This window comes from Nonomuraea sp. NPDC052129 (assembly GCF_040680095.1).
GTDB lineage: Bacteria > Actinomycetota > Actinomycetes > Streptosporangiales > Streptosporangiaceae > Nonomuraea.
In genome coordinates, this window is the sequence record NZ_JBFAVX010000003.1 from 501,040 (window position 1) to 676,153 (window position 175,114).

The 175,114-nt window shown below is 69.0% G+C and carries 175 protein-coding genes and 3 pseudogenes (1 of these 178 cut by a window edge); 115 read left to right on the forward strand and 63 right to left on the reverse strand.

Annotated elements, in window-relative coordinates:
* Positions 1-1,411, reverse strand: partial view of a transglycosylase domain-containing protein gene (locus AB0L53_RS10420; protein WP_363992676.1) — the 5' portion only. The gene continues 770 nt to the left of window position 1, outside the view; only the first 1,411 of its 2,181 coding nucleotides appear in the window; the start codon lies at positions 1,409-1,411; its stop codon lies beyond the left edge, outside the window.
* Between the two features lie 277 nt (positions 1,412-1,688).
* Between AB0L53_RS10420 and AB0L53_RS10425 the strand changes: the two genes are divergently transcribed.
* Positions 1,689-1,985 (forward strand): WhiB family transcriptional regulator, encoded by a 297-nt coding sequence (locus tag AB0L53_RS10425; RefSeq protein ID WP_148036282.1) that lies wholly within the window; start codon positions 1,689-1,691, stop codon positions 1,983-1,985.
* Positions 1,986-2,029: 44 nt separating this feature from the next.
* Here AB0L53_RS10425 and AB0L53_RS10430 read toward each other — a convergent pair whose 3' ends face one another.
* Together AB0L53_RS10430 and AB0L53_RS10435 are read right to left on the reverse strand one after the other, a co-directional pair.
* Positions 2,030-3,157 carry an ArsA family ATPase gene (locus tag AB0L53_RS10430; RefSeq protein WP_357954467.1) on the reverse strand — a complete coding sequence of 376 codons (1,128 nt, stop codon included), beginning with the start codon at positions 3,155-3,157 and terminating at the stop codon, positions 2,030-2,032.
* On the reverse strand, positions 3,154-4,149 hold the full coding sequence (locus tag AB0L53_RS10435) for an ArsA-related P-loop ATPase (RefSeq protein ID WP_358180291.1): 996 nt from the start codon (positions 4,147-4,149) through the stop codon (positions 3,154-3,156). Before AB0L53_RS10435 ends, AB0L53_RS10430 begins: the two co-directional genes overlap by 4 nt.
* A gap of 112 nt (positions 4,150-4,261) precedes the next feature.
* On the opposite strand from AB0L53_RS10435, the gene AB0L53_RS10440 reads away from it, so the two are divergent.
* The 4 genes from AB0L53_RS10440 (at position 4,262) to AB0L53_RS10455 (ending at position 6,529) form a co-directional block, all read left to right on the forward strand.
* The gene (locus tag AB0L53_RS10440; RefSeq protein WP_165959776.1) at positions 4,262-4,417 is read left to right on the forward strand and encodes a hypothetical protein; all 156 of its coding nucleotides are present in this window, start codon (positions 4,262-4,264) and stop codon (positions 4,415-4,417) included.
* Positions 4,414-4,872 carry a RidA family protein gene (locus AB0L53_RS10445; protein ID WP_363992677.1) on the forward strand — a complete coding sequence of 153 codons (459 nt, stop codon included), beginning with the start codon at positions 4,414-4,416 and terminating at the stop codon, positions 4,870-4,872. Before AB0L53_RS10440 ends, AB0L53_RS10445 begins: the two co-directional genes overlap by 4 nt.
* A gap of 68 nt (positions 4,873-4,940) precedes the next feature.
* Positions 4,941-5,744 carry an NUDIX hydrolase gene (locus AB0L53_RS10450; RefSeq protein ID WP_363992678.1) on the forward strand — a complete coding sequence of 268 codons (804 nt, stop codon included), beginning with the start codon at positions 4,941-4,943 and terminating at the stop codon, positions 5,742-5,744.
* Positions 5,741-6,529, forward strand: a complete 789-nt coding sequence (locus AB0L53_RS10455) for an MBL fold metallo-hydrolase (protein WP_363992679.1) — start codon at positions 5,741-5,743, stop codon at positions 6,527-6,529. The genes AB0L53_RS10450 and AB0L53_RS10455 overlap by 4 nt, the downstream gene beginning before the upstream one ends.
* On the opposite strand, the gene AB0L53_RS10460 is transcribed toward AB0L53_RS10455, so the two are convergent.
* On the reverse strand, positions 6,511-7,191 hold the full coding sequence (locus tag AB0L53_RS10460) for a Crp/Fnr family transcriptional regulator (RefSeq protein WP_185069893.1): 681 nt from the start codon (positions 7,189-7,191) through the stop codon (positions 6,511-6,513). The genes AB0L53_RS10455 and AB0L53_RS10460 overlap by 19 nt on opposite strands.
* A gap of 62 nt (positions 7,192-7,253) precedes the next feature.
* Here AB0L53_RS10460 and nth point away from each other — a divergent pair, with 62 nt between their 5' ends.
* On the forward strand, positions 7,254-7,955 hold the full coding sequence (gene nth, locus AB0L53_RS10465; protein ID WP_363992680.1) for an endonuclease III: 702 nt from the start codon (positions 7,254-7,256) through the stop codon (positions 7,953-7,955).
* Positions 7,956-7,994: 39 nt separating this feature from the next.
* Positions 7,995-8,642 (forward strand): CoA pyrophosphatase, encoded by a 648-nt coding sequence (locus AB0L53_RS10470; RefSeq protein ID WP_357954479.1) that lies wholly within the window; start codon positions 7,995-7,997, stop codon positions 8,640-8,642.
* 54 nt (positions 8,643-8,696) lie between these two features.
* Here AB0L53_RS10470 and AB0L53_RS10475 read toward each other — a convergent pair whose 3' ends face one another.
* Positions 8,697-9,233 (reverse strand): HEAT repeat domain-containing protein, encoded by a 537-nt coding sequence (locus AB0L53_RS10475; RefSeq protein ID WP_363992681.1) that lies wholly within the window; start codon positions 9,231-9,233, stop codon positions 8,697-8,699.
* Between the two features lie 80 nt (positions 9,234-9,313).
* Here AB0L53_RS10475 and AB0L53_RS10480 point away from each other — a divergent pair, with 80 nt between their 5' ends.
* Positions 9,314-10,504 carry a MarP family serine protease gene (locus AB0L53_RS10480; RefSeq protein ID WP_358547126.1) on the forward strand — a complete coding sequence of 397 codons (1,191 nt, stop codon included), beginning with the start codon at positions 9,314-9,316 and terminating at the stop codon, positions 10,502-10,504.
* Here AB0L53_RS10480 and AB0L53_RS10485 read toward each other — a convergent pair.
* The 5 genes from AB0L53_RS10485 to acs form a co-directional block, all read right to left on the reverse strand.
* Positions 10,501-10,944, reverse strand: a complete 444-nt coding sequence (locus AB0L53_RS10485) for a DUF309 domain-containing protein (RefSeq protein ID WP_363992682.1) — start codon at positions 10,942-10,944, stop codon at positions 10,501-10,503. The two genes, AB0L53_RS10480 and AB0L53_RS10485, sit on opposite strands and share 4 nt — an antisense overlap.
* Complete coding sequence (locus AB0L53_RS10490) at positions 10,941-11,861, reverse strand: alpha/beta hydrolase (RefSeq protein ID WP_363992683.1); 921 nt, start codon at positions 11,859-11,861, stop codon at positions 10,941-10,943. The genes AB0L53_RS10485 and AB0L53_RS10490 overlap by 4 nt, the downstream gene beginning before the upstream one ends.
* A complete protein-coding gene (locus tag AB0L53_RS10495) occupies positions 11,851-12,267 on the reverse strand; it encodes a phage holin family protein (protein WP_358547118.1) in 417 nt (138 codons plus the stop codon). Before AB0L53_RS10495 ends, AB0L53_RS10490 begins: the two co-directional genes overlap by 11 nt.
* 31 nt (positions 12,268-12,298) lie before the next feature.
* The gene (gene nhaA / locus AB0L53_RS10500; protein WP_363992684.1) at positions 12,299-13,507 is read right to left on the reverse strand and encodes a Na+/H+ antiporter NhaA; all 1,209 of its coding nucleotides are present in this window, start codon (positions 13,505-13,507) and stop codon (positions 12,299-12,301) included.
* Between the two features lie 396 nt (positions 13,508-13,903).
* Entirely contained in the window at positions 13,904-15,877 is a 1,974-nt protein-coding gene (gene acs, locus AB0L53_RS10505) for an acetate--CoA ligase (RefSeq protein ID WP_363992685.1), read from the reverse strand.
* A 227-nt stretch (positions 15,878-16,104) separates the two neighbouring features.
* Here acs and AB0L53_RS10510 point away from each other — a divergent pair, with 227 nt between their 5' ends.
* From AB0L53_RS10510 to AB0L53_RS10540, 7 genes are all read left to right on the forward strand, one after another.
* A complete protein-coding gene (locus AB0L53_RS10510; protein WP_363992686.1) occupies positions 16,105-16,836 on the forward strand; it encodes an oxidoreductase in 732 nt (243 codons plus the stop codon).
* Positions 16,837-17,700: 864 nt separating this feature from the next.
* Positions 17,701-18,741 carry a septum site-determining protein Ssd gene (gene ssd / locus AB0L53_RS10515; RefSeq protein WP_363992687.1) on the forward strand — a complete coding sequence of 347 codons (1,041 nt, stop codon included), beginning with the start codon at positions 17,701-17,703 and terminating at the stop codon, positions 18,739-18,741.
* 274 nt (positions 18,742-19,015) lie between these two features.
* On the forward strand, positions 19,016-20,179 hold the full coding sequence (locus tag AB0L53_RS10520) for a TadA family conjugal transfer-associated ATPase (RefSeq protein WP_363992688.1): 1,164 nt from the start codon (positions 19,016-19,018) through the stop codon (positions 20,177-20,179).
* 172 nt (positions 20,180-20,351) lie between these two features.
* Positions 20,352-21,062, forward strand: coding sequence for a type II secretion system F family protein (locus AB0L53_RS10525; RefSeq protein WP_363992689.1), 711 nt, complete (start codon positions 20,352-20,354; stop codon positions 21,060-21,062).
* A gap of 524 nt (positions 21,063-21,586) precedes the next feature.
* On the forward strand, positions 21,587-22,075 hold the full coding sequence (locus tag AB0L53_RS10530; protein ID WP_363992690.1) for a type II secretion system F family protein: 489 nt from the start codon (positions 21,587-21,589) through the stop codon (positions 22,073-22,075).
* A gap of 219 nt (positions 22,076-22,294) precedes the next feature.
* Positions 22,295-22,909, forward strand: a complete 615-nt coding sequence (locus AB0L53_RS10535) for an alpha/beta hydrolase (protein WP_363992691.1) — start codon at positions 22,295-22,297, stop codon at positions 22,907-22,909.
* An 85-nt stretch (positions 22,910-22,994) separates the two neighbouring features.
* Positions 22,995-23,345, forward strand: a complete 351-nt coding sequence (locus AB0L53_RS10540; RefSeq protein WP_363992692.1) for a hypothetical protein — start codon at positions 22,995-22,997, stop codon at positions 23,343-23,345.
* A gap of 25 nt (positions 23,346-23,370) precedes the next feature.
* Here AB0L53_RS10540 and AB0L53_RS10545 read toward each other — a convergent pair whose 3' ends face one another.
* Positions 23,371-23,757, reverse strand: a complete 387-nt coding sequence (locus AB0L53_RS10545) for a hypothetical protein (RefSeq protein WP_363992693.1) — start codon at positions 23,755-23,757, stop codon at positions 23,371-23,373.
* Positions 23,758-23,807: 50 nt separating this feature from the next.
* Between AB0L53_RS10545 and AB0L53_RS10550 the strand changes: the two genes are divergently transcribed.
* From AB0L53_RS10550 to AB0L53_RS10565, 4 genes are all read left to right on the forward strand, one after another.
* Complete coding sequence (locus tag AB0L53_RS10550; RefSeq protein WP_363992694.1) at positions 23,808-24,287, forward strand: helix-turn-helix domain-containing protein; 480 nt, start codon at positions 23,808-23,810, stop codon at positions 24,285-24,287.
* 690 nt (positions 24,288-24,977) lie between these two features.
* Positions 24,978-25,289 (forward strand): DUF4244 domain-containing protein, encoded by a 312-nt coding sequence (locus tag AB0L53_RS10555; protein ID WP_363992695.1) that lies wholly within the window; start codon positions 24,978-24,980, stop codon positions 25,287-25,289.
* Between the two features lie 134 nt (positions 25,290-25,423).
* The gene (locus AB0L53_RS10560) at positions 25,424-25,804 is read left to right on the forward strand and encodes a TadE family type IV pilus minor pilin (protein ID WP_363992696.1); all 381 of its coding nucleotides are present in this window, start codon (positions 25,424-25,426) and stop codon (positions 25,802-25,804) included.
* On the forward strand, positions 25,801-26,232 hold the full coding sequence (locus AB0L53_RS10565) for an Rv3654c family TadE-like protein (RefSeq protein WP_363992697.1): 432 nt from the start codon (positions 25,801-25,803) through the stop codon (positions 26,230-26,232). Before AB0L53_RS10560 ends, AB0L53_RS10565 begins: the two co-directional genes overlap by 4 nt.
* A gap of 433 nt (positions 26,233-26,665) precedes the next feature.
* On the opposite strand, the gene AB0L53_RS10570 is transcribed toward AB0L53_RS10565, so the two are convergent.
* On the reverse strand, positions 26,666-27,409 hold the full coding sequence (locus tag AB0L53_RS10570) for a class I SAM-dependent methyltransferase (RefSeq protein ID WP_363992698.1): 744 nt from the start codon (positions 27,407-27,409) through the stop codon (positions 26,666-26,668).
* Between the two features lie 767 nt (positions 27,410-28,176).
* Here AB0L53_RS10570 and AB0L53_RS10575 point away from each other — a divergent pair.
* Entirely contained in the window at positions 28,177-30,663 is a 2,487-nt protein-coding gene (locus AB0L53_RS10575; protein ID WP_363992699.1) for a hypothetical protein, read from the forward strand.
* A gap of 245 nt (positions 30,664-30,908) precedes the next feature.
* Here the strand turns inward: AB0L53_RS10575 and AB0L53_RS10580 are convergent, their stop codons facing one another.
* On the reverse strand, positions 30,909-31,349 hold the full coding sequence (locus AB0L53_RS10580; protein WP_363992700.1) for a VOC family protein: 441 nt from the start codon (positions 31,347-31,349) through the stop codon (positions 30,909-30,911).
* Positions 31,350-31,427: 78 nt separating this feature from the next.
* Between AB0L53_RS10580 and AB0L53_RS10585 the strand changes: the two genes are divergently transcribed.
* The gene (locus tag AB0L53_RS10585) at positions 31,428-32,018 is read left to right on the forward strand and encodes a TetR/AcrR family transcriptional regulator (protein WP_363992701.1); all 591 of its coding nucleotides are present in this window, start codon (positions 31,428-31,430) and stop codon (positions 32,016-32,018) included.
* Positions 32,019-32,318: 300 nt separating this feature from the next.
* Here AB0L53_RS10585 and AB0L53_RS10590 read toward each other — a convergent pair whose 3' ends face one another.
* Positions 32,319-34,688, reverse strand: a complete 2,370-nt coding sequence (locus tag AB0L53_RS10590; RefSeq protein ID WP_363992702.1) for a DEAD/DEAH box helicase — start codon at positions 34,686-34,688, stop codon at positions 32,319-32,321.
* A 408-nt stretch (positions 34,689-35,096) separates the two neighbouring features.
* Between AB0L53_RS10590 and AB0L53_RS10595 the strand changes: the two genes are divergently transcribed.
* The 4 genes from AB0L53_RS10595 (at position 35,097) to AB0L53_RS10610 (ending at position 39,619) form a co-directional block, all read left to right on the forward strand.
* Positions 35,097-35,447: an STAS domain-containing protein gene (locus AB0L53_RS10595; RefSeq protein ID WP_020542579.1), complete on the forward strand. Its 351-nt coding sequence runs from the start codon at positions 35,097-35,099 to the stop codon at positions 35,445-35,447.
* 2 nt (positions 35,448-35,449) lie between these two features.
* Entirely contained in the window at positions 35,450-35,881 is a 432-nt protein-coding gene (locus AB0L53_RS10600) for an ATP-binding protein (protein ID WP_225299083.1), read from the forward strand.
* A gap of 658 nt (positions 35,882-36,539) precedes the next feature.
* On the forward strand, positions 36,540-38,849 hold the full coding sequence (locus AB0L53_RS10605; protein WP_363992813.1) for a sodium-translocating pyrophosphatase: 2,310 nt from the start codon (positions 36,540-36,542) through the stop codon (positions 38,847-38,849).
* Between the two features lie 290 nt (positions 38,850-39,139).
* Positions 39,140-39,619, forward strand: a complete 480-nt coding sequence (locus AB0L53_RS10610) for a histidine phosphatase family protein (protein WP_363992703.1) — start codon at positions 39,140-39,142, stop codon at positions 39,617-39,619.
* On the opposite strand, the gene serB is transcribed toward AB0L53_RS10610, so the two are convergent.
* From serB to AB0L53_RS10625, 3 genes are read right to left on the reverse strand one after another with little or no spacing between them, the layout of a single operon-like run.
* Positions 39,609-40,826 (reverse strand): phosphoserine phosphatase SerB, encoded by a 1,218-nt coding sequence (gene serB, locus AB0L53_RS10615; RefSeq protein ID WP_357954532.1) that lies wholly within the window; start codon positions 40,824-40,826, stop codon positions 39,609-39,611. The two genes, AB0L53_RS10610 and serB, sit on opposite strands and share 11 nt — an antisense overlap.
* Before the next feature lie 49 nt (positions 40,827-40,875).
* Positions 40,876-41,886 (reverse strand): S-adenosylmethionine:tRNA ribosyltransferase-isomerase, encoded by a 1,011-nt coding sequence (locus AB0L53_RS10620; protein ID WP_363992704.1) that lies wholly within the window; start codon positions 41,884-41,886, stop codon positions 40,876-40,878.
* On the reverse strand, positions 41,883-42,539 hold the full coding sequence (locus AB0L53_RS10625) for an SDR family NAD(P)-dependent oxidoreductase (protein ID WP_363992705.1): 657 nt from the start codon (positions 42,537-42,539) through the stop codon (positions 41,883-41,885). The genes AB0L53_RS10620 and AB0L53_RS10625 overlap by 4 nt, the downstream gene beginning before the upstream one ends.
* 123 nt (positions 42,540-42,662) lie before the next feature.
* Between AB0L53_RS10625 and AB0L53_RS10630 the strand changes: the two genes are divergently transcribed.
* Positions 42,663-43,778 carry a GAF domain-containing sensor histidine kinase gene (locus AB0L53_RS10630; RefSeq protein WP_363992706.1) on the forward strand — a complete coding sequence of 372 codons (1,116 nt, stop codon included), beginning with the start codon at positions 42,663-42,665 and terminating at the stop codon, positions 43,776-43,778.
* Positions 43,775-44,398, forward strand: a complete 624-nt coding sequence (locus tag AB0L53_RS10635; protein ID WP_363992707.1) for a response regulator transcription factor — start codon at positions 43,775-43,777, stop codon at positions 44,396-44,398. Before AB0L53_RS10630 ends, AB0L53_RS10635 begins: the two co-directional genes overlap by 4 nt.
* Here AB0L53_RS10635 and AB0L53_RS10640 read toward each other — a convergent pair.
* Together AB0L53_RS10640 and AB0L53_RS10645 are read right to left on the reverse strand one after the other, a co-directional pair.
* The gene (locus AB0L53_RS10640) at positions 44,390-45,004 is read right to left on the reverse strand and encodes a response regulator transcription factor (protein WP_363992708.1); all 615 of its coding nucleotides are present in this window, start codon (positions 45,002-45,004) and stop codon (positions 44,390-44,392) included. The two genes, AB0L53_RS10635 and AB0L53_RS10640, sit on opposite strands and share 9 nt — an antisense overlap.
* The gene (locus tag AB0L53_RS10645; RefSeq protein WP_363992709.1) at positions 45,001-45,966 is read right to left on the reverse strand and encodes a sensor histidine kinase; all 966 of its coding nucleotides are present in this window, start codon (positions 45,964-45,966) and stop codon (positions 45,001-45,003) included. The genes AB0L53_RS10640 and AB0L53_RS10645 overlap by 4 nt, the downstream gene beginning before the upstream one ends.
* A gap of 370 nt (positions 45,967-46,336) precedes the next feature.
* Between AB0L53_RS10645 and AB0L53_RS10650 the strand changes: the two genes are divergently transcribed.
* Positions 46,337-47,281: a CPBP family intramembrane glutamic endopeptidase gene (locus tag AB0L53_RS10650; RefSeq protein ID WP_363992710.1), complete on the forward strand. Its 945-nt coding sequence runs from the start codon at positions 46,337-46,339 to the stop codon at positions 47,279-47,281.
* A gap of 50 nt (positions 47,282-47,331) precedes the next feature.
* Here AB0L53_RS10650 and AB0L53_RS10655 read toward each other — a convergent pair whose 3' ends face one another.
* A complete protein-coding gene (locus AB0L53_RS10655) occupies positions 47,332-48,105 on the reverse strand; it encodes a hypothetical protein (protein ID WP_363992711.1) in 774 nt (257 codons plus the stop codon).
* Positions 48,106-48,175: 70 nt separating this feature from the next.
* Between AB0L53_RS10655 and AB0L53_RS10660 the strand changes: the two genes are divergently transcribed.
* From AB0L53_RS10660 to AB0L53_RS10675, 4 genes are all read left to right on the forward strand, one after another.
* Positions 48,176-48,964: an ABC transporter ATP-binding protein gene (locus tag AB0L53_RS10660; RefSeq protein WP_363992712.1), complete on the forward strand. Its 789-nt coding sequence runs from the start codon at positions 48,176-48,178 to the stop codon at positions 48,962-48,964.
* Between the two features lie 68 nt (positions 48,965-49,032).
* Positions 49,033-49,956, forward strand: a complete 924-nt coding sequence (locus tag AB0L53_RS10665; RefSeq protein WP_357954550.1) for an SPFH domain-containing protein — start codon at positions 49,033-49,035, stop codon at positions 49,954-49,956.
* Between the two features lie 32 nt (positions 49,957-49,988).
* On the forward strand, positions 49,989-50,744 hold the full coding sequence (locus AB0L53_RS10670; protein ID WP_363992713.1) for a sulfite exporter TauE/SafE family protein: 756 nt from the start codon (positions 49,989-49,991) through the stop codon (positions 50,742-50,744).
* 30 nt (positions 50,745-50,774) lie between these two features.
* Complete coding sequence (locus AB0L53_RS10675) at positions 50,775-50,996, forward strand: hypothetical protein (protein ID WP_357954555.1); 222 nt, start codon at positions 50,775-50,777, stop codon at positions 50,994-50,996.
* Between the two features lies 1 nt (position 50,997).
* On the opposite strand, the gene AB0L53_RS10680 is transcribed toward AB0L53_RS10675, so the two are convergent.
* The 6 genes from AB0L53_RS10680 to AB0L53_RS10705 all read right to left on the reverse strand — a co-directional run bounded on the left by AB0L53_RS10680 (position 50,998) and on the right by AB0L53_RS10705 (position 56,663).
* Complete coding sequence (locus tag AB0L53_RS10680) at positions 50,998-51,837, reverse strand: NAD(P)H-binding protein (RefSeq protein WP_363992714.1); 840 nt, start codon at positions 51,835-51,837, stop codon at positions 50,998-51,000.
* A gap of 75 nt (positions 51,838-51,912) precedes the next feature.
* The gene (locus AB0L53_RS10685) at positions 51,913-52,734 is read right to left on the reverse strand and encodes a Rieske 2Fe-2S domain-containing protein (RefSeq protein WP_363992715.1); all 822 of its coding nucleotides are present in this window, start codon (positions 52,732-52,734) and stop codon (positions 51,913-51,915) included.
* Positions 52,735-52,854: 120 nt separating this feature from the next.
* Positions 52,855-53,466 carry an HD domain-containing protein gene (locus tag AB0L53_RS10690; RefSeq protein ID WP_363992716.1) on the reverse strand — a complete coding sequence of 204 codons (612 nt, stop codon included), beginning with the start codon at positions 53,464-53,466 and terminating at the stop codon, positions 52,855-52,857.
* A 1-nt stretch (position 53,467) separates the two neighbouring features.
* Positions 53,468-55,657 carry a molybdopterin-dependent oxidoreductase gene (locus tag AB0L53_RS10695; protein WP_363992717.1) on the reverse strand — a complete coding sequence of 730 codons (2,190 nt, stop codon included), beginning with the start codon at positions 55,655-55,657 and terminating at the stop codon, positions 53,468-53,470.
* A 147-nt stretch (positions 55,658-55,804) separates the two neighbouring features.
* Complete coding sequence (locus AB0L53_RS10700; protein ID WP_363992718.1) at positions 55,805-56,446, reverse strand: hypothetical protein; 642 nt, start codon at positions 56,444-56,446, stop codon at positions 55,805-55,807.
* 1 nt (position 56,447) lies between these two features.
* The gene (locus AB0L53_RS10705; protein WP_363992719.1) at positions 56,448-56,663 is read right to left on the reverse strand and encodes a hypothetical protein; all 216 of its coding nucleotides are present in this window, start codon (positions 56,661-56,663) and stop codon (positions 56,448-56,450) included.
* Positions 56,664-57,346: 683 nt separating this feature from the next.
* On the opposite strand from AB0L53_RS10705, the gene AB0L53_RS10710 reads away from it, so the two are divergent.
* Both AB0L53_RS10710 and AB0L53_RS10715 read left to right on the forward strand, forming a co-directional pair.
* On the forward strand, positions 57,347-58,210 hold the full coding sequence (locus tag AB0L53_RS10710; RefSeq protein ID WP_363992720.1) for a helix-turn-helix transcriptional regulator: 864 nt from the start codon (positions 57,347-57,349) through the stop codon (positions 58,208-58,210).
* A 55-nt stretch (positions 58,211-58,265) separates the two neighbouring features.
* Entirely contained in the window at positions 58,266-58,493 is a 228-nt protein-coding gene (locus AB0L53_RS10715) for a DUF397 domain-containing protein (protein WP_357954571.1), read from the forward strand.
* 288 nt (positions 58,494-58,781) lie between these two features.
* Here AB0L53_RS10715 and AB0L53_RS10720 read toward each other — a convergent pair whose 3' ends face one another.
* The 3 genes from AB0L53_RS10720 to AB0L53_RS10730 form a co-directional block, all read right to left on the reverse strand.
* Positions 58,782-60,227, reverse strand: a complete 1,446-nt coding sequence (locus AB0L53_RS10720; protein ID WP_363992721.1) for a catalase — start codon at positions 60,225-60,227, stop codon at positions 58,782-58,784.
* A gap of 19 nt (positions 60,228-60,246) precedes the next feature.
* Positions 60,247-60,654, reverse strand: coding sequence for a Fur family transcriptional regulator (locus AB0L53_RS10725; protein ID WP_363992722.1), 408 nt, complete (start codon positions 60,652-60,654; stop codon positions 60,247-60,249).
* A gap of 108 nt (positions 60,655-60,762) precedes the next feature.
* Positions 60,763-62,163: an MFS transporter gene (locus tag AB0L53_RS10730; RefSeq protein WP_363992723.1), complete on the reverse strand. Its 1,401-nt coding sequence runs from the start codon at positions 62,161-62,163 to the stop codon at positions 60,763-60,765.
* Positions 62,164-62,270: 107 nt separating this feature from the next.
* Between AB0L53_RS10730 and AB0L53_RS10735 the strand changes: the two genes are divergently transcribed.
* From AB0L53_RS10735 to AB0L53_RS10750, 4 genes are all read left to right on the forward strand, one after another.
* Positions 62,271-63,107 (forward strand): helix-turn-helix transcriptional regulator, encoded by an 837-nt coding sequence (locus tag AB0L53_RS10735; protein ID WP_358434144.1) that lies wholly within the window; start codon positions 62,271-62,273, stop codon positions 63,105-63,107.
* A 199-nt stretch (positions 63,108-63,306) separates the two neighbouring features.
* Positions 63,307-64,398, forward strand: a complete 1,092-nt coding sequence (locus AB0L53_RS10740; RefSeq protein WP_363992724.1) for a CapA family protein — start codon at positions 63,307-63,309, stop codon at positions 64,396-64,398.
* 40 nt (positions 64,399-64,438) lie between these two features.
* Positions 64,439-66,163, forward strand: coding sequence for an SDR family oxidoreductase (locus AB0L53_RS10745; protein ID WP_363992725.1), 1,725 nt, complete (start codon positions 64,439-64,441; stop codon positions 66,161-66,163).
* Between the two features lie 43 nt (positions 66,164-66,206).
* Positions 66,207-66,887: a TetR family transcriptional regulator gene (locus tag AB0L53_RS10750; RefSeq protein ID WP_357954995.1), complete on the forward strand. Its 681-nt coding sequence runs from the start codon at positions 66,207-66,209 to the stop codon at positions 66,885-66,887.
* A gap of 91 nt (positions 66,888-66,978) precedes the next feature.
* Here AB0L53_RS10750 and AB0L53_RS10755 read toward each other — a convergent pair whose 3' ends face one another.
* Positions 66,979-67,344 (reverse strand): hypothetical protein, encoded by a 366-nt coding sequence (locus AB0L53_RS10755; protein ID WP_358180379.1) that lies wholly within the window; start codon positions 67,342-67,344, stop codon positions 66,979-66,981.
* A gap of 164 nt (positions 67,345-67,508) precedes the next feature.
* Here AB0L53_RS10755 and AB0L53_RS10760 point away from each other — a divergent pair, with 164 nt between their 5' ends.
* Entirely contained in the window at positions 67,509-68,039 is a 531-nt protein-coding gene (locus tag AB0L53_RS10760; protein ID WP_225299024.1) for a tetratricopeptide repeat protein, read from the forward strand.
* 213 nt (positions 68,040-68,252) lie between these two features.
* Here the strand turns inward: AB0L53_RS10760 and clpB are convergent, their stop codons facing one another.
* The 6 genes and pseudogenes from clpB to AB0L53_RS10790 form a co-directional block, all read right to left on the reverse strand.
* Entirely contained in the window at positions 68,253-70,823 is a 2,571-nt protein-coding gene (clpB, locus tag AB0L53_RS10765) for an ATP-dependent chaperone ClpB (protein ID WP_363992726.1), read from the reverse strand.
* Positions 70,824-70,873: 50 nt separating this feature from the next.
* Positions 70,874-71,179 (reverse strand): annotated as a pseudogene (locus AB0L53_RS10770) (helix-turn-helix transcriptional regulator); the annotation flags it as partial.
* Positions 71,180-71,182: 3 nt separating this feature from the next.
* Complete coding sequence (dnaJ, locus tag AB0L53_RS10775) at positions 71,183-72,367, reverse strand: molecular chaperone DnaJ (RefSeq protein WP_363992727.1); 1,185 nt, start codon at positions 72,365-72,367, stop codon at positions 71,183-71,185.
* Between the two features lie 20 nt (positions 72,368-72,387).
* A complete protein-coding gene (gene grpE / locus AB0L53_RS10780; protein ID WP_358546655.1) occupies positions 72,388-72,984 on the reverse strand; it encodes a nucleotide exchange factor GrpE in 597 nt (198 codons plus the stop codon).
* Entirely contained in the window at positions 72,984-74,855 is a 1,872-nt protein-coding gene (gene dnaK, locus AB0L53_RS10785; RefSeq protein WP_363992728.1) for a molecular chaperone DnaK, read from the reverse strand. The genes grpE and dnaK overlap by 1 nt, the downstream gene beginning before the upstream one ends.
* Before the next feature lie 273 nt (positions 74,856-75,128).
* Complete coding sequence (locus AB0L53_RS10790) at positions 75,129-75,473, reverse strand: hypothetical protein (RefSeq protein ID WP_363992729.1); 345 nt, start codon at positions 75,471-75,473, stop codon at positions 75,129-75,131.
* Positions 75,474-75,678: 205 nt separating this feature from the next.
* On the opposite strand from AB0L53_RS10790, the gene AB0L53_RS10795 reads away from it, so the two are divergent.
* The 5 genes from AB0L53_RS10795 to AB0L53_RS10815 all read left to right on the forward strand — a co-directional run bounded on the left by AB0L53_RS10795 (position 75,679) and on the right by AB0L53_RS10815 (position 80,867).
* Complete coding sequence (locus AB0L53_RS10795; protein WP_363992730.1) at positions 75,679-76,560, forward strand: proline dehydrogenase family protein; 882 nt, start codon at positions 75,679-75,681, stop codon at positions 76,558-76,560.
* A gap of 68 nt (positions 76,561-76,628) precedes the next feature.
* Complete coding sequence (gene proC, locus AB0L53_RS10800) at positions 76,629-77,423, forward strand: pyrroline-5-carboxylate reductase (RefSeq protein WP_357954599.1); 795 nt, start codon at positions 76,629-76,631, stop codon at positions 77,421-77,423.
* Between the two features lie 152 nt (positions 77,424-77,575).
* On the forward strand, positions 77,576-78,943 hold the full coding sequence (locus AB0L53_RS10805) for an HlyD family efflux transporter periplasmic adaptor subunit (RefSeq protein ID WP_363992731.1): 1,368 nt from the start codon (positions 77,576-77,578) through the stop codon (positions 78,941-78,943).
* The gene (locus AB0L53_RS10810; RefSeq protein WP_363992732.1) at positions 78,940-79,686 is read left to right on the forward strand and encodes an ABC transporter ATP-binding protein; all 747 of its coding nucleotides are present in this window, start codon (positions 78,940-78,942) and stop codon (positions 79,684-79,686) included. Before AB0L53_RS10805 ends, AB0L53_RS10810 begins: the two co-directional genes overlap by 4 nt.
* Positions 79,683-80,867 carry an ABC transporter permease gene (locus AB0L53_RS10815; protein ID WP_363992733.1) on the forward strand — a complete coding sequence of 395 codons (1,185 nt, stop codon included), beginning with the start codon at positions 79,683-79,685 and terminating at the stop codon, positions 80,865-80,867. The genes AB0L53_RS10810 and AB0L53_RS10815 overlap by 4 nt, the downstream gene beginning before the upstream one ends.
* A 45-nt stretch (positions 80,868-80,912) precedes the next feature.
* Here AB0L53_RS10815 and AB0L53_RS10820 read toward each other — a convergent pair whose 3' ends face one another.
* The 4 genes from AB0L53_RS10820 to AB0L53_RS10835 form a co-directional block, all read right to left on the reverse strand.
* Positions 80,913-81,653: an ABC transporter permease subunit gene (locus tag AB0L53_RS10820; RefSeq protein WP_363992734.1), complete on the reverse strand. Its 741-nt coding sequence runs from the start codon at positions 81,651-81,653 to the stop codon at positions 80,913-80,915.
* A complete protein-coding gene (locus AB0L53_RS10825; RefSeq protein ID WP_363992735.1) occupies positions 81,650-82,540 on the reverse strand; it encodes an ABC transporter ATP-binding protein in 891 nt (296 codons plus the stop codon). The genes AB0L53_RS10820 and AB0L53_RS10825 overlap by 4 nt, the downstream gene beginning before the upstream one ends.
* A gap of 79 nt (positions 82,541-82,619) precedes the next feature.
* A complete protein-coding gene (locus AB0L53_RS10830; RefSeq protein ID WP_358546627.1) occupies positions 82,620-83,279 on the reverse strand; it encodes a response regulator transcription factor in 660 nt (219 codons plus the stop codon).
* On the reverse strand, positions 83,276-84,451 hold the full coding sequence (locus AB0L53_RS10835) for a histidine kinase (protein WP_363992736.1): 1,176 nt from the start codon (positions 84,449-84,451) through the stop codon (positions 83,276-83,278). The genes AB0L53_RS10830 and AB0L53_RS10835 overlap by 4 nt, the downstream gene beginning before the upstream one ends.
* Positions 84,452-84,587: 136 nt before the next feature.
* On the opposite strand from AB0L53_RS10835, the gene AB0L53_RS10840 reads away from it, so the two are divergent.
* The 10 genes from AB0L53_RS10840 to AB0L53_RS10885 all read left to right on the forward strand — a co-directional run bounded on the left by AB0L53_RS10840 (position 84,588) and on the right by AB0L53_RS10885 (position 92,885).
* Positions 84,588-85,751 (forward strand): acetoin utilization protein AcuC, encoded by a 1,164-nt coding sequence (locus AB0L53_RS10840; RefSeq protein WP_363992737.1) that lies wholly within the window; start codon positions 84,588-84,590, stop codon positions 85,749-85,751.
* An 8-nt stretch (positions 85,752-85,759) separates the two neighbouring features.
* On the forward strand, positions 85,760-86,542 hold the full coding sequence (locus AB0L53_RS10845) for a phosphatase (RefSeq protein WP_358546618.1): 783 nt from the start codon (positions 85,760-85,762) through the stop codon (positions 86,540-86,542).
* A 312-nt stretch (positions 86,543-86,854) separates the two neighbouring features.
* Positions 86,855-87,058, forward strand: a complete 204-nt coding sequence (locus AB0L53_RS10850) for a helix-turn-helix domain-containing protein (RefSeq protein ID WP_026214222.1) — start codon at positions 86,855-86,857, stop codon at positions 87,056-87,058.
* 176 nt (positions 87,059-87,234) lie between these two features.
* The gene (locus AB0L53_RS10855; protein WP_018654693.1) at positions 87,235-87,333 is read left to right on the forward strand and encodes an AURKAIP1/COX24 domain-containing protein; all 99 of its coding nucleotides are present in this window, start codon (positions 87,235-87,237) and stop codon (positions 87,331-87,333) included.
* Positions 87,334-87,355: 22 nt separating this feature from the next.
* The gene (locus AB0L53_RS10860) at positions 87,356-88,351 is read left to right on the forward strand and encodes an NAD-dependent epimerase/dehydratase family protein (RefSeq protein ID WP_363992738.1); all 996 of its coding nucleotides are present in this window, start codon (positions 87,356-87,358) and stop codon (positions 88,349-88,351) included.
* 23 nt (positions 88,352-88,374) lie between these two features.
* On the forward strand, positions 88,375-89,244 hold the full coding sequence (locus AB0L53_RS10865; RefSeq protein ID WP_363992814.1) for a lysophospholipid acyltransferase family protein: 870 nt from the start codon (positions 88,375-88,377) through the stop codon (positions 89,242-89,244).
* Positions 89,245-89,350: 106 nt separating this feature from the next.
* Positions 89,351-90,349 (forward strand): ThiF family adenylyltransferase, encoded by a 999-nt coding sequence (locus AB0L53_RS10870; RefSeq protein WP_363992739.1) that lies wholly within the window; start codon positions 89,351-89,353, stop codon positions 90,347-90,349.
* Positions 90,350-90,400: 51 nt separating this feature from the next.
* Positions 90,401-91,195 carry an SDR family NAD(P)-dependent oxidoreductase gene (locus AB0L53_RS10875; protein WP_363992740.1) on the forward strand — a complete coding sequence of 265 codons (795 nt, stop codon included), beginning with the start codon at positions 90,401-90,403 and terminating at the stop codon, positions 91,193-91,195.
* A 110-nt stretch (positions 91,196-91,305) separates the two neighbouring features.
* Positions 91,306-91,887, forward strand: coding sequence for a sigma-70 family RNA polymerase sigma factor (locus AB0L53_RS10880; protein WP_363992741.1), 582 nt, complete (start codon positions 91,306-91,308; stop codon positions 91,885-91,887).
* A 2-nt stretch (positions 91,888-91,889) separates the two neighbouring features.
* Positions 91,890-92,885, forward strand: a complete 996-nt coding sequence (locus AB0L53_RS10885; protein ID WP_363992742.1) for an LCP family protein — start codon at positions 91,890-91,892, stop codon at positions 92,883-92,885.
* Positions 92,886-93,088: 203 nt separating this feature from the next.
* On the opposite strand, the gene AB0L53_RS10890 is transcribed toward AB0L53_RS10885, so the two are convergent.
* Both AB0L53_RS10890 and tnpA read right to left on the reverse strand, forming a co-directional pair.
* The gene (locus AB0L53_RS10890) at positions 93,089-93,964 is read right to left on the reverse strand and encodes an HAD-IB family hydrolase (protein WP_363992743.1); all 876 of its coding nucleotides are present in this window, start codon (positions 93,962-93,964) and stop codon (positions 93,089-93,091) included.
* Positions 93,965-94,093: 129 nt separating this feature from the next.
* A complete protein-coding gene (gene tnpA / locus AB0L53_RS10895; protein ID WP_358546603.1) occupies positions 94,094-94,510 on the reverse strand; it encodes an IS200/IS605 family transposase in 417 nt (138 codons plus the stop codon).
* A gap of 149 nt (positions 94,511-94,659) precedes the next feature.
* Here tnpA and AB0L53_RS10900 point away from each other — a divergent pair, with 149 nt between their 5' ends.
* Positions 94,660-94,920, forward strand: a complete 261-nt coding sequence (locus tag AB0L53_RS10900; RefSeq protein WP_363992744.1) for a hypothetical protein — start codon at positions 94,660-94,662, stop codon at positions 94,918-94,920.
* An 18-nt stretch (positions 94,921-94,938) separates the two neighbouring features.
* Here the strand turns inward: AB0L53_RS10900 and AB0L53_RS10905 are convergent, their stop codons facing one another.
* Positions 94,939-95,571 carry a DUF5667 domain-containing protein gene (locus AB0L53_RS10905; protein ID WP_363992745.1) on the reverse strand — a complete coding sequence of 211 codons (633 nt, stop codon included), beginning with the start codon at positions 95,569-95,571 and terminating at the stop codon, positions 94,939-94,941.
* Positions 95,572-95,639: 68 nt separating this feature from the next.
* Complete coding sequence (locus AB0L53_RS10910; RefSeq protein WP_358434219.1) at positions 95,640-96,278, reverse strand: sigma-70 family RNA polymerase sigma factor; 639 nt, start codon at positions 96,276-96,278, stop codon at positions 95,640-95,642.
* A gap of 178 nt (positions 96,279-96,456) precedes the next feature.
* Between AB0L53_RS10910 and AB0L53_RS10915 the strand changes: the two genes are divergently transcribed.
* The gene (locus AB0L53_RS10915) at positions 96,457-98,040 is read left to right on the forward strand and encodes an antibiotic biosynthesis monooxygenase (protein ID WP_363992746.1); all 1,584 of its coding nucleotides are present in this window, start codon (positions 96,457-96,459) and stop codon (positions 98,038-98,040) included.
* Positions 98,041-98,055: 15 nt separating this feature from the next.
* On the opposite strand, the gene AB0L53_RS10920 is transcribed toward AB0L53_RS10915, so the two are convergent.
* Positions 98,056-98,292: a glutaredoxin family protein gene (locus AB0L53_RS10920; RefSeq protein WP_357954639.1), complete on the reverse strand. Its 237-nt coding sequence runs from the start codon at positions 98,290-98,292 to the stop codon at positions 98,056-98,058.
* A 116-nt stretch (positions 98,293-98,408) separates the two neighbouring features.
* Here AB0L53_RS10920 and AB0L53_RS10925 point away from each other — a divergent pair, with 116 nt between their 5' ends.
* From AB0L53_RS10925 to ccsA, 13 genes are all read left to right on the forward strand, one after another.
* On the forward strand, positions 98,409-99,086 hold the full coding sequence (locus AB0L53_RS10925) for a redox-sensing transcriptional repressor Rex (RefSeq protein WP_357954641.1): 678 nt from the start codon (positions 98,409-98,411) through the stop codon (positions 99,084-99,086).
* Positions 99,083-100,339 (forward strand): glutamyl-tRNA reductase, encoded by a 1,257-nt coding sequence (locus AB0L53_RS10930; RefSeq protein WP_363992747.1) that lies wholly within the window; start codon positions 99,083-99,085, stop codon positions 100,337-100,339. The genes AB0L53_RS10925 and AB0L53_RS10930 overlap by 4 nt, the downstream gene beginning before the upstream one ends.
* Positions 100,336-101,241: a hydroxymethylbilane synthase gene (hemC, locus tag AB0L53_RS10935; protein ID WP_363992748.1), complete on the forward strand. Its 906-nt coding sequence runs from the start codon at positions 100,336-100,338 to the stop codon at positions 101,239-101,241. The genes AB0L53_RS10930 and hemC overlap by 4 nt, the downstream gene beginning before the upstream one ends.
* Positions 101,238-102,794, forward strand: coding sequence for a bifunctional uroporphyrinogen-III C-methyltransferase/uroporphyrinogen-III synthase (locus AB0L53_RS10940; RefSeq protein ID WP_357954647.1), 1,557 nt, complete (start codon positions 101,238-101,240; stop codon positions 102,792-102,794). Before hemC ends, AB0L53_RS10940 begins: the two co-directional genes overlap by 4 nt.
* On the forward strand, positions 102,791-103,774 hold the full coding sequence (hemB, locus tag AB0L53_RS10945) for a porphobilinogen synthase (RefSeq protein WP_363992749.1): 984 nt from the start codon (positions 102,791-102,793) through the stop codon (positions 103,772-103,774). The genes AB0L53_RS10940 and hemB overlap by 4 nt, the downstream gene beginning before the upstream one ends.
* A 130-nt stretch (positions 103,775-103,904) precedes the next feature.
* Positions 103,905-104,534: a bifunctional DNA primase/polymerase gene (locus AB0L53_RS10950; protein ID WP_357954651.1), complete on the forward strand. Its 630-nt coding sequence runs from the start codon at positions 103,905-103,907 to the stop codon at positions 104,532-104,534.
* 31 nt (positions 104,535-104,565) lie between these two features.
* Positions 104,566-105,867 carry a glutamate-1-semialdehyde 2,1-aminomutase gene (gene hemL, locus AB0L53_RS10955; protein ID WP_363992750.1) on the forward strand — a complete coding sequence of 434 codons (1,302 nt, stop codon included), beginning with the start codon at positions 104,566-104,568 and terminating at the stop codon, positions 105,865-105,867.
* A gap of 190 nt (positions 105,868-106,057) precedes the next feature.
* On the forward strand, positions 106,058-106,981 hold the full coding sequence (locus tag AB0L53_RS10960) for a LysR substrate-binding domain-containing protein (protein WP_363992751.1): 924 nt from the start codon (positions 106,058-106,060) through the stop codon (positions 106,979-106,981).
* 285 nt (positions 106,982-107,266) lie between these two features.
* Positions 107,267-107,905: a histidine phosphatase family protein gene (locus tag AB0L53_RS10965; protein ID WP_357954659.1), complete on the forward strand. Its 639-nt coding sequence runs from the start codon at positions 107,267-107,269 to the stop codon at positions 107,903-107,905.
* A 55-nt stretch (positions 107,906-107,960) separates the two neighbouring features.
* Entirely contained in the window at positions 107,961-108,539 is a 579-nt protein-coding gene (locus AB0L53_RS10970; protein WP_363992752.1) for a TlpA disulfide reductase family protein, read from the forward strand.
* Positions 108,532-109,254 (forward strand): cytochrome c biogenesis protein CcdA, encoded by a 723-nt coding sequence (locus tag AB0L53_RS10975; protein ID WP_363992753.1) that lies wholly within the window; start codon positions 108,532-108,534, stop codon positions 109,252-109,254. The genes AB0L53_RS10970 and AB0L53_RS10975 overlap by 8 nt, the downstream gene beginning before the upstream one ends.
* Positions 109,254-110,795, forward strand: a complete 1,542-nt coding sequence (locus AB0L53_RS10980) for a cytochrome c biogenesis protein ResB (protein ID WP_363992754.1) — start codon at positions 109,254-109,256, stop codon at positions 110,793-110,795. The genes AB0L53_RS10975 and AB0L53_RS10980 overlap by 1 nt, the downstream gene beginning before the upstream one ends.
* Complete coding sequence (gene ccsA, locus AB0L53_RS10985; RefSeq protein ID WP_363992755.1) at positions 110,785-111,744, forward strand: cytochrome c biogenesis protein CcsA; 960 nt, start codon at positions 110,785-110,787, stop codon at positions 111,742-111,744. Before AB0L53_RS10980 ends, ccsA begins: the two co-directional genes overlap by 11 nt.
* Before the next feature lie 147 nt (positions 111,745-111,891).
* Here the strand turns inward: ccsA and AB0L53_RS10990 are convergent, their stop codons facing one another.
* Complete coding sequence (locus tag AB0L53_RS10990; RefSeq protein WP_358546553.1) at positions 111,892-112,197, reverse strand: PLDc N-terminal domain-containing protein; 306 nt, start codon at positions 112,195-112,197, stop codon at positions 111,892-111,894.
* Between the two features lie 556 nt (positions 112,198-112,753).
* Between AB0L53_RS10990 and AB0L53_RS10995 the strand changes: the two genes are divergently transcribed.
* Positions 112,754-113,791: a hypothetical protein gene (locus tag AB0L53_RS10995; RefSeq protein WP_363992756.1), complete on the forward strand. Its 1,038-nt coding sequence runs from the start codon at positions 112,754-112,756 to the stop codon at positions 113,789-113,791.
* A 10-nt stretch (positions 113,792-113,801) separates the two neighbouring features.
* Positions 113,802-114,044 (forward strand): hypothetical protein, encoded by a 243-nt coding sequence (locus tag AB0L53_RS11000; RefSeq protein WP_225298934.1) that lies wholly within the window; start codon positions 113,802-113,804, stop codon positions 114,042-114,044.
* A gap of 94 nt (positions 114,045-114,138) precedes the next feature.
* On the opposite strand, the gene AB0L53_RS11005 is transcribed toward AB0L53_RS11000, so the two are convergent.
* Entirely contained in the window at positions 114,139-114,357 is a 219-nt protein-coding gene (locus tag AB0L53_RS11005; protein WP_225298932.1) for a BldC family transcriptional regulator, read from the reverse strand.
* A 256-nt stretch (positions 114,358-114,613) separates the two neighbouring features.
* Between AB0L53_RS11005 and AB0L53_RS11010 the strand changes: the two genes are divergently transcribed.
* Complete coding sequence (locus AB0L53_RS11010) at positions 114,614-114,832, forward strand: DUF4229 domain-containing protein (RefSeq protein WP_363992757.1); 219 nt, start codon at positions 114,614-114,616, stop codon at positions 114,830-114,832.
* On the opposite strand, the gene AB0L53_RS11015 is transcribed toward AB0L53_RS11010, so the two are convergent.
* Positions 114,829-116,040, reverse strand: a complete 1,212-nt coding sequence (locus AB0L53_RS11015) for a hypothetical protein (RefSeq protein WP_363992758.1) — start codon at positions 116,038-116,040, stop codon at positions 114,829-114,831. The genes AB0L53_RS11010 and AB0L53_RS11015 overlap by 4 nt on opposite strands.
* 77 nt (positions 116,041-116,117) lie before the next feature.
* On the opposite strand from AB0L53_RS11015, the gene AB0L53_RS11020 reads away from it, so the two are divergent.
* From AB0L53_RS11020 to AB0L53_RS11105, 18 genes are all read left to right on the forward strand, one after another.
* Entirely contained in the window at positions 116,118-116,834 is a 717-nt protein-coding gene (locus tag AB0L53_RS11020; RefSeq protein WP_363992759.1) for a demethylmenaquinone methyltransferase, read from the forward strand.
* A 313-nt stretch (positions 116,835-117,147) separates the two neighbouring features.
* Entirely contained in the window at positions 117,148-117,228 is an 81-nt protein-coding gene (locus AB0L53_RS11025; protein WP_363992815.1) for a DUF397 domain-containing protein, read from the forward strand.
* 192 nt (positions 117,229-117,420) lie between these two features.
* Positions 117,421-118,674 carry a geranylgeranyl reductase family protein gene (locus tag AB0L53_RS11030; protein ID WP_363992760.1) on the forward strand — a complete coding sequence of 418 codons (1,254 nt, stop codon included), beginning with the start codon at positions 117,421-117,423 and terminating at the stop codon, positions 118,672-118,674.
* A 67-nt stretch (positions 118,675-118,741) separates the two neighbouring features.
* Entirely contained in the window at positions 118,742-119,137 is a 396-nt protein-coding gene (locus AB0L53_RS11035) for an NADH-quinone oxidoreductase subunit A (protein ID WP_214640645.1), read from the forward strand.
* A gap of 2 nt (positions 119,138-119,139) precedes the next feature.
* Positions 119,140-119,691 (forward strand): NADH-quinone oxidoreductase subunit B, encoded by a 552-nt coding sequence (locus tag AB0L53_RS11040; RefSeq protein ID WP_219529166.1) that lies wholly within the window; start codon positions 119,140-119,142, stop codon positions 119,689-119,691.
* A complete protein-coding gene (locus AB0L53_RS11045; protein ID WP_363992761.1) occupies positions 119,688-120,383 on the forward strand; it encodes an NADH-quinone oxidoreductase subunit C in 696 nt (231 codons plus the stop codon). Before AB0L53_RS11040 ends, AB0L53_RS11045 begins: the two co-directional genes overlap by 4 nt.
* A 49-nt stretch (positions 120,384-120,432) precedes the next feature.
* A complete protein-coding gene (locus AB0L53_RS11050; protein ID WP_358434284.1) occupies positions 120,433-121,758 on the forward strand; it encodes an NADH-quinone oxidoreductase subunit D in 1,326 nt (441 codons plus the stop codon).
* Positions 121,755-122,411: an NADH-quinone oxidoreductase subunit NuoE gene (gene nuoE, locus AB0L53_RS11055; protein WP_357954685.1), complete on the forward strand. Its 657-nt coding sequence runs from the start codon at positions 121,755-121,757 to the stop codon at positions 122,409-122,411. The genes AB0L53_RS11050 and nuoE overlap by 4 nt, the downstream gene beginning before the upstream one ends.
* Complete coding sequence (gene nuoF / locus AB0L53_RS11060; protein WP_219529170.1) at positions 122,408-123,697, forward strand: NADH-quinone oxidoreductase subunit NuoF; 1,290 nt, start codon at positions 122,408-122,410, stop codon at positions 123,695-123,697. Before nuoE ends, nuoF begins: the two co-directional genes overlap by 4 nt.
* Positions 123,694-126,081 carry an NADH-quinone oxidoreductase subunit G gene (locus AB0L53_RS11065; RefSeq protein WP_363992762.1) on the forward strand — a complete coding sequence of 796 codons (2,388 nt, stop codon included), beginning with the start codon at positions 123,694-123,696 and terminating at the stop codon, positions 126,079-126,081. The genes nuoF and AB0L53_RS11065 overlap by 4 nt, the downstream gene beginning before the upstream one ends.
* Positions 126,078-127,433, forward strand: a complete 1,356-nt coding sequence (gene nuoH, locus AB0L53_RS11070; RefSeq protein WP_363992763.1) for an NADH-quinone oxidoreductase subunit NuoH — start codon at positions 126,078-126,080, stop codon at positions 127,431-127,433. Before AB0L53_RS11065 ends, nuoH begins: the two co-directional genes overlap by 4 nt.
* The gene (nuoI, locus tag AB0L53_RS11075) at positions 127,420-127,935 is read left to right on the forward strand and encodes an NADH-quinone oxidoreductase subunit NuoI (protein WP_357654965.1); all 516 of its coding nucleotides are present in this window, start codon (positions 127,420-127,422) and stop codon (positions 127,933-127,935) included. The genes nuoH and nuoI overlap by 14 nt, the downstream gene beginning before the upstream one ends.
* Positions 127,928-128,701: an NADH-quinone oxidoreductase subunit J gene (locus tag AB0L53_RS11080; RefSeq protein ID WP_358546529.1), complete on the forward strand. Its 774-nt coding sequence runs from the start codon at positions 127,928-127,930 to the stop codon at positions 128,699-128,701. The genes nuoI and AB0L53_RS11080 overlap by 8 nt, the downstream gene beginning before the upstream one ends.
* Complete coding sequence (gene nuoK / locus AB0L53_RS11085; protein WP_214640635.1) at positions 128,698-128,994, forward strand: NADH-quinone oxidoreductase subunit NuoK; 297 nt, start codon at positions 128,698-128,700, stop codon at positions 128,992-128,994. Before AB0L53_RS11080 ends, nuoK begins: the two co-directional genes overlap by 4 nt.
* Positions 128,995-129,045: 51 nt before the next feature.
* Positions 129,046-130,917, forward strand: coding sequence for an NADH-quinone oxidoreductase subunit L (gene nuoL, locus AB0L53_RS11090; protein ID WP_363992816.1), 1,872 nt, complete (start codon positions 129,046-129,048; stop codon positions 130,915-130,917).
* A complete protein-coding gene (locus AB0L53_RS11095; protein ID WP_363992764.1) occupies positions 130,917-132,476 on the forward strand; it encodes an NADH-quinone oxidoreductase subunit M in 1,560 nt (519 codons plus the stop codon). Before nuoL ends, AB0L53_RS11095 begins: the two co-directional genes overlap by 1 nt.
* The gene (nuoN, locus tag AB0L53_RS11100; protein ID WP_363992765.1) at positions 132,473-134,059 is read left to right on the forward strand and encodes an NADH-quinone oxidoreductase subunit NuoN; all 1,587 of its coding nucleotides are present in this window, start codon (positions 132,473-132,475) and stop codon (positions 134,057-134,059) included. The genes AB0L53_RS11095 and nuoN overlap by 4 nt, the downstream gene beginning before the upstream one ends.
* 10 nt (positions 134,060-134,069) lie before the next feature.
* On the forward strand, positions 134,070-135,059 hold the full coding sequence (locus AB0L53_RS11105) for a polyprenyl synthetase family protein (RefSeq protein WP_363992766.1): 990 nt from the start codon (positions 134,070-134,072) through the stop codon (positions 135,057-135,059).
* On the opposite strand, the gene rarD is transcribed toward AB0L53_RS11105, so the two are convergent.
* Positions 135,027-135,953, reverse strand: coding sequence for an EamA family transporter RarD (gene rarD, locus AB0L53_RS11110; RefSeq protein WP_363992767.1), 927 nt, complete (start codon positions 135,951-135,953; stop codon positions 135,027-135,029). The genes AB0L53_RS11105 and rarD overlap by 33 nt on opposite strands.
* 137 nt (positions 135,954-136,090) lie before the next feature.
* On the opposite strand from rarD, the pseudogene AB0L53_RS11115 reads away from it, so the two are divergent.
* The 4 genes and pseudogenes from AB0L53_RS11115 to AB0L53_RS11130 form a co-directional block, all read left to right on the forward strand.
* A pseudogene (locus tag AB0L53_RS11115) lies at positions 136,091-136,228 on the forward strand (peptide-methionine (S)-S-oxide reductase); the annotation flags it as partial.
* A gap of 221 nt (positions 136,229-136,449) precedes the next feature.
* Positions 136,450-136,905, forward strand: coding sequence for a helix-turn-helix domain-containing protein (locus AB0L53_RS11120; RefSeq protein ID WP_363992768.1), 456 nt, complete (start codon positions 136,450-136,452; stop codon positions 136,903-136,905).
* A gap of 3 nt (positions 136,906-136,908) precedes the next feature.
* Positions 136,909-137,463, forward strand: coding sequence for a PIN domain-containing protein (locus AB0L53_RS11125; RefSeq protein WP_363992769.1), 555 nt, complete (start codon positions 136,909-136,911; stop codon positions 137,461-137,463).
* Between the two features lie 29 nt (positions 137,464-137,492).
* A pseudogene (locus tag AB0L53_RS11130) lies at positions 137,493-137,600 on the forward strand (peptide-methionine (S)-S-oxide reductase); the annotation flags it as partial.
* Between the two features lie 220 nt (positions 137,601-137,820).
* On the opposite strand, the gene msrA reads toward AB0L53_RS11130, so the two are convergent.
* Positions 137,821-138,333, reverse strand: coding sequence for a peptide-methionine (S)-S-oxide reductase MsrA (gene msrA / locus AB0L53_RS11135; protein WP_357954715.1), 513 nt, complete (start codon positions 138,331-138,333; stop codon positions 137,821-137,823).
* A 215-nt stretch (positions 138,334-138,548) separates the two neighbouring features.
* On the opposite strand from msrA, the gene AB0L53_RS11140 reads away from it, so the two are divergent.
* The 5 genes from AB0L53_RS11140 (at position 138,549) to AB0L53_RS11160 (ending at position 142,938) form a co-directional block, all read left to right on the forward strand.
* Complete coding sequence (locus tag AB0L53_RS11140) at positions 138,549-139,142, forward strand: DUF4291 domain-containing protein (protein ID WP_358546517.1); 594 nt, start codon at positions 138,549-138,551, stop codon at positions 139,140-139,142.
* 677 nt (positions 139,143-139,819) lie between these two features.
* Positions 139,820-140,233, forward strand: coding sequence for a hypothetical protein (locus tag AB0L53_RS11145; RefSeq protein WP_363992770.1), 414 nt, complete (start codon positions 139,820-139,822; stop codon positions 140,231-140,233).
* A 500-nt stretch (positions 140,234-140,733) separates the two neighbouring features.
* Positions 140,734-141,237, forward strand: a complete 504-nt coding sequence (locus AB0L53_RS11150; RefSeq protein ID WP_363992771.1) for an RNA polymerase sigma factor — start codon at positions 140,734-140,736, stop codon at positions 141,235-141,237.
* Complete coding sequence (locus AB0L53_RS11155) at positions 141,234-142,259, forward strand: CU044_5270 family protein (RefSeq protein ID WP_363992772.1); 1,026 nt, start codon at positions 141,234-141,236, stop codon at positions 142,257-142,259. The genes AB0L53_RS11150 and AB0L53_RS11155 overlap by 4 nt, the downstream gene beginning before the upstream one ends.
* A gap of 493 nt (positions 142,260-142,752) precedes the next feature.
* Positions 142,753-142,938, forward strand: coding sequence for a hypothetical protein (locus AB0L53_RS11160; protein WP_358434328.1), 186 nt, complete (start codon positions 142,753-142,755; stop codon positions 142,936-142,938).
* Positions 142,939-143,282: 344 nt separating this feature from the next.
* Here AB0L53_RS11160 and AB0L53_RS11165 read toward each other — a convergent pair whose 3' ends face one another.
* The 3 genes from AB0L53_RS11165 to AB0L53_RS11175 all read right to left on the reverse strand — a co-directional run bounded on the left by AB0L53_RS11165 (position 143,283) and on the right by AB0L53_RS11175 (position 145,355).
* Positions 143,283-144,200, reverse strand: a complete 918-nt coding sequence (locus tag AB0L53_RS11165; protein WP_363992773.1) for a hypothetical protein — start codon at positions 144,198-144,200, stop codon at positions 143,283-143,285.
* Positions 144,201-144,297: 97 nt separating this feature from the next.
* Positions 144,298-144,483: a hypothetical protein gene (locus AB0L53_RS11170; RefSeq protein ID WP_363992774.1), complete on the reverse strand. Its 186-nt coding sequence runs from the start codon at positions 144,481-144,483 to the stop codon at positions 144,298-144,300.
* Between the two features lie 266 nt (positions 144,484-144,749).
* A complete protein-coding gene (locus tag AB0L53_RS11175) occupies positions 144,750-145,355 on the reverse strand; it encodes a winged helix-turn-helix domain-containing protein (RefSeq protein ID WP_363992775.1) in 606 nt (201 codons plus the stop codon).
* 297 nt (positions 145,356-145,652) lie between these two features.
* Between AB0L53_RS11175 and AB0L53_RS11180 the strand changes: the two genes are divergently transcribed.
* Both AB0L53_RS11180 and AB0L53_RS11185 read left to right on the forward strand, forming a co-directional pair.
* Complete coding sequence (locus AB0L53_RS11180; protein WP_363992776.1) at positions 145,653-146,858, forward strand: FAD-dependent oxidoreductase; 1,206 nt, start codon at positions 145,653-145,655, stop codon at positions 146,856-146,858.
* Positions 146,855-147,766: an RNA polymerase sigma-70 factor gene (locus AB0L53_RS11185; RefSeq protein ID WP_363992777.1), complete on the forward strand. Its 912-nt coding sequence runs from the start codon at positions 146,855-146,857 to the stop codon at positions 147,764-147,766. The genes AB0L53_RS11180 and AB0L53_RS11185 overlap by 4 nt, the downstream gene beginning before the upstream one ends.
* A gap of 18 nt (positions 147,767-147,784) precedes the next feature.
* On the opposite strand, the gene AB0L53_RS11190 is transcribed toward AB0L53_RS11185, so the two are convergent.
* Both AB0L53_RS11190 and AB0L53_RS11195 read right to left on the reverse strand, forming a co-directional pair.
* Positions 147,785-149,377: a hypothetical protein gene (locus tag AB0L53_RS11190; RefSeq protein ID WP_363992778.1), complete on the reverse strand. Its 1,593-nt coding sequence runs from the start codon at positions 149,375-149,377 to the stop codon at positions 147,785-147,787.
* On the reverse strand, positions 149,374-150,303 hold the full coding sequence (locus AB0L53_RS11195; protein ID WP_363992779.1) for an ABC transporter ATP-binding protein: 930 nt from the start codon (positions 150,301-150,303) through the stop codon (positions 149,374-149,376). The genes AB0L53_RS11190 and AB0L53_RS11195 overlap by 4 nt, the downstream gene beginning before the upstream one ends.
* A gap of 91 nt (positions 150,304-150,394) precedes the next feature.
* On the opposite strand from AB0L53_RS11195, the gene AB0L53_RS11200 reads away from it, so the two are divergent.
* Entirely contained in the window at positions 150,395-150,943 is a 549-nt protein-coding gene (locus AB0L53_RS11200) for a MarR family transcriptional regulator (protein WP_363992780.1), read from the forward strand.
* 125 nt (positions 150,944-151,068) lie between these two features.
* Here AB0L53_RS11200 and AB0L53_RS11205 read toward each other — a convergent pair whose 3' ends face one another.
* On the reverse strand, positions 151,069-152,112 hold the full coding sequence (locus AB0L53_RS11205) for a hypothetical protein (protein ID WP_363992781.1): 1,044 nt from the start codon (positions 152,110-152,112) through the stop codon (positions 151,069-151,071).
* Between the two features lie 274 nt (positions 152,113-152,386).
* Here AB0L53_RS11205 and AB0L53_RS11210 point away from each other — a divergent pair, with 274 nt between their 5' ends.
* From AB0L53_RS11210 to AB0L53_RS11230, 5 genes are all read left to right on the forward strand, one after another.
* The gene (locus AB0L53_RS11210; RefSeq protein WP_363992782.1) at positions 152,387-153,049 is read left to right on the forward strand and encodes a DUF4097 family beta strand repeat-containing protein; all 663 of its coding nucleotides are present in this window, start codon (positions 152,387-152,389) and stop codon (positions 153,047-153,049) included.
* A 161-nt stretch (positions 153,050-153,210) separates the two neighbouring features.
* On the forward strand, positions 153,211-155,049 hold the full coding sequence (locus tag AB0L53_RS11215; RefSeq protein WP_363992783.1) for an RICIN domain-containing protein: 1,839 nt from the start codon (positions 153,211-153,213) through the stop codon (positions 155,047-155,049).
* Between the two features lie 91 nt (positions 155,050-155,140).
* Positions 155,141-155,947 (forward strand): SDR family oxidoreductase, encoded by an 807-nt coding sequence (locus AB0L53_RS11220; RefSeq protein WP_363992784.1) that lies wholly within the window; start codon positions 155,141-155,143, stop codon positions 155,945-155,947.
* A 70-nt stretch (positions 155,948-156,017) separates the two neighbouring features.
* Complete coding sequence (locus AB0L53_RS11225) at positions 156,018-156,506, forward strand: DUF5946 family protein (protein ID WP_363992785.1); 489 nt, start codon at positions 156,018-156,020, stop codon at positions 156,504-156,506.
* Between the two features lie 39 nt (positions 156,507-156,545).
* Positions 156,546-157,085, forward strand: coding sequence for an AAA family ATPase (locus tag AB0L53_RS11230; protein ID WP_363992786.1), 540 nt, complete (start codon positions 156,546-156,548; stop codon positions 157,083-157,085).
* Here the strand turns inward: AB0L53_RS11230 and AB0L53_RS11235 are convergent.
* The 3 genes from AB0L53_RS11235 to AB0L53_RS11245 are packed head-to-tail and all read right to left on the reverse strand — an operon-like array spanning position 157,082 to position 159,574.
* Positions 157,082-158,080, reverse strand: a complete 999-nt coding sequence (locus tag AB0L53_RS11235) for an NADPH:quinone oxidoreductase family protein (protein WP_363992787.1) — start codon at positions 158,078-158,080, stop codon at positions 157,082-157,084. The two genes, AB0L53_RS11230 and AB0L53_RS11235, sit on opposite strands and share 4 nt — an antisense overlap.
* 47 nt (positions 158,081-158,127) lie before the next feature.
* On the reverse strand, positions 158,128-158,484 hold the full coding sequence (locus tag AB0L53_RS11240) for a MerR family transcriptional regulator (protein ID WP_363992788.1): 357 nt from the start codon (positions 158,482-158,484) through the stop codon (positions 158,128-158,130).
* A 52-nt stretch (positions 158,485-158,536) separates the two neighbouring features.
* On the reverse strand, positions 158,537-159,574 hold the full coding sequence (locus tag AB0L53_RS11245) for a hypothetical protein (RefSeq protein ID WP_363992789.1): 1,038 nt from the start codon (positions 159,572-159,574) through the stop codon (positions 158,537-158,539).
* Between the two features lie 205 nt (positions 159,575-159,779).
* Between AB0L53_RS11245 and AB0L53_RS11250 the strand changes: the two genes are divergently transcribed.
* The 4 genes from AB0L53_RS11250 (at position 159,780) to AB0L53_RS11265 (ending at position 167,917) form a co-directional block, all read left to right on the forward strand.
* A complete protein-coding gene (locus tag AB0L53_RS11250) occupies positions 159,780-160,784 on the forward strand; it encodes an ABC transporter ATP-binding protein (protein ID WP_363992790.1) in 1,005 nt (334 codons plus the stop codon).
* The gene (locus AB0L53_RS11255) at positions 160,781-161,485 is read left to right on the forward strand and encodes an ABC transporter ATP-binding protein (RefSeq protein ID WP_357954764.1); all 705 of its coding nucleotides are present in this window, start codon (positions 160,781-160,783) and stop codon (positions 161,483-161,485) included. The genes AB0L53_RS11250 and AB0L53_RS11255 overlap by 4 nt, the downstream gene beginning before the upstream one ends.
* A gap of 105 nt (positions 161,486-161,590) precedes the next feature.
* Entirely contained in the window at positions 161,591-164,971 is a 3,381-nt protein-coding gene (locus tag AB0L53_RS11260; RefSeq protein ID WP_363992791.1) for an FtsX-like permease family protein, read from the forward strand.
* Positions 164,972-165,109: 138 nt separating this feature from the next.
* Positions 165,110-167,917: an ABC transporter permease gene (locus AB0L53_RS11265; RefSeq protein WP_363992792.1), complete on the forward strand. Its 2,808-nt coding sequence runs from the start codon at positions 165,110-165,112 to the stop codon at positions 167,915-167,917.
* A 161-nt stretch (positions 167,918-168,078) separates the two neighbouring features.
* On the opposite strand, the gene AB0L53_RS11270 is transcribed toward AB0L53_RS11265, so the two are convergent.
* The 3 genes from AB0L53_RS11270 to AB0L53_RS11280 all read right to left on the reverse strand — a co-directional run bounded on the left by AB0L53_RS11270 (position 168,079) and on the right by AB0L53_RS11280 (position 170,282).
* Entirely contained in the window at positions 168,079-168,957 is an 879-nt protein-coding gene (locus AB0L53_RS11270) for an SDR family NAD(P)-dependent oxidoreductase (RefSeq protein ID WP_363992793.1), read from the reverse strand.
* A gap of 89 nt (positions 168,958-169,046) precedes the next feature.
* Complete coding sequence (locus tag AB0L53_RS11275; RefSeq protein WP_363992794.1) at positions 169,047-169,619, reverse strand: helix-turn-helix domain-containing protein; 573 nt, start codon at positions 169,617-169,619, stop codon at positions 169,047-169,049.
* A 45-nt stretch (positions 169,620-169,664) separates the two neighbouring features.
* The gene (locus tag AB0L53_RS11280) at positions 169,665-170,282 is read right to left on the reverse strand and encodes a TetR/AcrR family transcriptional regulator (RefSeq protein ID WP_363992795.1); all 618 of its coding nucleotides are present in this window, start codon (positions 170,280-170,282) and stop codon (positions 169,665-169,667) included.
* A 241-nt stretch (positions 170,283-170,523) separates the two neighbouring features.
* Here AB0L53_RS11280 and AB0L53_RS11285 point away from each other — a divergent pair, with 241 nt between their 5' ends.
* Genes AB0L53_RS11285 through AB0L53_RS11295 form a run of 3 tightly spaced genes read left to right on the forward strand, consistent with a single transcriptional unit; the run spans position 170,524 to position 173,145 of the window.
* The gene (locus tag AB0L53_RS11285) at positions 170,524-171,096 is read left to right on the forward strand and encodes an RNA polymerase sigma factor (RefSeq protein WP_363992796.1); all 573 of its coding nucleotides are present in this window, start codon (positions 170,524-170,526) and stop codon (positions 171,094-171,096) included.
* Positions 171,089-172,243, forward strand: a complete 1,155-nt coding sequence (locus AB0L53_RS11290; protein ID WP_363992797.1) for a CU044_5270 family protein — start codon at positions 171,089-171,091, stop codon at positions 172,241-172,243. Before AB0L53_RS11285 ends, AB0L53_RS11290 begins: the two co-directional genes overlap by 8 nt.
* Complete coding sequence (locus AB0L53_RS11295; RefSeq protein WP_363992798.1) at positions 172,240-173,145, forward strand: CDP-alcohol phosphatidyltransferase family protein; 906 nt, start codon at positions 172,240-172,242, stop codon at positions 173,143-173,145. The genes AB0L53_RS11290 and AB0L53_RS11295 overlap by 4 nt, the downstream gene beginning before the upstream one ends.
* Positions 173,146-173,409: 264 nt before the next feature.
* Here AB0L53_RS11295 and AB0L53_RS11300 read toward each other — a convergent pair whose 3' ends face one another.
* Positions 173,410-174,213, reverse strand: a complete 804-nt coding sequence (locus AB0L53_RS11300; RefSeq protein WP_363992799.1) for an NBR1-Ig-like domain-containing protein — start codon at positions 174,211-174,213, stop codon at positions 173,410-173,412.
* A gap of 425 nt (positions 174,214-174,638) precedes the next feature.
* Between AB0L53_RS11300 and AB0L53_RS11305 the strand changes: the two genes are divergently transcribed.
* Positions 174,639-174,983 carry a hypothetical protein gene (locus AB0L53_RS11305; RefSeq protein WP_363992800.1) on the forward strand — a complete coding sequence of 115 codons (345 nt, stop codon included), beginning with the start codon at positions 174,639-174,641 and terminating at the stop codon, positions 174,981-174,983.
* Positions 174,984-175,114 lie beyond the last annotated feature (131 nt).

The following is a 175,114-nucleotide window of genomic DNA, read 5'->3' on the forward strand; positions in this document are numbered from 1 at the left end:
TGTTGACCGAGCCCCAGGTGCCGGTCTGCAGCGTCTTGAAGCCGCCGCCGCCCTCGCTGGAGTTGCGTACCTCGTGCGTGGGGTCGCCGACCCGCTTGCCGTCGCAGTTCTTGAACGCGCCGTAGCCGGACGCGGTGAAGCCGGCGGGCGCCGGGTAGCCGTCCCCGTACTTCAGGCCCTCCTCGAGCGCTGTGGCGAGCGTGTAGGCCTTCGCCGTCGAGCCCTGCTGGAAGCCGCCGCCACCGCCGTGCTTGGCGTCGGCGACGACGTTGTAGCTCATCTCGTTCTTCTTCTTGCTGCCGCCGAACTTGCGCGAGGCCGCCATCGCCTTGATCTCGCCGGTGCCCGGCACGACCATCGCCTGCGAGGCCACCGGCTTGTCCTTGGTGCTGACGTACTCCTTGATGGCCTTCTCAGCGGCTTTCTGCATCTTCGGGTCGATCGTGGTCTTGATGGTGAGACCGCCGCGCTGGAGCAGTTTGAGGCGCTCCTTGGGGGTCTTGCCGAAATCCTCGTTGTTGAGGATCTCGTTCTGGACGTAGAGGCAGAAGTACGGGTACTTGCTCTCCTCGCAACCGCCTTCGACCTTGGTGTCCTTGAAGACGAGCTTCTTGGCCTTGGCCTCGGTGGCCTCCTGCGGCGTGATCTTGCCGAGCTCGGCCATCCGGTCGAGGACGACGTTGCGGCGGGCCTTCAGCAGCTCCCTGCTCGCCTTGCTGACGTTCGGGTCGGTCCTGTTGGGGTTCTGGACGGCGCCCGCCAGCGTGGCCGCCTCCACGAGGTTGAGCGCGGAGGCCGGCTTGCCGAAGAAGCGCTTGGAGGCGGCCTGGATGCCGTGCGCACCGGCGCCGAAGTAGGCGATGTTCAGATATTTCTCAAGGATCTGGTCCTTGGAGTACTTCTTCTCGACCGCCATGGCGTAGCGCAGTTCGTTGAGCTTGCGGCCGACGCTGGTCTCGATGGCCGCGGCCTGCTCCTCTTTGGTCTCGGCCGAGTTGAGGAGTACCTGCTTGACGTACTGCTGTGTGATCGACGAGCCACCCTGGGTCACGCCGCCCTGGGTGAGGTTCTTGACGAGGGCTCGGGCCGTGCCCTCCACGTCGATCGGGCCGTGCTGATAGAACCGGAAGTCCTCGATCGAGATCAGCGCCGTCCGCATGATGGGGGCGACCTTGTCGAGACTCACCGATTCGCGGTTCTCGTAGAAGAACTGGGCTATCTTCTTGCCGTTGGCGTCCAGCAGTTCCGTGCGCTCGGGCAACGGGGGTTCGGCCAGGTCCTCGGGCTTCAGGTTGATCCCCGTCATCGCGGACTTGGCGGATATCCCCGCCCCACCGACCGCGGGAAGGGCTATGGCGGCCGTGAGCACTCCCGCCACCGCGCCCGCGGCGATCAGCCGCGCGATGTTCAAGATCGGCGAGGAACGATCTTTGCCCTGAGCTTGCACAAGTCCAAGAGTACGTCGAATGAGTGACCTTATCGGTAACTCGGCACCATTTCGCCTTGACTGACGGGGGTGACTAGTCATTCCCGGTCAAGACTCCAGCGAGAAATTGGTCCTCTGGGGTCTGTCGGCCCGAACGTCTAGTTGCGTACGTTCTCCTCTGCGGCAACTGAATACGGAGGCTCGGCGCCCGCGCCCGTCGGCCCCAAATGACGACTGACCACCTAAGGGGAGTGGGGTCGAAATGTGGATCACGGATTGGACCTCCCGTGCCGCCTGTCGAGGAGCGGACCCGGACGCACTGTTCGTCCAGGGAGCCGCACAGAACAGGGCGAAGCTGATCTGCCGAGGATGCCCGGTCCGTACCGAATGCCTCGCCGATGCGCTGGACAACCGCATCGAGTTTGGCGTGTGGGGCGGCATGACGGAACGGGAACGACGGGCTCTGCTACGGCGGCGTCCTGACGTGGACTCATGGCGAGAGCTGCTTGAGTCTGCCAAGGAAGAGTACGAACGGACTAACGAGCTGATCGCAGGCTGACCCTAGCCTCGGGCGTACGGCCGGTGCTCGCACCGGCCGTACTCTCATGTGCTCGCGAGGAGTTCCCCGATCCGGCGCAGACCCGCTAGATCGTGGACATCCTCCGACATCGCACGTACCTGGACGACCGGCACTGTGGGGTGGGCCGACAGGAAATGGTCCTGCTCCCGGTGTTCGCGGGCGGCGAGTTGCATTCTGCCGGTGTGCAGCCGCAGTACGGCGGCGGTCAACTCGTGTTCGCCCCGCGACTCCAGGTCTTCCGCCGCGGCGGCGCTGCGCGCGGCCGAGAGCGCCGCTGCGGTGGGTTCGTGCACCCGGTTGACCACCAGGCCAGCCAGGGGCATGCGCTCCTCAGCGAGCCGCTCGACGAAGTAGGAGGCCTCACGCATCGCGTCGCGCTCCGGTGCGGCCACCACCACGAAAGCCGTACCCGGCGCCTGGAGCAGCCGATAGGTCATCTCCGCGCGCTGCCTGAACCCGCCGAAGACCGCGTCCAACGCCGACACGAACGTCTGCAGGTCCTTGATGACCTGCGCGCCCAGCAGCTTGGTCATGGCGCCCGCCATGATCCCGAACCCGGCGTTGAGCAGCCGGAACGCGCTCCGCCCTCCCGCCTTGGCCGGCGCGGTCAGCAGCCGGATGAACCTCCCGTCGAGGAAACGGCCGAGCCGCTCGGGGGCGTCGAGGAAGTCGAGCGCCGACCGCGAGGGCGGCGTGTCGACGATGATCAGATCCCACTCGTCCGAGCGGCGCAGCTGGCCCAGCTTCTCCATCGCCATGTACTCCTGGGTGCCGGCGAAGCTGGAGGACAGCGACTGGTAGAACGGGTTCGACAAGATCTGGCGGGCCCGGTCGGGGTCGGCGTGCGCCTCGATGATCTCGTCGAACGTCCGCTTCATGTCCAGCATCATCGCGAACAGCTGGCCGCCGCCCTCGGGTGAGCTGATCAGGCGCGGGGTGTTGTCGAGCTCGGTGAGCCCCATCGACTGCGCCAGCCGCCGCGCGGGGTCGACGGTCAGCACGACCGCGCACCTGCCGCGCTCGGCGGCCCGCAGCCCCAGCGCGGCGGCCGTCGTGGTCTTGCCCACGCCGCCGGCGCCGCAGCAGACGATGATCCGGGTGCCCTGGTCGTCGAGAATGGCGTCGACGTCGAGTACGGGGGGCTTCTTCACGCTGCTCCCTGGGTGCGGATGGCCTCGGCCAGCTCGTACAGGCCGCTCAGATCGACGCCGTCGGCCAGCAGCGGCAACTCATAGGACGGCAGCGTCGCCTCCGCCAGAGAGGCGCGCTCGGCTCGCTCCAGCTCGGTACGGCGGGCATGCTCGGCGACCTCTTCCGCCAGAGCCTCCGCCACTGTGGAGGCGCCGTCGGACAGACCGGCCGCCTTGAGCCCGAGTGTGAGCTCGGCGACATCGAATCGGCCCTTGACAGCACTGTCAAGTGCGGCCTGTGGAAGCAGTGATTCACGAACCATGTTGATGAAGATTCCGCCGGGCGGCAGCCCCGCCGACCGCAATTCGGCGATGCCGTCGAGCGTCTCCTGAACCGGCATCTCCTCCAGCAAGGTGATGAAGTGCACCGCCGTTTCCGGAGATTTCACGACCTTGCTCACCAGATCGGAGTGGTTCTTGATCGGGCCGACTCTGGCCAGCCCGGCGACCTCCTGAGTGACGTTCAGGAAGCGCGAGATGCGGCCGGTCGGCGGCGCGTCGAGCACGACGGCGTCATAGATCCGCTTGCCGTTCTTGCCGCGCCTGCGTACGGCCTCGGAGGTCTTGCCGGTGACGAGGACGTCGCGGAAACCGGGGGCCACGGTGGTCGCGAAGTCGACGATGCCCATCTTGGTCAGCGCCCGCCCCGCCCTGCGCATGCCGTAGAACATCTCCATGTATTCGAGCATGGCCTCCTCAGGGTCTATGGCCAGCGCGTAGACGTCGCCGCCTGATGGGGCCACGGCGATCCGGCGCTCCTCGTACGGCAGCGGTGGCAGGTCGAAGATCTGCGCGATGCCCTGCCTGCCCTCCACCTCGACGAGCAGCACCTTGCGCCCGCCCGAGGCCAGTGCCAGGGCGAGGGCCGCGGCGACCGTGGTCTTGCCTGTGCCGCCCTTGCCGGTGACCACGTGCAGCCGCACGCCGTCCCAATCGGTGTCCCGAGAGTCCACGTTTCGAGGCTACCGAACGGTCACTTGCCGAATGCCGACGACCACCCTTTGAGATAGCTCACATCGTGGCGTGCGGTGCGCCCCGGGTTGCGCTTCTCCTACGCTGGCCTCCATGAAGAAATGGGAGTACCTGACGGCTCCGGTGCTGATCCACAACACCAAGATGATCCTGGACAACTTCGGGGCCGACGGCTGGGAACTGGTCCAGATCCTGCAGGGTGCCACGCCCGAGCAGCTTGTCGCCTACTTCAAGAGGGAGAAGCAGTGACGCCCGAAGAGAAGATCACCGAACTCGGGCTGACGCTGCCCGAGGTCGTCGCGCCGCTGGCCGCCTATGTGCCGGCCGTACGGACCGGCAACCTCGTCTACACCTCGGGCCAGGTGCCCATGGTCGACGGCAAGCTCGCGCAGACCGGCAAGGTCGGCGCCGAGGTCGGCCTCGACGACGCCCGCGAGCTGGCCCGGATCTGCGCGCTCAACGCCCTGGCCGCGCTGAAGTCCGAGGTCGGCGACCTGGCGAAGGTCGTGCGGATCGTCAAGGTCGTGGCGTTCGTGGCCAGCGACCCGGCCTTCACGCAGCAGCCCCAGGTCGCCAACGGCGCGAGTGAGCTGCTCGCCGAGGTGCTGGGTGATGCGGGCAAGCACGCCCGCAGCGCCGTGGGCGTGGCGTCCCTGCCGCTCGACGCTCCGGTCGAAGTGGAGCTGATCGCCGAGGTCTCCTGAGAGTCGGGATATGTCACCATGACCCGAGTGATGTTCTAGAAGCCTGAGTTGTTCTAGAAGGAGGTCATGTGACTGGTCTTCAACTCCCAGACGAGCTCGCCGAGCGGGCGAGGGACATCCTCGCCGGACGCGTCCAGCCGGTCCCCGCGCGGGACGCCGCCACGGTGGTCATCCTGCGTGAGGGGCCGGAGGTCTATCTGCTCCGGCGCAAGTCCACGATGGCCTTCGCCGCGGGCGCGTACGTCTTCCCCGGCGGCTCGGTCGATCCCCGTGACACCGACCACGCCGTCGCCTGGGCCGGGCCGTCTCCGGCGGAGTGGGGCACAGTCTTCGGCGCGGACGAGGGGGTCGCGCGCGGGCTGGTCTGCGCGGCCGTACGGGAGACGTTCGAGGAGTCGGGGGTGCTGCTCGCGGGGCCGGGGCCCGATTCGGTGGTCGACGACACCACGGGAGGCGACTGGGAGGCCGACCGGCTCGCGCTGATCGACAGGAGCCTGTCCTTCGCCGACTTCCTCGCCAAGCGCGGCCTGGTGCTCCGCTCGGACCTGCTCAAGCCGTGGGCGCACTGGATCACGCCGGAGATCGAGGCCCGGCGCTTCGACACCCGCTTCTTCGCCGCCGTACTCCCTGAGGGGCAGCGCACCCGCGACGTCGGCGGCGAAGCCGACCAGGTCGACTGGAAGCGCCCGGCCGACGCCGTCGAGCTGGCGCACGAGGGAAAGATCTTCCTGATGCCACCCACCTATCGCACGCTGACCGAGCTGGCCGCCTGCGACTCCGTGGCGGACGTCCTGGCCGCGCGGCGGGAGATCGTCACGATCCTGCCCAGGGTCGTGGAGGTCGACGGCGAGTTCCAGCTGGTGACGACATGAGCGGTCTGCACATTCCGGCCGGCTCGCCCGACGGATCCCGTACGACCCACGCCGAGAACCTGCTCGCGCCCAACCCGTCGCCCATGACCCTGGACGGCACCAACACCTGGATCATCGGCGACCGGGACACCATCGTCATAGATCCGGGCCCCGACGACGAGGGGCACCTGCGCCGGGTCGCCGACCACCTGGCCGAGCGCCGGGTGAGCTGGATCCTGCTCACCCACGGCCACCACGATCACAGCGGCGGCGCCCGGCGCTTCGCCGAGCTGGTCGGCGCGCCCGTGCGGGCGCTCGACCCCAAGCACCGGCTCGGCGACGAGGGGCTGGGCGACGGCGACGTGGTGACCGCCGGTGACGTCGAGGTGCGCGTGTACGGCACGCCGGGGCACTCGTTCGACTCGCTCTGCTTCTGGCTGCCCCAGGACCAGGCCATGCTGACCGGCGACACCGTGCTCGGCCGCGGCACCACGGTGATCGCCCCCGACGGCGACCTGGCCGACTATCTGCGCAGCCTCGACCGGCTCAGGGCCATGGCCGACGAGCTGGGTGTGGCGGCGCTGCTGCCGGGCCACGGTCCGGTGCTGGCCGACCCGATCGGCGTACTGGACGGTTATATCGCGCACCGGCGCCAGCGCCTCGACCAGATCAGGGCGGCGCTGCGGCAGGGCGCCAAGACGCCCCGCCAGATCGTGGAGATCGTCTACAGCGACGTCGACACCTCGCTCTGGCCCGCGGCCGAGATGTCGGTGCGGGCCCAGCTGGACTACCTGGAGCGGTTGTAGAGGCGGTCCATGTCGAGGATGACCACGGCCTTGGCCTCGATGCGCAGCCAGCCACGCTGCGCGAAGTCGGCGAGTGCCTTGTTGACCGTCTCGCGGGAGGCGCCGACGAGCTGGGCCAGCTCCTCCTGGGTGAGATCGTGGTGGACGCGCAGCCCGTCGTCGGTCTTGGTGCCGAACCGCTCGGCCAGGTCGAGCAGCTGCTTGGCCACCCGGCCGGGCACGTCGGTGAAGACCAGGTCGGCCAGCACGTCGTTGGTGCGCCGCAGCCGCTGGGCCAGCGCCCGCAGCAGGTGGAGCGCCACCTCGGGCCGGCCGGTTAGCCAGGGGCGCAGGTCGTCGTGGCCCAGCCCGGCCAGGCGCACGTCGGTCAGCGCGGTCGCGGAGGCCGTACGGGGGCGCGGGTCGAACAGCGACAGCTCGCCGAACATCTCGCTCGGGCCGAGCACGCTGAGCAGGTTCTCGCGGCCGTCGGGCGAGGTGCGCGATAGTTTGATCTTGCCTTCAAGCACGACGTAGAGCCGGTCGCCCGTCTCGTTCTCGTGGAAGAGCGTCTGCCCCTTGGACAGCTGGACTTCGGTGATGCTCGTCCGTAGCGCCGCGGCGCTCTCGCGGTCAAGCGCGGCGAACAGGGGGGCCTTGCCCAGCACATCTTCGGTGTTCACTCTGCCTCCTCTGCTGCCATTGTGACGCACCCCACTCCAGGCGGCGCACGTAGGCTATGGGAATGCCCACTGAGTCCAGGCTCGCCCTCGTGCGTCGCGCACGCCGGATGAATCGCATCCTGGCGGAAACCTACCCCGAGGCTCATTGCGAGCTCGACTTCGGTACCCCGCTCGAACTGCTGGTCGCGACGATCCTCTCGGCGCAGTGTACGGACAAGAGGGTCAATATGGTTACTCCGCTACTCTTCGCCAAGTACCCGACGGTGGATGACTATGCGGGCGCCGACCGAGCCGAGATGGAAGAGATCATCCGCTCGACGGGGTTCTTCCGGGCCAAGACCAACAGCATCATCGGCATGGCCCAGGCGGTGTGCGAGCACCACGGCGGGGTGGTGCCCGGCAAGCTGAAGGACCTGGTCAAGCTGCCCGGCGTGGGCCGCAAGACCGCCAACGTGGTGCTCGGCAACGCCTTCGGCGCGCCCGGGCTCACCGTCGACACCCACTTCCAGCGGCTGGTCCGCCGCTTCGGCTGGACCGACGAGACCGACCCGGTCAAGATCGAGCACGTGGTGGGGGAGCTGATCCCCAAACGTGAGTGGACGATCTTCTCGCACCGGGTCATCTGGCACGGGCGCCGCATCTGCCACGCGCGTACGCCGGCCTGCGGCGTCTGCCCGCTGGCCGCCCTCTGCCCCTCGTACGGCACGGGCCCCACGGACGCCGCCAAGGCCCAGAAGCTCGTCAGACCGGGCCCCTTTTCCTGAGTAGGGAAGTCCCCGAACCCCTGGTGTGTTGGAGATTGCGTGACTCAGGTGCCCGACTGGCTCGACACGCTCGCGGCGCAGGCCGTACTCACTTCGGTGCCCGCCGGGCTGCGCCCGCCCGCTGAGGGAGGGCGGCCCGCGGCGGTCCTGCTGCTGTTCGGCGAGGGCCCGCTCGGGCCCGACGTGCTGCTCATCCAGCGCAGCTCGCGCGGGCGCAGGCACGCGGGCCAGCCGGCCTTCCCCGGCGGCGGCGTGGACCCGGAGGACGGCGGGCCCGTCGGGGCGGCGCTGCGCGAAGCCGAGGAGGAGACCGGTCTCGATCCACGGGGCGTGACCGTGCTCTGCACGATGCCCGAGCTCTACATCTGGCGCAGCGACAACCGGGTCACACCGGTCGTCGGCTGGTGGCGTACCCCGTCGGCGGTGCACGCGGCCTCGCCCGCCGAGGTCGAGTCCGTGGAACGGGTGCCGATCGCCGAGCTGGTCGATCCGGGCAACCGGTTCACGCTGCGGCATCCGGGCGGCTACGCCGGGCCCGCCTTCCGGGTGCGCGGGATGCTGGTGTGGGGGTTCACCGCGATGGTGCTCGACGGGGTGCTGCGCGAAGGCGGGCTTGAGCGGCCGTGGGACCCCGGGCGGGTGGAGGAGATGCCGCCCGACGTCCTGGACATGGCCTCACGGGGCTGAAGCACCGCTTCAGACGGAGCTGTGGGCGGCCCGCTTCCCGTGGGGCGGCCCGCTTCAGACGAGCGGGTCCAGGCGGTCCTGGTCGCCTGTGGCCAGGGCGACGCCGAGCGAGGCCCAGTCGGCCACGTCGGCGTCGCTGTCGGCCGCCAGCGCCCGCAGCGCGTTCAGCCCGGCCCGGTCCGGCGGGTCGCCCAGTACGTGCTGGAGCGCGTACGCGGCGCCGTACCTGACCCGTGGGTCCTCGTGCCCGGCCAGATCCATCACTGACGGTAGCGACCGGGGGTCGGCCAGGTGGCCGAAGGCGATGAGCACCGAGTAGAGCACCATGACGTCGTCCTCGCTGGCCGCCAGATAGCGCAGGACGGGCAGGATCCGATCCACGTACGCCTCGAGCATGCCCAGGATGTCCACCCCGAGCAGGCGCTGAGTGACGTCGTCCGCCGCGCAGAGCCGCCGCGCCTCGATGAAGGACTCAAGATCGCCACGCTGCCGTAGTACGGAGATCACGTGCCAGCGCACCGCCCCGTCGGGATCGTCGTCGCCGAGAGCTGCTTCGATGAGGCCGCGCACTGTTTCGTCGTTGGGCGGCATGCCGCCCAACGTAACCAGCGCGTGTCGCCGTCCTGAGGAAGACGTGCACACTTGACCGAATCGCTGGTTACCTTTGAAACGTGCGCGGTGATCTGCTTGACCTCATATTGATCGGCCTCGTGATCGCCTTCGGCGTCTCGGGTTACCGGCAGGGCTTCATCATCGGTGCCATGAGCTTCGTCGGCTTCGTCGGCGGGGCGGTGCTCGGAGTCTTCATCGCGCCCCCCATCTCCAAGGCCGTCGTCGACGGTGACACGCCGCAGGCGCTGCTGGCCATCGTGATCGTGTTCCTGGCCGCGACGATCGGGCAGTTCGCCTCCTCGACGATCGGCGCCGTGGTGCGCAGCCATGTCACCTGGGAGCCGGCCAAGGTCGCGGACGCGGTCGGCGGTACGTTCGCCAGCGCGCTGTCCGTGCTGGTGATCGCCTGGCTGATCGGCTCGCTGATCGTGTCGACGGCGTTCACCCCGCTCGTCGACCAGGTGAAGAACTCCATGCTGCTCACCACGGTCGACGACTCGATCCCGCAGACCGCGCGCAACTGGCAGCAGCCGTTCAAGAAGTTCATCGACCGGTCGGAGTTCCCGCCGGTGTTCGACGCCATCGGCGCGGGGCAGCTCGTCGACGTGCCGCCGCCGGCGCGCAGCATCCTCCAGGGCGCCAAGCTCGAACGGGCGCAACGGGCCATCGTCAAGGTCCAGGGCAACGCCGAGAGCTGCAACAAGCTCATCGAAGGCACCGGCTTCGTCTACGCCAGGGACCGGATCATGACCAACGCGCACGTGGTCGCCGGCGTGACGCGTGACCTGCAGGTCCTCGCCTACGACAACAAGCGCCACCCGGCCACCGTCGTGCGCTACAACCCGCAGCGCGACATCGCCATCCTGTACGTGCCCGGGCTGGGCCTGCCGCAGCTCTCCTTCGACGGCGAGGCGGAGAAGGGCGAGAACGCCATCGTCGCCGGGTTCCCCAAGGGCCAGGGCTTCACGGCCGAACCCGCCCGCATCCGCAGCCAGCTCAACGCCGAGGGCCCCGACATCTACCGCAGCCGGAACGTCACCAGGAAGGTCTACGCGATCCGCGGCAAGGTGCTGCCCGGCAACTCCGGCGGCCCGCTGCTGACCGTCAACGGACAGGTGTTCGGCGTCGTCTTCGCCGCCGCGGTCAGCCAGGAGGACACGGGCTACGTACTGACGGCCAACGAGGTCAGGCCAGACGCCGACCAGGGCCGAAACGACACCACCCCGGCAGGCACGCAGGAGTGCGACTAGCCAGGCAGCCGGCTGAGGATCAGCTCGATGGCCTGCGCCGGGTCGCTGTCGTCGCTCAGGCCCGACGCCGCCCGCCCCACCGAGTCGTACGGCGTCCCGTACGACTGCACGCGCGCGGCACCCCGGCTGAAGAGGGTCAGCGCCCCGCGCCCGTTGCCGCGCTGCAGGTGCGTCAGCCCGACGCAGATCTGCGCCAGCCCCTGCCACAGCTCGCGCTCGTCGTCGGGGGCGCACTTCCAGCGGCCCTCGAACACCTCGTGGGCGTTGAACGGCAGGCCCTCGCTCAGGAAGCGGCGCCCGTCGGACAGGGCCTGTGGCGTGGTGGGCGCGTAGTCGTCGGGCACTCGGTCCACGCCGGTCGAGCCATAGGGCAGTGGCCGGCCATAGGCGTCGCGTGGCCGGGCGTTGCGCGGCTTGCCTTCGGGGTCGCGGTCTCTCATCGGCCAGGCTCCGAATCGGACAGCCAGCCGATCAGCTCGGCGTCGAACACGTCGGGGGTCTCCTCATGGGGGAAGTGGCCTGCGCCCTCGATCAGCCGCCACCGGTATGGGGCGGCCACGTAGCGACCCGAACCGAGGGCCGTACGCGGCAGCACTCGGTGGTCGAGGGCGCCGTGCAGGTGCAGGGTGGGGGCCTCGATCTGGGCGCGCATCGTCCTGGCGAAACGCAGGCCGTCGGGGCGGAACTGGGAGCGGCCGAACCAGCGGTGATACTCCAGCGCGCAGTGGGCGACGGTCGGGATGCGGATCGCGTCGCGATAGACGCGGGCGGTCTCCTCGTCCGGCCAGCCGGGCCCCGACCAGGCGTCGAGCATCCTGCCGACCAGCGAGCCGCCGTTACGGGTGAGCCGGCGCTCGGGCAGGAACGGCACCTGATAGCCGATCGCCGGGCTGGTCGCCCTCAGCTGACCGAACGGGTCGGTCAGCAGCGACCTGCGCAGCCGCAGGGGGTGCGGCGCGGATACGGTGACCAGCCGGTGTACGCACTTGGGGTCGAGCACCGCCATCGTCCAGGCGAGCAGCCCGCCCCAGTCGTGGCCGACCACGATGGCCCCGGTCTCGCCGAGCGCCCGGATCAGGCCGCTGGCGTCCCCGGCCAGTGTGGGCAGGTCATAGCCGCGCGGCGGCTTGTCGCTGCCGCCGTAGCCACGCAGGTCCACCGCGGCCGCGCGGTATCCCGCCGCCGACAGCGCCCGCAGCTGGTTGCGCCATGTCCACCAGAACTGCGGGAACCCGTGCAGCAGCAGGACCAGCGGCCCCTCACCTGCCTCCACGACGTGGAAGCGGGTGCCGCCGGCGTGCACCTGCCGGTGTTTCCACGGTCCCTCGATCTGGACGACCGACTCGTCAGGTGCCATCACTGGTCACCGGCTCTATCTCCTTCTCCGGACTGGCGATCTCCTTGAGTCCCTTGATCGACCTGGCCGTACGCTTCATCCCGGCCAGCCCCTTAAGCCTACGGATCCCGATGAACACCAGCAGCCCGGCCACCAGCAGATAGAAGACAGTGACGATGAGGAAGGCCACCCAGTTCGGCAACCATTGGGCGAGCACGAAGGCGATCGTGAACGAGGCCAGGATCAGGCACAGGTGCGCCATGAAGGCGGCGGCGGCGAACAGGCCGCCGGCCGTGCCGATCCGCTTGGCGTCGAACCTGAACTCGGCCTTGGCCAGCTCGATCTCCGAGCGGATCAGGGTCGAGATGTGATCGCTCGCCTGGGCGACCAGCGAGCCCAGGGATTCTTCCTCGGGAGTCTGGGGCATGAACGTCTCCTATCGAGGCCTGGTGGCCGTGTCAAACATCATCCAGCGCGATGCGCCGCTTGCGCATCCGTACGTGAAGCAGTAGCGCCGCCAGGACGGACGCGGTGAGGCTGGCAAACAGGATCCCGGTCGTCACAGCGTCGACCCGCTCCCGGTCGGCGCCGAACGCCAGATCGCCGATCAGCAGCGACACCGTGAACCCGATCCCGGCCAGCAGCGACACCGCCGCCATGTCCCGCCAGTGGAGCTCTTTGGACAGTTTCGCCAGGCCAAGCCGTACAGACAGCCAGGCACCGCCGAACACACCCACAAACTTCCCGATCACGAGCCCGGCTATCACTCCCAGAACTACCCGATCGGAGAAGATACCGCCGATGCTGGAGCCGTCGAGCTTCACCCCCGCCGACAGGAACGCGAAGACCGGCACCGCGAGGCCCGCGGAGATGGGGCGGAGATAGTGGTCGGCGGCCTCCGCCGGGGAGCGGGTCTCGTGCTCTCGCGTCGTGACACGGGTGAGCAGGCCGAGCGCCACTCCCGCCACGGTCGCGTGTACGCCACTGACCTCCACCGCGTACCAGGCGCCTACGGCCAGCGGCAGGTACATCCACAGCCGCCCGGCGCCCGAGCGCTGCAGGACCCAGTAGACGGCGATCAGGGCGGCGCCGGCCAGCAGCATGAGGAGGTTCAGATGGGCGGTGTAGAAGGCGGCGATGATGGTGATGGCGCCGAGGTCGTCGACGACCGCGCTGGTCAGCAGGAACGCCCGTAGCGCCGGAGGCATCGAGCTCGCGGTCACGGCCAGCACGGCGAGCGCGAAGGCGATGTCGGTGGCGGTGGGAATCGCCCAGCCACGCGCCGCGTCCGGCGCTCCCCAGCTCACCGCGAGGTACACGAGCGCGGGCACGACCATGCCACAGAAGGCGGCGAAGATGGGCAGCGCGGCCTTGCGCAGGTTGGCCAGCTCCCCGTGGACGAACTCCTCCTTGACCTCCAGCCCCGCCACGAAGAAGAAGATCGTCAGTAGGCCGTGCTGCGCCCACTGGTAGAGCTCCATCGGGCCGAGCGCGGTGTGCTGGAGCGCGGTGTAGCCCTCATGAGCGACGTTCGCCCAGATCAGCGCGGCGATCGTGGCCGCCAGCATGACGATGCCGCCGATCGTCTCGGCACGCAACGCCTCGGCCACGGTACGGGCGTAGCGAACGGTCGGTTGGAAAGGCCACATTTCGGCGGTTGGACGCACGGGGTCTCCTCTGACGGCTGTCGCGAGGATCGCTTCCCCGTGACGCCGACCCGACTTCCCGGCACACCGATATCCACCCTAACCCGGTAACCGGCCAAGCTAGCCCGCTAACCGGCCAAGAACGCGCACGTCACGGCGGCCGACCCCGTGCGGGCTCAGCGGCCGTTCCCCTGGAGGCCACCCGCCACGTACGGCGGGTGGCGCCAGGTCGGCCGTGCCGTAAAGCAGCAGCCTTCGCTGTTTACGTCCGCTCTCCCGGAGGCCGCCCGCCATGTGCGGCGGGCGGCGTCAAACCAGCCACCCTTCCCCGAAGGCCGCCCGCCACCTACGGTGGGCCGCGTCGGGTCGGTGTGCTGTAGAGGAGCGGGTGTCGCTTTTCGCTTTTTCGTTCGCCCCTCAGTCTTCGCTCTTCGCCGACGGGAGCTTCTCCGAGATGAGGTCCATCACCGTGCTGTCGGCCAGCGTCGTGACATCGCCCACGCTGCGGTTCTCCGCGACGTCCCGGAGCAGCCGCCGCATGATCTTCCCCGAGCGGGTCTTGGGCAGCTCAGGCACCACCAGGATCTGGCGCGGCTTGGCGATGGGCCCAAGGGCCTTGGCCACGTGGTTGCGCAGCTCAGAGGCGATGTCGGCGCCCTCCTCCGCGGCCCCGCGCAGGATCACGAACGACACGATGGCCTGCCCGGTCACCGGGTCGGTCGCGCCCACGACGGCCGCCTCGGCGACCTTCGGGTGGCTCACCAGCGCGCTCTCCACCTCCGTCGTGGAGATGTTGTGGCCCGAGACGAGCATGACGTCGTCGACGCGGCCGAGCAGCCACAGGTCGCCGTCCGAGTCCTTCTTGGCGCCGTCGCCGGGGAAGTACATCCCCTCGAACCGGCTCCAGTACGTGTCGATGTAGCGCTGGTCGTCGCCCCAGATCGTCCGGAGCATGGCCGGCCACGGCTCGCGTACCACGAGGAAGCCGCCGCCCCCGTCGGGCACGCTGTTGCCCTGGTCGTCGACCACGTCGGCGCTGATGCCCGGCAGCGGGCGCATCGCGGCGCCCGGCTTGCCGCTGGTGACGCCCGGCAGCGGGCTGATCATGATGGCGCCGGTCTCGGTCTGCCACCAGGTGTCGACGACCGGGCAGCGGTTGTCGCCGATGTGCTCGCGGTACCAGACGTACGCCTCGGGGTTGATGGGCTCGCCGACCGAGCCGAGGATGCGCAGGCTGGACATGTCGTACTTGGCGGGGATGTCGTCGCCCCACTTCATGAACGTCCGGATCGCCGTGGGGGCGGTGTAGAGGATCGTGATCTTGTACTTCTGCACGATCTCCCAGAACCGGCCCCGGTGCGGGGTGTCCGGAGTGCCCTCGTAGATGACGCTGGTCGCGCCGTTGGCGAGCGGGCCGTACACGATGTAGGAGTGTCCCGTCACCCAGCCGATGTCGGCGGTGCACCAGTAGATGTCGGTCTCCGGCTTGAGGTCGAAGACCGCGTGGTGCGTCCAGGCCGTCTGGGTCAGGTATCCGCCCGAGGTGTGCAGGATGCCCTTGGGCCGGCCGGTGGTGCCGCTGGTGTACAGGATGTACAGGGGGTCCTCGGCGTCGTGCGGCTCGGCGGTGTGCTGGTCGCTCTGCCGCTCGACCAGGTCGTGCCACCACACGTCCTTGTCGTTGGTCGCCACGTCTTGACCGGTACGCCGTACGACCAGGACGTGCTCGACTTGCGGGCACTCGGCGACGGCCTCGTCCACGGTCGGCTTGAGCGCCGAGGGGGCGCCGCGGCGGTAGCCGCCGTCGGCCGTGATGACCACCTTGGCGTCGGCGTCGTCGATGCGGCTCTTCAGCGCGGTCGCCGAGAACCCGCCGAACACCACCGAGTGCACCGCGCCGATCCTGGCGCAGGCCAGCATCGCGATCGGCAGCTCGGGGATCATCGGCATGTAGACGGCGACCCGGTCGCCCTTGCGTACGCCGAGCTCCAGCAGGGCGTTGGCGGCCTTGCTGACCTCGGACTTCAGGTCGTTGTAGGTCAGGGTGCGGGTGTCGCCCTCGGGCTCACCCTCCCAGTGGTAGGCGACCTTGTCGCCGCGACCCTCTTCGACGTGGCGGTCCACGCAGTTGTAGGCGACGTTCAGCTCGCCGCCGACGAACCATTTGGCGAACGGCGCGTTCCACTCAAGCGTGGTCTCCCACCGCTTGGCCCAGGTCAGCCGGTCGGCCGCACTCTCCCAGAACGCGAGCCGGTCGGCCGACGCCTCGGCGTACGCGGCGGAGGTCACGTTCGCCGCAGCCGCCAGGTCGGTCGGCGGTGCGAACCGGCGGTTCTCCTGCAGCAGGTTCGACAACGCCTGGGGCTCGTTGCCAGGGGTTTCCGGGGCCACCTCGTGCTCCTTCAAGGGCCAGATCGGACAGGTCGAGTCCCACTCCACCAGCTCACGTGCTCCGCACACAAGAGGTCTAGACAGGTCTGTACATGTGGCGCCGCGTGGGTGATCCGGTTATCAACGGGACTAACAACTGCTATTGAACTGTTGTCATTTTGGCACCACACCAATATGGAACGGGCCAATGGGTGGGTTTATTGGGTCCCCCGCTAGGGTGGAATGCCGTGAGTGATCCACTGGCTGTCATCGCGGCACTTCCCGGCGTTCCCGAGGCGGTGGAGGAGGCCAGGCAGGCCGTCGACGGGCTCTATCGTCATCGCGTCCTGCGCCGCGCGAGCCCGGCGGTCTCGGCCGAGTCGTCCCTGCGCGGGGCGCGGGCGTCGGCGGCCATCGAGGGCGTCGACGTACCTCTGGACGAGCTGCGCCGGGGCTCGATCGAGGACCCCGTCGTCCAGGGCGCCCTGCGAGCGTCGGCGGAGCTGGGCCGGTTGGGCGCCACTTGGCGCAAGGCCCCCCGCCAGGTGCTCGCCCGCCTGCACACGGTCGCCGCGGCCGGCCTCACGGACTCACTCGGCCGCCCGCGCACCCAGGACCAGGAGCTGGCGGCGCGTCTAGAGAGCCTGTTCGGGCTGCTCGAAGCGCCCACGAAGGCGCCCGCGCTCGTGCTGGCCGCCGTCGTTCACGCGGAGCTGGCCGTGCTGCGGCCTTTCGGTACGGCCGACGGCGTGGTCGCGCGCTCGGCCGAACGGCTCACGCTGGTGGAGTACGGGCTCGACCCGAAGTCGCTGGTGGCCGTCGAGGTGGGGCATCTGGAGCTGCCTTATGCCGATGGCCTGCGGGCCTACCTGACGGGGTCACCCGACGGGGTGGCGGAGTGGGTACGACATTGTGCCGCCGCGGTCACCCTCGGGGTACGCGAGACGACCGCGATCTGCGAGGCGCTGCAGAGGGGTTGAGCTGGAAGAGGGGCTGGTCAGCGAGGCGCTGACCTGCGCGGTGCCGCGGAGGGGCCGATCTTGGGGCGCCGCAAGGATCCTGACATAGCTGACGGCGTCTCAGTCATGAGACGCCGTCTGCCGATACGTCACACCGGGTTACCAAGCGTGCACCTCTATTCGTCGGAGCGGGACAAGCCCGTCACGACGCGCCTCCCGCGGCTGGTCGCGCGTGGGTGCCTGGTTGACGCACCCGGACAAGTGGTCCGTGTCCCCTTTGTACGACGGATCCGCCCTGATGGGAACCCCTTGCACCAAGACCTTTACCCGTGCGGGGCCCTCCGGGGGTGAAGATTTCGGGGGGTCGTGGGTTTTGTTACGGTTATCAACCTGTGACGATCACGCAGAGTGATCTGCTTTATGTGATCGTTATGGGGGCACGAAAAAAACTTGGCGAAAATGCGAGATTGCTCCTCGACGAAACTCGAGTCGATCGGGCAGCATACGGGGGTATCTCCGGAAACTGGGGCGACTGTGCACGGGTTTGGTTTGCCAGTCTCTTGCCATGCTCCGGTCAAGTGATGAAAGCTTTCTTCTGAAACGGGACCGGCTCTACCCCCCCGGAGCCGGACCGATCAGGCGACCCCCGCTCTCCCCCCCGGCGGGGGTCGCCCCATTTCTGCCCGGGTCCGGTTCCGGGTGGGTCCCCTCCGCATCTGGATCCGCGCGCCTTTGGGGCCCGCGCGTCGTCGCACAGGGACTCTCGTTATCCACAGGGACTCCCCACCTCCAACCCCGTCATCCACAGAACCACGTTCGGTGGCCCGCTGCCCCACCCTCGCGACGCATGGTGTACCTCCCGATCCGCAGATCAGGAGGCCCCTCATGCACCGCCCACTGGTCATCACCGAAGACCGCGACCTGCTCGACGACCTCGTCCGCGTGGCCGCCGCAGCCGGAGCCCAGCTCGACGTGGCCCACGCCCCCGCCCACGCGCGCCCTTTCTGGAACCTCGCGCCCCTGGTGGTGATAGGCGGCGACCTGGCCGACGCGGTGGCCGCCACCTCACCACCCGCCCGAGACGGCGTGCTGCTGGTCACCCGCGAACCTGAAGATCCCGACAGCTGGCGCCGATGTGTGGCCGTGGGCGCCCAGGCAGTCGTCGACCTGCCGGGAGGTGAGCGGCGCCTGGTGGAGGAGTTCGCCGACGCCATGGAGCCCGATCCCCGCTCCGGCGTCGTGCTCTGCGTCATCGGCGGCCGGGGCGGGGTGGGGGCGAGCGTCCTGGCGGCCTGCCTGGCCCTGCGTGCCTCCGGCGATCGCCTGCGCACGCTGCTGATCGACGCCGACCCGCTGGGCGGCGGCATCGACGCGTTGCTGGGGCAGGAGGAGGCCACCGGCGCGCGCTGGGGAGACCTGGTGGCCCGCGAAGGCCGGGTCGGCTCGGCAGCCCTCCGGGCCGCGCTGCCCGCGTTCGGCGACCTGACGGTCCTGTCCTTCCACCGAGGAGAGGTACGGGCGATCCCCGCCCAGGCCATGCGCTCGGTGCTGGAAGCCGGACGCCGCGGCTTCGACGTGGTGGTCGTCGACCTCCCACGCCACCTCGACTCCGCCGCCGTCGAGGCACTGACCAGGGCGAGCGGCACGCTGCTCGTGGCCATGGCCGACGTACGCGGCGTGCTGGCCGCCGCTCAGGTCCTCACAGCGGTAAATCGGCACACCTCGGACATCCGCGCGGTCATCCGTCCCGGAGTCCTCGACGACGCCGTGGTGGCCAGTTCCCTCGGCATTCCCTCCGCCGGCCACCTACCCGACCAGCCACGCCTCCCCACCACCCTCAACCGTGGAGAACTCCCCAAACTGGGCCCCCGCACCGTCCTCGGCGCCCTCTGCACCTCCCTCCTACGCGACCTACTCCCATCGTGACCAGCCAGACGAACCTCCAGCACTCCCTGCGCCCTGACATGTCCGCTGCGCACGGTCCTCAGCTGTCCGCAATGTTGCCCACGCCCACCCCCGCGCTGGCGCCGACGCCGACGCCGACGCCCACCCCCGCCCTCGCGCCGGCGCCGTTGCCGACGTGGGCGTCCGGGTCCGTACTCGGGCCCCTATCCGCGTTCGTGCCTGTGCCCGCATCAACAATCTCTGTACTCGCGCTGGGACTGCCGGAACTGCTGGAGCGGACAACGGAGGTGAGCACATGAATGCAGGAGGCGTGTCACCCGAGCTGATCGAGGCCGTCCGTGTACGGCTGGCACGGACCGGCGTCGAGCCCAGCGCCGCCCAGGTGGCAGTAGCCCTACGAGCCGAGAAATCCGTATACGGCGACGCGGAGATCCTCGCCGTTGCCCGATCCCTCTGCGCGGACCTCATAGGAGCCGGCCCCCTGGAGCCCCTCCTGGCGGAGCCCGACGTCACTGACGTCCTGGTCAACGGCTCTCGCGAGGTATGGGTCGACGACGGCCACGGTTTGCGCAGAACCCCAGTGACGTTCGCCGACGACGGCGCCGTCCGCAGACTGGCCCAACGCCTGGCCGCCGCCGCGGGCAGACGCCTGGACGACGCCTCGCCGTACGTGGACGCCAGGCTGGCCGGAGGCGTACGCCTGCACGCCGTGCTCCCACCGATCGCCTCAGGCGGCACCTGCGTGTCGCTGCGCCTGCCTCCGAGACGTACATTCACGCTGCCCGACCTCGTGGCGGCGGGCACGATCCCGCAGTCGGCGGTGCCGCTGCTGACGGCCATCGTGACGGCCAGGCTGGCATTCCTGGTCACAGGTGGCACCGGCACAGGCAAGACAACGCTTCTGTCCGCGCTGCTGTCACTGGCCGATCCGGGTGAACGCCTGCTGCTCGTGGAAGACTCGGCCGAACTCCGCCCGCTCCACCCGCACGTCGTACGCCTGGAGTCCCGTCCGTCAAACCTCGAAGGTGCCGGCGGTGTCGGCCTACGAGACCTGGTACGCCAGGCTCTGCGCATGCGTCCCGACCGAGTCGTGGTCGGAGAGGTCAGGGGCGCAGAGGTGGTGGACCTGCTGGCCGCCCTGAACACCGGCCACGAGGGCGGCTGCGGCACCCTGCACGCCAACGCGGCCGCCGACGTACCACCCCGGCTGGAGGCGCTGGGCTGCGCGGCGGGCTTGAGCAGGGAGGCCGTGCACAGCCAACTCGCCGCCGCCCTCGATGTGGTCATCCACCTGACCCGCAACCACTCCGACGGTCGCCGGCGGGTATCGGAGATCTGCCTCCTGTCGAGAACCCCGACCGGCTTCGTCGAATCCTTGCCCGCCCTGACCTTCGACGCGCACGGCCGACCCCAAACCGGCCCGGGATACAACTCCCTGGCGCAGAGAACGCCTCCGTAACCACCCCCCCCAAACCAGCCTCCAACCTCGCCAGCCCGAGCCCGAACCCCCCATCCCACCCACCCGCTTCCACCCATTCACCACCCGTACCTCCACCCATCCACCCGCCTGTACTTCCACCGGTGAGCTTCACCCGAGCAGACCCGCGACGAGCGAACGGAGGCCCAAACCCGTGATCGCAGCCTTGGTGGCCGCATTGTCCACAGCAACCGCCGTATGGCTGTGGACCGGCCCGAACACCGCCACAGCCCGCCTCGACAGGCTGACCTCAGTCCGCGAGCCATTCCAGCAGCGATCCATAAAGCACCTGATCACCCGCCCCAGCCCAGCCCGTCGCGCCGACGCCTGGCGTCAGGCATCGATCGAACTCTGCCAAGCCCTCTCAGCCGAACTGACCGCAGGCCGTACTCCAGGCGAAGCCCTCACCAGGGCGATCACCGCAGTCGACTTCCCCGACCCGGAAGCCCTACGCCCGGTGGTGGCGGCGGCAAGGGACGGCGGCGACGTGTCCACAGCCCTCTTGTCAGTGGCTCCCCAGCAGGGCGGCGAGGGACTACGCCGCCTCGCCGCCTGCTGGAACGTCAGCGTGACCGTAGGCGCGGGACTGGCAGCCCTCGTCGAGCGAGTCGGCAGCACGTTACGTTCAGCCCAAGCCCACCGCCGGGACGTCACGGCACAACTGGCAGGCCCACGCACCACCGCGAGAATGCTGGCCGCACTCCCTGCCCTGGGCCTTCTCATGGGAAGCGCGCTGGGCATGCGCCCGCTCACCTTCCTCTTCGGAAGCCTCCCCGGCCTCGCCTGCCTCACGGCCGGAATCGCCCTCGACGCCGGCGGCCTGTGGTGGACCCACCAGATGGCAACCCGCGCCGAAAACTCATAGCGACGCCCGCTCCACCGCCGCCCGCCCGGATCTCCGTCGGACGATCACGCCGCTACCTCGGACAATCACGCGGTTCCCTCAGATGATCGCGCGGCGCAACCAACCGGAACGGACCCCAGACGATGTTCGAGCTGCTCTCCGCAGTCTGTGCCTGTGTGGCGACCTGGCTGTGGATCCCCCCGACAACTCCGGCCGAACGCCTGACCCGCCTGCTACCACCAGAAACCGCCACCCAACCCGGGCCGAGGGCAGGCATACCCCTGCACCCACCCGGAAGACCCCTGCACCCACCCGGAAGACCCCTGCACCCACCCGGAACACACCGACTCCCGAACTCAGGCTCCACAGACCCGGATGTCGACACATTCGCCCCACCGACCTGGCTCGATCACCCCGCGACCTCACCCCGCCGCATCAACCGCCGCACGCTGATCGGAGCACTCGGGGCTGCCCTCATCACCGCCCTACTCATCGGCGGAGGAGCCGGACTGATAGCCGCCCTACTCGTCACCCCCATCGTCGGCGTGGTCCTGCACAGACATGTCGACCCGGAAACCCGCCGAGACAGCAAACAGATCACCACTGACCTGCCGTTCGCCGCCGACCTGATGGCGGCTTGCCTCCTCGCCGGGCAGCCGGTCAGCGCAGCCACCGAGATAGCGGCTGGCGCGCTGGGCGGCCCGCTCGGCCAACGCCTGTCGTGGGTGAGCCGGCAACTCCGACTGGGCGCCGACCCCGACCCCACCTGGGCCTTCCTCGCCCAAGAACCCGCCACCGCACAACTGTCACGAGCGATGAGCAGAGCGGCTCAGACCGGCGCCCCGGTGGCCGACGTCCTGACGCGCCTGGCCGACGACGCCCGCCAATCCACTCGCGCCACGTCCGTGGCCGCAGCCAGGAGCGTCGGCGTGAAGGCGGTAGCACCCCTCGGTCTCTGCTTCCTTCCGGCCTTCGTCCTCCTCGGCATCATCCCTGTCGTCGCAGGCCTCGCCACCGCCATCACTGTTCCCTAACACCCAGTGACCCATCGCCGAACGTGGGACGGGTAATCAATCTTGGATACGAGCGAGGCACTTGCGTCAGGGGTCGATGGGAGAAGGTCTGCCAGGTCCTGCGGGCTGACCCAGCCAGCACCCCCGGGCGATCAGCGACGCCGCAGTCACTTACTTGACGGCCGGTTAGCAGGCTAGCTTACCGTACGACAGGTAAGTGATTGGGGAAGGATCATTGCCATGCCCGAAAAGCAGACCCACACCTTGGATGTGCCCGGTGCTCGCCTCCACTGCCAGGTGCGCGGGCAGGGGCCCGCGCTCTTGCTGATCCCTGGAAGCAACGGGGACGCCGACCTGTTCGACGCCGTCGCGGACCTGCTCGCCCCTCGTTACACCGTCATCAGTTACGACCGGCGCGGGTTCTCCAGGAGTACCTTAAACGGATCATGCGACAACAGCGCATGGGACGAGACCCACGTCAACGACGCGCGTTGCCTACTACGGGCAGTCGCAGAGGGACCGGCGTACGTCTTCGGCAGCAGTGCGGGCGCGGTCATCGACCCCGAACTGATCCGCCGCTTGTCGGTCAATATCGGCTTCTTCCTTGATCATGAAGTACGGCAAGCACCTGGCTACCGTCCCGACCTGGCAACCCTGGACGCCCAGCAGGAGCGCATCGTGCTGGGCGGCGGCCGGGACTCCCGCCAGCACTTCCCCTACCGTCCCAGCCTCGCCCTGGCTGACCGCTGGGGGAAATCCGTGACCGATTTCCCGGGCGACCACACCGGCTACTGGTCCCAGCCTGACGGGTTCGCCGCCACCCTCATCAACGTCCTGACCAGCCCGACGCCCTAGCGGCCACCGAATCTGGAAGGGCTAATTGATCTCAGGCGCGGAACTCATCAGGCTGGCCGCTTCTTCGATGGAGGGAGGTGCTCGCGTGGATCTGGCCCGTCTGGAGCGTGGGCTGGACAGCCGCCATTACCTCGACGCCGCGGCGTTCGGGACCCGCATCGCCGCGCTGATCACGGTCATCTGCCTGGCTCCGCCCACCTTCTGTCTGGTCGAACGCCAGGTTCGCCAAGTACTGACCGTACGAGGCGGCACCAAGGTCGACGGCTCGTATGCCGGTCAGGCTGCTATCCCCACCGGTCGGCTCATTCTGGACGCGCCAGCGGGCATCCGTCGGACCCCGGGGACTGGCCAGTCACCACCGACCATCCCGCAGCCCGCTGGCCTCCAGCTCCACTTCCTGGACCTCCTCGACATCGACCCACGAGACCTCCGCTGAAGATCACTCCCATGCGGAAAGGGGGCTAGCCGTCGACGATCACACCTCCGAGCGCGGTGCGGCCGGCCGGGGTGGCGACGAGCTCGACCGTGATGGTGTCGCGCAAGTGCGCTCCGAGGACGTCGGCGACGGCATCGGTGACGGTTCGTACAAGCTTGGCAATGAGCTCGTCGCTGTCGGGACGGTTGAACGCCGCCTCGCGGATACCGAACATGATCGCGGGTGGCGCCTCGTCGACCGGCTTGCCCCGCAGACCCAATCGTCCGGCGGGTACGCCGTCGAGGTGGATGATCGCGACGTCGCGCGCCCACTCGCCGTATACGTCGACCACCGCGTCGGTCAGCGCGGCAATGAGGGCCGTTTCGTTGCCCTGCAGCTGTGACTCCAGGACCCGGACCGTCAGATGTGGCACGATGGATCTCCTGTTTGTTCTTAAATTAGCTTTAACATCAAAGGTAATTGGTGAAGCACCAGATGGTCAACAACGCGGACGGCATGACCACCGACCAGGCGGTGCGGTCCATGCTCCTGCTGATGCCCAGGATGGTCGGGCGAGCCAAGCGGCTGCCCGTCCCAGAGGCACTGCGGACGCTTGATCTCGCGCCCCGCCACCTGTCCCTGCTGGCTTATCTGCAGTACGACGGTTCTCTCACGGTTAGTCAGCTGGCGGAGCGACTGGAGATCGCTCCGACGACCGTCAGCCTCATGGTGGGTGACCTGTCTCGCCGCGGTGTCCTGACGCGGGAAGAGGATGATGCCGACCGGCGACGGCGGGTCGTCGCAATCGCACCGCAGTACGTCGAGCCGATCCGCGAGTGGCTGTCGGGCAGCGCACTGGCGTGGACCGAGGTCTTGTCCGACCTCACGCCGTCCGAACGCGCCACGATCGTGCGGACGATGCGTGCCTACGAGACCGCCTTGGGCAAACGGATGCACGGTTGAGCTGAAGATCACGCAGGTACGAAAACGGGGCGAGCGTCTCGTCGGCAGTTCAACCCCGAATTCCTCGATGGCCATCCGAGCTGGCGTAAGAACAGGACGGCCTTCACTGACCGGCCCGGCCGGCTCCTCCGAGCCTCGCCTCCGCGGCGCCCGATCGCCCGCGGTGACCTCGACGCCTACGCGGTGCCCGATCGCCCGCGGTGACCTCGACGCTTACTGACGCCACCGCATCGCGTTGGAGCACCCCTGTGCCTACCGATAACGCGACGGATACGCCTCTCACGGCCTGATCTGCCTTGCCGTGCTCCTCCAGAAGGCCAGCACCCAGAAGGCCAGCAGAAGGCCAGCACCCAGCTCGAAAGGCCGCTCTGCACGCCTCTGAGGTCGCTGGGCGTCCCAATGGCCGGTTTGGGTACGCGACCGCCTGCGCGCTCATTCAGACGGGCATGGACATGCGCGGGGTAGGGCTGCCGAGCACCTACGCGTACCGGATCGACATCAGGAAGCACGCGGAGAGACCAACTGTCGCAAGACGGACAGTGCGCCCGTATACCTCCAGGTCGGCCCCCTGCTTATGAGGCATTCCAACGTTTTCCACAGAACGTCGTTCGGCTCATCCGCCGCACGCAGCCTTGAGCCACTGTTGGACCCACGCCGGACGACACCCGGCTCCGATCACCTGGAGGCACCATGCACCATGCGGCAACCACTCCGAACGCCGCCGCCATACCGCTACAAGACCCGCCGATCGCCACACCGCCACAAGACCCGCCGACCGCCAAAGCGGCCAGCCCAGCCGCCCGCCACCACAGCTGGCTCGCTGACAGGTGGGCCCGTTGTTCGGGACCACACCGCGAGCGCGGCATGTCCACCGCCGAATATGCCGTAGGCACGATCGCCGCGTGCGCCTTCGCGGCGCTGCTGTTCAAGGTGGTCAGCAGCCCCGAGGTGCATGAGATGCTCTCGAAACTCATCGACAAGGCGCTCAACACAGCCGGATGACCCCGCCCCAAGCCGCGACTTCCAAGCCCGTGAAGCGGCCGACATCACGTATGAGACGGTCGGCCTCGCACGTGAAGCGATCCATAGTGCGTCGTAAACGGCCGACATCAGGTCCGAGGCGGTCGGTGTCGCACATGAAGCGATCCGTATGGCGTCGTAAGCGGCTGAAGTGGCGGTCGACGTCGCGCGGCTCCGTGACCGCCGAGACCGCTATGGTCCTGCCCGCGCTCATGGTCGTCTTGGCCGCCGCATTGTGGGCGATCCAAGTAGTCGGGGTCCAGCTGGAATGCGTCGACGCGGCCCGCGCGGCAGCCCGGGCCGCAGCCAGAGGCGAGCCACTGAACGAAGTACGCGAACTCGTACGATCCGCCACTCGCCCCAACGCACAGGTGGACATCAGCCGCAGCCCGGAGAGCACAAGAGTAGAGATCTCGGTGGAGGTACGACCAGCATGGGGAGCGTCCCTGCCCGCAGTACAAGTGGCCGCCGCCGCGACAGCCGACACGGAGTCATGACACGCTGGCGCACCTCGGCGAAGAAGCATCGAGGGGCAACATTCGTCAAGCGAGCAGACCGGGGCTCCGCGACATTGTGGGGCATCGCGCTCATGGGCCTGCTCATGGCAGTCGCCACGGCCCTCGCCACCGTGGGCTCCGTACGCGTCGCCCGCCATCACGTACACGACGCAGCCGACCTGAGCGCACTTGCGGCGGCGAGGCTGGCAATCTTCGATCCCCAAGCAGCCTGCGACAGAGCGAAGACCGTAGCCGCGAAAAACGGCGTCCACCTCCTCCAATGCACGCTCACAGGCGAAATCGCGGATGTCCGAACCTCATTGACCATCACTCTGCCCGCCTTAGGAACCCGAACCCTGACCGGCAGGGCCCGCGCCGGCCCAAGCGAGTACCCGGCCTCGGCAGAGCACGCCCACAGATCGCAGTAGGGGTGCGGCCTGTACAGGGCACGCACACAGACCGGAGTAGGGATGCGAGCCATGGCAGGGCGCAACAAGCGGGAGCAGGAACGCAGGCCAGGCAAAGGCCGAAGGGTGTGTGGGCCCGACAGAACACTCACGACAGGAGTAAGCGTGCAGACCCGGTAGAACGCGACGGCCTGTGGTGGGGCGGACCTGGTGGGATGCGCACGAGCCCAAGGCCGACAGGCCAGGTGAACGAAGAGCGGGCGAGCGGGTGAGGAGCGAGTGAGCCGGACGCAGCTCGGCCGGACAGGGATATCCGTTCCAGCTCGGCCGGACAGAGACGTCCGTTCCAGCTCGGCCGGACAGGGACTTCTGTACCCGCTCGGCCGGGGCGACCTCCTTGATGACCCCGTGCGTAGGCGGAGGGAAGACCTTGCCCGGCTGCTCTCCTGGCTGGTCAGATCCTTGTGCCACTGAGCAGCAGGAAGAGCGGCACGCGGCGGCGGCGCGCCAGCTCGGCCAAGTCGCCGTCGAACCGCTCTTCCTGAGGGGCGCACTCACGTAGAGCCGACAGGGCAAACCCGGCGTTCATCAGCGCGTTCACATAGTCCTCAACAGTCCGGTGAAACCAGACGACACTGCCGCCCAACCAGTTCCGCCGCCGTGGCCCCTTGAGGAAGTAGTCATCGACGACCCAGTTCGTGCGCGGCTTTCCCGTCCCGGCGTCATATGAGCTCAGAACAGGATGAACAACAGAAAGAATGATCCGCCCTCCAGGCGAAAGGCATGTGTGGCAAGCCGTCAGCACCGCATCCAGATCCTCGACATAGTGCAGGGCCAGACGAGAAATGATCAGATCAAACGAAGACGGCGGAGCGGAAAAGTCCTCTATGTCCGCTCGCTCGGCTCGCCCACAGGTGCCTCGAAGGATCGCGCTAGCCGCCTCCACCATGGCTGCCGAGCCATCCAGGCCCAGGTAGCTACGGCAGCCGGCGTGCAGCAAAGTCCGCCCGATGGCCGCATCCCCGCAGCCGAGATCCAAAACCCGCAGTCCGGTGACCGTGCCAAGGACATCCAGTAGTGCCGGCTCCTCCATGACGTGGTTTGGGCTCATTGCCCCACTGTGACGATGGTCGCGATACCTCTTGGAGATCTTGGGCGAGTTGTAGAAGGAGCCACCACGCTGGGATGCAGCAGTCACGATGCGGAGTGTAGATCGATCGGCCGGTCTGACGACACGCTGGCGCCCGAAGCAGTGCCCGAAGCAGCGCTGAGGGCGGCGCAGAGGTGGGCGGAGGGTGGGTGTGTTTCCGCTCTGGCCTCTGGCCACCTCCTGACCATGGCCCCGTCCTGCCCCTGGCCCCGTCCTGCCCTTGACTTGGTCCTGGTCCCGGTTCTGCCCCTGACCCACGATTTGCCCCTGACCCATGATCTGGCCCTGGAGCCCGATTCCAGTCCTGGGTCCCGATCCCGGTCTCAAGGTCCAGTTCTGGGTTGTCCCCTTCTAGGCCCCGACCTGCGCTGTGGGCCTGCGGGCTATGAGCCTCGGTTAGGTGGCCCCAGGTTCTGGGCGAGGAGTGCATCCCGGCCCATGCCGAGGGCGTAGGGCCGGGTCTCGCTCTCGCAGAGCAGGGTGGGCCGTTATTTAGCGCAATGTTCGTGAAAGCAGAGGCGTTTTTCGCTTCCACGAACAATGTGGCTTGTGGGGCTGTCGGGGCTAGGTCGCAATCGAATTACGACTTCTTAGACAGAGTGTCCAAGAGTTAGTTAGCTCACATAAGGTGCCGCTTACTCGTGAGTCCATGCCGTCTGGGGTCGGAGTCTGGGATAGCCCGGACCTGAGCCGCTAGGGTGCGGGTTCAGGGGGAGGTCGGTGATCGACATCGGCCAAGCGGACTGCATTCCGGTCGTCGCGTGAACGCCCCAGGGTGGTCAGGCGGCGCGAGGCTCTCTATGGAGGGAAGCGCCGTGACGGTTGGCAGAGCGATAGTCGCGACGGCGGTCGTGGCGGGAACCATCGTGCTCGGTGGGTCCGCTCAGGCGGCCGTGGTGGCGCGGCAAGGTGCGGGCCCCGGGGAGATCACGTCTCCGTCCGACGGTCAGGTGGTCACGAGTGGATCCGTGCCGATCTCAGCGCATACCGGGTTAATGCAGCTCAACATGGGCGTGTACGTGGAGGGCCCCTCGACCACCAGGCAGAAGGTCGCCGGTGGGGGTGCCAACCAGACGATTTCCGGGACATTCGATGCGGGCAGCGCACCCAATGGGACCTTCAACGTGGTCCTCAAGGGTGAGATCACCGGCAGCACCTACGCGACGAGCACCTTCAAGCTGAGGCGGCCCGCCGCCGCGCCGGACAACGTCGCCGCAGCCCTGCAGGGGGCCGAGAAGATCGTGGTGACCTGGAGCAAGGGCTCGGAGCCGGACCTCCAGTCGTACGAGGTGGCAACCAGCCAGTCCGGCATCGTGGGCAGGCTGCCCGCCGACAGCGCCTGCTCCGGATCATCGTGCAAGGCCGTGCTCGCCGTACCGACCAAGGCGGCGGGGCAGCGGGTGGGCTTCACCGTGAAGGCGTTCAGGGGCGACGGCGATGGCGGGTCGATCGAGTCCGGCAATTCTGGCGCCGCGTACGTGACCATCCCCGCACCGCCGGCCGCCCAGCCGAAGAAGACCGCCACGAAACAGGAGACCCCGGGCACCAAGAAGGGCGTTGAGACGCTGCCCACGCTGCCCGCCAAGAAGCACGCGCAGTCCACGGTCGCGCCCACACACAAGGCGACCACGACGAAGAAGACCGACAAGCTCCCCGCCATGCCGGACACCGACCCCAAGGGCAATCTCCCGATTCCGACCGCCGACACCACCGGGGATTCGGGCAAGACCGACGGCCTCGCTCCGAACGGCACCACAGGCGACGCCGACTCTGCTGCCATCGATTCCAAGGTGAAGGCCCAGTCGTCGGAGTCGGCCGCCGGAGGCATCGGCCAGTACGGCATGTACGTCGCAGGCGGGCTCGTCTTGCTGCTGCTGGCCGCGCACGGAGGCGCGTGGGCGCGTCGCCGGTCTCTCGCCGCCGCTGGTGCCGGGGGTTCGGTGCCGCCCTCGGCTGCTGCTTCGCCAAGTCTCGGCATTTCCGCTCAACCCAGTACGGATAGCGTCCCGCCCACCGCTTCGGCACCCCGACGCCCTGCCGTGGTGCTGGCAGTCGCCAAGGTCCGACCGGTCGGTGAGCATCCTCGTACGCAGTCCCCTGAACAGTCCCGCGCGCCGGAGCGGTCCGGCGCTCAGACGCCTGAGCGTTCGCGCGCGACAGAGCGGCTTAGTGCTCAGGCTCCCGGAGCCTCGCGTACGTCACCAGGACGCTCCGGCGCGCAGACGCCCGCACGATCCCGCATGCGGGCACTGGAATCCCACATGCAGGCACCGGAACACCCTGGCTCGGCGGCGTCCGACCGACCCAGTTCGGGGGTGTCCGACCCAACCGGTCCGGGAGCACCTGGCGTGGGAGAGTCCACCCTGGGAGGGGTAACTCTGGGGGTTTCCGATCGGTTTAGTCAGGGGGTGGCCGGTTCGGGCGGGTCCGATCGGCTCGATCCAGGGGCGTCCGACCAGTTCGGTCCGGGGATATCGGACAGTTCTGGTCTGGAGGTGTCCGACCGGTTTGGTCCGGGCGGATCCGATGGGTTCGGTTCGGGTGAGTCCGAAAAGCTCCGTGTGGTTTCGCCCGATCGCTTCAACTCGACAGCGTCTGACCTGCTGGCCACGCGGTCCGCAGCACGGCGTTACGCAGAGGGGCCGAGTGCCGGTCGGGCTAACGGGCCGGTGCTGGGGCAGGCTCGTGCGCAGGTACGCGCCGCCCTCCCGCTGCACCTCAGCGACGCCGATATGGGGGCTGCTGATCCGGATGACTGGGCGTCCGGCGATCAGGACGGTCGGACGGGGGCTGGGCAGGTTTCGTGGTCGTCCGGCGGACAGGACGACCGGACGGGGGCTGGGCAGGATTCCTGGTCGTCCGGCGGACAGGATGGCCAGGCGGGCGCTGGGCGGGTTTCGTGGGTGTCCGGGGAGCGGGATGGCCGGGCGGATGCCGGTCGATATGACCTGGTTTCCGTTGATCAGGACGGTTGGAGGGGAGCGGCTCAGGCTGGTCGAGAGCCTCTCGACCAGCCCGGTCGGATACGTGCTGAGCTGGACGGTCGGACGGTCCGTCAGGAGCCCGTACGGATCGCGCTGCCCAGCTCGGCCGTGATCGAGGTGCCCGAGTCGGCCGCCGCCGTTACGCCGCCCGCGGTACGGATCGAGGAGCGTTGGGACGACTACCTCCCCCCTGCTCCCAGGGCGATGGAGGACAGTGGCTTCTGGGAGCGTCCGCAGCCCGGAGCGGGTGACTTCTGGGCGGCTGACGACGACGAGAACGCCTTCGCGGGCCACCGCCATCGCGGCGGCGATAGCTAACCCACGACCAACCCACCAAGTCCTCCGAAGGAGTCAGCCGGTGGGAGCACTTGCCTCGGCTGGCGCTAGCCCTTCGCCGAATTCCTCCGCGTCGAGGGCGTGCCTGAGGCGATCGGTCTTGCCGAGATCATCGGTATGCCGTCGGACTTCGAGTCCCTGACCTGGGCACTGATGTGGTGGGTGAGGTCATCTGGCACAGCGAGCAAGCCGTTGTTGAGCCGAGGTCGAACGGGCTCTGTTGTGCGTCAAAGGGCTGCAGATCCTTGTGAATCCTGAGTCTGGTACTGGCCGGCGTACTCGGCGGTGGGAACGGTGGGTGTGATGACGTCGATGAGCACTCCGTTGGGGTCGGCCACGATGAAGTGCCGCTGTCCGAAATCCTCGCTGCGCAGTTCGAGCACGGCCGGCAGACCTCCCCGTACCACGAGCCGTTCCCACTCCCCGTCCACGTCCTCGACCTCGAAGTTGAGCAGCAGCCCCTGAACGTGCGCGCGGTGGCCCTCGGGCAGCGTCGGATGGCGGTGGTCGAGAAGGGCCAGCTCGTACGGCGGGGTCCCCGGCCGGCGCAGACTCACGTACCAGTCCGCCTCGAACGTCGCCTCGAACCCGAACCACCCGACATAGAAGTCCTGGGACTCCCGCAGCAGGGAGGTACAGAGGACTGGATAGAAGCTGGTCAGCATCACGGAAAGCTCCTTCGCATACCGTTGGTATGTCAAGCTACGCTATTGGCATACCATCGGTACGTCAACAGGGGTGACGCGATGAGCCAGGGCAGCAGGATCGAGCAGCGCGAGCAGACCAGGCGGATTCTGGTACGCGAGGGCAGGCTGTTGTTCGCGATCCGGGGCTACGGGGCGGTGGGCCTGTCGCAGATCGTCGCCGCTGCCGGGGTGACCAAGGGGGCGCTGTACCACCACTTCGAGAGCAAGGCCGACCTGTTCCGTACGGTCCTGGAGCAGGTGCAGGGGGAGGTGGCCGAGACGGTGGCCGCGACCGCCGAGGCCCAGGACGACCCATGGGAGCAACTGGCGGCCGGGTGCCGGGCGTTCCTCGCAGCCTGCACCGCTCCGGACATCCAGCAGATCATGCTCATCGACGGCCCCGCAGTCCTGGGCTGGAGCGAGTGGCGCGCGCTGGACGAGGCCGCCTCCGCCCGCCATCTGGCCGAGGCGCTGTCCGGCCTCATCGAGGCAGGGGTCATCGCACGACAGCCGGTCGCCCCGCTGACTCACCTGCTGTCGGGGGCGATGAACGAGGCCGCGCTGTGGCTGGCCGGCTCCGGAGATCCCGGCGACCTGGACGACGTGTGGGCGGCCTTGTCCCGGATCCTGCAGGGGCTGCGCATCGAGTGAGCCCGCGCATCGTTGCGTTCTACGAGTGAGCCTGGCTAGTGCTAGCGCGCCCAGAACCCCGAAGGAATGCGGTCAGTGGGTGGTCTCGCCTGGGCTTATCGAGGTTCGGGCGGTCGCGCGTTGCCTGGTGCGGTGACCACAATGGTCCCCTGGATTTGGTCCGGTCCCTCTGATAGTCCGTCGTGTCAGGGGTTTCTGGAGGATATCCCGCCGGGTGGCCCGGAGGGGTTGCACCTCCATGCCACCCGGCGGGATACCCCCCTTCGGGGGGAGGAAGCGCGGACGTTTGTCGACGCCGGACTAGCTTGCGGCGGCGGGGGTGGAGCGTAGCAAGGTGTCCAAAAGGTGGATGGCGCCGCGTTTGTCCAGGGGCTCGTTGCCGTTGCCGCATTTGGGGGACTGGATGCAGGATGGGCAGCCGCGTTCGCATTCGCAGGAGGCGATGGCCTCGCGGGTGGCCGTGAGCCAGTCGGTGGCACGGGCGTAGCCGCGTTCGGCGAATCCGGCGCCTCCCTCGTGGCCGTCGTACACGAACACCGTCAGCAGGCCCGTGTCCGCGTGAAGTTCCGTGGACACGCCGCCGATGTCCCAGCGGTCGCAGGTGGCGAAGAGGGGGAGCAGGCCGATGGCGGCGTGTTCGGCGGCGTGGGCGGCGCCGCCCAGGTCGAAGCCCTCCTCGGCCAGAGTGGCGACTTCTGAGGCGGGGAGCGTCCACCAGACTGCGCGGGTGCGGAGGGTGCGCGGCGGGAGGTCCAGGGGCTCGTCACCGAGCATCTCGCCGGACTGGAGGCGGCGTTTGAGGTACGAGACCACCTGCCTGGTCACCTCCACCTCACCGAAGTGGAGGCTGCCGGGGCCGAGGTCGTGCGAACGCAGGGAGGCGAGCACCGAGATCTCCGTCACGTCGCGCGCGAACGTCGTGTAGTCGGGCTCCGCACCGCCCACCAGGGCGACGCCGGCTTCGAGGTCGAGGAGCTCCACCAGGTACGTCTCACCCTGATGCAGGTACACGGCGCCGGTGTGGACGGTGGTGTGGGCGGACGGCTCGTCCACGCTGCCGAGGAGGCGGCCGGTCGCGGACTCCACGACCTGGATGGGTGCTCCTCCGCCGCCCCTGATATCGGCCAGGTCGGTGGCACGTTCGCGCTTGGTCCAGAACCAGCCTGCGGGGCGCTTCCTGAGCAGGCCCTCGGTGACCAGGTCGTCAAGGACGTTCGGGGTGGTGGGGCCGAAGACGGGCAGGTCGGTGTCGGTCAGCGGGATCTCCGCGGCGGCCGCGCAGAGGTGGGGGCCGAGGACGTACGGGTTGTCCGGGTCGAGCACGATCGCCTCTACGGGCTGACCGAAGAGGGCCTGGGGGTGGTGTACGAGGTAGGTGTCGAGGGGGTCGTCCCTCGCGATGAGTACGGCGAGTGCCTCCTGGCCGTCGCGGCCGGCTCGGCCCGCCTGCTGCCAGAGGGAGGCGCGGGTGCCCGGCCAGCCGGCGATCAGGACGGCGTCCAGGCCGGAGACGTCCACGCCGAGCTCAAGGGCGTTGGTGGTGGCCAGGCCCATGATGGAGCCCGAGCGGAGGGCCTTCTCCAGGAGCCTGCGGTCTTCGGCGAGGTATCCGGCCCGGTAGGCGGCGATCCGGTCTGGAAGGTCGGCCCAGTCGGCGGGGTCGGACTCGGACGCTCCCCAGGACAGCGCACCCTGGTCTGAGCCTGGTGGAGTGGCGCCCGGGTCTGAGCCTGGTGAAGTGGTGCCGTCGCGGTCGGGCAACGCTGGATGAGGGTCTTGGGCAGAGGATGGCGGGGAAATGCCGTGGTCTGGGGGTGCTGAGGGAATGGCTTGACCACCCGACAGGGAGAGCGCACCGGGAGTGCCTCCTGCGGGGGCGGAGGCCGTACTCGATGAGCCGTCAACCGTTGACAGCCCTGAGGTCCCGGCCAGGGAGAAGGCGACGTCGGCGAGTTTGGCGCGGGCGGTCAGGGCGACTGTCTCGGCGCCGCGCCGGGAGCGGACGAAGGCGAGGGTGCGGACCTTCGCCAGGACGAGGTCCGTCAGGAGGTCCGCGGCCTCCGCGGTGGCCGTGCGGCGCACCGGAGCGCCCCTCTCGCCCCGTAGTTCGGTCAGGGGCGGCTCCCAGAGCGCGATGGTCGTCGCACCCTTGGGAGACCCGTCCGACGTCACCTCGGCCATCTCAAGGCCCGTCAGCCGCATCGCGAACGCCCCCGGCTCGCTGGCCGTCGCTGAGGCCAGCAGGAAGACGGGCTGCGAGCCGTAGCGGGCGCAGACGCGGCGCAGGCGGCGCAGGATCTGGGCCACGTGTGAGCCGAACACTCCGCGGTAGCCATGGCACTCGTCCACCACGACCATCCGCAGCCGCCGGAAGAACGACGACCACTGGGCGTGCCGGGGCAGGATGCTGCGATGCAGCATGTCGGGATTTGTTAGTACGTAGTTGGCGTGCTGCCGGACCCAGGTACGTTCCTCGAACGGCGTGTCGCCGTCGAAGCAGGCCGCGCGGAGCTGGGTGATGCGGAGCTCGCGGAGGCCGCGGAGCTGGTCGGCGGCCAGGGCCTTGGTAGGCGTGAGGTAAAGGACCATGCCGCCGTCGAGGCAGGAGGCGACGGCCGGAGTGAGGTACGCGAGCGACTTCCCGGACGCCGTTCCGGTGGAAATGATCACATTTCGGCCACGATGGGCCAGGTCAGCGGCTTCGTACTGGTGTGGCCACAATCCCGGGATTCCGCGGTTCGCCAAGCGCGTAACCAGGAGTTCCGGCGCCCATTTCGGCCAACCCACTTGACCCGCCTGACGTGCTGGAACATGCTCCACATGAGTGACGCGCTCATGACGTGCGGGAACACCGAGCAGGTGACCGAGGAGTGGACCTGGCCGGTGTGGGGAGGAAGCGGAGGAAGTCACTGTTTCCAGTCTGCATCCGTGGGCAAAGTCGCCGGGAATCGTGATTTCGTATAGACACAAGCCAGACGCGTGGTTGAATGCCGCGCGTCAGGGTCAGACGGTCTGGAGCCCCGTTCCAGACTGCCAGGCCCGCAAGGGTACTTTCGCAGGCGAGGCGCTGGAGGATCTGTGGATCTGAAGTTGGATCACCACAACGAGGACCGACTCACCATCGTCGAGGTTGAGGGTGAGATCGATGTCTACACGGCGCCGAGATTGCGTGAGCTCCTCATCGACCTGGTGAACAAGGGCAACTTCCACCTTCTCGTGAACATGGAGAAGGTCGACTTCCTCGACTCGACGGGCCTCGGTGTCCTGGTCGGGGGGCTCAAGCGGGTTCGGGCGCACGACGGTTCGCTCGAGCTGGTGTGCACGCAGGAGCGCATCCTCAAGATCTTCCGGATCACCGGACTGACCAAGGTCTTCGGGATCTACGCTTCGGTCGACGAGGCCAAGGAAGCTCACGGCAAAGACAAGTAGTCATGGCTACCGTCGAGCTGACGTTCAGCGCCCTCCCCGCGCATGTGCGGACCGCCCGGTTGGTCGCGACGGCGATCGCCCGGCGCACCGGCGTGGAGGAGTCACTGCTGGACGAGGTCAGGCTCGCCGTCGGTGAGGCCTGCTCCCGGGCGGTTGAGGCGCATCGCGCGCACTGCCCGGGAGAGCCCATCCGCATCGAGCTGAAAGACGACTCGGGACGGTTCGAGGTCACGGTCAGCGATCAGGCCCCCAGCGATGAGATCAAGCAGGAGCAACCCCTCGATTTGGGCATGCTCTCTGACTCGTTCATGTCGGGGTTCGGCATCGCGGTGATCGCGGGGCTGGCCGACGATGTGGAGGTGTTCCCCAGTCCGAAGGGGATGCGCATCCGCATGAGCTGGCCCGCCGCCACCAATGGCCACGCGCCGATATAACGACAATCTTTTCTTTTTTTACGGCACGGCACGGTGGGCCCCGCCCGCCGACCATGGCTGAGCCCTGTCCAGGGGTACGCTCCTCTGGTGATACGGGGCTGGGCGCCGATACGAGGCACGGCACCCATGGCTTCCACAAGCCAACAGCCATAGAGCACCTGGCCACCCGATGGCCATAGGGCGTCGGCCGACGGCCGCAGGGCCGTCGCCGTCCCCTCGCGAGTGACCGGCCGGGTCGTGGGCAGCCACGGCCCGGCTTCGGCATGTCATCCCGGCCGCTGGGCGCCGAAGAGCGATGCGCCCACCGCCCCGTCGTCCCTCTGGGATGCCCCAAACCCATGTTTCGGGCGTGTCGTTTCGGGCACCCTGTCATGGCCGTAAACCCGGGGAAATATCGGTTGTCAGATGGCAAATCGCCTTGCTGGCTGGGGATTACTGGGGGATTACTGGACGCGTGGCCAAATAGCGACCGGCAGAGCCTTCATATCCGCGCAGCCCGTGCGTAGACTCCCGGCACCGGCCAAGGTGATCCGGCGAAACTGCGGACTCAACCGGAAGCGGCACCCATAACCCGGATGGTGCCGCACCAGCCCGCCGATCTTTGCGCACCGCCCGGGCAGGACGACCGGTCTTGCCGAGGAGAACGATGTTTAGGCACATGCTGGCGGTGGAGCCAGCGTCCAATCTGGCCCTGAGCGGTAACAATCTCACTATCGTGATCGTGGTCGCCGCGGTCGCACTGATCGCCCTAGCCGTCGCCGGCGGCCTGGTGCGTGAGGTGCTGTCCGCCGACCCCGGCACGGAGCGCATGCAGGACATCGCCCGTGCCGTACAAGAGGGAGCCGCCGCCTATCTCGCGCGGCAGTTCCGCACGTTGGCGGTCTTCGTCGTCGTGATCCCTTTCCTACTACTCCTGCTACCGGCTGAGACCGCCGATGTGCGCATCGGCCGCTCGATCTTCTTCGTGGTCGGGGCGGTCTTCTCCGCGCTGACCGGCTTCATGGGCATGTGGCTGGCCGTACGCGGAAACGTACGCGTCGCGGCGGCCGCCCGTGACGCGGGCGAGAAGCGCGCCATGCGCATCGCCTTCCGTACGGGCGGCGTGGCCGGCATGTTCACCGTGGGCCTCGGCCTGTTCGGTGCGGCCATCGTCGTCTTCGTCTATCAGGGTGACGCGCCGGGCGTCCTCGAAGGCTTCGGCTTCGGGGCGGCGCTGCTGGCGATGTTCATGCGAGTCGGCGGCGGCATCTTCACCAAGGCCGCCGACGTGGGCGCCGACCTGGTCGGCAAGGTCGAACAGGGCATCCCGGAGGACGATCCGCGTAACGCGGCGACGATCGCCGACAACGTGGGCGACAACGTCGGCGACTGCGCGGGTATGGCCGCCGACCTGTTCGAGTCGTACGCGGTCATGCTGGTCGCCAGCCTCATCCTGGGCAAGGTGGCCTTCGGCGAGCAGGGACTGATCTTCCCGCTGATCGTGCCCATGATCGGCGTGCTCACCGCGATCATCGGCATCTTCGTCACCCGGATGCGCGACGGCGACCGCAGCGGTATGGCCGCCATCAACCGCAGCTTCTTCATCTCCGCCGGGATCTCCGCGGTGCTGGTCGCGGCGGCGACGTTCTGGTACCTGCCCAGCACCTTCAGCGACCTGACCGGCTCGGCCGTGCAGTCCACCGCCAACCCGCGGCTCATCGCCATCGGCGCGGTGATCATCGGTCTGGTTCTGGCCGGCGCCATCCAGTTGCTGACCGGCTACTTCACCGAGACGACCAGGCGTCCGGTCCGCGAGATCGGCGAGAGCTCGGCCACCGGGCCGGCGACCGTCATCCTGGCGGGCATCAGCGTCGGCCTCGAGTCGGCCGTCTACTCGGCGCTGATCATCGCCGGCGCGGTCTACGGCGCGTTCCTGCTGGGCTTCGGGAACGTGACGATCGCGCTGTTCGCGGTGGCGCTGGCCGGCACCGGCCTGCTGACCACGGTCGGTGTCATCGTCTCGATGGACACCTTCGGGCCGGTATCCGACAACGCGCAGGGCATAGCCGAGATGTCCGGCGACGTCGAGGGTGAGGGCGCGCGCGTGCTCACCAGCCTCGACGCTGTCGGAAACACGACGAAGGCCATCACCAAGGGCATCGCGATCGCCACGGCGGTGCTCGCGGCGACCGCGCTGTTCGGCGCGTTCCGCACGGCCGTGGAGCTGGAGCTCGGCAAGGCGAGCCAGGCGGCCAAGGAGGCGCTCGGCGCGTTCTCCACCTTCAGCCTGAGCATCGACCAGCCCAACGTGCTCGTCGGCCTGGTCATCGGCGCGGCGGTCGTGTTCCTGTTCTCCGGGCTGGCGATCAGCGCGGTCGGGCGGGCCGCGATGCGCGTGGTCTTCGAGGTACGCGACCAGTTCCGCAACCACCCGGGCATCATGGACGGCACCGAGAAGCCCGAGTACGGCCGCGTCGTCGACATCTGCACCCGTGACTCGCTGCGCGAGCTGGCCACGCCCGGCCTGCTGGCGGTCATGACACCGATCGCGGTCGGGTTCGCCCTCGGGTACGCGCCGCTGGGCGCGTTCCTGGCCGGGGCCATCGCCTGCGGCACGCTCATGGCGGTCTTCCTGTCCAACTCGGGCGGTGCCTGGGACAACGCCAAGAAGCTGGTCGAGGACGGTCACCACGGCGGCAAGGGCTCCGAGGCCCACGAAGCCACGATCATCGGTGACACGGTCGGCGACCCGTTCAAGGACACGGCCGGACCGGCCATCAACCCGCTGATCAAGGTGATGAACCTGGTGGCGCTCCTGGTGGCGCCGGCAGTGGTCCTGTACGCGGGCAACCCGGCCCTGCGCATCGGGATCACGGTCGTGGCCGTGGGCGTGGTGGTCGGCGCCATCCTCGTCTCCAAGCGCCGCTCGGCCACCAGCGAGTCGGCCAGCAACGACAACAACCGGGAGCACCAACCGGTGGCTTCCTAGCGACCCCATCCGGACGCCCGCTCCTCCGAGGTCTGGGGGAGCGGGCGTTCCACGTCTCAAGAAACAACGTCCCCCAAGGGCTGCGGGTCTCAAGAAACCAGCGGTCCCAAGAAACGAAGAAGGATCGCGGGTCAGGTGCGGAACCCGCCGCCCCCGGTGGGAAACTGGGCGGATGGAAGACAAGCGGCCCAGCGGCGGCAAGGCGCTGGCCTACATTCTGCTGGCGATGCTGGCCATCCTCGCGGTGATCGTCGCGCTGGGTGTGTGGGCGACGAGAGGAACCTGAGCACGTGCGTACGTTGATCGTGCTCCGCCACGCCAAGGCCGCGCAGGTCCCCGGCCTGGAGGACAGCGAACGTCCGCTGACGCACCGGGGCGAGCGTGACGCGAAGCGGGCCGGTGATGAGGTGCGGGCTCTCGGGCTGGCGCCCGACCTGGTGCTGTGCTCCCCGTCCCTGCGTACGAAGCAGACCGCCGAGCTGGCCTTCCCCGAGGTGGCGGTCAGCTATGAGCGTGACGTCTACCAGGCCTACCCCGAGGAGCTGCTGGCGCTGGTCAAGCTGACCGATCCGGAGCTGGAGACGGTCGTGCTGTGCGGCCACAACCCGGGCGTGCACGAGCTGGCGATCGCGCTGGCCGGGGGCGACTACGGGTTCCGGCCGGGTTCGTTCGCGGTCATCCGTACCGAAGCGGACTGGGTGGACCTGTGGCCGGGCGAGGCGCAGCTGATCACCCGCTGGGACCCCAAGGAGGGAGAGGTCAGCGGGTGAGCACGCCGTCCTCGGCGTCCGCCGCCTCCACTTCGTCCCGGGAGATCCCGAGCAGGTAGAGGATCGAGTCGAGGTAGGGGGTGTTGACCGCGGTGTCCGCCGCCTCCCGGACGACCGGCTTGGCGTTGAAGGCGATCCCGAGCCCGGCCGCCGCGATCATGTCGAGGTCGTTGGCCCCGTCACCGATGGCCACCGTCTGGCTGATCGGCAGCCCCGCCTCGCGGGCGAACCGCTCCAGCGCGCGGGCCTTGCCCGGCCGGTCGACGATCTCGCCGACGACGCGGCCGGTGAGCTTGCCGTCGACGACCTCCAGCACGTTCGCCGCCGAGTAGTCGATGCCCAGGTCCTCGACCAGGCTGTCGGTGATCTGGGTGAAGCCGCCGCTGACGATGGCGAAGCGGTAGTCGAGCCGCTTGAGCGTGCGGACCAGCGTACGGGCGCCGGGGGTGAGCACGACCTGCTGCCGTACCTGCTCGAAGACCTCGGCCGGCAGCCCTTCGAGCAGCGCGACCCGGCGGCGCAGGGACTCGGCGAAGTCGAGCTCGCCGCGCATGGCCTCCTCGGTGACCCGGGCGACCTCTTCGAGGCAGCCCGCGTGGCCGGCCAGCAGCTCGATGACCTCGCCCTGGATGAGCGTCGAGTCGACGTCCATGACTACCAGCCGCTTGGCCCGCCGCGACAGACCGGTGCGCTGCACGGCCACGTCGACGTGCAGGGCGGCGGCCTCGGCGGCCAGCTCGACGCGGAGCGCGCTCGGGTCGGCGCCCGAGACCGACAGCTCGATGCAGGTGACCGGCCACTGGGCGAGGCGTTCGATGCGGTCGATGTTCGCGCCGGCGGCGGCGATGCGCCCGGCGATGCCCGCGATCGCGGCGGGCTGGAGCGTCGCGCCCAGCACGCTGACCGACAGGCGGCCGCGCCGGCGCTGCTCCTTGGTCTGGGAGCCGGTGGAGAGCTCCAGCTCCAGGCCGAGGTCCTCAGCCACCCGCTCGACGGCGGTCCACATGGCGCCGAGCGTGCTGCCCGTGCCGGTCGACGGACCGCCCGCGTAGGCGACGAGCACGCCGAGCGTGAGCCGCCCGCGGATGACGACCTGCTCGATGTCGGCCACGGTCACCGGGAAACCCGACAGAACTGAGAAGAGCCTCGAGGTGACGCCCGGTCGGTCCGGGCCGGTCAGGGTGATCAGGAGGGTGCGCTGGTCCACATTGAGCCAGGCTACTGGGCGTACCCTGACACATGAGCACGAGGGGCCACTATCGGCGCAGCAGCAAGTGGGTGTCACCGAACTCGTGCCACAGGTACCCCTCCCGCAACGCCGCCTCGTAGGCGCGGGCGAGCGGCTCCCGCTCGGCGATTGCCGTGAGCATCATCAGGTGGCTTGACCTGGGCTCATGCAGGCCGGTGAGCAGCCCGCTCACGGCCTTGACCCCGACGTCCGGCGTCACGATATGCCTGGTCCAGCCCGCCGAGGCGGCCACCAGCCCGTCGTCGGCGACGGCCGTCTCCAGCGCGCGCACCACGGTGGTGCCGGCGGCCACCACCCGGCCTCCGTTCGCCGTGGTCAGGTTGACCAGGCGGGCCGTGGCCGCGGGCACCTCGTACCGCTCCGCGTAGGGCGGCTCGTCCTTCTCCGGCGAGGCGACCCCGGTGTGCAGAGTGATCGGCGCGATGCCGACGCCGCGCGCCACCAGAGCCGTGACCAGCTCGGCGGTGAACGGCCGGGCCGCGCTCGGCATCTCCGCGCTGCCCGGCACGGTGGCGAAGACGGTCTGGTAGGCGTCGAGCGGCCAGTCGCGCGACACGTAGGAGTAGCGGATCGGCACCCCGTGATCGCGCAGGTACGCCTCCACGTCACGATCGAGCCTGGCTCGCCACAGGCGCGGCGTCTCGCGTTCGATGAGCCGCAGCGTCGCCCGTCCCGGCAGCGGCAGCCACTCGCCCGGCTCGCCGCCGCCGTACGGCTCGGAGGACTTCGAGGTACGGCGGCGCAGCTCGACCAGCCAGGTGCCGTCCTCGCGCGCGGTGGAGAAGTGCACGGCGAGCCGGTCGAGCCTGATGGCGGCGGGCAGCGTCGCCGAGTTGTTGACCACGATCAGGTCGCCGGGGCCGAGCAGCCCCGGCAGGTCGGTGAAGCGGCGGTGCTCCGGCGGGAGATGGCCGCGCGAGACCAGCAGTCGCACCGAGTCGCGGGTCAGTCCTCGGGCCTCGGGTGGTTCGTGCGCCGACAGGGTGTCCGGCAGCGCGAAGTCGAGCGCGGCGGTCATTGCAGGCTCACCCGGCCGCTGGCCGGACGGGCCCTGACCAGGTCGTACAGTGCCGCGGCCACCTTGGCGGGATCCGCCGCGCCGGCCGCCTCCTCCGCGCCGACGGCGTCGGCCAGCATGCGGGTGTTCATCTCGCCGGGGTCGGCCCACCAGACGGCCAAATCGGGTTCCTCAGCCGACAGGACGTTGGACAGCTGCTCCAGGGCGGCCTTGGAGGCGCCGTAGCCGCCCCAGCCCTCGTAGGCGCCGGTGGCGGCGTCGGAGGTGATGTTCACGATCGCGCCGCGCGTGGCGCGCAGCGCGGGCAGCGTCGCCTGGATGAGGGCCAGGGGCGCGATCACGTTGGTCTCCAGCAGGGCCCTGAACTCATCCCTCGGGTACACCGACAGCGGGGGCAGCGGGGTCACGCCCAGCCCGCTCGCGTTGTTGACCAGCAGGTCCAGCTGGGGTACGGCCCGCGCGAGCCGTTCGACATGTGCCGGGTCGCTCACATCACCGGCGATGGCGGTGGCGCCCAGTTCGGCCGCGACCCGCTCCAGGTCCGCCGCGCCGCGGGCGGTGAGCAGGAGCTCCCATCCGGCGCCGGCGAGTGTCGTCGCCAGGGCCAGGCCGAGGCCGCGGGAGGCACCGGTGATCAGTGCGGTGTTCGTCATGGCTTGACGGTAGGAGCGCGGAACCGGCCGTACATCGGGCTGAGGGGCCGCCTCCGCCTGGGCATATGGACCTAGGACCAATGGCGCCTGGGCATGACGGCCCAGGACCATAGAGTGGGTGCCGTGGCCTCCGACAGGGACGAGATCATGCAGGCGGTGAGCACCGCCGTGCTCGCGGTGACCCGGCACCTTTCGGTGCGCGAGGTGCTGCAGGTCATCGTCCGCTCGGCCCAGCGGCTGCTCGACGCCCGCTACGCCGCGCTCGGCGTGCCGGACGAGGACGGCTCGTTCGCCGAGTTCGTCGCCGAGGGCCTCACCGACAAGCAGTGGGACGCGATCGGCCCGCTGCCCAGGCAGCATGGCATGCTCGGCGCGATGCTCCGCGACGGGGCTCCGGTACGCCTGCCCGACCTGCGCGAGGACCCCAGGTTCGAGTGGTGGCCCAAGGCGCACCCGGTGATGAAGGACTTCCTCGGCGCCCCGATCCGCGACGGCGAGGAGGTGCTCGGCATCATCTTCCTGGCCAACAAGCGCTCGCCCGACGGGTTCACGGAGGCGGACCAGGACCTGCTCACGCTGTTCGCCGCGCACGCCGCCATCGCGCTGACCAACGCCAGGCTGTACGAGCGGGGTCGCGAGCTGGCCATGCTCGAAGAGCGCAACCGGATGGCCCGCGAGCTGCACGACGCCGTCACCCAGAAGCTGTTCTCGCTCAGGCTGACCGCGCAGTCCGCCGCCGTCCTGCTGCCCAACGCCCCCGACCAGGCGGCCGCCGAGCTCGAACGCGTGCAGCGCCTGGCGGGCGAGGCGCTGGCCGAGCTCCGGGCGGTGATCGTCGAGCTGCGCCCGGCCGAGCTCGACCGGCACGGGCTGGCGGAGACGCTGGGCAAGCACGTACGCCTGCTCGACCGGCTCCATCCCGCGCACGTCACGTTCGAGGGCGGCGAGCTGCCGCCGCTCGACTCGGCGGTGGAGGTGGCCGTCCTGCGGGTCGCGCAGGAGGCGCTGCACAACGCGCTCAGGCACTCCGACGCCGGCCACGTCGAGGTGCGGCTGGTCGACGAGGGCGGCAAGCTGGTGCTGACCGTACGCGACGACGGCAAGGGCTTCGAGCAGGTCGAGTCGCGCGGCCTGGGCCTGGTGTCGATGAGGGACAGGGCGGAGTCCGTGGGCGGCGTCATGACCGTCGCCTCGGCCCGCGACGAGGGGACGACGGTCCGCGTGGAGGTGGGCGTGTGATCCGGGTGCTGATCGCCGACGATCACCCAGTGGTACGGCAGGGCCTGCGGACCTTCCTCGACCTCCAGGAGGACATCACGGTCGTCGGCGAGGCGGCCGACGGGGCCCAGGCCGTCGAGCTGGCCGGCGAGCTCGCTCCCGACGTGCTGCTGCTCGATCTGAAGATGCCGGTGCTCGACGGGCTCGGCGCGCTGGCCCGGCTCTCGGGGGCGCTCCCCAGGGTGATCGTGCTGACCTCCGTGAGCGACCGGTCCGATGTTGGCCCCGCGATGCGGGCGGGTGCCTCCGGGTTCCTCTACAAGGACGTGGATCCGAACGCGCTTGTGCAGGCGGTGCGGGCCGTACATGGGGGGCAGGTGCTGCTCGCCCCCGAGGCGGCGGAGGCGATGCTGGCCGGCGCCAACGGCTCACCGCCGGCGCTGGGGCCGGTGCCGCTGACCGAACGGGAGCGCGAGGTGCTGGCACTGATCGCGGCCGGCCACTCCAACCGGGAGATCGCCAGGAGCCTGTCGGTCGCCGAGAAGACGGTCAAGACGCATGTGTCCAACGTGCTGATGAAGCTCGGCGTCCAGGACCGCACCCAGGCCGCCCTGTACGCCGTCCGCCACGGGTTAGCTTGACCTCGCGATGTGGATGGCCAGCTGAGTGCGGTCGCGTAGCCGTAGTTTGCGCAGGATGCTGGAGATGTGGTTCTTCACCGTGCCCTCGGTGATGAACAGTCGCCTGGCGATCTCCCGGTTGGTCGCGCCATCGCCGACCAGGACGGCCACCTCGTGCTCGCGTTCGGAGAGCTGGTCGGCGAGGTCCGGCGTGGCGGGGGCGCTGCGCAGCTCGGCGACCACCCGCTCGGCGGCGACCCCGCCCAGCACGGTCTCGCCCCTGGCCGCCTTGCGGATGGCCGCAACCAGCTCGTCCGGCGGGGTGTCCTTGAGCAGGTAGCCGCGGGCGCCGGCGCGCAGGCCGCCGAAGATGTAGTCGTCGTCGTCGAACGTGGTCAGGATGATCGCGGGGATGTCCAGGCGGGCGACCAGCTCGATCCCGTCCATCCTCGGCATCCGCGCGTCCACCAGCGCCACGTCGGGCCTGGCCGAGGGGAGCAGGTCGAGCGCGGCCAGCCCGTCCGCGGCCTCGCCCACGACCTCGATGCCCTCCTCCAGCTCCAGGAGCTTGCGCAGGCCCTGGCGCATCAGCACCTGATCGTCCACGATCAGCACCCGGACGATCACAGGCCCGCTCCCGTTCCGGCCGGCAGGTTGACCCGTAACGTGAATCCGCCCTCCGCGCGGCTCCCCGCGTGCAGCGAGCCGCCGAGCGCGGTGACCCGCTGGCGCAGCCCGGCCAGGCCGTGCCCGCCGCCGAGCTGCTCGTCCGCCGCGCCGCGCCCGTCGTCGGTGACGGCCAGCTCGACGTGGCCGTCCGAGGCGCCGAGCACGACCTCCACGCGCCGCGCCCCAGAATGGCGCGCCGCATTGGTCAGCCCCTCTTGCAACGCCCGGTACATGACCAGCTCGGCCTCCTCAGCAAGCGTCGGCCCCGCGCCCTCCGCCTGGAAGGTGACGTCGAGTCCGGTGCCCTCGAACGACCTCGCCAGCTCGGCCAGCGCGGTGGCGCCCGCCTTGCCCTCCAGCGCCAGTGGCTTGAGCGCCCGCACCCAGCGTCTGGTGTCGGCCAGGGCCTCCACGGTGAGCTGCTGGGCCTGCCGCACCTCGGCCCACGCCTCGTCGGGGCGGGCCGAGCGGTAGCGCTGGGCGTTCTCCAGGCCGAGGTTGATCACTGTGAGGTAGTGGCCGACGGAGTCGTGCATCTCGCGCGACATGCGAGCCCGCTCCTCGGCCACCGTGAGCTCGCCCACCCTGGCCGCGTACCGCCGCAGCTTGGCGTGGGCGTCGGTCAGCTCGGCCAGCAGCCGTTCGTTGTCGGCCGCGCGCTGCCTGGCGCCCAGCAGTACGCGGGTGGCGATCAGCGCCCACACCGTGAACACGGCCATCACGCTCGTCTCGGCGAGCGACCACCAGGCATCTCGCCCAATCATCAGATTCGCGGCCAGGGTGTAGGCCACCGCGACCGCGCTGAAGCACACGCCGCCGCCGAACCCGAACACGGAGACGATGTGTGTGAGCACCACCACCACCAAGGGGATGGTCGTGATCGCGCCTCCGGCGGTCATCCCACCCAGCGCGGCCAGCACGAATAGGAGGCTGACCGCTCTACGGGGCCATGAGGCCGCGCGATTCCACCGCAGCAACGGCCATATGCCCAGCATCGCCAGGGGAGGCACGCAGAAAGGCCACGAGCTGTGGTCACCGGCCGTCACCTGGAGCGCGCCCCAGAGAAGTATCAGGTCCGAGCCGCCGAAAAGGGCGCTCAGAATGTAGGGGGCCCGTTCATCGGTGCCATGTGTCCAACGATCACTTCCGGCCACGCTTCCACGCTAACAGCGGGGACGGCGAAGCCCTCGGGATGAGCGGCCGAACATGACCTGCGACACATACGAAGACAGGCCGTGATCGATCTCGCGCATGATTCGCCCGGCTCCGCCGATCTCTACGTTCGGCCATATGGACAACGCATTCGTCAAGGCCGCGACGGCCGGGAAACGCATGACCCATCCGCTTCTCGCGGTCCTCCTGGCGCAATTGATCTACGCCGGGGGAGTCCTCATCGGCGCGGTACTCTTACTGCCCATCAACCGGCTCTTCCCCAGTTCACAGTCGGGTCCGTTTCTCGCGGTCGCGACGTTCCTGCAAGTCGTGATCCAGCACGCGCCGGTCTTCGCGCTGCTGTGGCTCTGGACGCGCTACTACGAGAAGCGCTCGTTCGTCTCGCTCGGCTTCATGTGGAGCCGCGGCGCCTGGCGGCAGCACCTGCTCGGCTTCGGTCTGGGCAACGCCTTCATCGCGGGCTGGCTGGCCCTGCAGTACGCCATCGGCAACTTGGAAGTGGACGGATCGCGGTGGAACGCCGCCCTCCTCTACCTCCTGCCCACGTACTACCTGTCCAGGGTCATCATGATCTCCATCGAGGAGATCCTCTACCGGGGCTGGATCCTGCAGAGCGCCGGGGCGCGGTGGGGCGTGCCCGCGGGTATCGCCGTGTCGTCCGCCGCGTTCGCGCTCTTCCACTTCGTCGGGCCGCTGATGCTGATCGCGCCGCTGCACACCTTCCACTGGGTGCTCGCGACCAACCTGGTGCTCTGGTCGGTGCTGGCGGCGCTGCTCACACTGACTGGGCGCAGTCTGTGGGCGGCCATGGCGTTCCACGCGACCCCGCTCTGGCTGGGCACCAGCGTCTTCGCGGTGACCACGCAGGGTCAGCGGCCGCCGAGCATGACCGTGCTCCTGCTGAGCCAGCCGAAGGCGAGCCCGCTGACCGGTGAGGGGGCTCTGGCCGGACCCTTCACCGGCCTGCCGACCACGCTCCTGCTGGCCGTCCTGTGCGCGGGCGCTCTCGCGGCCTACCTCAAGAGGTCCCGCGCGAGGGAGCTCACGGCCGCTGCGGCCTGACCGTCACGAAAACCTGCCTGCGGCCTGATCGTTGCGCAACTCGCGTGCGGCTAGGGCCTGACCGGTTCGAAGATGGAGTGGTGCGCGGCTACGAGGGCGCGGCGTACCGCGCGGTCGAGCTCCCGCAGGGCCTCGCCGCTCGCCGCGATCTGGCCCGAGGTGAGCCCCCTCTCATCGGCCACCCGCAGCACCGCGTCCAGCCGCGTGGCCAGGGCGGAGACGCGGTGTGCCCGTCCCGGATAGCCGGGGGCCAGTTCGCCGCCGGGCCCTCCCAGCCGGTCGGGCCGCTCCGGTGCGGGTCCGTCGACCGAGGTCAGCGCGTCTGTCGCCGACCGCATCGCGATCGACAGCTCTCGCTCCGCCTCGGCCACTGAAGGCAGGTCCACGCGCACGGGCCCAGAGGGGTGTACGGCCAGGCGTACCCCTACATAGGACGACCCGCGCAGGTCGGGCGAGGGCACCAGCCCGACGCAGCGGTCGGAGAGCACCGCGATGACCGCCTGACCGGCCTCCACGGCGGCCGCGTTGAAAGCGGGCGGTCCGGAGAGCCCGAGCGGGTCGCCGGGGGCGGGCAGCGCGAGCCGGAGCTCGGTCAGCCCGTCGGAGCGAAGCCCGGCGAGGTAGGCACGCAACGGCACATCGCCCGCGACGGGATCCACGGCAGGGCTCTCGGCTGGGGGGCCGGGCGTCTCGGCGGCGCCCACGACGGTGGGACCGGCGGCGGTTTCGACCCGGTCCACGGCCTCGTCGAGACCGACGTGACCGGCGAGCCAGGCGTTGCCCCAGGCGACCAGCGGAGGAGAGACAGGTGATTCAGGAGGCACCGGTCCACGATATGCGCTCGCCCTGCAATAGGTTTGTCCCGAGCGTTACTCCTAAAGGAGGGATACGGGGATGGGTGGTCAGGTGCTGCGGCTCCAGGACGTCGCCGTCCGGCGCGACGGAGCAGCCCTGTTGCGCGGCATCGACTGGACGGTCAACGAGGACGAGCGCTGGGTCGTCATCGGGCCGAACGGAGCAGGCAAAACGACCTTGTTGCAGGTCGCGGCGACGCTGCTCTATCCGAGCGAGGGGATCGTGGAGGTGCTCGGCGAGCGCCTGGGTCAGGCCGACGTCTTCGACCTGCGACCCCGCATCGGCCTGGCGAGCGCCGCGCTGGCCGAGCGCATTCCGCCGGAGGAGAAGGTCATCGACCTGGTCCTGACGGCGTCCTACGCGATCATGGGCCGCTGGACCGAGGAATACGACTCCAACGATGTCACCAGGGCCGTCGAGCTGATCGACATGATGGGTGCCGCGCATCTGATCAGGCGCAGGTTCGGCACTCTGTCCGAGGGTGAGCGTAAACGGGTGCAGATCGCCCGTGCGCTGATGCCCGACCCCGAGATGCTGCTGCTGGACGAGCCGGCGGCCGGGCTCGACCTGGGCGGCCGGGAGGACCTGGTACGCCGGCTGTCGGTGCTCGCCAACGACCTCCGCTCACCCACGCTGGTGCTGGTCACGCACCACGTGGAGGAGGTGCCCAACGGGTTCACCCACGGGCTGCTGCTCAAGCACGGCTCGGTCGTGGCCCAGGGGCCGCTGGAGCATGTGATGACGGCCGACAACCTGTCGCAGACGTTCGGGGTGCCGCTGACGCTCGACCGCAGCGCCGAAGGACGCTGGTACGCCCGCGCGCAATAGATCGCGTCAATCCGCTGAACGCCCATTAGCATTTACCAAGGCGATCCCCTCGGCCTCGGAGCGTTGGCATGTCCACGGAGCAGCTCATCGTCGCCATCGTCGTCGTCGCCGCGGTGGGGTTCGGGGTGACGCGGACGGTCCGCATCATCCCCCAGGCGACCGCGGCGATCATCGAGCGGCTCGGCCGCTATCACCGCACGCTGAAACCGGGGCTCAACCTGGTGGTGCCGTTCGTCGACCGGATCAAGGATCTGATCGACCTCCGCGAGCAGGTCGTCTCGTTCCCGCCACAGCCGGTGATCACCTCCGACAACCTGGTGGTCTCGATCGACACCGTCATCTACTTCCAGGTGACCAATCCGAAGGCGGCCACGTACGAGATCGCGAACTTCCTGGTCGGCGTCGAGCAGCTGACCGTCACCACACTGCGTAACGTGGTCGGCGGCATGGACCTGGAGAGCACGCTGACCTCCCGCGAGGAGATCAACACCGAGCTGCGCGGCGTGCTCGACGAGGCGACCGGCAAGTGGGGCATCCGGGTCAACCGGGTCGAGCTCAAGGCCATCGACCCGCCCTCCTCCATCCAGGACTCGATGGAGAAGCAGATGCGCGCCGACCGCGACAAGCGGGCCGCGGTGCTGGCCGCGGAGGGGCAGCGGCAGGCGGCCATCCTGACGGCCGAGGGCGAGCAGCAGGCGGCGGTCCTGCGCGCCCGTGGCGAGGCGGAGGCGGCCGTGCTGCGCGCCCAGGCGGAGGCCGAGGCGCAGGCCATGCGAGCCAAGGGGCAGGCCGACGCGATCGGGATGGTGTTCAAGGCCATCCACGAGGGGAAACCGGACCAGCGGCTGCTCGCCTATCAGTACCTGCAGATGCTCCCGGAGATCGCCAAGGGTGACGCCAACAAGATCTGGATCGTCCCGTCGGAGATGGGCCGGGCGCTGGAGAATCTGGGCGGTCTCTTCTCGCCGCCCAAGGACGACCCCGACAGGTAGCCGGGAACGGGGCCGCCTCTAAGCTCTGTCGGATGACAGTGTGGGAGGCCGTCGCGGTGTTCGCGGCCGGGGTCGCGGCCGGGGCCATCAACGCAGTGGTGGGGTCGGGCTCGCTGATCACCTTTCCCACGCTCGTGGCCGTCGGCATCGACCCGGTCGTGGCGAACGTCTCCAACAACATCGGCCTGGTGCCCGGCTCCTTCACCGGCGCGTACGGCTACCGCGCCGAGCTCGCCGGGCAGCGCGAGCGGCTGCTGCGCCTCGGCCCCGCCTCGGCGATCGGCTCGCTGATCGGCGGGATCCTGCTGCTGTTCCTCGACCCGAGGGTCTTCCAGGTCGTGGTCCCAGTGTTGATCGGGCTGGCCTGCGTACTGGTCGTGGTGCAGCCCAAGCTCAACGGCTGGCTGTCGGCCCGGCGTAAGAACGACGATCCCCACGGCGGGCTGCTGCTCTGGCTGGGCGTGCTGGGGGCGGGGATCTACGGCGGCTACTTCGGCGCGGCCCAGGGCGTGCTGCTGATCGGGCTGCTCGGCAGCTTCCTGACCGAACCCCTGCAGCGGGTGAACGCGGCCAAGAACGTGCTCTCCCTGATCGTCAACGGCACCGCGGCCGTGCTGTTCGTCTTCATCGCCCACGTGGATTGGTGGGCGGTGCTGGCGGTGGCGCTGGGGGCCACGGTGGGTGGGTTCGTCGGAGCCAAGGTCGGTCGCCGCATCCCGGCTCCGGTGCTGCGGGGCATCATCGTGTGTGTGGGGATTGTGGCGATTATCAAACTAGTGTACGGATAAATACCGGGCATTCTGGGTATAAATCCGTACATGAAGGGTGATCGGGTGGAGATCGTCATCGACGCGGGCGACTCATCCCCGCGCACCTACGAGATCGCCGCCACCCGTGCGGGCCGCCGTGTTGAGGTGGCCACGCGGCGGGGGCTGGTCGAGGTCAGTGAGGTGACCAGGAGCGGCACCGCGGTACGTACGGCGCGGTTCATGTCCAGCCGCATCCTGGCCCTGGTGGAACATCCGGCCGACGAGAGCTGAGTCAGCGGAAGTCGGCCGCGTGGTCGGTGGCCCACTGACGGAAGGTCAGCGCGGGGCGGCCGAGGAGCTTCGGGACCGTGTCCGTGATCCGCTCCGGCGTGTCCACGAACGCGCCCCAGCCCGCGAGCGCGCCGTCCACGAACCGGGTATCGCCCCAGGCGGCCAGCAGTTGCTCGCGGGCGACGTCCAGCGGCAGCTCCGCCCACCGGACCTCCCGCCCGACCGCCTCGCCGATGATCCGCGCCTGCTCGGCCTGTGACAGCTGCTCGGGCCCGCTGAGGACGTACTTGCCCCCGCCGTGCCCGGCCGAGGTGAGCACGTGCACAGCCACCGCCGCGATGTCCTTCTCGTGGATCAACGACCTGCGCGCCTCCCCGTACGGCCAGCGCACCACGCCCTGCCTGACCTGGTCGGCCCAGCCGAGCGTGTTGGCCGCGAAACCGACGGGCCGCAGGAACGTCCAGCTCAGGCCGGTGTGCCTGATCAGCCGTTCCACCTCCTGGTGGAACAGCGTCGGCGATTCACCATCGGCCAGATCCTCGACGTCGGCCGACAGGTAGACGACGCGGCGCGCGTGGGCGGCGATGACCTCCACCACGTCTCGGGCGGTCTCGGCGGCGAAGCCGGGCCAGATCAGGAAGACGGATTCGACGTCCTTCAGCGCCGGTTCCAGGGTCTCGGGGACGGACAGGTCGCCCTTGACCGCCTCGACCCCTTCCGGGAGTTTCGCCCGGTCCGGGTCGCGGACCAGGGCGCGGACCTGAAGGCCCGCCCCGGCCAGTTGGGGGACCACGTGCTTGCCTACGTTGCCGGTCGCGCCGGTCACCAGAATTCTGCTCATGGACGGACCGTAAAACTTCAACCAATGTTCAGGTCAAGCGGTGTCCAGGCCATGCTCGGCGGTACGTAGAGCTGTTCAGGTCATGCTCGGTCGTACCTGGAGCGTGCCGTCGCTGCGGATCCGGGTCTCGAACGTCGGCGCGGGCGCGGTCGCCGGACCGTGCTTGACCGAGCCGTCCACCAGCCGGAACGTGCTGCCGTGCCAGGGGCAGACCACGCACGCCTCGCCGTTCTCCACGATGAGCCGGCCCTGGTGGAGTGGGCCCGCGAGGTGGGAGCACCGGTCGGCGAGCACGGTGACGCCGGAGGTGTGACGCAGCACGAAGAGCTGGATGTAGCCGAGCCGCCGCGACACGGGGCGACCCTGAGGCAGGTCGTTGACCAGGCAAAGGTCATGCCAGCCCAGCGGTACGAGATGGGTGACCTGGGGCGCGTGGTTGGCGCCCGCCGCCTGCCGGTAGGCCAGATTCCCGCCCAGGTAGGCGCCGAGACCGCCGACGCTCAGACCGGCGATGGTCAGCATCTTGCCGGCGCGCTCGTTCCCGCGCAGCCGGGCCAGGAGCGAGGCGGAGAAGAACCCCAGCGCGGTCACGTTCGACAGCATGTGGACGAACCCGACACGCTGCTGCTCGCGATGGAGAGACGACCAGTCGGTCAGGCCGGCGGCCGCGGTGGGCAGCGCGCTGCCGAGGCCCGTGGCCAGCAGCAGTCGCGCGGCCCGGGGATCGGTGCTGGTCCAGTCGAGCACCGCGGTGGACATCCAGCAGCCCAGGCTGAAGGAGGCGAGCGGCGGGTGCAGCGGTTTGCCCGTGGGCACGCCGTGCAGCCAGTCGCGCAGCCGTCCCGGCCGGATCCCCTTGCGTACGGCCTTGGCCAGCACTCGGATCGGCTCGTCCATGGCTTTGGACCTTTCGAGCCGGTCGGCCAGGTCGACCGGGCCCACAAAACGCCGCGACTGCCGCCTTCTCGCTCGTACTTTCTCTTTCACGACAAGTCCCCTACCCCGGCCATAAGGGCATCACTCGGACAGGTGCCCCCTGGCGATGGAGAGCTCGACCAGCTCGAGCGCGTACGCCCCGAGCGACGGCGAGCCGTCCTCGATGAGCCGTACCTTCTCCTTGACCTGCGCGGCCGTCACCTTGAACAGTGGCCAGGTGCCGCCCTCGGTGTGGTGGTTGGCCAGGATCGGCGCGAAGCGGTCGAGCGCTCGGGCGAACTTCGCCTCCGGCGTCTGCCTGGCCTCGAACTCGTCCCAGAGCGTCCGCATCGCCGCCCCCTGCTCGCCCGGGAGCAGCGCGAAGATGCGGTCCGCGGCGGCCCGCTCCGCTTCGGGCTGGGCGGCCACCGCGGCCGCGTCATAGACGAAGGTGTCACCGGCGTCGATCTCGACCAGGTCGTGCACGAGCAGCATGGACACCACCCGCTGAATGTCGGTGTCGGGTGGCGAGTGCTCGGCTAGGACCATGGCCAGCATGCCTACGTACCAGGAGTGCTCTGCGTCGTTCTCTCGCCGTGAGCCGTCCATGAGATGGTTGCGGCGGATGATCCGCTTCAACTTGTCGATCTCGACGGCGAAGGCGATCTGGGCGGTCAGGCGGTCCTCTTCTGGTGCGATAGTCACGCGCGACACCTTAATGTGCGGTGATCACCCCGGTTGGCAAAATCGTCACCGGAACCCCATTGAACACGGCATTTCCCGACGGAACATCGATTGTCGACTCATCGGTCAGTATGTTCGCGCTAACCCCGGCGTGTTCAGCGGCGATCAGCTGAGCGCTGCCCGCGTGTCCCCAGCCGTGGGGCAGGCTGACCACGCCCGGCATGATCGTGTCGGTGGGTTCGAGCGGCACTCTGAGTTCTCCCGTGGCCGAGCGGACCAGGGCCTCCCCGTCCAGCCCGAGCCTGGCCACGTCGGCCGGGTTGATCTGGAGCGTGCAGGTGTTGCTGCCGCCGACCAGCGGGCCCACGTTGTGCAGCCAGCTGTTGTTGGAGCGCAGGTGGCGCCGGCCGATCAGGACGATGTCCGGCGGCTCCTGCTCCAGCCCGCCGCGCAGCCGCTCGACGTCCTCGATGAGCTGCGGCGGCGCGAGTTCGATCACTCCGGAGGTGGTCCTCAGCACCTCGCCCAGCCGGGGCTCCAGCGGCCCGAGATCCAGCCCGTGCGGGTTGTCGAGCAGCTTGCGCAGCGACAGGTCGCCCTTGCCCGCCCACTCTCCGTACGGGCCCAGCTTGAGCATCAGGTCGAGCCGTCGCTCGGCCCCGCAATCGCCTTCGAGCGCGGCCCGCAGCTCGGCCACGTCGCGCCCCTCCACCCCCGAGCCCGGCAGGTCGACCGCCTTGCGCAGCATCTGGTCGAGGACGAACTCGTCCAGATCGCCCTCCAAGCCGGAGGCGATCATGGTCAGCCGGGCCAGGATCTGCGCCTCCGACGGCTGCCCGTCCAGCGGCAGCGACGGCGGCGAGTAGCGGGCGTAGTTGCGCACCGCGAAGTTGAGCAGGGCGAAGTCGTAGTGCCCCGACTGGAGGGCCCGCGGCGGCGGCAGGATGACGTTCGCGTGCTTGGTGGTCTCGTTCAGGTAGGGGTCGACGCTGACCATGAAGTCGAGCCGCCCGAAGGCCGAATCGAGCCGGGTGCCGTGCGGCGCGGAGAGCACCGGATTGCCGGCCACGGTGAGGAGGAACCGGATCTGCCCGTCGCCGGGCGTCTCGATCTCGTCGGCGAGCGTGGCGACCGGCAACTCGCCGTTGGCCTCGGGCAGGCCCCTGACCCGGCTCTTCCACCGGCCCACGGTGTAGGGGCGGCGGGCCAGGCCGAACTCGGTGGCGGGTTTGGCGAACATGGCGCCGCCGGGCCGGTCGAGGTTGCCGGTGAGCACGTTGAGCACGTCCACCAGCCACTGGGCCAGCGTGCCGAACTCGGCCGTACACGTGCCGATCCTGGCGTAGACGGCCGCCGTCCTGGCCGCCGCCAGCTCCCTGGCCAGCCGGACGATCACCTCGGCGGGCACGCCGGTGCGGCGGGAAACCACCTCGGGCGGGAAGTGCTTGGCCGCTTCGCGTAACTCCTCCAGGCCGTTGACCTCGTGGGACAGCGTGGTCAGGTCCTCGGCGAAGAGCGTGTGCGTGATCCCGAAGAGCAGGTAGGCGTCGGTGCCCGGACGTACGAACACGTGCTCGTCGGCCAGTCCGGCGGTCCGGGTGCGGCGGGGATCGACCACGACGAGCCGGCCGCCGCGGGCGCGCAGCGCCTTGAGCCGGCCGGGGAAGTCGGGCGCGGTGCACAGCGAGCCGTTCGACTCCAGCGGGTTGGCGCCCAGCATGAGCAGGTAGTCGGTCCGGTCGAGGTCCGGCACCGGGACGGCGAGCGGATGGCCGAACATCAGCCCGCTGGCGACGTGCTTGGGCATCTGGTCGGCGGTGCTGGCCGAGAAGATGTTGCGGGTGCCGAGGGACTTGAGCAGCGGCGTGCCGTAGAGCTGGCCCGCCATGTTGTGCACGTTGGGGTTGCCGAGATAGACGCCGACCGACTGGCGGCCGTGCCGCTCCGTGACCTGGTCGAGGCCCTGCTTGACGGCGGCGAACGCCTCGTCCCAGCCGACCTCGCGCCAGAGCTCGCCCTCCCTGATCAGCGGCTTGCGCAGCCGGTCGGGGTCCTCGTCCAGGCGGCCCAGGCTGGCGCCCTTGGGGCAGATGAAGCCCTTGCTGAACGGGTCCTCCTTGTCGCCCCGCACGCTCGTCACGTGCCCGCCCTCGTCGAGGGTGAGCGTCAGGCCGCACACGGCCTCGCACAGGGGACAGGTCCGGTGAACGGTCGACGTCATCACGGCTCCTGAGTTCGTCGGTGGAACTCATCTTTGCTCGTACGACACATATGGGGAAGCCCCGGAGCCCCCGCGGTCTCCGGGGCTTGCACTGGGGAGCGTTCGGCCCAGGCCCGAGCCGCCACTCCCCAGGTCATGGGCAGGCCGTCAGCCGACCTGCGGCAGGGCGAACGGCCTGGCCAGATCAGGGGGCTCCTCGAGGTCGGTCCTCAGAGAGGCCCAGGCGCGGCCGTAGAGCCGGTCGAGTCCGGGGGAGACGGCACCGGGCAGCTCCTCACGCCGGACGATCTCCACGATCAGCAGGTGGGCCCATTTGCGGTGCCGGTAGACGTTGGCGCTCCTGGCCCAGCACGCCGCCGCGATCTCCTCGGCGTACGCCTCGAACTCCGCGGCGGAGATGCCCGCCCTGGTCATCACCAGGGCCTTCTCACCTGTACGTGTGGGCGTGATCCACAACACCAGCGGGATCCGGCCCGCGCGGGTGTGCATGGTGGTCTCCAGGCAGGTCTTCTGCAGCCGGTGCCTGGACGCCACGCACCAGAAGTGCGCCATCACCCAGTTGCGACCGGTCCTGGTCACCGCGGGCGCGGAGATCGCGCTGGTCAGCATGATGAACGGCCACCACCGGCCCTGCTGGGTGGCGCCCAGGAGAGTCAACACGAACAGGCTGAGCGCCCCGATCAGCAGCAACTCAGTACGAATCCGCCAGAGCCTGGCCGGCAGGCCGGTACGGGTGGGCGGCAGGTCCTCGTTGGCGGGGTAGATCTGGTTGCGCGGGTTCCTCGACATCTCAGGACACCTCCTCGGCGATTCGGGAGGGGATCGTGAGCTGGTCGAATCGGGGGTCGCGGTAGCGACGAGCGCCGAATCCGATCTTGGCGACGGTCCAGCCGCGCCGGTAGGCGAACTCATCCGGCTCCATGCAGATCTCTCGATCCGCCCATGCCATGAGTTCCCGGATCCGGGTCTTGATTCGGCTGAGTCCCTTGGTACCTTGTGAGTACATGGAACACCTCTTTCGCGGCATTACTCGAGGTGGGTTCTTTCGCCGGATCGCAGGCTGATGACCGGTGGCGCCGCAGGGTGGCAGCCCTTTTGAGCGGCTAATAGGTGGTCAGCCTGGGTCCGGCTTCTTGGTGTTTCTGCGCGCTCGAATGAGCGACATGCGCTGTGGTCGGTCAGATGCGTGCGGGGTCCTTCCGGCAAGCGGCCTCCCTGGGGCAGAGATTCAAATCCGGGACGGCGACGTTGCCGGAGGTGCGGCCCGCGTGGCCGCCAGCGATGAAGAGCGGTAGGCCCGGTGTGGTAGGCCGTGTCGTCATCTCGGCCCCCCATCCGTCGGTTACCTTCCAGGGCTCGATCGTCTCTCCCGGATGGGCCTGGTGCAATACATTCAGCAAGAGAAGATTTAGTTTTCTTGGTCCTTGCTTGATGTTTGCCCTGAATCTGTAGATGCAACTTGCACGCTAACTGTCAGACGCTCCTGGGAAGAAGCTGGGTCAGCGGGACTGTCTGCTGCCGTCCGTTCCGGGTTAAGCCCCCTCTTGCCCCTTAAGCTCACTCCGTGAAACCCTTAGGGCAAGCCTCAGTGGCAGTGCTCGTGCAAGTTGCAGTGTAAGATTGACCGAACGGCTAAGCGGCCTTTCACCGTTACACCTTCACCTTCATTCCCGACGAGGAGAGTGGACGGTGCCATCGCAGCAGGGCAGTCCGACTGTTCGCAGGCTCAGGCTCGGTCAGGAGCTGCGCCTCCTCCGCGAGCGAAAGAAGCTGACGGGGGCCAGAGCGGCCGGCGATCTGGGCTGGAGTCCCAGCAAGATCAGCCGGATCGAAGCCGCCAAGACCATGCCAAGTGCCGAGGACATCAAGGCATTGGCAGAGCTCTACAAGATCGACAGTGAGAAACGTGACGAACTCTTCGCCCTGCTGAGGGATGCGGATCAGCGTGGGTGGTGGGAAGATTACGAAGACGCCCTCCCGGAGGAATACACAAGATTCCTCGGGCTGGAAGCGGAGGCGACATTCCAGCGCAACTGGGAACCCCAGATCGTGCCTGGTCTCCTCCAGACTGAGGACTACGCACGGGAGGTCGTCCTTTCCGTCCGTGGCATCTCACGGATCACGCACAGCGGTGTCCGGAGCCGGGTCGAGGCACGCCTGGATCGGCAGCAGCGGGTGTTGCATCGCCCACAGCCGTCCCAGCTACGCTTTGTGCTCGACGAGCCGGCGCTGATGCGTCGTTTCGGTGAGCCCTCGGTCATGCGTGCGCAGATGGAGCATCTCCTGGAGATGTCGCTGTTGCCGCACGTCAGCGTGCAGGTGTTGGCGACGGAAGCACTACACCCCGTCAACACGGGAGCGTTCATCCATCTGAAGTTCGCGGAATTCGACGATGTTGTATACCTGGAGCAGCTCTACACGGCTCACTTCGTCGATGACCTCGAACGTGTGGCCGGATATGAGACAGCCTTCGACTACATCAAGTCCCAAGCGCTTGACGAGGACGAGTCACGTGTCCTCATCCAACGCAAGGCCATGATGTGGCGGGGCTAGCGACAAAGATCACAACAAGGGGCAATGGTGCCCCTTTCGCCCGTTTGGGGAGAAAATGTACATCGATCCCGTGGTAGCGACCTGGCAGAAGAGCAGCTTCTGCAACGGCGCGAGCAGCTGCGTCGAAGTCGCACCCCTTGCCGACGGAAACGTCGCTTTGAGGGACGGCAAGGAGCAGGACGGTCCCGTCCTGGTCTTCACGCCGAGTGAATGGGCCGCCTTTACGGCCGGGGTCCGCGATGGCGAGTTCGACCTGACCTCGCTTGCCGCTACCGCTTCATGAAAAACGGCCCTGGCAGGTTGCTAGCACAACACCATCAGGGCCGCCACGCACTCCAGTTCGACCTTGTACGCGAGATCTGAAGATCTTCATATCTTGGCCTGAACCGCGTTGGAGATCAACTAGCCACACCTGGTTCGAAGCAGAGGATCAGTCCTCAATCGCGGAGTACGGCCTGACGACTCCAGCCGAAGAGCCCTCTGCCCTCCATTTGGTCCGCCCACAACTTGGACCGCCCACTGCGGAAACAGCCCGCGCCGCACATGGGCGCGGGCTGTTTCACGTGCGGCGTCAGGAGAGGCCGAGGCCGTTGGAGACGCCCTGGCCCAGGTCCTTGTGGATGTTGTTCCAGTACTCCACGACGCGCTGCTTCATCTCCGAGGTGACCTCGGGGGCCGAGGCGTGCCCGACGATGTTGCTCACCAGGTGCGCGCGGTCCGTTTCGGACAGCACGTTCTCCCAGAGGGTGCGCGGCTGGACGTAGTCGTCGTCCTCGGCGTGCTTGGTGTACGCGGACCGGATGATCTCGCCGGCCACCTGGTAGTTCTCACCGTCGTACAACGCCGGGTCCGCCGCCGGGCCGTTGACGCTGTTGGGGGCGTACACCGGGTCCTGCGAGTTGCTGAAGGTCATCGGACCGTCGAAGTTGTAGGAGTTGACCGCGGCCCGCGGCTGGTTGATCGGCAGTTGCAGGTAGTTGGGGCCGATCCGGTAGCGGTGCGTGTCGGGGTAGGAGAACAGGCGGCCCTGCAGCATCTTGTCCGGCGAGGCGCCGATGCCGGGCACCAGGTTCGACGGCTCGAAGCCGGCCTGCTCCACCTCCGCGAAGTAGTTGCGCGGGTTGCGGTTCAGGGTGAACCGGCCGATCGTGATCTCGGGGTAGTCCTCGTGCGGCCACACCTTGGTCAGGTCGAACGGGTTGAACCGGTAGTCGGCCGCGGCCTCGAACGGCATGATCTGCACGTTCACCTTCCACGACGGATGGTCGCCCGCCTCGATGGCCGTGTGCAGGTCGCGGATGTGGTGGTCGGGGTCGACGAGCAGCGCGGCCGCCTCTTCGCCCGTGTAGTTCTTGATGCCCTGCTCGGTCCTGAAGTGGTACTTCACCCAGAACTTCTGACCTCCGGCGTTGTACCAGAGGAAGGTGTGCGAGCCGAAGCCGTGCATGTGCCGCCACGAGGCGGGGATGCCGCGGTCGGTCATGAGGAACGTGACCTGGTGCGCCGACTCCGGCGACAGGGTCCAGAAGTCCCACTGCATGTTGTTGTCACGCAGGTGAGTGTCGGCCCGGCGCTTCTGGCTGTGGATGAAGTCGGAGAACTTCTGCGGGTCGCGGATGAAGAAGATCGGGGTGTTGTTGCCGACGAGGTCGTAGTTGCCCTCTTCGGTGTAGAACTTGATCGCGAACCCCCGCGGGTCGCGGGCGGTGTCGGGGCTGCCGAGTTCGCCGGCGACGGTCGAGAAGCGCAGGAAGAGCGGGGTCTCCTTGCCCTTCTGGAAGAGGCCGGCCTTGGTGAACTGGCTGACGTCCTCGGTGATCTGCATGACACCATGGGCGCCGCCGCCTTTGGCGTGTACGACGCGCTCGGGAACACGTTCCCGGTTGAAGTGCGCCATTTTCTGGATCAGATAGTGATCCTGCATAAGAAGTGGGCCGTTGGGGCCGACGGAGAGCGAATGCTCGTCGCTCGGCGCGGGAATGCCGGCGTCGTCGGTGGAGATAGGCCTGTTCGTCATCAGCGCGGTCCTCCGAAAATCATCGTTGACAGCTCGGGCAGACGCCCCAGTAGGTGACGTCGGCTTCGTCCACGACGAATCCGGCCGCGTCGACGGGCACCAGACACGGGGCGAGCCCGGTCGCGCAGTCGACGTCGGTCATGGCACCGCAGCGCCGGCAGACCAGGTGGTGGTGGTTGTCACCCACCCTGGCCTCGTAGCGCGCCGGACTGCCCATGGGTTCGATCTTGCGGAGCAGTCCGGCCTGGTGCAGCGCGTGCAGCGAGTCGTAGACGGCCTGAAGGGACACCTGACCCACACGGTCGAGCACGCCGCGGTGAACGGCTTCCACATCGAGGTGGTCGCCTTCGCGCACGGTCCGCATGATCGCCACGCGGGCCGCGGTCACCCGCAGCCCTGCCTGGCGAATTAGGTCGTTGTCCCCCATATCCGGACACGCTAGTGCTAAACCTGAATGATTCAAGTAAAGGACTGGTACAGGTCTCGGCCGCGCCGTACCAAGAAGGAGCCGTGCCAAGAAGGACCGGTGCAGGTCTCAGCGGCGCCGTACCAGGAAGATCGAGCTCAACCCGGCCAGTACGGCCAGCGCCGCGAGCGCCACGGCGGTCGCCATCGAGGCGGAGCCGGTGCCCCCGCCCTGGCTCAAGGAGATGAACAGCGTGCCGACAGTCGACACTCCGATCACCTGGCCGAGCTGCATCACGGTGAGGAGCGCTCCGCTCGCGTCGGCGGCGTAGACGTCGTCCACCTGCTGGGTCGCCATGTTGGTCACCGCGACCTGCACGCCGAGCCCGGCGCCGATGAGCGCGCTCATGACCGCGTACAGGACGCCGCCTCCGGAGACGAGTCCGAGGCCCAGGTAGGCCGGCGCGGCCACCACATAGCCGAAGGGCACGAGCGAGCGCTGCAGACCGGGCGGCAGCAGCGGCCAGCAGAGGCCCACGAGCGCGAACGCCAGCGCGCACGGCACCAGCATCATGCCCGAGGCCAGCGGCGACAGGCGCAGGTCACCCTGAAGGTGCAGCGCCGAGGTGAACAGGAACGCGCCCCAGGTGGCCGGCCCGAGCAGCAGCACGGCGAGCCCCGGCCGCATGCCGGGCGCGCGCAGCACGCGCGCGTTGACCAGTGGGCGCCCGCCGCGGCTCGTCACCCAACGCTCGACGCGGACGAACACCACGAAGACCACCGCGCTCATCGCCATCGACGCCCAGCCCCACAGCGGCCAGCCGAGGTCCCTGCCCAGCACGAGCGGCACCACGAACAGCAGCACGGCGGCCGACAGGCTCACCAGGCCCCACGGGTCGAGCCCGCCCTGGCCGCCACCGTGGTCGGCGGGGAGCACCCGAAGCCCCGCGATCAACAGCAGCGCGCCGATCGGCACCAGCACGAGGAAGACGATCCGCCAGCCGGCGCCGAGCCCGAGCAGGATCCCGCCGAGCGCCTGGCCGACCACGATGCCACCGCTCACCACCGCCGACCACAGGCCCAGCGCCCGGCCTCTGGCCGCGCCCTGGTAGTTTCGCTGGATCAGCGTCATGACCTGGGGCATCATCAGCGCGGCCCCGGCGCCCTGGGCGAGCCGGGCGGCGACCAGCGTGCCGGTCGTGGGGGCGAGCCCCGCGGCCAGCGTGGTGATCGTGAAAAAGGCGAGCCCGGCGAGAAAGGCCTTGCGGTAGCCGAGCAGGTCGCCGAGCCGGGCACCGGTGATCAACAGGACGGCGTAGACGATGGTGTAGCCCGCCACGATCATCTGCAGCCCGGCACCTGATGAGTGCAGATCGGCCTCGATGGTCGGGGTGGCCACGTTGACGATGTTGACGTTCAGGATGGCCAGGAACTGTCCTACGAGGATGATCGCGAGGAGCAGCCCGCTGGCCTTACCCTTCTCCGGCTGTACGGCCGGGATCGGGGGAGCAAGATGGGCAGATTGGGTCATAGATAGAGTCTGGCGGCAAACCAGTACCAGTAACGAGAGCCCCTTTATACTGGTATTAACAGCACCTGGATGGCTTACGCCCGCTCCACCATAGTGAAGGGGTGACCGTGACAGAGGCAAGGCGCTCCGATTTGTCGGCGTTCCTGCGCACCCGGCGCGAGCGGATCACCCCCGAGATGGTCGATCTGGCGCCCGGGCCCCGCAGGCGCACTCCCGGCCTGCGCCGAGAGGAGGTCGCCCAGCTCGCCGGGGTGGGCGTCACCTGGTACACGTGGCTGGAGCAGGGGCGGCCGATCAACGCCAGCAGCCAGGTGCTCGACGCGATCTCGCGTACGCTCCGGCTCGACACGGCCGAGCGGGAGCACCTCTACCGGCTGGCGGGCCAGCCGGGCACACCCGTCCTGGCCGGTTCCACCCCGGTGACGCCGGAGATGCAGGCCATACTCGACCAGCTCGGCGCTATGCCCGCGTGCATCACCAACAGCCGCTGCGACGTGCTGGCCTGGAACCCCGCCTACGCGACGATCTTCCCCGAGATCGTCGACGCCCCGGAGGGCGAGCGCAACTCGCTCTGGCAGACGTTCATCAGCCCCTCGTGGACGACCATGCTCGTCAACCGCGACCATGAGCTGCCGCGCGCCGTCGCCGTCTTCAGGGGCGCCTACAGCCGCCACACCGACGACCCGTGCTGGCAGGACTTCGTCCGGCGGCTCGCCGCGGAGAGCGCCGAGTTCGCCAGGCTGTGGGCCAGGCAGGACGTGGCCGAGCCCGGGCCGCGGGTGAAGACGTACGAGCATCGTGAGATGGGCCGGATCGGCTTCAGCACGACCAGCTTCCACCTCTCGTCGGCGCCGGAGACCCGCATGATCGTCTACTCGCCGCAGGACCAGCGGTGCCTCGACGCCATGACCCGCCTCATGGCCGGCGCTGCCTCGGCGTCGTAACCCCGCTCCACGGCCGGCGCTGCCTCGCCGTCGTGACCCTGCGGTGCCTCGGCCTCATGACCGGCCTCATGACCGGCCTCATGACCGGCCTCATGACCGGCCTCATGACCGAAGGTCAGCACCCCTAGGCCGCGCGTGATTCATCCGCTCATGGCATGCTCGATGGCTGAAAGTCAGGATCGAGCGGAAGTAGCCGCACATGAGAGTCCCCCGCCCCCTTCTCGCGGCGCCCCTCGCCGTGATGCTGGCCTCGGCCGCCGCGTGCTCGGCGGCCGAGTCGAAGCAGCCGCTGAAGAGCGAACAGGCGGCGGAGAAACCGAAAGAAGCGCCCGTCGAAACCACCCCCGCCGCCCCCACCCGGAAGCCGTACACGATCTCGTTCGGCGGGGACGTGCACTTCGAGGGCGGGCTCCGTAACCGGCTCGCCGCGCCGCGCACGGCGCTCGGACCGATCGCGCAGGTGCTGCGCTCGTCCGACCTGGCGATGGTCAACCTGGAGACGGCGATCACGACGGGTGGCACGCCCGCGCCCGGCAAGCAGTACACATTCCGGGCGCCCGAGACGGCGTTCGGCGCGCTGAAGGCCGCCGGGGTCGACGTGGCGTCGATGGCCAACAACCACGGCATGGACTACATGGAGACCGGGCTCGCCGACTCGCTGGCGGCGATCAAGCGGAGCAAGTTCCCGATCGTGGGCATCGGGGCGAACTCCACCCAGGCCTACAAGCCGTACAGGAAGACCGTCAACGGCAACCGGGTCTCCATCATCGGGGCCACGCAGGTGCTCGACGCCGAGTTCATCCAGGCGTGGACGGCGACGCCCGACAAGGGCGGGCTCGCGTCGGCCAAGGACGAGGACCGCCTGCTCCAGGCCGTACGGCAGGCGCGCAAGAACTCCGACACCGTCATCGTGCACCTGCACTGGGGCACCGAGATGCAGAAGTGCCCCAACCCGGCGCAGCTCGCGCTCGGCCCGAAGCTGGTCAAGGCGGGCGCCGACGTCGTGGTCGGCGGGCACGCGCACATCCTGCTCGGCGCCGGGTACATCGGCAACAGCTACGTCAGCTACGGCCTGGGCAACTTCGTCTTCTACAACTCCACGGCCGGCACCACCGGCAGGACCGGCGTGCTGACCCTCACCATCAAGGGCCGCAAGGTGCTCAAGGACCAGTGGACGCCCGCCACCATCCAGGGGGGTATACCGATCCCGATGACGGGCACGGCCAAGACGCAGGCGGTGGCCGACTGGCGGGCCCTGCGATCCTGTACGGGGCTGGCAGCCCGCCCTTGACGAGATCTATCATTGGACTCCAAGTCCAATAGGAGGCGCCATGCGCTGGGTCGAGTCCGATGACGTACGGCTGGCGGTCTTCGAGGAGGGCGATCCCGGCGACCCCACGATCGTGCTCGTCCACGGTTATCCGGACACGCACCGGGTCTGGGACGAGGTCGCCGAGCGACTGCGTGACCGCTTCCACGTGGTCCGCTATGACGTACGCGGCGCGGGCGCCTCGACGGCCCCACGCCATACCGGCGACTACGCCTTCCACCGGCTCGCGGGCGATCTGGCGGCGGTGCTCGACGCGATCGGCAAGCCCCGGGTCCACCTCGTCGGGCACGACTGGGGCTCGCTGCAGGGCTGGGACGCCGTGTCCCGTCCCGGCGTCCGGGACCGCATCGCCTCCTTCACCAGCTTCGGCGGTCCTGGGCTCGCGCAGGCACGCCACTTCATGCGGCACGGCAGGCGGCGCGACGTCCTGGCGCAGGCGGTCAGGTCCTGGTACATCGGCGCCTTCCGGCTCCCGGTGCTGCCCGAGCTGGCCTGGAGCACGTTCATGCCGCGGGTCCTGGAGCGGTCGATGCGGCGGGACGAGGGCCTCGAACCCAGACCGGGCCACCCGGCAGACACCCTGAGAAGCGACGCCCGCAACGGGCTGCGCCTCTATCGGAGCAACATGGGCTCCGACCACTCCGGCGGCGATGTGCCCGACCACGTTGCCGTGCCCGTTCAGCTCATCGAGGCGACGCGGGATCCGTTCGTCGGCCCGGCGTTGCCGGCCTCGCTGGGGGAGGGGGTCCCCAGGTTCTGGCACCGCAAGATCGCGGCCGGGCACTGGGTCCAGCGCAGCCATCCCGATGTCATCGCCAGGATGATCGCCGAGTTCGCCACCCACGCCGACGGCGGCGCGCCGACCAGGAGCCTGCGCGGGGCCCGTGTCGAGGTAGGGCGCAAGGCGTTCGACGGGCAATTGGTGGTGATCACCGGCGCGGGCAGCGGCATCGGGCGCGCCACCGCGCGGGCCTTCGCGGCGCACGGCGCCGAGGTGGTCTGCGCGGACCTCGATCGCGAAGCGGCGGCTCGTACGGCTGACGGCATCGCCAAGGACCTCGGCGGTACGGCACACGCCGTACGAGTCGATGTCGCCGACACCACCCAGATGGAAGACTTCGCCGGAAATATCCGCACTGAGTATGGAGTGCCGGACATCGTGGTGAACAATGCCGGGATCGCGGTCAGTGGGCCGTTCCTCGACCACTCGGTCGACGACTGGCGCAGGACCCTCGACGTCAACCTGTGGGGCGTCATCCACGGCTGCCGGCTGTTCGCCGCCCAGATGGTCGAACGCGGAGAAGGCGGCCACATCATCAACATCGCCTCGCTGGCCGCGTTCGTACCGTCGCGACTGCTGCCCGCCTACTCGACCTCGAAGGCGGCGGTGAAGATGCTGAGCGACTGCCTGAGAGCGGAGCTGGCCGGACAGGGCATCGGGGTCAGCGTCATCTGCCCCGGTTTCGTGTCCACGCCCATCGCGCACAACGCCACGTACGTCGGACCGGACATGAGGGATTCGGCCGAACAGGGGCTGGCCCGCCGCGGCTATCCGCCCGAGCGCGTCGCCGCTCATATCCTCCGGGCCGTACACCGTGACCAGGCCGTTGTGCCGGTCAACGCGGAAGGGAAGATCGGCTACGCGCTGTCGAGGATCTCGCCGGGAGCGCTGCGGCGGTTCGCGAGAGTGACCGGCGTCACGCGAAATCCGCCATTCGCCAGGTAACGATCGTGCACTTGGGGGGAAGATGGAGCACGTGTCCTCCCCGATGATTGAAGACGGCTGCGCGGCGCCCAAACCGCTCCGGCGGCAGCCGACGCAGCGCCGCAGTGCCCGCCGCGTCGAGCGGATGCTCGACGCGACCGCCGAGCTGCTCGACGAGATCGGCTACGAAGGGCTCTCCACCACCCGCATCGCCGAGAGAGCCGGTGTCGCGATCGGGTCGGTCTACCAGTTCTTTCCCGACAAGCGGGCCATCACGCAGGAGCTGACCCGGCGCAACGTCGAGCAGTTCGTCTCCCGGGTCGGCCGCCGGTTCCTCGAAGAGGACTACCGCGGCTGGTGGGAGGCGGTCGACGCGATCATCGACGAGTTCGTCGACATGCATCGGAGCGTGCCCGGGTTCAGGAATCTGCGCTTCGGCGACGTGGTCGACCTCAACCTGCTCGACTCCGACTCCGACAACAACATGGTGATCGCCGGTCGGCTGCGCGGGCTGCTGCTGAAGGAGTTCGGGCTGGCCGACAGCCAGGAGCTCGACATGGCCGTGCTGGTCGCGGTCGAAGCGGGCGACGCCGTGCTGAAGCTGGCCTTCCGCCGCGATCCGGACGGCGCGCCGGAGATCATCGAGGCGGCCAAGCAGCTGATCCGCGGCTTCCTGTCCCGCCAGCTCAAGTCCTGGCCCTCGGGAGGCGCCCGGGCCCTCGATGAGGGGTCACGGCCCTCGTGAAGCGTCACGTCTGTCTGGCGTGAAGCGTCACGCTTGACCCTCGTGGAGCGTCTGGCCCTCGTGGAGCGTCACGCGCCGGGTTGCTGGGCCGTCAGTGGGCCGCGTGCAGCTCCCTGAGGAGCTCCGGCAGCCAGGCGGGAGTCGAGCCGCGAGGGTCGTACCTGGACTGGAGCCTGTCGCCCGATTCCGGGACGAGCGCGGAGGCGGGCGGCGGGTGCGGCTGGGTGCGAGAGGTGTCGGTGCCCGGCGCGCACGGTGTCAGGAACGTCACCGACCGTGCGTCACGGGCCTCCCTGATCATCCTGGTGTGCAGTCTCGCCTCAAGCGCGTGCAGGTTTCGCTCCGCCGATTCGATGGCCTCCAGACGGGCCGAAAGGTAGCCGACCGCCCCCGGAATCACGGCGGACAGCACGACGAGGCAGACCAAAATGAAGGTCATCTGCCTGGACAGGCCCATCGCGACTCCCTCCACTAGCGGACGAGCGCGACGGTAATATCCCCTCCGACCAGCACAGACACGCTGACTGTAGTCACACTTTAACGCTACGTTGCCGAACCTGTGCGAGATCCGCGATGTGCATTGACCGGGCAAAACCGCAAGCGGCTCGGTAGTCTCGCGGTGTGGCGCATGTGACCCGTGAGCACCTTGATCGCCTGCTAGAGCAGGCACTGCTGGCCGACGACCACGGTTCGCTGGCCAAGCGGCTGTACGACGTCGCGCTCGGCTATTCGACGGGCGACGTTTCCAGGGCATCCATCCTGGTCCTGGCCGCCGAGGAATGGCGGGCGGCGGGACAGCCCGCGCGTGCGATGGAGTGTTTCCAGCGTGCGATGGAGGACGGTGGTGAGTCGAGCATCGACCCGCGAGCCGGCATCGCCGACACGCTCTTCGAGCTCGACAGGCCGGACGAGGCTAGGGAGGTCATCGAGACCATCCGTGCGGAGGGCAGAGCCACCACGGCGACCGCCCACACGATCGCCGAGACCCTGGTCGCCTACGGTGACCTGCGGGCTGGGCACGAGTGGGCGACCCAGGCGGTGCTGGCCTGCGACGAGGACGACCCCGAGCACGTGGCCCTGCTGCGTACTCGCTACCGCATCAGGGTGGACCTCGGCCTACCGGAGGACGACCTCGACGCCCTGGTGTCCTGACCAGGGACACCACGGAAGGGCGGACGTGACCGGCCCGGTGGGTGGCGCGAGCCTGCCCACGGGCAGGTGACGCGCTGTCGGCCGTTCGGTGCGTGGCTGCGCCGTGCGTCAGTACAGGACCTACGAAAACCCAGGACCTCCGAAAGCCAACCGGCTGCCGTGGAATGATGACGCCCGGGAACCCACCGGTTCCCGGGCGTCACGTATCAGACCTCAGCCGCGGACGATGGACAGCTCGTCGTCGTCCAGGTCCACCAGCACCCGGTCGCCGTCCACGACCTCGCCCGACAGCACCGCCTTGGCCAGCTTGTCGCCGATCGCCGACTGGACCAGGCGGCGCAGCGGGCGCGCCCCGTACATCGGGTCGTATCCGGTGAGCGCCAGCCACTCGCTGGCCGCGTCGGTGACCTCCAGCGTGAGCCTGCGGTCGGCCAGCCGCTGGGCCAGTCGTTCGATCTGGAGGTCGACGATGCGCGTCAGCTCTTCCGAGCCGAGCGCGTCGAACAGGATCACGTCGTCGAGCCGGTTGAGGAACTCCGGCTTGAACGAGCTGCGCACCGCGCCCATCACGGCCTCGCGCTTGGCGCCGTTGGCCAGTTTGGGGTCGACCAGGAACTGCGAGCCGATGTTGGAGGTGAGGATCAGGATCGTGTTGCGGAAGTCGACGGTACGGCCCTGGCCGTCGGTCAGCCGGCCGTCGTCGAGCACCTGCAGCAGGATGTCGAAGACCTCGGGATGGGCCTTCTCCACCTCGTCGAGCAGCACCACCGTGTAGGGCCGCCGCCGGACCGCCTCGGTGAGCTGGCCGCCCTCCTCGTAGCCGACGTAGCCGGGAGGCGCGCCGACGAGCCGGGCGACGCTGTGCTTCTCGGAGTATTCGCTCATGTCGATGCGGGTCATCGCCCGCTCGTCGTCGAACAGGAACTCCGCCAGCGCCTTGGCCAGCTCGGTCTTGCCGACACCCGTCGGGCCGAGGAACAGGAACGAGCCCGTGGGCCTGTCAGGGTCGGAGATCCCGGCCCGGCTCCGGCGTACGGCGTCCGAGACAGCCTGTACGGCCTGCTGCTGCCCGATGAGGCGCCGCCCCAGCTCCTCCTCCATCCGCAGCAGTTTGGCCGTCTCAGCCTCCAGCAGGCGGCCCGCCGGGATGCCCGTCCAGGAGGAGATGACCTCGGCGATGTCGTCGGCGCCGACCTCCTCCTTGACCATGGCGTGGTCGGGCGTCGCGGCGTCGGAGGCGGCCCGCAGGGCCTGCTCCAGGCGCGGCACCTCGGCGTACATGAGCCGGGAGGCGGCCTCGAAGTCGCCGTCGCGCTGCGCCCGCTCGGCGCCGCTCCTGGCCTCGTCGAGCTGCTTCTTCAGCTCGCCGACCTTGTTGAGGCCGGCCTTCTCCAGCTCCCAGCGGCCGACGAGGGCGTTGAGCTCCTCCTGGCGGTCGGCCAGCTCCTTGCGCAGGCGTTCGAGCCGCTGGATGGAGGCTTCGTCGGTCTCCTTGGAAAGGGCCAGCTCCTCCATCTTCATCCGGTCGACGTTGCGCTGGAGCTGGTCGATCTCGACGGGGCGCGAGTCGATCTCCATGCGCAGCCGGGAGGCGGCCTCGTCGACCAGGTCGATGGCCTTGTCGGGCAGGAAGCGGTTGGTGATGTATCGGTCGGAGAGCGCGGCGGCGGCGACCAGCGCGCTGTCGGCGATCTGGACCTGGTGGTGGGCCTCGTAGCGGCCCTTGAGCCCGCGCAGGATCGCGATCGTGTCCTCGACCGTGGGCTCGCCGACGTAGACCTGCTGGAAGCGGCGCTCCAGCGCGGGGTCCTTCTCGATGCGCTCGCGGTATTCGTCGAGCGTCGTGGCGCCGATCATGCGCAGCTCGCCGCGGGCCAGCATGGGCTTGAGCATGTTGCCCGCGTCCATGGCGCCCTCGGCGGCGCCCGCCCCGACGACCGTGTGCAGCTCGTCGATGAACGTGACGATCTGCCCGTCGCTCTCCTTGATCTCGGAGAGCACGGCCTTGAGTCGCTCCTCGAACTCGCCGCGGTATTTGGCGCCCGCGACCATCGCGCCGAGGTCGAGCGAGATGAGGCGCTTGTTGCGCAGCGACTCGGGCACGTCGCCGGCCACGATGCGCTGGGCCAGGCCCTCGACGACGGCCGTCTTGCCGACGCCGGGCTCGCCGATCAGCACCGGGTTGTTCTTGGTGCGCCGCGACAGCACCTGCACGACCCGGCGGATCTCGGAGTCGCGGCCGATGACCGGGTCGAGCTTGCCGTTGCGGGCCCGCTCGGTCAGGTCGACGCCGTATTTCTCCAGCGCCTGGTAGGTGTCCTCGGGCGTCTCACTGGTGACGCGGGCGTGACCGCGTACCTTCTCGAAGGCGTCGAGCAGCGCCTGAGGCGTCGCCCCCTGGGACTTCAGCAGCTCGGCCACCTGGCCGCCGTCGGTGGCCAGGCCCACGAGCAGGTGCTCGGTGGAGACGTAGTCGTCTTCGAGCCGCTTGGCCCGCTGGGCGGCCGTGTTGATCACGCTCAGCAGCTGGCGGGAGCTCGACGGGGCGCTCACGGTGGAGCCCTGCGCCTTCGGCAGCCCGGCGAGCTGCTCCTCGGCCTTGGCGCGCAGCGTCTTCCAGTCGGCGCCGACGGCTTCGAGCAGCGGAATGGCGGTGCCGCCCGTCTGGGCGAGCAGGGTGGTCAGCAGATGGGCCGGCGCGATCTCCGGATTGCCCTCCGCGGCGGCACGCCGCATGGCCCCGGAGAGAGCTTCCTGGCTCTTCTGGGTGAGCTTGTAGTCCATGTGTTCTAGGCCCCCGGTGGCAGCTCGTAGCGGATCAGCGCCCTGACCATCTGCATCTCAGCGCGGAGGCGGTGAACCTCCTCACGCAGCCGCAGAGCCTCGTTCTCGAGCTCGAGAATCCGCTTGATGCCCGCGAGGTTGATGCCCTCCTCCTGGGAGAGCCGCTGGACCTCGCGGAGCTGGATGATGTCGCGGGTGGAGTAGAGGCGGCCGCGCCCCGCCGTGCGGCCTGGACAAACCAGTCCGAGCCGGTCGTACTGTCGCAAGGTCTGTGGATGGAGGCCCGACAGCTGCGCGGCCACCGAGATCACATAGACCGGAGTCTCATCTGACAGGTCGAAATAGTTGGCGTCCATCGGCTACTCGCTTCTGGCTCTCTGTATGAGATCAGCCCGCGGGTCCTCGCCCGCCGTCGCGGTGTTGAACTCCGTGAGGAGCTCGCGGGACTTGTCGTCCAGTGTCTTGGGGACGAGCACCTCGACGGTGGCGAGCAGGTCGCCCTTGGTGCCGTCCTTGCGGGCGACGCCCCTGCCACGGACCCTGAACGTGCGGCCGTTGGGCGTGCCCGTCGGGATGCGCAGCGTGACCGGCAGCCCCTTGAGTATCGGCACCTTGATCTCGGCGCCGAGCGCGGCCTCGGAGAACGTCACCGGCACGGTGATGGTCAGGTTGTCGCCCGTCCTGCCGAAGACGGCGTGCGGTTTGACGTGCGTGAGGATGTAGAGATCGCCGGCCGGGCCGCCGTTCTCGCCCGGGGCGCCCTTGCCCTTGAGCTTGACCCGCTGCCCGTCGGCCACCCCCGCGGGGATGCGCGCCTGGATGTTGCGGGTGCTCTTGGCCCGGCCGCTGCCCTCGCACACGGGGCAGGGGTCGTCCACGAGCAGGCCGCGGCCCTTGCAGTCGCGGCAGGGCTCGGAGAAGGCGAAGTTGCCCAGGTTGCGGCTGGCCGCCCCCGTGCCCTCACAGGTCGGGCAGACCCGTGGGGTGGTGCCGGCCTTGGCCCCGGTGCCGCTGCAGGCCGTGCAGGCGGCCGAGCTGGTCATTCTGAGCGACACCGTGGAGCCGTCGACCGCTTCGGAGAAGGTGAGCGTGACCTCGGACTCGACGTCCTGGCCACGTCGCGGCCTGGTGGCGCTGGTCGTACGGGCCGAGCCGCCGCCACCGCGGTTGAACAGCCCGCCGAACAGGTCGCCGAGCCGCTCACCCGCCCCGTGGCCCTGCTGCTGCTGGTTGGCGGTGCCCCCGAACAGGTCGCCGAAGTCGAACGGGAAGCCGCCACTGCCGGGACGCTGACCGCCCACCCCGGACCCGAACAGCGTGCGCGCCTCGTCGTATTCCTTGCGGCGCTTGCTGTCGGACAGGACGTCGTTGGCTTCGGAGATCTCCTTGAACTTGGCCTCCTTGGTCACGTCGCCCTGGTTGGTGTCGGGGTGGTATTGCCTGGCCAGCTTGCGGTAGGCCTTCTTGATGTCATCGGCCGTGGCTGACTTGGGCACACCAAGGACGGCGTAGTAGTCCTTCTCCAGGTAGTCCTTGGTGCTCATCTATCGCCCTTCGTTCTTCGTCAGTTGTCGTCGTCGGACGCCGGGGGGGCGTCTTCTGGCTCCGCCACGGCCACCCGCGCCGGGCGAAGCACCCGGTCACCCATCCGGTAACCGGGCTGGAGCACCTCGATCGCGGTCGGCTCGGTGACGTCCGGCGAGTAGCTGTGCATCAGCGCCTCGTGGACGGTCGGGTCGAACGGGTCGCCCTTCTGGCCGAAGGAGTTGAGCCCGAGCTTGGTGACGGCCGCTTCCAGTGACTCTGCCACCTTCGCGAAGCCACCGGTGAGCTCGCCGTGATCACGCGCCCGGCCGATGTCGTCGAGCACGGGCAGGAGCTCCTGGAGGGCGCTCGCGACGGCCTGCTCCCGCACGGCGCTGCGGTCACGTTCGACCCGCCTGCGGTAGTTGGTGTATTCCGCCTGGAGGCGCTGCAGGTCGGACGTCCGCTCGGAGAGCTGCGCCAGCAGGTCTCCGTCCTGCGCCGCCGCCTCACTGGCGGCGGGAGGAGGGGGAGCGTCCTGGTCCTGCGGTCGTTCGCGCACCTGACCCGTCTCCGGGTCGATCTTGCGATTGTCGCGGATCACCGGCTCGTCGTGCCCGTTGTCACGCGTCGGCATCACTTGTCCTTCTTCGGCTGGTCTTCGTCGACGATCTCGGCTTCGACCACGTCGTCATCGGCCTTCTGCTGCTCGTCGGCCGCGGCGTCCTGCGGGGCGCCCTCGCCGCCGGGCTGCTGGCCCTGGCTCTGCGCGTAGATCGCCGAGCCCATCTTCTGGCTGACGGTCGCGAGCTTCTCGGCCGAGGTACGGATGACGTCGGTGTCGGTGCCCTCCAGAGCCTTCTTCAGCTCGGCGAGCGACTCCTCGACCTCGGTCTTGATCTCGCCGGGGACCTTGTCGTCGTTCTCGCGGAGGAACTTCTCCGTCTGGTAGGCGAGCCCGTCGGCGTTGTTGCGGACCTCGGCCTCCTCGCGGCGCTTCTTGTCCTCGTCGGCGTAGGACTCGGCCTCGCGCATCATCCGCTCGATGTCGTCCTTCGGCAGCGCGGAGCCGCCGGTGATCGTCATCGTCTGCTCCTTGCCCGTGCCCAGGTCCTTGGCGGAGACGTTGACGATGCCGTTGGCGTCGATGTCGAAGGTGACCTCGATCTGCGGGATGCCGCGCGGCGCCGGGGCGATGCCGGTCAGCTCGAAGGTGGCCAGCTTCTTGTTGTAAGAGGCGATCTCACGCTCGCCCTGGTAGACCTGGATCTGCACCGACGGCTGGTTGTCCTCGGCCGTGGTGAAGACCTCGGAGCGCTTGGTCGGGATCGTCGTGTTGCGCTCGATGATCTTGGTGAAGATGCCGCCCTTGGTCTCGATGCCCAGCGACAGCGGGGTCACGTCGAGCAGCAGGACGTCCTTGACCTCACCCTTGAGCACACCGGCCTGCAGGGCGGCGCCGATGGCGACGACCTCGTCCGGGTTGACGCCCTTGTTGGGCTCCTTGCCGCCGGTCAGCTCCTTGACGAGCTCGGAGACGGCGGGCATGCGGGTCGAGCCGCCGACGAGCACCACGTGGGCGATGTCGGAGACCTTGATGCCGGCGTCCTTGATGACCTGGTGGAACGGGCCCTTGGTCCGCTCGAGCAGGTCGGCGGTCAGCCGCTGGAACTCGGCCCTGGTCAGCTTCTCGTCGAGGTGCAGCGGGCCCTCGGAGGAGGCGGTGATGTAGGGCAGGTTGATGTTGGTCTCGGCCTGGCTGGACAGCTCGATCTTGGCCTTCTCGGCGGCCTCACGCAGGCGCTGGAGCGCCATCTTGTCCTTGGACAGGTCGACGCCGTGGGCGTTCTTGAACCGGTTGGCCAGCTCGTCGACGACCCGCTGGTCCCAGTCGTCACCACCGAGGTGGTTGTCGCCGGAGGTCGCCTTGACCTCGACGAAGCCGTGGCCGTCCTCCTGGCCGACGTCGAGCAGGGACACGTCGAAGGTGCCGCCGCCGAGGTCGAAGACCAGGATCGTCTGGTCCTGCTCCTTGTCGAGCCCGTAGGCGAGGGCCGCCGCGGTGGGCTCGTTGATGATGCGGAGCACGTTGAGGCCCGCGACCGTGCCGGCCTCCTTGGTGGCCTGGCGCTGCGCGTCGTTGAAGTAGGCCGGGACGGTGACCACCGCGTCGGTGATCTTCTCGCCCAGGTAGGCCTCGGCGTCCTGCTTCAGCTTCTGCAGCACGAAGGCGCTGATCTGCTGGGGGGAGAACTTCTTGCCGTCGATCTCCTGGGACCAGTTGGTGCCCATCTCCCGCTTGACGGAGCGGATGGTCCGGTCCACGTTGGTGACGGCCTGTCGCTTGGCGACCTCGCCGACCAGGACTTCGCCGTTCTTAGCGAAGGCGACCACGGACGGCGTGGTCCGCGAGCCCTGCGCGTTGGCGATGACGGTGGGCTCACCGCCCTCGAGGATCGAGACGACGGAGTTGGTCGTCCCAAGGTCGATACCTACCGCACGTGCCATGAGTACGTCCCTGTAGTTAAAGTTGAGTCGGTCAGACTCAACGTACGAATGCCCGGGGTGTTTGTCAAACAGCTTGAGCCTACTCGACTCAACCTGACCCCGGGCACCCGTATTCCCCCTGAGAGTTCCCCCCTCAAACCCTGACGAGACCCCGGCACGACAAGGGTCGCGTGCCGGGGTCTCGTCGTTCCCCTCCTGAAAGTCTCCCGCCCGAAACTGGCGGGCGCCGGCGCGACAGGGGTCGTGTGCCGGGGTCTGGGTCTGTTGAGAGGTTCAGGGCTTGGCGCCGTCCAGCACCTTGCGCTTGCCGAGCGGGGTCTTGAGCTTGACGGTCGTCGTCTTCTCCACCGCGATCATGATGCAGGCGACGTCCTTGGCCTTCGGGGCGGTGCCCTCGTACAGGGTGACCTTGACGCTCTTGCGCGTCTCCTTGACCTTCACCCGGTCCAGGACGGTGCACGGGGCCACGCCCGACCACCAGATGAGCTTGAGCTTGCGGCCGTGGGACGTCGGTTGCGCCTTGGTCCAGCGGACCTTGTGCGTGTTGATGGTGTCGCCCGTGGGCTTGACCGGTTTCGGAGCCTTCGTGGGAGTGGTCTCAGCGGGAACACTCGCCACGGGGTCAGTGGTGACCGGCGTCTGTGGGGCGGGGGCAGTGGCCTGCTTGGCAGGCGCCGGGGCCCCGCAACTCGTCGCAAGCACCAGACATCCGGCCAGAAGAGTCGCTGTCATTGTGCGCATACCTCTTGGACGAATGGGACGGCTCGCAGGTTCAGCTACCGAATCCGGCGGGTATCGCGCCGGCGAAGTTAGGGTGGAACATGTGCTGCGTCAGGCCCTGCTAGCCCTATCCAGGAGCGACCTCGTCGAGCGGGTCGTCACCACCTCGCCGCTGACCAGAGACGTGGTCAGACGCTATGTCGCCGACGACGTCGAAGCGGTCGTCGCCCGGCTGACCCGCGACGGGCTGCTCGTCACCATCGCCCGCCTGGGCGAGGACGTCACCGACCGGACGCAGGTCGAGCGTGCGGTTCAGGGCTACCTCGCGCTGCTCGGCCGGCTGCCCCGCGACGCCGACGTGTCGGTCAAGCTGACCGCGCTGGGGCTGCGGCTGTCCGAGCGACTCGCGCTCGACAACGCGGCCACCGTCTGCGAGGCCGCCGCGGCCAGGGGAGTGACGGTCACCCTCGACGCCGAGGAGCACGACACGATCGCCAGGCTCGACTCCATGCACGCCACGCTGCGCAAGGAGCATCCCGAGTTGGGCATCGTGGTGCAGGCGTACCTGCCGGACGCCCGTGAGCGCTGCGAGCGGCTCGACGGCGCCCGCGTACGGCTCTGCAAGGGCGCCTACAGCGCGCCCGGCGCCCTCACCTCCCGGGCCGACATCGACCGGTCGTTCGCGCGCTGCCTCAAGGTGCTGATGGCGGGCACCGGCTACCCCATGGTCGCCACGCACGACCCGCGGCTGGTGGAGATCGCCTCGGCGCTGGCCGTACTCACCGGGCGGGACGCGACGGGCTTCGAGTATCAGATGCTGTACGGCGTGCGGCCCGCCGAGCAGGCCCGGCTGGCCGGGCTCGGCGCGCAGGTGCGCGTCTACGTGCCCTATGGCGCCGACTGGTACGCCTACCTCATGCGCCGCCTCGCCGAGCGCCCGCGCAACCTGGCCTTCTTCGCCCGGTCGCTGGTGAGCCGCCACTAGCTTCGGTGGGCCGGCACTAGCTTCGCCCGGTCGCCGGTCGGCCGGCACCGGCTCGGTAGGCTACCGGGGTGATTGCGATTCTGGGCACGGGCAAGATGGGCGAGGCCCTCCTGTCCGGGCTGCTGCGAGCGGGGTTCGATCCGGGCGACATCATGGCGACGTCCCGCAGGCCGGAGCGGGCGCAGGCGCTGCGCGAGGCCTACGGCGTGCGGACCGTGACCAACACCGAGGCCGCCAAGGCCGCGGAGACGATCATCCTGGCGGTCAAGCCGCAGGACATGGCGGCGCTGCTGGCCGAGATCGCCCCGTACGTCCCCGCCGACCGACTGGTGATCACCGCCGCGGCGGGCATCACCAGCGCCTTCGTCGAGCAGCGTCTCGGCGTCGAGGTGCCGGTCGTCAGGGTGATGTCCAACACGCCGATCCGCTTCGACGAGGCGATGAGCGTGATCTCGGCGGGCGCCCACGCGAGCGAGGAGCACCTCCAGCACACCGAGGACCTGCTCAAGCCGGTCGGCAAGGTGCTGCGCATCCCCGAGTCGCAGCAGGACGCGGCCACCGCGCTGTCGGGCAGCGGGCCCGCCTACTTCTTCTACCTGGTCGAGGCCATGGTCGACGCGGGGATCCTGCTCGGCATGCCCAGGGCCGCCGCGCTCGACATGGTCACCCAGTCGATCGTCGGCGCCGCGGTGATGCTGCGCGACTCGGGCGAGCACCCGGTGATCCTTCGCGAGGCGGTCACCTCGCCCGGCGGCACCACGATCGCGGCGATCGCCGAGCTCGAACGCCACAGCGTCCGCGCCGCCTTCCTGGCCGCCATCGAGGCCGCCCGCGACCGGAGCCGCGAGCTGGCCTCAGGCTGAGCCTCGGGCTGGGCTCGGGCTGAGCCTCGGGCTGGGCTCGGGCTGAGTCGCGAGCCGGCCCCGGGCTGGGGCCGGAGTGAGTCCGGGCTGTGTCCGGGCCGAGATCGGGAGGCCCAAGCCACCCCGGGCACCCTGCTCCTACGATGGGTCGGGTGACGATCCGTCGCGGCATCCCCCCGCTGCTCGTCCTGCTCGCGCTGACCGGCTGCTCGGCCGAGGCACCGGCCGCCGTACAACTGGCCGACGTCAAGCGCGCCCCCGTCACCGAGGTCGTAGAGGCGCCCGCCACCATCGGCGCCCGCGCCACGGCCACCCTCCGCTCGCCCGCCCAGGGCACGATCGCCCACCTGTACGTACGCGAAGGCGACCACGTGCGCAAGGGCCAGATCGTGGCCAAGATCCGTTCGCCGCAGGCCCAGGACCAGCTCAAGCAGGCCCGGCGGGCGTCGAAGTCGGCCGCGCCCGCGACCCCGAGCCTGGGCCGCCCGAACGTCCGGCTCGCCTCCTTCGACACCGGCGCGTTCGACCGCAAGGTGGCCGCGCACTTCGCCAAGGCGCGCAGGGAGGCGAAGAAGATCGACGACGCCCAGGCCCGCAGGCAGCTGCTCAGCGCCATCGGCCTGGCCGAGGCCCAGCACAAGGCGCAGACCAGGGCCCTGAAGTCGATCACCGCGCAGCTCAACCGGTCGATCAACAGCGTGCTGGCCGGGGTCACCAGCGGGTTCGGCGGGCTGACGTCGTCCATGGCGTCGTTGCAGGCGGCCTCCAAGTCCCAGGCGAAGGCCGCGGTCAAGGCGGCGGAGAGCGCGGTGAAGTCGCTCACCGTCAAGGCGCCGTTCGGCGGGGTGGTCACGCTCGGCCGGCCTTCGGGCGGCGGCGCGGCAAGCAGCCTGAACGGCCTGCTCAGCCAGCTGCCCACCGGCGGCCAGCAGTTGCCCGCCGACACCTCCGGCGGCTCGGCGAGCGGTGGCACGCCGGTGGCGACCGGTGTTCCCGTGTCGGCGGGCGACCCGATCGTCACCGTCACGGACATCTCCGAGCTCACCCTCTCCGCCGACATCGACGAGACCGACGTGCTGCTGGTCAAGAAGGGCACCAAGGCCACGGTCGAGCTCGACGCGGTCCCCGGCGCGGCCTACACCGCGCGGGTGACGGGCGTCGGCGTGACGCCGATGCCCGGCACGACGGGTGGCGTCAGCTACCCGGTGCAGCTCACGCTCGGCGCGGGCCGGTTCGACGACGGCGCCGCGGCGCCCACCCCCAAACCGGGTATGAGCGCGGTGACGCGGCTGACGGTCCGCGAGTCGCCCGCCGCCATCGCGGCCCCGGCCTCCGCGATCGTCTCCAGCGGGCGCGAGAGCGTGGTCTGGGTGGTCAGGAACGGTACGGCGGAGCGCCGCGTGGTCAAGCTCGGCGCCCAGGGAGAGGCGGTGGTCGAGGTGCTGACCGGACTGTCGGTCGGTGACCGGATCGTGGTCAAGGGCGCGGACTCGGTACGGCAAGGGCAGCAACTGCCATGACCGCCGCCGCGTCGGACGCCGCTTTGGAAGCCGTCGATCTCACCAGGCGCTACCAGCTCGACGGCGTCGCCGTGGAGGCGTTGCGCGGTGTGTCGCTGCGCATCGGCCGCGGCGAGTTCGTGGCCATCATCGGGCCGTCCGGGTCCGGCAAGTCCACGCTGATGCACTTACTCGGCTGCCTCGACCGGCCCACATCCGGGCGGCTCCGGGTGAACGGGGTGGAGATGTCCCAGCTGTCCGACACCCAGCTGGCCGAGCTGCGCAACAAGACCATCGGGTTCGTGTTCCAGTCGTTCCACCTGCTGGCCAGGACCACGGCGCTGGAGAACGTGGCGCTACCGCTGGTCTACCGGGGGGTCGGGAAGGCCGAGCGCCGGTCCAGGGCGCGGGCCGCGCTGGAGGCGGTGGGTCTGGGGCACCGGATGGAGCACCGGCCCTCGCAGATGTCCGGCGGCGAGCAGCAGCGCGTGGCGATCGCCAGGGCGCTGGTGGGCGAGCCGAAGGTGCTGCTGGCCGACGAGCCGACGGGCAATCTCGACACCCGCAACGGCGCCGAGGTCATGGCCATACTCGACCGGCTCAACAATGACAGCGGGGTGGCCGTGGTACTGGTCACGCACGAGCCGGAGGTCGCGGGGCACGCCCGGCGGCAGATCCACGTACGCGATGGGCTGATCGAGCTGGACACCGGCGCCCGGGAAAGCGCGGAGAGCGAGCAGAGGGACGGCGGCGGCGCGGGGTGAGGGGGCGCGAGGCGTTCGGCATGGCGCTGGAGGCGCTGCGGGTCAACCGGATGCGCAGCGTCCTGACCATGCTCGGGGTCGTCATCGGCGTGCTCGCCGTGGTGATCCTGGTGGCCGTCGGCACCGGCGCGAAGGACGCGGTGGAGAAGGAGATCTCCGGCCTGGGCACCAACATCATCCTGGTCGTCCCGGGCCGGCTCACCGTGGGCGCGGCGCCGACCCAGAGCAAGCTCAACCTGGCCGACGTCGCGTACGTGCGGCGCGTGGTCGGCGACCCGGCCAAGGTGACGGTGTCTCTGCAGTCGGGCGAGACCGTACGGGTCGGCGGGACCGAGGCGTTCGTCACGATCGTCGGCACCGACCAGAACCTCACCAACATCTTCGACCGCCCGCTCGACAAGGGCCGCCACCTGAGCGGGACCGACGTCGACACCCGGCGCCGGGTCGCCGTGCTCGGCTCCGAGGTGGCCGACAAGCTGTTCGGCGACCTCGACCCGATCGGGCGGCAGCTGACGATCTCCGGGGCGCGATTCCGGGTGGTCGGCGTCTACGCCAAGATCGGCCAGACCTTCGGGGTCTCGCGCGACCAGGAGGTGCACATCCCGGTGACGACGGCCCAGCGGCTGCTCGGCATCGCCAGGGTCAACGGCATCGCGGTAGGCGCGTCCGGGCCCGACGAGATCGAGCCGCTCCAGAGCCGGGTCGTGGCGGCGCTGACCGACAGGTATCCGGGGGAGAAGTTCTCGGCCGTCACGCAGACCCAGCTGCTCGGCACGATCGGTAGCGTGCTCGGCATGCTCACCGGCGTGCTGGCCGCGATCGCCGGCATCTCGCTGCTGGTGGGCGGCGTGGGCGTGTCCAACATCATGCTGGTCAGCGTCCGGGAGCGGACCCGTGAGATCGGGCTGCGCAAGGCGCTCGGGGCCAGGCAGCGCGACATACTGACCCAGTTCCTGATCGAGGCGGTACTGCTGACGACGATCGGCGGCGTCATCGGGATCCTGCTCGGCGTCGGCGGCGCCCTCGCCATCCAGGCGCTCACGCCGGTGCCCGCCTCGATCACCTGGTGGTCGATCGCGCTGGCGTTCGGCGTCTCGGCGGCGGTGGGCGTGTTCTTCGGCGTCGCGCCCGCGCGGAGGGCCGGCCGGTTGGACCCGGTCATCGCCCTCCGCGCCGAGTGACGTGCTTGGTGATGTGTTGAGCGGCGTGCTGAGTGAGTGACGCGGTTACGCGTCGCGGCGCCGCATCAGCACGGCGCCCGCGATCATCGCGACCGCCACCCAGGCGAGGTAGACCGCGAACCCGCTCCACGGGCCCAAGGAGCCACGGCTGTCGCCGGACACGACCAGCAAGCCGGCGTTCGTGGTGAAGTATTCGGCCACGGTCCTGCCCCACTGGCCCGGGAGCTGGATCGCGACCGTGGGCAGCACCATGATCAGCGAGATGGCCGACACGATCGCGCCCGGCGTGTGCCTGATCAGCGTGCCCAGCCCCAGCCCGAACAGCCCGCACGCGGTCAGGTAGAGACCGGACCCGAGCGTAGCCCGCGCCACCTCCCCCATCTCGATGGACGGCGGCTGGGCGATCGCCAAACCGACGCCCACCGCGACGGCCGACGCGACCAGGCAGACGACCAGCGACACCGCGACGAACACCACGACCTTGCCGGTCAGCAGGCGCATGCGCTGGGGCACGGCCATGAGCGAGGTGCGGATGCCCCCGGTACGGTATTCGCTGGAGATCACCAGAACACCCAGGGTGGCCATGGAGATCGAGGCCATCATCGCCCCGGTCAGGCTGAACATGATCGCCTCCGAGCCCGAGCCCGGTCTCGTGGCCATGCCCTTGGCCGAGGCATTGAGGAGGATGGAGAAGCCCAGCATCAGCACGGCGGTGGTGGCCAGGGTCCACACCGTCGAGCGGACGGAGCGGATCTTGGTCCATTCGGAGCGAAAAATGTCGATCATGATGAGTACTCCAGGCTGTCCTTTGTGAGCTCCATGTAGGCCGCTTCGAGCGAGGGCTGGACGAGCGTCAGCTCCTCCAGCGGCAACCCGGCCCGCGCGGTGATCGTGCCGATCTCCAGCGGCGTCACCCCGGTCACCCTCAGGTGGTCGGCGTGCAGGTCACCGACCTTGAGCAGATCGGCCACCTCGGCCAGGCGGGGTGAGCGCACCCGTACGTACGACTGCGAGCTGCGCCCGATGAACTCCGACATGCTCGTGTCGGCGATCAGCGCGCCCTTGCCGATCACCACCAGGTGGTCGGCCGTCTGCGCCATCTCGCTCATCAGGTGGCTGGAGACGAACACCGTGCGCCCCTCGGCCGCCAGCTTCCGCATGAACGTGCGGATCCACAGGATGCCGTCCGGGTCCAGCCCGTTGACGGGCTCGTCGAAGAGCAGGATCTCCGGATCGCCGAGCAGCGCGGCGGCGATGCCGAGCCGCTGCGACATGCCGAGCGAGAACCCGCCGACCCGCCGCTTGGCCACCTTGGTCAGGCCGACCACCTCCAGCACCTCCTCCACCCTGCTCGCCGGGATGGCGTTGGTCTGCGCGATGGCCAGCAGGTGGTTGCGGGCGCTGCGCCCGCCGTGCACGGCCTTGGCGTCGAGCAGCGCGCCGACCTTGCGCAGCGGGTGCCGCAGCTCCCCGTACGGCCTGCCGTCCACGAGGGCCGACCCGCCCGACGGATGGTCCAGGCCGAGGATCATGCGCATGGTCGTCGACTTCCCGGCGCCGTTCGGTCCCAGGAACCCGGTCACCTGGCCGGGCTCGACGTCGAAGGACAGGTCCGCCACGGCCGCGGTGCCGCCGTAGCGCTTGCTCAGGTTCGTTGCCCGGATCGCGGTCATGATCCAAGCGTGGCCGTACGGGAACGGGATTTCGTCCTGCTGGAGGACCGTTGCGGGCGCGGCCTCTGGGACCCTGCTCCTACTCTCCAGGGGTGATCAGCGCCGCCTCGTAGGCCACGATCACCGCCTGAGCCCGGTCCCGGACGCCGATCTTGGCGAACAGGTTCGTCACGTGGTTCTTGACGGTCGAGGGGGAGACGTCCAGCTCCTCGGCGATCTCCGCGTTGGACCTGCCGCGGGCGATCAGGACGAGCGTCTCGCGTTCGCGCTCGGTCAAGCCGTCCAGCGTCGTGGGGGCCGCCCGGCGACGCGGCCGCGCCGCCCGTACGAACGTGCCGATCAGGCGGGTCAGCAGGCGCGGCGCCACGGCGGACTCGCCGCGGTGCACCACACGGACGCCCTCGACCAGCTCCTCGGGGGAGACGTCCTTGGGCAGGAACCCGGCGGCGCCCGCCCGCAGGGCCGCCACCACGTTCTCGTCCAGGTCGAACGTGCTCAGCGCGAGCACCCGCACACCGGGCGACTCCACGGTGATCCGTTCGGTCGCGCGTACCCCGTCGAGGCCCGGCATGTGCAGGTCCATCAGCACCACGTCCGGGCGCAGCCGCTCGCACAGCGCGACCGCCTCCGCGCCGTCGGCCGCCTGGCCCACCACGCGCATGTCCGGCTGGGCGTCGAGCATGAGCTGGAAGCCCTTGCGCACCAGCGCGTGGTCGTCGGCCAGCAGTACGGTGATCACGTCGTCTCCAGGGGAATGCGGGCGCGCACCAGGAAGCCGCCCTCCAAACGGGGGCCCGTACGCAGCAGGCCGCCGCACAGCGTCACGCGCTCGGCCATCCCATCCAGCCCGAACCCCGGGGCCGGGGCGGTCCGGCCGCTCGCCGCGGGCAGGCCGTCGTCGATGACCTCCACCTCGACCGCCTCGCTCTCGTAGGCCAGCCGGACGCTGGCCCGCGCCCCCACGGTGTGCTTGCGGGTGTTGGTCAGCGCCTCCTGCACGATCCGGTAGACGGCGTGGTCGACGGCCGCCGGCAGCGTGACGGGCTCGCCGATCACGGTCAGGCTCGTAGGCAGCCCGGCGGTCGCGGCCTCTTGGACCAGCGCCGACAGCCGGGCGGCGCCCACCCCGGTCGCGGCGTCGGCGCCCCCCTCGATCCTGAGCAGCCCGTCCGTGGTGAAAACGCCGCCGGCTCCGACCGGGTCGTCGGCCCTGAGCACGTTGAGGAGCTGGCGCATCTCCGCCAGCGCCTGGCGCGCGGTCCGCTCCGCCCCGGCCAGGGCGTCATGGGCGGCGTCCTCGCTCGGCGGCAGGGTGGCCCTGGCGCCGCCGACCAGCACGTTGATGACGCTGATGTGGTGGGCCACGACATCGTGCAGTTCCCTGGCGATGCGCCGCCGCTCGGCGCGGACCGCGCTCTCGGTGGCCTCCCGCTGGCCGCGCTCCCTGAGCTCGGTGCGCACTCTGACGAGCTGCCCGACGACTATGGGGGCCAGCGGGTACAACCCGGCCATCCAAGAGCCGGGCACCGGCCTGATCAGGTGGTGGGCCAGGCCGTAGACCACGCTCTCGCCGACTGCGGTGAGCGCGGCGGTCCTGCCCGGTGTGTAGCGGCCCACGCTGTAGAAGGCGATCGTCGAGGAGATGTTGGCCGACGCCACGATGCCGGCGGCCATGCCGAAGATCTCACCGACGGTCTCGATCGCGGCGACCGTGACGGGCCGGCTCCGCCGTAACAGCAGCGGGAACGTACTGAGGATGAAGAGGGCGGCGCCCTCGCCGACGTCCGGGTAGCCCTGGCGCAGCACGGAGACCAGGCCGACGCTCGCGGCCCCGGCGAGCACGGTCACCAGCGTGATGTCGAAGACGCGCGGACGCTTGAAGAAGCGCCATGCGGCCGTGATGCGTCGCATGAAGCGCATGATCCAACCCTATGCGGCACTTATTGAAAAGCGGCGATATTTCGCCGGAACAGCCTCCGTCACCGTCTGGACGCGGCCTGTTGACGCTGCGGTAACGTCGCTCCAAGGGCGAGGGACGGGAGCGGGAATGAGTTCTACGGCACGGGCCATCTGGGACGATGCTCTCACTTCCTACGATTTCGGGCCGAGCCATCCACTGGCGCCCGTCAGGGTGGAGCTGACGATGGCGCTCGCCCGTGAGCTCGGCGTGCTGGACAAGATCGAGGTGGTCGGCTGTGTGCCCGCCACCGACGACGAACTGGCCATGGTGCACCGGCGCGACTACATCGAGGCCGTCAAGCGCGTCTCCGCCTCCGGTGGGGCCGACCTGTCTGTGGGGCTCGGCACGTCCGACAATCCGGCCTTCAAGGGCGTACACGATGCCTCCGCGCTCATCGCGGGCGCGACGCTCGCGGCCGCCCGCGCGGTCTGGGAGGGCACGGCCGAGCACGCGGTCAACATCGCCGGCGGTCTGCACCACGCGATGCCCGGTAACGCCAGTGGCTTCTGCGTCTACAACGATCCGGGGCTGGCCATCGCCTGGCTGCTCGCGCAGGGGGTCGGCCGCATCGCCTACGTGGACGTCGACGTGCACCACGGCGACGGCGTGCAGGCGATGTTCTACGACGACCCCCGGGTGCTGACGATCAGCCTGCACGAGAGCCCGCGCACGCTGTTCCCCGGCACCGGCTATCCGGGAGAGACCGGCGCGGAGGGCACGGCGGTCAACGTGGCGCTGCCCGCGGGCTGCGGAGACGAGGGCTGGCTGCGGGCCTTCGACGCGGTCGTGCCGCCGCTGCTGCGCGAGTTCCGGCCGGAGATCCTGGTGACCCAGCACGGCTGTGACAGCCACGCGCTCGACCCGCTCGCCAACCTGATGCTCAGCCTCGACGGCCAGCGCACCGCCTACTCCGCCCTGCACCGGCTGGCGCACGAGACGGCTGGCGGCCGGTGGATCGCGACGGGCGGGGGCGGCTACGAGCTGGTCCAGGTGGTGCCGCGGGCCTGGACGCACTTGATGGCCGAGCTGTCCGGGCATCCGCTCGACCCGGCCACCCAGACACCCCCGGCCTGGCGGGCGTTCGTACGGGAGCGGACGGGCGAGACGCCCCCGCTGACCATGACGGATGGCAGAAATCCGGAATTTCGTGACCTAGCTGGTGGTTATGACCCAGCAGACCCCATCGACCGTGCGGTCATGGCGACCCGACAGGCGGTCTTCCCCCTGCACGGCCTCGACCCGATGCCTTAGGGAGAGCTGTGCTCAGCCGCGACCAACTCCGCGAACACCTGGTCCGCACCCGGATCGCCGGCGAGGTCGCCACGTCGCGCGAGAACAATCTCGACCACTACAGCTCGGTGGCCAACCGCGATCCCTATTACCTGCTGGGACTGACCCTTGAGCAGCCGTGGTCGTTCCGGGACGTCCTCGCGCAGATGGTCAAGGCGGCGGGCGTGCAGGCCGACGCGGGACACCGCTGGGGCCAGGACACCATCGACCCCGACCTGACGATCGACGCGCTCGACGCCATGGCCGACCGGATCGCCGGCGTGCTGTCGCGGGACAAGCCGCGGCTGCTGTTCGCCACCGGGCACCCCACGGGCCTGCTCGTCGTCCACCTCGCGCTCGCCCGGCTCGCGGTGGAGCGCGGGGCGACGCTGCTGACGCCGGCGGAGGGCTGGACCTACTCCGGGTCGGGTTTCGGACGCGCCCGTAAGATCCGCTACCTCCAGGACATCGCCATGCTCGACGACAAGGGCGGATTCGTGCACACCCACGACTCCGCCCCGATGGAGCGGATGCTGACCGTACTGGGCGAGGTCACGCCGGACCTCGTCATCGCCGACCACGGCTGGGCGGGAGCGGCTGGAGAGGCGGGTGTGCCGACGGTGGCGTTCGCCGACAGCAACGATCCCGGACTCTTCCTAGGCGAGGCCGAGGGCAAGATCGACGTGGTCGTACCTCTGGATGACAATGTGCTACCGCGCTACTACGAGCCGCTGATCGCCCATCTGGTCACACGAGCCTCACAGGCCCTTTGAGTTCAATTCGGTCATCCCCATACCGTCTTTTCGCGCCTGCATTCCGAGAGGCTCGCAGTCCCTTTGCCAACTTTTGATGGGGCCTGGGCGACTCTTATGTGTGACAAGTTGGACAGTTCCAACGTCCAGGCGAGGTGCTCAAGCCAGTGGTTAACCAGCGATTTTGCTGGTTTGGCTGACAGGTAGCTCCGTCAGCTGAGAAAATAGGGGGTTTGCGCTGTCGGAGTCCCGACTTACGCTGACGGCAGTACACGTGCGTGAGCAGTGGCACCAGTGGGGATAACCCGTAAACACGTGCGGAAGAGGCGTCCGATGGGTGCAGGCGAAAGACCTCTCAGTGAGGTGAAGTTCCTGACGGTGGCGGAAGTGGCCACGGTCATGCGGGTGTCCAAGATGACGGTGTACCGCCTGGTGCACTCTGGCGAGCTGCCGGCCATCCGAGTCGGCCGGTCGTTCAGGGTGCCCGAGCAGGCGGTCCACGACTATCTGCGGGAGGCCTACATCGAGGCAGGGTAGATCTTGAGGTAGCGGCGTATGCCACACGCCGTGAATGCCGTCGTGGGAGACGCCCGGCCGCCACCGAGCGGCCGGGCTCACCCCCAGGGGGCGATCCACAGCCGATCGCCGGTAGTCTGTGATCCGGTGTGCGCTCGCGCATCGGTTCAGATCTGCTATCAGTACCTGGGGGTCCCGTGGGCTCTGTGATCAAGAAGCGCCGCAAGCGGATGGCCAAGAAGAAGCACCGCAAGCTGCTCAAGAAGACGCGCATCCAGCGGCGCAACAAGAAGTAACAGACGCAGCTGCGAGGCGCTGATGACCCACACCGTGCTCGTCACCGGGGTCTCGCGCCACGTGGGCGCTCGGATGGCGAGCGTGCTCGCCGCCGACCCGGACATCAGTCGCGTCATCGGAGTGGACACCGTGCCGCCCCCCTCGCTGACGCGAGATGGCGGCATCTCCCTCGGCCGGACGGAGTTCGTCCGGGTCGATCTGCGCAGCCCCGACATCGCTCAGGTGATCGCGGCTGCCGACATCGACACCGTTGTGCACATGAGCCTGGTCAGCGCTCCGTCGCGGGGCGCGGGCAGGGCCGTGATGAAGGAGCACAACGTCATCGGCACCATGCAGTTGCTCGGTGCCTGCCAGCGGTCGGCGACCGTGCGGCGCGTGGTGGTCCGCTCGACCACCGCCGTCTACGGTTCGTCGCCTCGGGATCCGGCGGTGTTCACGGAGGACCTGGAGCCGCACGACGGCCCGAGCCACGGCTACGCCAAGGACGCGGCCGAGGTGGAGGGCTACGTGCGCGGTTTCGCGCGCCGCCGGCCCGACATGGCGGTCTCGCTGCTGCGCTTCGCCAACTTCATGGGTCCCGGCGTCGACTCGCCGCTCACCCGCTACTTCACCCAGCCGGTGCTGCCGACCGTGTTCGGCTTCGACCCGCGGTTGCAGTTCGTCCATGAGGACGACGCGATCGAGGTGCTGCGGCGGATGGCGACCGAAGATCACCCCGGCACGTACAACGTGGCCGGGGCAGGCGTGTTGCTGCTGTCGCAGTGCGCGCGCCGGGCTGGGCGGCTGTCGCTGCCGCTGTTCGCGCCCGCCTTCCGCCTGCTGGGCGATGCCGCGCGCCGCGCCGGGCTGGTCGACTACTCGCCCGAGCAGGTCCGGCTGATGAGCCATGGCCGGGCGGTCGACTGCTCCAGGCTGGAGGCCGAGCTGGGCTGGAAGCCCAAGTTCACCACCGGAGCGGCTTTCGACGACTTTCTGCTCTCGCGGGGGCTGCACCCGCTCGGAGGTGTGCGGCATTGAGCGTTCCGGACGACGAGGCCCGCGTGATCCCCATCAGCTCGGCACCCTCCTTCGAGGAGCCGGAGCCGCTCGCCAGGCTGCTGGCCTTCATCCGGCGGCGCATCACCGGCGACTACGAGGTCGACGAGTTCGGCTATGACGCCGAGCTGACGGACAAGGTGCTGCTGGAGCTGATCAGGCCCCTCTACCACCACTGGTTCAGGGTCGAGACGGTCGATCTGAAGAACGTGCCCGAGGAGGGCGGCGCGCTGGTCGTGGCCAACCACTCCGGCACGCTGCCGGTCGACGCGCTGATGATGCAGGTGGCGCTGCACGACGAGGCGGACCGGCCGCTGCGGCTGCTCGGCGCCGACCTGGTCTACCAGCTTCCGATGCTCGCCCACCTGTCGCGCAAGACCGGCCACACGCTGGCCTGCCGCGAGGACGCCGACCGGCTGCTGCGCAAGGGCGAGCTGGTCGGGGTGTTCCCCGAGGGGTTCAAGGGCGTCGGCAAGCCGTTCTCCGAGCGCTACAAGCTGCAGCGCTTCGGCCGTGGCGGGTTCGTCGCGTCGGCGATCCGCGCCGGGGTGCCGATCCTGCCCACCGCCATCGTGGGCGCCGAGGAGATCTACCCCAAGATCGGCGACCTGCCGACGCTGGCCAGGCTGCTCGGCCTGCCCTATCTGCCGATCACCCCGCTCTTCCCGCTGCTCGGCCCGCTCGGCCTGGTGCCGCTGCCGTCGAAGTGGATGATCCAGTTCGGGGAGCCCATCCGTACCGACGAGTACGACGCGGCGGACGCCGACGATCCGGTGCTGGTGTTCAACCTCACCGATCACATCCGCGAGATCATCCAGCAGATGCTCAACGAGCTGAGGCTGCGCCGCGGTCCCGCATTTCCGCCATTCTTCTGAACTCAACAGAATCTTGACATGATCGGTCAAGCCATCAAGGATGGGGAAACCGAGCAAGGCAAGACGGCGGCTGGACACCCATGGGTTCGACACCTAGGGAGCGTGCATGAGACGGCTCGTCGACTCCGTGCTTGTCACGAACGCCGGCGACCAGGTGATCCTGTCGACCGGCTCACGTGACGGATTATCGCTGCGGGGCGACCTCGACCGCGTCGAGCAGGCGGTCACGCTGCTGCGGGACGGCGTCGACGACAGTGACATCCACGCGGACCGGCTGCTGGCCGACCTGGTGGCGGCGCTGACGCACATGGGGTGGCTCACCTCGGAGCCGCCGCAGTCGGCGGCCGAGTCCACGGGCCGGCTCGCCCGCCAGCACGGCTACCTGACGCTGTTCGCCCCCGACGCGCGCGAGCTCCAGTCGCGGATCGCCGCCCGCTCGATCATGCTCCTCGGCGTGGGCGGCATCGGCGCGGTCGCGGCCCAGCACCTGGGCGCCGCCGGGGTGGGCCGCATCGTGGCCGTCGATCCCGACGTGGTCGAGCTGCACAACCTCAACCGGCAGCTGCCGTACACGACGAGGGATGTGGGCGTGCCCAAGGTCGACGCGCTCAGCGCGCGGCTGCGCGACTTCGCGCCCGAGACCGAGGTGGTGTCCGTACGGCGGCGCGTCGCCAGTGCGGCCGACCTCGACGGCCTGCCGCACGTGGACCTCGTCCTCATCGGCGCCGACGAGCCCGCCGAGCTGGCCGACACGGTCTGGCGGTGGTGCCGCGAACGTGATGTGGCCATGAGCCGCGCCGCGGTCGCCCACGAGCACGGCCACTGGGGCCCGCTGCTGTCGCCCCGCGAGGGGCACTGCCACACCTGCTTCGAGTACGCCCGTGAGGCCGGGTTGTCGCGCGAGCGGCGGCTGGAGGGCGGTCACGGCCCCACGCCGTGGTCGTTCGGCGCCACCAACACGGTCATCGCGGCCTGGGCCGTGCACGACATCGTCCAGTACATCGCCACGTCCGAGTGCCCCACGCTCAACCGCCGCGCCCACCTGGACTTCGCCCACGGTGAGCTGCACTTCCTCGACGGCCCCCGCTGCACCTGCAACCAGTAGCGGGCCGCCGGTGTTCTCCGACTGAGAGCACACCGGAAGCGAAGGAAAACTATGGATCTGCAACTTACCGGCCGCGTCGCCATCGTCACCGGGGCGTCGAAGGGCATCGGCCTGGCCGTGACACAGACCCTGATCGAGGAGGGCGCCCACGTCGTCGCGGCCTCCAGGACCCGCACCCCCGAACTGCCTGACAAGGCGGTGCACGTGCCGGTCGACCTGATGGACCCCCAGGCGCCCGCCGAGGTGGTCGCCCGCGCGGTCGAGGAGTTCGGGCGCGTGGACATCCTGGTCAACAACGCCGGTGGCCCGCCGCCCGGCGTGACGCTGCCGCACGCCGGGTTCATGACCTCGGACGACGACACCTGGCGGGGGATGTTCGAGTTCAACCTGTTCTCGGTCATCCGGATGATCCGCTCCGCCGTACCGGTGATGCTGGAGGGTGGCGGCGGCGCGATCGTCAACGTCTCCTCCGTCACCGCCCGGCAGCCTTCGGCGGTGAACATGGACTACGGCGCGGCCAAGTCGGCCCTCACCTTCATCAGCAAGGCGGTCGACGAGGAGTACGGCCCGCAGGGCATCCGGGTCAACACCGTCTCTCCCGGGCCCGTGCTCACCCCCTGGTGGACCGACGAGGGCGGCGCGGCGGACGTCTTCGGGAGCATGGTCGGCGCCGACCGGGACAGCGTGATCACCAAGGTGGCCCCGGAGATGATGAAGCTGACGACCGGCCGCCTGGTCACCCCGCAGGAGGTCGCCGACGCGATCGCGCTCCTGGTCTCGCCCCGCTCCGGCAGCACGGCGGGCGCCGACCTCGTGATCGACGGAGGTTGCGTCAAGGAGGTGTGAGCGCAAACTCCGCGGCTTGCAGCGGCCCGCTGAACGCGGACCACTGTGAACCTGAACGGCGGGTTGTGGTGATACATCCCTGACCGACTTCCCCCCGCAGAAGGGCGGAGATGATCACGCAACCCGCCACCAGGGGTGCGGACGCAGAGCTCGTGCACGCTTCGTTGACCGATCCTGAAGTGTTCGCCGAGCTCTTCGACCGCTACTCCGCCATGCTCTACAGGTACGTCTCCAAACGGCTGGGCCCCGAGCCCGCCGAGGACATCGTCGGCGAGACGTTCCTGGTCGCCTTCTCCCGCAGGAAGAGCTACGACCCGAGCTATCCAGACGCCCGGCCGTGGCTCTTCGGCATCCTGACCAAGCTCGTCTCCCGGCACCACCGCACCGAGGCGGCCCGCTACCGCGCTCTGCAACGCGCCCCTGTCGACGCCGACGTGGAGTCCCCGGCCGACCGCGTGGCCGCCGGGGTGACCGCGCAGGCGTCGCGCCCCGAGCTGGCCAGCGCGCTGGCCGCCCTGCCCGCCAAGGACCGCGACGTACTCCTGCTGATCGCGTGGGGCGATCTGACGTACGACGAGGTCGCGCAGGCGCTCGGCATCCCGATCGGCACCGTACGCTCCCGCCTCAACAGGGGCAGGCGGAAGGTACGCGCGGCGCTCGGCGACACCAACCCGATGCTTGAGGAGGAGTGACGATGGACGACCTGAAGATGCTCCGCGACCTCGGCAGGGAGCTCGAACACCAGCCTCCGGCGACGCTGGTCCGCCAGCGGCAGCGCCTGCTCCAGGCCAGACCGCGGCGCAGGCGGCTGACGTGGCTGCTGACGGGCCTCGTCGGGGTGGCCACGATGGCCACGGTGGCCACGGTCGCGGTGCCCACGCTGATGCTGGCGGGCCGGCAGACCGTGACTCCGCCGGCGGGTGCCCGCCCGGCCAATGCGAGCGGCGTGCTGAACGTGCTCCTGGTCGGCAGCGACAGCCAGGGAGGTTCGGACAGGTTCGACAACGGAGCCCGCTCCGACACTCTCCTGCTGCTGCATCTGCCGGCCGACCGGACGAAGGCCACGATCATCTCCTTCCCCAGGGACTCGATGGTGCGGATCCCCGCCTGCGGGTCCCAGCCGGCCAGGAAAGACATGATCAATCAGGCGTTCCGTATCGGCGGTCTCGCCTGTTCGGTGAAGACGGTCGAGACGCTGACGAAGGTGCGTGTCGACCACATGATGGAGGTCGAGTTCTCGGGCGTGGAGGCCATCGTGAACGCCCTCGGCGGGGTCGAGGTCACGTTGCCGCAGGCGGTGGATGACAAGAACGCGAAGCTGAGGCTCTCCGCGGGCAAGCACTTGCTCAACGGCAAGCAGGCGCTGGGCTACATTCGGTTGCGTCACTACGGCGACGGGTCGGACATCCAGCGCATCAAGCGCCAGCAGGTGCTCATGATGTCGATGCTGAAGAAGGCCAAGCAGTGGCTGAAGGATCCGGCGGCCCTGCGGTCCTTCCTCACCACGGCCGGCAAGTCGTTCAAGACCGACCCGGAGTTCGACCTCGACACCATGATCGGCATCGCCGAGACGCTGGAGAAGACCAAGATGCCCTTCGTCATGGTCCCCTGGGAGCCCGATCCCGACGACCGGAACCGGATCGTGTGGAAGCAGCCGGAGGCGGAGCAGCTCTTCGCCAGCTTGCGGTAGTTGCCCCTGGGGGGTTCGTCCACATGACCGTCTCGATCCGTGTGACGGTCTGTGGTGGCTGGGGTCCCTTGGACGGATACCCCCTCCGGGGGAGGGGAAGCGGCCGGTCCGTGGTGGCTGGGGGCCTTTGGGGATCCCCCTCCGGGGCCAGGGAGCAGTCGGTCCGTCGTGGCCGAGGGCCCCTGGAGGGAGGGCCGGGGCGGCTACTGCGTTGAGCGGTAGTGCTTGCGGAGGGCGATGCCGGCGGCGATGCCGCCGGCCACCGCTCCGATGCCCGCGGCGATCGGCAGGGCGGTCAGCGTCGCCTTTCTGCCGGTGCGGAAGTCCTTGATCGGCCAATCGTGCTTCTTGGCGTGCTCGCGCAGCTCGCTGTCGGGGTTGATGGCCACCGGCTTGCCGACCAGCGACAGCATGGGCAGGTCGTTGGCCGAGTCGCTGTAGGCGGTGCACCGGGTGAGGTCGAGGCCCTCCCGGCGGGCCAGCGCCCGCACCGCCTCGGCCTTGGCCGGGCCGTGCAGCAGGTCGCCGACCAGCCGCCCGGTGTAGACGCCGTTGGTGGTCTCGGCCACGGTGCCGAGCGCGCCGGTCAGGCCGAGCCGCTGGGCGATGACCCTGGCCAGCTCGACCGGCGTGGCCGTGACCAGCCAGACGCGCTGGCCGCGGTCGAGGTGGCTCTGCGCGAGCGCCCGGGTGCCGCCCCAGATGCGGTCGGACATGACCTCGTCGTAGATCTCCTCGCCCAGCCGGATCACGTCGTCGACCTTCGCGCCCGCGACGAACGCCAGCGCGGTCTCGCGGGCCACCGCGATGTGCTCGGGGTTCTCGTTGCCGCGCAGCCGGAACACCGCCTGCCCGACGGCGAACTTGAACAGGTCGGAGGTGGTGAACAGGCCGCGCGTCGCCAGGCCCCTGGCGAAGTGGTAGATGGAGGCGCCGCGCATCATCGTGTTGTCGACGTCGAAGAAGGCGGCCGCCTGCTGGTCGGGCTCCGTAGGGGTCACCGTCACCGCGGCCGCCGCTGCGGCCTCGCCGGCGAGCTCCGCCTCCACCTCGCGCTGTCGTCGCATTAGCCGCCACATGCGCCTCAGCTTATCGAAGGTCCGCTGAAAGCCTCGGCCTTCGGTTCGGGCCGGGGATGAATGCGGTCCTGTCAGATGGCCCGCCGGAGGCGGGACAGCCCGGGGTACGTAGCGCGGACCCGGAAGCGGTCAGGTGGGGCGGCGCTGTTGTTCGATGTAGGCCTCGATGATGGTGAGTGGGGCTCCGCCGCAGGAGGCGGCGAGGTAAGAGGGTGACCAGAAGGGGCCGTGCATGATGGCCTGGTCTACCCGGCCGGGGAACTCCTTGCGCAGATAAAGGGATGAGACGCCCTTCAGCGAGTTGACGAGTTTGGAGACCGCCATCTTCGGGGGGTAGTGGACAAGGAGGTGGACGTGGTCGTCTTCGCCGTTGAACTCGCGTAGTTCGGCCTCGAAACTGTCGCACACCTCGATCATGATGTCCTCGCAGCGTCGCAGCATCTCGTTGTTGAACATGCCTCGCCGCTGTTTGGTCACAAAGACCAGATGGACATGCATCGCAGAAACCGCATGTCTGCCTCGTCGGTATTCCACTTCCTGACTCATAGACCAGATGATAGTGTGTTCGAGTCGATGACAGGTGAGTGTCGCACAGTTAATGGGGTGTTCCCTCGTGTTGGCGGTCGCAGGTACCGGCTAGAGTTCGACTTCGGGCAACAGATGTTCGCCGAGCGGCTGGGCGGATCTGCCGCAGCGTGTGGAACACCGGCCTCGAACAGCGCCGCGAATACCGGCGGCGAGGCGCCTACCTCAGTTACGAGGAGCAGTGCGCACAACTCGCCGAGGCGAAGAAGGATCCGTACTGCGACTGGCTCGCCGACGCTCCCGCCCAGGTCATCCAGCAGACGCTGAAGGACCTGGACCAGGCATGCCGACAGCACGGCACCTGGAAGAGCGCGAGCCGCGCAAGCGGCATGAGCTGCCGCGCAAGCGGCACGGGAACCTCCGTCCCTTGAGAACGGAGAGCAAGTCAACTAGCGCGGGGCCACAAGCCCGTCTATGTAGTCGAGGTAGCCCGTCGCCTTGTCCTGTTGATCCCCGTCCATCCGTTCGAGCATGGGTTCGACCATGTTCTTCTGGTCGCGCGCAAACCGGTTGATCTTCGGTGAGCGCGGCTCGGCCCGCTCCAGCCTCCTGATGCCGGACCGGGTCGAGTCCTCCATCTCCTTGAGCGTCTTGGTGACCAGCGGTCCGTCGCCGGACGAGCCGAGCAGCTGGGCGACCTCGGCCGCCCGGGTCTTGGCCGAGACCAGCTCGCGCTCGGCCCGCTGCACGTCGTCGGTGCTGAGGCGGACCAGCGTGCTCTCCGCGGCGCGCTTGAGCGGGTAGAGAGTGTCGCCGGGCAGCGCGTGGTAGGTGGCGAACGCCGACAGCATCATGGCCGCCGCCAGGCCGAACGTGGCGGCCTGGGAGAGCCAGGAGAGCCGCCGCCCCGGACAGCGATGGGAACGGCGGGCTCGTACGGGCTCGGGGAGGCGCCGTGCGGCCAGGAGCTCGGCGCGGAGGCGTTCGCGGAAGGCGGCGGCCGGACCCCCGCCCAGCGGGAGCCGTCGCAGCTCTGTGAGGTGATCGAGCACGCGCTCGCGCGATCTGCGCGCCCTACCCATGACAGCTCCCTGACGCCGCCGGGGAATCCGATCGTGACATCTGCCTAACGACGTGCCGCTGGTGGAGGTTACGCCAGGTCGTGCTTGAGAGCCCTGGCCAGGGCCCGGATCGCTCGGAATTGCAGGGCTTTGATCGCTCCACTCTTCTTCCCCATGATCAACGCGGTCTCGGCGAGCGACAGGCCGTGCAGGAACCGCAGAACCACGCATTCCTGCTGCTCGGGGTTCAGATCCTGGACGGCGCGGAGCATCCGGTCGTTGATGATGGCCGTGACGACGGCGTTCTCCGGGATGTGCGGTCCGTCGAGCGGGACGTCGATCACCTCCCCCGTCGGGATCTCCAGGCGATAGCGGCCGGATTTGAAGTGATCGGCGACCAGGTTCCTGGCGATGGTCACCAGCCAGGCGCCGAAGTCACGGCCCTGCCAAGTGAAGTCGGTGATCCGGCGAAGGGCGCGGAGGAAGGTCTCGCTGGTGAGATCCTCGGCCAGCGGATGCGAGCCGACGCGGAAGTAGATATAGCGATAGACCAGATCCACGTATCGGTCATAGAGCGTGCCAAAGGCATCCGAGTCTCCGGTCTTGGCGTGCAGCACCAGCATGCGGAGGTCATCGGGAATCTCTTCGCGCACGGCAAGCTCGCTCGTCCGGGCGGGACCAGCGACCGCTGGTGGGAGCAGCCCGGCGAACGGCCACGAGTCAGGCATCCGGTATCCCTAGGGGTAAGGGGTGCGGCGTGCTCGAACACTCTAGAAATCAACCGGAAATTCCACAATCCGCTTCGCGAAGGCATGACTAGCCGTAATCGGCCGATACCGTGTGGACCGACCCGTTCCCTCTTCGGCTACCGGCTGGGAGGCATAGTCCGGCAGCATTGGAGTCACCATGGAGATCCTCGTTGCTGTCCTAGCCTTTGTCGGTGCCCTCCTCGCCGCGATCGGCGCAGTCGCCCTGGTCCGGCGCCTGCGTGACGAGGTTGAGGGGTGGTTGATCGCCTGGACCGTTTCAGCCGTCGCGCTCTGCCTGGCGCTCGGTGCGATCGGCGTCGGCTACCTGATGGGGTTCGGGGACGTCACCTTCAAGGTCTACCAACTGACCGGATCCCTCCTCGCGCCCTTCTGGCTGGCCATCGGACTGGTCCAACTCCTGTCGGAGAAGGTGCCGCCGAAATTCGCCGGCTGGCTGCTCGGGATCGCGTTCACTGTCGTCGCCGTGGTGGTGCTCACCTTCGACCCGGTGAGCGGGGGCAGCGAGATGGGCAAGGTGCTCCCCGCGGCCGAGGGGCACTGGGACGTCATCCCCCGCTACCTGCTGATCGGCGCGCACTCCATCGCCGGGCTGATCATGCTGGCGGCCGTGGTGATCGCGGCGCTGCGCTGGCGCAACGGTGACGAACTCGACACCGACAACCTGCACGCGGTCATGGTCATCACGCCTTCGGGCATCGCGATCATCGGGGCGATGAGGTTCGCGGTGCCGGGCTTCTTCGCCACCGCGCTGTTCGTGGTGGCCGCCGCGGGCATCTGGTACGCCGTGCTGCGCCCCCTGGCTCCGTACGAGGACGACGACGAGGACGACGAGTTCGAGGGCCACCGCGGCGAGCGGTCCGGCGAGCGGCCGGCTGAGCGGTCCTCCCATGGCCGCCGGGCCATGCGGGATCGGGACCCCTTCCCCCAGCCGGACTCCTTCCCCCACTCGGAGCCGTTCCTCCCGTCGGACTCCTTCCCCCGGTCGGAGCCCTTCCCCCAGCCGCTCGCCGACATGCCGATGCAGGGGCCGCCCCAGCAACAGCAGCAGCCGCCTCCCGGTCAGCCCCGCCGGTCGGGCCTGGGCGATCTGGTGGCCGAATACCGGGCGGGCGACCAGCCGGTCGACTACGCCGCCCGGATGGCGCCACCGCCCGACCAGGGCCCCTCGACCGGCTACATCATGAACGGCGGGCACGGCGCCGGTCCGCAGACCGGTCCCCAGGACTTCGGGATGCCCGCCACGGGCGCGGCCTACCCGGGGGCCGAGTTGTTCGCCACCGGCTCCCGCGCGGCCCAGCAGCCCCCTCAGGGCCAGCCCCCTCAGGCTCAGCCCGCGCGAACGCCGGCCCCGCAGGCCCAGCCTCAGCAGCAGGCGGCCTCCAGCAGGCCCTCACCGAGCATCTACGGCATGCTGACGGTCTTCACCCTCATGGACGGCTCGGGCGAGGCGTTCGACCGCCTGGCGGAGCTCACCGTCGAGGCCGTACGCCGGGGCGAGCCCGACACGCTCATCTACGCCTGCCACGCGGTCAAGTCGGCCCCGCTGCAGCGCATCGTCTATGAGCTCTACCGCGACGAGGTGGCCTACCGCGACCACCAGCGCCAGCCGCATGTCGAGCGGTTCGTCAACGAGCGTCAGGCCATGGTGCTGGCCACCAACATCATCGAGCTGAACGTCAACGCCGCCAAGGTCGTACCGCTCCCGACCGCGATGTTCTAACAGCTCAGGGGCGCGCTACCCGCTCAGCGCCGCGCGCAGCCGGTCTTCGGAGACCCGCCAGAAGTCGTGCTGGACTCCGTCGACCAGAGTGACCGGGATCATCTCCCAGTATTTCTCCCGCAACTCCTCGGAGGAGTCGATGTCGACCTCCTCCCACGGCACACCCAGGTCTCCCGCCACGCGGGAGACGACCTCGCGCGCGTCGTCGCAGAGGTGGCAGCCCGGCCTGCCGAGCAGCGTGATGCGGTGCATGCACCCAACCGTATCGTGCCGACTTTGTGCATCGCTTCACAAAGGGATTAACCTGAAAGGCGGTTCGATTTCATTCACGCGGCCGGCAGGCCGCTCGTCCCCTGGAGCTCCGGCACGTGAAGAGCCCGTCCCAGTCCCGTGACCGCGGGATCCCCGAGGCAACGGTCGCCCGGCTCCCGTTGTACCTGCGGGCGTTGAACGGGATGGCCGAACGCGGCATCGCGACCGTCAGCTCCGAAGATCTGGCCATGGCCGCGGGCGTCAACTCCGCGAAGCTCCGCAAGGACCTGTCCCATCTGGGCTCGTACGGCACGCGAGGCGTCGGCTACGACGTCGAATACCTCGTCTACCAGATCTCCCGCGAGCTGGGCCTGACCCAGGACTGGGCCGTGGCCATCGTAGGAGTGGGTAATCTGGGCCGGGCACTGGCCAATTACGGTGGTTTCGTCTCCAGGGGCTTCCGTGTGGCCGGGCTTCTCGACGCCGACCCCGAAGTCGTGGGCGACGATATAGCGGGGTTGAATGTTGAGCACATAGACGTCCTGGAAGCCGTCATCGAACGGCGTGGGGTCTCGATCGTGGTTCTGGCGACACCCGCGATAGCGGCGCAGGAAGTCTGCGATCGTGTGGTGGCGGCCGGGGTCACCAGCATCCTGAACTTCGCGCCCGTAGTGCTTTCTGTACCAGATGGCGTGGATGTCCGTAAAGTCGACCTATCAATAGAACTGCAGATCCTTGCGTTCCATGAGCAGCGCAAAGCAGGGGGGCCACTTATGGCCGTGGACAGTCAATGAGTCTTCTCACCATCGGACTCAGCCACCGGACAGCTCCGGTGGCCATGCTCGAGCGCGTATCGGTGTCCGGCGAGGCGCTCGTCAAGCTCCTGCACGACGTGCAGCAGGACGTGTGCGTCGCCGAGGCCATGGTGGTCTCGACGTGCAACCGAGTAGAGGTTTACGCGGCCGTCGACCGTTTCCACGGCGCCGTCACCGCGATCAGTCGCTTGCTGGGCGTCCACTCGGGCGTCCCCGTGGAAGAGTTGCAGCCGCACCTCTACGTCCACTACGAAGACCAGGCCGTCGAGCACCTGTTCGCGATGGTCTGCGGCCTCGACTCGATGGTCGTGGGCGAAGGGCAGATCCTCGGCCAGGTTCGCCGGGCGCTCACCCTGGCGCAGAAGCAGGGCACCATCGGCGCCACCCTCAACGAGCTGGTGCAGCAGGCGCTGCGGGTCGGCAAGCGCGCCCACGCCGACACCGACATCGACAAGGCGGGCGCCTCCCTCGTCACCGCCGGTCTGGCACTGGCGGGCGACCTCGCCGGCCGCCGGGCGCTGGTGGTCGGCGCGGGCTCGATGAGCTCGCTGGCCGCCACCACGCTGGCCCGCGCGGGCGTGACCGACATCGTGGTCGCCAACCGCACCTTCGAACGAGGCGTACGCCTGGCGGCGTCCGTAGGCGGCAGGGCGGTGGAGTTCGCCGCGGTTCCCCGAGAGCTCGCGGCGGCCGACATCGTCATCTCCTGCACGGGCGGCGGCCGGCACGTCATCACCCCCGACATCGTCCCCTCAGGCACGTTCCTGCTGGACCTGGCACTGCCGCACGACATCGACCCCGCTGTCCGCGAGGTGCCCGGCGTCACGCTGGTCGACCTGGAGACCATCCAGGAATCGGGCATAGGCTCAAGGGAGGGCGACACCGTCGACTCGGTGCGCAGGCTCGTCGCCGAGGAGCTGGCCGCCTTCCTCACCGCCGAGCGAGCCGCCAAGGTCACTCCGACCGTGGTGGCGCTGCGCAGCAAGGCGGCGACCGTGGTCGAGGCCGAGCTGGGCCGGCTCCTGATGCGCATGCCCCAGCTCGACGGCAAGGCCAGGGACGAGGTGGCGCAGACTGTGCAGCGGGTCGTTGACAAGCTGCTTCACGAGCCCACTGTGCGTGTCAAGCAGCTCGCCACCAGCCCGGGAGGCGATCATTATGCCGAAGCGCTGCGCGAGTTGTTCGACCTGGATCCGAAGATGCCCGAAGCCGTGAGGGAGGTGGAGTTGTGACACTGCGCTTGGGCACCCGGCGCAGCCTGATGGCGACCACGCAGTCGCAGATGGTCGCCGACTCCTACACCGAACGGACCGGCCGCGCCATCGAGCTGGTCGGCGTCACCACGTTCGGTGACGTGACCAAGGCTCAGGTGGCGCAGCTCGGTGGCACGGGCGTGTGGGTCAGCGCGCTGCGTGACAAGCTGATCGAAGGCGAGATCGACTTCGCCGTCCACTCGCTGAAAGACCTGCCGACCAAGCCGGACCCGCGGGTGACGCTGGCCGCCATCGTGGCCCGGCACGATCACCGCGACGCGCTGGTCGGCCCGGCGAAGTTCGCCGACCTGCCCACCGGGGCCAGGATCGGCACCGGCTCGCTGCGCCGGATCGCCATGCTCAGGGCGCTGCGTCCCGATCTCGAGTACGTCCCGATCCGCGGCAACGCCGACACCCGGATCGGCAAGATCGCCGCCGGCGAGGTCGACGCGGTCGTGCTCGCCTCGGCGGGCCTGACCAGGATCGGCCGGGACGTGGAGATCGCGCAGATCTTCGAGGTCGAGGAGCTGCTGCCCGCGCCAGGGCAGGGCGCCCTGGCCGTGGAGTGTCTCTCCGACAACGCCGACCTGATCTCTTTCCTCGGTGTGCTCGACGACCCGCGGACGCGCTCCGCGGTGTCGGCCGAGCGCTCCGTCCTGTCCGCTCTCGAGGCCGGCTGCTCATCCCCCGTGGGTGCCTTCGCCGTCGATGACGGACAGACCTTGAACCTCACCGCCGCGGTCGTCTCTATCGACGGCCAGCAGACGGTGCGCAAGTCCGCCGCCGGCTCTCCTTCCGAGTCTGTGAAACTCGGCCAGCTCCTCGCGGCCGAGATGATCTCCGAAGGGGCCGACAGATTGATGGGGGAGCAATCCCGTTGAGCTCCGATAGTCCAACCTCCGGTTTCCTCGCGTTCGTGGGCGCGGGCCCCGGCGATCCGAACCTTCTCACGCTCCGCGGCGCCGAACTGCTGGCCAAGGCCGACGCGGTCGCGCTCGACGAGGAGCTGTTCGGCTCGTTCCTGCGCCACTGCCGAGAAGGCGTGGAGATCGCGTCCGGCGACCTCGTCAAGCGCGCCAAGGCCGGGCAGTTCGTCGTACGCCTGTGCGAGGGCGACCCGATGCTGTTCTCCTCGATCGCCCGCTCGATCGAGGAGGAGGTCGCGGCCTGCGCCGCGGCGGAGGTGGACTTCGAGATCGTGCCCGGCGTGCCGCCCGCGACCGCGGTGCTCACCTACGCGGGCATCCCGCCGGCGGCCGACGTGCCGGAGTTCCGGATCGTCGACGCCGCGCACGAGCAGGACTGGGCCGCCCACGCCGCCTGCCAGGGCACGCTGGTCATCTACAACGGCCTCGCCGGGGCCGTGGCGATCGGCAAGGCGCTGGTGGCCGGTGGCAAGCCCGACAGCACGCCCGTGGCGGTCAGTAGCAGCGGGACCACGACCGAGCAGTACACCGTCGTCTCGACGCTGGCCAGGCTGCAGGCCGACATCAAGCACGCGGGCTTCACCGAGCCCGCGCTGATCGTCGTCGGCGACGCGGTCGGGCAGCGCGACAAGCTGTCGTGGTTCGAGACCAAGCCGCTGTTCGGCTGGCGGGTGCTGGTGCCGCGCACCAAGGAGCAGTCCGAGAGGCTGTCCGAGCAGCTCACCTCCTACGGCGCCGTGCCGGAAGAGGTGCCGACCATCTCCGTCGAGCCGCCGCGCACGCCGCAGCAGATGGACCGCGCGATCAAGGGCCTGGTCACCGGGCGCTACGAGTGGGTGGCGTTCACCAGCTCCAACGCGGTCAAGGCGGTGCGCGAGAAGTTCGAGGAGTACGGCCTCGACGCCCGCGCCTTCGCCGGGCTGAAGGTGGCCGCCGTGGGCGACGCCACCGCGCGGGCGCTGGTCGAGTTCGGCGTCAAGCCCGACCTGCTGCCCTCGGGCGAGCAGTCGTCGGAGGGCCTGGTGGCCGAGTGGCCGCCGTACGACTCGATGCTCGACCCGATCAACCGGGTGCTTCTGCCGCGGGCCGACATTTCCACAGATACCCTCGTGGCCGGTCTGACAGAGCTAGGCTGGGAGTGCGACGACGTCACGGCCTACCGCACCGTACGAGCCGCACCGCCCCCCGCCCCGATCCGCGAGGCGATCAAGGGCGGCGGGTTCGACGCGGTGCTCTTCACCTCCTCCTCGACCGTGCGCAACCTCGTGGGCATCGCCGGCAAGCCGCACAACGTCACCGTGATCGCGGTGATCGGGCCGCAGACCGCGAAGACCGCCGAGGAGTTCGGGCTGCGCGTCGACGTCATGGCCGACCGGCCGTCGGCGTCCGCCTTGGCCGCCGCGCTGGCCGCGTACGGTGCCAAGCAACGCCAGGCGGCCCTCGCCGCCGGCGACAGCCCGCGTCGGCCGTCGCAGAACCGCAGAGGCGCCAGAAGGAGAGCCAAGTGAGTGCTGACTACCCGGTCGCCCGGCCGCGCAGGCTCCGTCGCAGCCCCGCGATCCGGCGCATGGTGGCGGGCACCAGACTGCACCCCGCGGACCTGATCCTGCCGCTGTTCGTCAAGGAGGGCATCGACCAGCCGCAGCCGGTCGCCTCGATGCCCGGCGTGTTCCAGCACACCCGCGACTCGCTGCGCAAGGCCGCCCACGAGGCCGCCGACGCCGGGGTGTCCGGGGTGATCCTGTTCGGCATCCCCGCGGTCAAGGACGCGCGAGGCTCGGCGGCCGACGACCCCGAGGGCATCCTCCAGGTCGCGCTGCGCGACGTGAGCGCCGAGGTCGGCGACGCGGTGGTGGTCATGGCCGACACCTGCCTCGACGAGTTCACCGACCACGGCCACTGCGGCGTGCTGACCGACTCCGGCGACGTCGACAACGACGCGACGCTGGAGCGCTACGCGTCGATCGCGCTCGCCCAGGCCAGGGCCGGATCCCAGATGATCGCGCCGAGCGGCATGATGGACGGCCAGGTCGGGGCCATCAGGGCGGCGCTCGACGCCGACGGCTTCGCTGACCTGCCGATCCTCGCCTACACCGCCAAGTACGCCTCCGCCCTCTTCGGCCCCTTCCGCGACGCCGCCGAGTGCGCGCCGCAGTTCGGCGACCGCAGCACCCACCAGCAGGACCCGGCCGGGCCGCTGGGGGATGCTATGCGCGAGGTACGCCTTGACCTCGCGGAGGGCGCCGACGCCGTCATGGTCAAGCCCGCGATGGCCTATCTGGACGTCATCAGGCGCTTCCGCGACGAGGTCGACGTGCCGGTGGCGGCCTACCAGGTGAGCGGCGAGTACGCGATGATCGAGGCCGCCGCGGCCAACGGCTGGATCGACCGCGACCGGATGATCATGGAGTCGCTGGTCTCGATCAAGCGCGCGGGCGCCGACCTGATCCTGACGTACTGGGCCACCGAGGTGGCGCGCCGCCTGTGAACCAGGGGGTTTCCCGTCGATCGCTGAGGCCTGTGCGTTAGAGTGCAATAACAAGTGCTGGTGTGTCCCGCGTGTGCTTTGCAGCCAGGAGCCGGGGCCTCTTCAGGCGCTTGGATCGACGGGAGACACCATGGTGGGGGTACCACTCGCTCGGCGTACCAAGAAACGGCCGCGCCCGACACGGATCGACACCGTCCTGGGCTATGCCGCTCTCGGCTGGCCGAGCGTGCCGGGTGCCCATCCGCTGCGTCAGGGCGCCCGCTCCTGCTCCTGTGACCGCCTCGGCTGCCCCGACCCGGGCGCGCATCCGCTGTCTCCCGCCTGGCACCTACAGGCCACGACGGACGCCACTCAGCTCACGCGCTGGTGGCGGATGGACCCCGACGCGAATGTGATTCTGCCCACCGGCCGGGTGTTCGACGTCTTCGACGTACCGCTCGACACGGGCCTGTCGGCCCTCACCCGCATCGACGGCGCCTCGGCGCACTCGGGCCCGGTCGCCGCCAACGGTGACCGGGTCCTGTTCTATGTGGCCACCCGTGGCAATCCCGACGACGAGGACGAGTGGTGGTCCTGCCAGCTCGACTGCGAGCCCGGCACCATCGAGGACAATCCGGGCCTGCGCTGGCACTGCCGCGACAGCTACGTCCTGGCCCCGCCCTCCACGCTGCCCACCGGGCAGCCCGTCTCCTGGCTGCGCCCGCCGGACGGTCGTCCGCTGCCTGATCCGCTGCGCATCCTCGACTGGCTCGCCGACTAGACCGCCGTGGCCCAGGACTAACCTGGAGCGCGTGAGCCGTACACAGAACTCCGAGGACCTGTTCGCCCGCGCCCGCGCCATCGTGCCGGGTGGCGTCAACTCCCCGGTCCGCGCGTTCGGCGCGGTCGGCGGCACGCCGCGCTTCATGGCCTCCGGGCAGGGTCCCTATCTCACCGACGTCGACGGCAACCGCTACGTCGACCTGGTCTGCTCGTGGGGGCCGATGATCCTCGGCCACCGCCACCCCGCCGTCGTCGAGGCCGTCTCGTCGGCGCTCTCCCACAGCCTCTCGTACGGCACCGCCACGCCGGGCGAGGTCGAGCTGGCCGAGGAGATCGTCGCCAGGGTGGCGCCCGTGGACAAACTCCGGCTGGTCAGCTCGGGCACCGAGGCGACGATGAGCGCGGTGCGGCTGGCCCGCGGGTTCACCGGGCGGTCGAAGGTGGTCAAGTTCGCCGGGTGCTACCACGGTCACGTGGACGCGCTGCTGGCCTCGGCGGGGTCGGGCGTGGTCACGTTCGGGCTGCCCGATACGCCTGGCGTGACGGGGGCGTCGGCGGCCGACACCATCGTGCTGCCGTACAACGACATCAGCGCGGTGGAGCAGGCGTTCGCCTCGCCTGAGAACATCGGGCTGATCGCCTGTGTCATCACCGAGGCGTGCCCGGCCAACATGGGCGTGGTGCCGCCGCTCGACGGCTTCAACGCGCGCCTGCGCGAGCTGTGCACGGCCAACGGCGCGCTGCTGATCATGGACGAGGTGCTGACGGGCTTCCGGGTCTCGCCCTCGGGCTGGTACGGGCTGGACCCGGTCGACGCCGACCTGATGACCTTCGGCAAGGTCATGGGCGGCGGGTTGCCGGCGGCGGCCTTCGGCGGGCGGGCCGACGTCATGTCCTGCCTGGCGCCGGAGGGGCCGGTCTACCAGGCGGGCACGCTGTCGGGAAACCCGCTGGCGTGCGCCGCCGGACTGGCCACGCTACGCGCGCTCGACGCCGGCTCCTACGCCAAGGTGGACGCGGCGGCGCTGACGGTCGGTCAGGCCGCGTCCGACGCCCTCACCGCGGCGGGCGTGCCGCATCGGTTGCAGCGGGCGGGGAGCCTGTTCTCGGTGTTCTTCACGGATGCGCCGGTGACGGACTTCGACGGTGCGCGAGCCCAGAACACCGCGGCGTACACCGCCTTCTTCCACGCGATGCTGGATCGCGGGGTCTATCTGCCGCCGTCCGCGTACGAGGCCTGGTTCCTCTCGGCCGCTCACGACGACGAGGCGCTCGGTCAGATCGCCGACGCCCTGCCGGCAGCCGCCAAGGCTGCCGCGGCGGTCCTCTGATCGTTACTTGGCGGCCGGCTTCTGGTAGCGGACGCGCTGGTCCCGAGCCTGCTCGGCGAGGGTCTTGAGGTAGGAGATGGTGGTCGGCTGCTGCTTCTGCGCCTTGTTGTTTCTCATGCATATATTTTCTCTTGCTACAGAGTGAAGGACAAGCGAGACTTTCTACGCTAAACCCTTTAGACTGGCTTACATGTTGGACTTGAACCGTCTCAAGGCCCTTCACGCTGTGCACATCTACGGCTCCGTGGGCGCCGCGGCCGACGCGCTCATGGTCACGCCGTCGGCCGTGTCGCAGCAGATCGCCAAGCTGGAGCGCGAGACCGGTGCCCGGCTCATGGAGCGCAACGGGCGCGGGGTGCGGCTGACGGACGCCGCCGGGCTGCTCGCCGACCACGCCGAGCGGATCCTGGCCCTGGTGGAGACCGCCGAGGCGGACTTCGAGGCGCTGCGCGGCGAGGTCGTGGGACGGCTGAACATGTCCGCGTTCCCGACGGCGGCGCGCGGGCTGATGCCCTCCGCCCTGACCTCGCTCAAGCGGCGTCATCCCGACCTGCACGTCCAGATGCACGAGCGCGAGCCGGAGCGCATCGTGCGCGACGTGGCCAGGGGCGAGCTCGACCTGGGCGTCATCCAGGACTGGCTCAACCGGCCGATCGCCCTGCCCGAAGGGCTGTCCCGGTCCACGCTGCTCGACGACATCGCCGACCTCCTGCTGCCCGCGGACCATCCGCTGGCCGGCAACAAAGAGGTCGAGCTGGCCGCGCTGCCCGCGAACGAGCGGTGGATCAGCTCCTCGCCCGGCACCGTCTGTCACGACTGGCTGGTCTACACGCTGCGTAACGCCCAGTTGGAGCCCGAGATCTCCTGTATGGCCGATGAATATCCGACCCAGATGGCGCTGGTGGCGGCCGGGCTCGGCTGCGCGATCATTCCCCGGCTGGGGCGTGACTGCGTGCCCGATGGGGTGGCTGTGGTGCCGTTGCGGCCCAGGCAGTCGCGGCGCATCTACGTGATCTGGCGGACGGACGCGGCTCGGCGGCCGGCGATCCGGGCGGCGGTCGAGGCGCTCGCGGACGCCAGCCGTACTAAGGAGAATGCCTGGGCGGTCGCCTAGCCGTGGTGACCGCGAGGGTTCTTCGGGGGGTTCGTCACGCGACCGTTTCGATCCACCGGTGACAGTCCGTCGTGGCTGATGTCCCTAGGAGAGGTACCCCCTTCGGGGGTGCGGGAGATGACGGTCCGTCGTGGTTGGGGTCCCTGCGAGGGAACCCCCTTCGGAGGTGGGGAAGCGGGCGGTTTGTTGTGGTTGGGTGCTCTGTGGGGGTTGCGGCGCGCCGGGGTTGTTCGCAGGACGGGCGAGATCGCGGAACGGGCAGAGCGGGATAGGCTGTGGCACACCATGGCTGAAACCACCGTAGTTCACCTGATGCGCCACGGTGAGGTGCACAATCCCGAAGGCGTCCTGTACGGCAGGCTGCCCGGCTACCACCTGTCCGAGACCGGCCGGCTGATGGCCGAGACGGTGGCCAAGTCGGTGGCGGGCCGTGACATCGTCACCCTCTACAGCTCGCCGCTCGAACGCGCGCAGGAGACCATCGCGCCCCTGGCCGCGCTGCTGGAGCTGCCGGTGCAGACCGACGAGCGGCTGATCGAGGCCGCCAACATGCTCCAGGGCCGCAAGGTCGGCCAGGGTCTGGCGGTCCTGCGCGATCCCAAGAACTACCGCTACTTCTGGAACCCGCTGCGCCCGTCCTGGGGCGAGCCCTATCCGGCGATCGTCAAGCGGATGCGCTCGATCATCGAGGAGGTCAGGGCGGAGGCGCGCGGGCACGAGGCGCTGCTGGTCAGCCACCAGCTGCCGATCTGGTCGATCAGGATGGCGGCCGAGGGCCGCCGGCTCTGGCACGACCCCCGGCGCAGGCAGTGCAATCTGGCCAGCCTCACCACGCTCACCTTCGACGGCGATCGTCTGGTCAGCGTCGGCTACAGCGAGCCCGCCGGATCACTGGCGACGGGCCCCAGCGTCCCGGGCGCCTGACCTCGCCGGTAGAGTTGCAAGCTCTACCGGTCGTAGTACAAGGAGATCTTCCTCCGTGCGCGCCAAATCCATCTCCCTCGTCCTTTCGGCCGTCCTGGTCGCGGGCGGCCTCGCGGGCTGCGCGGGCGCCAACCAGTCGGGCCAGCCGCAGGCGGGCGACACCCGTTTCGTCGCGGGCGACGGGAAGATGCAGGTGTTCGACGTCGCCGACCGCCACGCCGCCCCCGAGATCGGCGGGCAGACCCTCGACGGCACGACCGCCTCGCTCGCCGCCCACAAGGGCAAGGTCGTGGTGCTCAACTTCTGGGCGTCGTGGTGCGGCCCGTGCCGGGCGGAGGCGCCGGTGCTGAAGGAGGTCGCCGCCAAGACCAAGGGCCGCGTGGAGTTCCTCGGCGTCGACTTCAAGGACCGCAAGGCCGACGCGCAGGCGTTCGAACGCACCGAGCAGACCGGCTACCCGAGCATCTTCGACCAGCCGGGCCAGGTCGCGCTGCGCTTCCAGGGCACGGTGCCGCCCGCGGCCATCCCGTCCACGCTGATCATCGACGCGCAGGGCAGGATCGCCGCCAGGGCGCTGGGCGCGGTCAAGTACACCGACCTGATGGACGCGGTGACCAAGGTGCGCGATGAATGACGTCGTCGCCTCGGGCTCGCTGCTCCTGGCCGTGCCCATCGCGGTGCTGGCCGGGGTGGTGTCCTTCCTGTCGCCGTGCGTGCTGCCCCTCGTACCGGGCTACCTGTCGTACGTGACGGGCATGAGCGAGGACCCCAAGCGGGGGCGGCTGGTGCTCGGCACGGTGCTGTTCGTGGCCGGCTTCGGGCTGGTGTTCGTGCTCAGCGGCGCGTTGTTCGGCGGCCTCGGCGCGGCCATGCTGGGCAACGCGGAGATCATCACGCGGGTGCTCGGCGTGCTGACGATCCTGCTCGGGCTGGCCTTCCTGGGCGTGCTGCCCGGCCTGATGCGCGACGTGCGCATCCACAAGCTGCCCGCGGCGGGACTGGCCGGGGCGCCGCTGCTGGGCGTGGTGTTCGGGCTGGGCTGGACGCCGTGCATCGGGCCCACGCTGGCCGTCGTGCTCGCGCTCGGACTGAACGAGGGCAGCGCCTCGCGTGGCGCGCTGCTCGCCGTGGCGTACGCGCTGGGCCTCGGACTGCCCTTCGTGGCCGCCGCCCTCGCCTACAGCAAGGCCCTGCGTACGTTCCGCGCGATCCGCAAGCACTCACAGCTGATCACCCGGATCGGCGGCGGCATGATGGTGGCCGTCGGCATCATGCTGGTGACCGGCCTCTGGGGAGAGATGATCGCGACCATGCAGGGTCTGATCGGCGCCTTCAGGCCGGTGATCTGATGACCGTCGACGAGCTCGAGAAGGAGCGGGCGCGGCCCGCCGGCATGGGGCCCATGGGCTGGCTGCGCTGGGGCTGGCGCACGCTCACCTCGATGAAGACGGCGCTGATCCTGCTGTTCCTGTTCGCGCTGGCGTCCGTGCCCGGCTCGCTGGTGCCGCAGCGCGGCGTCGATCCCGACAAGGTGGTGCAGCTCTTCCAGAACAGCCCGACGCTCGCCGAGTGGTATGACCGCTTCCAGCTGTTCGACGTCTTCACCTCGGCCTGGTTCGCCGCTATCTACCTGCTGCTGTTCACCTCGCTGATCGGCTGCGTCCTGCCGCGCACCGCCACCTACGTGCGCGAGCTGCGCCGCCGCCCACCGGCCGCGCCGCGCAACCTGTCGCGCCTGCCGCACTTCTCGCGGCTGGACGACCCGCTGACGGTCGAGGAGGCCGCCGGGCGGCTGCGCCGGCTCCGCTTCCGCGTCGAGGTCGGCGACGGCTGGGTGGCCGCGGAGAAGGGCTACCTGCGCGAGACGGGCAACCTGCTCTTCCACGTCTCCCTGCTCGCCCTGCTCGTCGCGATCGGGTTCGGTTCCCTGTACGGCTACCGCGGCAACGTGCTGGTGGTCGAGGGCGACGGCTTCGCCAACACGGTCGCCGCCTACGACCGGTTCATCCCGGGCAATCAGGTGTCGGCGGAGTCGCTGGAGCCGTTCTCGTTCACGCTCACGGACTTCCAGACCACCTACCAGGTCGAGGGCCCCAAGAGGGGGCAGGAGCTCGACTACTCCGCCTACATGAAGGTCAACGACGCGCCCGGGGCGCCCACGCGCGACTACACGCTCAAGGTCAACGAGCCGCTGGAAGTCAACGGCACCCAGACCTACCTCCTCGGCCACGGCTACGCGCCCGTCTTCAAGGTCACCGACGGCAAAGGGCAGGTCGCCTTCGAAGGGCCCGTCCCCTGCCTGATCGAGAGCAAGCCCACGCTCACCTCGGGCTGCGTGGTCAAGGTGCCCGACGCCCAGCCGTCGCAGCTCGGGTTCCTGCTGCGCTTCCTGCCCACGGGTAACGGGGCGGGGGCCTCGCTCTTCCCCGGCGCGCTCAACCCCGAGGTCCAGCTCCTCGGGGCCTTCTCCGGCGACCTCGGCGTACGCTCCGGGCGCCCGCAGTCCGTCTACGAGCTCGCGCCGCCCGAGGTGATGCGCAAGCTCACCCCGCTGGTCATGGGCACCGGCCAGGCGCCACTCGCCGTCGGGGGATCGATCGACCTGCCCAAGGGGGCGGGAAAGCTGGAGTTCACCGGGGTCAAGGAGTGGATGACGCTCCAGATCGCCTACGACCCGGGGCGGCTGCCCGCCCTGCTCGCCGCGGGCACGGCCGTGGTCGCCATCGCGCTGTCCCTGATGATCCGCCGCCGCCGGGTGTGGGTGCGGGTCAAGGACGGCGTGGCCGAAGTCGGCGGTCTTACCCGTACCGAAGGGTCCGCGGCGGGCTTCACCGAGGAGTTCGCCGACATCGTCAAGGTCCTATCAGCTGGAGGCAAGGATGCCCGCTGAGCAGCAACTGGCCGGGGTGAGCGACCTCTTCGTCGTCGCCGCCGTCCTGCTCTATCTGGCCGCCATGATCGGGTTCGCGCTGGAGCTGGCCTTCGGTCGCTCCAAGACCGACTCGGCCGCCGTACCCGCCAGGCAGCCCGTGGGAGCCGGATTCGGCTCCTCAGGCGCCTCTGCCGCTTCGGACGGCCCTGTCGCTTCTGAGCCGGTCGTCGAGCCGCCGGCCTGGGCGGGCAAGGCCGGCTGGGCGGCCATGGCGCTCGGCTGGCTCGGCTGGGCCGCGAACCTGGCCGCCATCGTCACCCGGGGTCTGGCCGTGGACCGGTGGCCCTGGGGCAACATGTACGAGTTCGTGGTGGCCATCTGCTTCGCCGCGGTCACCGCCTTCCTTGGCACCCAGCTCCGGCAGAACGTCCGCTTCCTCGGCGCCTTCGTCATGGTGACGGCCGCTCTGGGACTCGGCTTCGCGGTCAAGGTCCTCTACACGGCGGCGGGTCCGGTGGTGCCGGCGCTCAACTCGTACTGGGTGGCCATCCATGTGACGGCGGCGATCCTGGCGAGCGGCCTGTTCATCGTGGCCGGTGTGGCGGGCATCCTCTACCTGATCCGCGGCGATGGGATGTCACGGCTGCCGTCGCGGGCCGACCTGGAGCGGGCGGCCCACCGCGCGATCGTCTTCGCCTTCCCGGTGTGGACCTTCGCCGTCATCGCCGGTGCGCTCTGGGCTGACAAGGCATGGGGTCGTTACTGGGGCTGGGACCCCAAGGAGGTCTGGGCCTTCATCACGTGGGTGGCTTACGCCGCCTACCTCCACGCTCGGGTCACGGCGGGATGGCGCGGGCGCGCGGCGACGATCGTGCAGCTCTTGGCGTTCGGGTGCCTGCTGTTCAACCTGGTGGGGGTCAACATGTTCATCTCGGGGCTGCACAGCTACGCGGATGTGTCGGGCTGATTTCGTCTGTCCCACGGCCGTCTCGATCTCTGTGACGGTCCGTGGTGGCTGGGGTCCTTGGAGGGGTACCCGGTCCGTTGTGACAGGGACCCATGGAGGGACGCCCCCGTCATGGGCGACGGAGAGCGGACGGTCGGGGACGCCGCTCTAGCTGTCGTCGCCGCGCATGCGGCGGTCGAGGTCGCGGAGGAATTCGGGGTCGTCGTCCGGGCCCTTGGGGGCCGAGTGGCGGCGGGAGCCCGGACGCGGGGGGACCGGCCAGGTCTCTCGGGGCTGCTGGGGGCGGCCACGGATCATCCAGACGGCCCCGCCCACCAGGGGCACCAGCGCGACGACGAGCACCCAGAGCGGTTTTGGTACGTTCCTTACCTCTTCCTCCGGCGTGGTGATGACGTCGAACAACGAGTAGAGCCAGAAGGCCAGCAGCGCCAAGCCGATAACGACACCTACCATGTCCGAACTGTAAGCCATTCGCGTCGTGATCGTGTTTTCCCGTTGTCCCATTTCAGGTGACTCCAGCGAGACCTACGTCGTACGGTGGACTCGATTCAGCGGCGTCCGCCCGCTGGGACCGCCGTTCGGGGCGGCCGGGTGCCATGCGCGCGGGCGTCCCACGGCGTTGAGGGGTGCGATGGCCTTTTCTAACGACAAGGGCCGCCATCGGCGGGGTCGTTGGTGGCGGCGCGGGTCGTATCTCTTCTCCCGCCGCAGTGAGGCGCCCCCCGACGCGGATCGCTCCTTCTGGACGAACGACCGGGGTACGCCCCCCGGCAGACCCAGCCCGTCCGGACGGCCGGATCGGGCTCGCGAAGACCGCCCCGGGCGGCTGTCCTGGCCGTGGCGGCCCGGCGCCGGCGGGGACAGGCACGGGTGGCCCGGCGGCGACAAGCGCGGCGGGGACAGGAGCGACGGAGACAGGCGCGGGTGGCCCGGTTCTGAGGGCGGGGCCAAGCGCCACGACCGCCCGACGTCCGAGTGGCCGGATCATGAGCGGTCGGACCGCGAGTACGTGGAGCGCAAGCGAGCCGATCGGGATTGGCCAGGACGCATCTGGCCGGGCCGGGAGCCCGCCGGACAGGACTCGATCGGGAGTGAGGGGAGCTTCGCGCTGTTCGGTTGGAGGGGTCGTGAGCGGCGCCAGGCCGGCGCAGACGGTTCCGAGGGGTTGTCTTGGGCGGGGCGCCGCCAACAGGAGGAGTTCCGCCAGCAGGAGGAGTTCCGCCAATGGGAGGCCGCCGACGCCGGGCAGTCGCAGCGGTGGGATGTCGCTGAAGGTGGGCAGTCACGGCGATGGGATGCTGCCGAAGCCGGGGAGCCGCGGCGGTGGGAGGCGGGGGAGCGGCTGTCGGCCGCCGTCGTGGACCGCCCCCAGTACACGTGGCACGACTTCGAGCTCGACGACGTGGTGCTCCGGGCGCGACCCAACCGCCCCGACGCGCCCTCGCTCGGCGACGGCCTGCGGCACTGCGGGAAGCTGGAGACCATCCTGCACCGCCAGTGGGACGCCCGGGAGGGGCCGCCGTCGCCGGAGGTGGTGCGGGCCGTGGAGAGTCTGGCCATGCTGCCCGACCTGCTGAAGGAGAAGCTCGCCGCCGGTCTCGAAGGCATCTATGTGGGGCCGGGCGGCGTACCGGATCTGGACGACATGGGCTACCTGCGCGGCGCCCCCCTGCCCTCCGGCCGGGCCTCATGGGACATCTGCGCCGGAGCCTACGGCGACGGGAAGATCGTGGTGGGTGACCGCCCCTCACCCACGCCGGACGTGATGATGCATGAGGTCGGACACGCCATCGACGACGTCGACTCGGCTTACGGCGATTGGGTTTCCGATTCGCGGGCATTCGCGAAGCTGTACGAGGACATCACGCCGCTCCTGGTCTCCGCGTTCCACCGCCAGGGGGACGGGCTGGGGCGTAAGGAGTTCTTCGCCGACGCGTTCGCCGCGATCGCCTCGCGCCAGCGACCGGCCCTCGTCGACATGCTGGGCGGCGACACTCGCGCGGCGCTCAACGTCATGCTGTTCTTCAACCGGCGCTACGGAATCTAGGTGATGAGCCATGTACGTCATCCGGCTCGCTGACGGGACCCTGCGCGTGCCGCAGAGCCTGACCAGCGAAGACGGGCGTCTCATCGGCAACGCGTACGTGGAACTCGAACCTGGCGACCCCGACTACGACACGTGGCTACCGGAGTCCCTGACGGAGGAGGAGGCGGCGGACCGCCGGGAGCGCTGGCTGATCGAGAACGACGACCTGGAGCAGGAGTTCTTGGCCTTCAAGGCGGAGCAGGAAGACGCCTAGGCCGGCCCGGGTCAGAGGTCGAGGGGCCGCTGATGACGTTTACAGACAGGGGGAGACGGCGACCCTGCGGGCAGGATCACCGTCTGATGGAACGTCAAACACGCGGGGACTCGCCCGACCTGTCGGCCGTTAGAACGTCCTCGCCTCGAAGAAGGGCATGCACTTCCGACTCGCGGAACCGACGATGCCCCCCGGGGGTGCGGATACTGCTGATGCGACCTGCCGCGGCCCAGCGTGTAACCGTCTTTGGGTCTACCCGGAAGAGGGCGGCAACCTCTCCTGGGGTCAGCAGACGCTCGCTGCTACTCTCCACCAATCTCTCCCCCTCGCATCCCGCTTCCTGCCAGCGGGCGGACAGGTAACCAGTGTGTCGAGCGAAGCCTGATTTATCCGTGGTTTTCGACAAAGATCACGGGTTGTTATCAGCTGACTGCCCGATTGTTATATGATAGAGCCTCTTTGGGGCTCTCGTGGGTGTTTCTTTACGAAACACCCTAACTGGGACACTAGCAGTGCTGGCGCCCGATGCGAAGAGCGACCGTGTCACACAGGGCGAGTAACCTCGATCTGTGCATCCCGTTCTCGTATACACCGCGTCGCGGATCGGCCTGTTTGTCGTGACACTCGGCGTCCTGCTGCTGCTTGGCCTGCAAAACGCGGTGCTACTGATCATCGTGTCTTTCTTGATCAGCGGCATCGCCAGCTACGTCTTGCTCTCGAAGCAGCGTGACGCTCTTAGCACTCGCATCAGCGACAAGATCGACCGGCCCAAGCCGCAGAGCGACTAGGGCAGGGGGAACATGCCAATCCGGGCATGGTACTCCCGTCCGAGTCTCGTTGTGTCGCTACCAACGAGTAGTCCGCCGCTGTGCGCCAGAAATGCCTTGACCCCGATCCCGCGCTCCCTGCCAGGATTCCAAGTCAGCGCCATTCCGGTGAGCGGATGAATGGCGCCGATGCCCTCGCGGGGCACCGCTCCAGGCCCGGCCGAGTCGTGGCCCAGCGGATTGTTCAGCCATCGCTGGTGGCCGCCGACATAGATCGCCGCGCCGGTCACCGCGACTGCGTAGAGTGAGTCTCCGCCGGTCTTGTTGACCCAGGTGGGCGTGATCCGCTCGCCCCTGCTGTACGTCTCGAACCTGGCCGTGCTGTCGCACAGCCGCTTCCCGCGCACCGGTCCGCCGGTGGTGACGACGGCGAAGTAGCTGCCGTCGGGCGCGAAGTCCAGGCCGCGTACGTACGAGGGAAAGGTGTCCATGCAGGTGGGGACATATGCCTCGGTACGCCAGTCGGCCACCTTGGCGCCGCCGCCGCGTACGTCGATCAGCCCCAGCTGCGGCCTCGACAGCCCGTCCAGCGTGGTGAAGTTGCCGTCGACCGCGAGCCGATCGGCGGTCAGGGCGAGCGCGTAGACCCTCAGCGTCGGCGTCAGCGGCGCCCCCGGCGTGACCGCGAACGCCGGGTCGGTCGCGCCGGTCGTCGCGTCGATCCTGGCCAGCGCCGCGCGCGGCCTGGTGAAGTCACCGCCCGCGTAGAGCTGCGCGCCGCGCCTGGCCAGCGTGGTCACCATCCCGCCGGAGACACCGGGCCTGAAGTCCCGTACGGCCGAGCCGTCGAAGAGGTTGAGCCTGGCCAGCGCCCTGGTCGACGTCCCGTTGACCGAGGGGAAGTCGCCGCCGACGTAGACCGTGCCGCCGTCACCGGGGGCCAGGCTGTAGACCGGCCCACCGACCTGCGGCGCGAAGTAACGCAGGATGTGCCCCGTCGCGAGGCTGTAAGCGAAGACGTTGTCCCGGGTGTAGGTGTGGGTCCGTGAGGCGTCGGCGACCTCGCTGAACGAGCCGCCGACGACGACCGTGCCGCCGACCAGGGTGATGGAGTTGACGATCCCGTCGAGCACGTGCGGAGTGGTGTCGACCGGGTCGGCCGAGACGACGCGCGAATGAGCGACCGGGGTCGTCGCGAGGATCGCCGCAAGGGCGACACGTACCAGCATTCGCAAACTTCTAGCAGACATTGGGTAATCGTGCGGCTACTTTCTGTTGATTGTCGCGATGGTCATAGGCTTGGGCCATGACGCGTGCTCAGCTGGACAAGCAGCCGGATCAGGTCGCCGCGATGTTCGATCGCACGGCCCGGCGCTACGACTTGGTCAACGATGTGATCTCCCTGGGGCAGGTGCGCTTCTGGCGCAAGGCGGTGGCCGCCGCCGTCGACGCCGGGCCCGGCGAGATCGTGCTCGACCTGGGGGCGGGCACCGGCACGTCCACCGACGCGTTCACCACGCTGGGCGCCCGCGCGATCGCCTCCGACTTCTCCCTCGGCATGCTGCGCACGGGGGTGCGCCGACACGGCGGCAACGCGCTGAGCGGTAACGGAGTCCCGTTCATCGCGGGTGACGCGCTGCGGCTGCCGTTCGCCGACGACGCCTTCGACGCCGTGACGATCTCGGTGGCGCTCCGTAACGTGCACGACACCTCGCAGGCGCTGCGGGAGATGCTGCGCGTGACGCGGCCGGGCGGGCGGCTGGTGATTCTGGAGTTCTCGCACGTGAAGGTCAACGCCTTCGACCTGGTCTACCGCGAATATCTGATGAAACTGCTGCCGCGAGTGGCCACGGTCTTCGGGTCCAATGACGACTCCTACGCCTATCTGGCCGAGTCGATCCGGGACTGGCCCGACCAGCCGACACTCGCGCGCACCATCCAGGAGGCCGGCTGGCAGCGGGTCGCCTGGCGCAATCTCACCATGGGCATCGTCGCGATCCACCGGGGATTCAAGCCCGCGTAAGCCCGTTCTGTGCTGCGCGTAACCCCGTTCCGCGCTGCTCGATTAGGCGAGATGTCATTCACGCCGTCAAGTCCGCGCTCCGGTCGGGGTTCCGTGTCCGGAGATATCGTTTATCGCGGGAATTATCCGAGGGGGCGGGCCGACCTACGGCGGGTTCGGCAACGCGGCGCTGGGCGAGGATGGTTCTCGACTAATTCCTGGCCGTACTGGTGTAGCGTTTCGCTTACGGAGCGTGACTGCACTGCTGTAACCCGCGTCACATTTCTCACGATAGGCTCGGATATAACCGTGACGCTACGAAGGAGTCTGCCCGGTGGGCCCGATGCTCTGCTTCACGCCCGATGAGTGGCGCGCCTTCATCGAGGGTGTGCGCCACCGCGAGTTCGAGGTCTGATCTCCTCGTGGCGACGACGCAGGGCCCTTCGTCTCGGACGGAGGGCTTTCGTTTGTGCGAAGACCGGCCCCCGACTGCCACTTTGTCCAAGAAAAGGGTTAGACTGCGGGCCGACAAGTTTGTGAAGGGGTTCACAAAGGAACGAAGGCGCCACACCCCGAGGCCTTCGAGCGTGTAGGACAGGACAGTCCAGTGACCGAGCCACCAGCCATACAGGCTGACGCCGATGTCATCGTCGTCGGCGCCGGTCCCGCCGGTTCCGCAACCGCTTTTTACCTCGCGCAGGCCGGCCTCGACGTGCTGCTCCTGGAGAAGACCAGGTTCCCCCGGGAGAAGGTCTGCGGCGACGGCCTGACCCCCCGAGCGGTCAAGCAGCTGCTCAACATGGGCGTCGACATCGACGCGCCCGGCTGGATCAGGAACAAGGGCCTGCGGGTCGTGGGCGGCGGGCACCGCTTCGAGCTCGACTGGCCGCAGCTGGAGCGCTTCCCCGACTTCGGCCTCGTGCGCACGCGCAAGGACTTCGACCAGATCGTCGCCGCCAACGCCGTCAAGGCCGGGGCGCGGCTGATGGAGGGCGTGAACGTCACCGGCCCCGTCCTCGACGACCGCAGCGGGCACGTGGTCGGAGTGACGACCAAGAACGGGCCGACCTACCGCAGCCGTCTGGTGGTGGCCGCCGATGGCAACAGCACCCGGCTGGCCCTGGGGATGGGGCTCCACAAGCGTGAGGACCGCCCGATGGGCGTGGCCGTACGCACCTACTTCGAGAGCCCGCGCCACGACGACGACTACCTGGAGACGTGGCTGGAGCTGTGGGACGAGAACACGCTGCTGCCCGGCTACGGCTGGGTGTTCGGCGTGGGCGACGGCACCGCGAACGTCGGACTGGGCCTGCTCAACACCAGCGACCAGTTCAAGAACATCGACTACCGCGACCTGCTCAAGCGCTGGTGCAAGGCGATGCCCGCCGAGTGGGGCTTCACCGAGGAGAACATGCGAGGCCCGATCCGCGGCGCCGCGCTCCCGATGGCCTTCAACCGCCAGCCTCACTACACCCGCGGCCTCGTCCTCGTCGGTGACTCCGGCGGCGCGATCAACCCCTTCAACGGCGAGGGCATCGCCTACGCCATGGAGACCGGCGAGATCGCCGCCGAGACCATCGTCAAGGCGCTGCGCCAGACCACCCCCGCGCAACAGGAACGCATCCTGCGCACCTATCCTCAGGTGTTGAAGGACGCCTACGGCGGATATTTCACGCTTGGCAGGTGGTTCGTCCAGGCGATTGGGAAGCCGGGGGTCATGAGCTTCGGAACGCGGCATGGGTTGCCACACCCGAGGCTGATGCGCTTCGCGCTCAAACTCCTTGGTAATCTCACCGACCGGCGAGGGGATGCGTCGGACAAGATCATCAATGCACTCTCGAAGGTCGCGCCACCAGCATGAACCTCAGACTCACCCATAGATCAGGCTGCGCGCCCGCGCGCGTGGCGACTCCAGAGGAGGCGTAGCGATGGACCTTTACGTGCCCATCCTGGTGCTCGCCGTTCTCGCGGGGGGCTTCGCGATCTTCTCGGTCGCCATCGCTCCCTTCACCGGTCCCAAGCGCTGGAACCGCGCCAAGCTTGACGCCTACGAATGCGGCATCGAGCCGACGCCCCAGCCGGTCGGTGGCGGACGGTTCCCGCTGAAATACATGATCACCGCGATGCTCTTCATCGTGTTCGACATCGAGATCATTTTCCTTTACCCCTGGGCAGTCTCCTTCGCGCCGCTGAAGAACGACGCGGGCAGCGTGCTCTCCTCGGGCCTCGGGGTGTTCGCGCTTGTCGAGATGCTGCTGTTCATCGTCACCGTGCTCGTCGCCTACGCGTACGTATGGCGCCGCAAGGGTCTGGACTGGGACTAGAAATGGGACTTGAAGAGAAACTCCCCAGCGGGTTCATCCTCAGCACGGTCGAACAGGCCGCCGGCTGGGCGCGCAAGAACTCCGTATGGCCGGCCACATTCGGCCTCGCCTGTTGCGCCATCGAGCTGATGGCCACCGGTGGCCCCCACTACGACCTGGCGCGCTTCGGCATGGAGCGCGCTTCGGCGTCTCCCCGGCAGGCCGACCTGATGATCGTCGCCGGCCGCGTGTCGCAGAAGATGGCTCCCGTCCTGCGGCAGATCTACGACCAGATGGCCGAGCCCAAGTGGGTCATCTCGATGGGCGTGTGCGCCTCAAGCGGCGGCATGTTCAACAACTACGCCATCGTGCAGGGCGTGGACCACATCGTCCCGGTCGACATCTACTTGCCCGGCTGCCCGCCGCGGCCGGAGATGCTGATCGACGCGATCGTGAAGCTGCACGACAAGATCCAGAACATGAAGTTCGGCGCCCACCGCGCCAAGCAGATCGACGAGCTCGAGCTGCAGGCGCTGCGTACGCTGCCGCTGATCGACCAGGGGGCCGCGAAGTGACCTCGCCCGACAACCTCCCCGAGGTCCCCTCCGCCGAGGTCCCCGAGGTTCCGGCGGTCGCCGAGCCGCCCGTCGCCCGACGCGGCATGTTCGGCACGACCGACTCGGGTGACACCTCCGGCTACGGCGGTCTCGTCGTACGGCGGGCCCCCCAGCTGTCCACGTCCCGCCCCTACGGCGGCTACTTCGACGAGCTGGTCGACACGCTGGCCCTCGACGACGCCATCGAGCGCGTGGTCGTGGACCGGGGCGAGCTCACCCTGCACGTGAAGCGGGAGCGGCTCGTCGAGGTGTGCCAGAAGCTCCGCGACGAGCCGGCCCTGCGCTTCGAGCTCTCGCTCGGCGTCTCCGGGGTGCACTACCCGCACCTGAAGGGTGAGGAGCTGCACGCGGTCATCCACCTCTGCTCGATCACCCACAACCGGCGTGTCCGCGTCGAGGCGAGCGCCCCCGACGAGGACCCGCACATCCCGTCGACCGTCGGCGTCTTCCCGGGCCACGACTGGCACGAGCGCGAGACGTACGACTTCTTCGGGATCGTCTTCGATGGCCACCCCGGCCTGACCCGCATCATGATGCCGGACGACTGGGAAGGTCACCCGCAGCGCAAGGACTACCCGCTCGGCGGCATCCCGGTCGAATACCGCGGCGCCACGATCCCCGCGCCCGACCAGAGGAGGTCGTACGCGTGAGCGACCTTAAGGAAAAAGGCAGCGAGCTAGAACGAAGTGAGGTTCACTCGTGAGCACCGGATATGACGAGGCGACCGAGGGCAAGGTCTACTCGGTCACCGGCGCGGACTGGGACGAGGTCGTCAGCGGCGTCCGCGAGTCCGACGACGAGCGGCTGGTCATCAACATGGGCCCGCAGCATCCGTCCACGCACGGCGTGCTGAGGCTGGTCCTGACCCTCGACGGTGAGACGGTCACCGAGGCGCGCGGCGTCATCGGCTACCTGCACACCGGCATCGAGAAGAACCTCGAATACCGGACGTGGACGCAGGGCACCACGTTCGTCACTCGCATGGACTACCTCTCGCCGATCTTCAACGAGACCGCCTACTGCCTGGGCGTCGAGAAGCTGCTCGGCATCGAGGACCGCATCCCGGACCGGGCGCAGGCCATCCGCGTGATGATGATGGAGCTCAACCGGATCTCCTCGCACCTGGTGGCGATGGGCACGTTCGGCATGGAGCTCGGCGCGACCACGCCGTTCCTGTTCGGCTATCGCGACCGCGAGCTGATCATGGACTTGTTCGAGTACATCACCGGGCTGCGCATGAACCACGCCTACGTCCGCCCCGGCGGCGTCAGCGTGGACCTGCCGGCGGGCGCCGTCGACAAGATCGGCGAGTTCCTCAAGATCATGCCACAGCGGATCAAGGACATCCGCAAGCTGCTCGACGAGAACCCCGTCTACCTGCGCCGCACCAAGGACGTGGGCTACCTCGACCTGACCGGCTGCATGGCCCTGGGCATCACCGGGCCGATCCTCCGGTCGGCCGGACTGCCGTGGGACCTGCGCAAGTCGCAGCCCTACTGCGGCTACGAGACCTACGACTTCGAAGTGGCGACCGAGCGCGGCTGCGACGTGTTCTCCCGCTACCTGGTCCGGATGCGGGAGATGGAGGAGTCGCTCAAGATCGTCGAGCAGGCTCTCGACCGCATCGCCGGGCCGCTCAAGGGCGACCCCGTGATGATCGAGGACAAGAAGATCGGCTGGCCCGCGCAGCTCGCGCTGGGCCCCGACGGCTTCGGCAACTCGCCCGACCACATCGCGCACATCATGGGCAGCTCCATGGAAGCCCTCATCCACCACTTCAAGCTGGTGACCGAGGGATTCCGAGTGCCGGCCGGGCAGGCGTACGCCTCGATCGAGTCGCCCAAGGGCGAGCTCGGCGCGCACGTGGTGAGCGACGGCGGCACCCGCCCCTACCGCGTCCACTTCCGCGAGCCGTCCTTCTGCAACCTGCAGGGCTTCCCCGCCATGGCGGAGGGCGGCCAGGTCGCGGACGTGATCGCCGCGGTGGCATCTATCGACCCCGTCATGGGAGGTGTGGACCGGTGACTTACTCACCGGAAGTCCGAGAGCGTCTCGAACGAGACGCCAAGGAGATCATCGGACGCTATCCGAAGACGCGGTCGGCGCTGCTGCCGCTGCTCCACCTCGTGCAGTCCGAAGACGGTCACGTCTCCGACGACGGGCAGGAGTTCTGCGCGGAGATGCTGGGCCTCAGCAAGGCCGAGGTCGTCGGCGTGGCGACGTTCTACACCATGTACAAGCGCAAGCCCGCCGGTGACTACCACGTCGGCGTCTGCATCAACGCGCTCTGCGCCGTCATGGGCGGCGACCAGATCTGGGAAGAGCTGTCGGAGCACACCGGCGTCGGCCACGAGGAGACCACCGCCGACGGCAAGGTCTCGCTGGAGCGCCTCGAGTGCAACGCGGCCTGCGACTTCGCCCCGGTCATGATGGTCAACTGGGAGTTCTTCGACAACCAGACGCCCGAGTCGGCCAAGCAGCTCGTCGACGACCTGCGCGACGGCAAGGACGTCCGGCCGACCAGGGGGCCGAAGAAGCTCTGCACCTTCAAGGAGGCCTCGCGGGTGCTCGCGGGCCTGCCCGACGACCTGGCGGGCGACGGCCCGTCGGCGGCGGGCCCCTCGCTGGAGGGCCTCAAGGTCGCCAAGGCCAACGGATGGAAGGCCCCAGAGGCATGAGCACGACTCTCACCCCGGTCCTGACCGCGAACTGGGACCAGGCCAACTCCTTCACCCTCGCCGGTTACGGCGAGTATGAGGCGGCCAAGAAGGCGCTGGGGATGGACCCCGACGCGGTCATCCAGGCCGTCAAGGACTCGGGCCTGCGCGGCCGCGGCGGCGCGGGCTTCCCGACCGGAATGAAGTGGGGCTTCATCCCCCAGGGTGACGGCAAGCCGCACTATCTCGTCGTCAACGCCGACGAGTCGGAGCCGGGCACCTGCAAGGACATCCCGCTGATGATGGCCAACCCGCACTCGCTGGTCGAGGGCGTCATCATCACCGCCTACGCGATCCGGGCCAACCACGCCTTCATCTACGTGCGCGGCGAGGTGCTGCACGTCATCCGGCGGCTGCACGCGGCCGTGCGCGAGGCGTACGAGAAGGGCTATCTCGGCACCGACATCCTTGGCTCCGGCTACGACCTCGAACTCGTCGTGCACAGCGGCGCCGGGGCGTACATCTGTGGCGAGGAGACGGCGCTGCTCGACTCGCTCGAAGGCTTCAGAGGTCAACCGCGGCTCAAGCCCCCGTTCCCGGCCGTGGCGGGCCTGTATGCCTCGCCTACTGTTGTGAACAACGTGGAGTCTGTGGCCAGTGTTCCCTCAATCGTGACCAACGGGGCCGACTGGTTCGCCGGGATGGGCACCGAGAAGTCCAAGGGCTTCGGCATCTTCTCGCTGAGCGGCCACGTCACCCGGCCCGGCCAGTACGAGGCGCCGCTCGGCATCACGCTGCGCGAGCTGCTCGACATGGCGGGCGGGATCCGCGAGGGCCACGAGATCAAGTTCTGGACCCCGGGCGGCTCGTCCACGCCGATCTTCACCGACGAGCACCTGGACGTGCCGCTCGACTTCGAGTCGGTCGGTGCCAAGGGCTCCATGCTCGGCACCCGCGCGTTGCAGATCTTCGACGAGACGACCTGCGTGGTCCGTACGGTGCTGCGCTGGACGGAGTTCTACGCCCACGAGTCGTGCGGCAAGTGCACGCCGTGCCGCGAGGGCACCTACTGGCTCAAGCAGGTGCTCAAGCGCCTGGAGAAGGGCCAGGGCACCGAGGAGGACCTGTCCACGATCACCGACATCGCGGACAACATCCTGGGCCGCTCGTTCTGCGCGCTCGGTGACGGCGCGACGAGCCCGATCCACTCCTCGGTGAAGTACTTCCGCGACGAGTACCTCAAGCACTTCGAGGTCGGCGGCTGCCCGTTCGACGCGAAGAAGTCCACTCTCTGGGGTGACCAGTGACAACAACCGCCGTAGAGACCAGCCTGGTGACCCTGAGCATCGACGGGTTCCAGGTCAGCGTCCCGAAGGGCACCCTGATCATCAGGGCGGCAGAGCTGCTGGGCATCCAGATCCCGCGCTTCTGCGACCACCCGCTGCTCGACCCGGCGGCCAACTGCCGCCAGTGCCTGGTCGACATCCCCGACGCCGGCAACGGCCGCGGCTTCCCCAAGCCGCAGCCGTCCTGCGCGATCGAGGTCGCCGAGGGCATGGTGGTGCAGACCCAGCTCACCTCGCCGGTCGCCGAGAAGGCGCAGCGCGGGGCCATGGAGCTGCTGCTCATGAACCACCCGCTGGACTGCCCGGTCTGCGACAAGGGCGGCGAGTGCCCCCTGCAGAACCAGGCGATGTCCAACGGCCAGGGCGAGTCCAGGTTCCAGGAGCAGAAGCGGACCTTCCCCAAGCCGCTGCCGCTGTCCTCGCAGGTCCTGCTCGACCGTGAGCGCTGCGTCCAGTGCGCCCGCTGCATCCGCTTCTCCGACCAGATCGCCGGCGACCCGTTCATCGACTTCTTCGAGCGCGGGGCCAAGGAGCAGGTGGGCGTCGCCGACGGCAAGCCGTTCGACTCCTACTTCTCCGGCAACACGGTGCAGATCTGCCCGGTCGGCGCGCTGACCGGCGCCGCCTACCGGTTCCGGGCCAGGCCGTTCGACCTGGTCTCCACGCCGAGCGCGTGCGAGCACTGCGCGTCCGGCTGCAGCCTGCGCACCGACCACCGGCGCGGCCGGGTCACCCGCCGACTGGCGGGCAACGACCCGCAGGTCAACGAGGAGTGGAACTGCGACAAGGGCCGCTGGGCGTTCTCCTACGCCACGCAGCCCGACCGGCTCAAGACGCCGCTGGTACGCAACGAGGACGGCGTGCTCGAACCCGCCTCGTGGCCGGAGGCGCTCAGCGTCGCGGCCCGCGGCCTGGCCGCCGCGCGCGGCAGGGCCGGGGTGCTGGTCGGCGGCCGGGTCACGGTCGAGGACGCCTACGCCTACGCCAAGTTCGCCCGGCTCGCCCTCGGCAGCAACGACATCGACTTCCGCGCCAGGCCGCACTCCGCCGAGGAGGCGCAGTTCCTGGCCCACGCCGTGGCCGGCAGGGGCATCGAGGTCTCCTACAGTGACCTCGAGAGCGCCCCTGCCGTGCTGCTCGTCGGGTTCGAGCCCGAGGACGAGTCGCCGATCGTCTTCCTGCGCCTGCGCAAGGCGTGGCTGAAGAGGAAGCTCAAGGTCACGGCGATCGCCCCGTTCGCCACCAACGGCCTGGCCAAGATGGGCGGCACGCTCATCCGCACCGCGCCGGGCGCCGAGGCCGACGCGATCGGCGAGCTGGTCGGCTCGCTGGCCGAGGGCACGATCGTGCTCGCCGGTGAGCGGCTGGCCACTGTTCCGGGTGCTCTGTCCGCCCTCGTACGCCTCAGCACCGCGTCGGGCGCCAAGCTCGCCTGGGTCCCGCGCAGGGCCGGCGAGCGGGGCGCGATCGAGGCGGGCGCGCTGCCGAACCTGCTGCCCATCGGCCGCCCGGCCGATGACGAGAGCGCCAGGGCCGAGGTCGCCAGGGCGTGGAACGTCGGCTCGCTGCCCGACGCGCCGGGTCGCGACACCACGGGCATGCTCCTCGCGGCACTGGAGGGCAAGCTCGACGCGCTGGTCGTGGCCGGTGTCGACCCCTACGACCTGGCCGACCCGGCCGCGGCGCTGGCCGCGCTGGAGAACACCCCGTTCATCGTCAGCCTGGAGATCCGCGCCAGCGCGGTCACCGACCGGGCCGACGTGGTCCTGCCGGTCGCCGCCGTGCAGGAGAAGGGCGGCACGTTCGTCAACTGGGAAGGCAGGGGCCGCTCGTTCGGCGCCCCGCTCAGGGTGCCCGGCCTGCAGAGCGACCTGGCCGTGATCAGCAACCTGGCCGACCGGATGGACGTCCACCTGGGCCTGCCCGACGCCGCGGCCGCCCGCCGCGAGCTGAGCGCGATGGGCTCCTGGCGCGGCACCCGCGTCGCCGCCCCCAGCACCGCCACCCGCTCGCAGCTCGCGCCGCGGACCGGCGAGGCGCTGCTGGCCAGCTGGCACCTGCTGCTCGACGACGGCCGCCTGCAGGACGGCGAGCCGTACCTCGCGGGCACCGCCCGGCCGGCGGAAGCGCTGGTCTCGGAGGCTACCGCGGCGGAGATCGGCGTCGTCGACGGCGACAAGCTGGTCGTCGGCGGTCAAGGACCCAACGCGGTCACGTTGCCGGTGCGCGTCGCCGACCTGCCCGACCGGGTGGTCTGGGTGCCGGCGAACTCCGGCGGCTGCTCGGTCACGCGCGATCTCGGCGCGGCGGCCGGCGACATCGTCACGATCGGGAGCGCCTCATGATCCCTGTTCTCCTGACTGATCCGACACTTGCCGACTTCGGCAAGGATCCGCTCTGGATCACCATCATCAAGGCAGTGATGCTGTTCGCCTTCCTGATGCTCTGCATCCTGTTCGGCGTCTGGTTCGAACGGAAGCTGATCTCCAGGATGCAGAACCGCTTCGGCCCCAACCGGGCGGGCAAGTTCGGCCTGCTCCAGTCGGTGGCCGACGGCATCAAGATGGGCCTGAAGGAAGACCTCTTCCCGCGGACCGTCGACAAGCTGCTCTACCTGATGGCCCCGGTCATCATGGTGATCCCGGCCTTCCTGGCCTTCTCGATCACCCCGTTCGGGCCGATGGTCAACCTGTTCGGCGTACGGACGCCGCTGCAGCTGGTCGACCTGCCGGTGGCCGTGCTGTTCATGCTGGCCATGGGTGCCATCTCGGTCTACGGCGTGGTGCTGGCCGGCTGGTCGTCGCGCTCGCCGTACGCGCTGCTGGGCGGGCTCCGGTCGGCGGCGCAGGTGGTCTCGTACGAGATCGCGATGGGTCTGTCGTTCGTCGGCGTGTTCCTGTTCGCGGGGACGCTGTCGACGTCGGAGATCGTCAAGTCGCAGGCGACCGGCGGCGAGCTGTGGGGCATGTCGATGCCCTCCTGGTACGTCGTCCTGCTGCTGCCTTCGTTCCTGATCTACGTGTTCTGCGCCTTCGGTGAGGCCGCGCGTATCCCGTTCGACCTGCCTGAGGGCGAGGGCGAGCTGGTCGGTGGCTTCCAGACCGAGTACTCCTCGTCGCTGAAGTTCGCGCTGATCATGATGGGCGAATACCTGCACACCTTCGTCGCCTCGGCGATGGCCATCACGCTGTTCCTCGGCGGCTGGCGGGCTCCGTTCCCGATCACGTGGTTCTGGGCCGGCGCGAACGAGGGCTGGTGGCCGCTGCTGTGGTTCTTCGTCAAGTTCGTGCTGGTCTTCTGCTTCGTGGTGTGGGTGCGGGCCTCGCTGCCGCGCGTCCGCTACGACCAGCTCATGTCGCTGGGGTGGAAGGTTCTCATCCCGGTCAACCTGGCGTGGATCATGCTGGTCGCCACGATCCGGACCGTCATGTACGTCAAGAACGGCGAAGCCGGCTTCCAGGGCAGCCTGGCACCCGTCATGGTGGTCGCGGTGCTCGTCATCGTCGGCGCGCTCGGCATCTGGGCCCGGTTCGACACCGTGAACCAGCGCCGCAAGGAAGCGAAAAAGGCGGAGGTCGAGGCGGAGTTCGAGGAGCTGTCCAACGAGCCAACGGCCGGTGGCTTCCCTGTGCCGCCGCTCGACCTGCCGCACTACCACGGGGTGCAGCACAAGGAGATTCCCAGTGGGACTAACTGATTGGCTGAACCCCGTCAAGGGCTTCGGGGTCACCTTCCACACGATGTTCAAGAAGCCCGTCACGGTGAACTACCCGGAGGAGAAGAGGCCCACGGCGCCTCGCTTCCACGGGCGGCACCAGCTCAACCGCTGGCCTGACGGGCTGGAGAAGTGCGTCGGCTGCGAGCTGTGCGCCTGGGCGTGCCCGGCCGACGCCATCTACGTGGAAGGTGCCGACAACACCGACGCGGAGCGCTTCTCGCCGGGTGAGCGTTACGGCCGCACCTACCAGATCAACTATCTGCGGTGCATTCTCTGCGGTCTGTGCATCGAGGCGTGCCCCACCCGGGCCCTCACGATGACCAACGAGTACGAGCTGGCCGACACCAACCGCGAGAGCCTCATCTTCACCAAGGAGATGCTCCTCGCGCCCCTGACCCAGGGGATGGAGCAGCCTCCGCACCCCATGCGACTCGGGGACACCGAAGAGGACTACTACCGGCTGGGACGGACCAATGGGTGAGACCATTACCTTCTGGGTGCTCGCCGTCGTATCCGTCGGCGCGGCACTCGGCATGGTGTTCAACCGGAAGGCCGTCTACTCGGCGCTGATGCTCGGCACCGTGATGCTCTGCCTCGCGGTCCTCTACGCCGTGCAGGACGCGCCCTTCCTGGCCGCGGTGCAGATCATCGTCTACACCGGCGCCGTCATGATGCTCTTCCTGTTCGTGCTCATGCTGGTCGGCGTCGACTCCTCCGACTCGCTGGTGGAGACGCTGCGGGGCCAGCGCTTCTGGGCCGCGATCGCCGCCGTCGGCTTCGCCGCGCTGGTCATCCTGGCCATCGGCAACGCCGTCTTCGCCAAGGAGGCGGGGCTGGCCTCGGCGATCGGGCAGGCCGGTTACATCCGCTCGCTGGCGCTGCTGCTCTTCACGAAGTACGTCTTCGCCTTCGAGATCACCTCGGCGCTGCTGATCACCGCCGCGCTGGGCGCGATGGTGCTGGCACACCGCGAGCGGCTGACCGTACGGCCTTCGCAGAAGGACCTGGCCCGCGCCCGGTTCCTCGGCGATCGCCCGTCGCCGCTGCCCGGACCCGGCACCTACGCCAGGAGCAACGCCATCGACATGCCGGCGCTGCTGCCCGACGGCTCGGTCGCGGAGAGCTCGGTCAACCGCTACATCGCGCGGTTCGACGTCGAGCAGGGTCATCTGCCCGAGGACCCGAAGCTCGCCGAGGCCATCAAGCACAGGGCCGCCGTCGAGTCGGCTGAGGAGGAGTCCAAGTGACCACCCATTACCTCGTCCTGTCGGGCCTGCTGTTCGCCATCGGCGCGATGGGCGTGCTGATCCGGCGCAATGCGATCGTGGTGTTCATGTGCGTCGAGCTCATGCTCAACGCCTGCAACCTCGCGTTCGTCGCCTTCGCCAGGCAGAACGGCAACCTCGAAGGCCAGATCATCGCGTTCTTCGTGATGGTGGTGGCCGCGGCCGAGGTCGTGGTCGGCCTGGCCATCATCGTGACGATCTTCCGAACCCGCAGGTCCGCGTCGGTAGACGACGCCAACCTGCTGAAGTACTAGAGGTGACTGGTGGAATCTCCTGCTGAGATCGTCCAGCACACCGCCGGCGGCATGATCGGGGCCTCTTGGCTGATGATCGCCTTCCCGTTGCTGGGTGCGGCGATCCTGCTGATCCTCGGACGCATGACGAACCGGTGGGGCCATCTGCTGGGCGTGGCCATGTCCCTCGCCTCGTTCGTCGTGGCGGTGCTGACCTTCCTTGAGATCATCGGCCTACCGGCTGAACAGCGCCGTCAGGCCGTACATCTGTATGAGTTCATTCCCGGCATGGTCGACATGGGGTTGCTGATCGACCCGCTGTCGATCAGCTTCGCGCTGCTGATCACGGGTGTCGGATCGCTGATCCACATCTACTCGATCGGCTACATGTCGCACGACGCCGAGCGGCGCCGGTTCTTCTCCTATCTGAACCTCTTCGTCGCCGCGATGCTCCTGCTGGTGCTGGCCGACAACTACGTCGGGCTGTTCATCGGCTGGGAGGGCGTGGGCCTGGCCTCGTACCTGCTCATCGGCTTCTGGCAGTTCAAGCCCTCGGCGGCGGTCGCGGCCAAGAAGGCGTTCATCGTCAACCGCGTCGGTGACTTCGGTCTCCTGGTCGGCATGTTCATCATTCTGGCCACGTTCCACACGCTGACCTTCAGCGAACTGGGCAAGCAGATCGCCGAGAACCCGCCCTCCGGCGGCGCGGTCACCGCGATCGGCCTGCTGCTGCTCCTCGGCGCGTGCGGCAAGTCGGCACAGCTGCCGCTGCAGTCCTGGTTGCTCGACGCGATGGAGGGCCCGACTCCGGTCTCGGCCCTGATCCACGCGGCGACCATGGTCACCGCCGGTGTCTACCTGGTGGTCCGCTCCGGTGCGTTCTTCTTCCCGCCGGACTCGGCGCAGGCGCTCGCCGTCTCGATCGTCGGCGCGGCCACGTTGCTGGCCGGTGCCATCATCGGTTGCGCGAAGGACGACATCAAGAAGGGCCTGGCCGGCTCGACGATGTCGCAGATCGGCTACATGATGCTCGGCGCGGGTCTCGGCCCGGCGGGGTACGCCTTCGCGATCGGGCATCTGATCACGCACGGCTTCTTCAAGGCCGACCTGTTCCTCGGCGCCGGCTCGGTCATGCACGGCATGAACGACGAAGTGAACATGCGGAAGTACGGCGGGCTGCGCAAGCACATGCCGATCACCTTCGCGACGTTCTTCATCGGCTACCTGGCGATCATCGGCTTCCCCCTGCTGTCCGGATATTTCACGAAGGACGGCATCATCGAGACCGCCGTTCACCACCAGCCGATCCTCGGCTGGCTGGCCGTGCTCGGTGCGGGCATCACCGGCTTCTACATGTCGCGGATGGTCTTCATGACCTTCTTCGGCGAGAAGCGCTGGGAGAAGGACGCGCACCCGCACGAGTCGCCCGCCGTCATGACGTGGCCGCTGATGATCCTGTCGCTCGGCGCGCTCTTCCTGGGCGGCTACCTGATCCTGAGCAACAGGCTGTACGACTTCCTCTCGCCCGCTGTGGGCACCGCGGAAGTGCGGCCGGAGTTCGACTTCGCCAGCACGGCCGGCCTGGTCACGCTGGCTCTGGTCGCCGTCGGGGCGGGCTTCGCCTGGGTCAGGTACGGCAGGGCCGAGGTGCCCGCCGTGGCGCCGCGCGGCTCCTTCCTCACCACGTTCGCCCGTCGTGACCTCTACGGCGACGCGCTCAACGAGTCCCTGTTCATGCGCCCCGGCCAGTGGCTGACCCGCTTCGCGGTGTACTTCGACAACCGCGGCATCGACGGGCTGGTCAACGGCCTGGCGGCGGGCATCGGCGGGACCTCGGGGCGTCTCAGGCGGATCCAGACGGGCTTCGCCAGATCCTACGCGCTGTCCATCCTGTTCGGTGCTGCCCTCCTGGCAGGCGCCCTGCTCCTCGTTGGGAACATCTGATGTCACCCTGGCTCCCGATACTCATGGCGGTGCCCGTCCTGGGCGCCATCGTGGTGGCCCTGCTTCCCAAGGGCAGTGACAAGCTGGCCAAACAGGCCACGCTGCTGGTGTCCCTGGTCGTGCTGGCGCTGACGCTCGTGATGGCGGTCCAGTTCAAGACGGGCGGCCCCAGGTTCCAGTTCCAGGCGGTCTACGACTGGATCCCGAGCTTCGGCGTGAAGTTCGGGGTCGGCGTCGACGGCATCGCGCTCGTGCTGATCGCGCTGTCGGCGGTGCTGGTGCCGATCGTGGTGCTCGCCTCCTGGCACGACGCCGACGGCACGCAGAGCGCCGACGGCACGCTGATCACCCCGAAGCGGTCGGTCAAGACGTACTTCTCGCTGCTGCTGGTGCTGGAAGCGATGATGATCGGCGTCTTCGCGGCGACCGACATCTTCCTGTTCTACGTCTTCTTCGAAGCCATGCTGATCCCGATGTACTTCATGATCGGGTCGTACGGCGGCGCGCAGCGGTCGTACGCGGCCGTCAAGTTCCTGCTGTACTCGCTGTTCGGCGGCCTGCTCATGCTGGTCGCGGTCATCGCGCTGTACGTGGTCGCGGGTAAGGGCACGTTCATGTTCCCCGAGCTCGTCGGCGTCATCCAGGACCCCGCGACGCAGAAGTGGCTGTTCGCCGGCTTCTTCATCGCCTTCGCGATCAAGGCGCCGCTCTGGCCGGTGCACACCTGGCTGCCCGACGCGGCCGCGCAGGCTCCGGCCGGCGCCGCCGTGCTGCTCGTGGGCGTGCTCGACAAGGTCGGTACGTTCGGCATGCTCCGCTTCTGCCTGGAGCTGTTCCCCGACGCGGCCAAGGCGTTCACGATGCCGATCGTGGTCCTCGCGGTCATCAGCATCATCTACGGCGCGATCGTGGCCATCGGGCAGACCGACATGAAGCGGCTCATCGCCTACACGTCGATCTCGCACTTCGGCTTCATCGTGATGGGCGTGTTCGCCATGTCGCAGGTGTCGCAGTCCGGCGCCGCGCTCTACATGGTCAACCACGGCTTCGCCACCGGCGCGCTGTTCCTGGCCGCCGGGTTCCTCATCGCCCGGCGCGGCTCGCCGCACATCGCCGACTACGGAGGCGTCCAGAAGGTCGCCCCGCTGCTCGCGGGCTTCTTCCTGATCGCCGGTCTGGCCGGGCTCTCGCTGCCGGGGCTGTCGTCGTTCGTCAGCGAGTTCATGGTGATGATCGGCACCTACACCAGCTCCGCCTTCGGGTCCGGCGCGCTCGCGGTCGCGGCGATCGTCTCCGCGCTGGCCGTGATCCTGGCGGCCGTCTACATCCTGTGGATGGTGCAGCGGGCGCTCAACGGGCCGACCGCCGAGCCGGTGAAGGCCTTCAAGGACCTGAACGTGCGCGAGATCGTCGTTCTCGCGCCGCTCATCGCGCTGATCATCGGCTTCGGCTTCTTCCCCAAGCCGCTGCTCGACGTGATCAACCCCACGGTCACCCAGACGCTGGTCAACGTGAAAGTGGACAACCCGGCTATCGCTGAGAAGGGGGCCGGCCAGTGAACGACGCTGTCGTGGCGCCGACCATCGAATACGGCACGCTGGCGCCGATGCTGCTGGTCTTCGGCGCGGCCGTCGTCGGTGTGCTCGTAGAGGCGTTCGCGCCGCGCTACATGCGCAAGTCGATCCACGTACCCCTCACCCTGCTGTCACTGGCCGGGGCGTTCGCGCTGGTCATCGTGCAGGTGGTCAAGGGCGCCGTGCCGACGGCGCCGGTCGCCATGGGCGCGGTCGCGGTCGACGGACCCTCGCTGTTCATCTGGGGCGTCATCCTCGTCCTGTCGTTCGTCTGCGTGCTGATGATCAACGACGAAGGTCACTTCGTCGCCTCGGCGGCGGCCGTGCCCGGCAGCGCCGATGAGGAGGAGGCCGAGGCCGCCGGTGGCTCGCACACCGAGGTCTACCCGCTGGTCCTGTTCGCGGTGGGCGGCATGCTGCTCTTCCCCGCCTCGCACGACCTGCTGACCATGTTCGTCGGCCTTGAGGTCATGTCGCTGCCGCTGTACCTGCTGTGCGGCCTGGCCCGCCGGCGCCGCCTGCTGTCGCAGGAGGCGTCGATGAAGTACTTCCTGCTCGGCGCGTTCTCCTCGGCCTTCTTCCTGTACGGCACGGCCATGATCTACGGCTACGCCGGGACCGTGTCGTTCACCGGCATCAACAAGGCCCTGGCCACCGGCTCGCTGCTCGACCCGATCCTGCTGCTCGGAGTCTCGCTGCTCGGCGTCGGCCTGCTGTTCAAGATCGGCGCGGCGCCGTTCCAGGCGTGGAAGCCGGACGTCTACCAGGGCGCTCCGACGCCGATCACCGCGCTCATGGCCTCCGGCACGCTGGTCGCGGCCGTGGGCGCCTTGCTGCGGGTGTTCTGGGTGGCGCTGGGCAACCTGGACTGGGACTGGCGGCCGGTCATGTGGGCCGTCGCGGCCCTGACGATGGTGGTCGGCGCGATCCTGGCGATCACGCAGACCGACATCAAGCGCATGCTGGCCTACTCCTCGATCGCGCACGCGGGCTTCCTGCTGATCGGCGTCATGGCCACGTTCGACAAGAGCGCGCAGAACGCCAAGTCGCTGTCGGCGATCATGTTCTACCTGCTCGTCTACAGCATCACCACGGTCGGCGCCTTCGCGGTGGTCACGATGGTCCGCGACCCCGGCGGCGAGGCGGGCCACCTGTCGCGCTGGGCCGGGCTGGGCAAGCGCTCGCCGATCCTGGCGGGCATCTTCGCCTTCTTCCTGCTGGCCTTCGCCGGCATCCCGCTGACCAGCGGCTTCTTCGGCAAGTACGCCGTGTTCGCCGCCGCGCTGGCCAGCGGGTCCGAGGCCGGTGACTCGCTCGGGGGCTGGATGACCGGGCTGGTCGTGCTGGGCGTCGTCGCCTCCGCGATCGCCGCGTTCTTCTACGTGCGCGTCATCGTCCTGATGTTCTTCAGCGACCCGGCGGCCGACGGTCCTTCGATCGCGGTGCCCAGTATGGGGACCGTGGCCGTCATCGCCATCTCGCTGCTGATTACGGTAGGAGTCGGGCTCTTCCCGCAGCCCATGCTCGACCTCGCCAACCAGGCTGCTTCCGGCCTGTTCATCAGATAAGGGGATCTGTATGTCCGCGCCTCCCGTGGTTGACCTTCCCATTGAGGACGAACGGTTGGCGCAGGACGTGGCCAACGGACTGGCCGCCGTCGAGAAGCTGCTGCGTTCGTCGGTGGAGAGCGAGGACGCCTTCGTCACGGAGGCGTCCAAGCACCTCATCGAGGCCGGGGGCAAGCGCTTCCGTACGCTGATGGTGCTGCTGGCGGCCCAGTTCGGGGATCCGTCGGCGCCGGGTGTCGTGCCCGGCGCCGTGGTCATAGAGCTGACCCATCTGGGGTCGCTGTACCACGACGACGTCATGGACGAGGCTCCGGTACGCCGGGGATCGCCGTCGGCCAACGCCCGGTGGGACAACACCGTGGCCATCCTCACCGGCGACTACCTGTTCGCCCAGGCGTCCGACCTCCTGGCGGACCTCGGGCCCGAGCTCATCCGCGTACAGGCCCAGACCTTCTCCCGTCTCGTCCAAGGTCAGATCCGCGAGACCATCGGGCCGCGCGGCGAAGAGGACCCGGTGGCGCACTACATCAGCGTGCTGGCGGACAAGACCGGGTCCCTGATCGCGGCCTCCGGCCGGTTCGGGGCGCTGCTGTCCGGGGCGCCGTCCGACGTCGAGGAGCGGCTCAGCCGGGCGTGCGAGGCGGTCGGGGTGGCCTGGCAACTGGGGGACGACCTGCTCGACGTGGCGTCCACCTCGACGGAGTCGGGCAAGACGCCGGGGACGGATCTTCGGGAGGGTATCCGGACGCTGCCGGTCCTCTACGCTCTGGCCGCGGACCCGTCCTCGCGGCTGGCGGAGCTGCTGTCGGGGCCGGTGGCCGAGTCGGACCTGGACGAGGCGCTGACGCTGCTGCGGGCGCACCCGGCCATGGGACAGGCGCGGGCCGAGCTGGATGCCTGGGTGAACCGGGCTCGTACCGACCTTTCCAGCCTCCCAGACATCCCCGCCAAGAACGCATTTTTGGCGCTATGTGACTACGTTGTCGAGCGTTCTGGGTGATCTCCTGATCGCGGCCCGGGTAGCGTGGGCCGTACGGATGCTGTCGTAGGTGAAGACGGCCAGTGCCAGCCACACGATCGAGAACCCGATCCAGCGGCTGGCCGGCATCGTCTCCTTCGCGACCAGCACCCCGCACAGGAACTGCAGGACCGGCGCGATGTACTGGAGCAGGCCGATCGTGCTGAGCGGCACCCGGATGGCGGCGGCGGTGAAGCACAGCAGCGGCACCGCCGTGATCACTCCCGCCCCGACCAGGAGCGCCGCGTGGCCGAGCCCCTCGTTTCCGAAGGTGGACTGGCCGGTCAGGCTGAGATAGAGGATGTAGCCCAGCGCGGGGGTGAGCAGCACCAGGGTCTCGACGGTGAGGCTCTCGGCCGCGCCCACGTTCGCCTGCTTCTTGACCAGCCCGTACAGACCGAAGCTGACGGCCAGCGTGAGCGCGATCCACGGCGGCCGGCCGTAGTCGATGGTCAGCACGAGCACGGCGAGCGTCCCGAACCCGACCGCCACCCACTGCAGCGGCCTGAGCCGCTCCTTGAGCAGCACAACCCCGAACAGCACGCTGATCAGCGGATTGATGAAGTACCCCAGGGCACTCTCGACCACCTGATGGGCGTTGACGGCATAGATGTACACGCCCCAGTTGACGGTGACGATCACGGCGGCCAGCGTCAGCAGCGCGAGCTTCCTGGGCTCCTTGAGCAGCCCTCGCATCCAGGCCCAGTGGCGCCGCACGGCCAGCACCACCAGGACCGCGACCAGTGACCAGGCCATGCGGTGCGCGAGGATCTCAACGGCTCCTGACGGCTTGAGCAGCGGCCAGTACAGGGGGAACAATCCCCACATCGTGTAGGCGGCAGCCCCGAACAGCACACCGCGCCTCAGGTCAGGCATGTAGTCCAGTTTCGGGCATTACCACCTTTAAACACAAATGCGTATTGCTGTATGGAAATATGTAGGACTGCTAAAAAGTAGCGTGGCTGTCCGGGGGTGGCCCGGTGGGTTGGCTGTTCGGCGGCGACAAGACATCGATGGTCAGTCCCGCTGACGCTCTGACCGGGCGTTCCACGGAGATGCCGGTCCCGGCGCGACACGCGGTCCTGGACGCGCCCCTGGCCCCGCCGTACCCTGCAGGCACGGAGATCGCCGACTTCGGCATGGGCTGCTTCAGGGCCGAGGCATACGATGCGGCTCGTCTCGCCTTCGAGCTCGGTCGGGCAGTGCGACAGATGCGGGAATCTCGTGGATGGAGCCAGAGTGACCTGGCTCGTGCGGCTGAGTCCATGATCCTTGTGATGGCTGTCTTCGACCGTGTGCGCCCGTCAGCCGCTAGCGATTTTGCTTGCGTTTATTTCGTCTGTTGCGGATACTGCGAAGAGGGGGTGACGTCATGACCGACGTGCAGGCCAAGCGAGTTCAGCCGGGAAGCATCGATGCCGAGGTAGCCGGTCGCGCGGTACGCTGGATCAAGGATTACCTCATGCGGTATCCCGAGCAGCCGGCCGTACATGTCGTCGGTGAGCACGGGGACGACGACCCCTTGATCCTGCCTCGTGAAGCCGTGACTCTGCTTGCCTTCATCCTCGCCCAAGCAGCCGAAGGGCGCGGAGTCACGGTGATTCCGTCGCATGCTGAGCTGACGACACAGCAAGCGGCGGACATGCTGAACGTCTCACGCCCGTATGTGATCAAACTTCTGGAGACCGGAGAAATTCCCTTCCGGTTGATCGGCAAGCACCGCCGAATCAAGTACGAGGATCTCCAGGAGTACAAGCGTCGCGATGACGCCAAGCGCCGGACCGCAGCCGACGAACTCGCTGCGCTGGGGCAAGAGTTGGGCATCTGAGCCATGACGTTCGTGGTGGTCTACGACGCGAACGTGTTGTACGGCAACACCCTGCGTGACCTGCTCATTCGTCTCGCCATGACAGGACGGGTGCAAGCCAGATGGACCAACGGCATCCTTGACGAGATGCAGCGCAACCTCGCCGCCAACCGGCCCGACATTCCTGCGGAGAAGCTCGACAAGCTTCGCTGCCTGATGAACTCCGCTGTCCGAGACTGCCTCGTCGAGGGGTATGAGCCACTGATCGAAGGGCTGAAACTACCCGACTGCGATGATCGGCATGTGCTGGCTGCGGCGATCAAGGTGGGCGCGAAGGTCATCGTTACGTCGAATCTCAAGGACTTCCCTGCTGACTACTTGGCTCCATGGGATATCGAGGCGAAGTCGCCCGATGACTTCGTGCTGGACCAAATCGACCTGGACGGAAGGGTCGTCTGGGCTTGTGTGCAGCAGATCGCGGACTCACGGACCAGCCCGCCGGAGACCGTTGATGATGCGCTCGACGCTTTGGAGGCGGCGGGCCTCGTCGAAGCGGTCGCTGCCCTTCGAGCCGGCTGAAGTCCTCCCAACTGGATCTGTAGCGCGAAGCCAAGCGCTACCACCAGCAGTACCTCTACAAAGTGCCTAATGGGTACTGCGGGATCGGTGGTACCGGGGTCTCCTGCCCCGTCGGTCTGACGTACGGCGACGCGTAGGCGTGCGGCGATAGCGAGGAACAGTCAGGCGGCGCGGTTCACAGGTACCTCAAGGACGATGGCGTGAGCGCCGTCGGCTGCCCGCGAAGCCAGGTCAGCAGGGCCGCCGGTGGCGCCGGGCATACGGCGGCCAGTTCGTCGGGATGGTCGAGGCGCATGTGGCGGACGCGGAGCCGACGCGAGTCCACTGCGGACGACCGGGACCGACGGCTGAACGGGGTCAGCCCTCCGTGCGGGCGGGCAGTCGCCATCCCGGACGCGGGAAGTGGCAGGTGTAGCCGTTCGGGTAATGCTGCAGGTAGTCCTGGTGCTCGGGCTCGGCCTCCCAGAAGGGGCCGACCGGCTCCACCTCGGTGACGACCTTGCCCGGCCAGAGCCCGGAGGCGTCCACATCGGCGATCGTGTCCTCGGCGATCCGCTTCTGCTCGTCGTCCACGTAGTAGATCGCCGAACGGTAGCTGAGACCGATGTCGTTGCCCTGGCGATTCTTGGTGCTCGGGTCGTGGATCTGGAAGAAGAATTCCAGGATCGCGCGGTAATCGGTCGTCTCTGGGTCGAAAAGGATCTCGATGGCCTCCGCGTGCGTCCCGTGGTTACGGTACGTCGCGTTCGGCACGTCACCCCCGGTGTATCCGACCCGGGTCGCCGTCACACCCGGAAGGCGGCGGATCAGCTCCTCCATCCCCCAGAAGCATCCGCCCGCCAGCACGGCCCTCTGCGTCTGTGTAGCCATGACGACCCCCTCCAAGATCTCTCAGCTCGGTCGCTCGGGCACCACCGGCATCCCATGCCTGCCCGCTCTTCTCAACACGCGAGGGTTCCAAGCGATTCCGTGCCCGCAAGCCACCGGCGATCCGCACGGTGCCGCGGCCGACGCTCCCCGCCACGGTGAACGGCCGTTCGAAAATTCGCTGGCCGCCTGAGCCGACCGCCCTCACGCTGTACAACATGGAACAACCGCAACGCGAGATCCGTGCCGCCTATTCGGACTCAACGATCACCGTCTACCAGGCGTACGACCCGGAAATCGGCCTGCCCGCCATCCGCGACGGTCGTTTCCCTGCCGCGTGGAAACGGAACAGGATGACGTGGATCAAGCCGTCGTTCCTGTGGATGATGTACCGGTGCGGCTGGGGCGCCAAGGCAGGACAGGAGACCGTTCTCGCCGTCGAGATCAACCGTGACGGCTTCGAATGGGCGCTGCGGCACGCGTGTCTGTCGACCTACGCGCGCGACGTACACCCCGACCGCGAAACCTGGCAGCTTCAGTTGAAGCGCGCCCCCGCCCGCGTGCAGTGGGACCCCGAGCGGGGCCTGCGTTCGCAGCCTCTGCCCTACCGATCACTGCAACTTGGTCTCTCGGGCGAGGCCGTACGACGCTACGCCGACGAATGGACGGTCGCCATCCGCGACATGACCCCGCTCGCCCACGAGATACACGCCCTCGTCAGCGGCGGTGACCTGGACTCCGCCGCCCGGCTGCTGCCCCAGGAACGCTCATATCCCGTTGGAGCCGAGCTTCTTGCCCACCTACGGGGGTGACACCTCCTCGGCCTGCTGATCGCCTCGGGCGACCGGCAGCTGTCCGACCTGCGGATCGAGCGGTTCCTGCGCGGGATCATGCCGGCCGCGCGGCCGCGGTGGGCGCGCTGATGGGAGTCGTCCAGGCGACCGGGCTCGCCAGCCACAGCCTGGGCCGGTCAGAGGAGGGGGCTGTGGCTTCCTGGCGTCACGCCATCGACCTGATCATGCGGGGCCTGAAGTCCCTGTGATCACCCATGACACCTGATCCGGCAGGCGGCTGAGATTCTGGACATGGCCCGTTTCCCTCTTCTCGACGTAGGGTTGATGTCGTGCGGGTTCTTCGTGGGGTTATCGCCGCAGTCGTCCTCTACTTCGTCGTCTTCTACGCTGTGGGACTCGTGTTCGGTAGTGATCCGATCTTCATTCTCCTCGTGTGGGCCGCAGCAGTTGGCCTGCTCTTCGCGATCCCACCTGCCAGGAGAATGGTGATCGGTCCGCGGCGCACCTAACTGGGGTCAGTCCAATATGAGTGACGCGTTGGGATATTGCGGCAAAACGGCTACTGCGGGATCGGCGGGACGCGTGACCTGCCCCGTCGGTCTGACAATCAGCGACGGGGAGTAATGATTCGCCTTACGCGGCGTGGCAGTGAGACGGAGGCTCTGGCCGGAAGCCTCACTCCCGACGAACGTCAGATGATCAGGGTCCTCGATCTTCAGCGCCTCGCCGTGGAGCAGGAGAGCCGGACGCCCGAACAGGCGGCGCAGGCAAAGGATCCAATCTATGGCGTTCTCTCCTCTTTCGCGATATGGGAGGACTTGATCAACGACATGGAGGAGGGGTGGCCAGGCCAGGACTTTGTCTACACGTACCTCAATGACCTGACTGTCCGGGATGGTCTGGAAGAGTATTGCGAGGCTCTGCAAGGAACGGCTCACACGAAGCTCACCCACACGCTGGATCGCCTCGACGAGCGCTATCGCGCCGTGACGCACGAGGACGGCGGCGCTCAGCTCGCACAGTACTGGCGGCCTCTCGCAGAGGGGAACGAGACCCGATGGTGGTGGACTCGAGGGCCGAACGATCTACCCCCGGGGTGGTGTCGCTAGTAGCTACAGCGACGACTTTTTCTACATGATCGAGGGCGTGCCCGCCTGCGGGCGCCCGCTGCGCGTCGGGCGGTCGCTGGACCGCGCTGCGGCTCTTTGCCACGGTCCCGACCAGCACGTACCGCCCAAGCACTGGGGAGGAATAGGCCGAGGTCTCGCGGACTTCGGGGGTGCCGTCGAGTTGGACGGTCCGCCGGATGAACGCCTGCCCGCCGCCCTCGCACAGCTCGTACACCATGGCCCGGCAAGAACAGGTCCAGGCCACATGACGTACCCGTTCGAGAGCCTGGTGCGGACGTCGCCAGTCCAGCCGGGTGTGACCTCCGCGAAGCGCCTCGCGGATGAGGTGCTCAGCACGGGATCGCTGGAGTGGATGACGCAGGTCCTCAACGGACATTAAGTCAACGTATGGCTTGGCCTGTGTTTCCGGGACGCCATCCCTCTGCGACGCCAACTCAAGATTTTCTGGAAGAATCGCACGCTTGCGGGCAAGCATGGGTGTGATCACTGCTCCTGGCGTCTTCGAGGCCATCTTCGAAGCCCATTACGAGGAGATCTGGCGCTACATCGGCCGCAGGCTCGCCCTCGACGTAGCCGAAGACCTGGCGGCGGAGACGTTCCTCATCGCCTTCAGACAGCGCGACCGCTTCGACTCGGCCGTAGGCGAGGTCAGGCCGTGGCTGTACGGCATCGCCACCAACCTCATCGGCCGGCATCGGCGTGCCGAGGTGCGGAGGTACCGTGCCATAGCCCGGACGGGGCCGCCACCTGACGACGAAGGACACGATCAGCGGATCGTGGACTGGCTCACCGCGAAGGTGACGGTCGACCGGCTGGCGGGGGCGCTGGCGCGGTTGTCACAGGGGGAGCGCGACGTGGTGCTGCTCATCGCGTACGCCGGGCTGAGGTACGACGAGGTGGCGGCGGCGCTCGGAATCGCCCCGGGGACGGTCGCGTCCCGGTTGAGCAGGGCCAGGACCAAGCTTCGTGAGGGGTTGGGATGAACGAGTTCCAGGTCATCGACTCGCTGATGCCCGACGCGCCGACCCCATCGGCCGGCCAGCTGGCGGCGGCGCGGGCGCGGGTATTCGCAGCCGCACCGATTCCTCCTGCGTCCAGGGCACGGGTGCGCAGGAGGTCGTGGACGGGCATGGCGCTCGTGGCGGCGGCCGTGGCACTCGTGGTCGGCGCCGTGGCGGTTCTCGTACCTCGGCCTGCGGTGGAGCCTGTCGCGGTCACGCCCATGCAGAAGCTGGAAGCCGCGGCCGCCAAGCTGGCGGCGACACCGGAGGCGAAGGGTCGTTTCTGGCGACGTGACATCGAGGACGTCATGCGGACGAAGGACGAGTACAACTACAAGGCCGAGGTACGGGCCATACAGGTGGAGACACGGGCCATGGAGGTGCTCGCCTTCGGGCCCAACCGCGAGGTCTACGGCTGGCGCGAGCCGATGTCGTCGAAACCGTACACGGCCGAGAGCCTGAAGACGTGGCGACGGGACGGCTCGCCCAAGCTGTGCCCCGCGCGGGGGTGCGACAAGAACATGCCCGCATACGGCTCGGTGTACCTGGATCAGGGGCTGGAGCTCGCCGATGGGTTGAAGCCGACGATGACGGAACTGCGGGACCTCCCCAAAGAGCCAGCGGCGCTCAGGGCGCGGCTGCTGGCAAGTTACGACCCTCAGGGTGCCGATGAACGCGAGCCATGGCTCGCGGGGGCCGCCAGGCAGCTCATCAACTCACCGGCGACGCCCGGCACCAGGGCTGCCGCTTACCTTCTCCTGGCGAAGGCGCCGGGCTTCAAGGTGGTCGACGAGGTTCCCGGCACGTTCGGGCTCAACGGGCTGGCTCTCCAGTACCAGGGAGGTCAGCTGGTGATCGACCCCAGGACTGGACAGTTCCTCGGGACGCAAGGGCTGAGTCCCGAGGGCGTTGCGTGGGATGCCAGGATCATCAGGAAGGTGGGCTGGAGCGATGTGCGGCCGGTGGCGCCTCCCAAGTGTCGTGGCTGTACGGGCCGGCTCTAGAACGCGCGCACCGGATGGGTTGCCTTTCGAAGTGATCGTCACACGTGGCTCAGGCCCGAAGAAGCCCAGCGAGGTTAGGAGCCTCCAGGTGCTAGATGCCTGGTCAGACGGCTAAGAGGCCGGCGATCAAATCCCGAGCCTAGAACCGTCTGGTCAGGATAAGCTCGATCGCTTATATCAGAATGTGTTCTGACGTAAACTCAACGAGTGAGCACTAGCCATGCCGACGCTGTGACGTTTTCTGACTTGTCGAGGAACCCCCGAGCGGTCGCCGAGCGTGCGGCACGTCTGGGGCGCGTGCGTGTCACACATCGGGATGCTCCGGACTTCTACCTGACTGCGGCGGACCGTGAGGAGGAGCGCGAACAGACGCTGGCTACCGCGTCCCGGCTGTTCCTTGCCTTGATCAAGCATGATCCCGCCGCGCGTGCGCTGGTCGTAGCAATGCCGGAGGTCTTCCCGTGGGTTCGCCACCTGTCCTCGGACGAACTGCGTGCTTTTCACTCTGGAACTGGTCGAAGCGCTCTCCGACGCGGCCGAGCTGGATGTCGATGCCACTACCCGGGAGGACATCGCGGGATGGCGGGCTATCGCCAGAGTCAAGGCCGACCCTGCGCATTACGTCGAGGCACGCAAACCCACGAGCGGTGACTTCGGGCCGGTGCAGGTTTCGGTATGAGCCCGAAGCGCGGGGATCGGGTTATGGTGCCACCGCTGGATGGCGAGTGGGATGTCCGGTTCGGCACCGGGCCTGTGTCGCTATAAAGACGAAGCGCACACGGCGGCCGAGGCGTATGACGCGGCTCGTCTGGCCTTCCAACTCGGTCGTGCTGTACGGGAGATCGCGGTTGGAGTCAGTGCGAGCTGGCCGAAAGAGCCGACATGACTCAGCCGGCGGTGGCCCGCTTCGATGTCGGTGGGACTGTGCCGACGTTGCCGGTCCTGGAGCGTTTGGCCAAGGCTATGGACGGGAGGACCCGGCGGTCTTGGCGTTTGATACGAGGCCTCGCCCCCCGCGCGGGCTCATCCGACGAGCCGTTTGCGCCAATCCAGGGGTGCGACGGTTATGGCCTGGTCGGGGTGGCCGTTCCACTCCACCGAAAGGCCGGTTTCTGTCAGCGTGGCCACGACCTGCCGGCCGATGGATACGGTCGTGTCCGATGAGTCGTCGAACCCGCCGTACAGGAGTGACAGTCCGTGTCCTGCCGCGGCGGAGTCCGTGCACTGCGTGTGGAAATAGACGAAGCCGCGGGCATCCGTTGTACCTGCCGCTCCGATCTCCGCTTGGCCGCACGAACGGCAACAGGTGAAGTTCTCCCGAGCGGTGATACCTGCGGCTTCCAGGGCCGTGAAGGCTCTGGTGAGTCGTTCCGGGTCCGTCTCGCCTTCCCAGACGGCCTGCTCCTCGACACGCTCCAGCCACATCCGATCGGTCAGTCGCCGTGCCTGCTCGGCAGACACTGGTCGGTGGTCCCCTGACACGAGATAGTCCTCCGCGACCTCGGCTACCTGTGCGCGAGTCGCGTACCCGCCCACGATCACCGTACGGATGCGCGCCTCGAGCTTTTGCCGATCATCTTCGTCAAGTTCAAGCGGAGGTGTGGGCTCCGGGCGGCCCAGGTCCAACTGCGTCCAATCCAGCCCGGAATCCCAGTCGTCCTCCAGACATGCCCAGCCGGTGATGGCCTCGATCACCAGGTCAGACGTGTCGAGCGTTACTTGGTAGTGCTGGTTCGGCGCACCGTCGCGGTGCTCCAACGTGTAGTCGCTTCCCTCCTCGTGCCAGACCTGTACGAAGATGTCGGGCAGGTCGGGAATCCGCTGGACGACCAGAAAACGGTCGCGCTGCCGGCCGAGTCGGCGAACCAGTTCGGCGAGTTCTTCCGCAGCCACCCGGACGTGTCGGCTGCCGTCCTCGGTGCGCACTGTGATCGCGAGCATGCCGACCATGTTGACACGGCTCGCGGGGGTGCTGATGAGTATGGGACAGACCTGGAGGTGAGCCGATGGGCACAGCCAGCGGCGGCAGTCGTCGGTTTCAGAAGAGACCCAGATGGCCGATCATCCTGTGGGCCGCTTCGATGATGGATTCGGCGGCGGTCAGAGCCTGGTCTGCTTCCGCCTGGTCCACTGACTCATCGGGAAAGATTGGGTACTCGAGTTCGTTTCTACGGCGGCGCATACTGCCGAAGGGCTCGAAGGCGGAGCCGAACTGGCGCATCATGGCCTGTTGGATCGCGTAGTGGCCGCCGGTCGTTGTGGAGCGTAGCCCCTGTTGGGCGAGAAGGCCTGCACAGGCAAATCTTGCGGCGTCGTAAGCCAAGGTGTAGGCCGAGTTCGGGTCGGATTCCAGGAGTTCCCGCGCACTTGACAGGACGACGCCGGCCTTTTCCAGCTACCCTGCCCCATCGGCGGCGTCGCCCTGGATGCGCTGAAGTTCCTTTGCGGTGAGCATGCGCTCGATATCTGCTTCGCCGCGCGTCCACCTCATCATTGATCATGCTCCTCTCGATCTGCCCTGGACACGGTGAGATCAATGGTGGGACTCGCCTTGATCTGGCGGATCAATGCGTCGGACGCCGCCTCCCAGCGTCGGGTGGACGCCAGGACTGGGTTGACCGGCATGCCGAGACGCCCTTGAGCGCGGTCCGCTGCGGCATAGACCTTTGCTCGATCTGCGTCCCCGACCACCAGTACGTCGATGTCATGTGGTGGCGGCCCTGTCTGTCCGTGGTGGCGGGCTGCCCAGGAGCCGAAGATGAACAACAGTTCGGTCTTCGGGATGGAACCGAATTCTTCCGCGATAACGACCTGAGGGCCGTAGAGGTAGCTCAGGATTTCCGTCAATGGTCTCGTGACGGGGTGACTTTGATCGATGCTCAGCACTCGCGCTCGGCCGACTGCCGTAGCGGTGAGGAGCCCGGCTTCTTCCAGGCGGCGGACTTCCGGATGCAGGGTCGACGCCCCGACGCCCAACTCGCGGGCGAGGTCAGCCAGTGTCCAGCTTCGATCGGGGCGAAGGTACAGGGCTGCCAGGAAGCGTGCTTGGGTCTCGGTACGGAAGATGGGCAGCGCCGGTGGCCTGACACTTCGCATGTTCCGAATATATCTTCGTGATTATCGAATCGTCCACTGAGCGCACTTGATCCATCGCTCACTGTGGCAGATCCCACGCCTCGGGGTATCGGTGATTACAGGGGGCAGTGCTGCCAGCTGTGATCACTCCGGGCGCAGAGGAAACGCTGTCGTCAGCATCGCCTATGCGACTGGAGGCATGTGATCCAGCGGTGTCGCCTGCCCGGCTGCTGTGGCGCGTGTCACACCGATCGCATGTCACGGATCGGCGGGCTGCTTGCATCCCGTGGTTGTCCGTACCAAGCGAAAGGTATGAAGATGACCACACAGCGCGAAACCGGCACGGCGGCTCCGCACCGCGTTCTGATTCTGGGAGCGGGGTACGCGGGTATGGCCGCGGCGATCCAGCTAGCAGCTCGGACCAAGGGCCGCGAGGACGTACAGGTGACCCTGGTGAATCCGCAGGAGCGGTTCACCGAGCGGTTGCGGCTGCACATCGCGGCGACCGGGCAGCAGGTCGCCGAGATGAACATCCCGGAGCTGCTGGAGGGCACGGGCGCGCGGTTCGTGCGCGGCTGGGTGACGGCGATCGAGGCGGACGCCAAGGCCGTGCGGATCGACGACGACCGCGTGCTGCACTACGACACGCTGGTGTACGGGCTGGGGAGCGTGGCCGACACGGCGACGGTGCCGGGTGTGGAGGAGTGCGCGTACACCCTCAACAGCGCCCACGACGCTGAGGTGCTGGCCGAGCGGCTGGCTCGGCTCGGTCGCGGTACGGTCGTGGTCGGCGGCAGCGGGTTGACCGGTGTCGAGTCGGCCGCGGAGATCGCTGAGCGGCACCCCGAGCTGAACGTCGTGCTGCTGGGCCGGCAGGAGCCCGGCGCGGCCATGAGCCCCAAGCCGAAGGCGTATCTTCAGTCCGCGCTCACGCGCCTGGGCGTCCAGGTGCGCAGCGGGATCGAGGTGGCGAAGGTGCTGCCGGACTCCGTCGAACTGGACGGCGGGGAGAGCGTCCCCGCCGATGTCGTCCTGTGGACGAGCGGTACGCGAGTGTCGCCGCTGGCGGCCGCCGCCGGTCTGACCGTCGACGAGCGCGGCCGCATCGTCACCGACGCGACGCTACGGTCGGTGTCGCATCCGGATGTGTACGCCGTGGGCGACGCGGCCGCGATCCGCCAGGGCTATGGCGTCATGCATGGCACCTGCCAGAGTGGCATGCCGACCGGTGTGTACGCCGCGGTGTCGATCGTCCGTGCGTTGGACGGCAAGCGGATCAAGCCGTTCCGCTTCGGCTACTACCACACGCCGGTGAGCCTGGGACGGCACGATGCGGTCGTCCAGTTCACCCACCCCGACGACAGCCCTCGACGGGTGCATCTGACCGGCCGCTTGGCGGCACGGTATAAGGAGGCGGTGACCGCTTCGCCCTGGCCGACGTACGGCCGTATGAAGAAGATGCCGGCCTCAGGCGCGTTCTGGCCCCGTGGCGGCCGCTTCACCCGAGTCCGAGGCGTGCGATGACCCGCCCGTACCGGGACCGCGACCAGCTGGTGTTCAACCAGCATCGCAATCTGCTGTTCTCGGTGGCTTATCGCGTCCTCGGTACCGTGGCCGACGCCGAGGACGCGGTACAGGATGCGTGGATCAAGTGGTCGGCCGACGACCGATCGCAGGTGGCCGACCCCAAGGCCTATCTGGCGCGGATCGTGTCGAATCTGGCTCTGCAACGGCTGCGCTCGACCCGGTACCAGCGCGAGACCTATGTGGGGCCGTGGCTGCCCGAGCCGATCCTCACCAGCGGCGACACCGCCGATGACATCACGAGCGCCGAGTCGGTGTCGACGGCGATGCTGGTGGTGTTGGAAACCCTGAGCCCGCTTGAGCGCGCGGTGTTCGTACTGAAGGAGGTCTTCGACTTCAGTCATGCCGAGATCGCGCAGGCGGTGGAGCGTTCCGAGACGGCGGTACGCCAGGCCGCGCACCGTGCTCGCGAGCACGTACGGGCCCGGCGGCCGCGCTTCACGGCCGACCGGTCGCGGCAGCGCGACGCCACGGAGCGGTTTCTCGCCGCCGCGACCGGAGGCGACATCAACACCCTCATGGAACTGCTGTCTCCGGACGTCACGCTGTGGACCGACGGGGGAGGCAAGGTCCGGCAGGCCCTGCGTCCGGTCGTGGGCGCCGAGACGGTCGCCGCCTGGTTCGGCGCCATCGGCAAGGTCACGTACCAGGGTGTCGAGCCCGGCGAGATGAACGCCGAACTGGTCGAGATCAACGGCGGGCCGGGCATGGTATTCAGCGGTCTGGGGCGCGTCATCGCCACTGTCACCTTTGATTTCGACGCTGACGGGCGCATCACTGCTATCCATAACATCGCTAACCCGGACAAACTTCGGGCCATCGCTGAGGGGGCCATTCGCACGCTCTGATGTCCGCGCCGGGTCGCGCTATCCGAGGTCACGTCGGCGGAGCGCGGCCAGCCCCACGGCAGTGAGCGAGGTGGCGACGACGGTCAGCAGGATCAGCGGCGTCACGGTGAATTCGGCGATCGGAAGTCCAGGGGTCTGCGCGAAGGGTGACACCGTCAAGATCGACGGGTCGGCGTGCAGCAGTTCCACCGCGAACTCGAGCACGAAACACAGCCCGAGCGCGACATAGGCGACGACCGCGGCGAGCCGCGGCAGCAGGCCGTACACCAGCACCGGAATGGCGGCCAGCACCAGGACCGAAGGAAGCCGTGTCAGGCTCGCCCCCAGCATTCGGGCGATCTCGCCGCCCGCGTCTCCCGTGGAGAGCCCATAGACCAGACCCATCCCGAGACCGAGCCCGGCGAGCACGATCGCCGACCCGGCCGCGACGACGGTCAGGTGACCGCCTGCCCAGCGGAGCCTGCCGATCGGGCCGGTCAGGATGACGTCGGCATGGCCGGAGGTCTCCTCCGCCCGCAAGCGCAGGATCGCCTGAATCGCGTAGATTGTGATGACCTGGCTCATCAGGTAGATGACGAAGGCGAAGAAGCCGTCGGCGGGACGGCCACCGCCACCCATCCGCTCGATCAGGCCCCTGAGAGCCTCGCTCGCGTTCAGTTGCTCGGCGGCGCTCCGCGCCGCGCCGCCCAAACCGGCGCCGAACGCGGTGGACGCGACGGCCCAGGAGAGCAGCGTGCCCCGCTGCAGCCGCCAGGCCAGGGCGAGCGAGGTACGCAGGCCCGGCGCCGCCTCGGGGGGACCGAGCCGGGCGGAGAGGATGCCGGCCCCCAGGTCCCGGCGCGCGGACATCCGGTACGCGCCGGCCACCAGCAGCAGGGTCAGGCCGACGATCGGCAGCAGCGGCCAGTAGTGGTCACCGGCGAAGGGACGCATGCGCTGAGTCCAGCCGAACGGCGACAGCCAGGACACCCAGGAACTCTTTTCGATGTCCGCGACCGCGCGCACCGCGTACAGGATGGCCATCGCGGTGGCGGCGAGGCCGGCGGCGGTACGAGCGCTTTCGGTCAGCTGGGCCGCCAGGCCCGCGAGCGCGGCGAATACCCAGCCGGCGGCGGCGACCGACAGCCCCATCACCAGGGAGCCCTGCGCAGGCAATCCCTGGCCCATGAGCCCCAGTGCCACGACAAGGGCGGTGACCAGGCCCGCGGCGAACGCCACGGTCAGCGCGGCCGTCAGTGCCGCGTGTCTGCCGACCACGGTCGAGCCCAGCAGTTCGCTACGGCCCGCCTCCTCCTCCCCGCGGGTGCTGCGGATCACCAGGAACAGGCTCGCCAGCGCGATCAGCAGGGCGGCCTGCCCGCGTACGCGCCACGCGGCGAGCCCCGCGGCGGACGAGTCATAGATCGGGCCGATCATCATGAGCTGCGTCGGGTCGCCGTTGGTCGTGTGGAGGAACGCCTGGCGCGCCTCTTCCGTGGGAAAGGCGGCGGCCACCGAGCCGGCCACGCCGATCACGAGCAGCGCCACGAGCCCGAACCAGACCGGTAACCGCACCCGGTCGCGCCGCAGGATGAGCCGGATCAGTCCGCCGGTGCCGGTGAGAGTGTTCATCGCTGTGCCACCGCGTGCTTTCCGTTCGAGCCCGCGCCGGACAGATCGTCTTCGTAGTGGCGCAGGAACATCTCCTCCAGCGTCGGTGGCTGGCTGACCAGGCTGCGCACACCTACCTTCACCAGCTCACGCAGCAGCGCGTCCAGCGCGTCGCCGTCGACCTGGCAGCGCAGCCGGTTGCCCTGTGTCCACAAGCTGTGTACGCCCGCTGATCCGGCGAGCTGGGGGACGGGCCCGGCGAGCTCGGCCGTGATCGAGGTGCGGGTGAGGTGGCGCAGTTCGGTGAGCGTGCCCGTTTCCACCGTGCGGCCGTGCCGGATGATGCTCACCCTGTCACACAGGGCCTCGACCTCGGCGAGGATGTGGCTGGACAGCAGCACGGTACGTCCCTTGCGCCGCTCTTCCTGGATGCTTTCCTGGAAGACCGCCTCCATCAGCGGGTCGAGGCCGGAAGTGGGCTCGTCCAGGATGAGCAGGTCGGCATCCGAGGACAGCGCCGCGACCAGGGCCACTTTCTGCCGGTTGCCCTTGGAGTAGGCCCGGCCCTTCTTGCGTGGATCCAGTTCGAAGCGGTCGAGCAGTTCGGCCCGGCGCCGGGGGTCGATCCGGCCGCGCATCCGGCCGAGCAGGTCGATCGCCTCGCCACCGGACAGGGTCGGCCACAGGGTCACATCACCGGGTACGTACGCCAGCCTGCGGTGTAAGGCGGTCGCGTCTCGCCACGGATCGCCGTCCAGCAGCCGAGCGGTCCCGGAGTCCTGACGCAGCAGGCCGAGCAGGATCCGGATGGTCGTGGACTTACCTGCTCCGTTCGGCCCGAGGAATCCGTGCACCTCACCGGCCCGGACCGTCAGGTCCAGACCGTCGAGTGCCCGAGTCCGGCCGAAGGTCTTGACCAGACCGGACGCGGAGATCATGTTTGCCATACTTCGGACACTACATGAAGTTCACGAAATTCGTGAAACTTCGGTTAGTCTGTAACCTGTGGCCATCAGAGCCGACGCGCAAAGGGTGTGCATGACCGAGAGAGCCGACGACGAGACCGGCATGACCGAGAGAACCGGGGACGTGCGCACGGCCGACGCGCTGCGGTTCCTCGAACGGTTCGCCGTGATCATGTCCGACTCGGGTTACCCGCGCATGGCGGCACGCGTGCTCGCGGCGCTGCTCATCGCCGACGACGGCCGGCGCACCGCCGGCGAACTCGCCGACGTGCTGCACGTCGGCCCGTCGGCGGTCTCGGGCGCGGTGAAATATCTGATGCGGGTCGGGATGGTGACCCGCGAGCGGGACCCCGGTGAGCGCCGTGATCATTACCGCGTCGACCAGGCGGCCTGGTACAGGGCGGCGGCGTCGAGTGACGAGGTGTTCCGTCGCTTCGAGGAGGGCGCCCGCGACGGAGCCGAGGTGCTCGGTACGGACACGCCCGCGGGCGCCCGGATGGACGAGACTCGGCGTTTTTTCGCGTTTCTCCGCAGCGAGGTCCCTCAGTTGCTGCACAAGTGGAACGAGTTGAACGCTCAGCCTGCAGAGCGATCAGGCGGCTCGGCCCGGTCCGGCTCCTGACGCGCACTTGATCGTCGGCCTGCGACCACGCGGCAAGCTACGACGCGAATGTGCTGTACGGCAACACGATGAGGTGCGGCCCGCGCCGATGGCGAAACGCGGGACCACCTCCGCATGCCGACCGATCATTTCAGCGCGCTGAACTGCGGGAAGATCTCGGACTTCTTGCCGAGCTTGAGCAGCGTCTCGGTCACCCGGCCCTTCAGGTCGATGATTCCGATGCCTGCCGCGGTGGAGATGAGCAGGTGCTTCTCGTCGTACCAGCCGAGAGTGGTCGGCCGCGCGCCCGCGACGACGGGCAGTCTCGTCACGGCCTTGCCGGTCGACGCGTCCCACACGCAGGCGGCCTTCTCCAGTGGCAGGCAGGCGGTGACGAACCGCTTGCCGGAGGGGGAGAAGACGCCGCGTCCGTTACCGCCCGGCCGGCCTCGTACCTGGTATTCCTTGGTGGCCTTGCCCTGCAGGTCGTACAGGCGGACGGTCGTGCTGCCGAGCCTGCCGTGCCTGACCAGGAAGCGGGTACCGTCGTTGTTCCACTCGAAACCGCCGACGGTGACCAGTGCCTTGTGGATCTTGATGAAGCGGGGGGTGAAGTCGGGCAGGTCGAGGATCAGGACTCCTGCCGAGCGGTCGCCCTGGCGGGCCAAGCTGACGGTGAACAGCAGCTTCTTGCCGTCCGGTGACCACCTGGGCCAGCGCATCTGGGGGTACTGGGTGCCGCCGTTATCGGTCTCGGCGGGGGTGTAGTCGGTGAGCTGGATCGCGACGTCCCGGCTCTTGCCGGTGGTTCGGTCGAGGATCCGCAGGCGGTTGCCCGGCTCTCCTCGCGACTGCAGTCGCGCGACCGTCCAGCGTCCGTCGGGGGAGACCGCGAAATCCCCGTAGTCGCTCTTGATGAACCGCCGTCGGTCCGGCTGCCATGTCCACAGCGCGAACGGGCCCCCGTGGTTTCGCATGTCGACGGTGGTGTAGGACGTGAGCTGGATGGGGCGGCCGTTCAGGTCGGCGACGACCGCGGCCTGGCCCTTGCCGAACTGGCCATCTCCCGTCCGTTCCGTTACGCCAGGTAACGGGCCCCGGGTCGGCTGCGGCGGGGGCGCGGCGGCGGTGGCTGTAGTGGTGGTGAGCACCAGTGCGCTCACCAGGCTGGACGCGAAAAGGCCGAGCATGTGATCTCTCCTGGCTGTCGGAAGTAAGCCTTACCAAGATCAGAATAGGGTCCGCCCCGCCACCGCCGTGGCGGCTCATCGAATTTCCGTCAACCCCCACCGAACCCCGAATGGACGTCCTCGGGTTCGCTGTCGAGCGTGCGGGTGGTGTGTCAGTGGTCGCGTCAGGACGGCGACGGCTCGGTATCAGCACGGTCGGCGATGCTCAATCCCATGAACGGTCCAGCGCTTGCGAACTGGGCCACGCCGAACTCAGATTCAACAGGAGCACACGATGCAGAAGTTCGACACCCTCGCCCCGATCACCGCCGTCCTGGACATCCCCGCCGGACGCGTTCAGTTCATCGCGGCCGACCGGGCCGACACCACCGTCGAGGTCCTGCCCGCCAACGCCTCCAAGGGCCGCGACGTCAAGGCCGCCGAGCAGACCACGGTGGAATACACCGACGGCGTCCTGCGGATCGAGACCGCGCAGAAGAACCAGTACCTCGGCCCCACCGGAGCCATCGAGGTGAAGATCCAGCTGCCCACCGGTTCCCGCGTCGAGGCGAAGTCGGGCAGCGCCGAACTCCGGACCGTCGGCCGCCTCGGCGACGTCACCTTCGAAGGCGCCTACCACCAGATCAAGCTGGACGAGACCGCAAGCCTCCGCCTCACCGCGACCGACGGCGACGTCGAGGTCGGCCGGCTGGGCGGCGCCGCGGAGATCAGCACCGCACGGGGCGACATCCGGATCGCCGAGGCCACCGGCGGCAAGGTCGTGCTCAGCACCCAGTCCGGCGACATCACGATCAGCGCCGCCGCCGGCGTCTCGGCCTCCCTGGACGCCGGTACCACCCACGGCCGCATCACCAACACCCTCAAGAACGACGGCACCGCCGAGCTCGACATCCACGCCACCACCTCCAGCGGCGACATCACCGCCCGCAGCCTCTGAGAGTTCCGGACGCTTCCCCGGCCCCGAGGTCGGACCCCGCACACCTCGCGTGGCCTGGGGGAAGCGCGTATTACGCCGGGATTGGCTATTTCGGTCAGGCCCAGTACGTTGATCTTCCTCATCGTCAAGGTGAGCGATGTTCACGATCCGGGGGTCGCCGAATGCTTCTCAAACGCCTTGTCCTCTATGCCGCGGCGGGGGTTCTCGTCGCCAACGGGCTCGATGCCCCTCCCGTGGCGGCGGAATCGCTCGATCCATGTTCCGGTACGGCGGTGTCGTCCGAGCCGCTGAGCTGCAGCGCCCCATCGGACCTCTTCCCCGGCGCGCGGCTCGGATTACGGACGGGCCCGCAGGCGAACGGGGCCCGGCTCACGGCGGACCAGGCGGACGCGGCGGCGGATGCGGCGACGGCCAAGGTCCTCTGCGACGGCGACGGGGAGAGCGGCAAGCGCGTCGAGGTCCTGTACGTCCGCGAGTCCAGCATGCCCGACCGTTACACCCAGCTCATGCCGATGTTCCAGGCGTGGCTCGCCAACGCCGACGACGCGTACAACGACGCCGCCGCGGAGGGCGGCCAGAGCCGGCACATCCGCTATGTGACGGAGGCGGTCTCCGGGGGTTGCCAGGTCGCGGTACGCCAGGTCACGGTGCCCGCCGACTCGCTGGCCACCTTCGACAGTGGCATCACCGCGGTGAAGGCGCTGGGATACGACAAGGCGGACCGCAAGTACCTCATGCTCACCGAGGCGACCGTCGAATGCGGGCGGGGTGGACGGTACAACGACGATCGTCCCGACGCCGCCAACTACAACAATCGCACCACCTACGCGCGGGTCGACGCGATACCCAACTGCTTCGGCGCCAACGCCATCGCCCACGAGCTGGGCCACACGTTCGGCGCGGTGCAGCCGAGCGCGCCGCACTCCTACAGCGGGCACTGTACGGACCAGTTCGACCTCATGTGCTACGGCGGTACGCCGTCCTGGGACTGCGTGGAGTGGAACGACTACCGGGTTCCCGACTGCAATCGCGACGACTACTTCAACGTCAGCCCGGAGGCGGACAGCTACCTCGCCACCCACTGGAACAGCGCGGACAGCGACTTCCTCATCAAGGGCACCGCCGCCGACGTCGTAGGCCATCCCACGGTCGGCTTCACGTACGCGATCACCAGTGTGTCCACCGGAGGGGCCATCGAGCCGATCGACGGCTCCACGACCGGACTGGTCAGGCTCAGTCAGCGCGCCCGGACCAACGGGGCGAGCCAGAAGTGGATCATGGGCTACAAGACCGGCCTGCAGTTCATCAACGCGAACAGCCGGATGTGCGTGGACAGCGCCTACAGCGGCACCACCTCGGGAACCCAGGTCCTGCAGTACGCCTGCAACGGCCAGGACGGCATGCGGTGGGCGTACCTGCCGCAGGCGGACGGCAGCTACGCGATCATCAACTGGCTGTCCGGCCTGGCCCTGACGGTCACGGGCGCGTACCCGGCTCCCCTGGAGCAGCAGCCCTACACCGGAGCGACCAACCAGCGGTGGAAGTTCAACCGGATCACGGATCTCGGTCCGCAGGACGGCGCGAAGTACTACCTGACGGGCATCAACAACCGGGAGAACGCCGAGGTGCTCAACGGCGCGCTGACGTCCGGAGCGCTGGTCACGCACAAGGCGCACTCCGGCGCCACACGCCAGCAGTGGACGTTGCGCAAGGCCGCCTCGGACACCTTCCCCGCCCGCCTCGTCAACGTCAACAGCGGCCTGTGCCTGGACCTGAAGACGCCGAGCGACGCGGCCGGAACTCAGATCGTCCAGTCGACGTGTGCCTCGACCAACACGCAGATGTGGACCGTACGGCGTGCGGCTGACGGCACGTACGTCCTCGTCAACGTCCACAGCCAACGCGTGCTCAACATGACGACCGGTACCTCGTCCGCCCTGGACCAGCAGGTCCTGGCCGGCAACAACGCCAACCACTTCTGGGCACTCAAGCCGATCTAGCCCGCCCAGTCCCGAGAAGCCCAAGTCAGCGGTGTGACCTGGGCTTCTCGTTGGCGAGGACATCAAGGGGATGATTTGCGACGATTCCCAGATGGGAATCGACATGAGCGCACAGGGGCCTCTGGCGGGCAGGGTAGCGGTGGTGACCGGAGTGAGTCGCCGGGCGGGGATCGGCTTCGCCCTGACGCGCGAACTGCTGAGCGCCGGGGCGAAGGTGGTGGTGCAGTCGTGGACCCCACACGATGCCGATCAGCCGTGGGGCAGCGATCCGGCCGGGATGGCCGGCGTGCTGGCGGCGCTGGGTGGCGTGGGTGACCATCTGGAGCATGTGGAGGCCGACTTCACCGACCCGGCGGCGCCCGCGGAGGTGATCGAGCGGGCCGTCGACCGGTTCGGGCACGTTGATGTACTGGTCGCCAACCATGCGCGTAGTTCCAAGCAGGCGCTGGAGGAGGTGACCGCGGCCGAGCTCGACCTGGCGTGGGCGGTGAACGCTCGGGCGAGCGTGTTGCTGACCCAGGCATTCGCCGCTCAGCACGATGATCAGCGCCCGGGGGGTCGGGTGATCTTGTTCACTTCCGGTCAGCATCTGGCCCCTATGCCGACGGAATTGCCCTATGCGATCAGCAAGGGTGCGATCCATCAGATGACGGCCAGCCTCTCCGACGCGCTCGCTGATCGGGGCATCACCGTCAACACCGTCAACCCTGGGCCGGTGGACACCGGCTGGGCCGGTCCCGAGCTCGCCCGGCACATTGGCCGTGCCCTGCCTTCGGGCCGGTGGGGCAGGCCGGACGAGGTCGCCAAGGTGGTCCGTTGGCTCGCCTCGGACGATGCCGCCTGGATCACCGGCCAGGTGATCAATTCTGAGGGCGGGTTTCGACGTTGGGTGGAGTGAGGGCTGATGTTCGGGCTGCCGGCCGAAATGTCGTCGACAAGGCCGTTGCCGACCGCCTATGGTGCGGACCGTGACAGACAGCCCCAGCATGCGCCAGTGCGACTGCGGTGCGAGTGCCGGCCCGCTGGGCTTGTGTGTGGACTACTACCACGCGATCCTGGCTGAAGAGCAGGGTGATCCGCAGATGTACAGGTGGCACGCGCCCGTGGTGTGCGCGTACCTCCTGCAGCATCCTTCCAGCGCCCATGAGAAGCACCTGGACGGCCAGTTCCGCTGGCTGCAGTTCTACGTGGACAAGGGCCTTGACGCGCTGCTTCGCCTACAGGCTCATCAGGTGACGCGGAACAGGCACGGGGTGCGGTCGGGCTACGACATGGCGCCACTCGAGGAGTACGCGCCGCTCCCGCAGGGCGGACCTCCCGGGCATTTCCGCGCCACGTTCTGCGGCTTGCCGGTCAAGGGTGTCAGCTTCGTGTCCGATGGGCATCTGGCGTACGGACGCGGCATCGAAGCCATCGCCGAAGCGACTGTGGAGTCCTGGAGATCCGTCCAGACCTGATTGAGACACGCGCTGGGTACGACCGGCAGGAAGTGATTCATGAAGCGCTACATCCTGACCGGCACGCCTGGAGCCGGAAAGACCGCCATCCTGCGCCGGCTGGAGTGCGACGGCTACACCGTCGTCGAGGAGGCGGCGACAGATGTCATCGCCCTGCGGCAGGCCCAGGGCGAAGCCGAGCCGTGGACGAAGCCGTCCTTCATGGAGGCGATCGTCACCTTGCAGCGCCGACGGCAGGAACAGGCCGCGGCCCTTCCCGGCGAGGTGCAGATCTATGATCGATCGCCGGTCTGCACGTACGCGCTGGCTGTCTATCTTGGCCATTCCGTCTCTCCGGCGCTGACCCGCGAACTGGAACGCATCGAAGCCCAGCGGATCTACGAGAAGAAGGTGTTCTTCGTACAGAACCTCGGATTCGTCACGCCGACCGACGCGCGGCTGATCACGTTCGAGGAGTCGCTGCGGTTCGAGCAGGTCCACCAGGACGCCTACGCCTCGCTCGGATACGAGTGTGTGTTGATCGCTCCGGGCGTGCTGATGGACCGGGTGGCGGCGGTCAAGAAGCAGTTCGGTTCCTAGCGCCAAGGATCAAGGGCGTGCTTGCCACGGGTCTGGCCCGCTTCGAGTTCCTGAAGCACGGCCGGCCCGTCTCCCAGGGGGTGGACCTGGGGAGTGCCGGGTGGGTAGACCCCGGTGGCGATGAGCACCCCGATCTCGGTGAACAGCGATCGGTAGATGGATGGAGCGGCGCTCGCCAGCGCACCGATGTGCAAGCCCTTGACCTGCACCTGGTGGGTGAAGACCAGGTCGTGCGTGGTCAGACTGGCGTCGCCGGAAGCGGCGCCGAACACGACGACGCGCCCGATGAAGGGTTTGGCGACCGACAGACTGGCCTTGAACGTGGCCTGCCCTACCGATTCAAGGACCAGGTCGACTCCGCCGGTCAGACGGGTGATCTCCTCGGCCAGGTCCGGGCGCGTACTGTCCAGAACCTCGTCGGCACCGAGCGCCCGAACGGCGTCGTGCTTGGCCGGTGAGGCCGTGGCGATCACCCGCGCACCGTAGTGGGGGGCGAGGCGCACCGCGGCCTGCCCCACTCCGCCTGCCGCCGCATGGATGAGCACCGTGTCACCTGGCTTGATCTCACCCAGCGGCCTGAGCGCCGCCAAAGCGGTCGCCCAGTTCAGCACCATGCCGAGGGCTTCGGCGTCCGTCCAGCCGGACGGAACGGGAAGCGCCCCTGCGGCCGGCAGGGCCATGTACTGCGCGAAGGCGCCAGGGCCGGCTCCGATGACGTGGGTACCGACCTGAAGTGGGGTCTCGACGCCCGGTCCGACGCCCACGATCTCACCGGCGGCCTCGAACCCCGCGACGTAGGGCGCCTGAGGCCCTCCTCCGTAGGTCCCACGGGTCTGCATGACGTCGGCGAAGTTGACTCCGGCGGCGCCGACTCGGATCAGGTACTCGCCCGGGCCCGGGGTGGGGCGACGACGGTCGCTGGTGAGGATCAGATCCTTCGGCCCGCGATGCGACCGCTGAAGCAGTGCCCGCATCGTCTGGTGGTTGGTCTCCATGCGCCGAAACGTAGGAGCCTCACACTGGCGTGAGGGTCAAGTCATGGTCACCGACCGGTTCGGCGGGCCTCGTGGAGGTAAGCGTCGAGTGCCGACTGCTGGGCGGTGAGAGCGGCGATGCGAGCGGCGAGCCGATCACGATAGCTCTCCACCTCATGCAGGAAAAGCGGATCCGGGTCAGCCTCCGGTCCGTCGGTGAGGTGGGGGAGGGCGGCCTTGACCAACCGTACGGGCAGCCCGGACTCCAGCAGCGAGCGAATAGCGAGGACTCGGTCGATGGTCGACCGGCAGTAGTCGCGGTACCCGTTGCTGCACCGACCAGGGACGATCAAGCCTTCATCCTCGTAGTACCGCAACGACCGCACACTCACACCGCTGGCGCTGGCGGCTTCGCCGATCTTCATGCCTCAGACAACGTGCCGATGCTCCGCGAGCTTCCGCGCGCTGAGCTGGGGGTCAGCGGCCGCTGCCCGCTACGAGGCCGGAGTAGTTGGCGAGCACTTTGACCTGGTCTGGTTTGCCGCTCTTCGGGGGGATGTGGGCGGCGACCTGGAACAGATCGGTGATCTTCATGTACGTGTAGTACTTGCCGCGCAGGATTCCGCTGTCCTTCTGGAAGACGTAGTTGCGCTCCGGGCCCTGCCGCACGTCGTAGCGGATCGTGCGCTCGATCGTGGTGAAGGTCAGCGCTCCGCCGTCCGTGGTGCGCAGCGTGTACGACGGGTAGCGGGTGACCGGGCGGGCAGCGGACGAGATACGCGCGTACTGGGTCATCCTCTGGCGCGTCTTCGCCGCCCCGGTGGTGATGCTGTCGGCGGCGAAGAGGCTCTTGTCGGCGGCGGTGCCCTTGCCGACCATGTGGGCGGCGTACTTCTTCGCGAAGTCGGCGGGTGACATCAGCAGGCCGGTTCCGTCTGTGGGGCCGACCGCCGTGGCGACGCCCGAGGCGTCAGCGGCGATGGCGGGCAGTTCATCGGTGGTGGTGCCGTCGAAGGCGTCAGGGGAGTACATCTGCCGCCAGCCGTCCCCCTGCCGGGCGAAGAGCAGGTACGTCGGCTCCTTCGAGGTCGTCGGCTTGCGTTGCCAGTGTGCCGTGGCCAGGAACCAGGGCTGCTGCCCGGCGGCCGGCGCGCGGAACGCGGCGCCCGTGTAGCCGAACGGCTGGTACTTGATGGTCTTGCGCAGGATGCGGCTGGAGGCGTAGCCGGCCTTGTCGATGGCGAAACTGGAGCCGCCTTCGTAGCCGGCCAGGAGTTCGTCGCTCCGGGCCTTGTTCGCGGCGTTGTTGCGCTTGACGTAGTCCGCGAGGACCGAGGTGGCCTCCTGGTCCGAGACGGCCCGAGCCGGCTTCGGGGCACTGCTCGCGCTGGGTTTGCCCGTCGCGGCAGGGTCCGCCTTCGCGCCGCCCATGCCCGGCAGGGCGGGCAGGGCGGAGCATCCTGCGAGCAGACACCCTGCCGTGACTGCGCTGATCGTCCAGCCGTACCGTCGCACTTTCCGTACCTCTAACCACTGTGGGACTAAAGGGCACAAAAGTAGCAGTAGGGATGTCGGGTGCACGATTGGGGACCGCGGTTCGGGGCAACCGGTCACGGCCCCTTCGCGGGGCGTGAGCGCCCACGGAGCCTGTTGGCCGGGCGTGTGGTGACTCTATAGAGTCTGGCCAGAGATGAGCGCGACTCCGGTCCGGAGGAGGGGGATGTCCATCAAGCCGCTGTCCCTGCCGCAGCCACCTCAGAAGGCGCCGGAGTTCGGGCGGGACGCGCTGATCGTCTGCGAGAGCCTGGTGCGGATCTACCAGTCCGGGTCGGTCGAGGTGCAGGCGTTACAAGGGCTGGACCTGCTTGTGGACAGTGGCGAGATGATCGCCGTCGTCGGGGCGTCGGGGTCGGGCAAGTCGACGTTGCTGTCCATCCTCGCCGGGGTCGACGCCCCCACCGCCGGGCGGGCGCGCGTCGACCGGTGGAACCTGCTGGCGATGTCCCGGGCCGATCGTGTGCACTACCGGCGGCGTACCGTCGGATTCGTCCGGCAGCAGACGGCCAGCAACCTCGTGCCCTACCTGACCGCGCGGCAGATGATCGACCTGCCGATGACGGCGGCCCGCACACCGGCCCGCAGGCGCCGGGCCCGCGCCGCCGAACTGCTGAGCGCCCTCGGCGTCGCCGACTGCGCCGACCGGCGTCCCGCGCAGCTGTCCGGCGGGCAGCAGATGCGGGTCGCCATCGCGGTGGCCCTCGCCAACGAGCCGCGCGTCCTGCTGGCCGACGAGCCGACCGGCGAGCTGGACACCGCCACCTCCGCCGAGGTCTTCGGGACGTTACGAGAGGTCAACCGCCGGCTCGGCGTCACCGTCGTCATCGTGACCCATGACTCCGCGGTCAGCGGCCAGGTCGAGCGGACCGTCGCGATCCGCGACGGACGCACCAGCAGCGAGGTACTGCGCCGCACCGCCACCGGCGCCGACGGCGACACGCACATGATCGCCGAGGAGTACGCCGTGATGGACCGTGCCGGACGGGTCCAGGTGCCGCGCGACTACCGGGAGGCGCTGGCGCTGACCAGGCGGGTCCGACTGGCGCTTGAGGCCGATCATGTGGCGATCCGCCCCGACTTCGACAGGCCCGATCGTGATGTGATCCGCCCTGATCTCGACGCGGCCGATCATGTCGCGATCCACCCTGACCTCGATGGGACCGCATGAGCGCCGGTCCGGCCGACAGGCCGCTGCTCGCCGTGCGCGGCGTCCATCGGCGCTTCGGCAGCGGGCCGACCGCGGTTCACGCTCTGCGGGACGTGTCGTTCGACCTCGCCGCGGGCACCATGGTGGCCCTCATCGGCCGGTCCGGCTCCGGGAAGACCACATTGCTGAACGTCATCGGCGGTCTGGACCGTCCGGACTCCGGGACCGTACTCGTCGACGGTACCGACGTCACAGCCCTCGACGAGGACGGCCTGTCCCGGTTACGGCGGGAGAAGGTCTCCTACGTGTTCCAGACGTTCGGCCTGATCCCGGTGCTGTCGGCCGCGGAGAACGTCGGCGCCCCATTACGGCTGGCGCGCCTCCCGGCGGCGGAACGCGAGCGTCGGGTCGAGCTGTTGCTGGAGCTGGTGGGCCTGGCCGACCACGCCCAGCAGCGTCCGGGTGAGCTGTCCGGCGGCCAGCAGCAGCGGGTGGCGATCGCCCGGGCCCTGGCCGCCTCTCCCCGGCTGCTGATCGCCGACGAGCCGACCGGGCAGCTGGACGCCGAGACAGGTCTGTCGGTGATGGCGCTGCTGCGCGGAGTCGTGGAGTCCGAGGGCGTGACGGCGCTGGTGTCCACGCACGACCCGACGATGCTCGCGCTGGCGGACCGGGTGATCCAGATCAACGACGGGCGGCTGGACGGGCGGGAAGCCTCGTGACCGTCCAGGTACGACGAGCCGTTGGACGGGCGGGAAACCTCATGATCGTCCAGAAACGTGGGCCGCTGGACGGGCAGGAAGCCTCGTGATCGTCCAGAGCCGCCCGTGCTGAGGCTGCTCGCCTACCGAGCCCGCGCGCAGTGGCCGCTGCTGGCCGCCCTTCTGGCGGTCGCAATGGTGGGCCCCACCCTGCTGGGCGCCTGCGCCCTCCTCGTCACCCGCACCGCCGAGCAGGCGCTGGAGGCCGCCGCGTCCCGCGCCACTCCCGACCAGGTCGACGTCACCGCCTACACCGTCACCATCCGCGGACCTGACGCGCGATCCGTCGCCGACGACACCCGCCGCGTGCTGACCTCGGCGCTGGCCCCGTTCGCCGCGACGACGGCCGCGCGCGCGTCGTCGGTGATGCGGTCGCTGCCGACGACGCGGGCTGGCGGCGACGGCGTACCCGCTGAGACCTACCTGTCGGGCGTGGAGGACTTGCCGACCCGCGCCGCGTTGGTCACAGGCCGGTGGCCGCGGGGCACGGCCGACGCGGCGCACCCCGCCGTGCCGCCGAAGGCTGCCGCGGTCCGCTCTGCTGGGCAGCCGGAGGCCGCCGCGGTCCGCTCCGCTGGGCCGCTGGAGGCTGTTGTGCTCGAGCCCACCGCGCGGCTGCTCGGCCTCACCCTCGGCAAACGCGTCCGCCTCGGCGCGGAGCTGGGCGATGACCCCGCCCGGACGGTCGACGTAACCATCGTCGGCGTCGTACGCCCGCTGCCGGGCACCGGCTGGGACCGCGACCCCCTCGCCGCCACCGGCTACGACCTCGCCTACCGCGACGGCCGCTCCGTGCGGCCGGTCCACGCGTACGGGCCGTTCATCGTCGATCTCGCCGCCCTGCTGGCCGGCGGCTCCACCATCGACCGGCTGGAGATCACCGCCCATCCCGACCTGTCCGCCCCCACCCGCCGCGGCCTCGACACCGCCGCCGAGTCCGTGCTCGGCGCCGACCGCATATTGGCGCGTACCCTCGGCGACCGGATACGGATCGAACGCGTCGCCTCCCGGTTGCCGTCGACCCTGCTGTCTGCCCGCGACCAGCAGCAGGTCACCGCTGCGGCCGTACTCACCGTCGCCGTCCTCGGCATCGTCCTGACCGCGACCGCCCTCGCCCTCGCCGGTCGGCTCACCGCCGGCGTGCGCGCTGACGAGACCGCACTGCTGTCGGCGCTGGGCGTCAATCGAGGGCAGTTCGCCGCCGCCGCCGTCGTCGAGGCAGGCGCACTCGCCGTTCTGGCCGCCGCGCTCGCGATTCCCGCCTCTTCTGTCCTGCACGCCGGTCTGACCCACCTGCCGCCGCTGGCGGAGGCCGGGCTCGCCGTCCATCCGGTCGTGACCGGCGTCCATGTGCTCGCCGTCGCTGGTGGCGCGCTGGCGCTCGCGGCGGTGCTCGTCGCCCTCTCGGTGCGGCCCACGCCCGTGGGCGGCGACCGTCGTCACCGGCGCGAACTGCTGGCCCGCTCCGGGGCCGATGTGCTGCTCGTGGCGTTCGCCGTCGCCGGCTGGTGGCAGCTGCGTGATCAGCCCACCGGCGCCGGGTCCTCCGTCGACGCCATCCGCGTGCTCACTCCCGCGCTGCTGCTCACCGCCGGCTCCGCGCTGGCGCTGCGCCTGGTGGTGCCCGCGCTGCGCGGCGTCGAGCGACTGGCGCGCCGCGCCCGTGGGCTGACGCTCCCGCTGGCCGCGTTCGAAGCCGCCCGTCGGCCGCAGGCGGTCGCCGCGGGGCTGCTGATCGGCCTGGCCTGCGCGGCCGCCACGTTCGGGGTCGGCTTCGACGCCACGTGGCAGCGCTCCCAGCATGACCAGGCCGACTTGGCCGTCGGCACCGACCTCGCTCTCACCCTCTCCGCGCCGCCGGAGGCCGGACAGGGCGCGGCTGTCCGCGCGGCCACCGGAGGCGCGGTGAGCCCGGCCACCAACCGTGGCGTCGCGGTCGGGCAGTGGCTTGGCAACGCCGGCGACGTACCGCGGCTGGTCGCCGTCGACACCACCCGCGCCGAGTACTTGCTGCGCGGTCGGCTGAACGATGGCCGCAGGTGGACGGACGTCGGCGCCGCCCTGGCGCCGCCGACCCGTGCCACCGGCGTCCCCGTCCCGAAAGCCGCCGTGCTCACCCTCACCGGAAAGGCGACCGGCACTGGGAAGGTGACCGGCACTGGGAAGGTGACCGGCACTGGGAAGGTGACCGGCACTGGGAAGGTGACCGGCACGACCCCGCTTACCGTTACCCCCCGGCTGCTGCTGCAGGACGCCACGGGCTTACGGACCCCCTGCGACGGCGCGCCCATCCCGCTCGACGGCAAGGCGCATCCGCTGCCGGCCTGCGCGACCGTCGAAGGGCTGCGGCTGGTCGCGGTGTCCCTCCCGTTCGCGCCCGATCTGGGGAACGTCGGCTTCGGCTACTCCGATGCCCTGGCCGAACTGCCGGCCGGAGTCGGCGACAGCCGCGTCGCCGTCACCCTCACCGTGCCCGAGGCCCCAGCCTCCACCGGTGTGGCGTCCGGGTCGCCGTGGAGCGCCACCTCCGTCGAGCCCGCCCCCGGCCAACTCGGCGATCCGGCCGTCGCCCTCGCCCGTACCCCGGCCGGTGTGCAGCTGAAGATGACGACGACCGTCAGGCTCAAGGGCCCCCCGGACGCCGCCCGAACCCTGGTCGCCACCGCCTTCCCGGCCAAGGGGCCGGTGCCCGTCGCCGTCTCGACCCGCTTCGCCGACGAGGTCGGTGCTCGTCGCGGCTCCCGGCTCAATCTCACCGTCGGACTCACCCCCGTCCCGGTCAGGGTGACCGGGGTGCTGCCCACGGTTCCAGCCGCCCCGGGCGCCGCGGCCATCCTGGCCGACTCGGACGCCCTCTCCCGCGCCCTCGTCGTCAGCGGCAACCTCGACTTCCCCGTGGACGCCTGGTGGGTCGGCAACCCCACCCGGGTCGATGCCGCCGTACGCGTCGCCGCCCTCCGCCTCGGCGCCGTCACCACGCGCGCGTCCGAGACCGCCCGCCTCACCGGTGGCCCCCTGCGTGCCGGACTGCCGGCCGCGCTCCGGCTCCTCGTCCCGGCCACGGCCCTGCTGCTGCTCGCCGGTGTCGTCCTGCATGTGACCTTCGACCTCCGGACCCGCGCGCTCGAGGTGGCGCGGCTGCGGGGCCTGGGGATGACCCGGCGGGAAGTACGTGCTGTACTGCTCGGCCAGCACGTCGGCGTCCTGCTGCCCCTGCTCGCGGCAGGGGCAGCCGTCGGCGCACTCGCCACCCGGGTGGTCGCGCCCCTGCTCGTCCGCTCCGAGACTGGCGCCGTCCCCGTGCCTGCCGCCCTGCCCGTCTGGCCGTGGGCCACAGAGGCCGGCTTGCTCGCCCTGCTGCTGGCCGGGTGCACGCTCGCAGTGACCGCCGTGGTCGTCGTACAGGCCCGCCGCGTCGACGTCGCGTACCTGCGGGTGGCGTCGTGAGGCACATGCGGGCACGGGTCGGGAAGCATCTGCGGGTGGTGTCGTGAGGCACATGCGGACACGGGTTGGGAAGCATCTGCAGGTGGTGTCATGAGGCACATGCGGGCACGGCCTCGTGAGGCATCCGCGGGTGGTGTCGTGAGGTGGCGCGCCCGCCTGTGGCCAGCCGGTCGCTGGTGGCCGCCCGCCCTGCACTGGCCCAGCATCCGCGGGCGCGCCCGTGCCGACGCCGGGTCGCTGCTCCTGGCCGCCGCGGTCGTGGCGGTCGTCACTCTGCTCGCCGGCGCCGTACCGCCGCTGCTGCGCGCGACCGCCGACGAGGCCGTTCAGGACGGGGTCCGCCGCGCCGGCGGCGATGGTGACGTCCTTGTTGAGGCCCGTATGGAACGCGATGACGGGCCCAACGGCGGACGCGTCCGCGCTCCCCGGCTCGCCGAGGACGTCGACGACTTCCGCGACAGGGCGACGGACGAACTCGGACCCGGCCTGCGGGCCGCGCTGCGTCCGCCCGTCGCCACCGTCATCAGCCCCACACTCAAGATCACTGATGGCAGCGTGCTGCGCACCTTCCAGCTCGCCTACCTGGCGAAGGGCGACGGCGCCGACGGCGGGCCGCACGTGACCTGGATCGCGGGCGGTCCGCCTCGGCCCGCCGTCCCTGAGGCGGACAACCACGCAGAGGTTCCCGTCACGGGCGCGCCCTGGCCGGTGCAGGTCGGGCTGTCGGAAGCGGACGCCGCCGCGCTCAAGCTGCGTCCCGGCGCGCGCATCCCACTCAAGGACGACGCGGGAGGCGTCAAGAAGGTCCTGGTCAGCGGCATCTTCCGGGCGACGGACAGCACCGATTCCGCCTGGGGATCGGCCCCCGCGCTGCTGCGTCCCGTCTCCGGCGCGGATGGTGTGGGCTCCACCCGATTCGCCGGCCTGCTGTCATCCGACTCCCTGCCCGACGCCCGCCTCGCCTTCGACCAGGACGCGCTACGGCGCGTCGTCCGGTTCACCCCCGACCCGAACCGGATCACCTGGGACTCCGCCCAGGCGGTCTCCGCGAAGGTGGTCGCGCTCAAGGCGACCTCCGGCTCCTCCGGCTCCCTCGACGGCTCCCTGAAGTGGGAGACGGGGCTCGACGGCGTTCTGCGGAACATCCGAACCCAGGTCGGCGCCGCATCCGCGCAGGCGTCGGTCCTGCTCACCGGCGTGCTGGCCGTCGCGGTCCTGGTCCTGCTCCTCGCCGCCGATCTGCTGGTGCGTCGCCGCGCCCCGGCCCTGGAGGCCGCACGGCAACGGGGGGCGGCGCTGCCGACGCTCGGTGCCGAGCTGCTGGTCGAGTCCGCCGTGGTGGCGCTGTCCGCCGCCGCGGCCGGGCTCGCGCTGTCCCGCGTGGTCGTCCCGGGCGCCTCCTGGGAGTGGGTGGTCCCCGTCGTGCTCACCGCCGTCGTCGCCGGTCCGGCATTCGGTACGCTCGCCGCCGCCCGCGCCACCCGCGACCGGCGGGTCCCGGCCAACCGGACCGCGCGCCGCTGGGCCAGGCACACCGTCCAACTGCGCCGCGCCGCCCTTGAGGCAGCGGTACTGATCGCCGCGGTGGCCGCCTTCGTGGCGCTGCACCAGCGCGGGATTATCCCGGTCGCCTCCGCTCCTGGCGGCGACGTGGCCGGTCCGGGGCTCGGGCTGGGGGCTGGCGGGCCACTGCCCGCGAGCGCGCCCGCTCTTGGCGTTCTCGTCGGCGCGCTCGTCCTGCTGCGGCTGCTCCCCGCGGGGCTGGGCCTGGTGCTCAAGCGGGCCTTGCGCTCACGCCGTCCGCTGGCGGTGTTCGGCACCGCGCGGGCGGTCGCGACGTCCGCGCGTGCGCTGCCGCTTCTGGTCCTGGTGACCTCCGCCGCCTTGGCGTCGTTCGCGCTCACGCTGGACGCCACCGCCGGCGGCGGCCTGGCCGAAGGCGCGTGGCGCACCGTCAGCGCCGATGCCCGCCTCGACATAGTCCCTGCCGCGGCGGCCTCCACGCCCGCCCTGTCCCGGCGCATCGCCGCCGCTCCGGGAGTCCGGCAGGTCGTCGCCGCGCAGGTCACCGATCGGGCGCGGGTCGTCGCCGACTCACTGGTCGTCGCTCCGCGTCTGGTGATCGTGGACGCCTCCGCGTTCCGGCGGCTGCTCGCCGCCACCCCGCTGCCGGACGCGCCGGCGCTCGCCCGGCTCGGGGCGACCGGTCATGGTGACGTGCCCGCCCTGGTGCGCTCGGGCGACGGCGGCCTGCGGCCGGGCATGCGGCTGGAACTGCTCCGGGACGGTGCTCCGGCCATCCGGCTCACCGCCGTCGGTACGGCACCCGCCATCGGCGACGCCGGTGACGTCGTCCTCGTGGACGCCGCTACCCTCCAGGCCGCGGGCATGCCCTCCGTACCCAACACGGTGTGGGTGAACGGACCAGGAGCGGCGCGGGCGGTCGCCGCGAGCGCGGTCGACGCGGACACCGTGCTGCGCGAGGACGTGCTGCGCGCCCGCCGTGCGGCGCCGCTGACGTCAGGGCTGCTGACGTTGGCGTGGATCTCGGCCGCGACTCTGCTGGCCCTGGGGCTGCTGGGTCTGGCTCTCGGCGCTTCCGCGAGCGCGCCGGAGCGATGGCAGACCCTGACTCGGCTGCGCACCCTCGGCCTGCGGCCACGGGACGCCCGGTGGATCGCCGCGGGGGAGTTGCTGCCGCCGGTGCTGGTCGCCGCCGTGGTCGGCCCACTGCTCGGGGTGCTGCTCGCTCGCCTGATGCTCGGCTCGCTCGCGCTGCGGCTGCTCACCGGGCAGGCTGCCGACCCGGCCCTGGTGCTGCCGTGGTGGCGGCTCGGCCTGGTGACCGTCGCGTTGCTGGTGGCGGTCGCCGTCGTGGTGCCGATCGAGTCGGCGCTGCGGCGCCGCCGGCGGCTGAGCGAGGTGCTGCGCGCGGGCGACGGATAGCCGACGCCCGCGGCCTGGCAGGCGCCCTTCCTGTGCCAGACGTGCTTCGTTTGAGGCTCCTTTGAGGATGCCCTTCACTGTGTTAGCTCCCTCAAAGAGGGCTCAAACGATGGGTGATCAGTTGTCGGACCGTGGTTCGGCAGGGGACGAGGTCACGAAGCTCAGGCGAGGGTAAGGGGAGCCAGTTGCCGGCTGAGATTGAGGACGGCCTGGACCGTTCGGGGGTCGCGGCTGGCGCGGAAGGGGGCGACGGGTCGGGCTTCGGGCCCGATGACCAGGCCTGTCTGCCCGTCCAGTGAGGCGTCGGTCGCGGCGATGATCGACGGCTGGGCGGCCACGGACGCCGGGCCGGAGGTGGCGCGTTCGAAAGTACGGCGGACCAGCGGCCAGAGCAGGCGGAGACCCGGCGAGACGATTTTGGGTGAGCGCATGGTGCCGTCGGTCATGTCGGTGGCGGCGCCGCCGGGGTCGGCCGCGAAGACCGAGATGCCCGTGCCTCGCAGTCGCTCGGCCAGGTCCAGCGTGTACGCGAGGTTGGCGAGCTTCGCCCGGCCGTACCAATGAAAGCCGTAGTAGCCGCCCGGCGGCTCGACCGCCGCGAAGGTGCGCTTGGCGACCCTGATCGAGCCAGAGGTGACGTTCACGATCCGGCTCGGCCCGCCGGCCTGGAGTGGTGCCAGCAGCAGCTCGGTCAGCAGGTAGGGGGAGAGGTGATTGACGGCGAACGTCGCTTCGATCCGGTCCGTCGTCTGTTGCCGGTCGGAGAACATCGCCCCGACGTTGTTGATCAGAAGGCTCAGCGGTCCCTCCGCTGCCAGCCGGGCTGCGAGCGCTCGTACGGCGTCGAGCGATGCGAGGTCGGCCGCCACGAATCTCGCCTCCGCTCCGGGAACCACGGCGCCGATTCGCTCGATCGCTTGGGCGCCGCGCTCGGCGCTCCGGCCGACCACGGTGACTGCGTAACCGGCCGCCGCCAGCCCGATTGCGGTTTCCAAGCCGATTCCGCCGGTCCCCGCCGTCACTACCGCCCATCGGTTCACGGTCCCGCCCTTCGTCGCCTAATCGGATAGCTATCCGGTTTCCTTGGCGTACCGTAGCACAAGCGGATAATTATCCGTTTATTGGAGCTTCAGCGCGGCGGGCGCAGTCCCTCAAGGAGGACGTCGAGGTAGAGTTCGGCGTACCTGGGGTCGTCGTCACCGGAGCGGACCGCGTGCTGGACGCCGCAGAGCAGGCGGCGGATGTCGTCCGCCTCCAGGCCGTGCCGGACGGCGCCGGCGTCGCGGGCGCGATCGAGCAGTTCCTCGATGGCGCGGTCTAGCTCGATCTTCATCGCCGAGGTCTGTGCCCCGGCGTCGCCGGCGGATTCGAGCACGGCAGCGAACCCGGCGTCGTCCAGCGCGCGTCCAAGCGCGAAACGCAGCAAGCGGTGCAGACCTGCGAAGGCATCCTCGTCGGCCGCCGCGTTCTGCGCCTCGGTGACGAGCTGCTGGAAGCGTTCGGCGGACAGCGCCTCCAGGAGCGCGTGGCGGTTGGGGAAATGCCGGTACACGGTCCCGACACCCACCCCCGCGAGCCGGGCGATGGTGTTCAGCTGGAGCGAGTCGTCACCTGCGGCCAGCTGCTCACGGGCGACCCGCAGCACCCGTGCGCGATTGCGCGCGGCGTCCGCGCGCAATGCTGTCCCCTGTCCGGCCTTCACAGGATCAGCCTAATGAGCTTTTCAGTGTTCACAGGCTCGGCCCGATCAGTTGGCGAGGCCCAGAAGGCGCGCGAGCAGTTGGTGCAGGTGAGCGCGGAAGCGCCGCAGTGCGTCGGGGTCGTCGGGGCGGCGGCGTTGTCCTGTCGTGTCGAGGACTCCGCTCAGTGAGAACCCCTGGATGCACCAGACCATCGTGTACGTGGTGAGCTGCGCGTCGGCGTGTACGGGGTCCGCCAGGGCGGCGATGCTGTCGACGGCGTACTGGGCCAGCGGCTGAGCGGAGAGTGACTCCAGCTCTTCGATGTCGCTGGCGTCGGAGAGCCATCGGTGCATCCACAGCGCGGGCACCTCGGGATGCTCGACGCACAGGTCGATGTAACCGTCGATGAACCGGTGGAGGGCGGCCGGCCGCTCCTCGGGTGCGGCGGCCTTCAGCTCGCCGGCTCTCTTGTCGATGACGGCCGAGAGAACCTGCTGAGCGCGCTCCATGACCGCCAGGTAGAGGTGGCGCTTGGTGGGGAAATGCGGGGTGATGGCGGCCGTGGTCAGCCCGGCCGCCTCACCGATTTGACCCATGGAGACGCCGTCGTGGCCGAGCGCGGCGAACAGTCTGGTCGCGACCTGCAGGATGAGCTCCCGCTCGTTCTCTTCTGGAGAGGCCATGGACGCGACCATAGAACCGCGCTGTCGCCCGGCCTACCGCTCGATCGGCAAGCGCGGGTAAAAGTCCGAGCTGCGGAGCGGGGCGCCCGCCGTACAGGCATTTAAGGGACGTCAGGGGATATTTCGGGAAACTTCGTGTTGATTTTGAAAGAAGTGTGAAGAGGAGGCGGGGCTTCGGCGGAATAGAGGTGTACCCCACAGAAGGGACACCATGCGAATGGCCGCTCCCCCGGACGTGCCCGTGACAGACGATGACGCCGCGCTCATCGAGCGGTCATGGCACCACCCGGAAGCGTTCGCCGTGCTCTACGACCGCTACTTCGAAGAGATACACCGGTACGTCTCCGGACGGCTCGGCACCCAGATCGCCGATGATCTGGCCGCCGAGACGTTCCTGGTGGCGTTCAGGAAACGGCAGACGTTCGACTCCGCCCGCGGTGCCGTACGGCCTTGGCTGTACGGGATCGCCACCAACCTGCTCGCTCAGCATCGAAGGAGCGAAACGCGCAGGCTGGCGGCTTTTCAGCGGGCACCTGCCGACGAAGTGGCAGACGACGGGCACGAGGACAGGGTGACGGCGAGAGTGGCCGCCGCGAACGCACAGGGGCGGCTCGCGACAGCGCTTGGACGTCTCTCCGCCGGTGATCGCGACGTGCTCCTCCTCGTCGCGCTCGCCGACCTCACCTATGAGGAGGTGGCGCAGACGCTCGACATTCCGTTCGGGACCGTCGGCTCCCGGCTCAACCGGGTGCGTAAGAAGCTCCGCAGAGCCCTGGGCGGCGTCAATCCGATGATCGGAGGGTTCGATGGATGAGCTGAACGACCGCCCGGACGAGCTGGCCGCCGTACGCGATCTCCTCTCGATGCCCGGTCCTTCGTCCGAGGTCGTCGACTCCGGCCGGGCCAGGCTGCAGGCGGCGCTGGCCGCGCCACCTCAACGCCTGCCAGGTCGAACTACGAGAAGAGCACGGTCGCGGTGGTGGGCTCCGGTCCGTAACGGGTTGATCGGGGCGGCGTCGGCGGTCGCGCTGGCGCTCGCCGTGGCCGTGCCCTCGAACTCGCTGATCGACCTCTCGCCCGTTCCCGCCGTATCCGCCTCCGCTCCGCCGACCGCCAGGCAGATCCTGCTCGCCGCGGCGATCGCGATGGCCACGGCGCCGTCCGACGGCGCCTACTGGCGCACCAGCGTCGTGACCGGGCAGCTGATCCTCGCTCCCGACCGCCGGTACGTCGTCAAGCGCCAGTCCACCCGTCAGACCTGGCTCACCAGGAAGAACGGCGCGAAGGATCGCTGGACCGGCCGGTACCTCGGCGCGCGACCGGCGACGCCCCAGGACGAGGCCGCGTGGCGAAGCGCCGGGTCGCCGAGCCGCTGGCAGTACCCGGCGGACGTGACCGGCCTGGGCCGCGTCTCCCCGCAGGCGCTGGTGGAGGCGGCGCCGGGTCCGCCGCAGGGCGGACCGCACCGCGTCGGGTGGCGGAACGCGGACGGCATCCTGACCAAGCAACTGGTCAGCTGGACGGCCCTGAGTACGATCCCGAGCGACCCCACGGCGCTGCGCGCCTTCCTCGTGAGCCACATCGCCCGGGAGAACGGCGCGTATGTCGGGCGCGAGATGGAGGCCGAGCTGCGCGAGAGCTGCCTGGAGATCATCACCGGGCTGCCGGTCTCGCCCGAGGTACGTGCCTCGGCGTACCAGATCCTGGCCTCGATGCCCGGCATGAAGCCGGAGGGCGCGGTCACCGACCCGCTCGGCCGGGCCGGCCAGGCCCTGAGCTACCAGGTGATGAGGGACGGCCGGCTCAGCGACGAGCGGCTCGTCATCGACGCGGAGAGCGGGCTGCCGCTGGCCACGGAGACGAGGAGCGTCAGCCGGGTGGCCGACGGCCGGGACGTCGAAATTGGCTCTTTCATCGCATATCAGCAAATCGGATGGACGGACGAAGGGCCCGCACAATGACAACCTTCACTTTGGACGACGTGCGCACGCTGACCTACAAGGCGCGGGACGCCTGGTGGACGGTGTTCCTGGTCGATCCGCTCGCCGGTCGTCTGGTGGTCGGCCTGGCGAACCGTACCGCCATCACGCCGAACCAGATCACCTGGGGCGCCTTCTTACTCGGGCTCGGCTCGGCGGGCTGCTTCCTGATGGCCGACGGTTGGGCATGGCTGGCGGCCGGCGCCGTCCTATATCACCTGAGCTTCGTGCTGGATTGCGTGGACGGCAAGATTGCCCGGCTCAAGGGCACCGGCACCGTGCTGGGCGGCTGGCTCGACTACGTCTTCGACCGCATCCGGGTGCTCACCTGCGCCCTGGCGCTCATGTGGGGGCGCTTCGAGAGCACCGGTGAGGAGTTCTACCTCGTCCTCGGCATGCTCGTCGTCTTCCTCGACATGCTCCGGTACGTTGACGCGCTCCAGATCGCGAAGGTACGCCGCCAGATGCGCCGCAAACTGGACGAGGCGATCGAGCAGGTCACCGGCGTCCCGGCCGCGTCCGTGAAGAAGCCGGACCTGGACGAGACGGGTCTCGAATCAGGCGACATCCGCTCCGCCGACTCGGTGGACCTGCAGCAGAACTTCCGCGCGCACTTCGCCTGGTACATCCGCATCCGCGACTGGCTGCGCGACCACCGCGTCCGAGCTCATCTGATCAGCGGTATCGAGTTCCAGATGGCGGTGTTCATCGTCGGTCCGCTCACCGGGTGGATCGTGCCGGTGACCGTCGGCACGGCGGCACTCCTGCTGGTCTTCGAGGCCGCGATCATGTTCAAGCTCTACCTGTCGTCCCGGGACCTCACCCGGGCACTGGCGAAGATCCGCTCTCGGCCCACAGCACCGGTGGCTCAGCCGCAGAGCTAGCGCGTGAACCCCCGCCCCCGATCACCCGATGCCGGTGTCCCTCGGTCGGCGTCGACTCGTCTGTGCGGCATGGGATGTGGGCCGCGTGGGAAGCCGCCGGTTGGGGCATCCGTGGACGGAGTCGACACCTCGGTCGGGACACTCGATCGGGCAATTATCGGGCGCGGGGGGAGGTGCAGGCCGTGGGATGAACCGGCCCGCTCAGAAAGGGGTACGGCGGCGCGGGGCTCGTAGGTTCATCCAGCCGTCAGAAAAGTCGGCGCGTCAGGGCGGGGTTACCCGAACGTCCAGGAACACCGGCCGCTTGTCCGGGAACAGCTCCTGGCCCTGCGCATCGGTCATCTTCCAGTAGATGCGGCAGTTGCCGGGTTTGTCCGGGGCGCGGACCTGTACCGAGATGTCCGCGGTCTGGCCAGGTGCGGTCGGCGGGATGGGCACCGTTTCGGGGGATCGGCAGGGCCCGGTGTTGATGCGAGCCAGACGCCTGCCCGCCCAGGACGTCGTCCCGATGTTGCGAATCCGCCACACCTTCTTGAACGACGAGCCCGGCCGCACTTCCGAGCCGTCCGGGTACGTGATGTCACCCACGAATGCGGAATCATCCTTCGCGGGCGCGCTCGCTGTCGGTGGCGCCGGGGGATCATCCTGGCCCGCGGTCGTCGCCAGGTAGAAGCCGGTCAGGCCGACCAAGATGATCGCAGTCGCGATCATGGCGCTGATGAGGACGCGGTTGCGCCGCGCGGACGGCGCTGGAGCTTGGACGACTTCGGTTGTGGTGGTCGGCGGCGCTGGCGCGGGCTCGTCGTCAGTGGAAGGGGCCGCCTTCGCGCGCTCCCAGAGCTCCCGCCACTCCCGTTCGGTCTCCTCGGGATCACGCCCCAGTCGATCAACCGCGAGGACCCGGACGAACTCCCACGCGGTCTCCCAACTCGGCAACTTCCGCCCCTGGGCCGCGCTGGCCAGCGACGACTTCGAGGCCGCCGCGCCGAGCCGAGCGGACATCTCGGCGTACGAGGGATCGCCGGCTTCCTCTTTCAGCTTCAGGAGCCGGTCGGCGAAGGCCCCCACCGCACCCGAATCCGGATCAGGACGTATCGGCTGCCGTCCCCGACGCTTACGATCCTGAGCCTGCACCCCGGCCCCACTTCCCCCCGTTCACTCTTCCCTCCGTTCAATCGCGACACTGCCGATGCCTCCGCATCTGGCAGTGCCTTCCCAAATTATCTGACGCGGCAAGTCAACGATCAGTTCAGATCACCGCAGGTCGACGCCCAGGCGTGATTTGTCCAATGTCCAACGTCGGCCCCGTGGCGCAGCCTTGGACAAAGATCGCTGGCTGGCCCCGTACTCCTGATGGCATCGTGGCGGAGGTTCCTCGGCGAACACACCCGCGCGGCACCGGCGCCCCCCAAGCGCATCTCTCCTAAGCGCGTCGTCCCCAGCTGCCTCGCCTCAGCGAAGTGACCGCATCACTCCAGAGGAGGAGATTTCTCATGTCCACCAGTTCTCGTATGGCGAGCCTGCGTACCCGAGTCGCTGTCGTCGCCGCCTCATCCGTCGTCGTCGCCGGACTCGGTGTCGGCCTTGGCGCCGCTCCGGCGGCGGCGGACGTCCATCGCGGTGTCAGTGGCTGCTTCGCCTGGTCCTGGGGAGACGGCAACAGCTCCGTGACGGTGTACTGGCACAACCGGTGCGGCAACAAACGCAAGCTGAAGATCAAGTACAGCCTCGGCTGGACGTACAAGAACTACACAGCGGTGGTCAAGTCCGATGGGAAGGGCCACAAGAGGTTCCAGACCGCTTCGATCGTGTCCATCAAGGATGGGGGCCGCGCCTAGCCTGCGGGGGCAGGCGCTTGGGGGTGGGGGGGGGGCCCCCCCCCCCCCCCCCCCCCCCCCCACACCCCCCAGAGACCCCGGTATAACGGGGGTGGGGCGGCGCCGGACGGGCCCGGGGCATAGGAAGAAAA

What these genes read in the sequence shown, in the direction of transcription:
- AB0L53_RS11205 (WP_363992781.1), bottom strand. Translation starts at nt 152,112, where the DNA reads ATGCTCGGCCTTTTCGCGTCCAGCCTGGTGAGCGCACTGGTGCTCACC.
- AB0L53_RS10725 (WP_363992722.1), bottom strand. Translation starts at nt 60,654, where the DNA reads ATGGGGGACAACGACCTAATTCGCCAGGCAGGGCTGCGGGTGACCGCG.
- rarD (WP_363992767.1), bottom strand. Translation starts at nt 135,953, where the DNA reads ATGCCTGACCTGAGGCGCGGTGTGCTGTTCGGGGCTGCCGCCTACACG.
- dnaK (WP_363992728.1), bottom strand. Translation starts at nt 74,855, where the DNA reads ATGGCACGTGCGGTAGGTATCGACCTTGGGACGACCAACTCCGTCGTC.
- AB0L53_RS11080 (WP_358546529.1), top strand. Translation starts at nt 127,928, where the DNA reads ATGGGTGAGACCATTACCTTCTGGGTGCTCGCCGTCGTATCCGTCGGC.
- AB0L53_RS11290 (WP_363992797.1), top strand. Translation starts at nt 171,089, where the DNA reads ATGGATGAGCTGAACGACCGCCCGGACGAGCTGGCCGCCGTACGCGAT.
- AB0L53_RS11000 (WP_225298934.1), top strand. Translation starts at nt 113,802, where the DNA reads ATGTACGTCATCCGGCTCGCTGACGGGACCCTGCGCGTGCCGCAGAGC.
- AB0L53_RS10585 (WP_363992701.1), top strand. Translation starts at nt 31,428, where the DNA reads ATGAGCCAGGGCAGCAGGATCGAGCAGCGCGAGCAGACCAGGCGGATT.
- nuoL (WP_363992816.1), top strand. Translation starts at nt 129,046, where the DNA reads ATGATCGGGGCCTCTTGGCTGATGATCGCCTTCCCGTTGCTGGGTGCG.
- AB0L53_RS10980 (WP_363992754.1), top strand. Translation starts at nt 109,254, where the DNA reads ATGACCGTCGACGAGCTCGAGAAGGAGCGGGCGCGGCCCGCCGGCATG.
- AB0L53_RS10840 (WP_363992737.1), top strand. Translation starts at nt 84,588, where the DNA reads ATGAGTTCTACGGCACGGGCCATCTGGGACGATGCTCTCACTTCCTAC.
- AB0L53_RS10425 (WP_148036282.1), top strand. Translation starts at nt 1,689, where the DNA reads ATGTGGATCACGGATTGGACCTCCCGTGCCGCCTGTCGAGGAGCGGAC.
- AB0L53_RS11235 (WP_363992787.1), bottom strand. Translation starts at nt 158,080, where the DNA reads ATGGAGACCAACCACCAGACGATGCGGGCACTGCTTCAGCGGTCGCAT.
- AB0L53_RS10565 (WP_363992697.1), top strand. Translation starts at nt 25,801, where the DNA reads ATGACACGCTGGCGCACCTCGGCGAAGAAGCATCGAGGGGCAACATTC.
- AB0L53_RS11295 (WP_363992798.1), top strand. Translation starts at nt 172,240, where the DNA reads ATGACAACCTTCACTTTGGACGACGTGCGCACGCTGACCTACAAGGCG.
- AB0L53_RS10605 (WP_363992813.1), top strand. Translation starts at nt 36,540, where the DNA reads ATGCTGGCGGTGGAGCCAGCGTCCAATCTGGCCCTGAGCGGTAACAAT.
- AB0L53_RS10660 (WP_363992712.1), top strand. Translation starts at nt 48,176, where the DNA reads ATGGGTGGTCAGGTGCTGCGGCTCCAGGACGTCGCCGTCCGGCGCGAC.
- AB0L53_RS11210 (WP_363992782.1), top strand. Translation starts at nt 152,387, where the DNA reads ATGCAGAAGTTCGACACCCTCGCCCCGATCACCGCCGTCCTGGACATC.
- AB0L53_RS10890 (WP_363992743.1), bottom strand. Translation starts at nt 93,964, where the DNA reads ATGTGGCGGCTAATGCGACGACAGCGCGAGGTGGAGGCGGAGCTCGCC.
- AB0L53_RS11240 (WP_363992788.1), bottom strand. Translation starts at nt 158,484, where the DNA reads ATGAAGATCGGCGAAGCCGCCAGCGCCAGCGGTGTGAGTGTGCGGTCG.
- AB0L53_RS11250 (WP_363992790.1), top strand. Translation starts at nt 159,780, where the DNA reads ATGTCCATCAAGCCGCTGTCCCTGCCGCAGCCACCTCAGAAGGCGCCG.
- AB0L53_RS11220 (WP_363992784.1), top strand. Translation starts at nt 155,141, where the DNA reads ATGGGAATCGACATGAGCGCACAGGGGCCTCTGGCGGGCAGGGTAGCG.
- AB0L53_RS10650 (WP_363992710.1), top strand. Translation starts at nt 46,337, where the DNA reads ATGGACAACGCATTCGTCAAGGCCGCGACGGCCGGGAAACGCATGACC.
- AB0L53_RS11305 (WP_363992800.1), top strand. Translation starts at nt 174,639, where the DNA reads ATGTCCACCAGTTCTCGTATGGCGAGCCTGCGTACCCGAGTCGCTGTC.
- AB0L53_RS10930 (WP_363992747.1), top strand. Translation starts at nt 99,083, where the DNA reads ATGAGTCTTCTCACCATCGGACTCAGCCACCGGACAGCTCCGGTGGCC.
- nuoF (WP_219529170.1), top strand. Translation starts at nt 122,408, where the DNA reads ATGAGCACGACTCTCACCCCGGTCCTGACCGCGAACTGGGACCAGGCC.
- AB0L53_RS11165 (WP_363992773.1), bottom strand. Translation starts at nt 144,200, where the DNA reads ATGCTCGCGATCACAGTGCGCACCGAGGACGGCAGCCGACACGTCCGG.
- AB0L53_RS11015 (WP_363992758.1), bottom strand. Translation starts at nt 116,040, where the DNA reads ATGCTGGTACGTGTCGCCCTTGCGGCGATCCTCGCGACGACCCCGGTC.
- AB0L53_RS11105 (WP_363992766.1), top strand. Translation starts at nt 134,070, where the DNA reads ATGTCCGCGCCTCCCGTGGTTGACCTTCCCATTGAGGACGAACGGTTG.
- AB0L53_RS10705 (WP_363992719.1), bottom strand. Translation starts at nt 56,663, where the DNA reads ATGTACTCACAAGGTACCAAGGGACTCAGCCGAATCAAGACCCGGATC.
- AB0L53_RS11145 (WP_363992770.1), top strand. Translation starts at nt 139,820, where the DNA reads ATGATCAGGGTCCTCGATCTTCAGCGCCTCGCCGTGGAGCAGGAGAGC.
- AB0L53_RS10910 (WP_358434219.1), bottom strand. Translation starts at nt 96,278, where the DNA reads ATGCCTGACTCGTGGCCGTTCGCCGGGCTGCTCCCACCAGCGGTCGCT.
- AB0L53_RS10885 (WP_363992742.1), top strand. Translation starts at nt 91,890, where the DNA reads ATGGACGACCTGAAGATGCTCCGCGACCTCGGCAGGGAGCTCGAACAC.
- AB0L53_RS10810 (WP_363992732.1), top strand. Translation starts at nt 78,940, where the DNA reads ATGACCGCCGCCGCGTCGGACGCCGCTTTGGAAGCCGTCGATCTCACC.
- AB0L53_RS10600 (WP_225299083.1), top strand. Translation starts at nt 35,450, where the DNA reads ATGGCTACCGTCGAGCTGACGTTCAGCGCCCTCCCCGCGCATGTGCGG.
- AB0L53_RS10975 (WP_363992753.1), top strand. Translation starts at nt 108,532, where the DNA reads ATGAATGACGTCGTCGCCTCGGGCTCGCTGCTCCTGGCCGTGCCCATC.
- AB0L53_RS10950 (WP_357954651.1), top strand. Translation starts at nt 103,905, where the DNA reads ATGGTGGGGGTACCACTCGCTCGGCGTACCAAGAAACGGCCGCGCCCG.
- AB0L53_RS10905 (WP_363992745.1), bottom strand. Translation starts at nt 95,571, where the DNA reads ATGGGTAGGGCGCGCAGATCGCGCGAGCGCGTGCTCGATCACCTCACA.
- AB0L53_RS10495 (WP_358547118.1), bottom strand. Translation starts at nt 12,267, where the DNA reads ATGCCCCAGACTCCCGAGGAAGAATCCCTGGGCTCGCTGGTCGCCCAG.
- AB0L53_RS10440 (WP_165959776.1), top strand. Translation starts at nt 4,262, where the DNA reads ATGAAGAAATGGGAGTACCTGACGGCTCCGGTGCTGATCCACAACACC.
- AB0L53_RS10965 (WP_357954659.1), top strand. Translation starts at nt 107,267, where the DNA reads ATGGCTGAAACCACCGTAGTTCACCTGATGCGCCACGGTGAGGTGCAC.
- AB0L53_RS10675 (WP_357954555.1), top strand. Translation starts at nt 50,775, where the DNA reads ATGAAGGGTGATCGGGTGGAGATCGTCATCGACGCGGGCGACTCATCC.
- msrA (WP_357954715.1), bottom strand. Translation starts at nt 138,333, where the DNA reads ATGGCTACACAGACGCAGAGGGCCGTGCTGGCGGGCGGATGCTTCTGG.
- AB0L53_RS11195 (WP_363992779.1), bottom strand. Translation starts at nt 150,303, where the DNA reads ATGGCAAACATGATCTCCGCGTCCGGTCTGGTCAAGACCTTCGGCCGG.
- nth (WP_363992680.1), top strand. Translation starts at nt 7,254, where the DNA reads ATGCCCACTGAGTCCAGGCTCGCCCTCGTGCGTCGCGCACGCCGGATG.
- AB0L53_RS11140 (WP_358546517.1), top strand. Translation starts at nt 138,549, where the DNA reads ATGGAACAACCGCAACGCGAGATCCGTGCCGCCTATTCGGACTCAACG.
- AB0L53_RS11170 (WP_363992774.1), bottom strand. Translation starts at nt 144,483, where the DNA reads ATGATGCGCCAGTTCGGCTCCGCCTTCGAGCCCTTCGGCAGTATGCGC.
- AB0L53_RS10455 (WP_363992679.1), top strand. Translation starts at nt 5,741, where the DNA reads ATGAGCGGTCTGCACATTCCGGCCGGCTCGCCCGACGGATCCCGTACG.
- AB0L53_RS11155 (WP_363992772.1), top strand. Translation starts at nt 141,234, where the DNA reads ATGAACGAGTTCCAGGTCATCGACTCGCTGATGCCCGACGCGCCGACC.
- AB0L53_RS10535 (WP_363992691.1), top strand. Translation starts at nt 22,295, where the DNA reads ATGCCCGAAAAGCAGACCCACACCTTGGATGTGCCCGGTGCTCGCCTC.
- tnpA (WP_358546603.1), bottom strand. Translation starts at nt 94,510, where the DNA reads ATGAGTCAGGAAGTGGAATACCGACGAGGCAGACATGCGGTTTCTGCG.
- AB0L53_RS10880 (WP_363992741.1), top strand. Translation starts at nt 91,306, where the DNA reads ATGATCACGCAACCCGCCACCAGGGGTGCGGACGCAGAGCTCGTGCAC.
- AB0L53_RS10680 (WP_363992714.1), bottom strand. Translation starts at nt 51,837, where the DNA reads ATGAGCAGAATTCTGGTGACCGGCGCGACCGGCAACGTAGGCAAGCAC.
- AB0L53_RS10665 (WP_357954550.1), top strand. Translation starts at nt 49,033, where the DNA reads ATGTCCACGGAGCAGCTCATCGTCGCCATCGTCGTCGTCGCCGCGGTG.
- AB0L53_RS11035 (WP_214640645.1), top strand. Translation starts at nt 118,742, where the DNA reads ATGGACCTTTACGTGCCCATCCTGGTGCTCGCCGTTCTCGCGGGGGGC.
- AB0L53_RS10695 (WP_363992717.1), bottom strand. Translation starts at nt 55,657, where the DNA reads ATGACGTCGACCGTTCACCGGACCTGTCCCCTGTGCGAGGCCGTGTGC.
- AB0L53_RS11200 (WP_363992780.1), top strand. Translation starts at nt 150,395, where the DNA reads ATGACCGAGAGAGCCGACGACGAGACCGGCATGACCGAGAGAACCGGG.
- AB0L53_RS10520 (WP_363992688.1), top strand. Translation starts at nt 19,016, where the DNA reads ATGAATGCAGGAGGCGTGTCACCCGAGCTGATCGAGGCCGTCCGTGTA.
- dnaJ (WP_363992727.1), bottom strand. Translation starts at nt 72,367, where the DNA reads ATGAGCACCAAGGACTACCTGGAGAAGGACTACTACGCCGTCCTTGGT.
- ssd (WP_363992687.1), top strand. Translation starts at nt 17,701, where the DNA reads ATGCACCGCCCACTGGTCATCACCGAAGACCGCGACCTGCTCGACGAC.
- grpE (WP_358546655.1), bottom strand. Translation starts at nt 72,984, where the DNA reads ATGCCGACGCGTGACAACGGGCACGACGAGCCGGTGATCCGCGACAAT.
- AB0L53_RS10960 (WP_363992751.1), top strand. Translation starts at nt 106,058, where the DNA reads ATGTTGGACTTGAACCGTCTCAAGGCCCTTCACGCTGTGCACATCTAC.
- AB0L53_RS11040 (WP_219529166.1), top strand. Translation starts at nt 119,140, where the DNA reads ATGGGACTTGAAGAGAAACTCCCCAGCGGGTTCATCCTCAGCACGGTC.
- ccsA (WP_363992755.1), top strand. Translation starts at nt 110,785, where the DNA reads ATGCCCGCTGAGCAGCAACTGGCCGGGGTGAGCGACCTCTTCGTCGTC.
- AB0L53_RS10555 (WP_363992695.1), top strand. Translation starts at nt 24,978, where the DNA reads ATGCACCATGCGGCAACCACTCCGAACGCCGCCGCCATACCGCTACAA.
- AB0L53_RS10750 (WP_357954995.1), top strand. Translation starts at nt 66,207, where the DNA reads ATGATTGAAGACGGCTGCGCGGCGCCCAAACCGCTCCGGCGGCAGCCG.
- AB0L53_RS10860 (WP_363992738.1), top strand. Translation starts at nt 87,356, where the DNA reads ATGACCCACACCGTGCTCGTCACCGGGGTCTCGCGCCACGTGGGCGCT.
- AB0L53_RS10990 (WP_358546553.1), bottom strand. Translation starts at nt 112,197, where the DNA reads ATGGTAGGTGTCGTTATCGGCTTGGCGCTGCTGGCCTTCTGGCTCTAC.
- AB0L53_RS10920 (WP_357954639.1), bottom strand. Translation starts at nt 98,292, where the DNA reads ATGCACCGCATCACGCTGCTCGGCAGGCCGGGCTGCCACCTCTGCGAC.
- AB0L53_RS10870 (WP_363992739.1), top strand. Translation starts at nt 89,351, where the DNA reads ATGAGACGGCTCGTCGACTCCGTGCTTGTCACGAACGCCGGCGACCAG.
- AB0L53_RS11020 (WP_363992759.1), top strand. Translation starts at nt 116,118, where the DNA reads ATGACGCGTGCTCAGCTGGACAAGCAGCCGGATCAGGTCGCCGCGATG.
- AB0L53_RS10560 (WP_363992696.1), top strand. Translation starts at nt 25,424, where the DNA reads ATGAAGCGATCCGTATGGCGTCGTAAGCGGCTGAAGTGGCGGTCGACG.
- AB0L53_RS10475 (WP_363992681.1), bottom strand. Translation starts at nt 9,233, where the DNA reads ATGCCGCCCAACGACGAAACAGTGCGCGGCCTCATCGAAGCAGCTCTC.
- AB0L53_RS11255 (WP_357954764.1), top strand. Translation starts at nt 160,781, where the DNA reads ATGAGCGCCGGTCCGGCCGACAGGCCGCTGCTCGCCGTGCGCGGCGTC.
- AB0L53_RS10670 (WP_363992713.1), top strand. Translation starts at nt 49,989, where the DNA reads ATGACAGTGTGGGAGGCCGTCGCGGTGTTCGCGGCCGGGGTCGCGGCC.
- AB0L53_RS10915 (WP_363992746.1), top strand. Translation starts at nt 96,457, where the DNA reads ATGGAGATCCTCGTTGCTGTCCTAGCCTTTGTCGGTGCCCTCCTCGCC.
- AB0L53_RS10740 (WP_363992724.1), top strand. Translation starts at nt 63,307, where the DNA reads ATGAGAGTCCCCCGCCCCCTTCTCGCGGCGCCCCTCGCCGTGATGCTG.
- AB0L53_RS10715 (WP_357954571.1), top strand. Translation starts at nt 58,266, where the DNA reads ATGTACATCGATCCCGTGGTAGCGACCTGGCAGAAGAGCAGCTTCTGC.
- AB0L53_RS11215 (WP_363992783.1), top strand. Translation starts at nt 153,211, where the DNA reads ATGCTTCTCAAACGCCTTGTCCTCTATGCCGCGGCGGGGGTTCTCGTC.
- AB0L53_RS10835 (WP_363992736.1), bottom strand. Translation starts at nt 84,451, where the DNA reads ATGCGACGCATCACGGCCGCATGGCGCTTCTTCAAGCGTCCGCGCGTC.
- AB0L53_RS10625 (WP_363992705.1), bottom strand. Translation starts at nt 42,539, where the DNA reads ATGACGAACACCGCACTGATCACCGGTGCCTCCCGCGGCCTCGGCCTG.
- AB0L53_RS10490 (WP_363992683.1), bottom strand. Translation starts at nt 11,861, where the DNA reads ATGGCACCTGACGAGTCGGTCGTCCAGATCGAGGGACCGTGGAAACAC.
- AB0L53_RS11125 (WP_363992769.1), top strand. Translation starts at nt 136,909, where the DNA reads ATGACGTTCGTGGTGGTCTACGACGCGAACGTGTTGTACGGCAACACC.
- nuoH (WP_363992763.1), top strand. Translation starts at nt 126,078, where the DNA reads ATGATCCCTGTTCTCCTGACTGATCCGACACTTGCCGACTTCGGCAAG.
- AB0L53_RS10745 (WP_363992725.1), top strand. Translation starts at nt 64,439, where the DNA reads ATGCGCTGGGTCGAGTCCGATGACGTACGGCTGGCGGTCTTCGAGGAG.
- AB0L53_RS10700 (WP_363992718.1), bottom strand. Translation starts at nt 56,446, where the DNA reads ATGTCGAGGAACCCGCGCAACCAGATCTACCCCGCCAACGAGGACCTG.
- AB0L53_RS11095 (WP_363992764.1), top strand. Translation starts at nt 130,917, where the DNA reads ATGTCACCCTGGCTCCCGATACTCATGGCGGTGCCCGTCCTGGGCGCC.
- AB0L53_RS11175 (WP_363992775.1), bottom strand. Translation starts at nt 145,355, where the DNA reads ATGCGAAGTGTCAGGCCACCGGCGCTGCCCATCTTCCGTACCGAGACC.
- AB0L53_RS11190 (WP_363992778.1), bottom strand. Translation starts at nt 149,377, where the DNA reads ATGAACACTCTCACCGGCACCGGCGGACTGATCCGGCTCATCCTGCGG.
- AB0L53_RS10825 (WP_363992735.1), bottom strand. Translation starts at nt 82,540, where the DNA reads ATGACCGCGATCCGGGCAACGAACCTGAGCAAGCGCTACGGCGGCACC.
- AB0L53_RS11180 (WP_363992776.1), top strand. Translation starts at nt 145,653, where the DNA reads ATGACCACACAGCGCGAAACCGGCACGGCGGCTCCGCACCGCGTTCTG.
- AB0L53_RS11185 (WP_363992777.1), top strand. Translation starts at nt 146,855, where the DNA reads ATGACCCGCCCGTACCGGGACCGCGACCAGCTGGTGTTCAACCAGCAT.
- AB0L53_RS11230 (WP_363992786.1), top strand. Translation starts at nt 156,546, where the DNA reads ATGAAGCGCTACATCCTGACCGGCACGCCTGGAGCCGGAAAGACCGCC.
- AB0L53_RS11120 (WP_363992768.1), top strand. Translation starts at nt 136,450, where the DNA reads ATGACCGACGTGCAGGCCAAGCGAGTTCAGCCGGGAAGCATCGATGCC.
- AB0L53_RS10485 (WP_363992682.1), bottom strand. Translation starts at nt 10,944, where the DNA reads ATGAGAGACCGCGACCCCGAAGGCAAGCCGCGCAACGCCCGGCCACGC.
- AB0L53_RS10730 (WP_363992723.1), bottom strand. Translation starts at nt 62,163, where the DNA reads ATGACCCAATCTGCCCATCTTGCTCCCCCGATCCCGGCCGTACAGCCG.
- AB0L53_RS11280 (WP_363992795.1), bottom strand. Translation starts at nt 170,282, where the DNA reads ATGGCCTCTCCAGAAGAGAACGAGCGGGAGCTCATCCTGCAGGTCGCG.
- AB0L53_RS10620 (WP_363992704.1), bottom strand. Translation starts at nt 41,886, where the DNA reads ATGACCGCCGCGCTCGACTTCGCGCTGCCGGACACCCTGTCGGCGCAC.
- clpB (WP_363992726.1), bottom strand. Translation starts at nt 70,823, where the DNA reads ATGGACTACAAGCTCACCCAGAAGAGCCAGGAAGCTCTCTCCGGGGCC.
- AB0L53_RS10685 (WP_363992715.1), bottom strand. Translation starts at nt 52,734, where the DNA reads ATGGACGAGCCGATCCGAGTGCTGGCCAAGGCCGTACGCAAGGGGATC.
- AB0L53_RS10755 (WP_358180379.1), bottom strand. Translation starts at nt 67,344, where the DNA reads ATGGGCCTGTCCAGGCAGATGACCTTCATTTTGGTCTGCCTCGTCGTG.
- AB0L53_RS10720 (WP_363992721.1), bottom strand. Translation starts at nt 60,227, where the DNA reads ATGACGAACAGGCCTATCTCCACCGACGACGCCGGCATTCCCGCGCCG.
- AB0L53_RS10850 (WP_026214222.1), top strand. Translation starts at nt 86,855, where the DNA reads ATGGGTGCAGGCGAAAGACCTCTCAGTGAGGTGAAGTTCCTGACGGTG.
- AB0L53_RS10875 (WP_363992740.1), top strand. Translation starts at nt 90,401, where the DNA reads ATGGATCTGCAACTTACCGGCCGCGTCGCCATCGTCACCGGGGCGTCG.
- AB0L53_RS10820 (WP_363992734.1), bottom strand. Translation starts at nt 81,653, where the DNA reads ATGATCGACATTTTTCGCTCCGAATGGACCAAGATCCGCTCCGTCCGC.